The organism is Sphingobium yanoikuyae (assembly GCF_013001025.1).
Lineage (GTDB): Bacteria > Pseudomonadota > Alphaproteobacteria > Sphingomonadales > Sphingomonadaceae > Sphingobium > Sphingobium yanoikuyae_A.
The window spans coordinates 671,285-898,890 of record NZ_CP053021.1 but is presented as its reverse complement, the minus strand read 5'-3'; the positions used below and the strand labels follow the sequence as shown (position 1 = coordinate 898,890).

At 65.3% G+C, this 227,606-nt stretch carries 221 protein-coding genes, 3 tRNA genes, 5 pseudogenes and 2 riboswitches (2 of these 231 running past the window's edge); of the genes and pseudogenes, 116 read left to right on the top strand and 113 right to left on the bottom strand.

Annotation, left to right across the window (positions count from 1 at the left end):
- Together HH800_RS04700 and HH800_RS04695 are read right to left on the bottom strand one after the other, a co-directional pair.
- Positions 1-1,006: the 5' portion of a cysteine desulfurase family protein gene (locus HH800_RS04700; protein ID WP_169860331.1), read on the bottom strand. 113 nt of this gene lie to the left of the window's left edge; 1,006 of the gene's 1,119 nt are visible here — the first part of the coding sequence; it begins with the start codon at positions 1,004-1,006; its stop codon lies off the left edge, out of view.
- On the bottom strand, positions 973-2,007 hold the full coding sequence (locus HH800_RS04695; protein WP_169860330.1) for a cysteine desulfurase family protein: 1,035 nt from the start codon (positions 2,005-2,007) through the stop codon (positions 973-975). Before HH800_RS04695 ends, HH800_RS04700 begins: the two co-directional genes overlap by 34 nt.
- A gap of 152 nt (positions 2,008-2,159) precedes the next feature.
- Here HH800_RS04695 and HH800_RS04690 point away from each other — a divergent pair, with 152 nt between their 5' ends.
- A complete protein-coding gene (locus tag HH800_RS04690) occupies positions 2,160-2,816 on the top strand; it encodes an alpha/beta hydrolase (RefSeq protein WP_004207708.1) in 657 nt (218 codons plus the stop codon).
- 452 nt (positions 2,817-3,268) lie between these two features.
- On the opposite strand, the gene HH800_RS04685 is transcribed toward HH800_RS04690, so the two are convergent.
- From HH800_RS04685 to HH800_RS04665, 5 genes are all read right to left on the bottom strand, one after another.
- On the bottom strand, positions 3,269-3,667 hold the full coding sequence (locus HH800_RS04685) for a hypothetical protein (protein WP_169860329.1): 399 nt from the start codon (positions 3,665-3,667) through the stop codon (positions 3,269-3,271).
- Positions 3,668-4,080: 413 nt separating this feature from the next.
- Positions 4,081-4,629: a hypothetical protein gene (locus HH800_RS04680; protein WP_004207710.1), complete on the bottom strand. Its 549-nt coding sequence runs from the start codon at positions 4,627-4,629 to the stop codon at positions 4,081-4,083.
- Positions 4,630-4,785: 156 nt separating this feature from the next.
- On the bottom strand, positions 4,786-5,160 hold the full coding sequence (locus tag HH800_RS04675; RefSeq protein ID WP_069338685.1) for a hypothetical protein: 375 nt from the start codon (positions 5,158-5,160) through the stop codon (positions 4,786-4,788).
- Between the two features lie 64 nt (positions 5,161-5,224).
- Positions 5,225-5,476 carry a hypothetical protein gene (locus tag HH800_RS04670; RefSeq protein WP_037507992.1) on the bottom strand — a complete coding sequence of 84 codons (252 nt, stop codon included), beginning with the start codon at positions 5,474-5,476 and terminating at the stop codon, positions 5,225-5,227.
- 105 nt (positions 5,477-5,581) lie between these two features.
- Complete coding sequence (locus HH800_RS04665) at positions 5,582-5,731, bottom strand: hypothetical protein (protein ID WP_169860328.1); 150 nt, start codon at positions 5,729-5,731, stop codon at positions 5,582-5,584.
- Positions 5,732-5,878: 147 nt separating this feature from the next.
- Here HH800_RS04665 and HH800_RS04660 point away from each other — a divergent pair, with 147 nt between their 5' ends.
- Positions 5,879-6,988, top strand: a complete 1,110-nt coding sequence (locus HH800_RS04660) for a sensor histidine kinase (protein ID WP_097384037.1) — start codon at positions 5,879-5,881, stop codon at positions 6,986-6,988.
- A 5-nt stretch (positions 6,989-6,993) separates the two neighbouring features.
- Entirely contained in the window at positions 6,994-7,743 is a 750-nt protein-coding gene (locus HH800_RS04655) for a LytR/AlgR family response regulator transcription factor (protein WP_169860327.1), read from the top strand.
- 53 nt (positions 7,744-7,796) lie between these two features.
- Here the strand turns inward: HH800_RS04655 and HH800_RS04650 are convergent, their stop codons facing one another.
- The 5 genes from HH800_RS04650 to HH800_RS04635 form a co-directional block, all read right to left on the bottom strand.
- Positions 7,797-9,095: an OprO/OprP family phosphate-selective porin gene (locus tag HH800_RS04650; RefSeq protein WP_235682024.1), complete on the bottom strand. Its 1,299-nt coding sequence runs from the start codon at positions 9,093-9,095 to the stop codon at positions 7,797-7,799.
- A gap of 164 nt (positions 9,096-9,259) precedes the next feature.
- Positions 9,260-9,604 carry a UrcA family protein gene (locus tag HH800_RS04645; protein ID WP_169863240.1) on the bottom strand — a complete coding sequence of 115 codons (345 nt, stop codon included), beginning with the start codon at positions 9,602-9,604 and terminating at the stop codon, positions 9,260-9,262.
- Positions 9,605-10,182: 578 nt separating this feature from the next.
- Positions 10,183-10,425, bottom strand: coding sequence for a hypothetical protein (locus tag HH800_RS28985; protein WP_235682023.1), 243 nt, complete (start codon positions 10,423-10,425; stop codon positions 10,183-10,185).
- Positions 10,425-10,997, bottom strand: a complete 573-nt coding sequence (locus tag HH800_RS04640) for a phosphotransferase family protein (RefSeq protein ID WP_235682022.1) — start codon at positions 10,995-10,997, stop codon at positions 10,425-10,427. The genes HH800_RS28985 and HH800_RS04640 overlap by 1 nt, the downstream gene beginning before the upstream one ends.
- Before the next feature lie 125 nt (positions 10,998-11,122).
- Positions 11,123-13,807 (bottom strand): autotransporter domain-containing protein, encoded by a 2,685-nt coding sequence (locus tag HH800_RS04635; RefSeq protein ID WP_169860325.1) that lies wholly within the window; start codon positions 13,805-13,807, stop codon positions 11,123-11,125.
- A 219-nt stretch (positions 13,808-14,026) separates the two neighbouring features.
- On the opposite strand from HH800_RS04635, the gene uvrA reads away from it, so the two are divergent.
- From uvrA to HH800_RS04600, 7 genes and pseudogenes are all read left to right on the top strand, one after another.
- Positions 14,027-16,942, top strand: coding sequence for an excinuclease ABC subunit UvrA (gene uvrA / locus HH800_RS04630; protein WP_169860324.1), 2,916 nt, complete (start codon positions 14,027-14,029; stop codon positions 16,940-16,942).
- Positions 16,943-16,998: 56 nt separating this feature from the next.
- Entirely contained in the window at positions 16,999-17,964 is a 966-nt protein-coding gene (locus tag HH800_RS04625) for a hypothetical protein (RefSeq protein ID WP_169860323.1), read from the top strand.
- A gap of 1 nt (position 17,965) precedes the next feature.
- A complete protein-coding gene (locus HH800_RS04620; RefSeq protein WP_169860322.1) occupies positions 17,966-18,535 on the top strand; it encodes a hypothetical protein in 570 nt (189 codons plus the stop codon).
- A gap of 51 nt (positions 18,536-18,586) precedes the next feature.
- Complete coding sequence (locus tag HH800_RS04615; RefSeq protein WP_048939062.1) at positions 18,587-18,769, top strand: hypothetical protein; 183 nt, start codon at positions 18,587-18,589, stop codon at positions 18,767-18,769.
- Positions 18,769-19,026: pseudogene (locus tag HH800_RS04610) on the top strand (type II toxin-antitoxin system RelE/ParE family toxin); the annotation flags it as partial. The gene HH800_RS04615 and the pseudogene HH800_RS04610, both read left to right, overlap by 1 nt.
- Positions 19,027-19,181: 155 nt before the next feature.
- Entirely contained in the window at positions 19,182-20,375 is a 1,194-nt protein-coding gene (locus HH800_RS04605) for a hypothetical protein (RefSeq protein WP_169860321.1), read from the top strand.
- Between the two features lie 112 nt (positions 20,376-20,487).
- Entirely contained in the window at positions 20,488-20,703 is a 216-nt protein-coding gene (locus HH800_RS04600; protein ID WP_004207726.1) for a cold-shock protein, read from the top strand.
- Between the two features lie 61 nt (positions 20,704-20,764).
- Here the strand turns inward: HH800_RS04600 and HH800_RS04595 are convergent, their stop codons facing one another.
- On the bottom strand, positions 20,765-21,367 hold the full coding sequence (locus HH800_RS04595; protein ID WP_037491660.1) for a hypothetical protein: 603 nt from the start codon (positions 21,365-21,367) through the stop codon (positions 20,765-20,767).
- 136 nt (positions 21,368-21,503) lie between these two features.
- Here HH800_RS04595 and HH800_RS04590 point away from each other — a divergent pair, with 136 nt between their 5' ends.
- Together HH800_RS04590 and HH800_RS04585 are read left to right on the top strand one after the other, a co-directional pair.
- A complete protein-coding gene (locus HH800_RS04590; RefSeq protein ID WP_010336653.1) occupies positions 21,504-21,710 on the top strand; it encodes a hypothetical protein in 207 nt (68 codons plus the stop codon).
- Between the two features lie 179 nt (positions 21,711-21,889).
- Positions 21,890-22,267 carry a glycine zipper 2TM domain-containing protein gene (locus HH800_RS04585; protein ID WP_235682021.1) on the top strand — a complete coding sequence of 126 codons (378 nt, stop codon included), beginning with the start codon at positions 21,890-21,892 and terminating at the stop codon, positions 22,265-22,267.
- Between the two features lie 115 nt (positions 22,268-22,382).
- Here the strand turns inward: HH800_RS04585 and HH800_RS04580 are convergent, their stop codons facing one another.
- From HH800_RS04580 to HH800_RS04565, 4 genes are all read right to left on the bottom strand, one after another.
- Positions 22,383-23,315 (bottom strand): electron transfer flavoprotein subunit alpha/FixB family protein, encoded by a 933-nt coding sequence (locus HH800_RS04580; protein WP_037512249.1) that lies wholly within the window; start codon positions 23,313-23,315, stop codon positions 22,383-22,385.
- Positions 23,312-24,061, bottom strand: a complete 750-nt coding sequence (locus tag HH800_RS04575; RefSeq protein WP_004207731.1) for an electron transfer flavoprotein subunit beta/FixA family protein — start codon at positions 24,059-24,061, stop codon at positions 23,312-23,314. Before HH800_RS04575 ends, HH800_RS04580 begins: the two co-directional genes overlap by 4 nt.
- A gap of 112 nt (positions 24,062-24,173) precedes the next feature.
- Positions 24,174-25,373, bottom strand: coding sequence for an ADP-forming succinate--CoA ligase subunit beta (sucC, locus tag HH800_RS04570; protein ID WP_099233848.1), 1,200 nt, complete (start codon positions 25,371-25,373; stop codon positions 24,174-24,176).
- A gap of 147 nt (positions 25,374-25,520) precedes the next feature.
- Positions 25,521-25,757, bottom strand: a complete 237-nt coding sequence (locus HH800_RS04565) for a hypothetical protein (RefSeq protein ID WP_235682112.1) — start codon at positions 25,755-25,757, stop codon at positions 25,521-25,523.
- Between HH800_RS04565 and HH800_RS28980 the strand changes: the two genes are divergently transcribed.
- Both HH800_RS28980 and HH800_RS04560 read left to right on the top strand, forming a co-directional pair.
- Positions 25,705-25,875 carry a hypothetical protein gene (locus tag HH800_RS28980; protein WP_235682139.1) on the top strand — a complete coding sequence of 57 codons (171 nt, stop codon included), beginning with the start codon at positions 25,705-25,707 and terminating at the stop codon, positions 25,873-25,875. The two genes, HH800_RS04565 and HH800_RS28980, sit on opposite strands and share 53 nt — an antisense overlap.
- 38 nt (positions 25,876-25,913) lie before the next feature.
- Entirely contained in the window at positions 25,914-26,312 is a 399-nt protein-coding gene (locus tag HH800_RS04560) for a low affinity iron permease family protein (RefSeq protein ID WP_169860320.1), read from the top strand.
- Between the two features lie 24 nt (positions 26,313-26,336).
- Here HH800_RS04560 and HH800_RS04555 read toward each other — a convergent pair whose 3' ends face one another.
- Both HH800_RS04555 and nhaA read right to left on the bottom strand, forming a co-directional pair.
- Positions 26,337-26,519, bottom strand: a complete 183-nt coding sequence (locus HH800_RS04555) for a hypothetical protein (RefSeq protein WP_010336659.1) — start codon at positions 26,517-26,519, stop codon at positions 26,337-26,339.
- A gap of 113 nt (positions 26,520-26,632) precedes the next feature.
- The gene (nhaA, locus tag HH800_RS04550) at positions 26,633-27,847 is read right to left on the bottom strand and encodes a Na+/H+ antiporter NhaA (RefSeq protein ID WP_169860319.1); all 1,215 of its coding nucleotides are present in this window, start codon (positions 27,845-27,847) and stop codon (positions 26,633-26,635) included.
- Positions 27,848-28,042: 195 nt separating this feature from the next.
- Here nhaA and HH800_RS04545 point away from each other — a divergent pair, with 195 nt between their 5' ends.
- The 9 genes from HH800_RS04545 (at position 28,043) to HH800_RS04505 (ending at position 38,209) form a co-directional block, all read left to right on the top strand.
- Positions 28,043-29,428: a glycosyl transferase family protein gene (locus HH800_RS04545; RefSeq protein ID WP_169863238.1), complete on the top strand. Its 1,386-nt coding sequence runs from the start codon at positions 28,043-28,045 to the stop codon at positions 29,426-29,428.
- Positions 29,425-30,465, top strand: a complete 1,041-nt coding sequence (locus HH800_RS04540; RefSeq protein WP_235682020.1) for a hypothetical protein — start codon at positions 29,425-29,427, stop codon at positions 30,463-30,465. The genes HH800_RS04545 and HH800_RS04540 overlap by 4 nt, the downstream gene beginning before the upstream one ends.
- 57 nt (positions 30,466-30,522) lie before the next feature.
- Positions 30,523-31,437, top strand: coding sequence for a sulfite exporter TauE/SafE family protein (locus HH800_RS04535; protein WP_169860318.1), 915 nt, complete (start codon positions 30,523-30,525; stop codon positions 31,435-31,437).
- Entirely contained in the window at positions 31,434-32,192 is a 759-nt protein-coding gene (locus HH800_RS04530; RefSeq protein WP_169860317.1) for a TIGR02186 family protein, read from the top strand. The genes HH800_RS04535 and HH800_RS04530 overlap by 4 nt, the downstream gene beginning before the upstream one ends.
- 225 nt (positions 32,193-32,417) lie before the next feature.
- A complete protein-coding gene (locus tag HH800_RS04525) occupies positions 32,418-33,155 on the top strand; it encodes an AcvB/VirJ family lysyl-phosphatidylglycerol hydrolase (RefSeq protein ID WP_169860316.1) in 738 nt (245 codons plus the stop codon).
- Positions 33,156-33,158: 3 nt separating this feature from the next.
- Positions 33,159-33,569 (top strand): DUF2147 domain-containing protein, encoded by a 411-nt coding sequence (locus HH800_RS04520; protein WP_037512273.1) that lies wholly within the window; start codon positions 33,159-33,161, stop codon positions 33,567-33,569.
- Between the two features lie 6 nt (positions 33,570-33,575).
- The gene (gene mprF, locus HH800_RS04515) at positions 33,576-36,119 is read left to right on the top strand and encodes a bifunctional lysylphosphatidylglycerol flippase/synthetase MprF (protein ID WP_169860315.1); all 2,544 of its coding nucleotides are present in this window, start codon (positions 33,576-33,578) and stop codon (positions 36,117-36,119) included.
- 39 nt (positions 36,120-36,158) lie between these two features.
- Complete coding sequence (locus HH800_RS04510; protein WP_169860314.1) at positions 36,159-36,551, top strand: VOC family protein; 393 nt, start codon at positions 36,159-36,161, stop codon at positions 36,549-36,551.
- A gap of 53 nt (positions 36,552-36,604) precedes the next feature.
- Entirely contained in the window at positions 36,605-38,209 is a 1,605-nt protein-coding gene (locus HH800_RS04505; RefSeq protein WP_169860313.1) for a family 43 glycosylhydrolase, read from the top strand.
- Between the two features lie 375 nt (positions 38,210-38,584).
- Here HH800_RS04505 and HH800_RS04500 read toward each other — a convergent pair whose 3' ends face one another.
- From HH800_RS04500 to HH800_RS04485, 4 genes are all read right to left on the bottom strand, one after another.
- Entirely contained in the window at positions 38,585-40,078 is a 1,494-nt protein-coding gene (locus HH800_RS04500; RefSeq protein WP_169860312.1) for a PepSY-associated TM helix domain-containing protein, read from the bottom strand.
- Entirely contained in the window at positions 40,075-40,641 is a 567-nt protein-coding gene (locus HH800_RS04495) for a hypothetical protein (protein ID WP_136186849.1), read from the bottom strand. Before HH800_RS04495 ends, HH800_RS04500 begins: the two co-directional genes overlap by 4 nt.
- Entirely contained in the window at positions 40,635-42,932 is a 2,298-nt protein-coding gene (locus HH800_RS04490) for a TonB-dependent receptor (RefSeq protein ID WP_169860311.1), read from the bottom strand. Before HH800_RS04490 ends, HH800_RS04495 begins: the two co-directional genes overlap by 7 nt.
- A gap of 189 nt (positions 42,933-43,121) precedes the next feature.
- Positions 43,122-45,995, bottom strand: coding sequence for a TonB-dependent receptor (locus HH800_RS04485; protein ID WP_169860310.1), 2,874 nt, complete (start codon positions 45,993-45,995; stop codon positions 43,122-43,124).
- A 367-nt stretch (positions 45,996-46,362) separates the two neighbouring features.
- On the opposite strand from HH800_RS04485, the gene HH800_RS04480 reads away from it, so the two are divergent.
- Positions 46,363-47,766, top strand: a complete 1,404-nt coding sequence (locus HH800_RS04480; RefSeq protein WP_169860309.1) for a pectate lyase family protein — start codon at positions 46,363-46,365, stop codon at positions 47,764-47,766.
- A complete protein-coding gene (locus tag HH800_RS04475; protein ID WP_169860308.1) occupies positions 47,763-48,149 on the top strand; it encodes a cupin domain-containing protein in 387 nt (128 codons plus the stop codon). The genes HH800_RS04480 and HH800_RS04475 overlap by 4 nt, the downstream gene beginning before the upstream one ends.
- Positions 48,150-48,158: 9 nt before the next feature.
- Here the strand turns inward: HH800_RS04475 and HH800_RS04470 are convergent, their stop codons facing one another.
- The 5 genes from HH800_RS04470 to HH800_RS04450 all read right to left on the bottom strand — a co-directional run bounded on the left by HH800_RS04470 (position 48,159) and on the right by HH800_RS04450 (position 52,893).
- On the bottom strand, positions 48,159-48,335 hold the full coding sequence (locus tag HH800_RS04470) for a hypothetical protein (RefSeq protein ID WP_163000274.1): 177 nt from the start codon (positions 48,333-48,335) through the stop codon (positions 48,159-48,161).
- Positions 48,336-48,409: 74 nt separating this feature from the next.
- Positions 48,410-49,978, bottom strand: a complete 1,569-nt coding sequence (locus tag HH800_RS04465) for a carboxylesterase/lipase family protein (RefSeq protein WP_169860307.1) — start codon at positions 49,976-49,978, stop codon at positions 48,410-48,412.
- 88 nt (positions 49,979-50,066) lie between these two features.
- Positions 50,067-50,822, bottom strand: coding sequence for a 2-dehydro-3-deoxy-D-gluconate 5-dehydrogenase KduD (gene kduD, locus HH800_RS04460; RefSeq protein ID WP_169860306.1), 756 nt, complete (start codon positions 50,820-50,822; stop codon positions 50,067-50,069).
- A 108-nt stretch (positions 50,823-50,930) separates the two neighbouring features.
- Positions 50,931-51,770, bottom strand: coding sequence for a 5-dehydro-4-deoxy-D-glucuronate isomerase (gene kduI, locus HH800_RS04455; protein WP_169860305.1), 840 nt, complete (start codon positions 51,768-51,770; stop codon positions 50,931-50,933).
- Positions 51,771-51,843: 73 nt separating this feature from the next.
- Complete coding sequence (locus HH800_RS04450; protein ID WP_004207757.1) at positions 51,844-52,893, bottom strand: LacI family DNA-binding transcriptional regulator; 1,050 nt, start codon at positions 52,891-52,893, stop codon at positions 51,844-51,846.
- A 120-nt stretch (positions 52,894-53,013) separates the two neighbouring features.
- Between HH800_RS04450 and HH800_RS04445 the strand changes: the two genes are divergently transcribed.
- Positions 53,014-53,811, top strand: coding sequence for a 2-keto-4-pentenoate hydratase (locus HH800_RS04445; RefSeq protein WP_169860304.1), 798 nt, complete (start codon positions 53,014-53,016; stop codon positions 53,809-53,811).
- 31 nt (positions 53,812-53,842) lie between these two features.
- Positions 53,843-55,120 (top strand): MFS transporter, encoded by a 1,278-nt coding sequence (locus HH800_RS04440; RefSeq protein WP_010338012.1) that lies wholly within the window; start codon positions 53,843-53,845, stop codon positions 55,118-55,120.
- Between the two features lie 66 nt (positions 55,121-55,186).
- Here HH800_RS04440 and HH800_RS04435 read toward each other — a convergent pair whose 3' ends face one another.
- Positions 55,187-56,053 carry an SDR family NAD(P)-dependent oxidoreductase gene (locus HH800_RS04435; protein WP_169860303.1) on the bottom strand — a complete coding sequence of 289 codons (867 nt, stop codon included), beginning with the start codon at positions 56,051-56,053 and terminating at the stop codon, positions 55,187-55,189.
- Positions 56,054-56,335: 282 nt separating this feature from the next.
- Here HH800_RS04435 and HH800_RS04430 point away from each other — a divergent pair, with 282 nt between their 5' ends.
- Positions 56,336-57,112, top strand: a complete 777-nt coding sequence (locus HH800_RS04430) for a sulfite exporter TauE/SafE family protein (RefSeq protein WP_169860302.1) — start codon at positions 56,336-56,338, stop codon at positions 57,110-57,112.
- 10 nt (positions 57,113-57,122) lie between these two features.
- On the opposite strand, the gene HH800_RS04425 is transcribed toward HH800_RS04430, so the two are convergent.
- Together HH800_RS04425 and HH800_RS04420 are read right to left on the bottom strand one after the other, a co-directional pair.
- The gene (locus HH800_RS04425; RefSeq protein ID WP_169863236.1) at positions 57,123-57,911 is read right to left on the bottom strand and encodes a LytTR family DNA-binding domain-containing protein; all 789 of its coding nucleotides are present in this window, start codon (positions 57,909-57,911) and stop codon (positions 57,123-57,125) included.
- A 340-nt stretch (positions 57,912-58,251) separates the two neighbouring features.
- A complete protein-coding gene (locus HH800_RS04420; protein WP_235682017.1) occupies positions 58,252-59,829 on the bottom strand; it encodes a hypothetical protein in 1,578 nt (525 codons plus the stop codon).
- Positions 59,830-60,111: 282 nt separating this feature from the next.
- Here HH800_RS04420 and HH800_RS04415 point away from each other — a divergent pair, with 282 nt between their 5' ends.
- Positions 60,112-60,249, top strand: a complete 138-nt coding sequence (locus tag HH800_RS04415) for a hypothetical protein (protein WP_004207766.1) — start codon at positions 60,112-60,114, stop codon at positions 60,247-60,249.
- Positions 60,250-60,294: 45 nt separating this feature from the next.
- On the opposite strand, the gene HH800_RS04410 is transcribed toward HH800_RS04415, so the two are convergent.
- The 4 genes from HH800_RS04410 to HH800_RS04395 all read right to left on the bottom strand — a co-directional run bounded on the left by HH800_RS04410 (position 60,295) and on the right by HH800_RS04395 (position 63,937).
- On the bottom strand, positions 60,295-60,990 hold the full coding sequence (locus tag HH800_RS04410; RefSeq protein ID WP_169860301.1) for a carboxymuconolactone decarboxylase family protein: 696 nt from the start codon (positions 60,988-60,990) through the stop codon (positions 60,295-60,297).
- An 83-nt stretch (positions 60,991-61,073) separates the two neighbouring features.
- Positions 61,074-61,175, bottom strand: a complete 102-nt coding sequence (cydX, locus tag HH800_RS04405) for a cytochrome bd-I oxidase subunit CydX (RefSeq protein WP_004207768.1) — start codon at positions 61,173-61,175, stop codon at positions 61,074-61,076.
- An 11-nt stretch (positions 61,176-61,186) separates the two neighbouring features.
- Positions 61,187-62,332 carry a cytochrome d ubiquinol oxidase subunit II gene (gene cydB / locus HH800_RS04400; RefSeq protein WP_169860300.1) on the bottom strand — a complete coding sequence of 382 codons (1,146 nt, stop codon included), beginning with the start codon at positions 62,330-62,332 and terminating at the stop codon, positions 61,187-61,189.
- Between the two features lie 24 nt (positions 62,333-62,356).
- On the bottom strand, positions 62,357-63,937 hold the full coding sequence (locus HH800_RS04395; protein ID WP_169860299.1) for a cytochrome ubiquinol oxidase subunit I: 1,581 nt from the start codon (positions 63,935-63,937) through the stop codon (positions 62,357-62,359).
- Positions 63,938-64,080: 143 nt separating this feature from the next.
- Here HH800_RS04395 and HH800_RS04390 point away from each other — a divergent pair, with 143 nt between their 5' ends.
- From HH800_RS04390 to HH800_RS04380, 3 genes are read left to right on the top strand one after another with little or no spacing between them, the layout of a single operon-like run.
- Positions 64,081-65,595 (top strand): ATP-binding cassette domain-containing protein, encoded by a 1,515-nt coding sequence (locus HH800_RS04390; protein WP_169860298.1) that lies wholly within the window; start codon positions 64,081-64,083, stop codon positions 65,593-65,595.
- Positions 65,592-67,217 (top strand): ATP-binding cassette domain-containing protein, encoded by a 1,626-nt coding sequence (locus HH800_RS04385; protein WP_169860297.1) that lies wholly within the window; start codon positions 65,592-65,594, stop codon positions 67,215-67,217. Before HH800_RS04390 ends, HH800_RS04385 begins: the two co-directional genes overlap by 4 nt.
- A gap of 54 nt (positions 67,218-67,271) precedes the next feature.
- The gene (locus tag HH800_RS04380) at positions 67,272-68,093 is read left to right on the top strand and encodes a universal stress protein (protein WP_037522613.1); all 822 of its coding nucleotides are present in this window, start codon (positions 67,272-67,274) and stop codon (positions 68,091-68,093) included.
- Here HH800_RS04380 and HH800_RS04375 read toward each other — a convergent pair.
- The 3 genes from HH800_RS04375 to HH800_RS04365 all read right to left on the bottom strand — a co-directional run bounded on the left by HH800_RS04375 (position 68,090) and on the right by HH800_RS04365 (position 71,508).
- Positions 68,090-69,826 carry an acyl-CoA dehydrogenase gene (locus tag HH800_RS04375; protein WP_169860296.1) on the bottom strand — a complete coding sequence of 579 codons (1,737 nt, stop codon included), beginning with the start codon at positions 69,824-69,826 and terminating at the stop codon, positions 68,090-68,092. The genes HH800_RS04380 and HH800_RS04375 overlap by 4 nt on opposite strands.
- A 103-nt stretch (positions 69,827-69,929) precedes the next feature.
- Complete coding sequence (locus tag HH800_RS04370; RefSeq protein ID WP_004207775.1) at positions 69,930-70,523, bottom strand: TetR/AcrR family transcriptional regulator; 594 nt, start codon at positions 70,521-70,523, stop codon at positions 69,930-69,932.
- Between the two features lie 58 nt (positions 70,524-70,581).
- On the bottom strand, positions 70,582-71,508 hold the full coding sequence (locus HH800_RS04365) for a sugar kinase (RefSeq protein WP_169860295.1): 927 nt from the start codon (positions 71,506-71,508) through the stop codon (positions 70,582-70,584).
- Positions 71,509-71,655: 147 nt separating this feature from the next.
- Between HH800_RS04365 and HH800_RS04360 the strand changes: the two genes are divergently transcribed.
- Together HH800_RS04360 and HH800_RS04355 are read left to right on the top strand one after the other, a co-directional pair.
- Positions 71,656-73,617, top strand: coding sequence for a hybrid sensor histidine kinase/response regulator (locus HH800_RS04360; protein WP_169860294.1), 1,962 nt, complete (start codon positions 71,656-71,658; stop codon positions 73,615-73,617).
- Positions 73,618-73,737: 120 nt separating this feature from the next.
- Complete coding sequence (locus HH800_RS04355) at positions 73,738-74,622, top strand: alpha/beta fold hydrolase (protein WP_169860293.1); 885 nt, start codon at positions 73,738-73,740, stop codon at positions 74,620-74,622.
- A gap of 163 nt (positions 74,623-74,785) precedes the next feature.
- Here the strand turns inward: HH800_RS04355 and HH800_RS04350 are convergent, their stop codons facing one another.
- A complete protein-coding gene (locus tag HH800_RS04350) occupies positions 74,786-75,715 on the bottom strand; it encodes an NAD(P)H-dependent flavin oxidoreductase (protein WP_169860292.1) in 930 nt (309 codons plus the stop codon).
- Between the two features lie 138 nt (positions 75,716-75,853).
- Here HH800_RS04350 and HH800_RS04345 point away from each other — a divergent pair, with 138 nt between their 5' ends.
- A complete protein-coding gene (locus tag HH800_RS04345) occupies positions 75,854-76,909 on the top strand; it encodes a hypothetical protein (RefSeq protein WP_169860291.1) in 1,056 nt (351 codons plus the stop codon).
- 146 nt (positions 76,910-77,055) lie between these two features.
- Here HH800_RS04345 and HH800_RS04340 read toward each other — a convergent pair whose 3' ends face one another.
- A complete protein-coding gene (locus HH800_RS04340) occupies positions 77,056-78,279 on the bottom strand; it encodes a polyhydroxyalkanoate depolymerase (protein WP_037512352.1) in 1,224 nt (407 codons plus the stop codon).
- A gap of 183 nt (positions 78,280-78,462) precedes the next feature.
- On the opposite strand from HH800_RS04340, the gene HH800_RS04335 reads away from it, so the two are divergent.
- A complete protein-coding gene (locus HH800_RS04335; RefSeq protein WP_004207782.1) occupies positions 78,463-79,119 on the top strand; it encodes a glutathione S-transferase in 657 nt (218 codons plus the stop codon).
- A 43-nt stretch (positions 79,120-79,162) separates the two neighbouring features.
- A complete protein-coding gene (locus HH800_RS04330) occupies positions 79,163-80,830 on the top strand; it encodes a M28 family metallopeptidase (RefSeq protein ID WP_125999030.1) in 1,668 nt (555 codons plus the stop codon).
- Between the two features lie 114 nt (positions 80,831-80,944).
- On the opposite strand, the gene HH800_RS04325 is transcribed toward HH800_RS04330, so the two are convergent.
- Positions 80,945-82,303, bottom strand: a complete 1,359-nt coding sequence (locus HH800_RS04325) for a glycoside hydrolase family 27 protein (protein ID WP_169860290.1) — start codon at positions 82,301-82,303, stop codon at positions 80,945-80,947.
- 374 nt (positions 82,304-82,677) lie between these two features.
- Positions 82,678-83,819: pseudogene (locus HH800_RS04320) on the bottom strand (IS3 family transposase).
- A gap of 866 nt (positions 83,820-84,685) precedes the next feature.
- Between HH800_RS04320 and thpR the strand changes: the two are divergent.
- Positions 84,686-85,243: an RNA 2',3'-cyclic phosphodiesterase gene (thpR, locus tag HH800_RS04315; RefSeq protein ID WP_169860289.1), complete on the top strand. Its 558-nt coding sequence runs from the start codon at positions 84,686-84,688 to the stop codon at positions 85,241-85,243.
- 24 nt (positions 85,244-85,267) lie between these two features.
- On the opposite strand, the gene HH800_RS04310 is transcribed toward thpR, so the two are convergent.
- From HH800_RS04310 to HH800_RS04295, 4 genes are all read right to left on the bottom strand, one after another.
- Positions 85,268-85,804, bottom strand: a complete 537-nt coding sequence (locus tag HH800_RS04310; protein ID WP_048939630.1) for a superoxide dismutase family protein — start codon at positions 85,802-85,804, stop codon at positions 85,268-85,270.
- A gap of 475 nt (positions 85,805-86,279) precedes the next feature.
- Positions 86,280-87,356: an OmpA family protein gene (locus tag HH800_RS04305; RefSeq protein WP_010338218.1), complete on the bottom strand. Its 1,077-nt coding sequence runs from the start codon at positions 87,354-87,356 to the stop codon at positions 86,280-86,282.
- Positions 87,357-87,538: 182 nt separating this feature from the next.
- Positions 87,539-88,042: a DUF2793 domain-containing protein gene (locus tag HH800_RS04300; protein ID WP_169860288.1), complete on the bottom strand. Its 504-nt coding sequence runs from the start codon at positions 88,040-88,042 to the stop codon at positions 87,539-87,541.
- Between the two features lie 10 nt (positions 88,043-88,052).
- Complete coding sequence (locus HH800_RS04295; RefSeq protein WP_235682016.1) at positions 88,053-89,177, bottom strand: hypothetical protein; 1,125 nt, start codon at positions 89,175-89,177, stop codon at positions 88,053-88,055.
- On the opposite strand from HH800_RS04295, the gene HH800_RS04290 reads away from it, so the two are divergent.
- Positions 89,156-89,371: a hypothetical protein gene (locus tag HH800_RS04290; protein ID WP_169860287.1), complete on the top strand. Its 216-nt coding sequence runs from the start codon at positions 89,156-89,158 to the stop codon at positions 89,369-89,371. The genes HH800_RS04295 and HH800_RS04290 overlap by 22 nt on opposite strands.
- Positions 89,372-89,649: 278 nt before the next feature.
- Here HH800_RS04290 and HH800_RS04285 read toward each other — a convergent pair whose 3' ends face one another.
- The 5 genes from HH800_RS04285 to HH800_RS04265 form a co-directional block, all read right to left on the bottom strand.
- Complete coding sequence (locus HH800_RS04285; RefSeq protein ID WP_169863234.1) at positions 89,650-90,768, bottom strand: phage major capsid protein; 1,119 nt, start codon at positions 90,766-90,768, stop codon at positions 89,650-89,652.
- 78 nt (positions 90,769-90,846) lie between these two features.
- The gene (locus tag HH800_RS04280) at positions 90,847-91,320 is read right to left on the bottom strand and encodes an ImmA/IrrE family metallo-endopeptidase (RefSeq protein ID WP_169860286.1); all 474 of its coding nucleotides are present in this window, start codon (positions 91,318-91,320) and stop codon (positions 90,847-90,849) included.
- On the bottom strand, positions 91,313-91,774 hold the full coding sequence (locus tag HH800_RS04275; RefSeq protein ID WP_169860285.1) for a hypothetical protein: 462 nt from the start codon (positions 91,772-91,774) through the stop codon (positions 91,313-91,315). The genes HH800_RS04280 and HH800_RS04275 overlap by 8 nt, the downstream gene beginning before the upstream one ends.
- Positions 91,775-91,819: 45 nt before the next feature.
- The gene (locus tag HH800_RS04270; RefSeq protein WP_169860284.1) at positions 91,820-92,257 is read right to left on the bottom strand and encodes an HK97 family phage prohead protease; all 438 of its coding nucleotides are present in this window, start codon (positions 92,255-92,257) and stop codon (positions 91,820-91,822) included.
- Positions 92,254-92,562 carry a DUF6127 family protein gene (locus tag HH800_RS04265; protein ID WP_169860283.1) on the bottom strand — a complete coding sequence of 103 codons (309 nt, stop codon included), beginning with the start codon at positions 92,560-92,562 and terminating at the stop codon, positions 92,254-92,256. The genes HH800_RS04270 and HH800_RS04265 overlap by 4 nt, the downstream gene beginning before the upstream one ends.
- A 45-nt stretch (positions 92,563-92,607) precedes the next feature.
- On the opposite strand from HH800_RS04265, the gene HH800_RS04260 reads away from it, so the two are divergent.
- Together HH800_RS04260 and HH800_RS04255 are read left to right on the top strand one after the other, a co-directional pair.
- Complete coding sequence (locus tag HH800_RS04260; RefSeq protein WP_007715198.1) at positions 92,608-92,775, top strand: hypothetical protein; 168 nt, start codon at positions 92,608-92,610, stop codon at positions 92,773-92,775.
- A gap of 1 nt (position 92,776) precedes the next feature.
- Entirely contained in the window at positions 92,777-92,920 is a 144-nt protein-coding gene (locus HH800_RS04255) for a hypothetical protein (protein ID WP_169859717.1), read from the top strand.
- Here HH800_RS04255 and HH800_RS04250 read toward each other — a convergent pair.
- From HH800_RS04250 to HH800_RS04240, 3 genes and pseudogenes are all read right to left on the bottom strand, one after another.
- A pseudogene (locus tag HH800_RS04250) lies at positions 92,917-93,468 on the bottom strand (phage portal protein); the annotation flags it as partial. The gene HH800_RS04255 and the pseudogene HH800_RS04250 sit on opposite strands and share 4 nt — an antisense overlap.
- A 109-nt stretch (positions 93,469-93,577) precedes the next feature.
- Positions 93,578-93,973 carry a GIY-YIG nuclease family protein gene (locus HH800_RS04245; protein ID WP_169860282.1) on the bottom strand — a complete coding sequence of 132 codons (396 nt, stop codon included), beginning with the start codon at positions 93,971-93,973 and terminating at the stop codon, positions 93,578-93,580.
- 66 nt (positions 93,974-94,039) lie between these two features.
- Entirely contained in the window at positions 94,040-94,729 is a 690-nt protein-coding gene (locus HH800_RS04240; protein ID WP_169860281.1) for a thermonuclease family protein, read from the bottom strand.
- Positions 94,730-94,845: 116 nt separating this feature from the next.
- Here HH800_RS04240 and HH800_RS04235 point away from each other — a divergent pair, with 116 nt between their 5' ends.
- A complete protein-coding gene (locus tag HH800_RS04235; protein WP_021227452.1) occupies positions 94,846-95,382 on the top strand; it encodes a hypothetical protein in 537 nt (178 codons plus the stop codon).
- 18 nt (positions 95,383-95,400) lie between these two features.
- Here the strand turns inward: HH800_RS04235 and HH800_RS04230 are convergent, their stop codons facing one another.
- From HH800_RS04230 to HH800_RS04205, 6 genes and pseudogenes are all read right to left on the bottom strand, one after another.
- A complete protein-coding gene (locus HH800_RS04230) occupies positions 95,401-95,592 on the bottom strand; it encodes a DUF6771 family protein (RefSeq protein ID WP_021227451.1) in 192 nt (63 codons plus the stop codon).
- A 52-nt stretch (positions 95,593-95,644) separates the two neighbouring features.
- Positions 95,645-96,448: an RES family NAD+ phosphorylase gene (locus HH800_RS04225; protein ID WP_169860280.1), complete on the bottom strand. Its 804-nt coding sequence runs from the start codon at positions 96,446-96,448 to the stop codon at positions 95,645-95,647.
- Positions 96,449-96,582: 134 nt separating this feature from the next.
- A complete protein-coding gene (gene istB / locus HH800_RS04220; protein WP_069338825.1) occupies positions 96,583-97,389 on the bottom strand; it encodes an IS21-like element helper ATPase IstB in 807 nt (268 codons plus the stop codon).
- Positions 97,379-98,902: an IS21 family transposase gene (gene istA / locus HH800_RS04215; RefSeq protein WP_086485527.1), complete on the bottom strand. Its 1,524-nt coding sequence runs from the start codon at positions 98,900-98,902 to the stop codon at positions 97,379-97,381. Before istA ends, istB begins: the two co-directional genes overlap by 11 nt.
- Positions 98,903-98,991: 89 nt before the next feature.
- Complete coding sequence (locus HH800_RS04210; protein ID WP_169860279.1) at positions 98,992-99,249, bottom strand: recombinase family protein; 258 nt, start codon at positions 99,247-99,249, stop codon at positions 98,992-98,994.
- Between the two features lie 57 nt (positions 99,250-99,306).
- Positions 99,307-99,903 (bottom strand): annotated as a pseudogene (locus HH800_RS04205) (phage portal protein); the annotation flags it as partial.
- Positions 99,904-100,056: 153 nt separating this feature from the next.
- On the opposite strand from HH800_RS04205, the gene HH800_RS04200 reads away from it, so the two are divergent.
- Both HH800_RS04200 and HH800_RS04195 read left to right on the top strand, forming a co-directional pair.
- Positions 100,057-100,671 (top strand): energy transducer TonB, encoded by a 615-nt coding sequence (locus HH800_RS04200; RefSeq protein WP_169860278.1) that lies wholly within the window; start codon positions 100,057-100,059, stop codon positions 100,669-100,671.
- A gap of 218 nt (positions 100,672-100,889) precedes the next feature.
- A complete protein-coding gene (locus tag HH800_RS04195; RefSeq protein WP_169860277.1) occupies positions 100,890-101,612 on the top strand; it encodes a tetratricopeptide repeat protein in 723 nt (240 codons plus the stop codon).
- A gap of 78 nt (positions 101,613-101,690) precedes the next feature.
- Here the strand turns inward: HH800_RS04195 and HH800_RS04190 are convergent, their stop codons facing one another.
- The 3 genes from HH800_RS04190 to HH800_RS04180 all read right to left on the bottom strand — a co-directional run bounded on the left by HH800_RS04190 (position 101,691) and on the right by HH800_RS04180 (position 103,500).
- Entirely contained in the window at positions 101,691-102,251 is a 561-nt protein-coding gene (locus HH800_RS04190) for a hypothetical protein (protein WP_169860276.1), read from the bottom strand.
- A gap of 120 nt (positions 102,252-102,371) precedes the next feature.
- Positions 102,372-102,710 carry a hypothetical protein gene (locus tag HH800_RS04185; protein WP_169860275.1) on the bottom strand — a complete coding sequence of 113 codons (339 nt, stop codon included), beginning with the start codon at positions 102,708-102,710 and terminating at the stop codon, positions 102,372-102,374.
- A gap of 157 nt (positions 102,711-102,867) precedes the next feature.
- The gene (locus HH800_RS04180; RefSeq protein ID WP_004207819.1) at positions 102,868-103,500 is read right to left on the bottom strand and encodes an NAD(P)H-dependent oxidoreductase; all 633 of its coding nucleotides are present in this window, start codon (positions 103,498-103,500) and stop codon (positions 102,868-102,870) included.
- Between the two features lie 459 nt (positions 103,501-103,959).
- Here HH800_RS04180 and HH800_RS04175 point away from each other — a divergent pair, with 459 nt between their 5' ends.
- Positions 103,960-104,352: a hypothetical protein gene (locus tag HH800_RS04175; RefSeq protein WP_169860274.1), complete on the top strand. Its 393-nt coding sequence runs from the start codon at positions 103,960-103,962 to the stop codon at positions 104,350-104,352.
- A gap of 249 nt (positions 104,353-104,601) precedes the next feature.
- Here HH800_RS04175 and HH800_RS04170 read toward each other — a convergent pair whose 3' ends face one another.
- The 9 genes from HH800_RS04170 to HH800_RS04130 all read right to left on the bottom strand — a co-directional run bounded on the left by HH800_RS04170 (position 104,602) and on the right by HH800_RS04130 (position 113,081).
- Positions 104,602-105,921 carry a DNA-packaging protein gene (locus HH800_RS04170; protein WP_169863233.1) on the bottom strand — a complete coding sequence of 440 codons (1,320 nt, stop codon included), beginning with the start codon at positions 105,919-105,921 and terminating at the stop codon, positions 104,602-104,604.
- Between the two features lie 212 nt (positions 105,922-106,133).
- Positions 106,134-107,450, bottom strand: coding sequence for a M28 family peptidase (locus HH800_RS04165; protein WP_169860273.1), 1,317 nt, complete (start codon positions 107,448-107,450; stop codon positions 106,134-106,136).
- Between the two features lie 78 nt (positions 107,451-107,528).
- Positions 107,529-108,485, bottom strand: coding sequence for a phosphatase PAP2 family protein (locus HH800_RS04160; RefSeq protein WP_107917565.1), 957 nt, complete (start codon positions 108,483-108,485; stop codon positions 107,529-107,531).
- Between the two features lie 351 nt (positions 108,486-108,836).
- Positions 108,837-109,046 (bottom strand): hypothetical protein, encoded by a 210-nt coding sequence (locus HH800_RS04155; RefSeq protein ID WP_169860272.1) that lies wholly within the window; start codon positions 109,044-109,046, stop codon positions 108,837-108,839.
- Positions 109,043-109,612 (bottom strand): hypothetical protein, encoded by a 570-nt coding sequence (locus HH800_RS04150; protein ID WP_037523324.1) that lies wholly within the window; start codon positions 109,610-109,612, stop codon positions 109,043-109,045. The genes HH800_RS04155 and HH800_RS04150 overlap by 4 nt, the downstream gene beginning before the upstream one ends.
- A 27-nt stretch (positions 109,613-109,639) precedes the next feature.
- Positions 109,640-109,978 carry a hypothetical protein gene (locus tag HH800_RS04145; protein ID WP_169860271.1) on the bottom strand — a complete coding sequence of 113 codons (339 nt, stop codon included), beginning with the start codon at positions 109,976-109,978 and terminating at the stop codon, positions 109,640-109,642.
- A 470-nt stretch (positions 109,979-110,448) separates the two neighbouring features.
- Entirely contained in the window at positions 110,449-110,994 is a 546-nt protein-coding gene (locus HH800_RS04140) for a hypothetical protein (protein ID WP_169860270.1), read from the bottom strand.
- A gap of 316 nt (positions 110,995-111,310) precedes the next feature.
- Positions 111,311-111,856, bottom strand: a complete 546-nt coding sequence (locus HH800_RS04135; RefSeq protein ID WP_169860269.1) for a hypothetical protein — start codon at positions 111,854-111,856, stop codon at positions 111,311-111,313.
- A gap of 583 nt (positions 111,857-112,439) precedes the next feature.
- The gene (locus HH800_RS04130; RefSeq protein WP_169860268.1) at positions 112,440-113,081 is read right to left on the bottom strand and encodes a glutathione S-transferase family protein; all 642 of its coding nucleotides are present in this window, start codon (positions 113,079-113,081) and stop codon (positions 112,440-112,442) included.
- Between the two features lie 181 nt (positions 113,082-113,262).
- Between HH800_RS04130 and HH800_RS04125 the strand changes: the two genes are divergently transcribed.
- Positions 113,263-115,062 carry an FAD-dependent oxidoreductase gene (locus HH800_RS04125; protein WP_235682015.1) on the top strand — a complete coding sequence of 600 codons (1,800 nt, stop codon included), beginning with the start codon at positions 113,263-113,265 and terminating at the stop codon, positions 115,060-115,062.
- A 116-nt stretch (positions 115,063-115,178) separates the two neighbouring features.
- On the opposite strand, the gene HH800_RS04120 is transcribed toward HH800_RS04125, so the two are convergent.
- Positions 115,179-115,403, bottom strand: coding sequence for a hypothetical protein (locus HH800_RS04120; protein ID WP_004207829.1), 225 nt, complete (start codon positions 115,401-115,403; stop codon positions 115,179-115,181).
- A gap of 794 nt (positions 115,404-116,197) precedes the next feature.
- Here HH800_RS04120 and HH800_RS04115 point away from each other — a divergent pair.
- From HH800_RS04115 to HH800_RS04105, 3 genes are all read left to right on the top strand, one after another.
- Positions 116,198-117,130, top strand: coding sequence for a hypothetical protein (locus tag HH800_RS04115; RefSeq protein ID WP_169860266.1), 933 nt, complete (start codon positions 116,198-116,200; stop codon positions 117,128-117,130).
- Positions 117,131-117,288: 158 nt separating this feature from the next.
- Positions 117,289-117,813, top strand: coding sequence for a tetratricopeptide repeat protein (locus HH800_RS04110; RefSeq protein WP_004207831.1), 525 nt, complete (start codon positions 117,289-117,291; stop codon positions 117,811-117,813).
- A gap of 280 nt (positions 117,814-118,093) precedes the next feature.
- Positions 118,094-119,311, top strand: a complete 1,218-nt coding sequence (locus HH800_RS04105; protein ID WP_169860265.1) for a calcium-binding protein — start codon at positions 118,094-118,096, stop codon at positions 119,309-119,311.
- Positions 119,312-119,365: 54 nt separating this feature from the next.
- On the opposite strand, the gene HH800_RS04100 is transcribed toward HH800_RS04105, so the two are convergent.
- Together HH800_RS04100 and HH800_RS04095 are read right to left on the bottom strand one after the other, a co-directional pair.
- The gene (locus HH800_RS04100) at positions 119,366-119,677 is read right to left on the bottom strand and encodes a hypothetical protein (RefSeq protein WP_169860264.1); all 312 of its coding nucleotides are present in this window, start codon (positions 119,675-119,677) and stop codon (positions 119,366-119,368) included.
- A gap of 43 nt (positions 119,678-119,720) precedes the next feature.
- The gene (locus HH800_RS04095) at positions 119,721-121,319 is read right to left on the bottom strand and encodes a M28 family metallopeptidase (RefSeq protein WP_169860263.1); all 1,599 of its coding nucleotides are present in this window, start codon (positions 121,317-121,319) and stop codon (positions 119,721-119,723) included.
- A gap of 108 nt (positions 121,320-121,427) precedes the next feature.
- Here HH800_RS04095 and HH800_RS04090 point away from each other — a divergent pair, with 108 nt between their 5' ends.
- From HH800_RS04090 to HH800_RS04075, 4 genes are all read left to right on the top strand, one after another.
- A complete protein-coding gene (locus HH800_RS04090; protein ID WP_169860262.1) occupies positions 121,428-122,210 on the top strand; it encodes a head GIN domain-containing protein in 783 nt (260 codons plus the stop codon).
- A complete protein-coding gene (locus HH800_RS04085; RefSeq protein WP_169860261.1) occupies positions 122,162-122,893 on the top strand; it encodes a GIN domain-containing protein in 732 nt (243 codons plus the stop codon). Before HH800_RS04090 ends, HH800_RS04085 begins: the two co-directional genes overlap by 49 nt.
- Positions 122,894-122,999: 106 nt before the next feature.
- Positions 123,000-124,271: an ammonium transporter gene (locus tag HH800_RS04080; protein WP_169860260.1), complete on the top strand. Its 1,272-nt coding sequence runs from the start codon at positions 123,000-123,002 to the stop codon at positions 124,269-124,271.
- 7 nt (positions 124,272-124,278) lie between these two features.
- Positions 124,279-125,142, top strand: a complete 864-nt coding sequence (locus HH800_RS04075) for a glycosyltransferase (RefSeq protein ID WP_169860259.1) — start codon at positions 124,279-124,281, stop codon at positions 125,140-125,142.
- A gap of 48 nt (positions 125,143-125,190) precedes the next feature.
- Here HH800_RS04075 and HH800_RS04070 read toward each other — a convergent pair whose 3' ends face one another.
- Entirely contained in the window at positions 125,191-126,522 is a 1,332-nt protein-coding gene (locus HH800_RS04070) for an MFS transporter (RefSeq protein ID WP_010338183.1), read from the bottom strand.
- A gap of 187 nt (positions 126,523-126,709) precedes the next feature.
- On the opposite strand from HH800_RS04070, the gene cyoA reads away from it, so the two are divergent.
- The 8 genes from cyoA (at position 126,710) to HH800_RS04030 (ending at position 133,587) form a co-directional block, all read left to right on the top strand.
- A complete protein-coding gene (cyoA, locus tag HH800_RS04065; RefSeq protein ID WP_026108879.1) occupies positions 126,710-127,825 on the top strand; it encodes a ubiquinol oxidase subunit II in 1,116 nt (371 codons plus the stop codon).
- 5 nt (positions 127,826-127,830) lie between these two features.
- Positions 127,831-129,831 (top strand): cytochrome o ubiquinol oxidase subunit I, encoded by a 2,001-nt coding sequence (gene cyoB, locus HH800_RS04060; RefSeq protein ID WP_169860258.1) that lies wholly within the window; start codon positions 127,831-127,833, stop codon positions 129,829-129,831.
- Positions 129,832-129,836: 5 nt separating this feature from the next.
- Positions 129,837-130,460, top strand: coding sequence for a cytochrome o ubiquinol oxidase subunit III (gene cyoC, locus HH800_RS04055; protein ID WP_004207842.1), 624 nt, complete (start codon positions 129,837-129,839; stop codon positions 130,458-130,460).
- Positions 130,457-130,873 (top strand): cytochrome o ubiquinol oxidase subunit IV, encoded by a 417-nt coding sequence (cyoD, locus tag HH800_RS04050; protein WP_017499771.1) that lies wholly within the window; start codon positions 130,457-130,459, stop codon positions 130,871-130,873. The genes cyoC and cyoD overlap by 4 nt, the downstream gene beginning before the upstream one ends.
- Entirely contained in the window at positions 130,870-131,595 is a 726-nt protein-coding gene (locus HH800_RS04045) for an SURF1 family protein (RefSeq protein WP_169860257.1), read from the top strand. Before cyoD ends, HH800_RS04045 begins: the two co-directional genes overlap by 4 nt.
- Positions 131,592-132,926 (top strand): ATP-binding protein, encoded by a 1,335-nt coding sequence (locus HH800_RS04040; protein ID WP_169860256.1) that lies wholly within the window; start codon positions 131,592-131,594, stop codon positions 132,924-132,926. The genes HH800_RS04045 and HH800_RS04040 overlap by 4 nt, the downstream gene beginning before the upstream one ends.
- Complete coding sequence (locus HH800_RS04035; RefSeq protein ID WP_037519121.1) at positions 132,916-133,449, top strand: response regulator transcription factor; 534 nt, start codon at positions 132,916-132,918, stop codon at positions 133,447-133,449. Before HH800_RS04040 ends, HH800_RS04035 begins: the two co-directional genes overlap by 11 nt.
- Before the next feature lie 64 nt (positions 133,450-133,513).
- A tRNA-Gly gene (locus HH800_RS04030) sits at positions 133,514-133,587 on the top strand.
- 74 nt (positions 133,588-133,661) lie between these two features.
- Here the strand turns inward: HH800_RS04030 and HH800_RS04025 are convergent.
- From HH800_RS04025 to HH800_RS04005, 5 genes are all read right to left on the bottom strand, one after another.
- Complete coding sequence (locus tag HH800_RS04025; RefSeq protein WP_169863232.1) at positions 133,662-134,132, bottom strand: DUF1348 family protein; 471 nt, start codon at positions 134,130-134,132, stop codon at positions 133,662-133,664.
- Complete coding sequence (locus tag HH800_RS04020; protein WP_169860255.1) at positions 134,132-134,761, bottom strand: pyridoxamine 5'-phosphate oxidase family protein; 630 nt, start codon at positions 134,759-134,761, stop codon at positions 134,132-134,134. The genes HH800_RS04025 and HH800_RS04020 overlap by 1 nt, the downstream gene beginning before the upstream one ends.
- 61 nt (positions 134,762-134,822) lie before the next feature.
- Complete coding sequence (locus HH800_RS04015; protein WP_169863231.1) at positions 134,823-135,794, bottom strand: alpha/beta hydrolase; 972 nt, start codon at positions 135,792-135,794, stop codon at positions 134,823-134,825.
- Between the two features lie 127 nt (positions 135,795-135,921).
- A complete protein-coding gene (locus tag HH800_RS04010; protein WP_235682014.1) occupies positions 135,922-136,806 on the bottom strand; it encodes a LysR family transcriptional regulator in 885 nt (294 codons plus the stop codon).
- Between the two features lie 184 nt (positions 136,807-136,990).
- Complete coding sequence (locus HH800_RS04005; RefSeq protein ID WP_169860253.1) at positions 136,991-137,176, bottom strand: hypothetical protein; 186 nt, start codon at positions 137,174-137,176, stop codon at positions 136,991-136,993.
- Here HH800_RS04005 and rutB point away from each other — a divergent pair.
- From rutB to HH800_RS03935, 14 genes and pseudogenes are all read left to right on the top strand, one after another.
- Entirely contained in the window at positions 137,175-137,957 is a 783-nt protein-coding gene (rutB, locus tag HH800_RS04000) for a pyrimidine utilization protein B (protein WP_235682013.1), read from the top strand. The two genes, HH800_RS04005 and rutB, sit on opposite strands and share 2 nt — an antisense overlap.
- Positions 137,957-138,339: pseudogene (rutC, locus tag HH800_RS03995) on the top strand (pyrimidine utilization protein C). The gene rutB and the pseudogene rutC overlap by 1 nt, the downstream one beginning before the upstream one ends.
- On the top strand, positions 138,332-139,114 hold the full coding sequence (gene rutD / locus HH800_RS03990) for a pyrimidine utilization protein D (protein ID WP_169860252.1): 783 nt from the start codon (positions 138,332-138,334) through the stop codon (positions 139,112-139,114). The pseudogene rutC and the gene rutD overlap by 8 nt, the downstream one beginning before the upstream one ends.
- A 4-nt stretch (positions 139,115-139,118) precedes the next feature.
- Positions 139,119-140,213, top strand: coding sequence for a pyrimidine utilization protein A (gene rutA, locus HH800_RS03985; RefSeq protein ID WP_169860251.1), 1,095 nt, complete (start codon positions 139,119-139,121; stop codon positions 140,211-140,213).
- Positions 140,214-140,404: 191 nt separating this feature from the next.
- Entirely contained in the window at positions 140,405-140,995 is a 591-nt protein-coding gene (locus HH800_RS03980; RefSeq protein WP_169863229.1) for a M17 family peptidase N-terminal domain-containing protein, read from the top strand.
- A 50-nt stretch (positions 140,996-141,045) separates the two neighbouring features.
- Entirely contained in the window at positions 141,046-141,708 is a 663-nt protein-coding gene (locus tag HH800_RS03975) for a response regulator (RefSeq protein WP_017499786.1), read from the top strand.
- A gap of 230 nt (positions 141,709-141,938) precedes the next feature.
- Positions 141,939-142,598: a hydrolase gene (locus HH800_RS03970; protein WP_010338169.1), complete on the top strand. Its 660-nt coding sequence runs from the start codon at positions 141,939-141,941 to the stop codon at positions 142,596-142,598.
- 94 nt (positions 142,599-142,692) lie between these two features.
- Positions 142,693-143,529 carry an alpha/beta fold hydrolase gene (locus tag HH800_RS03965; protein ID WP_169860250.1) on the top strand — a complete coding sequence of 279 codons (837 nt, stop codon included), beginning with the start codon at positions 142,693-142,695 and terminating at the stop codon, positions 143,527-143,529.
- 22 nt (positions 143,530-143,551) lie between these two features.
- Positions 143,552-143,812 carry a XapX domain-containing protein gene (locus HH800_RS03960; RefSeq protein WP_097383020.1) on the top strand — a complete coding sequence of 87 codons (261 nt, stop codon included), beginning with the start codon at positions 143,552-143,554 and terminating at the stop codon, positions 143,810-143,812.
- An 80-nt stretch (positions 143,813-143,892) separates the two neighbouring features.
- Complete coding sequence (locus HH800_RS03955; protein WP_169860249.1) at positions 143,893-145,737, top strand: amidohydrolase; 1,845 nt, start codon at positions 143,893-143,895, stop codon at positions 145,735-145,737.
- 135 nt (positions 145,738-145,872) lie between these two features.
- A complete protein-coding gene (locus HH800_RS03950; protein ID WP_169860248.1) occupies positions 145,873-146,763 on the top strand; it encodes a VOC family protein in 891 nt (296 codons plus the stop codon).
- Position 146,764: 1 nt separating this feature from the next.
- Positions 146,765-147,193 carry a DoxX family protein gene (locus HH800_RS03945; RefSeq protein ID WP_169860247.1) on the top strand — a complete coding sequence of 143 codons (429 nt, stop codon included), beginning with the start codon at positions 146,765-146,767 and terminating at the stop codon, positions 147,191-147,193.
- A complete protein-coding gene (locus HH800_RS03940) occupies positions 147,186-148,562 on the top strand; it encodes an alginate export family protein (RefSeq protein ID WP_169860246.1) in 1,377 nt (458 codons plus the stop codon). Before HH800_RS03945 ends, HH800_RS03940 begins: the two co-directional genes overlap by 8 nt.
- Positions 148,563-148,582: 20 nt before the next feature.
- Positions 148,583-149,284: a YoaK family protein gene (locus HH800_RS03935; RefSeq protein WP_169860245.1), complete on the top strand. Its 702-nt coding sequence runs from the start codon at positions 148,583-148,585 to the stop codon at positions 149,282-149,284.
- Positions 149,285-149,287: 3 nt separating this feature from the next.
- Here the strand turns inward: HH800_RS03935 and HH800_RS03930 are convergent, their stop codons facing one another.
- Positions 149,288-149,863, bottom strand: coding sequence for a TMEM175 family protein (locus HH800_RS03930; RefSeq protein ID WP_017499794.1), 576 nt, complete (start codon positions 149,861-149,863; stop codon positions 149,288-149,290).
- Positions 149,860-150,441 (bottom strand): helix-turn-helix domain-containing protein, encoded by a 582-nt coding sequence (locus HH800_RS03925; RefSeq protein ID WP_169860244.1) that lies wholly within the window; start codon positions 150,439-150,441, stop codon positions 149,860-149,862. The genes HH800_RS03930 and HH800_RS03925 overlap by 4 nt, the downstream gene beginning before the upstream one ends.
- A 75-nt stretch (positions 150,442-150,516) precedes the next feature.
- On the opposite strand from HH800_RS03925, the gene HH800_RS03920 reads away from it, so the two are divergent.
- Positions 150,517-153,516, top strand: coding sequence for a ligand-binding sensor domain-containing protein (locus HH800_RS03920; protein ID WP_169860243.1), 3,000 nt, complete (start codon positions 150,517-150,519; stop codon positions 153,514-153,516).
- A 3-nt stretch (positions 153,517-153,519) separates the two neighbouring features.
- On the opposite strand, the gene HH800_RS03915 is transcribed toward HH800_RS03920, so the two are convergent.
- Entirely contained in the window at positions 153,520-154,683 is a 1,164-nt protein-coding gene (locus tag HH800_RS03915) for an MFS transporter (RefSeq protein ID WP_169860242.1), read from the bottom strand.
- Between the two features lie 13 nt (positions 154,684-154,696).
- Positions 154,697-155,731, bottom strand: a complete 1,035-nt coding sequence (locus HH800_RS03910) for an aldo/keto reductase (protein WP_169863228.1) — start codon at positions 155,729-155,731, stop codon at positions 154,697-154,699.
- An 88-nt stretch (positions 155,732-155,819) separates the two neighbouring features.
- Here HH800_RS03910 and HH800_RS03905 point away from each other — a divergent pair, with 88 nt between their 5' ends.
- From HH800_RS03905 to HH800_RS03895, 3 genes are all read left to right on the top strand, one after another.
- Complete coding sequence (locus HH800_RS03905) at positions 155,820-156,743, top strand: LysR family transcriptional regulator (RefSeq protein WP_169860241.1); 924 nt, start codon at positions 155,820-155,822, stop codon at positions 156,741-156,743.
- Positions 156,744-156,911: 168 nt separating this feature from the next.
- On the top strand, positions 156,912-159,449 hold the full coding sequence (locus tag HH800_RS03900) for a TonB-dependent receptor (protein WP_169860240.1): 2,538 nt from the start codon (positions 156,912-156,914) through the stop codon (positions 159,447-159,449).
- Positions 159,450-159,460: 11 nt separating this feature from the next.
- A complete protein-coding gene (locus HH800_RS03895) occupies positions 159,461-161,113 on the top strand; it encodes an alkaline phosphatase D family protein (RefSeq protein ID WP_169860239.1) in 1,653 nt (550 codons plus the stop codon).
- Positions 161,114-161,164: 51 nt separating this feature from the next.
- On the opposite strand, the gene HH800_RS03890 is transcribed toward HH800_RS03895, so the two are convergent.
- The 4 genes from HH800_RS03890 to HH800_RS03875 all read right to left on the bottom strand — a co-directional run bounded on the left by HH800_RS03890 (position 161,165) and on the right by HH800_RS03875 (position 165,743).
- Positions 161,165-162,673 carry a CRTAC1 family protein gene (locus HH800_RS03890; protein WP_169860238.1) on the bottom strand — a complete coding sequence of 503 codons (1,509 nt, stop codon included), beginning with the start codon at positions 162,671-162,673 and terminating at the stop codon, positions 161,165-161,167.
- Between the two features lie 19 nt (positions 162,674-162,692).
- Positions 162,693-163,994: an MFS transporter gene (locus HH800_RS03885; RefSeq protein WP_169860237.1), complete on the bottom strand. Its 1,302-nt coding sequence runs from the start codon at positions 163,992-163,994 to the stop codon at positions 162,693-162,695.
- A gap of 188 nt (positions 163,995-164,182) precedes the next feature.
- A complete protein-coding gene (locus HH800_RS03880) occupies positions 164,183-165,184 on the bottom strand; it encodes a FecR family protein (RefSeq protein ID WP_169860236.1) in 1,002 nt (333 codons plus the stop codon).
- The gene (locus HH800_RS03875; protein ID WP_080993572.1) at positions 165,144-165,743 is read right to left on the bottom strand and encodes an RNA polymerase sigma factor; all 600 of its coding nucleotides are present in this window, start codon (positions 165,741-165,743) and stop codon (positions 165,144-165,146) included. The genes HH800_RS03880 and HH800_RS03875 overlap by 41 nt, the downstream gene beginning before the upstream one ends.
- A 317-nt stretch (positions 165,744-166,060) precedes the next feature.
- On the opposite strand from HH800_RS03875, the gene HH800_RS03870 reads away from it, so the two are divergent.
- The 4 genes from HH800_RS03870 to HH800_RS03855 all read left to right on the top strand — a co-directional run bounded on the left by HH800_RS03870 (position 166,061) and on the right by HH800_RS03855 (position 176,593).
- The gene (locus HH800_RS03870; protein ID WP_235682012.1) at positions 166,061-168,778 is read left to right on the top strand and encodes a TonB-dependent receptor; all 2,718 of its coding nucleotides are present in this window, start codon (positions 166,061-166,063) and stop codon (positions 168,776-168,778) included.
- 79 nt (positions 168,779-168,857) lie between these two features.
- The gene (locus HH800_RS03865) at positions 168,858-170,945 is read left to right on the top strand and encodes an acylase (RefSeq protein WP_235682011.1); all 2,088 of its coding nucleotides are present in this window, start codon (positions 168,858-168,860) and stop codon (positions 170,943-170,945) included.
- Between the two features lie 343 nt (positions 170,946-171,288).
- Positions 171,289-174,150 carry a TonB-dependent receptor plug domain-containing protein gene (locus tag HH800_RS03860; RefSeq protein WP_169863226.1) on the top strand — a complete coding sequence of 954 codons (2,862 nt, stop codon included), beginning with the start codon at positions 171,289-171,291 and terminating at the stop codon, positions 174,148-174,150.
- Positions 174,151-174,322: 172 nt separating this feature from the next.
- The gene (locus tag HH800_RS03855; RefSeq protein WP_169860234.1) at positions 174,323-176,593 is read left to right on the top strand and encodes an arylsulfatase; all 2,271 of its coding nucleotides are present in this window, start codon (positions 174,323-174,325) and stop codon (positions 176,591-176,593) included.
- Positions 176,594-176,653: 60 nt separating this feature from the next.
- Here the strand turns inward: HH800_RS03855 and HH800_RS03850 are convergent, their stop codons facing one another.
- The 6 genes from HH800_RS03850 to cbiE all read right to left on the bottom strand — a co-directional run bounded on the left by HH800_RS03850 (position 176,654) and on the right by cbiE (position 181,889).
- Positions 176,654-177,325, bottom strand: a complete 672-nt coding sequence (locus HH800_RS03850; RefSeq protein WP_235682009.1) for a TetR/AcrR family transcriptional regulator — start codon at positions 177,323-177,325, stop codon at positions 176,654-176,656.
- A gap of 161 nt (positions 177,326-177,486) precedes the next feature.
- A complete protein-coding gene (gene cobF / locus HH800_RS03845) occupies positions 177,487-178,239 on the bottom strand; it encodes a precorrin-6A synthase (deacetylating) (protein ID WP_169863224.1) in 753 nt (250 codons plus the stop codon).
- On the bottom strand, positions 178,239-179,543 hold the full coding sequence (locus HH800_RS03840; RefSeq protein WP_169860233.1) for a cobyrinate a,c-diamide synthase: 1,305 nt from the start codon (positions 179,541-179,543) through the stop codon (positions 178,239-178,241). Before HH800_RS03840 ends, cobF begins: the two co-directional genes overlap by 1 nt.
- Entirely contained in the window at positions 179,540-180,325 is a 786-nt protein-coding gene (cobM, locus tag HH800_RS03835) for a precorrin-4 C(11)-methyltransferase (protein ID WP_169860232.1), read from the bottom strand. The genes HH800_RS03840 and cobM overlap by 4 nt, the downstream gene beginning before the upstream one ends.
- Complete coding sequence (locus HH800_RS03830) at positions 180,322-180,684, bottom strand: cobalamin biosynthesis protein (RefSeq protein ID WP_169860231.1); 363 nt, start codon at positions 180,682-180,684, stop codon at positions 180,322-180,324. The genes cobM and HH800_RS03830 overlap by 4 nt, the downstream gene beginning before the upstream one ends.
- A complete protein-coding gene (gene cbiE / locus HH800_RS03825; RefSeq protein WP_169860230.1) occupies positions 180,681-181,889 on the bottom strand; it encodes a precorrin-6y C5,15-methyltransferase (decarboxylating) subunit CbiE in 1,209 nt (402 codons plus the stop codon). The genes HH800_RS03830 and cbiE overlap by 4 nt, the downstream gene beginning before the upstream one ends.
- On the opposite strand from cbiE, the gene HH800_RS03820 reads away from it, so the two are divergent.
- The gene (locus HH800_RS03820; protein WP_169863223.1) at positions 181,888-182,652 is read left to right on the top strand and encodes a cobalt-precorrin-6A reductase; all 765 of its coding nucleotides are present in this window, start codon (positions 181,888-181,890) and stop codon (positions 182,650-182,652) included. The genes cbiE and HH800_RS03820 overlap by 2 nt on opposite strands.
- On the opposite strand, the gene cobJ is transcribed toward HH800_RS03820, so the two are convergent.
- The 5 genes from cobJ to HH800_RS03795 form a co-directional block, all read right to left on the bottom strand.
- Positions 182,613-183,395, bottom strand: coding sequence for a precorrin-3B C(17)-methyltransferase (cobJ, locus tag HH800_RS03815; protein WP_169860229.1), 783 nt, complete (start codon positions 183,393-183,395; stop codon positions 182,613-182,615). The two genes, HH800_RS03820 and cobJ, sit on opposite strands and share 40 nt — an antisense overlap.
- Positions 183,392-184,114: a precorrin-2 C(20)-methyltransferase gene (gene cobI / locus HH800_RS03810; protein WP_169860228.1), complete on the bottom strand. Its 723-nt coding sequence runs from the start codon at positions 184,112-184,114 to the stop codon at positions 183,392-183,394. The genes cobJ and cobI overlap by 4 nt, the downstream gene beginning before the upstream one ends.
- The gene (locus HH800_RS03805; RefSeq protein WP_169860227.1) at positions 184,111-184,740 is read right to left on the bottom strand and encodes a precorrin-8X methylmutase; all 630 of its coding nucleotides are present in this window, start codon (positions 184,738-184,740) and stop codon (positions 184,111-184,113) included. The genes cobI and HH800_RS03805 overlap by 4 nt, the downstream gene beginning before the upstream one ends.
- Positions 184,740-185,792 carry a cobalamin biosynthesis protein CobG gene (locus HH800_RS03800; protein WP_169863221.1) on the bottom strand — a complete coding sequence of 351 codons (1,053 nt, stop codon included), beginning with the start codon at positions 185,790-185,792 and terminating at the stop codon, positions 184,740-184,742. The genes HH800_RS03805 and HH800_RS03800 overlap by 1 nt, the downstream gene beginning before the upstream one ends.
- A 279-nt stretch (positions 185,793-186,071) precedes the next feature.
- Positions 186,072-186,284, bottom strand: a riboswitch (cobalamin riboswitch).
- 177 nt (positions 186,285-186,461) lie between these two features.
- Positions 186,462-186,536, bottom strand: a tRNA-Gln gene (locus HH800_RS03795).
- 162 nt (positions 186,537-186,698) lie between these two features.
- Here HH800_RS03795 and HH800_RS03790 point away from each other — a divergent pair.
- Entirely contained in the window at positions 186,699-187,208 is a 510-nt protein-coding gene (locus tag HH800_RS03790; RefSeq protein WP_037512438.1) for a MarR family winged helix-turn-helix transcriptional regulator, read from the top strand.
- A gap of 169 nt (positions 187,209-187,377) precedes the next feature.
- On the top strand, positions 187,378-187,701 hold the full coding sequence (locus tag HH800_RS03785) for a hypothetical protein (RefSeq protein ID WP_169860226.1): 324 nt from the start codon (positions 187,378-187,380) through the stop codon (positions 187,699-187,701).
- Positions 187,702-188,130: 429 nt separating this feature from the next.
- Here the strand turns inward: HH800_RS03785 and HH800_RS03780 are convergent, their stop codons facing one another.
- Positions 188,131-188,583, bottom strand: coding sequence for a DMP19 family protein (locus tag HH800_RS03780; protein ID WP_169860225.1), 453 nt, complete (start codon positions 188,581-188,583; stop codon positions 188,131-188,133).
- A gap of 224 nt (positions 188,584-188,807) precedes the next feature.
- Positions 188,808-189,386, bottom strand: a complete 579-nt coding sequence (locus HH800_RS03775; protein ID WP_037512434.1) for a helix-turn-helix domain-containing protein — start codon at positions 189,384-189,386, stop codon at positions 188,808-188,810.
- A gap of 15 nt (positions 189,387-189,401) precedes the next feature.
- On the opposite strand from HH800_RS03775, the gene HH800_RS03770 reads away from it, so the two are divergent.
- Positions 189,402-190,304, top strand: coding sequence for a DMT family transporter (locus HH800_RS03770; RefSeq protein ID WP_017499825.1), 903 nt, complete (start codon positions 189,402-189,404; stop codon positions 190,302-190,304).
- A 24-nt stretch (positions 190,305-190,328) separates the two neighbouring features.
- On the opposite strand, the gene HH800_RS03765 is transcribed toward HH800_RS03770, so the two are convergent.
- On the bottom strand, positions 190,329-191,087 hold the full coding sequence (locus HH800_RS03765) for an enoyl-CoA hydratase (protein ID WP_004207884.1): 759 nt from the start codon (positions 191,085-191,087) through the stop codon (positions 190,329-190,331).
- Positions 191,088-191,185: 98 nt separating this feature from the next.
- Here HH800_RS03765 and HH800_RS03760 point away from each other — a divergent pair, with 98 nt between their 5' ends.
- The 6 genes from HH800_RS03760 (at position 191,186) to HH800_RS03735 (ending at position 197,971) form a co-directional block, all read left to right on the top strand.
- Positions 191,186-192,178 carry a bile acid:sodium symporter family protein gene (locus tag HH800_RS03760; protein WP_004207885.1) on the top strand — a complete coding sequence of 331 codons (993 nt, stop codon included), beginning with the start codon at positions 191,186-191,188 and terminating at the stop codon, positions 192,176-192,178.
- The gene (locus tag HH800_RS03755) at positions 192,175-192,690 is read left to right on the top strand and encodes a phosphoribosyltransferase (RefSeq protein ID WP_169860224.1); all 516 of its coding nucleotides are present in this window, start codon (positions 192,175-192,177) and stop codon (positions 192,688-192,690) included. The genes HH800_RS03760 and HH800_RS03755 overlap by 4 nt, the downstream gene beginning before the upstream one ends.
- Positions 192,691-192,773: 83 nt before the next feature.
- Positions 192,774-194,027, top strand: a complete 1,254-nt coding sequence (locus HH800_RS03750; RefSeq protein ID WP_169860223.1) for an aromatic ring-hydroxylating oxygenase subunit alpha — start codon at positions 192,774-192,776, stop codon at positions 194,025-194,027.
- A 27-nt stretch (positions 194,028-194,054) separates the two neighbouring features.
- The gene (locus HH800_RS03745; protein WP_169860222.1) at positions 194,055-195,665 is read left to right on the top strand and encodes a phytoene desaturase family protein; all 1,611 of its coding nucleotides are present in this window, start codon (positions 194,055-194,057) and stop codon (positions 195,663-195,665) included.
- 54 nt (positions 195,666-195,719) lie between these two features.
- Positions 195,720-196,715: an aspartate carbamoyltransferase catalytic subunit gene (locus tag HH800_RS03740; RefSeq protein WP_017499831.1), complete on the top strand. Its 996-nt coding sequence runs from the start codon at positions 195,720-195,722 to the stop codon at positions 196,713-196,715.
- 32 nt (positions 196,716-196,747) lie between these two features.
- Positions 196,748-197,971: a dihydroorotase gene (locus HH800_RS03735; RefSeq protein ID WP_136186743.1), complete on the top strand. Its 1,224-nt coding sequence runs from the start codon at positions 196,748-196,750 to the stop codon at positions 197,969-197,971.
- Here the strand turns inward: HH800_RS03735 and HH800_RS03730 are convergent.
- On the bottom strand, positions 197,968-199,116 hold the full coding sequence (locus HH800_RS03730; protein WP_169860221.1) for a sensor domain-containing diguanylate cyclase: 1,149 nt from the start codon (positions 199,114-199,116) through the stop codon (positions 197,968-197,970). The two genes, HH800_RS03735 and HH800_RS03730, sit on opposite strands and share 4 nt — an antisense overlap.
- A gap of 159 nt (positions 199,117-199,275) precedes the next feature.
- On the opposite strand from HH800_RS03730, the gene HH800_RS03725 reads away from it, so the two are divergent.
- From HH800_RS03725 to HH800_RS03695, 7 genes are all read left to right on the top strand, one after another.
- Entirely contained in the window at positions 199,276-200,181 is a 906-nt protein-coding gene (locus HH800_RS03725) for a YihY/virulence factor BrkB family protein (RefSeq protein ID WP_169860220.1), read from the top strand.
- A gap of 63 nt (positions 200,182-200,244) precedes the next feature.
- Positions 200,245-200,320, top strand: a tRNA-Trp gene (locus HH800_RS03720).
- Between the two features lie 171 nt (positions 200,321-200,491).
- A complete protein-coding gene (secE, locus tag HH800_RS03715; protein WP_169860219.1) occupies positions 200,492-200,695 on the top strand; it encodes a preprotein translocase subunit SecE in 204 nt (67 codons plus the stop codon).
- A gap of 36 nt (positions 200,696-200,731) precedes the next feature.
- Positions 200,732-201,268: a transcription termination/antitermination protein NusG gene (gene nusG / locus HH800_RS03710; protein ID WP_004207894.1), complete on the top strand. Its 537-nt coding sequence runs from the start codon at positions 200,732-200,734 to the stop codon at positions 201,266-201,268.
- Positions 201,269-201,537: 269 nt separating this feature from the next.
- A complete protein-coding gene (gene rplK, locus HH800_RS03705; RefSeq protein ID WP_004207895.1) occupies positions 201,538-201,969 on the top strand; it encodes a 50S ribosomal protein L11 in 432 nt (143 codons plus the stop codon).
- 4 nt (positions 201,970-201,973) lie between these two features.
- Complete coding sequence (gene rplA, locus HH800_RS03700) at positions 201,974-202,672, top strand: 50S ribosomal protein L1 (protein ID WP_004207896.1); 699 nt, start codon at positions 201,974-201,976, stop codon at positions 202,670-202,672.
- 316 nt (positions 202,673-202,988) lie between these two features.
- Positions 202,989-204,725: a DEAD/DEAH box helicase gene (locus HH800_RS03695; RefSeq protein ID WP_004207897.1), complete on the top strand. Its 1,737-nt coding sequence runs from the start codon at positions 202,989-202,991 to the stop codon at positions 204,723-204,725.
- Between the two features lie 72 nt (positions 204,726-204,797).
- Here HH800_RS03695 and ybaL read toward each other — a convergent pair whose 3' ends face one another.
- The 3 genes from ybaL to HH800_RS03685 form a co-directional block, all read right to left on the bottom strand.
- Positions 204,798-206,432: a YbaL family putative K(+) efflux transporter gene (gene ybaL, locus HH800_RS03690; protein ID WP_169860218.1), complete on the bottom strand. Its 1,635-nt coding sequence runs from the start codon at positions 206,430-206,432 to the stop codon at positions 204,798-204,800.
- 64 nt (positions 206,433-206,496) lie between these two features.
- Positions 206,497-206,625, bottom strand: a complete 129-nt coding sequence (locus tag HH800_RS29325) for a hypothetical protein (protein ID WP_257211493.1) — start codon at positions 206,623-206,625, stop codon at positions 206,497-206,499.
- 53 nt (positions 206,626-206,678) lie between these two features.
- On the bottom strand, positions 206,679-207,062 hold the full coding sequence (locus tag HH800_RS03685; RefSeq protein WP_169860217.1) for a hypothetical protein: 384 nt from the start codon (positions 207,060-207,062) through the stop codon (positions 206,679-206,681).
- A 190-nt stretch (positions 207,063-207,252) separates the two neighbouring features.
- Here HH800_RS03685 and rplU point away from each other — a divergent pair, with 190 nt between their 5' ends.
- The 3 genes from rplU to HH800_RS03670 all read left to right on the top strand — a co-directional run bounded on the left by rplU (position 207,253) and on the right by HH800_RS03670 (position 208,706).
- Entirely contained in the window at positions 207,253-207,549 is a 297-nt protein-coding gene (gene rplU, locus HH800_RS03680; RefSeq protein WP_004207901.1) for a 50S ribosomal protein L21, read from the top strand.
- Positions 207,550-207,576: 27 nt separating this feature from the next.
- On the top strand, positions 207,577-207,846 hold the full coding sequence (rpmA, locus tag HH800_RS03675; protein ID WP_004207902.1) for a 50S ribosomal protein L27: 270 nt from the start codon (positions 207,577-207,579) through the stop codon (positions 207,844-207,846).
- A gap of 284 nt (positions 207,847-208,130) precedes the next feature.
- Positions 208,131-208,706: a GNAT family N-acetyltransferase gene (locus HH800_RS03670; protein WP_010336322.1), complete on the top strand. Its 576-nt coding sequence runs from the start codon at positions 208,131-208,133 to the stop codon at positions 208,704-208,706.
- A 36-nt stretch (positions 208,707-208,742) separates the two neighbouring features.
- Here the strand turns inward: HH800_RS03670 and HH800_RS03665 are convergent, their stop codons facing one another.
- Positions 208,743-209,270 carry a GNAT family N-acetyltransferase gene (locus HH800_RS03665; protein ID WP_010336321.1) on the bottom strand — a complete coding sequence of 176 codons (528 nt, stop codon included), beginning with the start codon at positions 209,268-209,270 and terminating at the stop codon, positions 208,743-208,745.
- A gap of 54 nt (positions 209,271-209,324) precedes the next feature.
- Here HH800_RS03665 and HH800_RS03660 point away from each other — a divergent pair, with 54 nt between their 5' ends.
- From HH800_RS03660 to HH800_RS03640, 5 genes are all read left to right on the top strand, one after another.
- A complete protein-coding gene (locus HH800_RS03660; RefSeq protein ID WP_169863219.1) occupies positions 209,325-210,005 on the top strand; it encodes a TetR/AcrR family transcriptional regulator in 681 nt (226 codons plus the stop codon).
- 30 nt (positions 210,006-210,035) lie between these two features.
- The gene (gene obgE / locus HH800_RS03655) at positions 210,036-211,130 is read left to right on the top strand and encodes a GTPase ObgE (protein ID WP_017499840.1); all 1,095 of its coding nucleotides are present in this window, start codon (positions 210,036-210,038) and stop codon (positions 211,128-211,130) included.
- Positions 211,131-211,164: 34 nt separating this feature from the next.
- Positions 211,165-212,295, top strand: coding sequence for a glutamate 5-kinase (proB, locus tag HH800_RS03650; RefSeq protein WP_169860216.1), 1,131 nt, complete (start codon positions 211,165-211,167; stop codon positions 212,293-212,295).
- Between the two features lie 24 nt (positions 212,296-212,319).
- Positions 212,320-213,216: an NAD-dependent epimerase/dehydratase family protein gene (locus HH800_RS03645; protein ID WP_080727163.1), complete on the top strand. Its 897-nt coding sequence runs from the start codon at positions 212,320-212,322 to the stop codon at positions 213,214-213,216.
- Positions 213,217-214,101: 885 nt separating this feature from the next.
- Positions 214,102-214,320: a hypothetical protein gene (locus HH800_RS03640; protein WP_169860215.1), complete on the top strand. Its 219-nt coding sequence runs from the start codon at positions 214,102-214,104 to the stop codon at positions 214,318-214,320.
- A gap of 342 nt (positions 214,321-214,662) precedes the next feature.
- On the opposite strand, the gene HH800_RS03635 is transcribed toward HH800_RS03640, so the two are convergent.
- Positions 214,663-215,187 (bottom strand): CvpA family protein, encoded by a 525-nt coding sequence (locus HH800_RS03635; protein ID WP_169860214.1) that lies wholly within the window; start codon positions 215,185-215,187, stop codon positions 214,663-214,665.
- Positions 215,188-215,197: 10 nt separating this feature from the next.
- Positions 215,198-216,565, bottom strand: coding sequence for a DNA repair protein RadA (gene radA / locus HH800_RS03630; protein WP_161731773.1), 1,368 nt, complete (start codon positions 216,563-216,565; stop codon positions 215,198-215,200).
- Positions 216,566-216,654: 89 nt separating this feature from the next.
- Between radA and HH800_RS03625 the strand changes: the two genes are divergently transcribed.
- The 3 genes from HH800_RS03625 to HH800_RS03615 all read left to right on the top strand — a co-directional run bounded on the left by HH800_RS03625 (position 216,655) and on the right by HH800_RS03615 (position 220,610).
- Positions 216,655-217,356, top strand: a complete 702-nt coding sequence (locus tag HH800_RS03625; RefSeq protein ID WP_169860213.1) for an endonuclease/exonuclease/phosphatase family protein — start codon at positions 216,655-216,657, stop codon at positions 217,354-217,356.
- A 426-nt stretch (positions 217,357-217,782) separates the two neighbouring features.
- Positions 217,783-220,116: a patatin-like protein gene (locus HH800_RS03620; RefSeq protein ID WP_169860212.1), complete on the top strand. Its 2,334-nt coding sequence runs from the start codon at positions 217,783-217,785 to the stop codon at positions 220,114-220,116.
- Positions 220,113-220,610 carry a hypothetical protein gene (locus HH800_RS03615; protein WP_037512401.1) on the top strand — a complete coding sequence of 166 codons (498 nt, stop codon included), beginning with the start codon at positions 220,113-220,115 and terminating at the stop codon, positions 220,608-220,610. The genes HH800_RS03620 and HH800_RS03615 overlap by 4 nt, the downstream gene beginning before the upstream one ends.
- Before the next feature lie 7 nt (positions 220,611-220,617).
- Here the strand turns inward: HH800_RS03615 and HH800_RS03610 are convergent, their stop codons facing one another.
- The 3 genes from HH800_RS03610 to HH800_RS03600 all read right to left on the bottom strand — a co-directional run bounded on the left by HH800_RS03610 (position 220,618) and on the right by HH800_RS03600 (position 223,444).
- Positions 220,618-221,667, bottom strand: coding sequence for a hypothetical protein (locus HH800_RS03610; RefSeq protein WP_169860211.1), 1,050 nt, complete (start codon positions 221,665-221,667; stop codon positions 220,618-220,620).
- A 238-nt stretch (positions 221,668-221,905) separates the two neighbouring features.
- The gene (locus tag HH800_RS03605) at positions 221,906-222,952 is read right to left on the bottom strand and encodes a threonine aldolase family protein (RefSeq protein WP_169860210.1); all 1,047 of its coding nucleotides are present in this window, start codon (positions 222,950-222,952) and stop codon (positions 221,906-221,908) included.
- A gap of 57 nt (positions 222,953-223,009) precedes the next feature.
- A riboswitch (SAM-I-IV-variant riboswitch) is annotated at positions 223,010-223,118 on the bottom strand.
- A gap of 35 nt (positions 223,119-223,153) precedes the next feature.
- A complete protein-coding gene (locus HH800_RS03600) occupies positions 223,154-223,444 on the bottom strand; it encodes a 4a-hydroxytetrahydrobiopterin dehydratase (RefSeq protein ID WP_004207923.1) in 291 nt (96 codons plus the stop codon).
- A 40-nt stretch (positions 223,445-223,484) separates the two neighbouring features.
- Here HH800_RS03600 and HH800_RS03595 point away from each other — a divergent pair, with 40 nt between their 5' ends.
- The 5 genes from HH800_RS03595 to HH800_RS03575 form a co-directional block, all read left to right on the top strand.
- The gene (locus HH800_RS03595) at positions 223,485-223,892 is read left to right on the top strand and encodes a metallopeptidase family protein (RefSeq protein WP_169860209.1); all 408 of its coding nucleotides are present in this window, start codon (positions 223,485-223,487) and stop codon (positions 223,890-223,892) included.
- Positions 223,889-224,506 (top strand): heme ABC exporter ATP-binding protein CcmA, encoded by a 618-nt coding sequence (gene ccmA, locus HH800_RS03590; RefSeq protein ID WP_169860208.1) that lies wholly within the window; start codon positions 223,889-223,891, stop codon positions 224,504-224,506. Before HH800_RS03595 ends, ccmA begins: the two co-directional genes overlap by 4 nt.
- Complete coding sequence (locus tag HH800_RS03585) at positions 224,497-225,144, top strand: heme exporter protein CcmB (RefSeq protein ID WP_010336308.1); 648 nt, start codon at positions 224,497-224,499, stop codon at positions 225,142-225,144. Before ccmA ends, HH800_RS03585 begins: the two co-directional genes overlap by 10 nt.
- Positions 225,145-225,251: 107 nt before the next feature.
- Positions 225,252-226,286 (top strand): patatin-like phospholipase family protein, encoded by a 1,035-nt coding sequence (locus HH800_RS03580; RefSeq protein ID WP_037517156.1) that lies wholly within the window; start codon positions 225,252-225,254, stop codon positions 226,284-226,286.
- Positions 226,279-227,606, top strand: partial view of a GntP family permease gene (locus HH800_RS03575; RefSeq protein ID WP_169860207.1) — the 5' portion only. Its footprint extends 133 nt past the window's final position; 1,328 of the gene's 1,461 nt are visible here — the first part of the coding sequence; the start codon lies at positions 226,279-226,281; its stop codon lies off the right edge, out of view. Before HH800_RS03580 ends, HH800_RS03575 begins: the two co-directional genes overlap by 8 nt.

Below are 227,606 nucleotides of genomic sequence, written 5' to 3'. Positions count from 1 at the left end.
TGTCTGAAAGACCCAAGGCGCGCAGCACATGGCTAGGCCGCCCGGACCCGCTCGCGCAAGCGCTGCCGAGCGAAAAAGACATATTGCGGCAATCGGACAACAATCGCGCGCCGTCGATCCCGGCGCGACGAATGTTGAGATTGCCGGGATAGCGCGCGTCGACGCTGCCGTTCAGCGTCCAGTCGGCGAACAGTGCGCGCGCCTGCGCAGACAGCGCCGCCACATGCGCGCGGTCGGCCTCCGCCTGTTCCCGCATCAGGCGCGCCGCCACGCCAAAGCCGGCGCATAGGGCGGGCGACAGCGTGCCCGACCGCAGCCCGCCTTCCTGCCCGCCGCCATGGATCAGCGGGTCGATCTTCACCCCGTCGCGCAACCACAGCGCGCCGATCCCTTTTGGCCCATGGATCTTGTGTGCGCTGATCGCCACCATGTCGCACGGGTCGGGGATCGGCACCCGGCCATAGCCCTGCACCGCGTCGCACAGGAACAGCGCGCCCGCGCCATGGGCCAGTTCCGCCAGCGCACCGACCGGCTGGATCACGCCAATCTCGTTATTGACCAGCATCGCGACAACGAGAGCGATGCCCGGCACGATCGCCCGCGCCGCCGCTTCCATGTCGACCAGCCCGTCGCCATCCACCGGCAGGACCGTCACCGCCCGGCCCGTCCGCCGCATCGCCGCCACCGTATCCAGCACGGCGGCATGTTCGGTCGCGATGGTGACGATGTCGCCCGCCGGCGCGCCCTGGATCGCGATATTGAGCGCCTCGGTCGCGCCGGAGGTGAAGAGCAGCCTGCCGCCCGGCGGCAGCAACTGGCCTATGGCATCGCGCGCCAGTTCCACCTGCGCCGCGACCATGCGCCCGGCGCGGTGCGCGCTGTGCGGATTGGCGAACTGGTCGCGCAACAGCGGCACCATCGCCTCGAAGGCTTCGGGCGCCAGCGGCGTCGTCGCCTGATAGTCGAGATAGATCACCGGCCCGCCCGCTCCGCCATGGCGGTCCATGTGGCCAGGAAGCGATCGACATCGCCCGCGCTGGTCTGCGGGCCGAAACTCACCCGCACCACTTCGCCCGCCGCCGCCGCGTCCCAGCCCATCGCGCCCAGCACATGGCTGGTCTTGAGCGATCCGGATGAACAGGCGCTGCCCGCCGACACGGACATGCCGGCCAGGTCGAACTGGATCAGCTGCGCCCGCGCCGACAGGCCGGGCATGCGATAGCTGGCGATCGCCGGCAGGCGCGGCGCGTCACGCGCGACGATCTGCCCGCCCGCCGCCTCGATCCCGGCGTCCAGCCTTGCCCGCAGCGCGGCCGCCACCGGCATCCAGTCGCCCCGTGCCTCCAGCGCCGCCGCCATAGCCATGATCGCCGGCAGATTTTCGGTGCCGGCGCGATAGCCCTGCTCCTGCCCGCCGCTCGGCTCGACCAGCGCCAGATCGCGGATCAGCAGCGCGCCGATCCCCGGCGGCCCGCCGAACTTGTGCGCGCTGATCGCGATCATGTCGGCCTCGGGCAGCGCCAGCTTGCCCGCGCTCTGGGCGCAATCGGCAAACAGCAGCAGCCCCGCGCGCCGGAAATCCGCCAGTGGCTGGATCACGCCCGTCTCGTTGTTCACATGCTGGATCGCGACCAGACTGCCCGGCGCCAGTTCCGGCAACAGCACCCGGCCATCGCCATCCACCGCCAGCCGCTCGGCCTCCTTGGTCACGCGCAACACGGCGTCATGCTCGACCGGCGAGGTGATGATTCGCCCCGCCTTGGCGCGGGTCAGCGCGATGGCGATCGCCTCGCTCGCGCCGGAGGTGAAGAGGACATGGCCATCCCATCCCAGCGCCGCTGCGATCCGCCGCCGCGCATCCTCCAGCATCGCCCGCGCCGCGCGCCCGTCGCTGTGTGGGCTGGACGGGTTGGCCCAGCCGGCCATTGCGGCGACCATCGCGGCCTGCGCCTGCGGCAGCATCGGGGTGGTCGCGGCATGATCGAGATAAAGGCGGTCGGCGGCCAAGCGGAACTACTCATTGATTGCGGAAATGGCGGCGGCATCTATATAGGCGGATTGCCGCGCTGCGCCAGCGTGAAGGCCATATGGCCAAGCCCCGGCGCGCGCACGGACCCTTTCCCCGCTGCCCCGTGGCAGCCCAGACCATAACAGGTGCCATGCCCGACGTCATTTTCCCCGGACCCGAAGGTCGCCTCGAAGGCCGCTTCAGCCCCCCGCCCCGCCCGCGCGCGCCGGTCGCCATGATCCTGCACCCGCATCCGCAGGGCGGCGGCACGATGAACGACCGCATCACCCAGGCACTCTACAAGACCTTCGTGAAGCGCGGCTTTGCCGTGTTGCGCTTCAACTTCCGCGGCGTCGGCCGCAGCCAGGGCACGTTCGACAATGGCATTGGCGAACTCAGCGATGCCGCAGCGGCGCTCGACTGGGTGCAGAGCTTCCACCCCGAAGCGCAGACCACCTGGATCGCCGGCTTCTCCTTCGGCGCGTGGATCGGCATGCAGCTGCTGATGCGTCGCCCGGAAATCCGCGGCTTCATCTCGGTCGCGCCGCCGGCCAACATGTATGATTTCTCCTTCCTGGCACCCTGCCCCTCGTCGGGCATCATCGTCCAGGGCACGGCGGACGAAGTGGTGACCGCCAGCGCGGTGCAGAAGCTGGTCGACAAGCTGCGCACCCAGAAGGGCATCACCATCCATCATGACGAGATCAAGGGGGCCAACCACTTCTTCGAGCATGAGCTGGACCAGCTGATGAAGTCGGTCGACAATTATCTCGACATGCGCCTGTCGCCGGACTCGCCGATCCGCTGAGGACCGGCCCGATCGGGATCATGGAGGGGCTGCCGCCGCGCAGCCCCTTTTTCTTTGCCTGCACGAACCGCCTGGCCGCCAGGACCGGAAATCTGCCGAGCCGCATCCAGTACCGGCCCGCAACCGAATGTCGATCAGCCTGACCTTCGTGATCTCCAGCCCCCGCCTCTGGCCTTTTGCAGCGGGACGCCCACCGTCTCCCGCCATGAAGCCTTGATGGCTGCCCCCAGAAAGAGCGCCCTCCACTTACTCCACGGCTTCTCCCAAAAGCTGACCTTGGCATATCCGTCATCCCGGACTTGATCCGCGCCCCATTCAGCACTCCCTATCTGGCGTAGTGCAAAATGGATCCTGACCTCCGTCAGGATGACGCCCGTGACGATTGGCAGGTTTGCGACCAATTGAGGACGCCAAACACCATTCATCTGACACCCAATAGCAGACTTAACAGGCTAGCGTGTTGGCAACATGCTGATCCAGAGGTCGTTCTGCCAGTCCTCATATCTAAGCAACGCCCCAAATTGCCATTCGCGCTCATGCGTCCAATCTCCAGGCCTATCGAGAAGTTCGATCATCGCAACAACACGCCATTGCTCGCCCGGAAGCGTGTAGAAAATCCTATCTAGGAACCGATCTGCAAGTTGTGTGGGCCTTGTTTGAACTGTCTTTTCAAAGCGTCCAGTGGCAACATGACGATCAAACATCGCTAGGTAGCGGGCAACGCATTCTGGCTGATCTTCTTGGCCAAAAGACGCGAAATAGGAGAGCGGCTTGCTACCCCTCAGCATGAGACCCAATTCCCGATTTGTATGAACAAGATAAGGAAGGTTGCGGAGGCTTTCTGGCAGCATTGCCAATCTTACCTCTCAAATACAGCGTATCCAATGTCCTCTTTCCGCGAACTTCCATCCGTAAGCCGCCGTTCCGCTACCCACCCCAAATCCGTCATTCCCGCGCAGGCGGGAATCCATCTCCTGACCTCGCATCTGGTCCGAAGCTGGTGAGATGGATCCCCGCCTGCGCGGGGATGACGCTGTGAAACAGGTGGCCAGCTTCCCACCCAAATCCCACCCGGTGAAGGCTGTGATTTTCCTGTTCTTCGAGAGCAAGAGATGATGGAGGACGGTCGAGCGCCGCGCGGTTCATGCGCGCGGCGCCGTGAAGAAGGCGGAGGAAGGACAGGTCGCACGCCGCCGCCAGACCAGCAGCCAAGCCGCCATCCCGCCCGCGCCCTCCCCAGGGGCGCCGGCAGGATTAGATCGGATCAGTTGGCCTTGGACAGGTCCACCTTCTCGACCCATTCGGGGTAGAAGGTCGGCTCGCGGTTGGACCAGCCGACCGCCGTGGCCGCCGCCTCGCTGATCGACTGCAACAGCAGCCGGCGCTTTTCGGGATGAAGATGCGGCAGGCTCGCCGCCGCACAGAAGGCGCCCGGCAGCCAGGGCCGCGCCCCCGCCCCCAGCAGCCGCTCATAGAGGAAGCGATAGGCCGAGAAGCTCGCCAGCCGGTCCTGCCCCAGGTCGAAGGCGGACACCGTCACCAGCGGCGCCATGAACGGCTCCACCTGGTCCAGCCCGCTATCGTCGGGAACATGCGCCTTGATCTCGTCCAGCCGGCCATAGATGCGCGCCTGGGCGCGGATGCTGGCTTCCTCGACCATGTCGCGCGACCATAGCTTCATCGCGTCGCGGCGATGCAGCCCGATGTCCAGCGATCTGCGAATATATCTTTGCGTGGCCGACGGGAAACTGGCGAATTCCCGCAATTCCGCCAGGGTAATGGCCCCGTCCGCCGGTCTTGCACTCGTGCCCATTGCTCATGCCCTCCGACTTGAAGTCGATCAGCAGAACATGCGCCCCGCATGGTTAGCAAAGGCTTAACGGGCACCTGTCCCACCGATTGTCACAAGGGACCAGATTTCGTTTTGCAGTGCAACATGATATTTTTGTGAAATGCGACGGACGGAGGATTATGCCTCCGCTTCAACCGCTTCGGGTGCCAGCAGCCAGGCCAGCCCTGCCGTCGCATCATCGAAGATCCGCAGATAGGGCTGCGTCATTTCCCGCTTCACCTGCAACCGCGTGATCGCGCTGCCGGTGATGATGGCGATCCGCCGGGCCTTGGGAAAATCGCCCAGATTCGCGCGGAAGGACGCGACCGCCTCCTGCGGCTGGGCGCTGCTGGCGCTCATGTCCATGCGCAGCAGATAGCCCGGCTTGAACCCTTCTGCCAGGAAGCGGGCCTTGCATTCGCGGGCATAGGCCGCGACTTCCTGCGCCGTGAACAGCTTGGACCATTTGATGTCCAGCAGGTTCAGATCATGGCGAAATTCGATGTGGTACATGGCGCAGTCTCCTGCGCGCTCCCTGCCACGACCGGGTTAATATTTCGCCTCCGGGGCGCCCTGCTCAGGCCGGGCGCCGCTCCAGCACCGCGCCGATCATGCTGCGCCACACCGCCACGTCGCCGGCCCGCGCCATGTCGGCATCGGGTTCGCGCAGTGTGTGCAATATCGCATAGGCATCGTCGACATGGTCGGGCCAGGCCGCATCCACCGCGCCCGCCGCATGGGGATCCTTGCCGCCGCCATTCAGGCTGAGCTGGCGCCCGGCCAGCACGCGGGCAATGCGTTCGATCGCGGGGGTGGTGGAAGTCGGCATCGTCGTCTGCTCCTCTCGCGCGGGGAAGCCGGCCTGCCGCCTGATGGCGGTCGGGGCCGCGCTTGCCCGACTGGAATAACATGGATTTTCGCGGTCCGCTATCGGTCAGCGATCAGGCTTTTCCGGAAAACCCGAAGACGGCACCGGTTCGCCGTCATCGTCGGGCCGACTGGTCGCGGGCGGGTCCGACGCATCCATGCTGTCTTCCAGCGCCTCGTCCAGCTTCTTCTCGCTCTCGCGCCTGGTATCGCTCATCTGCGCGTCTCCTTTTCTCCTGCCGGATCAACCGACAGGGGCCAATACCGGTTCCCCGCGCCACCGCTTCGACCAACCGCCAAGCCGCTTCGACCAGCATCGCGCGCAGGGGGCGACAGCGTCGCCAAGCTCGCGTAGATATCATCCATGACATTTCCCACCGAAGAGGGGCCGCGCGGCGTTTCGCCGACCGCCGCCCTCTACTCCATCATCGGCTTCTGGTTCTTCTACGCGATCCTCATCAGCGTGCGGGCGCTGGTGGTGGGCTTCGACTATCAGGGCGAAATGGCCGCCCGCCGCGCCGTGGTGACGTTGATCGGCATCATCGTGACCTGGATTCTCTATCTGGCGATACGCCGGTTCGATGCCAAGCCGCTGGCGGTTCGCATCGTCGCCGCCTTCTCGCTCGCCGCGCCCTTCGCGCTCGCGATGGCGGTCGCCAACTATTATGTATTCAACATCTATGACCCGATGGGCATGTTTCCCGACATGGACCAGCAGAAATATGAGGCCCAGTCCCATGCGCTGATCTATATCGTCGATGACGCCGTCAGCCGCTATTTCTTCCTGTCCGCCTGGGCCGGCCTCTATCTCGGCCTCTCCTATGCCAGCGAGGCGCATCGCACCGAACGCCGCGCCGCCCGGCTGGAACGTGCCGCGCAGCAGGCCGAACTGCGCTCGCTGCGCTATCAGGTGAACCCGCATTTCCTGTTCAACACGCTGAACTCGCTTTCCTCCCTGGTGATGAAGGACCGGCGCGACGAGGCCGAACAGATGATCATGTCGCTCTCCAATTTCTACCGCACCAGCCTCACCGGCGATCCGCTCGATGACGTGCAACTGGAAGAGGAAGTCCATCTCCAGAAACTCTATCTGGATATCGAGGCGGTGCGCTTCCCCGACCGGCTGGCCACCCGGATCGACATTCCCGCCGACCTGCTGACCGCCTGCGTGCCGGGCCTGATCCTCCAGCCCTTGGTCGAAAATGCGATCAAATATGGCGTGTCGCGCACCTCCAGCCCGGTCGCCATAACCATCCGCGCGCGCGAGGAGCATGGCCTGCTGCACCTCACCGTCGCCGACAATGGCGACAAGCCGCCCAGCCCCGGCGATGGCGGCAGCGGCATTGGCCTCGCCAATGTGCGCGACCGCCTGTCCGCCCGCTTTGGCGATCAGGGCCGGATCGACTATGGTCCGCAGGCCGATGGCGGCTTTGCCGTCAATCTCTTCCTTCCGCTCAACCGCCGGGGGTGCTGACGCCCATGTCCATCCGCACCATGATCGTCGATGATGAGCCGCTCGCGGTCGAGCGATTGCAGATGCTGTGCGCACGCGAACCGCGCATCGCGCTGGTCGGCACCGCCAATGATGGCGAGGCGGCGTTGCGCCTGGTCGAGGCCCTCAAGCCCGACCTGCTGCTGCTCGACATCGCCATGCCGCTGCTCGACGGCATCGGCGTCGCCCGCGCGATCAGCCAGATGGGCATCCGCCCTGCGATCATCTTCGTCACCGCCTTCGAAAGCTTCGCGGTCGAGGCGTTCGATCTCGCCGCGGTCGATTATCTGCTGAAACCCGTTGCCCATGATCGCCTGACCCGCGCGGTTGACCGGGTCGAACAGGCGCTGCGCAGCCGCGATGGCGAGGATGGTGCTACGCCCGCCTCGGCCGAACCGGCGCCCGAATGGGCCGAGGAATTCTGGGTGCCGCACCGCTCCGAACTGGTCCGCATCGCCGCCGACCAGATCGACCGGATCGAGGCGGAGCGCGACTATATGCGCCTCCATGTCGGCGCCCACTCCTATCTGCTGCACCAGACCATCAGTTCGCTGGAGGAACGGCTCGATCCGCAGGCGTTCGTCCGCCTGCACCGCTCGCATATCGTCCGCCGCCCGCATATCGCGCGGCTGCGCCACGACGGCAGCGGCGTCTGGTTCGCGGCGCTGGCCGACGGCAACGAGATCCGCATCGGCCGCACCTATCTCGCCAACGCCAGAGCGATGACGGGACGCTGAGAATCCTTTTGGACATGCGTCTCCAGGCGCACCGGCACCGGCCCGCTACCCGCTCAGTAGATCCACTGGATGCGGGTCAGCACCGTGTCGCTCTCGCCGCGCTCGCCGAACCGGTCGAGCCAGGTATGGCCCCAGGTCGCGCCGAATTTCCAGCGCGTCGTCGCCCACCAGTTGAGGCCCAGCATCGTCTTCTTGAAACGGCCACCCTCGATGCCATTATCGTCCAGGTCCATTTCCGAATAGCGCGCCACCAGTTCCGGCGCGCCCCAGCGGCCCTTGGGGATGACGCGCCGGGCATAGCCGACATTGCGGTCATAGGGCCGGGTTTCGCCGGTCAATATCCAACTGCCGGTGACATACCAGCCATGGAAGACCGGATCGCGAAATTCGCGCGAATTGGTCCGGTTCAATATATATTCGCCCAGGAACGACACCGGCCCGACATTCAGCAGCGCCTCGCCGGCAAAGCCGTCGCTGCTCTGTGCTGCGAATTTCCCGGTGTCGATCGCGACGTCGCCGACATTGGTTTCCGCCCGGCCGCTGTAGCGGATCGTGCCGTCCGCCGCGGCATGGCGATAGGCCACGCCGACATGCAGGAATTCATTATGATCCGGCCGGTCCCAGATCAGCCCGGTCATGCGCGCCGAATAGTCCCAGCCACGATCGGTCGAGCTGCCGAAATCCCAGCTATCCTTGTAGGCACCCGCCGAAAAGGTCGCCGCCTTGTTCGCGCCCAGCACCTGGACGAAGCGGACGCCGAAATTGCGTGATGTGAAAAAGGGCGTCAGCACGCGCTCGCTATGCGGCAGGTTCGCCGAATCCCCGACCATTTCGTAGGAAAATGTCTCCTTGGTCTTGCCCAGCGTCATCTTGGTGCGGCTGCCCAGCGGAAAGGTCAGCGACGCATCGGTCAGCTTCCATTTCTGCTCGGGGTTGGTGTCGAACCCCTTATATTCGCCGCTGAGCTGATAGCTTACCCGATAGTCGCCGCCGACCGATCCGATCAGGCTGAGCCGCGCCGATCGCACCTGAAACTCGTTGTCCTGCCGGCCGATCTGGCTTTCATTGACCGCATCCTGGCTGAAATCGGTCCAGTCGCCGATCAGCGACAGGCCCAGCCGGATCTTGAAGAAGGGCAGTTCCTTGTTCGGGTCGGCGGCCTTGGCTGGCGCGAAATCGGGGACGACATAGCTCGGCGTCTCGTCCACCGCATGCACGTCGCCGCCGCTATGATGGCCGATCGGTTCGTAGAGCGATTCCGTGCTCTGCGCCCAGGCGTCCGGCGCATATAGCCCTCCGGCCATCAGCATTGCCATGATGACGAGCGAAGTGCCGGGAAGACGCGCGCGCATGACCATTATCCCCTTGAACCTGCCCCTTCTGATCGTCGCAAATCCGGAGGTCCGCCATCGGGGGAAATACCGAGAATGGCCGGGGCGGACGCGCCGGTTATCCCAACGCGAAAAGGGCCCGGCTCGCGCCAGGCCCTCTCCCTCCCTTGGCGGGATGCGGATGGTCAGTTGCCTACCACCGGCCGGGCATCCTTCGCATCGGCATAGCGCTCGTTGGTCTGGGCGCGGGCGATGGCGGTCGCGATCGGCGCCTCGACCTGGGCGATCGCGGCGGAACGGCATGCGCTCATGGTGTTGATGTCGGTGCTGAAGCAGACCCGGCTGGCCGCACGGGAGATGCGGGTGCGCAGTTCCTGCTGGTCGGCGTGGCGCGTGAGGTCCAGGTCACCGAAGCGGACCTCGGTGGTGCGGCCGTTGGACGTGAACTCCTCGGCCGAAGCGATGCCGGAACCGGCCAGCAGGGCGGCGGCGGCACTCACGGCAGTGATGATCTTGGCGGTGGCGAACATGGCGTGTCTCCTCAAAACTGTCATGGCATCCGGCCTGCGTCGTCAGGGGGCATCGACATGCCGGATGCGAACGGTTCGGCGGGGGTCTTGTGGGGGCGTTGCGCCATATCCCGTTCGCCCATCCCGTGTACGCGCCCGGCCCTCTCGCCGCTCGTCCGCTTCGACCGGCAACCCCCGGCATCGGCCAACGACCGATCCATCGACCAAGAGCGGATTTGCGGGGACGAACGACCGGACGAATGCCATTCGTCTGCGAAACGACAGGCTATTCCCTAAGGGAAATTACGGAGATTCAAGAAAAGAGGACATGAAAACGCCCCCGGCGCAAGGGAATGCCGGGGGCGTATCCGGATGCTGTCGGGCACTCCAGATCTTGTCTCAACTGTTACCGTCAACACGGCACCATCGGCCGTGAACCGTCGCTTAACGCGCTGCTCTCTGGCCTGTTTCGATGTCAGAATAACGACAAGTCGGCGGTCGCAGCGGCCCGTTCGATGATCGGCCCATGGCCTCCGCCCGATGGCATGGCCACTGGACCAACCGTCCACCACGGCCCACCAACGACATCCGCCCTGCGATCAGGCGTCCAGCGCGGGCAAACCCGCCCGTTCCAGTGCGCGAACCAGATAGGCGCCAAAGGCCGCATCGCGGGCGGGCAGACGATGGCGCATCCAGGCCAGGCCAACCAGCGCCCGCCAGGCGGCCAGCGCCTCGCCATCCATCGTCGCGGCCCGGCGGTAACAGCGGACATAATGGGCCGTGGCCAGATCGCGGACCGGCCCCTCCAGCCAGCCACTGGCTTGTCCCGGACCAAAGCGCATCAGCATCTCGCTGCGCACCACATCGGCGCCGGCATCGCCCGCGCCGCCTTCGACCAGTCGATCGCCACCAGCCCCTCGCCACTGACGATCAGATTGGCCGGATGCAGGTCGCCATGCGACAGCATGTCGCCCTCGCCCAGCTGGTCCAGCCGGTCGATCGCCGCCGCACGCAACCGCGCACCGATCGGCGCCATTTCGATATCCTCGGTCAATATCGCCTTGCGGCTGCGCAGCATCGGCACCGGCTGTCGATGGATATGCGCCTGCAACTGCGCCATCGCCCGCATCGCCCAGCCCACCCAATGCGGATGGCGCCAGATATAATGGAGCAGGTTGGGGCCCTCTATCTCGCTATAGATGATGCCTTGCCGCCCGCCGGCCTCGCACCGGCCGAACAGCCGCGCCGCCGGCAGGCCGGTCGCCTGGATCATCTCTGCCGTCACATATTCGCGGCGAATGATCGACGGGTCGACACCCTCGTGGCACAGCTTGAGCACCCGCCCCCCGTCCAGCCGATAGACCGCGGCGGAGGCGCCCTCGGCAATGAAGGTGGAAGGATCGGGCAACGTCATGCCCCTCGCCTGTGCCGCAGGCGGGCAGGATTGGCCAGCGATTTCGCGTCGACACCCCCAATGCCTCCGGCGCGACCGCCATGTCCGCTCCCATCGCCCGCAGCCCGAGGCCCCGTCCCGCCGCACTAGAAGCGGAAGGACAGATTCCCCCGCCACTGCCAGCTCGACAGGCCGCCCGATCCGATCCCATAATATTCGCCCGATCCGATCAGCGCGACATTGCCGCGCAACTGGATACGCGTGCCGAACCGGACCGATCCGGTCGCCGGCGTGGTCGCGATCAGGCGCAGGTCCGGCCCCAGGACACGACCGCCATTGGGGCGCAGATAGGCAAAATCGACGCCACCCTCGACATAGGGGGTGATGACCATGTCATCCGATCGGAACGGCCGGCTGATCTCCAGCGACGTCGCCACCGCACCATAATCATAGCGCGCATCGCCCTGCAGCACGCGCAGGTCGATATTGCCCACCTGCCCCTGCAGCACATAATTATCGTGCCAGATGCTGGCATAGCTCCACGACAGGCGGGGCCGCAGCAGGAAGCTGCCGATCGGGCGCTGCGCGCTCATCCCGATCGTGCCCGACAGGGTGAAGCTGTCATGCTTGCCCGACAGCATCAGCACATGCTGTTCATATTCGCCGAAGTTGAAGCCGATGCTGGCATCCAACACCACGTCCGAATTTGCCATCCGATGCACCATGTATGGCTTCACCGTGATGGAATCAGCCTGCTGGCGCATGCCGCCATTGAAGGATTTATAATCCGAATTGCCGAACTGGATGGCCAGGCCGGCAACGGTGCGCTTGTCGATCCAGCGATCCAGGCCAATATTATACTGGTTCGCGCTGCCCCTGGTCCGGGCGCCGGAACGGTCATCCTTCAGCGTCGAATAGCTCCATTCTCCCCAGGCGGTCCAGCGCCGGCGGGCATTGGCTGCAATCCGGCAGGCCTTCTCGACCAGTTGCGGATCACCCCGCAACCGGCCTTCGCGCCCGGCCCGGCAGACTTCATCGGCGGTCATCAGCATCGGGCGCCGCTCATCACGGCCCGGCGCGACACCGGTCGGCGCGATCGGCGGCAGCGTCTCGGGGCGCGGCCGCTGCAACGGCCGCACGGTCGGCCCGCCCACATCCGGATCGGGCCGCAGTCCTGGCGTCACCGTGTCGGGATCAGGACGCAGCCCCGGCGTCACCGTGTCCGGATCAGGACGCAGTCCCGGCGTCACCGTATCCGGATCGGGCCGCAAGCCCGGTGTCACCGTATCCGGATCGGGCCGCAAGCCCGGCGTCACCGTATCCGGATCAGGTCGCAGCCCCGGCGTCACCGTATCCGGATCAGGTCGCAGCCCCGGCGTCACCGTGTCCGGATCAGGACGCAAGCCCGGCGTCACCGTATCGGGATCAGGTCGCAAGCCCGGTGTCACCGTGTCCGGATCAGGCCGCAGTCCCGGCGTCACCGTGTCAGGATCAGGACGCAAACCCGGCGTCACCGTATCCGGATCAGGCCGCAAGCCCGGCGTCACCGTGTCCGGATCAGGCCGCAGGCCCGGCGTCACCGTGTCAGGATCAGGCCGTAAACCCGGCGTCACCGTATCCGGATCAGGACGCAGGCCCGGCGTCACCGTATCCGGATCAGGCCGCAGGCCCGGCGTCACCGTATCCGGATCGGGCCGCAAACCCGGCGTCACCGTATCCGGATCAGGCCGCAGGCCCGGCGTCACCGTGTCCGGATCAGGTCGCAAGCCCGGCGTCACCGTGTCCGGATCAGGCCGCAAACCCGGCGTCACCGTATCCGGATCGGGCCGCAAGCCCGGCGTGACCGTGTCCGGGTCAGGCCGCAGGCCCGGCGTCACCGTATCAGGATCAGGCCGCAGTCCCGGTGTCACCGTGTCAGGATCAGGACGCAAGCCCGGCGTCACCGTGTCCGGATCAGGCCGCAAGCCCGGCGTCACCGTATCCGGATCGGGTCGCAGGCCCGGCGTCACCGTATCCGGGTCAGGCCGCAGCCCCGGCGTCACCGTATCCGGGTCAGGCCGCAAGCCCGGCGTCACCGTATCGGGATCGGGCCGCAGACCCGGTGTCACCGTATCGGGATCGGGCCGCAGTCCCGGCGTCACCGTATCAGGATCAGGCCGCAGCCCCGGCGTCACCGTATCCGGGTCAGGCCGCAAGCCCGGCGTCACCGTATCCGGATCGGGCCGCAGACCCGGCGTCACCGTGTCGGGGCTCGGCCGCAGTTCCGGCGTCACGGTCTCGGGCAAGGGCCGCAATCCGGGCGTGATCAAATCCGGATTGGGGCGCAACCCCGGCGTTACCGTATCCGGCAGGGGGCGCAGCCCCGGCGTCACCGTGTCCGGGTTCGGCCGCAATTCCGGCGTGATCAGATCGGGCAGTTCCGGGTCGGGCCGGTTCCAGTGATCGGGGAAATTGATGCCGCCCGGATGCTGGTCGGCCGAATCGACGAAATTGTCATATTCCGCATATTCGGTGCGGATATGGGCGAACAGATTATGGGTGCCGCCATTTTCCCGCACGATGGGCGATACCGTCAGGTGCAGGCCGGTATCGGGCTGGGTCCAACTGTCCACCCGTTCCCCGGTCTCGGGAAAGACGACGAAAAACTCGCCCGGATCGACGCCGGACAGCCACACCGAATGGTCCTTGCCCTCGGTCCAGCCCAGGAAGATGATCCGCCCCGCGGGCGTCTCGCTCTGGGCCATGGCCCCCGTCGTCGCCAATGTCATGCCCGCGACGCTGCCCGCCACGCTCAGGACGCCCGCATGCCAATGGAGCCGCCAATAGGTCATGCCCCGTTTCTACGTGCGATCCCATAGCCGCGGCCATCCATGGAAACCCCGAGACAGGCCGAGACGCGCCCGCAGCCGAACCAGAAACGCCCTCCGGCCGGCGCAGCGCGCCATCGTCCACGCCCGGCCATCTTCCCCTGGCCGCTCCCCCTTCCTATCTTGCCTCCCGACCGGGCAACGCCCCTTGCCCCCACGGAACAAATCTGGAACAACGCCCCCATGAGTCTGACCCACATCTCCGTACGCGGCGCGCGCGAGCACAACCTCAAGGGCGTGGATGTCGATCTGCCCCGCGACAGCCTGATCGTCATCACCGGCCTCTCGGGCTCGGGCAAGTCCAGCCTCGCCTTCGACACCATCTATGCCGAGGGGCAGCGCCGCTATGTGGAGTCGCTCTCCGCCTATGCGCGCCAGTTCCTCGAGATGATGCAGAAGCCCGATGTCGAGCATATCGAGGGCCTCTCCCCCGCCATCTCGATCGAGCAGAAGACCACCAGCCGCAACCCGCGCTCCACGGTCGCGACCGTCACCGAGATATACGACTATATGCGCCTGCTCTGGGCGCGCGTCGGCATCCCCTATTCGCCCGCGACCGGCGAGCCAATCAGCGCCCAGACCGTCAGCCAGATGGTAGACCGGGTGATGCTCCTGCCCGAAGGCACCCGTTTCTACCTGCTCGCCCCGGTCGTGCGCGGCCGCAAGGGCGAATATCGCAAGGAACTGGCCGAGTGGCAGAAGGCGGGCTACACCCGCGTCCGCATCGACGGCGAACTCTACCTGATCGAGGATGCCCCCGCCCTCGACAAGAAATACAAGCATGACATCGAGGTCGTGGTCGATCGCCTGGCGGTCAATGCCGACATGGCCACCCGCCTCGCCGACAGTTTCGAGCAGGCGTTGAAGCTCGCCGACGGTCTCGCCTTTGTCGACCTGGCCGAGGGCGTGGTCCCCGGCCGCGAGGACGAAGCCCAGTCCGCGGGCAAGATGAAGAATGCCGGCATCCCCGCCAACCGCATCGTCTTTTCCGAGAAATTCGCCTGCCCGGTCAGCGGCTTCACCATTCCGGAGATCGAGCCGCGCCTCTTCTCCTTCAACGCGCCGATGGGCGCCTGCCCGGCCTGCGATGGCCTGGGCGAGCGGCAGGAGTTCGACCCCGAACTGGTCGTCCCCAACGAAGCCCTCTCCCTGAAGAAGGGCGCCGTCGTCCCCTGGGCCAAGTCCAACCCGCCCAGCCCCTACTACATGCAGGTGCTCGGCTCCCTCGCCAAGGAATTCGGCTTCTCCCTCGACACCCCCTGGGCCGATCTGCCGGGCGAAGTGAAGCTCATCATCCTCCACGGCACCGGCGGCAAGCCCGTCACCCTGCGCTTCGTCGACGGCAAGAAAAGCTATGAGGTCAAGAAGCCGTTCGAGGGCGTGATCGGCAACCTCAACCGCCGCCTGCTCCAGACCGAAAGCGCCTGGATGCGCGAGGAACTGAGCAAATATCAGACCGCCATGCCCTGCGAGACCTGCCACGGCGCCCGCCTCAAGCCCGAGGCGCTGGCGGTCAAGATCGCCGGCGAGGACATCTCCGTCTCCACCCGCCGCTCGGTGGTGGACGCGCTCGCCTTCTTCACCGCGATGCCCGATGCGCTCAATGAGCAGCAGAACCAGATCGCCCGCGCCATCCTCAAGGAAATTGTCGAGCGCCTCGGCTTCCTCAACAATGTCGGCCTCGACTATCTGAACCTCGACCGCACATCCGGCACCCTGTCGGGCGGCGAAAGCCAGCGCATCCGCCTCGCCAGCCAGATCGGCTCGGGCCTCTCGGGCGTCCTCTACGTCCTCGACGAACCCTCGATCGGCCTGCACCAGCGCGACAATGACCGGCTGCTCGTCACCCTGAAACGCCTGCGCGACCTCGGCAACAGCGTCGTCGTCGTCGAGCATGATGAGGATGCGATCCGCGCCGCCGACTATATTGTCGACATGGGGCCGGGCGCCGGCGTCCATGGCGGCACCATCGTCGCCCAGGGCACCCTGCCCGAACTGTTGGCGCACAAGGAAAGCCTGACCGCAGACTATCTCAACGGCACCCGCCGCATCGAGGTGCCCGCCAAGCGCCGCAAGGGCTCTGGCAAGAAGCTCACCGTCCACAATGCCCGCGCCAACAACCTCACCGGCGTCACCGCGTCGATACCCTTAAGCACCTTCACCTGCATCACCGGCGTGTCGGGATCGGGCAAGTCCAGCTTCACCATCGACACCCTCTACGCCGCCAGCGCCCGCACCCTCAACGGCGCTCGCATCGTCGCCGGCCCGCATGACAAGATCACGGGCCTGGAAAATTGCGACAAGGTGATCGACATCGACCAGTCGCCGATCGGCCGCACCCCGCGCTCCAACCCGGCCACCTATACCGGCGCCTTCACCAATATCCGCGACTGGTTCGCCGGCCTCCCCGAAGCGCAGGCGCGCGGCTACAAGCCGGGCCGTTTCAGCTTCAACGTCAAGGGCGGCCGCTGCGAAGCCTGCCAGGGCGACGGCGTGCTCAAGATCGAGATGCACTTCCTCCCCGACGTCTATGTCACCTGCGACGTCTGCCACGGCGCCCGCTACAACCGCGAGACGCTGGAGGTGAAGTTCAAGGGGATGAGCATCGCCGACGTGCTCGACATGACGGTCGAGGATGCGGTCGAATTCTTCAAGGCCGTGCCGCCGATCCGCGACAAGATGGCGATGCTCGCCGAAGTGGGCCTTGGCTATATCAAGGTCGGCCAGCAAGCCACCACCCTGTCGGGCGGCGAAGCCCAGCGCGTCAAGCTCGCCAAGGAATTGTCGCGCCGCGCCACCGGCAACACCCTCTATATCCTCGACGAACCCACCACCGGCCTGCATTTCGAGGATGTCCGCAAGCTGCTGGAAGTCCTCCACGCCCTGGTCGAACAGGGCAACAGCGTCGTGGTGATCGAACATAATCTCGATGTCATCAAGACGGCGGATTATATTATCGACATGGGACCGGAAGGCGGGGTCAAGGGCGGCGAGGTCGTCGCGCAAGGCACGCCGGAGCAGGTGGTGAAGGAGCCGAGGAGCTTTACCGGACGCTATCTGGCGCCGTTGCTGGGGCTGGAGGCTGTGGCGGCGGAATAGCTTTGAAATCCACTGTAGCCATGCAAATAGGAGTCGAACACAGATAGGGGCAGTCAATGAAGAGCGACGAGCGTGTTATCTACTTTTACGATCTTGCAGTGACTGCTCGAACTGAACATGCGAATCTGCCGCCAGTGAGATCGCTTCTTGAAGTAATCGCCGCCGAGCGTGCCGCCGGTCGCTTTCGGACGGCGGGAGACCGTGCGGGAAATTTGTGGCACTTCTTGGGTCCGATTGAATTTGACGAAGACAATCAGACTGCAACTATCTTAATAAGATCCTCCGACAAGCGTTCACCGGAATACGGCTATTCCAACGTAAATGACGGCACTCTGCGCCTGCTTGAAAAAGACAATCATGAAGGTGGTGATGCGGCTGCTCACCTCGTAGTGTCACTTCTTCCAGCCGACCCGGATACCTATATCGCTGTGCTAGAAGGCGTATCAGGACTTTCTCATCGAAATGTCATATCCCTTTTCAACAATCTTCTAACTGCATTCTATGCCAATAATCCGTCACACTTCACCTACCCAGACCCTGCCGGCGCGAAGACGAGGAACGGCGATATTAAGCGCCATGAAGTCAAGCCAAAATTTAAGTTAATTGGTCATATATCGGATCAGCTACATCAAGATATAGAGAACGGAACAATCGGAGATATCGAGCTTCGAAACGGTCGCGTCAATTCCACCATAGGGAATGATCCGTTTATTCGAAGCAAATCGTTTAGGCTTACATTATCGGTGCAGGCCGACATTCCGAAAGCCAATGTGCTGGAACGCCTTGTCACAGCTATCCAAAGCAAACACGCAACTTACGATCGCGCCAAAATTCACTTCGTAGATCAGACGGGGCATCCTAAGACAGTAGAGATTGATGTGACAACGGGCGCAGTAGAACAGTCATACGTTCAAGCTCGTAGGATATCCGCTGTCTTTCCGCCACTCAGAATGACTACAGACGTCATACTCTCTCGTGTATCCGACCCAATGAAAGAAATGTTGATCGAGTATAGAGGCTGATATGCTTCGTTATCAACTCACCCGGCCATTGGCTTTCGCCTGGATACGCGGCGGCGGTCTAAACCGGTTGCGTTATGGCTTTCCGCTTATCGCCACGCTGATAGGCTTCTTGCTATGGGGAAGCCTATGGAAGCTCGGGATAGTGCTTCCTCCAAGGAAGATCGCCGAAACAGTTTCGTCTGGATTGGTCACCCTACCTGGGTTTTATATCGCCGCACTAGCCGCTGTTTCTTCATTCCAATCAAACTATCTCGATCAGACGATTGAGGGAGAGGGCGCGCAAATTCAAGTACTCTCCAAAGGGATTATGCATAGCATAGATTTGACTTATAGGATGTATATAAGTTATCTTTTTTCTTATCTTTCCATTGCCTCTCTCATTCTCTTTATTTTTTTATCCTTGTCTGATGATATAACAGATTCAATGCATTTTATTTTTTCGACAAATGTCAAGATGGCACTAAATATTATTGGATCACTAATACTATCTTTTTGGATTTGGAATTTAATAACTACAACACTTCATGGCTTGTATTTTTTGGTAGAGCGAATGCATCGGCCATACGCTTAATGTTCCGCAGCAGCCATTTGCATCATCGAGTACACCTGATACATTCTCCCCATGACCAAGCTCACCCCCATCGAGTCCGAATTTGCGACGACCGAGGAGGCCGCCGCCTATGACGCTTGGTTCAAGGCGGAGGTCGAGGCGAGCCTGGCCGATCCCCGGCCGGGCGTGCCGCATGATCAGGTGATGGCCGAATTGCGCGCGATCATCGACGCCAAGAAGGCCCGGCAAGGCTGATGCCACACGTCATCTGGCGCGAGAGAGCGCGGGAGGACGTACGCACTATCATCGACTATATTGCTGATCGCAATCCGACGGCCGCGCTGCGCCTGACCGACCTGTTCGCCCATGTCGCAGAACAATTGGTCTATCATCCCCATATGCACCGCACCGGGTGTGTTCCCGACACGCGCGAAGCGATCGTCACGCCCAACTATATCCTCATCTATCGGGTCGGTGTCGAAGCGATCGAAATCCTGAACGTCAAGCACACTCGCCAGCAATATCCCTTAGCACCGGAACGCAGAAAGGCGCGCTTTGCAGGCCCGTATGGGCGCGCTGGTGGCCAATTCCTATTCCGCTGTCCTACACCCCGCCCTTCTGCCTACCCTTCCGGCAACGCGTCCTCTTTCCCTGAAAGGGCCTTGCCATGTCCTGCGCATTTCCGCCGATCACGCCGCCCCTGCCGGACACCATCCCCACGCCCGATCCGCAGCGGCGGGTCGATGGCTGGAGCCCGGCGCGCCAGCGGCGTTTCCTGGAGATACTCGCCGCCACCGGCGTCATCATGCTCGCCTGCGAAGGGGTGCGCATCACCGCGCGCTCGGCCTATACATTGCGCATCCGCCATGACGGCGCCGCCTTTCGCCTGGGCTGGGACGCCGCGATCCTGATCGCCCGCGCCCGCCTGGCCGACGATCTCCTGTCGCGCGCGATCATGGGCAGCGAGGAGACCATCCGCAAGGATCCCGACAATTACGAGGTCCGCCGCCACCGCCATGACAATCGCCTCGCCATGTCGATGCTCGCGCGGCTCGATCGCATGGCCGACAGCCCGCCCGAAGGGTCCGACGCCGCGCTCGCCCGCGTCGTGGCGCAGGATTTCACCGCCTATCTCGATCTGATCTGCCCGGCTGAAGAGGCCGACAAGGAGTCCGAACTGATCGGCCTGCCGCGCACGGGAATGGAACATATGGCCCGCCAGATGGCCGACGCCCGCCTGCTCAACGGCGACCAGCCCGAGACACCCGAACCCGTCGCGCCGGAAGCGGCACCCGCCCTCGCCCCCGCCGCCTCGGTCGCGCTGTTCATCGCCGCCCGGCTGCCGCTCCAGCCCGGTGCCAAGCGCCCGCCTGTGCAGCCCGGAATCTCGCCCTTTTCCGACCGGAATGGCCGGTGTGAACTTCGCCCCCATATCCACCGCGCCGACCTGCCGCCGGAGGAGGCCGCGACCCGTTTGCGCGGCGTCTGGTGGGATGAGGATCGCGAGCAATTGCGCACCGATTACCCCGCCCCGCCCGACTTCACCGGCGACCAGAGCGAGGATTATTACGATATCGACGAGTATGACCGTACCCTGACACAAGCCGAGGAGGCCGCCTATGCCGCGGAGCTGGAGGCGCAGGCCCGCCCCTATGAGGAAGCCGCCACCCGCGCCCGCGACGCCCGTTTCGGCTTCGCGCCGGGCAGTGACGAGGAAATCGCCGTCCTGGAAGCCGCCGGCTACGAGCTTCTGAGCGAGGATGAGGAAGACGAGGAGGAAGAGGAGGACGCGGCAGACCCCGCCGAAACGGCCAGTGATTTGCCAGGACGCCCGCAATGCCGTACAACGGCGCTGCTATAGTCGCAAATCGACGGTCTTCGGCGCTTTGCGGCACCTATCTCCCTCTTTCCCTGCCCCTCTAGCGACCCGGCGTGCCCGCCATGGGTCCGCCGCATTGAAAGAAGGAAATATCATGAGCAGCATCACCGGAACCGTGAAGTTCTTCAACGCCGACAAGGGCTATGGCTTCATCGAGCCCGACACCGGCGGCCAGGACGCGTTCGTCCACATCAGCGCGGTCGAGCGCGCCGGCCTCGCCACCCTGCGCGAGAAGGACCGCGTCACCTATGATCTGGAGCAGGACAAGCGCGGCAAGATGGCCGCGGTGAACATCGCCCACGCCGAATAATCGGCCAGTCGAGCCGGGCGCCACCTCACCGTGGCGCCTGGTCCCGATTTATCCGGCCCGCTCAGATATAATCCTCGGCAATGCTGGCGCCCAGCAGGATCAGGTTCGCCGCGATCAGCATCGCCATGTTCGCGCGCCGGCTCCGCACCCGCAGCAGCGCGACCAGCAGGGTCAGCAGCCCCACCAGCCCGCCCAGCAGGATCGGCGCGGCATAGGGGGCAAGCGGTCCGGCGGGGGCATCGGCTACCGGCCTCACCTCCTCCAGCACGCCCTGGCCGATCGTGACCGCGACATTGGCCAGCAGCAGCCCGCCGATCACCATCCGCTTCTGCCGGTCATACCAGTCGTCGAAATCGGGCCATTGTTCCGGCTCGTCGGGAAAGATCAGCGACGCGGCGAGATGATAGACGCCGACGATCGCCAGCACCACGACCAGCGTCAGATAGCTCGCATCCATCTGGTCCCGCATGATATAGGCGCTGCCCCAGAAGCTGGTGAGGTCCAGCAGCACGAACAGCCCCAGCAGCGGGGTCAGCCAGCCGATCCGCACCGGCTTGGCGGTCCGCTTGAGCTTCAGCGCGCGGGCAAAGCCGCCCAGCACCTCGGCGATCGCCAGCCCCAGCAGCAGCCCGAACACCGCGAACACCAGATCGAATGCCGACATTGCCACCCCCTTGTCACGGCGGCCCCCGCCACCGTCCGTCGCAAGACTAGCAAGGCCCGTCGCGGACGCAATCATGCTCGGAACCCTTGCCGCCGACGCCGGTTCTTTTCCCCGACTGGCAACCAAGGAGTTCCCCATGATCCGCACCCTGATTTTCGGCGCCATCGCCGGCTATGTCGGCAAGAAGCTCTATGACGACGGCAAGCTGACCGAGTTCAAGGACGACCTCGTCGCCCGTTACAACGACGCCAAGGCCAAGCTGGAGGACCAGCGCATCCAGGACAGCCCGGCCCCGGTCGTCACCCCGGCCACGGCCAGCGGCGCCTCGCCCCTGGCCCATTAAGCCCCATTCTCTCGGCGGCGCGCCACCTCGACGCGCCGTTGATGCCGTCCGCTCGCTGCCGCACTCCCCTCTCGATGGCAGCGGCGGGCGGTTTCGCGTTTCTGATCAGTATCTTGGCGCAACCTTCGCGCCGCTTGCGGGTTCTCCTCCCGACAGGGAAAAGAAGAGGAGACTATCCCGTGCGTACCCCCATAATGGCGCTTGCCGCCCTTGCCATGCTCCCGCTCGGCGCCTGCGCCTCGGACAATTATGGCGGCGGCTATGGCTATGACCGCCCCGGCGGCTACAACCGCCCGTCCGGCGGCCGCGACCGGGATCGCCGCCCGCCGCGCCGCCATCTCGGCGACAATGACCAGATCTACCGCGACCGCGACGGCCGCTATTATTGCAAGCGCGATGACGGCACCACCGGCACCATCGTCGGCGCCCTTGCCGGCGGCGTACTCGGCAATGTCATCGCTCCCGGCGGCTCCAAGACGCTCGGCACCATCCTGGGCGGCGCCGGCGGCGCCCTTGCCGGCCGGGCCATCGACAAGAACGACATCAACTGCGAATAAGCATTTCCAAGTCAGATGGTCACATCTGACGACCAGGGAAATGCGGCAAACAAGCAATCAAAAAAAGGGCGTGGGGATCGCTCCCCACGCCCTTTCCTACTCAAGCCAATTCGGCTTACAGCTTGCCGGTCAGTTCCGGCACCACCTTGAACAGGTCACCGACCAGGCCGATGTCGGCCACCTGGAAGATCGGCGCATCCTCGTCCTTGTTGATGGCGACGATGGTCTTGCTGTCCTTCATGCCGGCAAGGTGCTGGATCGCGCCGGAAATGCCGACCGCGATATAGACTTCCGGGGCGACGATCTTGCCGGTCTGGCCGACCTGATAGTCGTTGGGGACATAGCCCGCATCGACCGCCGCGCGCGAGGCACCGACGGCCGCGCCCAGCTTGTCGGCCAGCGGCATGATATATTCCTCGAAGGTCGGACCGTCCTTCAGCGCGCGGCCACCCGACACGATGATCTTGGCGCTGGTCAGCTCGGGGCGTTCCAGCTTGGCGATCTCGGCGCCGACGAAAGAGGAAATGCCCTTGTCGCCGGTCGAGGCCACGGCTTCCACCGCACCATTGCCGCCTTCTTTGGCCGCCTTTTCAAAGGCCGTTCCGCGAACGGTGATGACCTTCTTGGCGTCCTTCGACTTGACCGTGGCAATCGCGTTGCCGGCATAGATCGGGCGGGTGAAGGTATCTTCGCTTTCGACCGACAGAATGTCGCTGATCTGCATCACGTCCAGCAAGGCGGCGACGCGCGGCGCGATATTCTTGCCGTTGCTGGTGGCCGGCGCGACGAACGCGTCATGATGGCCCATCAGTTCGACGATCAGCGGCGCGACATTCTCTGCCAGCGCATGGCCAAAGGCCGCGTCGTCGGCGACATGGACCTTGCCCACGCCGGCGATCTTGGCGGCTTCGGCGGCAACGCCGTCGACGCCCTGGCCAGCGACCAACAGATGGACTTCGCCCAGCTTGGCTGCAGCGGTCACGGCGGAAAGGGTCGCGTCCTTGACGGCGCCGCCCTCATGTTCAACCCAAACGAGCGTCTTCGTCATGCTGCAACTCCCAGAGCCTTGAGCTTGGCCACCAGTTCATCGACATCGGCAACCTTGATGCCGGCCGAGCGCTTGGGCGGTTCGGAGACCTTGAGCGTCTCCAGACGGGCGGCGATGTCGACGCCGTAATCAGCCGGGGTCTTGTTCGCCAGCGGCTTGGACTTGGCCTTCATGATGTTCGGCAGCGACGCATAGCGCGGCTCGTTGAGGCGCAGGTCGGTGGTGATGATCGCCGGGGTGTTGAGCTTCACCGTCTCCAGGCCGCCATCGACTTCGCGGGTGACGTTGACCTTGTCGCCCTCGACCTCAACCTTGCTGGCAAAGGTGCCCTGCGGCAGGTTCAGCAGCGCGGCGAGCATCTGGCCGGTCTGGTTGCTGTCATCGTCGATCGCCTGCTTGCCCAGGATGATCAGGCCAGCGCCTTCCTCTTCCTGAACCTTGGCGAGCAGCTTGGCAACGCCCAGCGGTTCGACTTCGTCATCGGTCTGGATCAGGATGGCGCGGTCCGCGCCCATCGCCAACGCCGTGCGCAGCGTTTCCTGCGCCTTGGCGACGCCGATCGATACCGCCACGACCTCGGTCGCCGCGCCCTTTTCCTTCAGGCGAATGGCTTCCTCGACGGCGATTTCGTCGAACGGGTTCATGCTCATCTTGACGTTGGCCAGGTCCACGCCCGTGCCATCCGCCTTCACCCGCGGCTTCACATTGTAATCAATAACCCGCTTCACGGGCACAAGGATCTTCATTTCAACATCCTCCATTTTCACGCCATCGCCCGCCAACGCGAACACGGACGTGGGCGACCCGTTTCCAGGTCACCCACGCCCTATGGCGTATCTTCTCAGGTGATTAGGGGGCTCAGGCCGCCTTCCTCACTTCTGCCACGATCTTCTTGGCCGCATCGCCCAAGTCGTCCGCGGGGACGATCGGCAGACCCGAATTGGCCAGAATGTCCTTGCCCTGCTGGACGTTGGTGCCTTCCAGGCGAACAACCAGCGGAACCGACAGGTTCACTTCCTTGGCAGCCTCGACGATGCCATTGGCAATGATGTCGCACTTCATGATGCCGCCGAAGATGTTGACCAGAATGCCCTTAACGGCCGGGTCCTTCAGGATGATCTTGAACGCCGCGGTCACCTTTTCGGTGGTGGCGCCGCCACCCACGTCCAGGAAGTTGGCGGGGAATTCGCCGTTCAGCTTGATGATGTCCATGGTCGCCATGGCCAGGCCAGCGCCGTTCACCATGCAGCCGATGTTACCGTCCAGCTTGATGTAGGCGAGGTCGTACTTCGACGCTTCGACTTCGGCAGCATCTTCCTCGGTCAGGTCGCGCAGTTCGGCGATATCCTTGTGACGGAACATGGCGTTGCCGTCGAAACCGACCTTGGCGTCGAGGACGAGGAGGTTGCCCTGCTCGGTCAGCGCCAGCGGGTTGACTTCGATCTGCTCGGCGTCGGTGTCGAGGAACGCGGCGTAGAGCGACGAAGCGACCTTCGAAGCCTGCTTGGCGAGGTCGCCGGTCAGGCCCAGGGCAGCAGCAACGGCGCGGCCGTGGTGCGGCTGGAAGCCGGTGGCCGGATCGACCGAGAAGCTGTGGATCTTTTCGGGGGTCGAGTGGGCGACCTCTTCAATGTCCATGCCGCCTTCGGTCGACACGACGAACGCGATGCGGCTGGTGGCGCGGTCGACCAGCAGCGCCAGGTAGAATTCCTTGGCGATGTCGGCGCCGTCGGTGATGTACAGACGGTTGACCTGCTTGCCGGCTTCGCCGGTCTGGATGGTGACCAGCGTGTTGCCGAGCATGTCGGTGGCGTGGGCCTTCACCTCGTCCAGGTTGAAGGCCAGGCGGACGCCGCCCTTGGCTTCGGGGGCCAGTTCCTTGAACTTGCCCTTGCCGCGGCCACCAGCGTGGATCTGCGACTTCACGACATAGAGCGGTCCGGGCAGCTTCTTGGCAGCCTCGACGGCTTCCTCGACGGTGAAGGCAGCGTGACCGGCGGCGATCGGCGCGCCATACTTGGCGAGCAGTTCCTTCGCCTGATATTCGTGAATGTTCATGGGCTAGCCCGTCCTTTGTTCACAGGAAAACTGTTGAGGCGGGTTAAGCACAGGCGAAGTTGCAGGGCCAGAGCCATTTCGCAAAACGACTTTGCAAAATTGCAAAACCCCTGCGGAGCTCGACCCTGCTTTATTGTGAATTCGGCGTCAGAAGGAGCAGTGGATAGCGGCCTTGCTGGTCACCAGAAATATCTCCGGATCCTCCAGCGCACGGACCTTATAGAGGAGTTCGTCCATGCTCATCTTGCCCATGTGCGACTTGTGGAGCGATGCGATCGACTGAAGCCGTCGCAACTGCACTAGACTGAGCCGATCGACCATGCGTTCGGCCATGCAGCCGGCCATTCGCGGTGAAAGACCGGCGTCGATCAACCCGGCACGCACGCGTGATTCGGGAGAAACACTGGCGCAGGAGGCCAGCAGAAGGGAGCCGGCGAGCGCGCCGATCGTTGCACGAAAAGATATGATTGCCATGGGCATGGCCATGACAGCAGATGGCTGAACAGAGCCTAAATGCGCAGGACAGCCAAAGGAGTTTGCATGGATCGGATATTTTCCGCCCTGTCGGCACGGATCGCCAGTTGGACCGGCCAGCCGCTCGCCTTCATCCTGGCGGTCGGCGTGGTATTGATCTGGGGCGTGACCGGCCCTTTCTTTCATTATTCCGACACTTGGCAACTGGTGATCAATACCGGCACGACCATCGTCACCTTCCTGATGGTCTTCCTGATCCAGAATGCCCAGAACCGCGACGGCGCCGCGATCCAGGCCAAGCTCGACGAACTGATCCGTTCGATCGAGACCGCGCGCAACGACTTCATCGGCATCGAACATCTGACCGAAGCCGAACTAGAGAAGATCAAGAAGATACTGGAGCGCGAATGCGGTGCCGATGGCCCGCATCAGGACGTGATCGATCGCCTGATTTCCCGTCGATAGCGCGATGACGCAACGGCCGGAGGATCAATGCGCCGGAATGATCAGCCTCTCCTGCTGCTCATTGCGTCTGCGATAGGCTTCGACCTGATCGATATAACCGCGCGCCAGCCCTTCATAGGCAGCGCGCCCCTCGGGCGATGCTGTTGCCTGCGCGTTGATCAGCGACATCTGCTGGCGATGCAGCAGATAGTTGACGTCCGTCTCCATCGGTTCGCCCTCCTCCCGTATTTTTCGAAAGTGCGGTCGGCGCGCTGACGCGAAGCGAGTCGCGTCAGCGGCAGAGCGATAGTAGCATGAAGGTTAATGCTACGCGATTCCCCTCACCCTGCGCCCCGCTCGACCGAACGCGGCGCTGGTGCAAAACGCAGCACCGCATAACCGCACAGCGCGGACAGCAAGGATCCGCCAAGGATGCCGATCTTGGCCTCCTCGACCAGCAATGGCTGCCCCGGAAAGGCGAGCGCGCCAATGAACAGGCTCATGGTGAAACCGATCCCGCACAGCAGCGCCATGCCGTAAATCTGCACCCAGCTCGCCCCCGAAGGCCGCGCCGCGATACCCAGCTTCTGCGCCAGCCAGATACTGCCGAACACGCCCAGTTGCTTGCCGAGCAGCAGCCCCAGCGCCACGCCGATCGGCAAGGGGCTGAGCAGAGCGCCGATCGCTTCGCCATTGAGCGTGATGCCGGCATTGGCGAAGCCGAAGAGCGGCACGATCAGATAGGCGCTCCAGGGATGGATCAGATGTTCCAGGCGATGGAGCGGACTGTCCACCGCATCCGGCGCACCCGGCGTGCGATTGACCGGAATGGTGATGGCGGCGAGCACGCCCGCGATCGTGGCATGCACGCCCGACAGCAGCATCAGATACCAGAGCAGCAGGAAGCCGATGAGATAAGGTGCCAAGGCCCGCACACCGACACGATTCATCCCGAACATGACCAGCAGGACGACAAAGGCGCCGGCCAAAGCCATGACATCCAGCCCCTGGCTATAGGCCAGCGCAATGATCGCGACCGCACCCATGTCGTCGACGATCGCGACAGCCGTCAGGAACAGCTTGATCGATGCGGGAGCCCGCGATCCCAGCAGCGCCAGAACCCCAATCGCGAAGGCAATATCCGTGGCCGCCGGGATCGCCCAGCCGCGCGCCAGGGCCGGTTCCCCAACCGTAACGGCCAGATAGACCAGCGCTGGCGCGATCATGCCCGCCCCCGCCGCGATGAAAGGCAGGCGCCGCCTCTCCCAGGTGGACAGACCGCCATCGACGAACTCACGTTTGATCTCCAGCCCGACCAGCAGGAAGAAGATCGCCATCAGTCCGTCATTGACCCACAAATGGATCGTCATGGGACCGAGCGCAGGAGCAAGCACCGGCCCCGTCACCATATGGAAGATGTCATGATAGACATGGCCGGCAGCACCAGGAAGATTCGCCATGATCATTGCGATCGCGGCCGAAATCATCAGCAAGACGCCACTGCCTGCTTCTCCCTTCAGGAAATTCCTGAGGGCGGACACGGGCCGTTCGGTCACGCCTCTTCTCCATAAGTGCTTGCCGGTATTGCCATTCTTCCCCCTTAGGGAAATTTCCGCTCAGGTCCAACCCAGATCAGCCGGCCAATGTTGACAGACTTTCTCCAAAATACTTGGAAGACCGCTGTTCTCATGACATAAATTCGCCCTGCCGCATGGCGATCGGGACAGGGGGAATCCGGGATCGTGGGGGACATGCTCTTTGGCGCGCTACAGGCGCTGCATTATGAGATATTGTTGTTCGCGGTCATCGGCTTCGCCTTGGGCGGGCTGGATGATCTGGCGATCGACCTTCTGTTCCTGATCCGCCGAGCCTGGCGGGCGGTCCGGCACCCTCGCCGCCTCCGCATGACGATGGCGACATTGCCACCTTCATCGACGCCCGGCCGTATCGCCATCTTCATTCCTGCCTGGCAGGAAGCGGACGTCATCGGCGCGATGCTGCGCCATGCCGTACATTGCTGGGGCGATGCCGATTATCGCATATTCGTCGGCGCCTATCCCAATGATCCCGCAACGATCGACGCGATTGCGTCCATCGCCATCGATCAACCGCATATCATATTGTGCCTGAATGACCGCCCCGGCCCAACCACAAAGGCCGATTGCCTGAACATCAACTGGCGCAGCATGCTGGCGGAGGAAGGCCGAAGCGGCATCCGGTTCAAGGCCATCGTCATGCACGATGCCGAAGACGTCGTGCATCCCGATGAAATCCGGCTGTTCGATCATATGATCGACCGGTTCGCGCTCGTGCAATTGCCGGTACTCCCCCTACCCGGTCGCGGCACCTGGTTTTCCCGTGCCATCGCCAATCATTATTGCGATGAGTTTGCGGAAGCTCATGGGAAGTCCCTGACAGTGAGGGAATTTCTTGGTGCATCCATTCCCTCTGCTGGCGTCGCCTGCGCCTTTGAAAGAAATATATTGGCCGCTCTCGCCCCTCATGCTGGCGCGGGGCCATTCGATCCGGGGTCATTGACCGAAGACTATGAGGCGGGGTTGCGGATCGCCGACATGGGCGGCCGGGGCATCTTCCTGCGCATCCGTGACGCACAGGGCCGTCTTGTCGCGACACGCGAATATTTTCCCGACAGCGCCCCGGCCGCCATCCGCCAGAAGGCACGCTGGATCATCGGCATTTCGCTTGCCGGATGGGATCGGATGGGCTGGCAGGGTGGCCCGGCCGAATGGTGGATGCGGATCAGGGACCGGCGCGCCACCCTTGCGGCCCTGATCATCGTCGCCGCCTACGCCACGCTGCTGCTCTGGAGCATGTTGGAACTGGCGCGCCCATTCCTGGCGCCGCAAATGCGCCCGTCGACGCCGCTGATCGACAGCTTGCTGACGCTCAATCTCTGGCTCATGGCATGGCGCATCATGATGCGCGCGATCTTTGCCGGCCATGCCTATGGCTGGCGGCATGGACTGGCGGCCGTGCCGCGCATGTTCGTCGGCAATGCGATCGCTATCCTGGCCGCCCGGCGCGCCGTGATCCTCTATGTCCAGTCGCTGCTGGGCAAGCCGCTGGTGTGGGACAAGACGCAACATCACTTCCCCGACATGGAGGAGCAGGCATGATCGGATCATCGGCCGATGGACGGCCGGTGCGCTTCTTTTTCATGCTGTGCATCGGCTGGACTGGCATGCGCCTGTTCGGCACGATCGCGTCGACAGCGCCGCTACCAGCGACAGTACCAACCCCGGCAAAAGGCAGTCGGATCGGCTCCCCCACCCATCAGGAGCGCATGATCCCGATCATCCACAAAGCAGAAACAGCAATTTATTCTGGCAATAAGTGGCAACCCATCCGTGCGAGTTCGCCCTTCAAGCCAGTCCGGCCCTCTTATGCCATCGCGCCACTATCGAACGCATGGTCGTTGAACTCTGGCGCCTCCAGACAAAGACCTCCCCTAGGCCGGCCCAAAGCCATGGAACCGCTTGCCATTTCGGTATCGACCATATCGCCCGTCGGCTATGATCGCTGGCAAGGCAGCGTCTGGCTGCTCTGGCGCTCCGGCGGTGGTTCATCGGCAGACCTGGCCACGGTGGGGCGCCTCGGCGGGTCGCAGGCCGGAGCACGGATCGACTTCGACCTGACGCCCCGATCCTCGGGACGCCTCGCCGCTTATGGTCGGGCGACGACGGCCCTCCAGTCGCCCGAGGCGCCCGAAACCGCGATCGGCCTGTCCTATCAGCCAGTACGCCATATTGCCGTCAGCCTTGCCGCCGAACGACGGATCGCGCTCGATACCCAGGCGCGCGACTCCTTCGCGCTGTTGCTCGTCGGCGGTTTTGGCCCCAGACCCGTTGCCGGGCCGATCGAGGCCAGCCTTTACGCACAGACCGGCATGGTAGGACTGCACAAGCGCGACCTTTTCATCGACGGAAAATTCTCGCTTCTCGCGCCGATCAAGGGCAGCCCTCTGCGCGTTGGCCTCAGCCTGTCTGGTGGTGCGCAACCCGATGTCGAACGACTGGATATCGGCCCCGAAATCCAGTTTCGTCTGCCCCTTCCAGCGATCGCCGCACGCATCGGGATCGAATGGCGTGAACGTGTCGCCGGTCAAGCCAAACCGGCTTCCGGCCTGGCGGTCACACTCGCCGCCGATTTTTAGCCTACCGGCCATCTCCCGGCTTTCGCTCGGAGTCTTTTGTCTCTAACCCGATGGGGCATGGATCTATACCTGCCCATCGCCAATCTGTCGGTGAACGCCCTGATCATCATCGGACTGGGTGGCGTCGTCGGCCTGTTGTCGGGCATGTTCGGCGTGGGTGGCGGCTTCCTCACGACGCCGCTGCTCATCTTCTATGGCATCCCGCCCACGGTCGCAGCGGCCTCCGCTGCCAGCCAGGTGACCGGCGCCAGTGTTTCCGGCGTCGTGACCCACATGTCGCGCGGCACCGTCGATTTCCGCATGGGCGGCGTACTGATCGCCGGCGGCGTGGTCGGCGCGGGCCTTGGCGTCCTCATCTTTCGCTTGCTCCAGTCGCTGGGGCAGATCGATACGGTGATCGGCATTCTCTATGTGCTGATGCTGGGCGGCATCGGATCGCTGATGGCGAAGGAGTCGATCCAGGCACTGATCGCGCTCAAGACCGGCAAGCGCATGCAGGCGCGCAAGCGCCGCCACCATCCGCTGGTCGCAGCACTGCCGATGCGCTGGCGCTTCTATCGCTCGGGCCTCTATATCTCGCCGCTGGCGCCGCTGCTGCTGGGCATGGCAACCGGCATCCTGACCATGTTGCTGGGCGTGGGTGGCGGCTTCATCCTGGTGCCGGCGATGCTCTATCTGCTCGGCATGAACACCCAGTCGGTGGTCGGCACGTCGCTGTTTCAGATCCTGTTCGTCACCATGGCGACGACGATGATGCACGCGATGACGACCAAGGCGGTCGATCTGGTGCTGGCCATGCTGCTGCTGATCGGCAGCGTCACCGGCGCGCAGGTCGGCACCCGGCTGTCGATGACGATCCGCCCGGAATATCTGCGCATCCTGCTCGCCGCGATCGTGCTGCTGGTCGCCGCGCGCATGGCGCTGGGGCTGGGCTGGCGGCCCGACGAAATCTTCACGATCGACGTGAAATGAGGATATCCCGCCTCATCCTGCCGGCTCTGGCGCTGCTGCTGAGTGCCGCGGACGAACCGCAACTGGTGCCCGATGTGTCCCAGCGCGAGGTCGAGATCCAGTACAGCTTCACCGGCGCGGACCTGCTGCTGTTCGGCGCCATCGTCTATCCCGACGGTCGGAGTCCGGACAAGCCGGCGGACATCGTCGTCGTGCTGAAAGGCCCCGAACAGTCGATCACCATGCGCGAGAAGCAGAAGGTCGCCGGCATCTGGGTCAATGCCGACCGCGCCCGCTTTCGCTCTGCGCCCAGCTTCTACGCCATGGCCTCCTCCCGGCCGATCGCCCAGATCGTCGATGAACGCACGGCGGCGATCTACGAACTGGGCGTCGACAAGCTGCAACTCTCCCCCTCCTCGCTCAACGATAGCGCCGAGCTGGACCGGTTTCAGGCTGGCCTTGTCGATCTGCGCCAGCGCAACGGCCTGTTCGTCGAACGCCCCGGCACAGTGGAGATCAGCGACGACGTGCTCTATCGCGCCCGCCTGCCGCTCTCGGCCCGTGTGATCGTGGGCGACTATACCGCCGAAACCTTCCTGGTGCAGGACGGCCGCGTCGTAGCAGCGGCGGTGCGCGACATCCATGTTCGCAAATCGGGCTTCGAACAGTTCATGGCCGTCGCGGCCGAACGCTGGTCTTTCCTCTATGGCCTGACCGCCATCGCCCTGGCCGTCGGCATGGGCTGGGCCGCCGGCGCAGTCGCCCGTCGCATCTAATCGACCGCCTCTCCAAAAGTTCATCTTCCAGCCACGCTACCGCAGGCCGTCATAGACCATATCGGTCGTGCCACCTCCCCTCCCCCCTTGGGTGGCACGAAACAGGCCAGCTTGGACCAGCTGGCCGAACGGTCGGAACGCGTGGGTCTTGTTCCGACCGCTCACAGCCCGGCACGTCGGTCTCCTCCCGACGTGCCGGGCGCTCGGGTCGATCGCGGAGACGGCATGATGGCGCGCAGCGGCAAGAGCATCCGGTATATCCTGCCCGTCCTGATCCTCGCTCTGCTGGCAGCGACCTTCCAATGGCTCGGCTATCTGGGCGGCGATCCCTTTTCCCTCTCCCGCCCACAGGGCTATCGGCCGGGCCATGGCACGCCGATCGCCATCATCCTGTCGGGCGACATGGGCATGAAGGTCGGCATGGGGCCGGGCATCATGGCACGCCTGACGCGAGACGGCCTGCCGACCGTCGGCGTCAATTCGCTGACCTATTTTCGCAAGACCCGCAGCTCTGCCGAAGCCACTACCCTGATCAGCCAGGCCCTGGCTCAGGCCCACAGCATCGATCCCGCCGCGCCGGTCATCCTGATAGGCCAGTCCTTCGGCGCCGACATGGCGCATGTCGGCCTTGCAACGCTGCCCGCTGCCCAACACCATGCCATCGCCATGGTCGCGCTGGTGGTGCCAGGCGCCACGGTCGAATATCGCGCTTCGCCCGGTGAGATATTCACCTTTGCCATGGCGGAGGCGGACGCCCTGCCGACCGCGCGCAAGCTCGACTGGGCGCCTTTGCTCTGCGTCCATGGACAGGAGGAAGCGGCCAGCCTGTGCCCATTGCTGCACCAGCCCAATGGGCAGACCGTCGCGCTGCCGGGCGGGCATCCATTGCACCATGATGTCGATGCGCTCTACCATGTCCTGCACGCGGCCTTCGCCCGGCAGGGATTGATCCGGAAGACCTGACCCATGCCTCATGCCTTGCGCCTGTTCCTTGCCGGCATCAGCCTGATCGCCGCCGCTCCGGCGATGGCGGCCGATCCGGTGCTGGGTTCCTGGATCAATCCGCGCGGCAGCGTCACGGTCACGACCGGCGCCTGTCAGGACAGATTGTGCGGCTGGGTCAGTCACGCCAATGCCGAGGCGCTGGCCGATGCCAGCGATGCCGGCATCCCGCATCTGGTCGGCACCACCCTGTTGCAGGATTATCGCCCCAAGGGACCGGGCCATTGGGCCGGGCGGGTCTATGTGCCCGACATGGGCCGCACCTTCTATTCCACCATCGACCAGCAGGGGCCGGACCAGCTGAAGATTTCCGGCTGCATCCTGGGTGGGCTTTTCTGCCGCAGCCAGCTCTGGCACCGGGTCAAGACGGGGTAGCGACAGATGGGGGCCATGACATATTTGCGCCGTTACCAGACGCCCTTGTCGGTCGGGCTTGTGGTGCTGCTCGCCGCGCTCGGCTTCGTCGCGCTCTACCATCTGCTGCACGATGTGCATGTGCGCGACATCCGCGCGGCCTTTCATGCACTTGGCCCGACAGCCCTGATCCCCGCCCTGCTGCTGACCGCGATCAGCTATGTCACGCTCACCTTCTACGACGTGCTGGCGCTGCGCTCGATCGGCCGCCCCTTGCCCTATGGCACGGCGGCGCTCGCCTCCTTCATCAGCTATACGCTCAGCCATAATCTGGGCCTGTCGCTGCTGACCGGCGGATCGGCGCGCTACCGCATCTACAGCGCGGCGGGGCTGGGTGTTGCCGATGTAGCGCGGGTGGTCGCGATCGCTGGCGCCACCTTCTGGGGCGGCGTCCTGACGCTGGCGGCGGCCATGCTGGTCTGGCGGCCGGAGACGCTGTCGATAGGCGATGTCCGCCTGTCCGCGCCAGCATTGCGTGTGGCCGGAAGCCTGACCCTCACGGCCATCATCGGCCTGATCCTCTTTGCCGGCCGGCAGGGACGGATGCTGCATTTTGGCCGCATGTCCCTGCCGCTGCCGCCCGCCTCGCGCATATTCTGCCAGATCGGCATCGGTGTGATCGATCTCGCTGCGGCCAGCGCTGCGCTGTTCGTCCTGGTGCCCGGCGTTGGCCTCCATGTCTGGCCTGCCTTCTTCCTGGGCTATGCGCTCGCCATCGTCGCCGTGCTGCTGACCCATGTGCCCGGCGGCGTCGGCGTGTTCGAACTGGTGATGCTCGCCGCCCTGCCCGGCGTGGACCGGCCGCAACTGGTCGCCGCGCTGCTCGCCTATCGACTGGTCTATTATATCCTGCCGCTGCTGATCGCAGTCGGCATCATCGTTGCGCAGGAAGGCTGGCGCTGGCGACAGCCGTTGCGCCGCACCCTGCGCGGCCTGCAAGCCGTCACGACCGGCCTCGCACCGATCATGACGGCGGCGCTCGTCTTCCTGGGCGGTGCCATCCTGCTGGTATCGGGTTCGCTCCCGGCCATCCCGCACCGGGTCGCCACCCTTAACAGCGTCGTGCCGTTGCCCTTCCTCGAAGCCTCCCACATGGCCGGCAGCCTGGTCGGCGCGGCGCTGCTGATCCTGTCGGCCGGCCTCTACCGGCGGCTGGACGGGGCCTTCTGGCTGACCCGCATCCTGCTGCTGGCCGGCGCGATCTTCTCGCTGCTCAAGGGGCTGGATTATGAGGAAGCGGCGGCGATGCTGCTGATCGCCGCGCTGCTGCAATGGGCGCGCCCGGCCTTCTATCGTCGGACCCAGCTCATCGCCGACGCCTTCACCCCCGGCTGGCTGGCGACAGTCGCAGTGGTTCTGGGCCTCTGCGTCTGGATCGGCTTCTTCGCCTACAAGCATGTCGAATATCAGAACGACCTCTGGTGGCATTTTGCCGCCCGCGCCGATGCCTCGCGTTTCCTGCGCGCCAGCCTGGCCGTTGCCGTCCTGCTGATCGGCGTGGCGCTCTGGCGCCTGCTGCGCCCGGCCGCAACCATTCCCGCCTTGGCCAGCAATGCCGCCGTCCCGCCGGAGGCCGCGCTGGCGCTGGCCGAACGCACCGACGCCAATCTCGCCTATATCGGCGACAAGCGCTTCCTGGTGTCGGATGGCGGCACCTGTTGCCTGATGTACCAGATCAGGGGGCATAGCTGGATCGTCATGGGCGATCCCGTCGGCGCCCGCAGCGAATGGGCGGACCTGCTCTGGCGGCTGCGCGAACAAGCCGATGCCGCGCAGGGCCGCCTGCTGCTCTATCAGATCAGCCAGGACATGCTGCCGCTCGCAATCGAACTGGGGCTGCAGATCGTCAAATATGGCGAGGAGGCGCATGTCGATCTGGCCGGTTTCACGCTGGACGGCCCGGATGCCAAGCCGCTGCGCTATGCCGAGCGGCGCGCGGCGCGGGAGGGCGCCAGTTTCGAGATCATCCCTGCGGCGATGCTGGACAAGGAAATGGACCGGCTGGCCGAGATTTCCGCTCATTGGCTGCAGGCCAAGGGGCATAAGGAAAAATGCTTCAGCGTCGGCCGCTTCGATCGCGCCTATATGGCGCGGTTCGACTGCGCCGTGGTGCGACAGGAGGACAGGATCGTCGCCTTCGCCAATATCTGGGCCGCGGCCGACCGGTCCGAACTGTCGGTCGACCTGATGCGCCATGACGAGGACGCCCCCTATGGCACGATGGACTTTCTGTTCATCCACCTGATGCTGTGGGGCAAGGCACAGGGTTATCGCTGGTTCAACCTCGGCCTCGCCCCGCTTTCCGGGCTGGAGGCGCGCCGGCTGGCACCGCTCTGGTCGAAGCTGGGGGCGCTGCTCTACCAGCATGGCAATGCGCTCTACGGCTTTGAAGGACTGCGCGCCTACAAGGACAAGTTCGGGCCGGAATGGGAACCCCGCTTCGTCGCGGGGCCGCAAGGCCTGTCCTTCGGCCGGGCGCTGCTCGATCTTCAGGCACTGATCGCCGGATAGCCATTGCGCGACGGGCGCATCCCGCGATAGCGCTGGGCGATGCACGCCATCCATCATATCGCCATCATCGGGTCCGACTATGCCCGGTCCCGCCATTTCTATGTCGACATTCTCGGCTTTGCCGTGCTGAACGAGGTCTATCGCGCCGAACGCGACAGCTGGAAATGCGATCTGGCCGTCGGCGACGCGCAGATCGAGCTTTTCTCCTTCCCCAATCCGCCGCCGCGCCCCTCGCGCCCGGAAGCCTGTGGCCTGCGCCACCTTGCCTTTGCCGTCAGCGACCTGGATGCGGAGGTCGCCCGGCTCGAAAGCCATGGCGTGGTGTGCGAACCGGTGCGGGTGGACGAATATACCGACCGGCGCTTCACCTTCTTCGCCGACCCAGACGGACTGCCGCTGGAGCTTTACGAGGATCAGGTCCGCGCCATTTGACAGCATCAGGTCATGGCCCTTAGGTAACCGGTATCAATAATCGGGAGAGGGTCATGGCAGTCAGCCGACGGGACGCATTGCTGGCGACGGCTTCGGCGGCGCTGGCAGGTGGTTTGAGCGAGGCGCGGGCGGCACCCCCTGCTCCACCGGACACGCCTGCCCCCGCGCCCGACTGGCGGCGCGGCTTCGACAATCAGCGCATCGCCGATCTGGGCGACGGCCGCTTCCTCAATCCGCTGATCGCGGGCGATCATCCCGATCCCACCATCCTCAAGGATGGCGCGGATTATTACATGACCTTCTCGACCTTCGATTCCTATCCCGGACTCATCATCTGGCATTCGCGCGACCTGGTGAACTGGCGGCCGATCGGCCCGGCGCTGCACAAGAATATCGGATCGGTCTGGGCGCCTGAACTGTGCAGGCACAAGGGCCGCTATTATCTCTACATCCCGGTCAAGGCGTCTCCCAACACCAGCTATGTGATCTGGGCCGATCGGATCGAGGGGCCGTGGAGCGATCCGATCGACCTGCATCTGCCCAACCATATCGATCCCGGCCATGCGGTGGGCGAGGATGGATCGCGCTGGCTGTTCCTGTCGGGCGGCGACCGGGTGCGCCTGACCGACGATGGTCTGGCGACCGTCGGCCAGCCCGAACATGTCTATGACCCCTGGCACTATCCCGACGACTGGGATGTCGAGGGTTTCTCGCCCGAAGGCCCCAAGATTTTGCGCCATAAGGGCTATTTCTATCTGGTGACCGCCGTGGGCGGCACGGCCGGACCGCCGACCGGGCATATGGTGATCGCCGCCCGGTCGCGGTCGATCCATGGCCCCTGGGAAAATTGCCCGGCCAACCCGATCGTGCGCACCGTCGACCGCGCCGAAAAATGGTGGTCGCGCGGCCATGCCACCTTGGTCGAGGGACCGGATGGCAGTTGGTGGTCGGTCTATCATGGCTATGAAAATGGCTATTGGACATTGGGGCGGCAGACGTTGCTCGACCCGGTCGAATGGACGGCGGATGGCTGGTTCCGCATGACCGGCGGCGATCTGTCGCAACCGATCGCCAAGCCCAGGGGCGGCCAGGCCGGGCCGCATGGCCAGCCACTGTCGGATGATTTCAGTGCGCTGCACCTCGGTTCGCGCTGGAACTTCTTCAAGCCGGCGCCGCAGGAGGCGCAGCGCGCGCGGGTCGAGGGCGGATCGCTGGTCCTGAAGGCCAGCGGCACCGCCCCCTCCAGTTCGTCGCCCTTGCTGCTGGTGGCGGGCGATCAGGCCTATCAGTTCGAATGCACGATCGAGATCGCGCCGGGTGGCGTCGCCGGCCTTCTCCTCTTCTATGACGAACAGTTGTATTGCGGGCTGGGCTTCGACCAGGAGCGGTTCGTCACCCATCAATATGGGATCGAGCGCGGCCGCCCCGCCAATCCCCATGGCCGCCGGATGCGGATGCGCGTCACCAACGACCGGCACATCATCCGCTTTCACATCAGCGGCGACGACGGCAGGAGCTGGAAACGGTTCGACCGGGGCATGGAAGTGTCGGGCTATCACCATAATGTGCGCGGCGGCTTCCTGATGCTGCGCCCCGGCCTCTATTCCGCCGGTGCCGGCGAAGCGCGCTTCACCGACTTCCGTTTTCGCGCGCTCTAAGGCCGATTGGGCCGACACGGGACGCGACAGTCGAAGTTCACAGTGTCGTGCGGGCTATTTCGGGCCAATGCGCCTGTGATGCACCCACGACGCGCCGGTCATGCGCCTGTGACGCGACAGTGGCGGGGGAAACGGGTCACACCCGCGCGCTTTCGACGCGGCGCCGACGCGACAATGAAGCGACAGCCACGCAACAGGCGGGTGGTCTGGCGAGGAGATGGGGCGGCTCTTGCATCCCCAAGGGTAGATCAGAGAAGGGGCGAGTAGGAAAGCCGGGGCAGTTGCGCGAAAGCCCACCCCGCTGCGACTTGCGCGCTGTGCGCGCAAGTCTCGCTGCCCCTCCCGTTTACGGGAGGGGAATGGCAAGTTTCTGCCTTAGGCCTTGGCTGGCGCGCGGCTGCGCAGCAGGGCGAGCAGCAGACCGAGGCCACCGACAAGCAACAACAGGTCGACCAGCAGCCCCTGCCCGCCCGCCAGCAGCGGGGCGCCGTGCAGAAGCGCGACGATCAACAGGCCGGCGACCAGCGCCCATTGCAGGCCGCGCGACAGGCGCGGGCCGGGCAGCGCCTTCGCCATGCCGGCGGCCCGCACCGACAGGATGGTGAGGCCGATCCAGGCCAGCGGCAGCGGCGTTTGAGGCAAGGCGAAGGCCAGCGCGGCGGTCAGCACCAGGATCACCGGCTGACCCCAGCAGATCGCAGCCCAGATCCGTTCCCATTGCGGCGCGGGCCGGCCGCGATCGCGGCGGCGGGCCAGCCAGATGGTCACGCCGCTGGAGGTAACGATGCAGAGCGCAATGCCGAGCAGGCCATAGGCGATCCGCACGGGCAGCCCGCCGAACCAGCCGAAATGCAGCTGGCCGATGCCGCTCAGCATTCGGGTGCCGGCGACCAGATCCTGCGGCTGCTCCTGATGGAGCAGTTGCCCGCGCGCATCATATTGCACCTCGTCCTGCTGGGTCAGCAGCTTGGGCCGACCGCTATGGATCGAGATGCGCATATCGGCGCGGCCGGGCCGTTCGACCATGATATTGTCCGCAACGGCCGCCGGCGCGCGGGCGCGGGCATCGGCGATCAGCCTCGCAATATCGGGAATTGGCATGGCGCGCGCGTCAACCTTGGGCGGCGGATCGAGGAAGAGTTCATAGACCTTCCCCATGTCGCCGCGATAGAGCAGCATGGCCAGCATCGCGACGATGATGGTGCTGAGGCCGAGCAGCGCGCCGGTCAGCGCCAGGGTGAAATGAAAGGGCAAGGCCCAGATGCCGAGGCGATTGTGCAGATCCGCCTCCTGCAGCCGGCGCGAACCGCCCAACCGCAGATGGAAGGCATCGCGCAGTACGCGCGGATGTGCCAATATGCCCGACACCAGGGAGGAAAGCAGCGCCACGCCGGTTAGGCCGACGATGAACTGCCCCCAGCTGCGCGGCAGATGCAGGTTGATATGGAGGTGGATCAGGAATTCGGTCCAGACCGCTTCCAGATCGGACAGCGCGCCATCGGCCGCCACGCCCCATTTATGTTCATAGGTCGCGCTGAAGGCGGTCAGGCTGGCGCCATCCTGTTTCGCAGTGGGCAGCGACAGATAGAGGGTGGTGTCGGCCGGCGCGCGCCTGGCCGCTTCGGCGATGGCGCGGGCAGCCGAGGCATCCGACAGGCTGGTCACCACCGGCGTCGCCGGCACTTCCCATCGCTCCAGATCGGGCGCGAACACCGCGACCGTGCCGGTCAGGCACACGATGTAGATGATCGCGGCAAAGGCGAGGCCCAGCACCGAATGGCTGCTGAGCACCGATCGCACCGTTTCGGGCGACAAGGGCCAGCGCCATTTCTTCGCCCGGCTGTTGGTCTGGACGCTCTGGTCGTTCATGCGGCCCCTCCCAAGGCGGCAAGGCCGAAGCCGATGATGCTGGTGCCGACCAGCACGGCGGTCGCGCGGAGCAGGCGGCGGTCCGCCAGGGTCCAGGTCATGGCCAGCCCCCACAGGATCGGCAGCAACAGGCCGCCAAGCACGATCCGGGTGCGCGGATCACCGGGCAGATAGACCGTAACGCAAAAGGCGACACCCATCGCCGCCGTCATGCCGAGCGGCCCGGCGAGCAAGGCGCGGAGCACCCCGCGCCAGAAGCGGCCCGGTTCCTCCAGCGGCTCGGGCGCGACATCGCCATCGCGCACCCGTGCCGCCTTGCGCCGGACCCGGCCGAACCAGATGATGGCGAGCGCGCCGATCCCCTCCATCGCCAGTCCCAAGGCCAGCCCCTTGACCGGCCCGATCAGCAGGAAGGCAGCGACCAGCAGGCCGATCAATACGCCCCATCCCGCCAGCAGCAGGCCAAGCACGGAGCGGTCCCGCCGCACCCAGGAGCGGCGCAACAGGGCAGCGCCCAGGGCGCCGCCGGCGATGAGCAGCAGGCTGGCGAGCGTGATCACCAATGGACGCTCGCGCCGACGCCGACGGTCTGGGGTTCGCCCAGGATCGCCTGATGAATCGCGGCATATTGGTACTGCATATAATCCTCGTTGAGGATGTTGCGGGCGAAGACGAACAGCGACCAATGATCGGTTTCATAACCGATCTTGCCATTCACGACCGTGCGGCCGCCGACCTTGTACTGGCCCTGATCCTGACCGACGCCGGTGAAGACCGACGAACGGTAATTGGCGTTGAGATTGGCGACGAAGCCCGGCCCGAACTGCGCATTGATGCCGCCCGACAGGGTCCAGCGCGGCGCATAGGGGAATTGGGTGTCGGTGAGGTCAACCGTGCTGGTCGCCCCTGCGGGCAGGACGAAATCGGTGAATTTGGTGCGGACATGGCCGACCGAGCCATAGAGATCGATGCCCCGCGCGATCGTGGCATTCGCTTCCACCTCGAACCCGTAAAGATGCGATCCGGCCGCGTTCACCGTGTTGTAATCATAGGCATTCTGTCCGAAATAGGCGGTGACCTGCTGGTCCTTCCACGTCATGTAGAAGGCATTGGCATTGAGCGTCAGGCGCCCGTCGAGCCATTTGGAGCGCAGCGAGCCTTCATAATTCCAGCTATATTCCGGATCATAGGCGACCAGCAGGGCGCGGGCCGGGTTCTGGCTGGAGCCGCCCGAGCGATAGGCGCGCTGGACGGTGAAGGCGGTGGTGAGGTCCGGCGTCCAGTCCATGCTGATCCCGGCCTTGGGCAGGAAGGCGTTGAAGCTGCGGCTGTTGGACGCCAGCGGCGAGGAGGCATCGTCGACCAGCCCCAGAACGCCCTGGTTGATCAGCGAAATGATCGGGGCATAGGCCGCGCCGAGGAAATTGGCATTGGGCAGCGTGCCGTTGAAGGTCGCCACGGTTTGCGCAGCATAGCGGTTGCGCTCATGATCGTAGCGGAAGCCGCCGATCAGGGTCAGCCGGTCGGTCAGCTTGAAACGAGCGTCGCCGAACAGCGCCATCGTCTCCACCTTTTCAGGCTGGTCGGCGGAATAGGCGACCGGGATGACCGGCAGTTGTGCCGCATAGGCATTGCTGAGGAAGGTCGCCTGCGCTGCGGTCGCGCCATTGGCGCGCAGCAGGGCGGCGATGGTGGCGGTCGGCGTATCGATGTTCACCCGGCTATTCTGGTCGATGCTGCCGGTGCGGCGATAATACCAGGCGCCCAGCAGGCCGCTCAGCCGTTCGCCATCATAGTTGAGGCGCATTTCCTGGGTCAGGGTACGGTAATTATAGCGATTGTCGATCGCCTGGATATCCTGCGGCGTGCCGTCGGTATCGATCACCGAATGGACGCGCGAGCGGTTCCAGGAGGTGACGCTCGACAGTTTCAGCCCCTGGGCCAGCGGATAGCTGACGTTGAAGACGGCAAGGTCGCTGTCGATCTTGCCCCGGCTGGGCTGATCGCCGGTGGCGATACGGTGATTGAAATAATTGGGCACGTCGGTGCGGGCATATTCGTAGAGATAGCCGCCGTCTCGCCGCACGCGATTATAGCTGGCGACTGCCTCCAATCCCGGAATGGCCTGGGGCGTCCACTTGATCTTGCCGCGCAGATTGAGCGATTCCAGCGCATCGCTATATTCGTCGCGGGTGACATTGTAGATGAGGCCGCGATCGTTGCGGCGCTCGGCCGACAGGCGGATGCCCAGTTCATCCTTGATGATCGGTCCGCCGATCGCGGCGGAGAAGGTGCGATCATCATATTCGCTCCACAGCACGCGCGCGTCGCCGCCCCAACGGGTCAGCGAGGGATCCTTGCTGGTGATGACGATGCCGCCGGCCAGCGCGTTGAGGCCCTGGATGGTCGATTGCGGGCCACGCAGCACTTCCACCTGCTGCACATCCCACAGGTCGGTCGGGCCGCCATAAAGCGCCCATTTGGGCACCGGCGCGCCATCGACATAGACGCTGGCGGCGTCTGCTTGCCCGCCCGCGCCGACGCCGCTGTTGCTGATGCCGCGGATGGTGAAGCCGGACGAGCCATAGGTTTCGGACAGGTTGGCGGTGCGGTTATAGACGTCCTGGATGGTGATCAGCGCCTCGCGCTCGATCGTCTCGGGCGTGACGACGGCGATGCTGGTCGGCGTCTGCTGCAGGGTGCGGGCGCTCTTTTCGCCGGTGACGATGATGTCGGCGCGAGCCTGGTCCATATCGGCATCCGGCGCCTGCCCCGCCAGCGCCGGGCTGGCCAGGGCAGAACCGGCCAGTGCGACGATCGCCGCCCCGGAAAAAAAGAAAGACGACCGCACCATATAATCCCCCAAATATTCTTGGCGGCGCCATATTTGAGAACGCTAACGCGAGTCAATGTCATTGCGTGAATGGACTATTGCTGTTGCCTGCCCGGCACCGCCCCTGCCCCACCGCCGACCCAAGAAAAAGGGCCAGCCACCTCGTGCAGAAGGCGGCTGGCCCGTGACGGCGCGACCCGAGGGGACAGGCTACATCTTCACGCGCGCGCCGAACTGGAAGGTGCGGCCGAAATGATTGTACTCATAGTTGCGATTGGCATCGAGGTCGGTGTAGCGGCCGCGATATTCATCGGTCAGGTTGATGCCGTCGAGGGTGAATTCCAGCCAGTCGGTTGCCTTGTAACGGACCGAGGCGTCGACATTGACGGTTGAATTATAGCCTTCGAAAACGTTGCCGGTCCCGCTGTTCTGGTCGCTGTAAGGCCCGCGATAGCTGGCCGAGACGCGCGCGCTGAAGCGGTTGTCGTCATAATAGAGGGTGCCGTTATAGGCCCGCTTCGACACGCCGAACAACGTATTCTCCCGCGCGACATTGACCAGGCCGCCACCCGGCACGACCGCCGGCCCCGACACATTATAGGTGGCGTTGGAGTCGATGAAAGTCGCGTTGGCCAGGATGCCGAAATGCTTGAAGATGCCCGGCAGGAAGGTGAAGGGCAGTTGCAGCGCGATTTCCGCCCCCTTGAGCGAGGCGCCGGTGCCGTTGACCGTGGTCGCGATGGTCCAGATCGGTTCGGCCTGCAGCGCGGGATTGAGCGCGGCGGGCGAGGAACTGACCAGCACCGAAGCCGGCAGGCCGGTTTCCGCGAAGGTCGCGTTGGAAATGGTCGCGGCGACCGGGAAGCTCTGCACATCCTTCTTGAACAGGGCGACCGAGAAGAGCGACTGGGGCGCGAAATACCATTCGACAGCCAGGTCATAGGCGGTCGCGCGATAGGGGTTTAGATAGGGGTTACCGTAGCTGACGCGATACTGGAAGCCGTCGGCCGAACCGCCCGGCGTCAGGCTGCCCAGCGTCGGGCGGGTCATCACATCGGCCACCGCCGCGCGAATGACCAGCTTGTCGGTCGGGAACAGGGCCAGGTTGGCGGCCGGCAGCCAATCCTCATAGCTGCGCTTGATCGTCACCGGGATGCCGCCATTGAGGCCGGTCGAGCGCTGGTCGGTCTTGGCATAGCGCATGCCCGCGTTCAGCGCATATTCGAGGCCGAACAGGTCGCCCTTGGCATCGAACTGGAAATAGCCGCCGGTCACTTCCTCGCGCACCGACCGGTTGTTGCCGACGTCCAGCGCCAGCGCGCGGTCATAGAGTTTGGTATAGGCGGTCGCCGCGTCCAGATTGGGGATCAACCACTGGGTGGTGGTGCCCGACGGCTGGCCCGCCTTGCCCAGGGTGAAGAGTTCGCTCAATTCCGGCGTCGCCTGGAAGCCATAGACGGCGCTCGGGCCAAACAGGCTGGTCGGCGAACAGGTGATGGTGCCCAGCACCAGATCCTTGCCGCCATTGCCGCAGACCGCGGTATCGCGCTGATAGCCGACGGTCTTGAAGTCGAACCGGCGCCACATCGAACCGACCTTCACGGTCAGCCCCTCGGCCGCGTCCCATTCGGTGCGCAACTGCGCCGTCTTGAAGCGGTTGGTGGTGTTGGACGGACGGTCGCGGATTTCGGCGAGCTGGAAATTGGCCGGATCGGTCACGCTGGTGCCGAAGGTCAGCTTGGGATGCTTCATGTCGCTATAGTCATAGCTATAACCCTGGGCATCGCGATCGTCGAAGACCACCGTGGTTTCGACCGGAATGTCGGCGTTGGACTTGGACAGGCCGCCCAGCAGGGTGAAGCGGAACTTGTCCGTCACATCCTGGTCCCAGGTGCCACCGACCTGATAAAATTCGGTGCTCGACTTGCGCAAATAATGTTCGGTGCGGACCCAGGCATCGTTGAGCGTGGCCGAGATCATGTTGCCATTATCGTCATAGACCGGATTGACGACGTTGATCGACCGCTCGTTGGAGCGCAGCAGCACCTCGCCCCACTTCTCCTCGCGGGTTTCCTTGAAGCGCGAATAGAGGCCATCGATCGAGATCTTGGTCGCGTCGGTCGGGGCGAACTGGATCGATCCGGTCAGGCCCAGCCGCTCGCGATCATGACGCACCTCGCCATAGCGCGGGATGCGCGGGTGGAAGGACAGGGCCGCCGCATCGCAGGCCGCGCTCTTGACATAGGTGCCGCCCGAATTGGGCTGGGTGAAGCAGGGAGTGCCATCGACATTGTCGAAGCGGGCCTGGGCCCAGCGCACGCTGTTATTGCCCAGTTCCTTGGTATCGAGCGTCGAATAGGCCGCCGACAGGGCGACGCCGAAGCGGCCGTCGGCCGATTTCCAGGACGCGATGCCGGCCAGGCGCGGTCCCCAATTCTTCGCCAAGTCATTATAGGAGGCGGTCGCCGACCCGACGAGGGTCAGCCCTTCCTTGCCACCGAGCGGATTGCCGGTGTTGAGATCGACCACGGCGCCGAGCGAGCCTTCGTCCAGCGAGGCTTCGGCGGTCTTGTGAACGACCAGCGAACTGAACAGCTCGGACGCGAAGACGTTGAAATCGAAGGAGCGATCGCGGTTCGAGCTGGCACCATCGGTCGAGGTGGCGACCGTTTCCAGCCCGTTGACGCGCACGCGGGTGAACTGCGCGCCCAGGCCGCGCACGGTGATCGCGCGCCCTTCGCCGCCGTCACGCTGGATCGAGATGCCGGGGATGCGCTGCAGGGATTCGGCGAGATTCTGGTCGGGGAACTTGGCGATATCCTCCGCCACGATCGCATCGACCGAACTGACCGACTGGCGCTTGAGGTTGATCGCCGCGCCCAGCGACTGGCGGAAACCGGTGACGATGATGTCGGATTCCTGGGCTGCGGCACCCGCCTGCCCCTGATCCGGCGCAACCGCGGCATCGCCCTGCCCAGACTGAGCCTGTGCCTGAGCGGCGGAAACGCAGGCGATGGCGCATGCCAGGGTCGAGGCTGCGGACAGCCATTTCCGGGCGGACGAAGCCTGTACGAACGCAATCATAGAAACATCCCTCCATATTTCCGCCACGCCTCTTTGGGGGTGCGGCCCGATGTTGTCCCCTTGAAGACACCGGTGTCAGAAACTTGTGACCCGACTGCGGATCAATGTCAATGATCATTGCGGCAATTATGTCTGAAGCTCCTAGGCCAGCGCTCGCGGCGATTTTCCGCGCCCTCCTGTCGGAAAAGCGTCCATATCGAGCCATTTTGCACCGCAATATGGGCCACATGGCGCAGAATGACGGAGCGCAGCCCGCGTCTTCGCCTCGCTTTCACAATGACCGCAAACAGATTCGACACCGGTGTCAAATTGCTTGCATCATCGCCGCCACGGTGCAAGTCTGGCCAGGAGAGGAGCTTTCGGAAGCATGAAAATAACCGCCAGACTGATCGCCCTGCCGCTTGCCGGCCTTGCCCTGATCCCCTTGCCAGCAACTCTATCCGCCGCCTCGGCCAAGACCAGCGCATCCAGCGCAACGACTGCGTTTCCGGGCGCCGTCGGCTGGGCATCGGCAACGCCCGGCGGCCGAGGGGGCCGCGTCATCCGCGTGACCACGCTGGCGGCCGATGGCCCCGGCAGCCTGAAGGCGGCACTGGAGGCAAAGGGCCCGCGCATCGTCGTGTTCGAGGTGGGCGGCGTCATCGACATGGCGCGCCAGACCATCACCATCCGCGAACCCTATCTGACCATTGCCGGCCAGACCGCCCCTTCCCCCGGCATCACCCTGGTCCGGTCGGGCATCGACATCGCCACCCATGACGTGATCATGCGCCATATCCGCGTGCGCACCGGGGTGGACGACCAGCCGCTGCTGAGCGGATGGGAGGCGGATGCCATGTCGGTGGTCGGCGGCCATGACATCATCGTCGACCATTGCAGCTTCACCTGGGCGATCGACGAGAATATGTCGGCATCCGGCCCGCGCTTCAACGGCAAGACGCCCGACGAATGGCGCGCCAACACGGCGCACAACATCACCTTTTCCTATAATCTGGCGGCCGAGGGCCTGGCCAATGCCAGCCATCCCAAAGGCGAGCACAGCAAGGGCACGTTGATCCACGACAACGCGACCAACATCCTGATTTATCGCAACGTCTACGCCCATAATGTCGAGCGCAACCCCCTGCTGAAGGGCGGCGTCCATGCGGCCGTGGTCAACAACATCATCTATGATCCGGGCGAGCGCGGCGTGCATTACAACCTGATGGCGCTGGAATGGGGCGAACATCCCTATCAGAATGGCAAGCTGGCGGCGGTCGGCAATGTCATGCGCGGCGGCGTATCGACGGCAACCGGCCTGCCCTTCCTGACCTTGGGCGGCGACGGCGACCTGGAATATTATGGCAAGGACAATCTGGCCGTCGACAAGTTCGGCAAGCCATTGCCGATGTTCGGTCGCTATGGCGAGACCAAGGCGAAGCTGGTCGAGACGCAGACGCCGCCGACCTGGTGGCAGGGGCTGGACGTTCTGCCGGTGCGCGATGTCGAGACCCATGTGCTATGGCGCGCGGGCGCCCGCCCGTGGGACCGGGATGCCGATGATCTGCGGGTGCTGTTCTTCGTGGCGGAAGGGCGCGGCGAGATCATCGACAATGAGAAGCAGGTGGGCGGCTATCCCAAATTCGCGCCGACCCGCGCGCCCTTTGTCGAGGGCGACTGGAACCTCGACACGATGGAGCCGAAATCGGGGCGCTATCCCGGCCAGAAGGACGAGACGACCGAGCATCTGTCGGACCGCGACAAGATGATGCGACAGGAGGCAAAGCCATGAGCCTGGTGCTGTTGCTGGCGGCGGCCGCCGCGCCGCCGATGGTGGTGGTCGACGAGCGAGAGGTGATGCGCGACGAGCCGCCGCCCCATGGCGAGATCGGCATGTCGACCGCATATCGCATCAGCGACGCCGTGCCGCAGCCGCGCAGCATGGAATTCCGCAAGCGCGTGCTGCATGTCGGCGCGGCGATCGGCGTCCATCCAATCGCCCATGACGAGGTCTATTATGTCCTGTCGGGCGAAGGGGTGGTGACATCCGACGGCGTGGAAAAGCCGCTGACACCGGGCATGGCTGCCTATCTCTACAAAGCCGCCAAGGTGGGCATCCGGCAGGTCGGCAAGGAACCGCTGGCGCTGATCATCAGCTATCCGGTGGTTCACTGACCCGAAATGTTACCAGGCGCGCGGCACATTGCCGATGCGCTTGGCGACATCGGCCTCGATCGCGTTGAGTTCGGCCTGGCTGAGCACACCCGACAGCATCAGCCGGCGCATCAGCTCATCGACCAGGGCGGCGAGAAAATGCAGCTCGCCGCGTTCCGAGACATAATCGATATCCTGCGTATCCATGCGGTTCCTCCAACTGCATGGGCGGACTCAACGCACCCGCCCCCTTTTGGTTGCGGCCCGGCAACGAACAGCGCTCAACTGCCGGGCTGGATATAGGGGACGCGGGCGAAGAGTTCCCGCTCCCAGCCGCGCGGATCGCTTTCCACATGGCTGTCGACATCGACGATCATTGTCTGCCGTCCGTCCAGCCGATATTGCGGCCAGGGCGCCATCTCGACGCCATTGGGATCACCGCGCCGGGCGAAGGCCAGGAAGCGCTGCATCAGCGCGCGCGAGGCGGCCTGGGCACCTGCGCCCGTGCCGGTGAAGCTGCCCGGCGCATCGAGCGTGCCGAAGGCGAGCGCGATGTCCATGGTGTGCGGCGCGCCGCGTTCGGGCTGGGTCGGCGAGGCGAAATCCACCTGATAGACCCAGGTCGACGCATCGACGCGGGCGCGCGCCTCCGCCTCCAGCACCTGCCCCGGCCAGCTGCGCCCGGCCGTGGTCGCGGCGTAGAAGATACGCTCCGCCGACCAGTCGGGATAGCGCGCGCGATATTGGGCGACGATCCATTCGGGTGACAGGTCCATGCGCAGTTCCGGGGCGATCCGGGCGGCGAGGTTGGACCAGTCCAGCCCCTGGAGCTTGGGGCCATGAGGATCGATGAAGGCACGGGTCTCGTCATGGGTGTTGCCCAGCATCATCGGGATCGCCTGTGACTGGGGCGGCGCATCGGGCCAGAAGGGATGGCGCGCAAGATGCGTCATGTCGAGCACCGGGCCCATGTAAAGGCCGCCACCCAAGATCGGGTCTTGCGCTGCCAGCCCCTCCACCAGTTGCGCCGTTGAAAGTGACAGCAAAGATGACAGGTCATCGGCCTTTACGCCCAGCCCGGCGAGATAGGCCTGCGCCCGCTTCGTCGCGTTGAGCGGGCCCGACGCCGTTACCTGCTGCCCGCTCATGGTGATGGCGCGATGGAACAGGCCGGCAGCCGCCGGCATCGCCATCATCGTCGCGATCTTGGCGCCGCCGCCCGACTGGCCGAAGACCAAGATATTGCCGGGATCGCCGCCAAAGGCCGCGATATTGTCGCGCACCCATTGCAGTGCGAGGATGAGGTCGAGCTGGCCCGCATTGCCGCTGTCGACGAAGCGCGGATCGAGCCGGGCGAGATAGAGATAGCCGAAAATGTTGAGCCGGTGGTTGACCGTCACCACCACGACATCGCCCTGCGCAGCCAGCCGGTCGCCATAGGTCAGCGGATCGACCACGGAGCCGTTGGAATAGGCGCCACCATGGATGTAGAGCATCACCGGCCGTTTGGCGCGCGGGTCGGGACCGGGGGTCCAGATATTGAGGAACAGGCAATCCTCGCTCTCCGCTTCCTGCTTGCCCTGTTGCGGGCAGGAGGGGGCGAAGGCGCTGGCATCGGCCGTGCCGGTCCAGCCATCGGGCGCAAGCGGTGCCTGAAAGCGGCGAGGCGCGGTATCCTGGCCGTAGCGCAGGCCGCGAAAGACATGGAGGCCGCCCTCGCGGGTGCCGGCGACCCGGCCCTTGCGCGTGGTCACGATGCTGGCGGTGGCGGCATGGGCCGGGCGAACGAGGCTGGCGCCCAGCAGGGCCGCAGCCCCGGTCAACGCGCTCCGCCGGTCGATATCGGGCATCCGTCCTCCTGTGATAGGTCGGGAGGCTGAGCCCTCCTCTTGGATTTTCCTCCGTTCGCGTTGGAATCGCGAACGGAGGTCAGTCAGTTCAGCGGGCCAGCCAGCCGCCATCGACGGCGAGGACATGGCCGTGGATATAGTTGGCCGCCGGCGAGGCGAGGAACACGGCCGCGCCGCCAATGTCGCCGGGGTCGCCCCAGCGGCCGGCCGGGATACGTTCCTGGATCTGGCGGTTGCGGGTCTCGTCAGCCTGCAGCGCGGCGGTGTTGTTGGTCGCGATATAGCCCGGCGCGATCGCGTTGACGTTGACGCCCTTGGCCGCCCACTCGTTCGCCAGCAGCTTGGTGAGGCCGGCGACGCCGCTCTTGGACGCGGTATAGCTCGGCACGCGGATGCCGCCCTGGAACGACAGCAAGGAGGCGATGTTGACGATCTTGCCGCCGCCCTGTGCCAGCATGTGCCGCCCGGCCGCCTGGGCCAGGAAGAAGGTGGACTTCAAATTGGTATCGATCACCGCGTCCCAGTCTTCCTCGGTGAAGTCGACGCTGTCGGCGCGGCGGATGATGCCGGCATTGTTGATGAGGATGTCGAGGCCGCCCAGTTTCGCGATCGTCTCGTCGACGACGCGCTGCACCGGTTCGATGCTGGAAAGATCGGCCGAGACGATCTCGGCCTTGCGGCCGAGCGCCCGGACCTTCTCGACGGTTTCCTCCGCCGGGGTGCGGCCCACCGCCGCAATGTCGGCGCCGGCCGCCGCGAGCGACAGCGCGATCGCCTGGCCGATGCCGGTATTGGCGCCGGTGACGATGGCGACCTTGCCGCCAAGATCGAAGATAGTGCTCATATAAGCTCCAAATCCCCCTCCCGCTTGCGGGAGGGGTTAGGGGAGGGTTTGGGAGATTGGCGTCGCAGACATGCCCTCCCCCGTCCCCTCCCTGAAGGGAGGGGGGGCTCAGGCCAGCTGGCAGATGTCCAGCACGTTCATGTCGGTATAGTCCTGGTTCTCGCCGGCCATCGCCCAGATGAAGGCATAGGCTTTGGTGCCCGATCCCATATGGATCGACCAGGGCGGCGAGATCACCGCTTCCTCATTGGCCATGACGATGTGACGCATCGCGTCGCCCTCGCCCATATAGTGGAAGACGCGGTCGGCATCGCCATCCAGCTCGAAATAGAAATAAATCTCGCTGCGGCGCTCATGGATGTGCGGCGGCATGGTGTTCCACACCGAACCGGGCTTCAGGACCGTGAGGCCCATGACCAGCTGCGCGCTATCGCAGATGCCGGGGATGACGAGCTGGAAGATGGTGCGCTCGTTCGACTCTTCCAGCGAACCACGTTCCAGCGCATTGGCGTCGGCAATGCCGAGCTTGCGGGTGGTGAACGCCTTGTGCGCCGGGCAGGAGGCGAGATAATAGCGCGCGCCGGCGCCGGCGAACTCCACATCCTTCGCGCCCATCGTCACATAGAGGCAATCCTTGTTGCCGAGCGTGAAGACTTCGCCGTCGACGGTCACGGTGCCTTCGACGCCCGAGACATTGACGATCGCCAGCTCGCGCCGCTCCAGGAACGGATGGCCCGCCGCCGAGGCCGGCTCGGTCTGCGCCGGCAGCTTCACCGGTGCGTCAGCCACCGCCACGCCGCCGATCACGAAGCGTTCGGCATGGGTGTAGTTCAGCACGCATTCGCCGTTACGGAACAGCCCGCCGATCAGATAGCGATCCCGCAGCTCCTCGTTCGACACGCACTCCATCATGTCGGGGTGGGTCGCATAATAGGTCTTGTCGAACATGATATCCTCACCGGTTATTCGAAATTGCCCCTTGGGAAGCAAATTCGGAAACCGGTGTCAACCTTAGCGTGGATCAGCCCGATGCAGGCGCCACCGAACTGCGCCGGATCAGGGTCGAACTGAAGAGGGATGGCTCGCTGACCTCCGCCTCCTCGCCGATGGCAGTGCCGATCAGCTTGAGCGCGGCGGCGCGGCCCATGGCCGCGATCGGCCAGCGCACCGTGGTCAGCGGCGGCCAGACGCGGGTGGTGAGCGGCGTATCGTCGAAGCCGATGATCGACAATTGCTCCGGCACTTCGATCCCGCGCAGCCGCGCCGCATAGAGAACGCCGGCCGCCATCTCGTCATTGCTGGCAAAGATCGCGGTCGGCGGCGAAGTCAGATCGAACAGGTTTTCCGAAGCGGAAACCCCTGATTCAAAAGTATATTGCCCGTCCGCAACCAGGCTGCGCGGCAGGCTGATGCCGGCTTCCGCCAGCGCCATTTCAAAGCCCTCGCGCCGCTCCTTGGCCGAGCGGAAGCCATGCGGCCCGGCAATCAGGCCGATCCGCCGATGCCCCTGCGCGATCAGATAGCGCACCGCATCGGCCACCGCGTCCCGGTCATTGGAGGCGACCATATGTTCCGGGTCATCGAGCAGGGCCGAACCCATGCGCACATAGCGACAGCCGGCATCATCGAACAGTTTGGAAAGACTGTCATTTTCGGAGAGTGGCGGCAGCACCACAACGCCGAACAGGCGCTGGCGCGTCACGAAATTATGAATATCCTCCATCACCATCGCCGCGCCCCTATCCACCGGGCGCACAACCAGTTCGAACTCGGTGCCGTGCAGCGCTTCCAATATCCCCTTCTGCATGCTCAGCACCATCTGAGCATTGGGATTGTCGTAGATCAGGCCGATCAGGAAATTGCGCCCCAGCGCCAGCGCGCGGGCCTGCGGATTGGGGACATAGCCGGTCTGGCGGATGATTTCCTCCACCTTGCCGCGGGTTTCCTGGTTCAGCAGCGGCGATCGGTTGATGACGCGGCTGACCGTCTTCTTCGACACGCCGGCCATGCGGGCAATGTCGTTGATCGTCAGCTTGGCGGTGGCGCCCTCGTCCCTGGGTGTCTTTGTCATGGCCCTTTTATAGCGCGCTTATGGCCCGCAACCAGCGCAATATGCGTCGCTCGGCAAATCTATTGACACCGGTTACTCTTGCAGGCATCCCGAGAGGCAGAACCAGCCGAGAGGATCATCGTGACCGCCGCTTCCCCTGCCGCCATTGCGCGCGCCTTCGTCACCGCCCGACAGCAGGCGACGGGCTTTTCCGACTATCCCGGCCCGATCCCGCCCAGCCTGGCCGACGGCTATGCAATCCAGGCGGAGGCATTGGCGCTGGTCGATGCGCCGGTCGGCGGCTGGAAGGTCGGCCGCGTGCCCGCCCCGCTGGTCGAGCGTTTCGGCGCCGATCGCCTGGCCGGGCCGATCTTCACCCCGACCATCCATGCCCTGACCCCCGATGCCACCGGCCTGGTCTTTGCCCAGGGCTTTGGCGCGGCCGAGGCGGAATTCCTGCTGCGCATCGGCCAGGCGCCCCATCCGGCCCAGACCAGTTTCACGCTGGAGGAAGCCGCCGCGCTGGTCGACGCCGTGCATATCGGGCTAGAGATCGCCAGTTCGCCCTTCACCGGCATCAACGAGCATGGCCCGGCCGTCACCGTTTCGGATTTCGGCAATAATAACGGCCTGTTGATCGGCGCGGCCGTGCCGGACTGGCAGAGCCTGGCCTTTGCCGAGATCGACATCAGCCTGAGCATCGATGGCGTCGTCGCCGGTACCGGTCGCGCGGTCAGCTTCCCCGATGGACCGATCGGCTCCGTGCGTTTCCTGCTCGAAAATCTCGCCGCGCGCGGCATAAGGCTGCAACCGGGCGCATGGATATCGACAGGCGCCGTCACCGGCGTGCATGAAGTGCGCGTCGGGCAGACGGTGGTTGCGGACTTCGGACCGCTCGGCACCGCACATTGCGTCATCCGCCCCCAAGCGGCCGCCTGACAAGGTCGCAGGGCAAGAGGAGAGGAAGAGAATGAACGAGGCCGTCGCCGGAGCAACCCAGAGGGTCGGGCGCTATCGCTGGGTGGTCGTCGGGCTGTTGTTCGCCGCCACCGCGATCAACTATGTCGACCGGCAGATGATCGGTGTGCTGAAGCCCACTTTGGCGGCCGAGATGCACTGGTCGGAAACCGACTATGCCAATATCGTCTTCTGGTTCCAGGCGGCCTATGCAATCGGCTATCTGGGCTTTGGCCGGCTGGTCGACGCGATCGGCGCGCGGCTGGGCTATACCGTCGCGATCATCATCTGGACGATCGCGCATGTCGCCCATGGCGGCGTGCATAGCGTGACCCAGTTCGCCTTCGCCCGCTTTGGCCTGGGCGTCGGCGAATCCGGCAATTTCCCCGCGGGCATCAAGGCGGTGGCCGAATGGTTCCCGCAGAAGGAACGGGCCTTCGCGATCGGCCTGTTCAACGCCGGCGCCAATGTCGGCGCGATCATCACGCCACTGCTGGTGCCATGGCTGACCATCCAATATGGCTGGCGCTTCGCCTTCATCGCGACCGGCATATTCGGCGTCGTCTGGCTCGCCGCCTGGCTGATCTTCTATCGCCGGCCGCAGGAGCATCCGCGCGTCGGCGCCGCCGAACTTGCCTATATCCAGCAGGATCCGGCCGACCCGGTCACGCCGATCGGCTGGCGCCGGCTGATTGCCGTGCGCGAATGCTGGGCCTTTGCCATCGGCAAATTCTGCATCGACCCGATCTGGTGGTTCTTCCTCTTCTGGCTGCCGGGCTATCTGGGCGAGCGCTACGGCCTCGACCTCATCAGCTTCGGCCCGCCGCTGGTCGCCATCTATCTGTTGTCGGACCTTGGCAGCGTGGCCGGAGGCTGGCTGTCGGGACGGCTGATGAAGGCCGGGCACAGCGTCAACGCCGCGCGCAAGCTGACCATGCTGGTCTGTGCCGCTGCAGTGACTCCGGTCTTCTTTGCCCAGTCGATCGACAATCTGTGGGTCGCGGTGCTGGTGATCGGCATCGCCACCGCCGCGCACCAGGCCTTTTCCGCCAATCTCTACACCCTGCCGTCGGACATGTTCCCACGCGCGGCGGTCGGATCGGTGGTCGGCATCGGCGGCACGGCCGGCGCGATCGGCGGCATGCTGATGGCGAAATATGCCGGCTATATCCTCGACAGCATCGGCAGCTATGCGCCGCTCTTCGCGGTGGCGGGCAGCGCCTATTTCATCGCCCTACTGGCGATCCACCTGCTTTCGCCGCGCCTGGCGCAGGTGAAGGTGCCGGAATAAGTTCCCTGGGGGAGGGACTGCCCCGGACCGGCGATGGGGATTGCCGGTCCGGGGCGCCTTGCTTTCTCAGCAGCCATGCGCCGCAATCAGCTTTTCGCTTTCCCGCCAGAAGCGATCGACGATCGCTGCATCCTCGACCAGCTTGTTGGGCGTGCGCGGCGCACGGCGATACCAATAGCCGCCATTGCTGGCCGCCCCTTCCGGTGCGGTCGCCAGCCAGACCAGCGTGTCCGCTCCGTCCGCCTCGCTCGCCTTGTCGAGTCCGCGCGAGCGCTCCTGCGTGTCGGCCGGCGCATGGGAAAAGAAGTTCGAGTCGACCGCACCGGGATGGACCGCATGGGCGACGATCCCGTCCCCCGCCAGCCGATCCGCCAGCGCGCGGGCGAACAGCACATTGGCGAGCTTGCCGGTGCAATAGGCCATGCCGGGGCTGAACCGTTCCAGATTCTGCATGTCGTCCAGGTTGATCGACGGGATCATCTCGCTGGCGTCGGAGGCGGTGTTGAGGATGCGCACGGCGCCCGCCGGCTGATCCTGCGTCGCCTTGCGCAACAGCGGCAGCAGGCGCTGGGTCAGCAGAAACGGCCCCAGATGATTGCCGGCGAAATTCGCCTCCAGCCCCTCGTCCGTCATCACCAGCTTGTCGGTCATGCCGCCGGCATTGTTGAACAGCAGGTCGACCCGGTCGGTCAGCGCGGCGATATCCTGCGCCAGTTGCGCTGCTCCGCCCAGCAGCGACAGGTCGGCGCGCAGCATGGTGACGGGCGCTCCGGCCGCATCCGCCGCTATCTCCGCCTCTGCAACCGCAAGCCGTTTGAGATCGCGGCCGGTGCCGATCACCCGCCAGCCCTGCCGCGCCATGGCCTTGGCGATCGCCTTGCCGATGCCCGAACTCGCGCCCGTCACAACCGCTACCCGTGCCCGTTCCACCATGTCCTGCTCCTGTCGCTTATCCCGGCACGCTAGGCGGTCGGACGCGGGCCAGACAGCCGCGGGAGCGATATGTGGCGCGCGCCGTCCATAGCAAAGCTATCACCCCCCTCAAGCAAGGGGCGGGTTTCACCCCGCCATGGCGTCCGCTATGTCCCACCGCGAAACATAAGGGGGACGCAGGGATATGGATCGAGTGCAGGGACTTGCATGGGCAGCGCAAACGCCCTTAGGTGATGCCATGATGGGTCGCACCGCCTGTCGTCATGCACCGCAGGAGCGGCCGTGACGATCAATCCGCTCTATTCCCTGACGGGCTTCATCGTCGGCACGCTGGTCGGGCTGACCGGCGTTGGCGGCGGATCGCTGATGACGCCGATCCTGGTGCTGCTGTTCAATTTCCACCCGGCTGCGGCCGTCGGCACCGACCTTCTCTATGCCTGCGTCACCAAGAGCGTGGGCAGCCTGGTCCATGGCTGGAAGCGATCGGTCGACTGGGCGATCGTCGGCTGGCTTGCGCTGGGGTCGATGCCGGCCGCGATCGGCGCGCTGATGGCGCTCAAGGCAATGGGGCCGCCGTCGGCCGCCGTGGTCGATCCGATCAAGGTGACGCTGGGGGTGATGCTGTTCCTCACCGGCCTGGTGCTGCTGTTCCGCGATCGGATCACGGCCTGGTCGCGCACCCATGGCCAGGATCGCAGCCCTGCCACCACCCGCAACCTCACCATATTGCTGGGCGTGGTCGTGGGCGTGGCGGTGACCATCACCTCGGTCGGGGCCGGCGCGATCGGCGCGACGGCGCTGCTGATCCTCTATCCGCGCACGCCGCTCGCCCGGATCGTCGGCAGCGACGTCGCCCATGCCGTGCCGCTGACGCTGGTGGCGGGCATCGGCCATTGGTGGCTGGGCACGGTCGACATGTCGCTGCTGGCATCGCTGCTGATCGGGGCGATCCCCGGCATCATCGTCGGCAGCCTGCTCGCCTCGCATGTGCGCGAAGCGGTGCTGCGCACGATCCTGGCGACGATCCTGATCATCGTCGCGCTGAACCTGATCCTCTGATCCTGCTGCGTCAGTCCGGCAGGAAACCGGACTGGCGCAGTCGATCGACGGAATCGCGCGCGACCGGCGCGGACAGGCCGTTGGTCAGGGGAATTTCCCGGCTTCTGGTCAGGCCCGCGCCATCCGCGATCGCCGCCCTGGCGACCCACCAACTGCGATGGGTCTGCGCGCCGGGAACATCGTCCATTTCGGCAATGGCGTCGCGCAGCCGCATCAGGATAAGCTCGCTGCCATGCGGCCCATGGACGCGGACATAATGATCCTCGCTCTCCAGCGCGACTATGGGACCGGCGAAGGTGGGGCTCAGCCGGCGATGGAGGCGAACATCCGCCTCTTTCACCGGCGCGTCCATCGGCACGGCCCCTTCCCGCGCCGACGCGAAGACCGTGGTCGGCCCCATATGCTCATCATAATAGCGCAGCAGATGCGCGTCCGCCCGCTCCGCCCACCAGGCGATGGTCATCACCAGCAGGCAACAGAGCAAGGTGAAGGGCAAAAGGCCGGCATAGCCGCCCAGCAGTCGCACCTCGTCCCGCCCGACCAGCCGCCAGATCAGCGCCATGGGAAAGCTGGAGGCGACCATGCCCCAGAAGACCAGAGACCCGCGCGGCAACCGCGTCGCCCGCGCAATCGCCCGCCAGGCGATCAGCGTCGGCCGCGCGAGGATATAGGCGCCCATCAGCATGATCCACCATCGCCCGGCGCGCAGCAGGAAATCGCCCGACAAATAGGTGCCAAAGGGGCCAAGAAAGCCGACCACCGCCGCGACCGGCAGCATCGCCCAGAGTTCGAGCAGCACACGGCGGAGACGTTTCACGCAATCCCCCTCTCCATTCGCGAAACGCGAACCGCGAAGGGCCCGGTTTTCCGCACTTTTTCTTCTGTTCCTCCTGCGTGACGAAAAGCCGCTTGCCCGTCAATCGTGGGCTGCCATCGCTCCCTCTCATACCGGCGGGCCGATGAATGGATCATCCGCTCCGACCGGCCAAGGAGACAGACCATGACCGATTTTCTGAGCACCAAGGGCGCGATCGCCATCATGTGCTGCGCCATCATCGCCCATATGGGCGCCTTTGCCCTGGCCCTCGCCTGATGCGCCGAACAGCCCCTTCCCGGCCCGCCCGGCGCCGTATCAGGCGTCAGGGACAGGCCGGGTTGCGGGCATCGGGATAGGCAAGATAGCTGATGCTCGCCGCTGGTAGCGACTGCATGCCTTGCGCGGCGACGCCCTTGAGATTGGGCAAGACCCCGTCCTGCCCCACCGCCAGCGACCGGCCGTTGAGCTTCACGCTGCCCGCGTCCAGATTGTCGGCGGTCAGCGTATAACGGGTCACCTTGCCGGCGAGCGACAGGCTGGCGGGATTGGCGGTATCGAGATTGATCGCGACCAGCGCGACGCCGCCCGGTGTGCCGCGCAGACACTGGCTGTAGAGATGCAGCTTGCCTTCATTCCGGCCCGCATCCAGCACGACATTGCCCATCAGCCGCGCCCATAGGACCGCCGCCCAATAGCTCGGCCGCGGCATCATCGTCGCCTCGTCGATCAGCGCATAGTCGCTGGCCGCCAGCGTATTGTGGAAGACCACGGTCACGCCCTGCTTCGCCTGCCGCCCCAACTGATCGACATAGCGGAAACTGTCGCGCCAGGTCGCTGCCCAGGCGTCGCCACCGCAGGCCGCCTGCGCCGTTTCCGTGATCCAGATATCGGTGCCGGGCGCGAAACGCTGTTGTCGTTCCTTGTAATAGGTCGCCGTGCTGTCGGCGCGCGCCAGCCAGTCCTCGTCCAGCGCCTGGTCCGGGCTGATCCCCGCGCTCTTGTCCATCGCGGCGCAGCGCTGCGAGACGGTGCCGTAGAAATGATAGGAAAAGATATCGACCTTGGGCCGCGGCTCGGCGCTCATCAGTGCGTCGGTCGGCACCACGCCGATATTGCGGGGCATGATGACGAAGCCGGCCTCGCCGGTGCTGCCCGGCCCGACGAGCTTCATCTGCGGCGCATCGGCATCGCGGAACGCACGAAAAACGGCCATGTCGCGTGCGAAGGCGGCCGCGTCATAGCCCTTGGGCAGGCCGACCATAGACCCCGCATTGGGTTCGTTGATGAGTTCGGCGGCATAGATATGGCCGCCCAACTTCTTGGTATAGGCGTTGAGCCGGCGCGCCTGATCGGGATCCCACAGGCCCGACGCGTCGCGCGCGCCGTCGCTTACAGGGAAGGACACGACCAACTTGCCGCCGACGGTCTTCACGAAATCGACGACGCCGGCCCATTGGGCACGGGTCAGGACGCTCTGATAGCCCTTGGGCGGCGTGGCGGGCGGCGGCGTGTCGCTGTCATGGAAATAGACGGCATTGGCCCAGCCGCCACTCACGCGCACATAGGTCGGCCCGAGCGCGCGGGCGAGATTGCGCAGCCGCGTGTCACCGGTCAGGTCGATCGGCTCGCGCTTGCGGAACATGACGGCGGCGATGTCGACGCCGCCGCTGCCGCCGGCCGCCGGCTGGGGCGGCGCCTCGCCCGGCTTGGGATAGGGCGCCCAGAAGCGGCCGCCGACCACCTCCACCATCTCGACATTATAGGCCTGATACTGGTCATCGACCTTCGCGACCTGAGCAAAGCGGCCGGGGTCGACGGGAGGCGTGGCAGCGCCCAGCATCACACCCGTCATTGCCAGCAGGGACAGGCTTCCCAGCATCAACATGCGGCCCTTCGTCACGGCATCCTCCCTCGATTTTGCGGGAGGCTAACCCGGCGACTGTAACCTCACAAGTTGGCATGACCAATTTGGACAAACCAATCACGGCGGCGATGCACCCAAACCATGCCAATTTTGCGATTTTCCTTAGGAACAAAAGGGGCACTTGTGAATTTGCATTTCAAGGCCGCAATAATATCCAATCCGACAAAATATCCCGAAAATAGACGATCCCCGTACTATTCCCGAGGTTCGTTCAGCGTGATTTTGGATAGAATGAAAAGGAACAGGGAGTATCCAGCCATGAAGCCAATTCGTAGCGCTAGCAGCCCCCAAGCCCGCGTCGCCTTCACGCCGACCAGCAAGAAGGCCGGCCAGTGGGTCCAGACCCCGCACGGCTTCGTCAGGGTGGACAGTCCCGCCCCGAAACATGCCGAGTGAACGGATCGGCTGAACCGGCCAACTGAACCGATCTGACGGCCGGGCCTATCGGGCCGACAGCCCCTTGTTGCCGCCGTGCAGGCGCAGCTTGAGGCTGTTCTGATAATAGGCCACGGCCTGATATTGGCCGATCAGCACCGTCAGCTCGATCAGTTGCGCCTCGTCCAGACGCGCAGCCAGCACGGCCCAGGTGGCGTCGGCGATCATGGCGTCGCCATGCAGTTCCTCGACGGCGCGCAGGATCGCCCGGTCATGCTCGTTCCAGCCCGGATCGGCCGAACCGGTCACGATGCGCTCCACCTCGTCCCGACCGATGCCGGCATGGCGCGCGATCATCACATGCTCGCCCCATTCATAGGGCGCCTGACAGAGCCAGGCCACGCGCAGGATCGCCATTTCCCGATCGCGCGCAGAAAGCTTGCCCTGCGTCAGCAGCGTGACGCCAACATCGGTCTGGCGGGCGAACAGCGCGGGATGGCGCATCATGGTGCGAATGATTTCAGGCAGGCGCGCCAGCACGGCGGACATGTCGCCCTGCCCCTGTGCCTGGGCTTCAGTCACGTCCGTCAGCAGGTCCGCCTCGCGCGCGTCGATGCTTTGGTTGATGGCAATCATCTGCCGGATCAGCGGGTCGAGATCGGCGCTATATTCGTCGATGCTCAGCGCTTCGATGCGGGGGACATCGCCCAATATCTGGGCATGGCGGCGCGCGATGCGGGCAGTTTCGGCCTCTTCTTCCATGCCCTTCCCCTGCATTCTTCTGGCCGCGATGGGGTGGCGTGACGCCCCGGCCGTGTCAAACCGCCGGGGCGCTATCTGTCAGCTCAATATTCGCCGGGTTCCGAATGAAACTCGTGCCAGACGCCGTTGAGGATGCCGAAACCGACAGCCAGGCCGACGCCCAATATCCAGGCAAAATACCACATAGGTCGGATCCTTAGTAAAAGTCGGGGTTGAGGCGGATTTCCCGCTCGGTCACCCGGCCGAACATCACCTTGTAGGCCCAGGCCGTGTAGGCCAGCACGATCGGCAGGAAGATGACGGTGCAGATCAGCATGGTGAACAAGGTGCCGTGGCTGGACGAGGCATTCCATGCGGTCAGGCTGGAACCCGGATCGATCGAGCTGGGCAGGATGAAGGGGAACATCGACAGGCCGACGGTGCTGATGATACCGACATTGGCGATCGACGAGCCGGTGAAGACCAGCGTGTCGCGCCGGCCACGAATGCCCAGCAATGCCAGCACTGGTCCAACAAAGCCCAGGATCGGCGCCAGCAGCATCCAGGGATGCGCCGCATAATTGTCGAGCCAGGCGCCCGCCGCCGCGACCGCGCCACCCAGATGCGGGTTGGACGGGCCATTGGGATCGATCACGCCATCGACGCGATAGCCCATGCCGCTCCAGGCGACGAACAGCCCGCCGATGGCGAACAGCAGGATCGACAGGATCGCCGCGCCCTGACCATAGAGGCGCACGCGCTGCAGCACCGGCCCCTGCGTCTTGAGGCTGAGCCAGCCGGCGCCATGCAGCACCAGCATCGCGACCGACAGCAGGCCGGTCAGCAGGGTGAAGGGCGTGAACAGGCCCAGCAGCGATCCTTCATAGAACATGCGCAGATCGCCATCGAGGCGGAAGGGCGCGCCGACCAGCACATTGCCGACCGCGACGCCGAAGACGAGCGCGGGCACCAGGCCGCCCACGAACAGCGCCCAGTCCCAGCCGGCCCGCCAGCGGGCGTCCGGCTTCTTCGAGCGATATTTGAAGCCGACGGGCCGCAGGATCAGCGCCGACAGCACCAGGAACATGGCGAGATAGAAGCCGGAAAAGCTGACGGCATAGACGAAGGGCCAGGCGGCGAAGATGGCGCCGCCGCCCAGGATGAACCAGACCTGGTTCCCTTCCCAGGTGGCGCCGACGCTGTTGATTATCATGCGCCGTTCCTCGTCGGTCCGGCCGGCAAAAGGCAGCAGCGCCGCCGATCCCAGGTCGAAGCCGTCGGTGAGGGCGAAGCCGATCAGCAGCACGCCCAGCAGCAGCCACCAGATGACGCGCAGCGTTTCATAATCGAGCGGAATGGTCATTGTCCTAACTCCGGTTGGCGGGCGTCATTCGGCGGGCACGGCGCGAAAATCGGGCGCCGGCTCGGCGGGGCTGTCAGGCCGCCAGGGGACATAGCGTTCCGGCCCCTTGGCAATGGTGGCGAGCATCAGCTTCACCTCGATCACCGCCAGGATACCGTAGAGCAGGGTGAAGCCGATAATGGTGGTCCACAATTGCGGCACCGTCAGGCTGGAGGCGGCGAGGAAGGTCGGCAGCACGCCGTCCACCGCCCAGGGCTGGCGCCCGATTTCCGCCACGGCCCAACCGACCTCGATCGCGATCCAGGGCATCGGCATCATGAACAGGGCCAGTTTAAGGAACCAGCGCGCATCGAACCGCCGCATCGACGAGAAGGCAAAGGCGGTCGCGAAGAAGGCGATGAAGGCAAAGCCCAGCCCCGCCATGATGCGGAACATCCAGAAGATCGCCGGCACATTGGGCACGGTGCTCCAGGCCGCCTTCTCGATCGTCGCGGCATCGGCCTGGCGCGGATCGGCGATGAAGCGCTTCAGCAGCAGGGCATAGCCCAGATCCGCCTTGTTGCGCTCGAACGCCTCGCGCGCGACCAGGTCGTTGCGATCGACCTTCAGTGTCTCGACCGCATCATAGGCGATGATGCCGGCGGCAATCCGCACCTTGGCCGTGTCGACCAGCTGGTTGATGCCGGTGACTTCGCCGGTCAGGCTGCGGGTGGAGATGAGGCCCAGCACATAAGGCACCTTGATCTCATGCGTGGTCTCGCGCCCGCTGTTGGACGGCAGGCCGAACAGAGTCAGGCCGGCCGGTGCAGGCTCGGTCTGCCACATGCCCTCGATCGCGGCGAGCTTCATCTTCTGGTTCTCGGTCAGCGCATAGCCGCTTTCATCACCCAGCACGACGACCGACAGCGACGCGGCAAGGCCAAAGGCGGCCGCGACGGTGAAGGAGCGCTTGGCGATGGCGACATGCTTGCCCTTCAGCAAATAATAGGCCGAGCCCCCCAGCACGAAGACGCTGGCGCAGACATAGCCGGCGCTGACGGTGTGGACGAACTTCGCCTGGGCGACCGGATTGAAGATCACCGCCATGAAATCGGTCACCTCCATCCGCATCGTCTGCGGGTTGAAGGTCGCGCCGGTGGGATGCTGCATCCAGCCATTGGCGACCAATATCCACAGCGCCGACAGGTTCGACCCCAGCGCCACCATGAAGGTGGTGAGCAGATGGCCGCGCTTCGACAGGCGATCCCAGCCGAAGAACATGAGGCCGACGAAGGTCGCCTCCAGGAAGAAGGCCATCAGGCCCTCGATCGCCAGCGGCGCGCCGAAAATGTCGCCGACATAGTGCGAATAATAGGCCCAGTTGGTGCCGAATTCGAACTCCATGGTGAGGCCGGTGGCCACGCCAAGGACGAAGTTGATCCCGAACAGCTTGCCCCAGAAGCGGGTGATATCCCGCCAGATCGGGCGGTCCGTCATGACATAGACGCTTTCCATGATGACGAGCATGAAGGAAAGGCCCAGCGTCAGGGGCACGAACAGGAAATGGTATAAAGCTGTGAGAGCGAATTGCAGCCTGGATAATTCAACGACGGCCATGCTTATCATCGCGACCCCCTTTCTTCCCTGAACCAAGTTGGCTGGCGAAATATGGACGTGACGGCGCTACATCATTGAGACAGATCAAATTATATTCTGCCGCCAAACCTAAATAAACGGGACGCAAGGTCTAGCTAGGGAAAACCGCAGGCATGGGTTGGGTCATCGACATCATCGGCGCCGCTCTTTTCGCGGCGGGACTGGCGCAGGGTGTCAGTGCGCTGGCCGATGGCGTCGCGATCGGCTGGCTGTCGCCGCTGTTGCTCTTGGCCGGCGGGCTGGTACGTGCGGCCGGGCTGATGCTGGCCCATGTCCAGGCGATCCGGTCGGCCCAGCGCATCGTCGCCGCGCGGCGATCGACACTGCTGCCCCGGCTGCTCGGCGCACGGCTGGCCCGGCCGCTGCTGGCGGGCGAGAATGCGACGTTGGCGATCGACCATCTCGCCGCGATCGAGGCGCATGGCGCCCGCTTCCTGCCCATCCGCAAGGCGGCGGTGCTGGGGCCGCTGCTGGTGGCGGCGATCGTCGCGACCGCAAGCTGGGTTTGCGCCGCGATCATGCTGGCGACCTTGATCCCCTTCGCCTTCGGCATGGTGCTGGCGGGCACGGCGGCGCGGGCGGCGGCCGAGCGGCAACTGGCGGCCTTGGCCGAATTGTCGGGCCTGTTCGTCGACCGGCTGCGCGCGCTGCCGCTGATCCGTCACCATGGCGCGCAGGTGCGGATCAGCCGACAGGTGGCGGGCGCCGCGCAGGAGGTGGCGACCCGCACCGGCGCGGTGCTGCGCGTCGCCTTCCTGTCGGGGGCCGTGCTGGAATTTTTCGCGGCGCTCTCGGTGGCGCTGGTCGCGGTCTATTGCGGCTTTGCCCTGCTTGGCCTGCTGCCCTTCCCCGCCCCCGAAACACTGGACCTGCGCGCCGCGCTGTTCGCGTTGGCGCTGGCGCCGGAATTCTACCTGCCGATGCGCCGCTTGGCCGCGGCCTATCATGACAAGCAGATGGGCGAAGCGGCGGACAAGGCGATTGCTGCCGCCCTGCCGGAAGCGGAGGCCGCGCCGCATCCCGCCAGCCCCCCGTTCGATGGCCTCCATCTCAAGGATTTGCGGATCGGCATCGGTTCGGGGATCGGCCCGGTCAGCCTGACGCTCAAGCCGCATGACCTGATCGCCCTCACTGGTCCCACCGGCAGCGGCAAGACCAGCATGCTCGCCGCGATCGCCGGACAGATTGACCCGGCCTCGGGCGAACTGTCTCTGGTCGATCCCGCGCGCATCGCCTGGGCGGCCCAGCGGCCGCTGCTGCTGCCCGGCAGCCTGGCCGACAATATCGCCCTCGCCCGCCCTGATGCCGACCGAGCCGAGATCGCGCAGGTTGCCGCGCGTGTCGGCTTGACGCCGATGCTGGTCGCGCGGCCCGAAGGGCTGGACCTTGCCATCGATCATCAGGGGGCGGGCCTGTCGGGCGGCGAACGGCGGCGCATCGGCCTCGCCCGCGCCATCCTGTCCGAACGGCCCGTTCTGCTCTGCGACGAACCCACCGCCGATCTGGATGCGGAGAGCGCCGCCGACATCATCGCCCTGCTGGTCGCCTTGTCGGTCGAGCGCGCGATCCTGGTCGCCACCCACGATCATCGCCTGACCGCCGCCGCGCGGATGGAGGTGATGCTGTGAACCCGATCCGGATCGCGCTCGACAAGGCGACAGGCTCCGCGATGCTGCTGCGCCGCGCGACGCTGTGCGCCGTCATCGCCGCGCTGGCCGGCATCGCGTTGCTGGCGCTGGCCGGCTGGTTCCTGACCGCCGCCGCCATGGCCGGCGCGGCCGGCACGGTCGCCGTGCAGGCGTTCAACTATCTGGTGCCCAGCGCCGCGATCCGGCTGCTCGCCATATTGCGCACCGTCTCGCGCTATGGCGAACGGCTCTGGTCGCATCGCGCCGCGCTCGAAGCCATGGGCGGCCTGCGCGCCAGCCTGTTCGCCCGCCTTGCCGCGCAGGACAGCCGCACCGCCCTGCCCTTGTCCAGCGGCGACGCCGCCGCGCGGCTGACCGGCGACATCGACGCGCTGGAGGATCTGGTGGTGCGCCGTCCCAGCCGGATCGCCGGATTGATGGCGGCGCTGGCGGGCGTGATGCTGGCGGCGAGCGGCGGCTGGCTGTCGGCCCTACTGCTCGCGCTGATGCTCGCCGCCTTGCCGCTCTTGCTGCGCAGCCTCGCCCGCCGCCTGACCGAAGGCCCCGCGCAGCAGGCCGCCGATGCGCTCGGCGCGCTCCGCGCGCGCTATGTCGAACTCGCGAGCGCCCGCGCAGAAATCGCGGCCTATGGGCTGGGTGACCGGGTGATGGCCGAACTGGCACCGCTCACGCGCCGGCTCGACCGGGCACGCGCCCGCCTGTTCATCGGCGAAGGCGTGCAGGCAGCGCTGCTTGCGGCCTACAGCGCGCTCGCGGTCATGCTGGTGCTGCTCGGCGCCGATGCCCCCGCGCCACTGGTCGCGCTCGCCTTGCTGGCCAGCGCCGGCGCGGTGGAGGCGATGGCCGGACTGTCGCGCACCGCCTTCCGCCAGGCCAGCGTCGATGCCGGCCTCGCCCGGCTGGCCGCGCTTGATGCACTGCCGCTGGACGATGCGCCTGCGCCATCCGCCGCGACAGCCCAAGTCATCCGATTGGGCGACGTCGAATTGCGCCCCGGTGCGCGCGTCGCCGTTACTGGCCGCTCCGGTTCGGGCAAGAGCCTGTTTGCGGAGGGATTGGCCGGCCTGCGTCCGGTCACGGCCGATGTCGCGCTTGGCGGCCATCCGCTGGTAGCCTGCTCCGGGACGGAACTGCGTGACCAGTTCGCCCTCTCGCCCCAGGACGCGCCGATGCTGGCCGGCAGCATCGCCGACAATCTGCGCCTCGCCCGACCCGGCATCGATGCGGCCGATATGGTCGATGCGCTGCATGTCGCCTGTCTCGACCAGCGCATCGCCAGCCTGCCCGGCGGGATCGACTATCGGCTGGGTGAAGCCGGCGGCACCTTGTCAGGCGGCGAACGAAAGCGGCTGTCGCTGGCACGCGCGCTGCTGACCGGCCGTCCCTGGCTGTTGCTGGACGAGCCGACCGAGGGGCTGGACGCCGCGACCGAGGCGCTTCTAATCAGCCGGCTGCGCATCTGGCTCGACCGGACCGGCACTGGCCTTATCCTGATTTCGCACCGCCCCGCGCCACTCACGCTGACCGACCGACAGGTGCCGGTGTCTGCAATCGCCCCCCTGCCGGGCCAGGGTCTACCCGGAGTGGCAAGCGCGGCGTGAGGATGATAGGCTTTGTCTTGCAAGCGCTTAGCCACCGCCCGACACAAGAGGGAGATGTTCGTGCCGCCAACCATCCTCATCGCCACCGATCTGACCGCCCGCAGCGACCGGGCCTTTGACCGGGCCGTCGAACTGGCGACCGATCTGGGCGGCACGCTGCTCGTCGCCCATGCGCTGGACAAGGGCGATGCCGCCCATGTCGCCCGCGCCTCCGATCGCGCCAAACGGGTCATCGCCAAGCTGACCGAGGGCGTCGCCGCGCCGGTCGAACCGGTGCTGATCCAGGGCCGCGCGCCCGAAACCATCGCGGAACTGGGCAAGGAGCGGGGCAGCGCGGTGATCGTCGTCGGCCCGGCTCGCCACAATCATGTCGGCGACTTCATCCTGGGCACGGCGGTCGACTATCTGGTCCGGCGTTCGCCCGTGCCGGTGCTGGTGGTCAAGGAACGGCCGCGCCATCCGTATCGGCGCATCCTGATCGCAACCGACTTTTCCGACTGTTCGCTCCATGCCGTGCAGATGACCGCGATGCTGTTTCCAAAGGCGCGGCTCGATCTGGTCCATGTCTATGATGGCGGCTTTCCGTCCCGCCTCGATCCCGACCAGACCTTGGCCTTCGCCCGGTCGGAAGCGGAACGGGAAAGCGCCGAATTTGCCGCGCGTCCGGAACTGGCCGGCCAAGCCCGCCCCTTCCAGGTCGAACTGATCGAGGGTCGCGCCGGCGAGGTGCTGCCGACCCTGATCGCACAGCGCGATATCGACCTGCTGGTGCTGGGCGCCCATGGTCGCAGCGGCTTCGTCCATGCGCTGATCGGCAGCCGCGCCTCCGAATTGCTCGAAGGCGCGCCCTGCGACGTGTTGATGGTGCGCAATTAGAAGGCGTCGATCTCCAGCGCCATGATCGATGCTTCACCGGCGGCGATCGTGGCGGCCAGGCCCTGCGCCTGCGGCAGGACGCGCAGCGCGAAATAGTCGGCCAGCTTCAGCTTCGCCTGATGCAGCGGGCTGTCGCCCTGCGCGGCCGCCTGCGCCATGCGGGTCCACATCCAGCCCATCGACACCAGCGCGAACAGGCGCAGATAATCGACCGCCGCCGCGCCGGCTGCATCCGTGTCCGCGCCCTGCAGGGCCGCCGTCGCCGTGCGCAGCGCGTCGAGCGCCGTGCAGGTGCTGCGTGCGATCACGCTCCCACCGGCCGCTTCCACATCGGCCGCGATCAGGGCAAAATAGCCTTCGACCACCGCGCCGCCCGCCATCGGCAGCTTGCGCCCGACCAGGTCCGCCGCCTGCACGCCATTGGTGCCTTCATAGATCTGGGCGATGCGCGCATCGCGCACATATTGTTCCATGCCCCATTCGCGGATGTAGCCATGGCCGCCAAAGACCTGTTGCGCCTGCACCGCGCTTTCGAACCCGAAATCGGTGAAGGACGCCTTCACCACCGGCGTCAGCAGCGCGACCAGCGCATCGGCCTTGGCGCGCTCGCCGGCGTCGGCGTGGTGCTGCGACCGGTCATGCTGCAGCGCGGTCCAGCCCGCCAGCGCGCGCCCGGCCTCCACGAAACTGCGGATATTGAGCAGCATCCGGCGGACATCGGCATGTTCGATGATGGCCACCGGCGCGCGCGCATTGTCGGCGCTGCGGCCCTGTAACCGTTCCTTGGCATAGCCCGCCGCCTGCTGATAGGCAGCGCCGGCAATGCCAAGCCCCTGGATGCCGACCATCAGCCTCTCGGCATTCATCATCGTGAACATGGCGGCCAGGCCGCGATGCGCCTCACCCACCAGCCAGCCGGTCGCGCCGTCATAATTCATGACGCAGGTCGGCTGGGCATGGATGCCCATCTTCTTTTCCAGCGCGCCGACCGACATGCTGTTGCGCTGATCGAAGGCACCGTCCGCGCCGGGCAGGAATTTGGGCACCAGGAACAGGCTTATCCCCTTCACCCCGGCCGGTGCGTCGGGCAGGCGCGCCAGCACCAGATGGACGATATTGCCGCCAAAATCATGGTCGCCCGACGAGATGAAGATCTTCGTGCCGGTCACCGCATAGCGGCCATCGTCCTGCGGCTCGGCCTTGGTCTTCAGCAGGGCAAGGTCGGTGCCCGCACTGCTTTCGGTCAGCGCCATCGCGCCGGTCCATTCGCCGCTCACCATGCGCGACAAATAGGTCGCCTTCAGTTCCTCGCTGGCATGGGCGGCGATCGCCTCGCACGCGCCACGGGTCAGGCCGGGAAAAAGGCCGAAAGACAGGTTCGCGGCCGACAGCATCTCGTCCAGCCACAGTTGCAGGATGAAGGGCAGCCCCTGCCCGCCATGGTCGGGATCGGCCGACAGCGCCGCCCAGCCGGCATCGGCAAAGTCGCGATAGGCCTGGGCAAAGCCGGGCGGCGTCCGCACCGCGCCATCGATCAACTGGCTGCCATGCTCGTCGCCTTCGCGGTTGAGCGGCGCCAGGCGCTCGGCGCACATGCGCCCGGCCTCGTCCAGCACGGTCACGGCCAGGTCGGCGTCGACATCCTTGTTCAGCTCCGCCATCGCCTGGTCGAAGCCCAGCACCTCGCTCAGCAGGAAGCGATAATCGTCGATCGGCGGAACATAGCTGTACATCGAACCTCTCCAAATTTGCTGCGGATCAGCTATACCAAACATCTGTTACAGTCAAACGCACACGGCATCCTTGCCGCTGGGACGCGCGCCGCTGATGCCCTGACTATAACCGATCGTGGCGAAAAATGGCGACGATCTGCGCGGCGATCTGCGCCCGCGTCAGCCGGCCATCGCGATACCAGTCGGCCGCCGAATTGAGCTGGCTGAGCAGCAACGTGCGATAGAGCGAACGGTCGATGTCGGCCGGCAGCGGCAGCGCCGCCACCAGATCCCGGAACAATTGCTCGAACCGGTCGCGGCGCGCGACAAGCTGGTCGCGCACCGGGTCCGGCACCGCGCGAAAATCATTCATCATCGGCATGGTCAGCGAATCCGCCGCCAACTGGATATCCAGCAGGCTGGCGCACGCCGCCTCCAGCCGCGCCCAGGGATCGGCCTGTGTCGCCACCGCCGCCGCGATCCGTGCCTCGGCCGCATCCAGCGCGCCATTATGCAGTTCGACGAACAGCGCGTCCTTCGACTTGATATGGTGGTAGAGCGATCCGCCCAGCACCCCGGCCTGCTCGCCAATGTCGCGCATCGACGTGCCGCGATAGCCCTTGCGCGCAAACAGTTGCGCGGCAATTTCCAATATCTGGCGGCGGCGGCCCGATCCTTCGTCGCGCCCGCCCGCCGATGCGGCATCCCCGATCGTCATGTCAGCGCGCTAGCACAGGGCCGGACGGCAGGCCACGTCCCGTGCGATCGCTCCCGGCTCAGGCCGGCACCTTCTGGCCATAGGGCGCGTCGGCGTCGCGCGCCGGAATCGCGCCGCGCCGACCGATATTCCACCCGGCCAGACGATGTCCGGCCAATGCCGCCTCTGCCGGCTCCGCGCCGGCCAGCCGCGCATGCAGATAGCCGCCGTTAAAGGCATCGCCGGCACCGCTCGAATCCACGACATCAACCCGCGCCGGCGGCGGCACCAGCACGCCACCGACCAGACAGCCTTCGGCGCCCAGCTTGACCACGATCTCGCGGCCCTCACCCGCGCCCCAGCGCGCTGCGGCGTCGGCGGCATCATCCGCCTCGCCCATTTCGACTTCATCCGCCAGGGTCGGCAACCCGATGTCGCACAAAGCGACCGCCCGGTCGCGCCAGGCCCGCGCAGTCGCAGCGTCGCTCCACAGGCGCGGTCGATAATTGCCGTCGAATGCGATCCGGCCGCCCCGTGCCTTCACCCGTTCGCACAGCTCCAGCAGCGCCTCGCGGCCGGCATCGGGCAGGATCGCCAGGGTGATGAGCGAAAAATAGAGCAGGTCCGACTGGGCGGCGGCATCAATCATCGCGCCGCTTTCGGGCAGGTCGAACATCGCCCGCGCCGCCGCCTCGCCCCGCCAATAATGGAAGCTGCGCTCGCCGGTCTCGTCCGTCTCGATCGCATAGAGGCCGGTGGTCCTGCCGGGCGTGCCGATCAGCAGGCCGGTATCGACGCCCTCGGCTTCCCAAGCCTTGCGCAGATCCTCGCTCATCGGATCGGCGCCGATCGCGCTGGCAAAGCGCACCTTGTCACCGGCCCGCGCCAGGTGGATCGCGGTGTTGATGACATCGCCACCATAGCGCAGGTTCCAGCCATCGCCGCTGCCCCGGCTCAGTTCCAGCATTGCCTCGCCGATGACGGTGATAGTCGCGTCGCTTGCCATGTGATCCTCTCTGATTGAAGCAGCGTCGTGCGGGGCCTGCCCCATGAAGTCAAGCCGTTGCGATCCCGTCCCATATGGCGGAACAGATTGCATCGTGCCGCGTTTGCCATAGGCAAAGATACAGGATCGAAAATGTCAGGGGCGGAAATGGGGACGACAGAGACAGGCCAGCCGGTCAACCGGTTCGAATTGCTGGTCCAGAGCGTCACCGACTATGCGATCTTCATGCTCGATCCGGCCGGCTTCGTCGTCAGCTGGAATAGCGGGGCGCAGCGCATCAAGGGGTATAGCGCCGACGAGATTATCGGCCAGCATTTCTCCGCTTTCTATACGGAGGAGGACCGCGCCGCCCATGTGCCCGCTGCCGTCCTGCGCACCGCCGAGGTCGAAGGGCGGTTCGAGGCGGAAGGCTGGCGCCTGCGCAAGGATGGCACCCGCTTCTGGGCCAATGTGGTGATCGATCCGATCCGCGATCCCGCCGGCCATCTGCTCGGCTTTGCCAAGGTGACCCGCGACCTGACCGAACGCCGCGCCGCGCAGGAGGAACTGCGCCGCAGCGAGGAACGCTTCCGCCTGCTGGTGCAGAGCGTCACCGACTATGCCATCTACATGATCGATCCGGTCGGCACGATCACCAGCTGGAACAGCGGTGCCGAACGGTTCAAGGGCTATAGCGCCGAAGAGATTATGGGCCAGAATTTCGCTCGCTTCTATTCGGAGGAAGACCGCATGGCCGGCCTCCCATCCCGTGCGCTCGACACCGCCCAGCGCGAAGGCCGGTTCGAGGCGGAGGGCTGGCGCATCCGCAAGGATGGCACCCGTTTCTGGGCCAGCGTCGTGATCGATCCGATCCGCGATCCGGCCGGCGAACTGCTGGGCTTTGCCAAGATCACCCGCGACCTCACCGAGCGGCGCCAGGCGGCCCAGGCGCTGGAACAGGCGCGCGAGGCGATCTTCCAGAGCCAGAAGATGGACGCCATCGGCAAGCTGACCGGCGGTGTCGCCCATGATTTCAACAATCTTCTGGCCGTGATCGTCGGCAGCCTCGATCTCGCGCGGCAGCGTCTTGCGGCCGGCGCCGATATCAGCCGCTATCTCGACAATGCCATGACCGCCGCCGATCGCGGCGCCACCCTGACCCAGCGGATGCTCGCCTTTGCCCGCAAGCAGGAACTCAAGCTGGAACAGGTCGACTGCATCGGCCTGATCCATGGCATGGCCGATCTGCTCAAGACCACCATCGGCAGCAGCGTCGCGATCGAGACACGCTTCCCGCTGTCGCTGCGCCCGGCCCATGCCGACCCGGCCCAACTGGAACTGGCGCTGATCAATCTGGCGGTCAATGCGCGCGACGCCATGCCCGACGGGGGTCGCCTGTTGATCGAGGGCAGCGAGATCACCCTGGCGCTGGGCGACCAGCCCGATCTCGCAGCGGGCAGCTTCATCCGCCTTACGGTCACTGACGAAGGCGAAGGCATGGACGAGGCGACGCTGGCCCGCGCCCGCGAACCCTTCTTCACCACCAAGGGGGTCGGCAAGGGCACTGGCCTTGGCCTGTCGATGATCCACGGCTTCACCCAGCAATGCGGTGGCGCGATGACCATCGCCAGCCAGCCCGGCAAGGAGACCAGTGTGTCCATCTGGCTACCCGTCGCCCTGACCGACGCCAGCAACGAGCGGACGGCCGTCCCGTGCGAACCGGACGAGCTGGAAACCGAACCGCTGGTCATCCTGGCGGTCGACGACGACGAACTGGTGCTCACCAATACCGCCGGTATGCTCGAAACGATGGGCCATACCGTGTTCCAGGCCGGATCGGGACGGGAAGCGCTGCACATGCTGGAGCAGGGGCGCATCGACCTGGTCGTGACCGATCATGCCATGCCCGGCATGACCGGCGCGCAACTGGCCGACGCGATCGAGCAGGCCTATCCCGACCTGCCCGTACTCATCATCACCGGCTATGCCGAACTGCCCGCCGATGCCAGCCGTCGCCTGCGCCTCGACAAGCCTTTCCGTCAGGCGGAACTGGCGATGATGGTGCATCGCATCCGCCACGACAGCGCTCTCCGCCGACTGGTTCCCATCGGCACGGACAGCCATCCCTGAAGTCATCCCCGACAATATGTGACAGAATTTCACATATTTTCTTGGCCTTATGTCTTGCCATCGTCATGCGCATGGCCGATGGCGATTGCATCCTGACCGCCAGCAACTCCACAGGATCGCATGAACAAAGCCACACAGCCGACGCCGACATCGCATTTCTTCACATCCCTGCGGACGCGGCTTCACTATCTCGACTGGGGCAATCCGTCGGCGCCGCCGCTGATCCTGGTCCATGGCGGTTTCGACCATGCACGCAGCTGGGACTGGACTGCGCGCGCGCTCGCCCGCGACTATCATGTCATCTGCCCCGACCTGCGCGGCCATGGCGACAGCGGCTGGTCGTCGGACGGATCCTACATGATGGCCAATTATGTCTATGACCTGGCCCAGCTGGTCGAGTTGCTCGATCGCCGGCCGGTCACCATCGTCGGCCATTCGCTGGGCGGATCGATCAGCCTGCGCTATACCGGCCTCTACCCCGACAGCGTCGCGCGCGTGGTCGCGATCGAGGGACTGGGCCTGTCGCCCGACCGCATCGCCGAACAGGCCAAACGCAGTACCGAAGAGACATGGAAGGGCTGGATCGACACCCGCCGCACCAATGCCCGCCGCTCGCCGCGCCACTATGCCACGATCGAGGCGGCGGTCGCCCGCATGCGCGAACGCAACGACCATCTGTCGGTCGAACAGGCGCTGCACCTCACCCTTCACGGCGTGAACCGCAACGAGGATGGCAGCTATAGCTGGAAGTTCGATCCCTATCTGCACGGCGCCGCCCCCCAGGCCGGCACAGACGAAAATCTGCCCGACTTCTGGCGCCGCATCACCTGCCCGACGCTGCTGTGCCTTGGCCTCGACAGTTGGGCGTCAAATCCAGTCAAGGATGGCCGTATCGCCCATTTCCAGCAGGCCCGGCTGGTGGAATTTCCCCATGCCGGCCACTGGCTGCATCACGACCAGTTCGAGATGTTCATCAAGGAACTGCGCGTCTTCCTGGCGGAATGAGGCGCGTCCTCAGGGCCTGTTTGGAAAATGCGCAAGAGCGCATTTTCGATGCGGCACCAGCCCGCACCCCCGCCCGACCGCCCATCAGGATACCATGTCTGGGCGGTCGGGTGGGGGTGCGGGCTGGTGCGGATGCGCCGGAAGCGCATGCCCAGACAAGCCCTCAGGCAATGAAGCCTGAAACCGCCGCCTGATATTCCACCTTCAGCTGGGCGATGAAGGCGCCCGCCGGCTGCACCGCCTTGATCGCGCCGATGCCCTGCCCCGCGCCCCACACGTCGCGCCACGCCTTCTTGTCGCCGGCCAGGCTGGCGAAATCCATGTCGGCCGCCTTGGGCAACTTGTCCGGGTCCAGCCCCGACGCGACGATGCTGGGGCGCAGATAATTGCCCAGCACCCCGGTGAAGACGTCGGAATAGACGATGTCGGCCGATGCGCTGTCGACGATCATGTCCTTGTAGGCGTCGAGCGCATTCGCCTCGGTCGTGGCGATGAAGGGCGACCCCATATAGCCAAGGTCCGCGCCCATCATCCGCGCCGCCGCGATCGACCGGCCGGTCGCGATCGCGCCCGACAGCGCCAGCGGCCCGTCGAACCATTCGCGGATTTCCTGGACCAGGGCAAAGGGCGACAGCGTGCCGGCATGACCGCCCGCCCCCGCCGCCACCGCGATCAGGCCATCGGCGCCCTTTTCGATCGCCTTCCTGGCAAAGACATTGTTGATGACGTCGTGCAGCACGATGCCGCCATAGCTGTGGATCGCCTCATTCACCTTCTCCTGCGCGCCCAGCGAGGTGATGACGATCGGCACCTTATATTTGACGCACAGCGCCAGATCCTCTTCCAGCCGCGCATTGGTGCGATGGACGATCAGATTGACGGCAAAGGGCGCGTCCTGATCGGTCAGTTCCGCCCCCAGTTGCTGCAACCAGGCCTCGAACGTGCCGGAGGGGCGCGCATTGAGCGATGGAAAGGCACCGACGATGCCGGCCCGACACTGGGCGATCACCAGTTCCGGCTGCGAGATGATGAACATCGGCGACCCGATCAGCGGCAGGGACAAACGGCCTTGAAGCGAAGCCGGCAGGGTCATGATCGGGGTCTCTCCTTTATCTGTTCGAACCGCGCTATCATCGCTCCGCGCCCGGAAAAAGGCCAAAATCAACCGTATTGCTCAAGCAATACAGCAATGCTATGATCTCGATCCAGGCCCGACAAGGAGTGCCCCAGAATGTATAGCGAGAGCGATCTGCAAGATGCCGTAGCGGCCGGCGCGCTGACGCCCGCCAGCGCCCAGGCGCTGCGCGACCATGTCGCCGGGCTGCGCGCCAGTTCGGTGGACGAGGAACATTTTCGCCTGCTGACCGGCTTCAACGATATTTTCGTCGCCATCGCCTCGGTGATCCTGCTGGTCGCGGTCGCGGGACTCGGAAACGAGGTTCACCTCGGCATCACCACCCCGCACCAGCCCTCCTTCGTGTCCGGCCTGTTCGTCGCCGGCACCGCCTGGGGCCTCGCTGAATATTTCACGCGACGCCTGCGCATGGCGCTGCCTTCGATCCTGCTGCTGCTCGCCTTTGTCGGCGGCATCGCCTTCACCGCAGCGCTGCTGATCGGACCGATGATCCCCGACGCGCAGAATGACGGCGCGGGCCTGGTCGCCTCGCTCGCCGGCCTCAGCGCCGCCATCGCCGCCTGGTTCCACTGGCGCCGCTTCATGGTGCCGATCACCGTCGCCGCCGGTGCTGCCGGCGCGGCCGCGATCGTTGGCGGCCTTGCCATGTGGCTGATCCCGTTCAGCCACACCCTGCCCTTCATCCTGCTTCTGATCGCCGGCCTCGCCATCTTCACCCTCGCCATGCGCTGGGACATGAGCGATCCGGGCCGCACCAGCCGCCGCTCCGACGTCGCCTTCTGGCTGCACCTGACCGCCGCACCGATGATCGCCCATTCGCTGTTCCAGTTGCTGGGCATCACCCATGGGCTGGTCGATGCGGGACAGGCCTTCCTGGTGATCCTGCTCTATCTCGCCTTCGGCCTGGTGGCGCTGGCGATCGACCGCCGCGCCCTGCTGGTCTCCAGCCTCGCCTATGTCCTCTATGCACTCTACAGCCTGTTCCAGAAGGTCGGCGCGGTCGAACTGTCCGCCGCGCTCACCGCGCTGGTGATCGGCGGCACGCTGCTGCTGCTCTCGGCCTTCTGGCACCGCGCCCGTGCCGCGATCGTCACCGGCCTGCCGCCGGCGCTCGCCAGCCGCCTGCCCTATCTCAATCGCGCAGCCGCCTAATTCCTCCCCGGCACGGGGAGGGGGACCACCGCCAACGGCGGTGGTGGAGGGGGCGTGCCAGTTGGCGCGCCCTTTCCCAATTCGGCTTGATAGTCATGAGGGCTACGCCCTCCGGGCGCGGTCCCCCTCCCCGCAAGCAGGGAGGATCAGTTCATCGCCAGGATCATGTTGCGCACCTGGGGATAGACCTGCTTTTCCCATTTGCTGCCGGAAAACACGCCATAATGGCCAACGCCCGGCTGCAGATGATGGCGCTTCAGATGCGGCCGCAGGCCGGTGCACAGGCCATGGGCGGCCGACGTCTGGCCAACCGCGCAGACATCGTCCTTTTCACCCTCGACCGTCAGCAGCGCGGTCTTGCGGATCGCGCCGGGGTTCACCGCCCGGCCATGGACCGTCAATTCGCCCTTGGCCAGCAACATGCGCTGGAACACCATGTCGACCGTTTCCAGGTAGAATTCCTTGGTCATGTCGAGGACCGCGAAATATTCCTGGTAGAAAGTCTTGATCTTGTCCGCCTCGATCGTCTTGCCGTCGGCCAGCAACTGATAGAGTTCGCGATGCTGCGACCCGTGCCGTTCCATGTTCATCGACATGAAGGCGGACAGTTGCAGGAATCCGGGATAGACCTCGCGCCCGCGCCCGGCATAGCGGAACGGCACGGTGGAGATCAGATTCTCCTCGAACCATTCGATCGGCTTCTCGTTCGCCAGTTCGTTGACCACCGTCGGTGCCGCGCGCGGATCGATCGGCCCGCCCATCAGGGTCATCGACCTGGGCGTCGCCGCATCCTCATCCTCGGACATCAGCGCCACCGCGGCGAGCGCCGGCACGCAGGGCTGGCACACCGACACCAGATGGGCGCCGGGGCCGATATCCTGCAGGAACTGGATCACATAATCGACATATTCGTCGAAACCGAAGCGCCCCGCTTCCATCGGCACATCGCGGGCATTCTTCCAGTCGGTGATATAGACGTCATGGTCCTGCAACAGCGTCGCCACCGTGCTGCGCAGCAGGGTGGCGAAATGCCCCGACATCGGCGCCACCACCAGCACCTTGGGCTGGGCGGTCTCAACATCGTCCTTCACGAAATGCAGCAGGTCGCCGAACGGCAGGTCGAGCACGATCTCCTCGCGCACCTCGACCTCGGCATTGCCGGTCTGGACGCGGTCAATGCCATAGGCGGGGCGCTTGTGGGTCATACGCGCGCCCTGGAACACGTCCATCAGCGCGAACATGCGGCGCGGCATCGGCCAGTCGGCGACCGGACCCATATGGTCGCGCATCGCCAGCGCCATCTGCGCCCCGAAGCGAGCCGGGGCCAGCATGTCTTCCATGGCCTGGTAACCGTCGTAAAGCATTCGCATATTACCAAAACAACCTTGTTCAACCTGGGGGAGACGACTCGGTTCTTCCCTTAAACGCTATACATGCTTTTCATGTTGCACTGCATCATGAATGATGGAAAATAACATTCGGCATGTCTGCCAGGGAACCGCCCCTGCGATTTTGCGTTTGGGGGCCGGGAACCGTGTATCGGGAGAGCATGGATGGCCGTCGCGGAACTCACTCTGTCCAGCAAGAACTATTCCTCCTGGTCGCTGCGCGGCTGGCTCTTGTGCCGGCTCGCCGGGCTGAAGGTGGAGGAAAGGATCATCGCCATCGATGATCCGGAAAATCGCGCCGAACTGTTGCTCTTGTCCCCATCGGTGCTGGTGCCGCGCCTCACCCATGAAGGGGCGAGCGTCTGGGACACGCTCGCAATCGCGGAATATCTGCACGAACTCTATCCCCAGGTCGGCATGTATCCTGCCGAACGCATCATCCGCGCTCATTGCCGATCGGTCTCGGGCGAAATTCATTCGGGCTTCGCCAATCTGCGCTCTGCCCTGCCGATGAACCTCAAGGTTCGCCATGACCGCTTCCCGATCTTCTCGGGCGCCAAGCCCGATATCGAGCGGATCGAGACGATCTGGACCGAATGCCTGGACGCCTATGGCGGCCCCTGGCTGTTCGGCGAAAAGCCCACCGTGGCCGACGCCATGTTCGCACCGGTGGCGCAGCGCTTCCTCACCTATGCCGTGCCACTCTCACCCAGGTCGGCGGCCTACTGCGACACCATCAACGGCTGGCCGCTGATGCGCGAATGGATCGACGCCGCCCGTGCCGAACCTGACGATATCGAGGAACTGGATATCGAGTTCTGAAACGGCCCTTTCCCACGCCCTGTGCGGGGGTTAAGGCACGGGGATGAAACACGCCCTCCCCCTCCTGGCCCTTGGCCTTGCCACCCTGTCCTTCCCCGCCAATGCCCAGACCGATCCGGCGAAAACCGATCCGGCCAAGCTGGAACAGTCGGTCCGCACCATGGCATCCGACCTGTTTGAGGGTCGCGCGCCCGGCACCGTCGGGGAAGAGCGCACGATCGGCTATCTCGTCGCCCGCTTCGAGCAACTGGGGCTGGAACCGGGTGGTCCGGACGGCCAGTGGGTACAGACCGTGCCCCTGCTCCATACCCGCCTTGGCCAGTCGGAAAGCCTGTCGGTCGCGCAAAATGGCACCGCCACCCCCTGGACCTTTGGCAAGCAGGTTTATCTCTCGACCCTCCAGCCCAAGGACAAGGTCGCCGTTGCCAACGCGCCGATGGTCTTTGTCGGCTATGGCGTCTCCGCCCCGGAACGCGGCTGGGACGATTTCAAGGGCGTGGACCTGAAGGGCAAGATCGCCGTCTTCCTGATCAACGACCCGGACTTTGAAGCCGCGAAGGGCGAAGACCCGTTCGGCAAGTTCGGCGGCAAGACCATGACCTATTATGGCCGCTGGACCTACAAGTTCGAGGAGGCCGCCCGCCACGGCGCGATCGGCGCGCTGATCATCCATGACACGCCGGGCGCCGGCTATGGCTGGAACGTCGTCGTCAGCCCCGGCGGCGAGAATTACGACCTCGTCCGCCCCGCCGACAAGCTGACCAGCCTGCAGGTGCAGGGCTGGGTCGAGGGCGAGGCGGCCAAGGCGCTGTTCGCCGGCGCCGGTCAGGATCTGGCCGCGCTGCGCAAGCAGGCCCGCTCAGCGAAATTCAAGCCGGTCGAACTCAAGGGGGCCAGCTTCTCCGCCGCCTTCCCGGTCACCCAGGAAGTGGTGAAGAGCGCCAATGTCATCGCCCGCATTCCCGGCGCCAAGCGCCCGGACGAGACGGTCATGTATGGCGCCCATTGGGACGCCTATGGCAAGGGTGCGCCCGACGCGCAGGGCCGCATCTATCGTGCCGGCGCCAATGACGACGCGCTCGGCATGGCCGGCCTGTTCGAGATAGCCCGCATCTTCAAGGCCGGCCCCGCCCCCGATCGCTCGATCGTCTTCGCCGCCTGGACGGCGGAGGAACGCGGCCTGCTGGGGTCGGAATTTTATGCCCAGAACCCGGTCTACCCGCTCGACAAGACGGTCGCCAACCTCACCATCGACGTGCTCCAGACCGCCGGCAAGGCCAAGGACGTGATCCTGATCGGCAAGGGCCAGAATGTCCTGGAGGACGATCTCGCCAAGTTCGCGGCCAAGCAGGGTCGCGTCATCACCCAGGAAAGCCTGCCCGAACGCGGTCTCTTCTACCGCGCCGACCATTTCTCCATGGCCAAGCGCGGCGTGCCCGTGCTGCTGATGATGGGCCTTGCCGGTGCATCCGACATGGTCGACGGCGGCCGCGCCGCCGGCCAGGCATGGATCGATGCCTATACCGGCAAATGCTATCACCAGGCCTGCGACGCGGTCGACGATACATGGAAGCTGGATGGCGCCGCGCAGGATGTCGACCTGATGTATGACATCGGCCGCGACCTCGCCTTCTCGGCCCGCTGGCCCGAATGGAAAACCGGCTCCGAATTCAAGGCCATCCGCGACAAGAGCGCGGCGGTCCGGAAGTAAGCCCCTTACTCCCCTCCCTTCCAGGGAGGGGCCGGGGGTGGGCGCCTCCGCAGGAGGCTCACTTCGTTCGCCACCCACCCCTTGATCCCCTCCCTTGAAAGGGAGGGGAGATACTTATGCAGCGCTCAGCCGATACAGTCCCGCCCCATGCGGCGGCAGCGTCACCGATATCCGGTCCGCCTGCTGCCCCAGTGCCTGCCCGGCCCACAGGTCGCGCACCGCCACCGGACCGTTCAGCCCCAGATCGCGCAGCCTGATCCAGACCTCGCGCGGCTTGTCGCTAACGTTGAACAAGGCGACATAGCGATCCGCGCTCCCTTCCGCCTTCGCCGACCAGATGCGCCCGCCATCCTCGATATAATGGGGCTGATTGTCGGTGCTCGCCTGATTAACCGCGATCACCTCCTTGTTGGTCAGCAGCGCCAACGTCGCCGCATCCAGATGCCGCAGATCGCCGCCCATGATCAGCGGCGACCGCGCGATCGCCCACAGGGTCATCAGCGTCCGCTGCTCGTCCGGCGTGAAGCGGGTATCGCGCTCGCCCAGCGCCAGCCGCCCCAGCGGTAGCATGTCCGCATCCGGCCATGAACCCGGCCCGCGATAGGGCGTCCAGTTTTCCAGCCGGGTGAACTGCGCCTCCAGCATCGCCCAGTCATCCCAGAAATCGTCGGAAATGCGCCACATCTGCGCATATTTCCGCACATGATCGCCACGCATCACCGGCGTTTCGCCGGGCGAGAGGCTGAGGATGATCGGCCGCCCGGTAGCAACGATCGCCTTGTGCGCCGCCTCAATCTCCGCCGCATGGGCGTCATAGGGCCGGCTCATATCGTCCATCTTGACGAAATCGACGCCCCAGTCGGCATAGAGGCGGAAGATGCTGTCATAATAGGCCTGCGCGCCCGGCCGCGTCATGTCGACGCCATACATGTCCGGGTTCCAGCTACAGATGCTCTTCCTGTCGGCAATGTCTGCCGCGCGATATTTCGTCCCCAAGATCGGCAGATTCTGCTCCACCGCCGCGCGCGGAATGCCGCGCATCACATGGATGCCGAATTTCATGCCCAGCGCATTCACGTCCCTGGCAAGCTGGGTGAAGCCCTTGCCGCCGGCGCTGGAGGGGAAGCGATTGGGCGCCGGGATCATCCGGCCATAGCCGTCCATCGCCGGCCTGGGCTTGGCGTTGTAGGTATAGCTCGACGCCTCGGGCTCATACCACTGAATGTCCACGGTGAAGATGTCATAGCCGAAGGGCAGCAGCTTTTCCGCCATGATCCCGGCGGTCTCGCGCGCCTGCGCCTCGGTGATGGTGGTGGCAAAGCTGTTCCAGCTATTCCATCCCATCGGCGGACGCGGCGCCAGCACCGCTTTTCCCGCTTCCGCCGGAACTGCCCCCGCCCGCACTGCGCCAGCAGCCGCAAGCCCCGCCACGCCGCCCGCGAGCATATCGCGGCGGCTGGCCTTCCATGTCATCCTCATCATTTGTCGGAGTTAATAGGAAGGCGACAAAAATAGCAACAGCCGTTCGTTTCGAGCCTGTCGAGACATCCGGCCCCAAACCGCCTGCACGAGTGCACCAGCCATCAAAAGACCAAGATGAGCGGCTAGCGGACACTCCCCTATTTCGTCACCCCAGCGAAGGCTGGGGTGTGGACTCACGTTTGAAGTGCAACATGTGACTGACATTGAGAGAATGCCTCGGCGGGCGTTTTGAAGTCGAGGCATTTCCTGGGCGTATGGTTATATTGGTGGGCGGCAGCGAGAATGCTTGCCTGATCGATGGCGTCGAGGTTGGTTTTGCGCGGCAGGAAGCGGCGCAGTCGCCCGATTGAGTAGCCCCTAGTTTTCTAGACGCCTTCTGCTTTCAAAATCTGCTGCCGTTCGAACTGTGCGGGGGACAGCATCCCGTTCCTGACCTGCTTGCGCACCGGGTTGTAAAACATCTCGATGTAATCGAACACGTCCTGCCGGGCTTCATCGCGTGTTTTGTAGGTGCGGCGCCGGATGCGCTCACGCTTGAGCGAGGAGGAGAAACTCTCGGCGACGGCGTTGTTATGGCAGTTGCCGCGCCGGCTCATCGAATGCTCAAGATTGTGAGCCCGGATGAAGGCCGCCCAGTCCATGCTGGTAAACTGCGAGCCCTGATCCGAGTGGATCAGCACCCGTTGCTTCGGCTTGCGCCGCCATACCGCCATGTGCAGCGCCTGAAGCACCGCATCGGTGGTCTGCCTGCTCTGCAGCGACCAGCCCACCACGCGGCGGGAATAGAGATCAATCACGACGGCCAGATAGGCAAAGCCCTCCAGGGTCCGGATGTAGGTGATGTCTGTCACCCAGGCCCGATCGGGGGCAGCGACGTCGAACTGCCGGTCCAGAGTATTGTCGACCGCCAGGGATGGCTTGCCGCTATAGCTCCCCGGCCGACGCTTGTAGCCGATCTGCGCCTTGATACCTGCCAGCCTGGTCAACCGGGCAACACGGTTTGGGCAGCAGGTCTCGCCCTGATCCAGCAGGTCGTCGTGCAACTTGCGGTAGCCATAGACTTTGCCGCTGTCGTTCCAGACTTGCCGGATCAACTTCGTCTGCCGAACATCTTCCCGGGCCCGTTGGCTCAGCGGGTTCTTCTGCCAGGCATAGAAGCCGCTGGGTTGGATGCGCAGGCACCGACACATCGATCGAACCCCGAACTGGTCACGATGCTCGGCAACAAATGCGTATCTCACTTTGCATCCCTGGCGAAATACGCGGTGGCTTTTTTTATGATGTCGCGCTCCTCGGTCACCCGAGCCAGCTCGCGCTTCAACTGGCGGATCTCAGCATCCTTGCCGGCATCGCCAGGCACCACCTTCGCCAGTTGCCGCTTCCATGCCTACAGCGAATGCTGACTGACGCCGAGCCGCTCGGAAACCTCCGATACCGGATACCCGCGCTCGGTGATCTGGGCCACCGCATCACGCTTGAACTCATCGCTGAAATTGGGCTTCCCCATCGTCGTCTCCTGTCCTCAAAATTAGGATAGAAGGCGTCCAGAAATCTAGGGGCTACTCAATGATACCCTGCCGCCTTACGTTGCATCCTTCGACTTCAAACGGGTGACCATTCAAGGGGCGACTCCCGTTTTTGCTGATCGTCTTCTAGGGTTGGGCTTCGGGAAGATCGCTGACGGTGCCGGATTCGAATTTCGTTGCTCAGGGCCAATGGCATTTGAGGAATTTGCTGCCCTCGCAGCAAAGCTTCGCGACATGGAGTTAGCTTTCAGCGCGGGGCCAGGTTGGTCGCCTAGCGAAGTTATGAACGACCTCCGGGACCGAGGGCTATGCCGCGGTTCTTACACGCAAATCTCATGGACCGGGCCGGAGCAATGGAGCCTGCAAACTTGCTGATTGACGTCGGCTATTCATAGTAAATCAGAGTCAGCCCAAGGTCTATTTCTGGTCGTCATCCACCTTTCCGGATTAGCCGATTTACTAGCCACCGAACCGCTAGCCCTGTGATGAGCGCAACCGCAGCGGATGGCAGCATGACGTGCGACCAAAAGCCCTTACCGCATGGAATATCAGGTGCGCAGTCACCCAAGCCCTCCACCATTAAGAGGATGGTGAAGATCGGAAGGGTGATGAGCAACGACATGCCGCAGCCCCACTTGCCACCCCGCGTTCCACCACCCCGGTATCTGCCGTCATCCATCCATCGATATTACCCAGCGAACGAATGTCCGCTAGTGGCATCAAAAAATCGACCTATGAGCGGCAATAGATGGTCGTCAGCCGTCAAAGCGCGACGCCGACATTGCGCCCATTCTCCCGCGCCACCCCGCCCCTATCCGCACGCCACCTTTCTCCCTATCTACTCCTCATGCACCGCCTGTTCGTCGCCACCCGTCCGCCTGCCACGATCCGCAGCCAGCTTCTGGCCCAGATGGCCGGCATCCTAGGCGCGCGCTCGCAGGATGATGGCCAGTTGCACCTGACCCTGCGCTTCATCGGGGAAGTGGATCGCCATCAGGCAGATGATATCGCCGATGCGCTCGCTGGCGTCCGCTTCCAGCCATTCACCATCACGGTCGCCGGCACCGGCTATTTCGATCGGCGCGGCGTGGTCGACACCTTATGGGCCGGGGTGCAGCCGCGCGATCCGCTCGCCCATCTTCATGCCAAGGTGGATCGCGCCTGCACATCGACCGGCATCGCGCCCGAAGCCCGCGCCTATCTGCCGCACATCACCCTCGCCCGCTTCAGTCGGCACGGCGGCGACATCGCGCCCTTCCTGGCGCTGCACGCCGGCCTTGCATCGCCCGCCTTCACCGTGGACGAATTCAGTCTCTATGAAAGCCGGCTCGGCCATGCCGGCTCGAGCTATCACATAGTCGAAACCTATCGCGCAGACGGTCATCCCGGCGTCCGCGACGATTGACGCGGACGCCGGGGCAATCATGGCTCAGCCGACGCTCAGCACGCCACAGGCGACGCGGCCGCCGGCATTACCGGTCGGGTCGCTCTTGTAATCGTCGGCCTGGGCATGGATCACGATGGCCGCGCCATCGGCATCCAGCAGCGGCGTCGCGCCGTCGCTGATCGTGCCGCCTGGCACGACATATTCGATCTCGCCGCTGCCGTCAGGCTTGGCCTGCATGTTGGGCATGTCGCCCATATGCATGCCCTGCGGATTATCCTTGCCATGCTGATGGCTGGTCGGGTTCCAATGCCCCCCCGCGCTGGTGAAGTCCGGCCCCGTACAGACGCCGGTGGTGTGGATATGCACCGCGTGGATGCCCGGCGTCAGCCCCTGCGCCTTGACCACCACATGCAGGCCATCGCCTGCCTGGGTCACCACGGCGGTGCCGCGCGCGCTGCCATCGCCAGCGGCCAGCTTGGCCTTGGCGGTCGGCGCGGCGGGCGCGCTCTGGCTGGTCGCGGCACAGGCCGTCACGGCAGCGAGCAAAGGCAGGGCAAGGAACAGGGCGGCGGTCTTCATGGCAAACTCCCGATCACGGAAACAACTGCGCGAACGCGGCAGACGCGTCTTTGTTGCCGATCCGATCCGGTTTGTCATGCCCTTCTGCATATCGTTCGCAATAAAAGCAGGGAGATAGCATGGCATCCATGCTGACGCCCCTCCTTCACCGCCCCCAAGAGCCGTCCGGAGGCAATAGCCTGAAATCGCGATGTGTCATATGTCAGGCCGAAGCCCGGTAGCAATCCGGATCGCAGCGTTATCGGTTCGCCCCGGCAAATAGCTGGCCGGCCATGAGCGCAGACATGATCAGCCGCCCATGCGCCGATCGTCTACGCTGCCCAGCACATGACATGCCGGACAGATATCCATTCCCCCCCGGATCGCGACAGACTCCAACGCACGACAGGTCAGCGCGCGCGACGCAGGACAAGAAAAAGGGGCCGATCTTGCGACCGGCCCCTCTTCATATTCCATCCCGAAGGACGGAAATTTCTTACTGACCCGAACCCGGACCGTAGCTGATTTCCACGCGACGGTTCTGGACTTCGCGAACGCCGTCCGCGGTGTCGACGCGCGGCTTCGATTCACCGAAGGCCTGGGTGGTCATCACACCGTCAGGGATACCCTTCGAGGCGAGATAGGCCTTGGCGGCGTCAGCGCGACGCTGCGACAGACCAACGTTGTACGAGGCTGCGCCCGAACGGTCAGCGTGACCGGCCAGCATGACCTGGGCGTTGCCGCAAGCGCTGTAGGCCGAAACCGCGTTGTCCAGAATGGTGGCGGCGTCAGGCGTGATGTCCGACTTGTCCCATTCGAAGAAGACAATGTACGGCCCAGGCGAGCATTCCGGCGCCGGCGGGGGCGGCGGAGGCGGCGGCGGGGGCGGCGGGGGCGGCGGGGGCGGCGGGGGCGGCGGAGCAGGCTCAGCCGGAGCGCCGAAGTTGTAGGTCAGGCCGAGCAGCAGGCTGTGCGTACGCAGCTTGGTGCTGGCTTCCGAACCGGCGGGGCCACCGATGGTGGTGTAGGCCGGGATCAGCTTGATGTCGTCCTGGTTGAAGAAGCGATACTTCAGCGAGACGTCGACATTGTTGGTGACCGGGTAACGCACGCCGGCGATCGCCTGCCAGGCGAAACCGGTGTCGCTGTCGTTCACCAGGTCGTTGGCCAGCTTGCCACGCGACACGCCGACACCGCCGCCGACGAAGCCCTGCAGGCCGTCATCGGGACCAAAGTCGAGCAGGCCGTTCAGCATGAACGAGAGGGCCGAGGCCGCACCGCCGAAGCCGCTATCGTCGAGGTCGACCTTGGCGCGCTTGTAGGCAGCTTCGGCTTCGAGGCGGAAGCCGCCGAAGTCGTAGCCGATATTGGCGTCGAAATCATAACCCTTATGGTAGTCAGCCGCCACGGTGTTGCTGGCTACGGTACCGTTACCGGGGGTGAAGGTGATGTCCTGATCTTCAACGATCATTACGCCGGCGTCGACGCCGACATACCAGCTGTTGTCGCGCGCCAAGGCCGGGGTGGCCAGGGCACTGGTCGCAAGCGCAGCCGCGAGGGCAAGCTTCCGCATTTGAATTCCCCTTTCAAAAGTGTCACGAAGGACTGCTGAAACCATGTATCGGCAAGAAGGTTTCATGGCAAGTCCACAATTCGTGAAACCGTTGCAAAAATAACGCAGTAGGGACATCCCCCAGGCTCGCCTCCAAGCTAATACCTACCCCTCTCCATGAAAAGATCGCCGATACTCCAGAATTACATGGAGATCAGGCCATGAGCCTGCAAAGCGGCCAATATCGCGGCAATTGCGCCACGACTCTCGCTATCGACGGTCGTTCCACCGGTTGGCCCGGTGATCGCGGGCTGGCGCGCGCCGACAATTTGCTGGCCGGCGACATAAAATCCTTCGCTGCGCACCGCATCATCCCGCCATGCCGTACCGTCATGCACCATGGCATGGCCGCGATCCGTCACCGCCAACCGCAATCCGGCGCGTGGCGCGACGAAACGCCAGCCGCCTTCGGTCCAGCCAGCGACATGTTCCTGCCGCCCGGCCCAGGCACCGCTCGCCCCCGCCGCCACGATCCAGCATTGCCCGGCAACCGGCGCCGTCGGCGGCACAGCCAGGTCGGCGCTTTCCGCCACCCCGTGCAGCAGCATGTCGATCCGCGCCAGCGCCTCATTATGCATGATTTCCTTCTGCGCCTGCCCGGCATGGAGCAGCGGCAGCGCCCAGCGATCGCTCGTCTCGTTCATCATCCTCGCCTCCTCACAGCAGCATCTCGATCATCCCCGGCCGCCCCAGCGCCCGCGTGCCGACCTGCCGCACGTCCATGCTCAGCGGCCCGCTCACGCCATCCATCGCGATCATCGCCGCATCATAGGTCCAGCCCGGTTCCGTCACCTCGGCCCGCCGCACCAACCGCGCCCCGTCCAGCACCCGCAGCTCATAGCGCTCGCTTTCCTCCGCCAGCGGCACGTCGCCACCACTGCTCCATCGCCATCCCGCCCGGCTGCGCCGGGTCCAGCCGATCCGCCATCCGCCTGCTCCGTCCAGCACCGCGTTCAGATGCACCGGCGCCGGCGGCACCAGCGCCGCGCCGTCGATCATGACTTCCGCCGTCGCGGGTTCCACGTCGCCGATGCCGATCGCCAGCAGACGCATCGCCGCGCCGATATCCCCCTCCATCCCCGCCACCGCCAGCGGATCGACCAGCCGGTCCGCCTCGATCAGCAGGAAGGGCGTGCCAGCCTCCTGCCCTGCCATCGCCCATTCCGTACCGCGCAGCCCGCGCCGCAGCGCCTCCAGCCGATAACTGGCCGGCCCGGTCCGCACTGCCCGGCCGAACTGGACCAGTTCCTGCCCCACCAGGCACAGATTGCGCCCCTGCGCCAAGGCCGCGCCGTCCGCGCTCGCCAGTTCCATATCCTCGGCCAGCAATGTCACCGACAGGCTGTTCACCATGTCGAGCAGCAACGTGCTGCCCGGCGGCAAGGCGGCGTCGATCTGCCCCATCACCGCGCGCAGCGCCGTCCGCCCGATCGGCTCGGCGGTCCCGCCCGCATCCAGCGCATAGAGCGCCGCGCTGCGCCAGCCCGGCCCGCCGCTCGCCGCCGCCACCAGTTGCGGCCCGTTCGCCACCCCCTCGGTCAGGCGCGGCAGGTCCGCCAGCATCAGCCGGGTGGGACCATGCGGCGCATCCAGCTGCCGCACGATCTGGCCCGACGACACGCTGCCCGGCGCGCTCCCGCCGGCCCCCGCCAGCCGCCGCAGCGCCAGCCGCACCGCCATCGCCTCCCATTCCCGTTCCTCGATCCGCCACAGCCCCGGCGCATCGGCCAGCGCCACGATCATTCCCGGCTCCAGCACCAGTGCCCGCCAGTCGCCGCGCACCGTCATGCCCCTCGACCGCCGCGATCCAGCCGCTGTGCAGCACCAGCCCGACCCGCTTTTCGCCCGGCGCAAAGCTGACCGCCCCGCCCCCGGCCGACGACGCCATCGGTTCGCGCACCAGCCGCCCCTCGCCATCCAGCGTGCCGCTGCCCGCCTCCCACGCCGCCGGATCATCCACCCCGACGATCATGTAGGGAAAGCGCGCGCGCGCCCCCAGCGCATCGGCAAAGGCGCGGTAGCCCGCCAACGCCCCGCCCAGCAGCAATGGCCCATCGCCGACATCGAAACAGACCTCGCGCACCAGGTCCGCCATCACCCATTCGCTGATCGCCCCCTCACTGATCACCACGCCCCGCTCCCCCACAAAGCAAAAAAGCCCCTCCCCTTCAGGGGAGGGGTTGGGGTGGGGGCTGTCCCCCACCCCCGACACCGTTACGAAGCAGCAAACTTCATCAGCTTGCCGCCGGCTCGTTTACGAAGCGGCGAACTTCATCAACTTGATCGCCTCGCTGTTCGCCACCGCGCCACCGATCCGCTTCACCGCGTAGAAATGGACGAACGGCTTGTTGCTGAACGGATCGCGCAGGATGCTGGTGTCGCTGCGTTCGGCGATGACATAGCCGGCCTGGAAATTGCCGAAGGCGATCGACAGGCTGTTCGCGGCGATATCGGGCATGTCCTCCGCCTCGACCACCGGATAGCCCAGCAGCGTCGCCGGCTGCCCGGCCGCCAGCCCCGGCTGCCAGATGAAAGCGCCGTCGCTGGTCTTCATCTTGCGGATCGCCGCCAGCGTCGCCGAGTTCATCACGAAGCTCGCCCCCTGGCGATAGGGCGCGCGCAGGCTCTGGACCAGGTCGATGAGCTTATCCTGCGGGTTGGTCGCGGCAAAGCCACCCGCTGCGCCCGACGCCACATATTGCAGCGATCCGAACGCGCGCACGCTGTCCGCCTCGCTGGTGGTGGTATAGGTCAGGAAGCCCTTGGGCTTGTTGGTGCCATTGCCGTTGACGAAGGCCTCTCCCTCCGCCACCGCGAACTCGCGGGCAATCTCGCCCGCCAGCCAGCCCTCGACATCGAATTGCGCGTCGTCCAGCATCGCCTGGCTCGCCGCCGGATTGGCGTACAGCTCACCCGATGGCGGCGCGATCTCGTTGAAGCTCGGCGTACCCGTCTCGGCCCGCGCGCCGGTCTCGCTCGCCCAGCCCGACACGATGCCGCCGGCCGTCACCAGCTTGCGATAGCCCGCCGTCCCGGTCCGCACGACATTGGCGATACCGCGGATCGGCGAGATCGCCTTCAAGGTCGAACCGATCAACTGGTCGATCTCGCGCGGCACCGCATAGCCGCCCGCCGCCCCGCTGGCGCCGGAAAAGCTCTTCAGCTCCACCCCCGCTTCCAGTCCCTGCCGCAGATAGCGCTCGACAAAGGCGCCGCGCGCCGGGTCGACCTCGCCGCCCTTCACCCCATCGAGCGCCGGCCGCCCCATCTGCACCCGCATCGCCCCCAGTTGCGCCTCCAGCGCCGCGATCCGCTCGCCCTGCGCCACCGCCTCGAAAGCGCCCTCCAGCCCGTCCGTCACCACTTCCGTCATAACCATCTCCCGCTTGCCAAAACGAAAAAAGGCGGCCCCAATGGGACCGCCCTGAAATTATCCGCAATAGAAATGAAACTACTGAGGAACTCCAAGCCTAATTGCCATGGATTGTTCAGACACGTTAAAAGTCTTTGCTAACTGCGCAACGCTTGTCACACCGTTAGATATAAACTCATTTAATTTCTCACGTGGCATCAAAATATCTGCTGCCAAACGGTTTGCTTGAGCTTCCACGGAATTCGACAATCCAGACCTCAAAAGAGCATCATCCGTAATTCCATCACCTATCAAATGAGGGTGAAGGATTACGTGAGCAATCTCATGAGCAATAGTAAATCTACGGCGCACCTCCGGGTGATCCTGATTTACGAATATGTCAAAACCACCACGACTCTCTGGATTTTTGCGCACCATTCCAGACAGATCAGATGGCCAGTTCGGAACCTTATAAACTTTAATCCCAAGTTCATTGGCAATATCAACCGTTTTAACCGGAATTTTTCGTTGATGCTCTCGAACCACGTCGAGAGCGGCGTTGAGATTAAGCATCTGTCGCTCCCGTTTCTTCAACTGCGCCGGCAATACTCACTTTGGAAGGATCAAAAGACGGCTGGACCTCCGAAGCTCCTCCGATATGGGGCGACGGATTAAAATTGTCACCATTTGTTTTGGCTGCAGGTGCCGCCGCGTAATAATTTTGCGCAATACGACGAGCTTCATCCGCAGCGACGCGAGCCGCCTCATCCAATGCTTCACGCCGTATCATCCAAAATCCCATGAACGCGAAAACCGCGAGCAGCAACCCTCCAACTGTGAGCAAAAATGAGACTAAATCCAGACGACCAATCATCTGTGCTGCAGCAATGCTGTCATAAGAGCGCTGCCCAGCCAAGCAGACTGATGCGCCTTCACTTATTTTCCGTAGGTTGGAACCAAAAGCGAGAGCAATCCAAATGACAGCGTAACGGAAACCGTCAAAGCGATCAGAGCGATGAAGCGCCAAGATTTAAGGCTCATGCTCCCAATCTAAGCAGAATAATTTCGTTGGTCAAAAGCAATGATCCCATTTAGCCCCCTCCACCCCGATCACCCGCGCCAGCGGCTGCATCGGGTGCGTCACCAGGCTCACCTCCACCAACTCCAGCGCCAGCAATTCGCGCGGCCCCGCGCCACGCGCTGCCTTCACGCGGTAACCAAAGCTCAGGCCATCGACCGCGCCGGCCGCCAGCATCGCCGCTGCTTCCCGCCCCGCCGCGCTCGCCCGCGACACGCGGCCGATCACCCGCAGGCCGCGCCGGTCCTCGCGCGCCATCTCGATCCGGCCGATCGGCGCGCCGGGCCGATGCTGCCACAGCAGCGGCACCTGCGCCGCCGTCACCGCGCCGAATGCGCCCGGCCGCACCACATCGCCGCCCCGGTCCACCCGGTCGAAGATCGCGGCATAGCCGGCAAAGCGCAGCGCCCCGGTCTCCTCCCGCCCGCTCATCCCTTCACCAGCCCGATGAGGCCCATCTTCACCGCCATGCCCAGCAGCATCAGCGCCATGACGATCCGCACTGCCCAACCGATCGCCGCCCCGCGCGCCGCCTTCTTCGCGTCGCGCCAGGCGCGCAGCAGCTCGCGCAATTCCCGCATGTCGGCCTCGGCCCGCCGGTCCTCCAGCCCCAGCCGCGCCAGCGCCCGCCCGGCGCCCAGTTCGCTCGCCTCCTCGATCAACGCCCGGATCATGACGATATCCATCGGTGCGCCCTCGGCCTGCGCCACCAGCCGCGCCAGCATCTCCTCTTTCATGGTTCCGCCTTCCCTTGGGCGCCGCGCGCCCCTATCTGGGCCCGCATGAAGCGCACCCCTCGCAAATTGCTGATCGCCCTCGTTATCCTCGCGCTCGGCCTCATCGCCTGGCATTTCGGCCTGTTCCGCGCCGGCGACTGCCTGTTGCAGGGCGGCAGCTGGAACATGGACAACGGCTTCTGCCGTCTCGACAGCCTCGCCCGGCCCCTGTGAAGTGGGGGTGAAGCGGGCGCTGCTCGGCGGGCTGCTGGTCCTGATCGCCGCCGCCCTCTGCCTCTGGCAAAGCGACTGGCTCGCGCAGGATCGCTGCCTCGACAGCGGCGGCCGCTGGACCGCGCAGGGCCATTGTCAGCGCTAGCCGATCCCCAACATCGCCTTCTTCTCCTCGGCGGTCAGGAAATCCGCCCCCGCCACCCGCTCCCACAGCGCCGCGCGCTCGTCCGACAGCGCCGGCACCGCGTCCAGATCCGGCGCCAGGCTCAGCCCCGGCCACCAGCCCTGCAGTCCCTGCGCCAGTCCCGCGCCGATCTTGCCGACCAGCGGCAAGATCGTCTGCCGCCACAGCGCCTTGTTCGCCTCGCGATAATTGGCGTAGCTATTGTCGCCCGGCAGCCCCATCAGCATCGGCGGCACGCCAAAGGCCAGCGCGATCTCCCGCGCCGCCGCCGCCTTCAATCCGACAAAGTCCATCTCGGCCGGCGACAGGCTCATCGCCCGCCAGTCGAGCCCGCCCTCCAGCAGCATCGGCCGCCCGGCATTGGCCGCGCCAGAAAAGGCAACCTCCATCTCCCGCTTCACCCGCTCGAACTGGTCGGGCGCCATCACCGATCCGTCGCCCGGCGCATAGACCATCGCGCCCGAGGGCCGCGCCGCATTGTCGAGCAGCGCCTTGTTCCACACCGTCGCGCAAGTGGTGGCAGTTATACACACTTAAAATCCGCAGATTTCTGCGGATTTTCGACCAAGGCTGTTTTCTGATTGAATTTTAAGGCTGAACGATAGGGGGGATCGTCTTTTAGTAATCCGCCTCGTCATCACGGGTATAAAGCACCTTCATTCGTATTCTGGCGCGTGAAACCTGTTCCCAGTTTTGCCCTCTGACGATATCGTGAGCCACCAGAATACACTCTTTCGCCTCTTCTGGATTTGTGCGTCCTAGCCACTCTCTGGTTTTGGGCTTTTTAAGGTCGTAAACGGCGATTTCTCGCGCTTTTCGTTCAACTTTGGAAGCTATGCGCGGATCGACCCCTAATGTGAATGCAAGGCTGAGTGTGTCTTCATTGCCAGTCTGGAGGTTTCTGGCACGAGTCTCTGGATTATTCGCTTTGCCAATTTTGCAGCTTCCGCGAGATTCATTGTGCAGAACGTAAATAAAAGTCACGTTGTCACCGCCGACCTTGCCACCGCTCATAGCTTAATTTTCCAACACTGGTTCTAAAGGGTCAGCCCAGCCTTATGCACGGCGTCTGCGTCACGCCTAGCTACAAATGCGCCGTTGCTCGTTGAACTTTGGCCAAACGACGGTCGTGCCGCTTTGGACCATGGCGCAATTGATCTCCGTGTTCGCTTCATTCCAGCAAACGGCTGTTATGCGGTTGTAGCTGGTGCCAACCTGCTCGCACTGTAGCGTTTGGCCAGCCGCTAATTCAGTCAGCTTTGCCGTTGCTGCTGCGCCTGATGCAGATGGACATGGATGACCTGGGCTACAGGATTCATCCTTTTCACGCGCAGCGACAGCATGGAGGCGTATCCTATTGCCATCCACACAGCGAAGCGTGTCGCCGTCCGTGATGCTCTTCACAGCGCAGGAAAAGCGGTTGGCTGAGGCATTGTGCGTCTCTTGCGATGGCGCATTGGTGGGCCAGAAAAACACGATGCAGAACGCGGCGACTACCAGCAGTCCCGCAAAGCCATAAATCTGCCATGCGGGCATTGCGCGCTTCTGAGGCTGTTGCCAGCCATTAGAACGTGGCTGCCATTTATGCCGCCGTCCATAGGGGCGCATGTAGTTCCAGAAGAAGAGCGGGACCAACACAGCCAACGACGGCACGATGACAAACAAGCCAGACATGCTGGTGTTTTTCTCGATCCAAACGCCGCCCGCCAAAGCACCAACGATGGCAAGCTCTATCAAGAATCCCTGCTGAGAACGCCGCCCCATCGCCACTTAACTCCCCCCAATGCAATCGTGCGTAATTGCATTTTTGAACGATGGCTACCGCTTGTTAAGCCGCTGGTTCATATCAAGCAGGCTTCTGAGAATCTGGAGGACTTGGCAGACTAATGGCTAGGCAGCTTCACGAACTGACCGTCGATGAAATCAACATAATGATCGCCAACTACGATAAGGCTGGCGTCACTGAGGGGGGCAAATGGCCACGGGTTGAACTGGCGCTGGAACTGCAACGGAGGAAAGCCTCGCCGTATCCGCTGATCGAAGTTGCTCGCAAAATCCTGACTATGAGCCATGCGTCTGACGATGGGCGTGTCAGCTATGGCGACCTTTGGCTGGAATTCAATGAAGGGCCAATTCCCCCAGGACAGGCTTGGGCGCGACCTATGCTGAATAGCTTGGAAGCGCTGGGCGTGTGGTGCTTCGATCGCAACCTTCCCCTCATCAACATTCTGGTTGTGAACGGTAAGACGCGAGAAGTCGTAGAGCAGACAGTGCAAGCGATGTGGGGCGCTGCGGTTGTGCGCGGCTTCCCTGTTTCAGACGACCTACGAGAGTTTGCGTTGGAACAGGCCAATGCCGCACTTGCGCTGGACGGCCTTGTCATTGAGGCAGCGTTCGAGAAAGATGCGAGCCTGACGGCATAAAGGCATCCATCGCTAACCTCACTTGAACAGGCTCAATTGGTTTGGGTCTGGGATCGCGGGATAATCAGAAAGCCGCTCAAGGATGGAGTTGGCAAGCTCTGTGGCGGCTTTCTCCCTCATTTCCTCGTCAGGCATGGTGATACCAACACGCGCCCACGCAGGGGCATGAAGGATGGCCTCTGATAGCTGATGGGTGTCGATTCGTTCCATGCGCCCATGAGAACAAATGACGAACGAATTGGCAAGCGGATTGCACCATGCCTTATTGAGATCGAAACCAGTCATTACCGATCTGTTCGGCATCCACTTTGATCGATTTCACCCTGTAAGGGGCGCACGTCGCTATTTCGACGGCATCAGGGTCGAAGACTGCGATATTAAACCCATCATCATCGCCAAACTGGCTCTTGTAGGCGATGGCATCGTAGCCCCTGCTGCGGAATAGCTCTGCTAGAATTTGAGTGGGAACATAGTCTGCGGCATCATCTGAGAGTGTCACCGGCTTTGAAAATGCATTGTCGATACCCGTCCACACAGCAGACTTCTTGTCCTCTGCTGACGGCTCCAAATCTGTATTAAGGAATTTGAACTTGAAGGATGACTTGCCGTGGCCGAGCGACAAATCTAACGTGCGAAGCGGCTTGAGGATTTTACAGCGAGCAACTGACACCTCTGCGCCAACCCAAGGGCGAACCTCTGAAACAGCCGTGTCGAGGTTGCTACCAATATAGAGGACAGGAATGCCAGCGGGGTTGGCGCGCCCCTCTTTGGCGCGATTTATCAACGGCTTCATGCGGCTACCACCAAAACCATAGACGTCTTCGCCTATCCAGTTTCCGTCGTCGTCCTGTCGGTCTACCCATTCAACGCCGCGCTGAGCGCGATAGAAAATGCGCCCCGCCTGTAGAACGCCGTCTCGCTGGCTGATTGTAGCCACAACCGTATCTAGGAATGCTTGGACTTCATCACTCCAAACATAGCGGCTGGAATGGCGAACTCGCTTAGCAAAAATCTCGTAGCTGCGCCACGATGCGAACTCAGGGATAGAGGGGTCATCCAGCGTCACAGTAGAGCCTATGAAGATTGTTATGGGCGTAGAGCCTCATAAACGACACCCTCAACGAAGAGAAGGACGCTATCTTGTTGATTTCCACTGAGAAGTGACCCGGGTTTTCCATCGAGAAGTGACCCGTCTGCGGATTATGTTTCGGGTGTCATGGGTGGGTCAACCCGTGGTTTTCTCCTTTGGGTTCTGGCCTGCTTGGCAGAGCTGTTTTTGAAGCGGAAGCTATCGTTGCCGGTCTCCAGGATGTGGCAGTGATGGGTAAGCCGATCGAGAAGCGCCGTGGTCATTTTGGCGTCGCCGAACACGGTGGCCCATTCGCTGAAGCTCAGGTTTGTGGTGATGATGACGCTGGTGCGCTCGTAGAGTTTGCTCAGTAGATGGAAGAGCAGCGCGCCACCTGAAGCACTGAACGGCAGATATCCAAGCTCATCCAGGATAACGAGATCGGAGTGCAGGAGGCGATTGGCGATCTGACCGGCCTTGCCCTGTGCTTTTTCCTGCTCGAGCGCATTGACCAGTTCGACCGTCGAGAAGAAGCGGACGCGCTTTCGATGATGTTCGATGGCCTGGATGCCCAGCGCCGTTGCCACATGGCTCTTGCCGGTGCCAGGACCGCCGACCAGCACGATATTGTCGGCGATGTCGATGAAGTCGCAGCGATGCAACTGACGCACTAGAGCTTCATTGACCTCGCTACTGGTAAAGTCGAAGCCGGCCAGATCGCGATAGACAGGGAAGCGCGCGATCTTGAGCTGATAGGCCACAGACCGAACCTCCCGTTCTGCTGTCTCGGCTTTGAGCAACTGGGAGAGGATCGGGATGGCGGCTTCGAAGGCTGGAGATCCCTGTTCCATGAGATCGGTGACGGCCTGCGCCATGCCATGCATCTTGAGGCTGCGGAGCATGACGACGATGGCGCCGCTGGCAGGGTCATGACGCATGACGCTTCTCCTTGCGCAGATCATCATAGCGTTCGACATTGGCCATCGGCTCGCTGACCAGTTTGAGCGCCTGGGGCGCCGTCACCGGCGGCGTGGAGATCGGTTTTCCGTCGACCAGCCTATAGAGCAGATTGAGGATATGGGTCTTGGTCGGAACGCCAGCCTCCAGCGCCATGGTGACCGCCGTCAGCACCAGTTGCTCATCATGATGAAGAACCAGCGCCAGTATTTCGACCATTTCCCTGTCGCCGCCGGGATTGCGCAACAGATGTCGCTGCAGACGCTGGAACGCATCGGGTAGCTCAAGGAAGGGCGCTCCGTTGCGCAGGGCGCCGGGTTTGCGCTGCACGACCGCCAGATAATGGCGCCAGTCATAAACCGTATGACCTGGACCGTCGTGAGAGCGGTTGATGATGCGCTGATGTGCGCAGATTGGCTGCCCCTCGGCGACGACCTGGAAGCGATCAGGATAGACGCGCAGGCTGACAGTGCGATTGGCGAAAGAGGCCGGTACGCTGTAGCGATTGCGCTCAAAGTGGATGAGGCAGGTCGGCGATACCCGTTTGCGATATTCCACAAAACCATCGAAGGGCCTGCCCGCAACCATCAGACACTCAGATTCATCGGCCCAGGCATTGGCAACCGACCCGGGTTCGATCCCGTGAGAGATGTCCTCCCATAACGCCTTGCAGCGCTCCTCCAGCCACAGGTTCAGCGCATCAAGGCTCTCGGCCTGCGGCGTGGGTTGCCACAGACGGTGCCGCGCATCCTGGACATTCTTCTCGACCTGCCCCTTTTCCCATCCCGCAGCCGGGTTACAGAACTCGGCTTCGAACAGATAGTGGCTGACCATCGTCAGAAAGCGTGCGTTGACGGTGCGTTCCTTGCCACGCCCGACCTTGTCGACGGCCGTGCGCATATTGTCATAGATACCCCGGCGCGGCACGCCGCCCAGCACGCGGAAGGCGTGATTATGGGCGTCGAACAGCATCTCATGGGTTTGCAGAAGGTAGGCGCGCACGATGAATGCCCGGCTGTAACTGAGCTTGAAGTGCGCGACCTGCAGCTTGGTCCGAACCCCGGCAATGATTGCCCAGTCCTCACTCCAATCAAACTGGAAAGCTTCCCCCGGCGCGAACGACAGGGGCACGAATGTCCCACGCCCGCCAATCTGTTGCTGGCGCCGATAATCTTCGCGCCAGTCCCGAGCAAAAGCGGCAACCCGGTTGTAGGATCCTTCATAACCCAGGCTCACCAGATCGGCGTGAAACTGCTTGATCGTGCGCTTCTGCTTGCGCGATCGGCCCATCTCGCGCCGCAGCCAGGCCGCCAGATGCTCAGCAAATGGATCCAGTTTGCTTGGTCGATCAGGCACCTTGAATCGCGGATCGATCGTCTCGGACCGCAAATATTTGCGGATCGTGTTGCGTGATAGTCCGGTGCGCCGCGCTATCTCCCGGATCGGTAGATGATCGCGAAAATGCCAGCGCCGGATAACGCTCAATAACGCCATGTCCAACACTCCATATACCCTCGCTTGCCAAAGCCAGGGACGAGTTCAACATGGGTCAATTCTTAGTGGAAATTTACGCCCTACCCGGGTCACTTCTCAGTGGAAATCAACACGAATTCGTAAAGTGCTGCGCCTTCCTCGCGATTCGCGCCCTTGAATGCGCTTTTGCCGTCATCGCGAAGCTGCTCTACGACATTCCAGCCACGTTCTTTGGCAAAGGATGCGCCATAGCCAAGCTGGCGCTCTATGCTGATTCCCTCACGCTGAGCGAGCGAACTGAACCGCGCATACAAATAGGCGGGCTTGGATTTTTGCGCGTTAGGGAAATCGTGATCGTGCTTGGCCATAGTGGCGCGTTCCTAACCAGTTAGCGTTAGAAATGTGTGTATAACCGTCACCGCATTGGCGGCATTGTGGATCGCCACCGCCCCCGCCGCCGCGCCGACACAGCCCAAGCCATAATGATCGTCGAGCGGATGGAGCGCGCGGATATGGAGCAGGCTGGTCCGCCCGGCGCCATCCTCGGGCGACAGCCGGGTCACGCTCTCGCCCACGCGATAGAGATAGGCCGCCGGCCAGCCGCGCGCATTCGCCTCCACGCTCACCCGCTCGGGCCGCAGCGCGAACAGCTCGGCCGGCATCCCGTCCGCGCCCGCAATCACCTGCACATAGCCATTGCCGTGCAGCAGCACATGGCTCGCCAGCGTCTCGATCAGGCCCTGCCCGGCCGACGCCCGCGCTACCAGCGCCCCGATGCGGGCCGCCGCCTCGGCGCCAATCCCGGCCTCCACCCCGCCAACCTTCAACACGCACGCCCCGGCCCCTTCGGACACCAGCCGCATCGCCCGCTGCGCCACCGGATTGCCGATCACCCCGGCGCGCAGTTGCGCCTCATAGCTGGCCGGCCATTCCCCCAGCGCCACCGCCCCCGATCCCCAGGCCCGCGCCAGCACCGGCCGCCCGGCTTCCAGGGCCGCCGCCTTCGTTCCAAACCATTTCATCCGAACATCCCCCTATGCAAAAAATCCTCGCCCCTTCGGGGAGAGGATAGGGAAGGTTGGCGGCGCCAGCCGCCTACCGAAACTTGGAGAGGGGCACGCCCTTGCGGACCGACCCGCCTTTACAAAAGCCAGGCAGCGATCAAATCTGCGCCCATGCCCCTTGCCCCGATCCTGCTCATACTCGCCCAGGCCAGCGGGCCGGTCGCCACGCCCCTCGTCCTGCCCACGACCCAGGATTATGCGCTCGTCGCCCTGCCGCCCGCATCGACCGGTGCCGCCACCGTCCGCATCACGCGCCGCCCCAACAGCGACCAGTTGGATTGCACCCCCTCGGCCATCACCGGCGGCACCGCCATCGCCGTGGCAAGCTGCCGGCTCGCCATGATGAAGATGGGCTGGATGGCAGCGGTGAAGGACAGAAATGGTCAGGATGGGACGATCCCGGTCGTCCGCCTGTTCTGGGAGCCGGCACCATCGACTTTCCAGGGCGACATGGGTGGCGCCACGCCGATCGCCCTCGACGGCAAGGCGCCGATCGCAAGCGACCCGGACAAGGCAGCAACCGCGCTGCAAAGCGATTATACCGTCCGGCTCGACGCCACCGGCCATCCCCGATCCTGCCGCATCACCCAATCATCCGGCACGCGCCGATATGACGACACCGCCTGCCTCGTGGCGATGGGCCAGCGCTATCTGCCGGCGCTCGACGACCAGGGCCGACCAAGGGAAACCGAGGTAAAATCCTGGGTTCGGTTCACGGATCGATAAAGGGCCGACACCCCCTCCGCTTCGGAGCATCCCCCTATGCAAAAAATCCTCGCCCCTTTGGGGAGAGGATAGTGGAGGTTGGCGGCGCCCAGCCGCCTACCGAAACTTGGAGAGGGGCACGCCCTTCGGACTCGCCCGCCCAAAATATTGCCACCCTGTTTCCAGCGCCGCCCAGCCCTGCTAATCAGTCGCAATATCCAAGCCAGAGACCTGCCCTGATGACCGCCCCCTCGCCCCTCCTCACCCAGACCGCCGACCAGATGCGCGCGCAGCTCGCTGCCTCGCCGGAAGCCGCCGCCGCGCTGATCCGCGCCGGTGCCGAGGCCGGCCTGCCCGACGCCCAGGCCTATTATGGCCAGCTGCTGCTCGACGGTCAGGGCATCGCCGCCGACCCGGCCGAAGCCTTCCGCCACTTCGGCCTCGCCGCCGCCTCGGGCCATGTGATGGCGATCAACATGGTCGGCCGCTGCCATGAAAAGGGCTGGGGCACGCCGGTCGATCCGGTCGCGGCCGCCGCCTGCTATCGCCGCGCAGCCGAAGCTGGCCTCGACTGGGGCATGTATAATTGGGGCAGCGCGCTCGGCCTCGGCGCGGGCGTCGCAAAGGACGAAGCGGCCGCGCTCGGCTGGTTCCAGAAGGCCGCGGCCCTCGGCCATGCCAAGTCGATCAATTTCCTCGGCGCCTTTCATGAGGAAGGCCGCCTCCTCCCCCGCGACATGGACCGCGCGGACGAATGCTATCGCATCGCGGCGGAAGGCGGCGATTTTCGCGGCCAGTTCAACCATGGCCGGCTGCTGGCCGACGCCGGCAACATCGCCGCCGCCACCCACTGGATGCAGACCGCCGCCACCAGCGCCACCCCCGCCTTCCGCACCATGATGCGCGACCATCTCGCCGCCTCAGCCCACGCCGCCCTGCGCGCACTGGCCGCCGATCTGTAAACGCTTCGGCCTTAGAAAAATGTCGTCATTCCGAACCTGATCCGAGAGCCCTTAGGCCCTTGCATCTGGCGGGCGGGGCTATTGCGCCCGATCCATCAGCTTGCGGATGCCGAACCAGATATAGAGGGCAAACATCCCGCCACTGCCGAGCATCCAGGCCCAGCCCCGGAAGCTGCGATCGCCGCCAGCGACACAGCCCCAGAAAATCAGCCCGCTGAACCCCAGCGCAAACAGGATGAAACGCCAGTTCAGCATCGCGCGGGCATCCCGTCGCATCTGCGCCATCGGGCGTGGCGGCAGGATATCCGGCCGCCCCCTGACCAAGCGCCGCGGCGCGAAACTGGCATAATATATCCAGGCCATCAGGCCGACCACACAGGCCGTCGTCATGACATTCTGCGTCCAGTCAGGCAGCGTCAGCCATTCCGACAATGTCACCCAGACGATGATGATCGCCATGATGACGCCTGTCGACGTCCACATGCCCCGGCGACCTGCAACCCGCTGCCAGCGCGCAACCAGCGCTGCATATTCCTCCGGGCTGACGAACTTGGCGCCACCCTTGCGGGACGGATAATAGGCATAACCGCCCTCCACCGGCGTGAACTGGCGCTGAAATACCCCAATGCTGTCGAACATGATGATCCCCCTGCCGGCATCCTGTCGGTAGAAGGCGTGAATTTCCATCCTTTTGTTCGTAGGACGAAAAAGGCCCGGCACCTCAGGGGCCGGGCCTCATTTCTGGCGATGGGCGCTATCTCATCTGTTCCGCCGCAGCACCTCGTCGCAGCGGGAATTGGTGCCTGATCCCTTGCCGATCAGCCGCCCCGCCGCTGCGCCGCCGGCGCCGGCCAGCACCGTCTCGCCCACGCCGCCGCCGGCGATGATGCTCGCGCCCGCGCCCACGCCCGCGCCGATCGCGGTGCCCTTGTCGCGGCCCTTCTTGCCCTGGAGCAGGCAATAGCGCACATCGCCGCGGTCGCGCGGATCGGCCCGCGCCACCCGCGCTCGATCCTTGCTGTTCAGGCTTGCCGCCAGCACCGGGGTTGCGACCATCGTAACAGCGGCCACCGCCGCGATCATCCTGACCATCTTCATGTCCGTCACTCCTGATCGGTGCGAAACGAAGCAGGCGGGTTTCCTGTTCCGGGCCGGCTGCGCCACGCGCCTCCGGCCCCGTCCTTCTTGTTCGCTGCCCCATATAAGGGCCGTCACGGACCGCCGCCTATTGCGGTTAATCCCTATCCGGGCGCCATCAATCGATGCGCGAGATGAAGTCGGCGGCCGGGCGGCGCACCTTCTTCAAATTGACCAGCCAGTCGCCCTCGTCCGCGCGATAGCCCAGCGGCATCATCACCACCGATCGCAGCCCGCGCGCCCGCAGGTCCAGTATCTCGTCGAGCGCGGCCGGGTCAAAGCCCTCCATCGGCGTCGCGTCCACCTCTTCAAAGGCGGCAGCGGTCAGCGCGATGCCAAGGCCGACATAGGCCTGGCGCGCGGCATGCTCGAAATTGGTCTGGGCGTCGCGCTGCGGATAGGTGTTCAGCAGCATCTGGCGATAGGCTTCCCAGCCCTCGTTGCGGAAACCGCGCTCGTCATTGACCAGGTCGAACATGCCGTTGATCCGGTCGGCGGTATAATTGTCCCAGGCGGCAAAGACGACCAGATGCGACGCATCGGTCACCTGCGCCTGGTCCCAGGCGATCGCCCGGATCTTGGCGCGGATATCCTTGTTGGTGACGACGATCACCTCGAACTGCTGCAACCCGCTCGACGTCGGCGCCAGCCGCACCGCCTCTAGGATGCGCTCCACCTTGTCCTCGGCCACCACCTTGTCCGGGTTCATCTTCTTGGTGGCATAACGCCAGTTCAGACGGTCGATCAGCATGAGAAATCCTTATATTGCAACGGCGCCAGCCTAAGCCCGGCCCATGGCGCTTCGATGTAGCGCCCGCGCACACAGGAATAAAGGTCTCACATTGAAACCAAATATTGCCCCGCCCATCCATGGCCTTTCGCCGGCAAGCCCCCCCTATCCTCCCTCTTCGTCATCCCGGCCCCTTCGGCAGGCTCAGGACAGGCTTGATCCGGGATCCATTCAGCGCTCGCGCTCGGGCATAGCGCGGAATGGCCCCTGACTTTCGTGAGGATGACGCCGGTGGAGATCACGGGCTGCAACCAGAAGCGATCGTAAATTCCTCCCCGGCAAGGGGAGGATGGCCTAGAACGACCATTTTTGGTCGTTCAGTCAGATGATCCGCAACGCTGTCACCGGCCACTCATTCAGATTACAAGTTGAAAGCTGCATGATCAAATGTGGTGGTTAAGTGCCGCTCGGAAGGTTTTCATGATCGTCAGCTATCCTGCCACGGAACTTCACGTCCGGCTGATCAATATCCGGATCGGCGTCACTCCACCGAAGTTGGACCGCATCAACGACTTCGCTCCCCATGTGAGCAACGAAAGCGGTGGTCAGTGCAGCTTTGTGGCGCTCATATTCAGGCAGGTTTGGATTGACGTTGTCGGCAAGCAGAAGCCATTCAACGAACTGTCTCGCATGAACCGGGCCGCTTGGCGGAATGAGGTTCGTAACGTGAAGCGGCTCTCCCCGCTTCATGCATCCGCAGAACCCCCAAACGACGCACGCCGTGTGCATCAGCCCATCAAAACCCGTCTCGCTCATTTGAGACGTTTAGCTGCTTCCCAAATTGTCCGCCACTTGACGATTGTTGCCAAATGATTTTTCCATGCAACGTCAGCTTTCGCCGATCATCTGCCCAGAAGCAGACTGTCGGCCTTCCACCCAACTTCGTCATCCCAGCGAAGGCTGGGATCTCACTTCCTTCTGGGTTCTGAGAAGAACAGAGAGATGCCAGCCTTCGCTGGCATGACGGGATAAGGACCTGTCCGCAACCCACCCTTTCCTTCTCCGCGCCTCCGCGTCTCCGCGCGAAAATCAATCACGCAGCGCGCACCGCACCGCTCCCCCTCAAAGCCCCCTGACCCGCGCCTCGCCCTTTGTCCCCAGCATCAGTTCGCTCAGCCCCCAGACCAGCGCATCCGCCCGGTCAGGCGAACGCCCCGGCCCCACATAACCGCCCCCCGCCAGCAGCCCGCACATCTGGCCCTCCAGCTCGGGGAAAGCCCCGCGATGCGCCACCCGCCCGGCCTCATAGAGCGCCGCCACCGGCTCGGCCCGCGCCGCCTTGCCCCGGCTGGCATGGACCAGCCGCAGCGGCAGCGTCTCCTGCGCCGCGCGCAGCACGCTCGCCACCATGTCGCCGCCATTATTGGCCTCGGCCACCACCCGGTCGGCGCCATGGCTCTGCGCTGCCTGAGCGACCGCCCGCGCCCAGCCTTCGGGCGAGCAGCCCGCCACGCTCGCGTCCGCGATCACATAGCCGCGCCCGTCCCCGCCGAGGGCGACCACGACGATGCCGCACGCATCGCCGCCAGCCGTCGCCGGCGGATCGACCGCCACCACCACCCGTGCCAACGCGCCCGGCACATGCCGCACCCGGCACGCCTCCAGCGCCGCGCGGGTCCACAGCGCCCCCTCCGCCTCCTCGATCAGTTCGCCGTCCAGTTCCTGCCGCCCCAGCCGCGTGCCGCCATAAAGCCGCGTCACATCATCGACAAAGCCCGCCGCCAGATGCGCTGCATTGTCCGCCGTCCGCCCCCGCGTCAGCACCACATCGGCGCCGCCCATATCCTTGGCCCTTGCCACCAGCGCACGCACCAGCGGCACCGGGCGCGGCGTCGTCGTCGCCACCACGCGCGGATCATGCCCCAGCCGCATCGCCATCATCATATTGTCCCAGGCCGCCTGCCCGCCCGGCCATTTGCCGATCTCGTCGGCCCAGCCATGGCTGAACTGCGGCCCGCGCAGGCTTTCGGGCTCGGCCGCGCCGAACAGCCGCGCCTGCGCGCCATTGGGCCAGGTCAGCGTGCGCAGCGCCGGGGCATAGGCCGGCCTTGCCCACCAGGGCGCCACCGCCAGCAGGCCGCTCGCCCCCTCCACCATCACGCTGCGCGCTTCGCCCAGGGTCGCGCCGACCAGCGCGATCCGCGCCTCGGGATCGCGCTCGGCAATGGCGCGCACCCATTCCGCCCCGGCCCGCGTCTTGCCGAAACCGCGCCCCGCCATCATCAGCCAGATGCGCCAGTCGCCCGCCGGCGCCAGTTGCGCCGGCCGCGCCAGGAAGTCCCAGTCCTGCCCCAGCCGCTCGGCCGCATCGTCGCTCAGCCAGCGCGCCAGTTCGGGCCAGGCCGCCGCCTGCTCGACCCAGTCGCAATCGGCCATCTGCATCCCCGCCCCCTCCGCTTCTTCGTCATTCCCGCGACGGCGGGAATCCATCTCCCGACCATGCCTCACGCAGGAGCCGGCATTATGCAGCCGCCCGTCCCCCAAACAGCGCGCAACAAAAAAGGCCGCCCGCAGGCGGCCTTCTCCAAAAATCTCCGCGCCTCCGCGTCTCCGCGTCTCCGCGTCTCCGCGCCTCCGCGCGAACCACAAAAATCCTATTTACGCGGCGCCATCCCGCCAAAGGTCACCAGGCTCTCGGCCCCGTCCTTGGCCACCGCCGCGACGCCAATGAAATGATCGTCGACCACGATATCCTTCAGCACCGTCTGCGTGCCGCCGGTCACGACCCGGCTGTCGCTCCAGTCCTGCTTGTCGGCGCGCCGCCAATACACCTTGTAAGCCGTCGCTCCCGGCACCGCGTCCCAGAAGACCCGCGTGTCCATCGACAGCGCGCCATCGAGCGACACCGTCGCCGGCGCCGCCGGCGCATCGGCCAGCCGCCGCAAGGTCGCGACATTGAGCGCCGTCACCTTCGCCAGATAGGGAAAGTCCATGCCGTCGACCGTATCGCCATAGACCCGGCCATTTTCGGTGCGCAGGTCCTGATGCTGCCGGTCATAATTCTCGATCCCCACCGAAAAGCGCACCGCCGGAAAGCCCAGGTCCAGGAAGGGCGAATGGTCGCCACCGCGCCCGAACCGGTCGAACCGCCGCACCGCCAGCACCTCCAGGCCAATCTTCGGGTCCGCCTGCGCAATGCCGTCGATCGCCTTGGCCAGCGCCCGCGACGGGCCGTCATCCTCGCCGCCGATCGCCCGGCGCGTCAGGTTTGCCTTGGCGTCGTCACCCGCGCGAATGCCTTCGGAGAACACCCGCACGCGATCCGCGACCACCTGCCCATTCTGGCCCACCGTATTGCCGACAATATCATTGTTCAGCATCGCCCGCACGTGCCAGCCGCGCGCCTTGGCCGTGCTGGCAAGCAGCTTGCCGCCCCACAGCCCCTGTTCCTCGCCCGACAGCAGCGCATAGACGATCGTGCCGTTGAATTTCTGCCCGGCCAGCACCCGCGCCGCCTCGATCACCAGCGCCGTGCCCGACGCATTGTCATTGGCGCCCGGCGCATCGCTGCTGATGTTCATCACATCGGTCACGCGACTGTCGATATGGCCCGCGACGATCACCACCTCGTTGGGATCACCGCTACCCTTCTGGATCGCCAGCACATCGACCACCTCGACGCCATCGGGCGCGCGCGGCCCGGTGAAGCGATCGGCCGCCGTCTCGACGCTCAGACAGCCGCCACAGCCCTTGCCGATCCTCTCGAACTCGGCCTTGCCCCAGGCCCGCGCCGCGCCGATCCCGCGCCTGGGATCGGTCGCGCTCGACAGCGTATGGCGCGTGCCGAAACTCACCAGCCTCTCGACCGTCGCCTTCAACCGCGCCGCATCGGGCGCGGACGGCGCGGCGGGTGCCGCCAGCACTGGGGTTGCAAGGGCCGAAGCGGCGGCGAGCAGGATCAGTTTCTTCATCTGACCAGTCTCTTAGAGGCTTTTCCCATCAGGTAAAATCATCTGATCGTTCATCCTCGACAGGCCGGCCCGCCATCGTCAGGCAGATGCCAGCCCCGCTTCCCGTCGCCGGACCTGATGCCCGATCGTTTTCCAGTCCAGACGGATATCCTCGCCTCTTCCATGCACGGCAATCGCCGTCCCAATGGCGATGAGGGCCAGCATCAGACCGCCCAGCGTATCCACCAGATAATGGCCGCCGACCGGCACGGCCGATGCGAACATCACCATGTTCAGCAGCAGAAACGGCCAGCGCAGCCAGGGGAAGGGCCAGAAGGCAAATATCAGAAGGATCGCCGATGCCGCATGAAAACTCGGCATGGTGATGATCCCCGTCAGCGCATCGCTATCCAGCGTGGCCTTAGCCCCGGACCGCAGTTCCTCCATCAACGCCTCCAAATGCCAGGAAGCCCAGGCGGTCGCACCCGGCATCTGCGCCGGATCGACATTATAATGATGGAATGCAGCCACCGCCGGAAAGAAGGGGAACATCACTATCGTCAGCAACAAACACATGCCCCAGGCGGTCATGAACCGATAGGCCAGCGCTGGATGCCCCAGCCCGCAAAGCAGCAATATCGCCAACTGCGGTTGCCAGTTGATCGCGGCATAGGCGTGGATCAACAAGGTCGCGATCCGCGGACTGGCCTGAAACCACGCCATCATCGCCAGCCAGTCGAAATATAGCGCACGGTCCGCTGCGGCCAGCATCGTATCCGCATAGGGCAATGCCGTTCGCGCCAGCGCCGCACAGCCCAGCGCAGCTGTCGCTGCCATGAAGTAGAACAGCCCGGTAAGCACCAATATATGGCCCAGCCGCTGACCGCTCCCTTCCCGCGCTGCCATGGCAGCATTCCCGGATGGCGTGCGGCGAAGAATATAAAGTCCGCTGGCCAAGAATATGATGATTGCAACATAGAGCGGCGCCAGATCCACGATGTCGACATGGAAGGACTGCACCGTCGCGGCAGCCGCCAGCAGGATCGTCATCAGCATCGCAAGCAGAATGATCGGCCATGAATGCCGAAAATCGCGGAGACATGCCGCGCACACGCTGCGCACGCGAACGACAATATTGCCGATCACCAAAACCCCCACAGATCTTTACCCCGCAGAGGCGGCTATAGCCAATCCATGTATGAAACATTAAGAAACAAATATTGTCATCATTGAAAACTGCACGTCTTATATTGTCACCACATAATATAGTGAGCAACACACCGCGCGCCTTCATTCCTCCATCATCCGATGCGCCGACATCACCGCCGGATCGTTGTTGATCACATGCAGATAAACGGTGCGTTCCGCCGTCCCACATTGGCGCTTTACCAGCCCGCCGCCTTCCGTTCAGCCGGCGTCCGCCGCATCGCGGCGCCAATGCACGATCGTCACCGCCATCAGCGACAGCACCAGCATCGGCAACGCCGCCATCGCCTTCGCCACCCACGGATACGCGACCAGCCATTCCATCATCAGCGCGACCAGCGCCGATCCGCCCCAGAACAAGGCAACGCACAAGGCCAGGCTGGCCAGGACGATCCCGATCCGCATCGTCATTCTTCCACCACCCGCTGCGCAGCGATCACCGCCGGATCGCTGTCGATCGCGTGCAGATAGGCGGTGCGCTCGGCGGTCCCGCGCTTCAGCTTCGCCAGCCCGCGCACCTGGTCCTGCGTCAGCATGATCCGCACATAGCCGCGATCAACCAGGCACTGGTCCAGCGCCGCCTGCAACTGCGCGCGCACGTCGCTGCGCGTTATCGCCTGATATTTCGCGCCGAAATTCGCCGTTCGCCGCGCCACATTGGCATCGTCATGATGCATGCCGATATTCGCCGCCGCCATCAGCGGGCTGGCATCGCTATCGCCACCATAGGTCCGCAGGATCATCGTCAGGTCGACCATGCTCAGCGCATCCAGCGCCTGCGCCGTCTCCGGTCGCACCGTCACCGCTCTGTCCCGCGTCGCCTCCGCGCAGGCCCCCGCATCGCCGGCATAGTCGGCCAGCGACACGCCCGCCTTGGCCCAACTCGTTGGCGGGGCGCCGCGCGCGCCAGCGGGCAGCATCATCACCATCGGCGCCACCAGCATCAGCGCCATCCTGCTCCGGGTCACACGCCGCATCCTCGCCTCCTCAGCCCCAAAGCCCGTTCAGCGCCGCGCCCTCGCCCAGCGCCCGATCATCCAGATATGCAGCGCATGGATCGCCACCAGCCCCGCCGCGATCGCCAGCAGCACAGGAATCACCAGCCCCTCCTGCCCGGCGCGCGGCGGCACCCACAAAGCCATGGCGCCCACGGCCAGGATCAGGATCGTCCCCAGTATCGGCGTGAAGGCCAGCGCCACGGTCCGCGGCGCATGCCAGCTCACCGCCCCGGTCAGCGTCCATTGCATCGGCAGCCGGTCGATCGCCCGGAACCGCCGATCGGCGCGCACCGACAGCGCGATCATCGCCCCCACCGCCGCCAACAGGATCAGCCCAACCAGCATCGCCCGATCTCCAAAGCCCGATCTCCAAAACCGCGCCCCGATCCTACCAGAAGAACCGCGCGCCAGCAAAAGCCCACGGTGCGAAGGGCGAGCCTCGACGATCTCCCACCCTTGCTTCGCTACGCCCGCAATGACGATGTCGGGCTTTGACGGCTAACGACCAGAAGCTGACGTTTCTCATTCCTCCCCAAGCTTGTCTTGGGGAGGTGGCAGCGCGAAGCGCTGACGGAGGGGCAATGGCGCGACCTCATCTACTTGCCCCTCCACCGCCTTCGGCGGTCCCCCTCCCCAAGCAAGCTTGGGGAGGATTGTCGGTCAGCCCCCTACCCACCCCTGACCGTCGCTCGCGGGATCAAATGGCGCCAGGCGTTCCGATAGGACGCTCGGGACAGGCTTGCGCCGGGGCGCTTCATTCTCCTCACGAAAGCCCGCAGAGGGCCTCACCGCCAGAACGCCAATCGCCTCCTTCGTCAGGCCTGGCCAGTCACGGCCAGGTCGAGGCGATCGATCAGCTTGAAACCGATATATTCGTCCCGTCGATAGCTGCGGTGCATCACATTGCCGCGATCATGTCGATGGCCGACATTCCAATAGCGCAGCATGTGGCGCTTCACCCGGCTCCAACAGCTTGCCTCTTCCATCAGGGTCACATGCGTGACCGGCATGTCATAGCCACCATGTCGATAATATGCGTCCCAATAGCTCATCACGCGGCGCTTCGTGGTCCGCCAATAGGCTGGATTTTCAGCAATAAAAGCGGCCAGCGCCAACGTCATTTCCGGCGTGAGACCGGCCGCTATGTCTTCCAGTATCTCCACGATATACTCGCCGATCAGCGCGACGATGAACGGGGTAGCCCAGGGCTGAAAATCGCCGATCAGATCGCGCGCAGCGGCCTGGCGCAGGAAGCCATCGCTGCTGCGCGTCTGCAACGCGCGCGCGTAACCCCAGGCCGGATCGTCCTTGCTCAATCGCAGCCGGTCAGTCGCGAAATAGAGGCGTGCCGGAATCAGCACGCCCTGTCCTTCAGCCTGGACCGCAAATCGCTCCGTCCATTGTCGACTTGTCAGCGCCCGAACCACTGCCTCCCCGGCCGACAGCGCCATGGAGCGATGCGCCGGCGCAAATGCGTCCGCCAACATCAACCTATTGATTTTCGTCAGCATCGCCTGATCGCCCATGGGGGAACATTAGAGCATTTTCCAGTCAGGTGGAATCACCTGATGACTCCGAAAACGCGTCGAAACAGGAGCATAGGGCAGTCGAGCCGACGCAACCGGATCGACTGCTCTAGCGCCCCGCCCCGCCTCTGCAACCCACGCAGCCTCCCCCTCACGTCCCCGCCGCCGCGCGGCGCCGGCGTATCTCTGCCAGCACCCGCTCGACACTGGCGATCGCTGCGGGACTGCCCGGTCCGGTCGCATCGCCCCGCGCCGCCCGGCGCGCCGCGACCTGGGCGGCATGCAGCTTCAGCAATTGCAGCCCCAGCGACGGATTGGGCGCGCGCTTGACCTTGCGGGTCTTCACCGCGCCCTCGCCATCCTCGATGATTTCCTCGCTCTCGCAGCCATGCAGCGCCAGCCGGATCAGCATTGCCTCGATCTCGCCATAGCCCTGCTCGATCGCCGCATCCCAGTCGCGCGCGAACTCCGCGTCGCGCTGCTTCAGCCCATAGGCCGCCTGCCGGCTCTTTCCCACGGTCCGCGCCGCCTCGCTGACATTGCAGGTCTCGGCCAGCTCCGCCAGGAACAGGGCACGATCGCCCTGCGCCCAGCCATCCCTGCGCACCTGTCGCAATTGCGTCCGCACCCCCTCGCCCGCCGCCTGCCGCTGCGCCACGCGCTCCGGCCGTCCAGCCGTCCCCTTTCGCGCCGCCATCACCCTCTCCCCCGATTGTCCCGAACCATCGCCCCGCCGCGCGACCTCGCGCCGCACGCCGCCATCGGCAGCAGCCCCGCGCCACCGCGCCGTGCAATAGCTCCCCCGCACACCGCCCCGCCAGCTTCAGCCCCGCACGCTCGCCCAACGCAAAAGGGGCCGGCCCAATCGGACCAGCCCCTTTCGCCTCACCTGAAGGCAATATCTGTCAGCATCGCATCGCGGCGCCGGCATCCCAAAAGCCCCGCACCGTCACGCACCAGCCCTCAAGGACCGACTGCAAATCCCGACCTGGAAGGCACAGCCCCAAGGCACAGCCCCAAGGCACAGCCCCAAGGCACAGCCCCAAGGCACAGCCCCAAGGCACAGCCCCAAGGCACAGCCCCAAGGCACAGCCCCAAGGCACAGCCCCAAGGCACAGCCCCAAGGCACAGCCCCAAAAGCCGCCCTCGAAAACCCGGCCGTCCACAACCCAGCCGACCCATAGCGCCACCACCGACCGAGGCCAGCGAGTCGCAATTATCGACTTTCCTCTTATCTGCCCGATCAGCGTGACGATGTCAAGCAGAATGTTCCATATGGGTTATACAGCCTTGCCCAGCATCCGCGCCTCCTGCGCCATCGCCCCGGCAAAGCTCGGCCGCGCCCGCAATCCGTCGAGCCAGGCCTTCACCCTGGGCCAGCGGCCGTCCTTCAGCCCGTTGCTGCAATAGCAGACATTGATCAGCGGACAGGCGACGGCAATGTCGGCCAAAGTGAAGCGATCCTCCACCAGCCAGCCGCTATCGGGCAGAACCGCCTCCAGATAATCATAGATGCCCGGCATCTTCTCCGCCTCCGCCCGGTCGGCACGGGCCGGGTCATGCGGCATGTCGAGCAGCTTGCCGACCACCCGGTTGAAGAAGATGTCGACACCCACCGGCTGGGCGATGGTGTCGGCAAATTCCTCATACCATATCGTCCGCGCCCGCGCCTTCGCCTCGGTCGGGATCAGGTTCGGCTCGGGATACAGCGCGTCCATATAGGTTATGATCGCGGTCGAATCGCTGATCGCGAAATCGCCGTCGACCAGGGCCGGGATCTTACCGAAGGGGGACGCCCGCTCGAACTCTGCGCCGCCCTTGCCGAATCCGGCCGGCCGCACCTCGACCGCGATCCCCTTTTCCGCTGCAAAGACAATGACCTTGCGCACAAAGGGCGACGGTCGCGCGCCATAGATGATCATGCACCCACTCCTATTTTTCTGGTGGTGGAGCACCGATCCTGCCAGACCAGTCGCATATTGCAACTGTTCACTTCTGTCCTGCCCGGCCCTGACCGCGCAATCCATTAGGTGTTCGACCGGAATTTCCACGCCCCCGCAAATCGGAAAGCCTTTGCAGGGGCAATCCGGGATGGGGGCGGTCATGGACAGACGCGCGTTTCTGGCGACGATGGCGGGCGCGGCGGGTGCAGCCGGCCTGGTCAGCTGCCATCAGGCCAGCGGCAAGCCGGCCGCCCTCATCCATCCGCGCCGCACCGCGCTTGCCGGGGAAGCCTGGGCCGATGCCGATGTCGTCGTCTATGGCGCCACCCCCGCCGGCGTCATCGCTGCGGTCAGCGCCGCCAATCTGGGCGCGTCGGCGGTGCTGATCGGCGGCTGGCGCGAAATCCAGCCCGGCGGCATGCTGGCCGGCGGGCTCAGCTGGACCGACATACGCGATATCGATGCGGTCGGCGGCTATGCCCGCACCACCATGGCCGCGCTGGCGGCGTCCGGCGGCATGCCGGGCAATCGCTACGCCTTCGACCCGGCCGTTGCCGCCCCCTATTTCCGCGACCTGCTCGACGCCGCCGGGGTGCCGGTCCTCTGGTCGGACGGGGTCGAGACCGTCGACCGGACCGATCGCGCCATCCGCGAGATCATCACCCGCTCGGGCGTTCGCGCCCATGGCCGCATCTTCATCGACGCCTCCTATGAAGGCGACCTGATGGCCCGCGCCGGCATCAGCACCAGGGTCGGGCGCGAAGCCGCCGACCGGGCCAATCCCTATAATGGCTATCGCGGGTCACGCTATGAGCTGCTGACCCGGACCGATCCGCCGCAGAAGGACAATATCCTGCCGATCGACCCTTTCTTCGACCAGCCGTCGGGCCGTCTGATCGCCGGGGTCGATCCCGCGCCGAACCGGCCGGTCGGCGCTGCCGACGATGGCGTGCAGGCCTATTGCTTCCGCCTGACCATGACCGATCGGCCCGAACTGCGGCTCGACCTGCCTGCCACCGCGCCCGATGGCTATCGCGAGGCCGACTATGAACTGCTGTTTCGCGATTTCGACCGGCGCCGGCGCGCCGGCCAGGTCTATGGCCGGGACTGGCATTTCGCCCGCGATCTGGTGAAGGCGGACGAGGTCGCGCCGGGCATCTACGACATCAACAATCGCGGCACCATGTCGCTCGACGCGGTCGGCCTCAACCGCGCCTATCCGGCGGCCGACTATGATGCGCGCGAACGCATATGGAAGGCGCATGAAAATTATATTCGCGGCTGGTTCCATGCCATGGCCCATGGCCGCGATCCTCGCATTCCCGCCGGGCTGCAACGCGATGTGCGCAACTGGGGCCTGGTGCGCGGCCGCCACACCGATTGCCATCCCGCCGACACGCCCGGCTGGTCGCCCCAGCTCTATGTGCGCGAGGCGCGCCGGCTGGACAATGGCCTTGCCTGGTCGGGCCGGGACGTGTCGGATATTGATGGCGTGCCCCCGCGCCTCCCCTCGATCGTCGCCATGGCCTCCTACTGGCAGGACAGCCACGCCGCCAGCCGCATCGCGGTCCGGGACGAACGGGGGCAATGGGGCATCGTCAATGAAGGCCATTTCATGCTGCCCGCCGGCGGCAAATATCAACGCTCGCCGCTGCCCTTCGAACTGATGGTGCCGCATCGCGACCAGTGCACCAACCTCATGGTGCCCTTCTGCGTCGCGGCGACCCACCAGGCCTTTTCCACCATCCGCATGGAGCCGACCTCGATGGCGCTGGGCGAAGCGGCCGGCACCGCCGCCGCCCTGGCCGTGATCAACCGCGACCGGGTCGATATCCAGGATGTCGACACCTATCGGCTGCAACAGATGATCGTCGCCAATGGCGGCGTAATCCAGGGCGTGACCAACTGGGAATTGCTGCAGAGGAAGCTGAAGCATCGCCTCGACCGTCTGCGCGGCTGACACCCCTCCGGAACAGGCGCCCATCCGGCACAGGCCGCCCGTCAGCGCAACGATGATCCGAACGCGCGACGCACGATGCGGACCACAATCACAGCACCAAAATCACAGCACCAAAATCACAGGGCCATATCCATGCCCAGCATCCGCGCCAGCATGAAGGTGAGGGACAGGAGGCCCACCAGCGCCAGCAGCAGGGCCAGGCTGATCTTGCCGACCGCGCTCAGCACCGCCCCCTTCTGCGCCTTCCTGTCCTGCTCATAATGCCATCGGACGGCAAAGAACATGCCCGCCCCCAGCACGACGACCTTGAACAGGATGAAAACAACAGGAAACCAGTCCATGATCTTGAACACATCCCGGCCAACAAGAAACCATGTTCATCACGATTGCCGCGACGGCAATCGAACGCCCCCTCCTATGTCGGGAACAGGGGGATGACCATGGGACATTATGCCCGCCCCGGACAGGCTCCGGCCATGCACTGTCATCGGTTTGGTCGATCGCCGCTCAGAAAAGCTGCCCTCGCCGTTCCGTCATCCCGCACTTGATCCGGGATGACGCCCATGGAGATTGGCAGGTTTCGACCATTGTTCGCCGTTGTAGCCGCGATCAACCTTTCTCGATTGCGGACATTTTGGGGCGATGGCACCATGACCTAATGCAGCGTTACCCGTCTCACCAATCAGTCCCGTCTGCAATCCATGAACGAGTGTTCTTCGTGCTGTGGGTTGTCATGTCCGCTTTAGCGATCCTCGCAGACGGAATTGAGATAAATGACCATCCTGACCGCGCAGATGAGATATTTTCGCACATGGGCATCGCTTTGTTATGGTGCGTTCCATTTGGCGTAGTGGGATTTATTCTGCGTTGGCGGCGCTTAAAGAAGCATGCAGAGCGGCAAGCATTCCTCTCTTCCGTAGCGAATTTGAAATAGCGTCAGCTAACCGCCTGAATCAGCGCAAACCTGACCGTCTCAAACCCACCCAAAGCTACCACCCCACCCCAGTTCGCAGCCCCCTCGCCACGCCCTCTCCGCGATACAGCCGCAATGCCGGCCCCTCTGGCCGCGCCCCGGCTTTTCGCCTATGCTTCGCCATGGCGCGCGCACGCGTGACGCCCCATGGCGGGAGGGTTCATGGCAGGGCATTGGGCATTCCCCTCATTCTCGCTGCGCTGCGGCCTGTCGCTCGCCCTGCTGGCGGCCATCCCGGCCCGGTCGCAGGACCATCCGCCCGCACCGGCCGCCGCCTCCCCCGCCGACAATGAGATCGTCGTCATCGCCCGCAAGATGCGCCAGGTGAAGATCGATTATGCCGCCTTGGGCACCGACCTGCGCCAATGCGTCATCACCCGTTCCAGCGGCGACGCCCGGATCGACCGGATCATGTGCGCGATGCTCAGCGCCTGCGTGCGCGAAGGCGTCAGCGACCCGGCCGGTGGCAAGGCCTGCATAAACGCCAAGATCGCCAGTTTCGAGGATGAGGTCGTGCCAGTGCCTGCGCCCCTGCCCCCGCCCCCGCCCGCCACCGTCGCCGCCATGGCCGGCCCGCCTCCAGCCGCCCCGTCCCCGGCCCCGCCCGACCAGCCGCCCGCCCCGCCAAAGGGGCCGCCGATCATCGTCACCGGCCGCCCCAACCCGATCCTCGCGGGCCAATGGGCGTTCAGCCAGCACCAGACCGTGATCCGCGATTTCAGCACCCGCACCCTGCCGATCCGCACCTGGAACCTGTGCATCCCCGACGGCACGATCGACGCGACGATCGAAACCATGCTGGACGACAGTTTCGCCGGCCCCGGCACGTCCAGCTATTGCCGGCAATGGAAACTGGACGGCGACGGCGCCGCCATACACGGCAATCAGCGCTGCTGGCTCGGGCCGGGGGTGCGGATGCAGGGCAAGCTGGAAGGCGCAATCGGCCCGCGCAGTGTCGAGATAAAACGCAACATCCGCCTGTTCGAGGTCAATAGCGCGCCCGCCCGCGATCTGAGCAGCCCCATGGGCGGCGACGCAGAATTTCTCATGTCGATCACCGGCACCCGCGTCGGCAATTGCAGGCCCCGGCGCTGAGCACGGCTCGGTGTCGAGCCGATAGCCATGTGGCTGGAGAAGGCATCGGATATCGAACAATTGGCCCGGATCGCCGGCAACAGTTCCGAATTGAAACCAAAATTGACAGACCCCTGCTGTCACCATAACCTCTTTTCGTCTAGCGAAGGAGTGTCCCGATGCGTTTCGCGTTTCTTCTACCGGTAATCGCTTCCGTACTCGCCGCCCCGGCGACAGCCCAGTCGCCCGATCAGGCCCGCTCTTACGAAGGGCTCCGTCCCAGCTGGGACAATCTCTACAACGTCGATTCGGGCGTCTATGGGGATTTTCGATCGCCGCAATATGGCCAGGTCCGCCATTTGATGCAGCAAGGCCATTATGCCCAGGCCGACAAGGCGCTGGACAGGATCATGAGCGGATCGAACGATCTTGAGGCGCGCTTCCTGAAAGGGGTGACGGCGCTGGCGCTCAACAATCCCGAAGGCGCACGGCGCTATTTCGAACGGGCATTGCCCCATGGACGCAGCGGCCATCCCGGCGCCATGTCGGGCCTGGCGCTGGCCGAAATCCGCCTCGGCAATCCTGATGCAGCGCGCGACCTGCTCCAAAAGCTGGAATATCAGAAGGGGAAATGCGCCGCCAACTGCGATCGGGCGCAGGCCATCGATCAGGCCATTGGTGTCGTGACCAAGGCGCTCGGCTGACCAGCAGGCCCGGCAACCATTCCCTGCCGGGCCAGTCGCGACTAGGGCGCCTCCATGGATGGCGACATGGAATTTCTCATGTCGATCACCGGCGCCCGCGTCGGCAATTGCAGGCCCCGGCGCTAGCCGCGCCAGACCGCGCCAGCACCATAAGACAAGCCCTGCGCAATTGGCCGCCATGCTTTCCAAGCCGGGCGGATCGATATAATATCGCGCGCACAAATCCGCCGTCCCGTCATCGGTCCCGCGCCAATATGGGACTGGAGAAGGATCGACCGTCATGGCCAATCGCTACGGAACCAAGAATAACAATATTCTGAGCGGCACCACCGGTCGCGACCGGATCGTCGGGCGCGGCGGCAATGACATTCTCTATGGCCGCGGCGGCCGGGACGTACTGCTCGGCGGATCGGGTGGAGACCGCATCCATCTCGGCATTGCCAGCCGCTATTCGGACGTGTTCGGCAGCCGGATCGACGGTGGCGAGGGCACCGACCTCGCTTATCTCTACCTCAGCGAAATGACGCAGAAGCTGAAGATCCTGCCCAATTTCGAACGCATTACCGCCGATGCGGGCGACGGCACAGCCTCGCGCACCCTGGTCACGATCCACGGCATCGAAGTGCTGATCGCCTATCTGGGCACGGGCGACGATTATGTCCTGCTCGGCCCTCGCGAGGCGATCATCCGGGCCGGCGATGGCAGGGACAGGCTGATCGGCGGCGACATGCACGACGATTTCAGGGGCGATGGCGGCGATGACGTGCTGTTCGGCCGGGGCGGCGGCGACAGTCTGGATGGCGGCGCGGGCACGGATCTCATCCTTGGCGGCGCCGGCGCGGACGACATTGTCGGCGCCGACGGTGCCGATCGCCTATATGGCGGCGATGATCGCGATACGCTCTCGGGTGGCAACGGCGATGATCGCATCCATGGCGATGCCGGCGATGACATACTCTATGGCGGGTCGGACGCGGACATAATGTTCGGCGACGACGGCGCCGATATCCTGTGGGGCGAATGGGGCGACGACCGGCTCTATGGCGGCAGCGGCAATGACCAACTCGATGGCGGTGAAGGCCGCGACATAGTGGACGGAGGCGCCGGGGACGATGCCGTCGCCGGCGGCGCGGGCAATGACAGGATCTATGGCGGCCTCGGCGCCGATCGCCTGCTCGGCGGCGCCGGCAAGGATCGCTTTGTCTGGCGCGACCTGGCCGAAGGCGGCGATACCGTCCGCGATTTCGAACAGGGCGTGGATCGGCTGGTCGTGGCCGGCCGCGCCGTGGGTGGCCTGACCAGCGTGGACGACAGCAATTTTTCCAGCAATGCCAACGGCGTGGCAATCGATGCCAATGATCGATTCCTCTATGCGCAGGACAGCAGGATGCTGTTCTTCGATCCCGATGGCAGCGGCGCGGCCCCCGCCACGCTGATTGCCCAAATTCAGTTCAGCGTCGGCATCCAGCTTTACGCCAGCGACATCGTCATTGGATGAAGCCGGCGTCGCGAAGGCGCACCCGCCAGCAAAGCCATATCCATAACCAATCGATTATCGTATTTCGTCCATCTGTTCCCTGGCCGCCCTGACTTCGGCGCAAAATTCCCCCGCCTCGCGGCAGCGCCGCGCCATCTTCTCGACGGCCTCCTTCCATTGCTGCAGGACATAGGGGTCTCCCGCGATCGAGGGAGAGAATATCCGTCGGCCCGATGGCGGCGATGCCGGCCCCGCTGACGACATGGCAGAAGGCGCCGCCTCCTGCCGATGCGCCGCGCGCTGCGACACCCCTATGCCCAGCAGGAAAAAGCCCGCCGCCCCCACCACCAGCCCGCATCCGGTCAGCACGCGCCTGGCCTGGTTCATGATCGTCTCCGTCGCTCGCCCTGCGCCCTATTTTACGAACCGCCTATTTCACGAACCGCTTGAAGAAGCTGTCGCTGTTCCAGCTCGGCCGCGTGTCCGCATTGGCGACCCGCAGCGTCACCGCGGTCACATAATCGTTCAGCTTCGCCGTCTCGGCCGGCATCACCGGCTGGTTCGCGTCGTCGAAGGGCGAATGATAGATGTTCGCGCGCCACGCCTTCTCCACCGTCGCTTCCGGCGTCCCGGCCTTGAAACCATATTTGAAGAACAGCGCCGGTATCCCCTCGCGGATGAAGGCATATTGGTCGGACCGGATGAAGACGTTGCGGTCGGGGAAGGGATCGGGCGTGATCGGCAGGCCCATCGCCTCGCTCACCGCCGCCGCATCCTGGCCCAGGCTGCTCTGGTCATAGCCGACCGGGGTCACGCTGGTCAGCTTGAAGATCGGCAGCGCCATGTCGAAATTGAGGTCGGCGACGATGCTCTTGCTCGGCACGGTCGGCCGCCGCGCGAAATAGCGCGATCCCAACAGGCCCTTTTCCTCGCCGGTGACGATGGTGAACAGGATGGATCGTTTCGGCTTCACCTTGCTCGCCTTCAACGCCTTGGCGATCTCGATCAGGCTGGCGACGCCCGACGCATTGTCCAGCGCGCCATTATAGATGGCGTCGCCCTTGATCGGCGTGCCGACGCCATAGCCGTCCAGATGCGCCGACAGCACGACATAATCCTTGGCCAGCTTGGGGTCGCTGCCCGGCATCACCGCCACCAGATTGGGCGAGGACAAGGCCACCCGCCTGGCCGCGACCGCCGCCTTGAGCCGCAGCGCCAGCGGGAAGCTAGCGACCGGCTTCGACACGTCGGCGGCCGCCGCGATCGCCGCGAAGTCCTGGCCGCTGCCGGCGAACAGGTCGGCCGACCGGGCCGGGTCGAACTGGGCATTGAGGAAGGGCGTCTGCGTGTCACGCATCGCCACATCCTCATAATAGACCGCCGGCGCGCTCGCCAGCGCCTTGCGCCGGTCCCAGGGAATCTCGACCTGCCCCGGCGTCACCAGGCTGATCATGCCGACCGCCCCCTGCGCCGCCAGCCAATGGCCCCGTTCCGATCGGGCATGGGATTTGAGCGCGCCGCTGATCTCCGCCGGCCCGCCCGAAACGACCACCACGATCTTGCCTTTCAGGTCCAGCCCGGCAAAATCGTCATGGCCCACTTCGGGCAGATGCAGGCCATAGCCCGCAAACACCATCGGCGCGTCGATCGCGCCGGGCACCGGGCCGCCGCTGCCGGAAAAGATGATGTCGCCCGGCACCGACAACGCCGTCTCGCCACGCGCGCCGACCAGGCTGGCCCTGCTCTCGCCCGACAGCACCGTCTGCTCGACAAAGGCGATCGGCTGCTTATAGCCCTCGACCCCGGCGGGTTTCAGCCCCAATGCCTGAAACTGGCCGATCACATAGTCGGCCGCCTTGTCATAGCCCGGCGTGCCGGTGCCGCGCCCCTGCATGTCGTCCGCCGCCAATATCTGGACATGGCGCCACCATGTCGCGCCGCGCGCCGCCAGATCATCCTCAGCCGGCGCGGCGCTGGCCGCCGCTCCCATCATCGCGACCAGCGGCAGGGCGGAAAACAGCTTGCGCATCGGTCGAATACCCTTCTTTTATCCTGCAGATATCATGCCTTATCCTGCCCGACGAACAAGGGGGCTTGGAACCGCCACGGCAAGAGTGTATTGTAAAGATAATACAGCATGGAGATAATGATGCCGCGCCTGCCCCTGCCCCGTCACCTGACCCTCGCCACCCTGCTCGCCATCGGCCTTGCCACCAGCGCCTGCTCGCGCGGCAACGACCATCAGTCCGGCGGCGGCAACGGCGACTCCCCGGCCGCCGCCAGCACCCCGCAGAACTGGGCCGAGCTCAAGGATTTCAGCCGCATCGACGTGACCGGACCTGACAATGTCGTCGTCACCATCGGCCCCAAATTCTCGGTCACCGCCGATGGCGATCCCAAGTCGGTCGCCCTGCTCGACATCCGAGTGAAGGCCGACACGCTCCAGATCGGCCGCAAGTCCGAAGGCATGTGGAACAAGGTCGACGGCGGCAAGGGCGCGACCATCCATGTCACCCTGCCCGCGATCCGCGCGATCGACGTCACCGGCTCGGGCGACTTCACGCTCGACAAGGCGGAAGGGACCGAACTCGCCCTCTCGCTCACCGGCTCGGGCGATCTCGACATCGGCCAGGTGAAGCTTGGCAGCCTCAAGGCGGAAATCACCGGATCGGGCAGCATCACCCTCGCCGGCACCGCCGATCAGGGCGAATTGTCGATCACCGGCACCGGCGACATCGATGCCGCCGGGCTGAAGCTCGGCCGTGCCGCCGCCGAAGTCATGGGCACCGGCGACATGGACTTTGCCTCCGACGGTCCGGTCGCTATCAAGATCATGGGCACCGGCGACGTCAAGGTGAAGGGCAAGGCGCAATGCACGACGAACACGATGGGACCGGGCGAAGCGCATTGCGGCCCCTGATGCTGGCAGCGGCGGCGGCACTGGCCGGGGCTTCCCCCGCCGGCGCCGCCACCCGCGGCTATACCATCACCAGCTTCGACCAGATCCGCGTCGACGCCCCGGTCACGGTCATCATCACCACCGGCACCGGCGTCTCGGCGCGGGCGGAGGGGGACCAGCGCGCGCTCGACCGGCTGCGCGTCGATGTCTCGGGCCGCCTCGCCATCATCTCGATGGAACGGCCAGAACCGGGCGAAAAGGGTCTCGGCCCCGCGACCATCCGCCTCTCCACCGGCGAAGTGAACCGCGTCGTCCTGACCGGCGGCGGCGCCGTCGCGGTCAGCGCGATGAAGGGCCTCACTGGCGAGATCGTCCAGGGCGGCAATGGCGATGTCAGCGTCGCCTCGCTCCAGCTCGACAATCTCCAGGTCACGCTCGCCGGCGGTGGCCGCACCACGCTCGCCGGCACCGCCGGCGTCGCCAATCTGCGTATCAGCGGCCCCGGCGCGATCGTCGCCGACCATCTGGTCGCGCGCCAGGCCGCGATCCTCAACGACGGCTCGGGCAATGTCGCCCTGACCGCCAACGGCCCGGTCAGCATCCGCTCGACCGGATCGGGCGATGTCAGCGTTGCCGGCAAGCCGATCTGCACCGTCGAAAATGAAGGCACCGGCCGCATCCAGTGCGGCGCCGAGGGCTTCTGACCGGCGCGGCGGCGGGATCACCGCGCCGGAACATTGCCATGCTTATGGAAGTCTTTACCCTGCCCGCGCTAGTCAGGGCGACCTGACCCCAACCGGACCTTCCTCCATGCGCCCAGCCCTTGCCCTGCCCGTCCTTGCCGCCCTGTTGTTGGCCCAGCCGGCTGCGGCCCAGGTGGCGGCGCCCGACAGCGGCGACACCGGCTGGATGATCGCCTGCGCCCTGTTGCTGCTGCTTGCCGCACTGCCGGGCCTGATGCTGCGTCATGCGGGGCTCGCCAATGTCCGCCACGGGCTTGCCGCGATGGCCCAGACGCTGGTCGCTGGCGCGACGATCCTGCTCGGCTGGGGTCTTGCCGGCTACAGCCTTGCCTATGCGCCGGGCAGCGAATGGCTGGGCGGCGGCAGCAATCTGCTGCTCGCCAATCTCGCCCCGCTCCGCGACGGCCTTACCGTGCCCGAATCCGCCTTCGTCCTGTTCCAGATGGGCTTTGCCGTGCTGGCCGGCGCCATCGCCGTCGGCGCGATCGCCGGCCGCGCCCGTCTTGGCTGGGTCGCCGCCTTCGCGCCGCTCTGGCTGCTGCTGGTCTTCGCCCCGATCACCCACTGGATGTGGGGCGGCGGTTGGCTGGCACAGCTTGGCGCGATGGACTTTGCCGGCGGCTTGGTCGTCCATGTCCTGGCCGGCTTCTCCGCCCTTGCCCTGGCCCTCGTCGCCGGGCGCCCCCGCGATGCCCAGGGTGGCGGCCATGCCCATATCCTCGCCATCGCCGGCGGTGCGCTCTTCTGGGTCGGCTATGCCGGTGCGGTCGGCGGCTGGGCGCTGGGCGCCACCGACGATGCCGCCACCGCCATCCTCAACCTCTTCTTCGCCGCCTGCGCCGCCAGCCTCGGCTGGGCGCTGGTCGACCGGCTGCTCGGCGCCCATGCCAGCGCCACCGGCCTGCTGTCCGGCGCCATTGCCGGCCTCGCCGCCATTTCCGCCTCGGCCGCCCTGGTCGGCACCGGCGGGGCGATGCTGATCGGCCTCGCCGCCGCGATCATCGCCCGCATCGGCGCCGGTTTCGCCAGCGCCTGGATCAACGATCCCGCCCATATCTTCGCCGTCCATGGCCTGGGCGGCGCGACCGGCGCGCTGTTGCTGCCTCTGTTCGTCCTGCCGCTGCTCGGCGGGGTCGGGTTCGACGCCGGCATCACCGCCACCGCCAGCCTGCTCGCCCAGGCGATCGGCCTCGTCGTGATTGCGCTGTGGGCGCTGGTCGGCACCGCCATCGCCGCGCTGATCGTCTCGATCCTGGTGCCGCTGCGCGCCACGCCCCAGGCCGAAGCCGATGGCCCGGACGCCGTCGAACATGGCCAGCAGGGCTGGGACTTCCGCTGATCCCGCCATGGCCGTCGCCGTCGCCATCTTCGCCCATCAGGAGGAACGCCGGATCGCCGGCTGCCTCGGCTCGCTGCCGCTCGACCGCCCGGACACGATCTTCCATGTGCTGGTGAACGGCACCACCGACCGCACCGTGGCGCGTGCCCGCGCCGCCGCCGCCGGCCGCGCCCATGTGATCGTCCATGACATCGCCGCCGGCGGCAAGTCGCGCACCTGGAACCATTTCGTCCACCACCTGCTCACCGGCACCGAGGATGCCGTCATCTTCCTCGACGGCGATGCCCAGATCGCGCCCGGATCGATCGACGCGCTGGTGGCCGACCTTGCCGCCCACCCGCAGGCCAACGCCGCCGCCGGCATGCCGGTCAATGGTCGCGAAGTGGAAACCTATCGCCGCAACCTGCGGATCGAGCGCGGCATCTTCGGCGATCTCTATGCCCTGTCCGGCCGCTTCGTCGCCGCCATCCGGACGAGCGGCCTGCGCCTGCCCGACGATCTGGTCGGCGACGACGGGCTGGTCGCCTCCTGGGCGCATACCGATCTGGCAAGCGATGCCGACTGGCAATTGGAGCGGGTGCTGGCCTGCGAAGGCGCGGGCTTCGCCTGCGAACCGGTCGGCCTCACCCGGCCGCTCACCTGGCGGATGCACTACAAGCGGCTGATCAACTATTCGGTCCGCTATTATCAGAACCGCATCGTCTCCGACATCATGAGCCGGGTCGGTCCCGCCGGCCTGCCGCGCGAACTGGTCAGCCTCTATCCCGACTGGCTGCCGCGCTGGCGCCCCCGCCCCGGCCCGATCGGCTGGTTCGACCACAAGGGCCTCGCCCGGATGAAGGCACGGGTCGCAGCGACAAAAAAAGCGTGACCGGCCGGGCCGATCACGCTTCCCATTTTGCAAGGCCGTCGGCCAGGATCAGCGATCCCGCGCCGCCAGCTCCTTGTTGACGTAGAGCGCCACCATCGTCGCAACCGCGCCCGACAGCAGGTAGATGCCCGATGCGGCCAGACCGAACTTCACCGACAGCAGCAGCGCCAGCAGCGGCGCGAAGCCGGCACCGACCAGCCAGGCCAGATCCGACGTCAGCGCCGAACTGGTATAGCGTGCCTCGGTCGCGAAGTTGGAGGCGACCACGCCCGACGACTGGCCGAACGCCAGGCCCAGCAGCATGAAGCCCAGGATCATGAAGGCGACCTCGCCCAGATCCCCGCCATTGAGCAGCAGCGGCGCCACCACCGCGAAGATCGCGATGCCCAGAGCCGACCAGCCGAGCAGCGAGCGACGACCAATCTGGTCGGCGATGAAGCCCGACACCACGATCGCCAGCAGGCCGACCGACGCGCCGATCATCTCGATCACCAGGAAGCGATCGATCGGCTGATCGGTGAACAGCACCACCCAGCTGAGCGGAAACACCGTAACCATGTGGAACAGGGCAAAGCTCGCCAGCGGCGCGAACGCACCGATGATGATGTTGCGCCCTTCCGCCTTGACCGTCGGCAGCACCTGCGACGGCACCAGATCCTTCTGCTCGAACAGACGCTCGAACTCATGCGTCACCACGATGCGCAGCCGGGCGAACAGCGCCACGACGTTGATCGCGAAGGCGACGAAGAAGGGATAGCGCCAACCCCAGTCGAGGAAGTCCGCTTCCGACAGCGTCAGCAGGAAGAAGGCGAACAGACCGCTCGCCACCAGCAGCGCCAGCGGCGCGCCGAGCTGCGGCACCATCGCATACCAGCCACGCTGGTGCGGCGGCGCGTTGAGCGACAGCAGCGACGCCAGGCCATCCCATGTCCCGCCCAGCGCAATGCCCTGCGCCGCGCGCAGGATCACCAGAACGACAGCGGCATAGTGGCCAATCGTCGCATAACCGGGCATAAAGGCGATCGCCGCGGTCGACCCGCCCAGCAGGAACAGGGCCGCCGTCAATTTGGTCCCGCGGCCATAGCGCCGGTCGATCGCCATGAAGATCAGCGACCCGATCGGACGCGTGATGAAGGCGACGGCGAAGATCGCGAAGGAATAGAGCGTGCCCGTCAGGGCATCGACGTAGGGAAAGACCAGGTTCGGAAAAACGATAACCGAAGCAATGGCGTAAACGAAGAAGTCGAAAAATTCGGAGGTGCGGCCAATGATCACACCAATGGAGATGTCTCCCGGTGCAATGCTGTGGTCGCGTGCATTGATTTTGCGCGCATCATCCTCAAGCGAACTGGAGGTGAAGGCAATGGCCTGTGAAGTCATAGGCATCCGCTCCCTGGCTGGGCCGACGGTGCCTGTTTTGGGTCTCCCGACGGCCAGAGAATGGCAACATAACAGAAAACCCGCAGAGTCTAAGCAGTATCCCACATGGGAAACATCTTTTGCGTCCGCACATAATTGGACAAATTGCCCACTATCGCATGGCGTGCGGAATCGGTAACCGCGCGCCATGTCACACCCTCTCTCACCCAACTGGAGCCGGCTTCTGCGCTGGTCCTCCGCGATCCTTGCGGCGCCGCTGGCGGGCTGCAACTGGGTCGTGATGAACCCGTCGGGCGACATTGCGGTGCAGCAGCGCGATCTGATCCTGATCTCGACCGCGCTGATGCTCCTCATTGTCATCCCCGTCATGGCACTGGTCGTCTATTTCGCCTGGCGTTACCGCGCCGCGAACAAGGCGGTCGAAAAGGAATATGACCCCGACTGGGATCATTCCACCAAGCTGGAGCTGCTGATCTGGTCGGCCCCGCTCCTCATCATCATCTGCCTGGGCGCGCTGACCTGGGTGAGCACCCACAAGCTGGACCCCTATCGTCCGCTCGACCGCATCGACGCGCAGACCGCGATCGATCCCAAGGTCAAGCCGCTGGTCGTCCAGGTCGTGGCGCTCGACTGGAAATGGCTCTTCATCTATCCTGAACAGGGTATCGCCACCGTCAATGAAATGGCGCTGCCGACCAATGTTCCGGTCCGTTTCGACATCACTGCCTCGACCGTGATGAACAGCTTCTACATCCCTGAACTCGCCGGCCAGATCTACGCGATGCCCGGCATGAAGACGCAGCTCCACGCCGTCGCCAACAAGCCGGTCACCGGCACCGGCTTCTCCGCCAACTATTCGGGCGCGGGCTTCACCCACATGCGCTTCGGCTACAAGGCGCTGGACCAGGCCGGCTTCGACGCCTGGGTCGCCAAGGTGAAGGCCAGCAATGCGTCGCTCGACCGCAATGTCTATCTGAACCTGGCCAAGCCCAGCGAAAAGGCGCCCGTCGCCTATTTCTCGGCCGCCGATGCCAAGCTGTTCGACGCGGTCGTCAATCTCTGCCCCAAGCCCGGCCAGCGTTGCATGGGCGAGCTGATGCACATCAACCAGATGGGCGGCGCGGGCAAGGAGTCGGCCAAGGAGACCGAAGGCCTCCAGTACGACTTCCCCAACAGCCATGTGATCGACCAGACCGATCGCAACGAGGGCAAGGAAACCGCCCCCGATGCGCCCGGTGCCGAAAAGGCCCCGGCCGATCACTCCTCTCACAGCGGCGCTGACGCGCACGCGCAGCATCGGTAAGAGACATGACCGGTACACTCACAACAGCACAGATGATCTTCGGTCGTCTGACATGGGACGCGTTCCCATGGCATGAACCCATCGTCGTCGCGACATTCTGCGCGGTGGTGCTGGGCGGCGCGGCCGTCGTTGCGGCGCTGACCTATTTCAAGCTCTGGGGCTATCTCTGGAAGGAATGGTTCACCAGCGTGGACCATAAGAAGATCGGCATCATGTATATGGTGCTCGGTCTCATCATGTTCCTGCGTGGCTTTGCCGACGCGATCATGATGCGCCTCCAGCAGGCGCTCGCGTTCAACGGGTCGGAAGGCTATCTCAACGCCCATCACTATGATCAGGTGTTCACCGCCCACGGCGTGATCATGATCTTCTTCGTGGCGATGCCGTTCATCACCGGTTTGATGAACTATATCGTCCCGCTGCAGATCGGCGCCCGCGACGTCAGCTTCCCCTTCCTGAACAATTTCTCGTTCTGGATGACCACGGGCGGCGCGGTGCTGGTGATGGCCTCGCTGTTCCTGGGCGAATTCGCCCAGACCGGCTGGCTCGCCTATCCGCCGCTCTCGGGGATCGACTATAGCCCGGCCACGGGTGTCGACTATTATATCTGGGCCCTGCAGGTGGCAGGCGTCGGCACGACATTGTCGGGCATCAACCTGATCGCGACCATCGTGAAGATGCGCGCGCCGGGCATGTCCCTCATGAAGATGCCGGTGTTCACCTGGACCTCGCTCTGCGCGAACATCCTGATCGTCGCCTCCTTCCCGATCCTGACCGCCACGCTGGTCCTGCTGTCGCTCGACCGCTATGCCGGCACCAACTTCTTCACGAACGACTTCGGCGGCAACCCGATGATGTACGTGAACCTGATCTGGATCTGGGGTCACCCGGAAGTCTACATCCTCATCCTGCCGCTGTTCGGCGTCTTCTCGGAAGTCACCTCGACCTTCTCGGGCAAGCGCCTGTTCGGCTACACCTCGATGGTCTACGCGACCTGCTGCATCATGGTGCTCTCCTACCTCGTGTGGCTGCACCACTTCTTCACCATGGGCTCGGGCGCCAGCGTCAACAGCTTCTTCGGCATCACGACGATGATCATCTCGATCCCGACGGGTGCGAAGCTCTTCAACTGGCTCTTCACCATGTATCGCGGCAAGATCCGTTTCGAGCTGCCGATGATGTGGACCGTCGCCTTCATGCTGACCTTCACGGTCGGCGGCATGACCGGCGTTCTGCTCGCCGTTCCGCCGGCCGACTTCGTGCTGCACAACTCGCTGTTCCTGATCGCGCACTTCCATAACGTGATCATCGGCGGCGTGCTGTTCGGCCTGTTCGCGGCGATCAACTACTGGTGGCCCAAGGCCTTCGGCTTCAAGCTGAACGTGTTCTGGGGCAAGGTCAGCTTCTGGTGCTGGCAGGTCGGCTTCTGGCTCGCCTTCACCCCGCTGTACATCATGGGCCTGATGGGCGTGACCCGCCGCATGCGCGTGTTCGACGATCCGTCGCTGCAGATCTACTTCGTCATTGCCGCGATCGGCGCCGCCATCGTCGCGGCCGGCATCGGTGCAATGCTCCTCCAGTTCGCCATCTCCATCTGGAAGCGCGACGAACTGAAGGTCGAAGGCGATCCGTGGGATGGCCGTACCCTGGAATGGGCGACCAGCTCGCCCCCGCCGGAGTATAACTTCGCCTTCACGCCGGTCGTCTATGACGCCGACAGCTGGGCGGACATGAAGAAGAATGGCTACCAGCGTCCGCTGACCGGCTATCAGGCGATCCACATGCCCAGCAGCACCGGCGCCGGCGTCATCCTTGCCGCCCTGTCGACGCTCTGCGGCTTCGCGCTGATCTGGTACATCTGGTGGCTCGCGGGCCTCAGCTTCATCGGCATCGTCGCGGTCGCCATCGGCCACACCTTCAACTACAAGCGCGACTTCTACATCCCCGTCGAGGATGTGACGCGCACCGAGGAAGAGCGCACGCGAATCCTCGCCGCTGGAGTCTGACTGACATGAGCAGCGCAACTGCAACCACGGAACCTCGGGCATATCATTTGCCCGAGGAGCCGCACCTCCACGAAGGCCACAGCACCATGCTGGGCTTCTGGATGTACCTGATGAGCGACTGCCTCATCTTCGCCATCCTGTTCGCCACCTATGCCGTGCTCGGCGGCAGCTTCGCCGGCGGCCCCGGCCCCAAGGATCTGTTCGACCTGCCGCTCATCGCGCTCAACACCGCGATGCTGCTCTTCTCGTCGATCACCTACGGCTTCGCCATGCTGGCGATGGAAAAGAACCGGATCAGCGCCACCCAGGGCTGGCTGTTCGTCACCCTCCTGTTCGGCGGGGCGTTCCTGTTCATCGAACTCTACGAATTCTCGCACCTCATCCATGAAGGTGCGGGTCCGTGGCGTTCGGCCTTCCTGTCGGCCTTCTTCACCCTGGTCGGCACCCACGGCCTGCACGTCACCTTCGGTTCGATCTGGCTGATCACGCTGATGGTGCAGGTGGCCAAGAAGGGTCTGATCCCGGCCAACAAGCGTCGCCTGATGTGCCTGTCGATGTTCTGGCACTTCCTCGACGTCATCTGGATCGGCGTCTTCACCTTTGTCTATCTGATGGGAGTCCTGCGGTGAGCGACGCTGTCCATAGCCACGACGCCCACGGACATGGGCACGATCATCACGATGACCATCATGAAGAAGGATCGCATGGCAGCTTCGGCAGCTACATGATCGGCTTCGGCCTGTCGGTGATCCTGACGGCCATTCCCTTCTGGCTGGTGATGTCGGGCGTGCTGGGCAATCCCCAGCTGACCGGCATCGTCATCATGGCCTTCGCCGCAGTGCAGGTGATCGTCCACATGATCTACTTCCTGCACATGAACACCCGCGTCGAAGGCGGCTGGTCGTTCATGGCGATGATGCTGACCATCGTCCTGGTCGTCATCGTGCTGTCGGGTTCGATGTGGGTCATGTTCCACCTCAACGCGAACATGATGCCGCACGCCGACATGTCGGCGATGCACAATATGAGCGAGATGCCGTGACATCCGCGAAGATCGGGGGGCGCCGCCGGCGCTCCCCGCGCTTTACGATCGGCCTGACGCTGATCGCCCTCATCCTGTTTTCCGGTCTTTGCGCGCTCGGCAGTTGGCAAGCCTATCGCCTCGCCTGGAAGCGCGACCTGATCGCACGGGTCGACGCCCGCATCCATGCCGCGCCCGTCCCCGCCCCCCGCAGCATTACCAGCGACGACGAATATCGCCGCGTCACCGCATCGGGCCATTTCCTGCATGACAAGGCGGTGCTGACCCAGGCCGTCACCGTGCGCGGCCCCGGTTTCTGGGTGATGACGCCGCTGGTGACCGACGCCGGCTTCACCCTGATGGTCAATCGCGGCTTCGTGCCGCAGGACAATCGCACCCGCTACAGCCGGCCCCAAGGCAAGGTCCAGATTGTCGGCCTGCTGCGCCTGACCGAACCCAAGGGTGGTTTCCTGCGCAGCAATGATCCCGCCGCCGGCCGCTGGTATTCGCGCGATGTCGCCGCGATCGCCGCCGCGCAGCATGTCGCCCCGCCGGTCGCGGACTATTTCGTCGATGCCGGCGCCAATTGCGCGCCCGACACCGCGCCGGTCAGCGGGCTGACCGTCGTCCGCTTCCCCAACAACCATCTCCAATATGCCATCACCTGGTTCATACTGGCGGCGATGGTCGCAGGCGCCTACATCTTCCTCATGCGTCGGGATCCAGAAGACAGCGCGGAATGAGCGAGACCCAAGCCGTCAGGCGCCGCTGGCTGCCCAGCCAGTGGCCTGCCGATGCCGCCGGTCGCAAGAATATGGCGCTGCTGATCCAGCTGCGCTGGATCGCGATCGCCGGGCAGCTGGTGACGATCCTGATCGTCCAGTTCCTGATGGGCGTGCGCCTGCCCCTCGCCCCGATGCTGCTGGTCGCGGCCGTCGCCGTTGTGGTCAACGCCGCCAGCTTTGCGGCGCTCCGCCCCCGGACCGACATCACCCGCGCCGAACTGTCGGTCTCGCTGCTATTCGACGTGCTGCTGCTGACCGCCCAGCTCTATCTGTCGGGCGGCGCGACCAATCCCTTCGTCTCGCTCTATCTGCTCCAGGTTGCGCTTGGCGTGCTGCTGCTCGACCGGGCGAGCGCCTGGGGCATCACCGCCGTGTCTGCGCTGTGCGCCGGCCTGCTGGCACTCGACTATCGCCCGCTCGACCTGAGCGACCGGCTGGCGGGGCGGCTGTTCGACCTGCACATCATCGGCACCTGGATCTGTTTCACCATGATCGCGGTGCTGCTGGTGCTGTTCATCACCCGGATCAACCGCAACCTTCAGGCCCGCGAAGCCTATCTGGCCAGCATGCGCCAGCATGCGGCGGAAGAGGAACATATCGTCCGCATGGGCCTGCTCGCTTCGGGCGCGGCGCATGAGCTGGGCACCCCCCTCGCCCAGCTCGCCGTGGTGCTGGGCGACTGGCGCCGCATGCCCGAAATCACCGAGCATCCCGCCCTGGTCGAGGAAGTGGGCGAGATGCAGAGCGCGGTCCTGCGCTGCAAGGCGATCGTCACCGGCATTCTCCTCTCCTCGGGCGAGGCGCGGGGCGAGGCGCCGGCCGTCACCAATGTCCGCGACTTCATCGAAGGGATTGCGGCGGAATGGCGCCGCGCCAATCCGGGCATGCCGCTGCGCTGCGACTTCGGCCCGCATGACTATCCGCGCATCATCGCCGATCCGGTGATCCGCCAGGCGGTCGGCAATCTGCTCGATAATGCGCGCGAGGCCGGCGCAACCTATATCGACCTGCTCGTCGGACGCGACAGCGCCTCGCTCAACATCGCCGTGCGCGACAATGGCAGCGGCTTTTCGCAGGCGATGCTGGAGGATTTCGGCAAGCCCTACCGATCCAGCAAGGGCAAGGAAGGCCATGGCCTCGGCCTCTTCCTTGTGGTCAATGTCGTGCGCAAGCTGGGCGGCAGCGTATCGGCCAGCAATGGCGCCGATGGCGGCGCGCTGATCCTGCTGCGCCTGCCGCTCGATACCGTCGCCCTGGAAGAGGAAAGTGACAGCGAAGATGACAGCTGAACGGCTGCTGGTGATCGTCGAGGATGACGAGGCCTTTGCAAAGACCCTCAAACGTTCGTTCGAGCGGCGCGGCTATGACGTGCTGACCGCCGCCAGCCATGGCGCGCTGGAGGAGGTGCTCAAGGGCAAGCGCCCCGGCTATGCCGTGGTCGACCTGAAGCTCGGCCCGGAATCGGGCCTGGTCTGCGTCCAGACGCTGCACGCCCACGATCCCGACATGCTGATCGTGGTGCTGACCGGCTTTGCCAGCATTGCCACTGCGGTCGAGGCGATCAAGCTCGGCGCGACCAACTATCTGGCCAAGCCGTCCAACACCGACGATATCGAGGCCGCCTTCGCCCGCTCCGGCGGCGACCCCGCCGCACCGCTGGCGCCGCGCCCGACATCGATCAAGACGCTGGAATGGGAACATATCCACGAAGTGCTGAAGGATTGCGACTTCAACATCTCCGAAACCGCCCGGCGTCTGGGGATGCATCGCCGCACCCTCGCCCGCAAGCTGGCGAAACGCCAGGTCGGCTAATTTCGCGCGCGTCCATCAAGCCCCGTTGACCGCGCTCCATGGCCATGCCATGGCCACTCCAGACGCGGGTGTAGCTCAATGGTAGAGCAGCAGCTTCCCAAGCTGACGACGGGGGTTCGATTCCCCTCACCCGCTCCAGATTTTCCTAAGCATCTGAAATGGCGCGTAAAAATGGCGCACCCCAAGGAAGATGCGATTGCTGCAGGCCAATCCTACATCCCTAGCTCGCTCAATCCGGGATGATCGTCGGGTCGGCGCCCCTGCGTCCAGTGGAATTTCCGGTCGGCTGCGCTGATCGGTGCATCATTGATGCAGGCAAGCCGTCGCTGCATCAGGCCGCTCTCGTCAAATTCCCAATTCTCGTTGCCATAGGAGCGGAACCAGTTGCCGCTGTCATCATGCCATTCATAGGCGAAGCGCACCGCGATGCGGTTGTCGGCAAATGCCCATAATTCCTTGATCAGCCGATAATCCAGTTCGCGCTGCCATTTGCGCGTCAGGAAGGCGATGATTGCGGAGCGGCCATTGACGAACTCGGCCCGGTTCCGCCACTGGCTGAGCGGCGTATACGCCATGGCGACCCTCGCGGGATCGCGACTGTTCCAGCCATCCTCGGCCAGGCGCACCTTCTGTGTCGCGCTCTCCAGGGTGAAGGGTGGCAGCGGCGGTCTCACATTGTCCATCATGCGTCTCCCATCTTGGCAAGGCGATCCTGCAGCGCCCTATTTTCGGCTTCCAGTTGCGCCATCCGTTCATGCAGCGGCCGGACCGCCTGTTCGATCTCGCGCTCAGTGAAGCGCGGCGTGATATGCTGCGGGCAATTCCAGTCGAACGCCTCCAGCCGCAGCCGGAAGATGCGTTCCGCCCGCGCCTTGTAATCCTTGTCCATGACAAGATCGGTGAGCGCCGGATCGGCATCGAGCGCCAGCTTCTCGACATGGACATAGATTTTCAGCCGGGCGCGGCGGGGATAGTCCATCAGGATCAGGCAGGCCCGGTCGTTCGCGGTCAAGTTACCGGTGCTGATATATTGGCGGTTGCCGCGATAGTCGGCAAAGGCCAGCGTCCGGTCGTCGACCAGCTTGAGGAAGCCGGCCGGGCCGCCGCGATGCTGGACATAGGGCCAGCCATCCTCCGACACGGTTGCCATGTAGAAACTGTCGCGGGCCGCCAGGAAATGGGCTTCATTGTCGGTGAAACGATCAAAGGCGCGATTGCCACTGAACGCCGCCCAATGGGCGTCCGCGCCCATCTCCGCCTGCGCCGCGCGGACGCTCGGCGTGGTGGCGATATCCAGAAAACCGTAGGACATGGTCTATCTCCCATCATCCGTCCGTTGCGGGGCCATGCATCACCATGGCCCCGCCGGGGGTTCAGCGCACCGCGACCTTGCGATCGAGGAAGTCGCGGATCAGCGGCGCCATTTCATCCAGCTTGTCTTCCAGGGCGAAATGGCCGGTATCGAGAATATGCATCTCCGCGTCGGGCAGGTCACGCTTGTAGGGATGCGCGCCGGGTTCGGGGAAGATCTTGTCATTCTTGCCCCAGACGATCAGCGTCGGCGGCTTGCGTTCGCGGAAGAAGGCCTGGAATGCCGGGTAGAGCGGCACATTGGTGCGATAATCGTAGAACAGGTCGAGCTGAATATCCTTGTTGCCCGGCCGGTCGAGCAAGGCCTGGCCCTGCACCCAATTGTCGGGGCTGATCCGCGACAGGTCGCGCACGCCATCGGTATATTGGAATTTGGTGGCGTCGAGGCCGACGAGCCAGGCCTGCGCCTCGCGATCCTTGGCCGACCCGCTCTGCCAATAGGTCTTGATCGGATCCCAGAAGGCGCCCAGCCCTTCCTCATAGGCATTCCCGTTCTGCACGATCAGCCCGCTGACCCGCTCGGGATGCTTGAGGGCGAGGCGGTAGCCGACCGGGGCGCCATAATCCAGGACATACATGGCGTAGCGCCGGGCGCCGATCTTGCCCATCAGCGTGTCGACCATGTCGGCATAATGGGCAAAGCTGTAGGTGAACTGGCGATGGTCGGGCGCGTCGCTCTGGCCAAAGCCCGGATAGTCGGGCGCGATCACATGATAGCGGTCGGCCAGTAGCGGGATCAGGTTGCGGAACATGTGCGACGATGTCGGGAAGCCGTGGAGCAGCAATACCACCGGGCCGTCGGCGGGGCCGGCTTCGCGATAGAACATCTTGACGCCATCGATCGTGGCGCTGCGATAATGGACCGTGGTGGCCGCGGGCTGCGTGGCAACGGCGCTGGCGGGCGCGGCGATCGCGTCGGCCGAGGCAGTGATGCCGGCGGTCGCCAGCAGCATCGAAATGACCAGTTTCTTCATCATGTCCTCCACCCTGTTGGGGTCGCTGAGCAAGGGCTTCAGCTTCTGGAGACAGAGATAATCCTTGTCCTCATTCCTGATAATTCGGGAAAACTGGAAGTCATTATTCCTTATGATGGAATAATTGTCATGCCTGCTGGAACAGAGGATTGGCCCGCAGCCGATCGACCGCCAGATCGACGAAGCTGCGCACCTTGGCCGCCGCCCGCCGCCCTTCAGCGTGGATGACATGGATCGGCAGCGGCTTTTCCATATGCTCGTCCAATATCGTGACCAGCCGCCCGGCCGCCAGTGCCGGCTCGACCTGATAGGACAGCACGCGGGTCAGCCCCCAGCCCTGCTCGGCAGCGGCGATCGCCGCTTCATTGGTGTTGCAGAAAAGTTGGGGGTGGACGGTGACGCTGCTCCGGCCCTCCGGCCCGAAATGCCATTCGGGGGAGGCCCATGCCCCGGTCGGGCCGATGATGCGATGATGGACAAGGTCGGCCGGGGTCCGGGGCATGACATGCTGCTCGAAATAGGCCGGCGCGCCACAGATGACCCGCCGCACCGTTCCCACCCGAATGGCGCTGAGCTCCGAATCCGGCAGATGGCCGATCCGGATGGCGACATCGATGCCCTCCTCGACGATGTTGACCAGCCGGTCGACGAACAGGCTGCGCCCGGTCACCGCCGGAAAGCGATCCAGATAGTCGAGCAGGATCGGCAGCACGTACATCTGGCCGAAGATCACCGATCCGGTGACGATCAGCGTGCCGGTGGGATTGCCATGGGCGCCCGCTGCCGCTGCGTCCGCATCCGCCATGTCGGCCAATATGCGGCGGCAATCGTCCAGATAGCCACGCCCCGCCTCGGTCAGCTTCACCGATCGTGTCGTCCGGGTCAGCAACCGCACGCCGATCTCATCCTCCAGCGCGGAAATTGCCCGCGTGACCGCCGGCGGGCTCAGATGCAATTGCCGCGCGGCTTCGGCAAAACCGCCGGTTTCCGCCACGCGGACGAATATCTTCATGGCCTGCCAGCGGTCCACTATACCCTCCGAACGTCACCTGATCGCAGATGTGCGCGCAACGCCACGGGCCGGTCAATCTTCCTGCGGGAAGCGGTCGGCCAGCGGCGCCGCCAGCACGGGATAGGACAGGCCGTCCCTGTGCGGCAACCAGGGCAATATCCGCGCCAGCCCCAATGGGCCGCGATCACCCCGCGAGGGTAGGGCTGAGCAGGATGCCGACCAGCAATCCGGACATCACCGTGCTGACCGATGCACTGCGCTTTTCCGGCGGGGACAGATGCGCAGCCAATGGAACCAGTTGCTGCGCGACGCTGACCGCAAGACCAAGCGAAATCGATGCGACAAGCAGGAACAAGCCCGATGGCGCCATGACGGCCGCGCTTGACCATTGGGTGCATCTGCTCAATCCTGCACCGGTGAGCGAAGCCATCGTCGATCCCGCCCCGTCCCGTACCGGCCCTTGCGTGGTGCTGCCGGCGCGCCCTGAAGCAATCCGGCTCGATGCCGCGACGACAGCGCTGATCGTCGTCGACATGCAGAATGCCTATGCCAGCAAGGGCGGCTATGTCGACGAGGCCGGCTTCGACGTCGGCCCGGCCGCCGGCGTCATCCCCCGGATCGCCGATGCCCTCGACGCGGCGCGCACCGTCGGCATGCCGGTGATCTTCCTGCAAAATGGCTGGGACGCCGCCTACACGGAGGCCGGCACGCCGCTGTCTCCCAACTGGCACAAGTCCAATGCGCTCAAGACCATGCGGGCACGGCCGGACCTGGCGGGCAAATTCCTGGCGCGCGGCGGATGGGACTATGAACTGGTGGAGGCGCTGGCGCCGCACGAGAACGATCTGCGCGTCCACAAGCCGCGCTATTCCGCCTTCTTCAACTCGCAACTGGATAGCGTGCTGCGCGCACGCGGCATCCGTACCCTGGTCTTCACCGGCATCGCCACCAATGTCTGCGTGGAATCGACCCTGCGCGACGGTTTCCATCTCGAATATTTCGGCGTGCTGCTGGAAGATGCGGTGCATCATCTGGGGCCGGATTTCATCCGCGAGGCGAGCCTTTACAATGTCGAGAAATTCTTCGGCTGGGTGAGCAATGTCGCCGATTTCCGCACCGCCGTCGGCCAGCTTCCGCCCAAGGAGATCTGATGCCCTTCGAACCGATCAATCCGCCCCAGTTCCCGACCCCGATCGCCCCCTATTCGGCGGGTGTCAGGGCCGGGATACGATCTATGTCTCGGGTGTGCTGGCGCTGGGCGAAGGCGGCACGGTGCTGCATGTCGGCGACGCCGCCGCGCAGACCCGCCATGTGCTGGACGTCATCAGGATCACGGTCGAGGCAGCCGGCGGCACCATGGCCGACATCGCCATGAACCATATCTTCCTCAAGGATCTGGGCGATTACGCGGCCTTCAACGCCGTCTATGCCGAATATTTTCCCGGCGACAAGCCGGCGCGCTACTGCATCAGGTGCGATCTGGTGAAGCCCGATTGCCTGGTCGAGATCGCCTCGGTCGCGCATCTTGGCTGAGGCCGCCGGCCTCTATCATGAAACCCACGGGCGCGCGGACGCCCCGCCGCTGATCCTGTCGAGCGGGCTTGGCGGATCGGCCAGCTATTGGGCGCCGAACATCCCGGCGCTGGCCGAGCATTTCCACGTCATTGCCTATGACCATCGCGGCACCGGCCGCAGCGACCGGACATTGCCGGAAACCACCTCGGTCGAGGATATGGCGGGCGACGTCATCGCCCTGATGGATGCTCTGGGCATCGGCAGCGCGCATTTCATCGGCCATGCGCTGGGCGGCGCGATCGGCATGGAACTGGCGATCGCGACCTCTCGGCTCGACAGCCTGATCGTCATCAACGGCTGGCGGACACTGTCACCCCATACCCGCCGCTGCTTCGAAACGCGGCTGGCCCTGTTGCGCCATGCCGGTGTCGAGGCGTTCCTGCGGGCGCAACCGCTGTTCCTGTTCCCGCCGGACTGGATCGCGGCCCATGACGATGCGCTGAAGGCTGAACTGGCGCATCATCTCGCCACCTTCCCCGGCGCGGCCACGATGGAAAAGCGGATCGCCGCCGTGCAGGCCTATAGCCCGCACCTGCTCGACCTGACGGCCGTCGCCAAGGTGCTGGCCATCGCCACCCGCGACGATTTTCTTGTCCCTCATGCCAGCGCCCTCGATGTCGCGGCGCCGATCGCATGGGCCAGGACTGCCAGCTTCGATTGGGGCGGCCACGCCTGCAACGTGACCGACCCGGATGCTTTCCATCGCCTCGTCCTCCCCTTCCTCAGGAGTTGAAGCCATGCAGGTCGGCGTTTTCGTTCCCATCAACAATAATGGCTGGCTGATCAGCGAGAACGCCCCGCAATATCTGCCGAGCTTCGACCTCAACAAGGAAATCGCCCAGCGCGCCGAGAAACATGGCCTCGATTTCCTGCTGTCGATGATCAAGCTGCGCGGTTTCGGCGGCAAGACGCAATTCTGGGAATATGGGCTGGAAAGCTTCACGCTGATGGCCGGCCTTGCTGCGGTGACGGAGAAGATCAGGATCTTCGCCACCTGTCCCACGCTGATCATCCCGCCCGCCTTTGCCGCGCGCATGTGCAACACCATCGACAGCATCAGCCATGGTCGCTTCGGCCTCAACCTCATCACCGGCTGGCAGCCGCCCGAATATACGCAAATGGGGCTTTGGCCGGGCGACGAGCATTTCCGCAACCGCTACGACATGCTCGACGAATATGCCGGTATATTGCGCGAACTATGGGAAACCGGCCGTTCGGACTTCAAGGGCCGCTATTACCAGATGGACGATTGCCTGGTCCGCCCCCAGCCGCAGGCGGACATGAAGATCATCTGTGCCGGATCATCGGAGGCGGGCCTCGCCTTCTCGGCCAAATGGGCGGATTATGCCTTTTGCCTCGGCAAGGGCGTCAACACACCCACCGCCTTCGCCTTCAACAATGACCGGCTTGCAAAATTCGCGGCGCAGACCGGCCGCGCCGTGTCGGTGTTCGTGCTGATCATGGTGATCGCGGCCGAGACGGACGAGGAAGCCATGGCCAAGTGGCAAAGCTATAATGACGGCGTCGATATAGAGGCGATCGCCTGGCTGGCCGATCAGGGCGCGAAGGACACCGTCAACACCGACACCAATGTCCGCCAACTGGCCGCGCCCGAAGGGGCCGTGAACATCAATATGGGCACGCTGGTCGGCAGCTATGCCAGCGTAGCGCGGATGCTGGACGAAATGGCGCAGGTACCCAATACCGGCGGCGTGCTGCTGACCTTCGACGACTTCGTGGAAGGGGTGGAGGCCTTCGGCACCCGCATCCAGCCGCTGATGAAGAGCCGCGCCGAAAGCGACCGACATTCCCAATCTTCCCACAGAAGTTAACGAGCAAAGCCGTTGGCAGCCGGGATGCCGGGATGCACGCCTCCCCCTTTCCCACCACGGCAATTCCGCATAATTGTCCAAATCCCGCGCGCCCTGGCCACGACGCGGGCGCCATGTCCCTCTAGCGTGACCCAAGGAGACGCCGACCCGCATGGCTGCGTCATGGCGGGAGGATCAACAGGGTGGCGAGCATGGATGCGCCGATCGTCGGCACATATCGCACCGTCCGCTTCCGCGCCGGGCCGGTCGATGCGATCGCGAGCGATGTCGATCTGCTGATCGGCGGCATGCCGGTCCTGTCCGCCACGAGCCGGATCGATCCTGGCGCCTGCGCGCTCGACGCCGCCCTGTCAGGCACCTTGTCGCAATTGCGCGCGGGCGGCCTGTTCGACGGCAGGTTCGGCGAGACGATGATCCTGTCCAGCCCGCCGCCGCCGGTGCGCTGCCGGTCGCTGATGATCGTGGGCATGGGGGAAATCGACGATCTGGATGCCGAACGGCTGGGCCGGCTGGCCGCCGTGGCGATGCGCGCGGCGCTCCGGCTCAACAGCTGTTCGATCGCCTGCCTGCTGCGGCTGCTCGATCCGGCGGCAACGAAGGTCGCGCAACGCGCCGCCGCCCGTGCGATGATGGCCGGCGTGCTGGCGGCGCTGGACGCCTATCTCTCTCCCGGTCCCGCTCCCGGCCGGTTCGCCGGCCTGAACTGGACCTTCGACCAGCCCGACAGCGCCGCCGACGTGCTGGGCACGATCATCGCACAATGGCCGGCCGCGCCGCGATGAGGCACGACTATCGCATGGACTTGGGAAGCGGAACACGCCACTCTGGCGCGATGCAGCCCGGTCCGATCCACAGCCACGACATGCAGCCTGCGATCGCCCCCATATCGATCCTGGTGGTGGACGATCATGCGCTGCTGCGTGAGGGCGTGCGGGCGATGCTGGCGACCCAGGCCGACATGCGGATCGTCGGCGAGGCGGACAATGGCCGGCGCGCGGTAGAGGAATATGCGCGGTTGCGCCCCGACATCGTGCTGATGGACCTGCAGATGGCGGAAATGCCGGGGCTCGACGCGATCGCCGCGATCCGGGCCATCCATCCCGACGCCCGGATCATCGTGCTGACCACCTATTCGGGCGATGGCCGCGCGATCAAGGCGCTGCGCGCAGGGGCGATGGGCTATCTGCTCAAGGCCAGCCTGCGCAAGCAGTTGCTCGACGCAATCCGGTCCGTGCATCTGGGCGGCAAGCATCTCGATGCCACCGTCGCCACCGCGATCGCCCTGCATGTGCTGGAAGACCCGCTGACCGAACGCGAGATCGCGGTGCTTTCGCTGGCCGCCTGGGGCAACAGCAACAAGCAGGTCGCGGCGCGACTCGATATCAGCGAAGAGACGGTGAAGGGCCATATGAAGTCGATCTTCTCGAAGCTCGACGCGACCGATCGCACCCATGCGGTGACGCTGGCGATCAAGCGCGGACTGATCGACCTCTGACGACACGGCGCGCGGGCGCCCCCTTTGTATCGGAATGATCGCTAACATGTCAGCCTGATCCAAGATCGGGCGGCGACGGACAGCTATGATCGCGCGCGTCAGGCCAGTGACTGACCATTTCTATTTTTTAGAACAAGTCGGTGCATTTTATCTGGATATTTCGGATCAGGCACGCCGGCTAACACTGTCTTCACAGCAGCGACGACTGCTCGAAACCAAGGAGCCGACCCATGACGATCACCGCCACGCCGACGCCGGGCAAGTCCCTCATCTCGCCGACCGACCACACTTTGGTCCTGATCGACTTCCAGTCGCAAATGGCCTTCGCCACCAAGTCGATCGCGCCGGAACTGCTGCGTAATAATGCCGCCCTCATCAGCCGCGCCGCCAAGTCGTTCGGCGTGTCGACCATCCTGACCACCGTGGCCGAAAAGAGCTTTTCGGGGCCGATGTTCAGCGAGATCACCGACGCCTTCCCCGGCCAGCCCCTGCTCGACCGCACCAGCATGAACACCTGGGAAGATGCCGCCGTGATCGAGGAAGTGAACCGCATCGGCAAGGAGCGGATCATCTTCGCCGGCCTTTGGACCAGCGTCTGCATCGTCGGCCCGGTCGCCTCCGCGATCGACCAGGGCTTCGACGTCTATTTCATCGCCGACGCCTGCGGCGACATCAGCGAGGAAGCGCATGAGCGCGCCGTGCAGCGCATGATCCAGCTCGGCGCCAAGCCGATGACCTCGCTCCAATATATGCTGGAACTGCAGCGCGACTGGGCGCGCACCGAAACCTATGAGTCCACCACCGGCATCGCCAAGGAATTTGGCGGCGCATACGGCCTGGGCATCAAATATGCGAAGGCCATGTTCGGCGCCTCCGAAGGCGGCCACTGACCTGCGCCAGGGGCCGGCGGTGCCTCCCCCTATCCCCATGCACCGCCGGCCCCTTCCCCTCTCCCCTTTCCCCACCCGAGCAAAGGAAATCCCCATGAGCTTCGTGACCACGGATGACGGCGTCGACATCTTCTTCAAGGACTGGGGTCCAAAGGACGCCCAGCCCATCATGTTCCACCATGGCTGGCCGCTGTCGTCGGACGACTGGGACGCGCAGATGCTGTTCTTCCTGTCGAAGGGCTATCGCGTCGTCGCCCATGACCGTCGCGGCCATGGCCGCTCGGCCCAGGTGAGCGAAGGGCATGACATGGCCCATTATGCCGCCGACGCAGCCGCCGTCGCCCGCCATCTCGACCTCAGGAACGCCATCCATATCGGTCATTCGACCGGCGGCGGCGAAGTGGCCGCCTATGTCGCCCGCCATGGCCTGCCCGAAGGCCGCGTGGCCAAGGCCGTGCTGGTCAGTTCGGTGCCGCCGATCATGCTGAAGACCGACCGTTATCCCGGCGGCCTGCCCATGGACGTGTTCGACGGGCTGCGCGCCGGCCTCGCCGCCAACCGTGCGCAATTCTTCCACGATGTCGCCGCCGGCCCCTTCTACGGCTTCAACCGCGACGACGCGGACGTGAAGCCGGCCGTCATCGACAATTGGTGGCGCCAGGGCATGATGGGCAGCGCCAAGGCCCATTATGAAGGCATCAAGGCCTTCTCCGAAACCGACCAGACCGACGATCTGACCGCGATCGCCGTGCCGACCCTGGTGCTGCATGGCGATGACGACCAGGTCGTCCCCTACAAGAATGCCGGCGTGCTGCAGGCGCAGATCCTGCCGAACGCGACCCTCAAGATTTACGAGGGCTATTCGCACGGCATGCTGACGGTGAATGCCGACGTGCTGAACGCCGACATCCTCGCCTTCATCCAGGCCTGATCGCAGACGCAGGAGACCGGCGATGAAAGTCTATCTTCTCTCCCTCGGCGCCGGTCTCCTGGTCGGCATCGTCTATTCGCTGCTGGGGGTGCGCTCGCCCGCGCCCCCGGTAGTGGCCCTGATAGGCCTGCTGGGCATATTGGTCGGCGAACAGATCGTGCCGATCGCCAGGCGCTGGGCCGATGCCCATGAACTGACCCGCTTCGTGCGCAACGAATGCCGCGACCATGTACTGGGCACGCTCCCGAACAATCGGGCCGACAATCAAAAGGGCGACGCGTGATTACCCGCCGCGACGCCATGGCCGGGGTGGCCGCCTCCGCCCTTCTCGCCCCCTTTCCTGCTCAAGCCAAGGACCGCCCCATGACCGACACGATCATCGTCAATGCCAAGGTGACGACCCTGGACCGGAGCAATCCGGTGGCGGAAGCGGTCGCCATCCGCGACGGCAAGTTCCTGGCCGTGGGCAGCGAGGCGGAGGTGCGCGCCGCCGCGCCGGACGCAACGGTGATCGATGCCAAGGGCCATCGCCTGATCCCCGGCCTGATCGATAGCCATATGCACATCATTCGCGGCGGCCTGAATTTCAACATGGAACTGCGCTGGGACGGCGTGCCGACGCTGGCCGAGGCGATGGATATGCTTAAAAGCCAGGTCGCCCGTACCCCCGCTCCGCAATGGGTGCGCGTGGTCGGCGGCTTCACCGAACATCAGTTCGCGGAAAAGCGCCTGCCGACCATCGCCGAACTGAACGCCGTCGCGCCCGACACGCCGGTCTTCATCCTGCACCTCTATGATCGCGCGCTGCTCAACGCCGCCGCGCTGCGCGTCGTGGGCTATACCAAGGACACGCCCAACCCGCCGGGCGGCGAGATCGTCCGCGACGCGGCCGGCACCCCGACCGGCCTGCTGCTGGCCCAGCCCAATGCGACCATCCTCTATTCGACCCTGGCCAAGGGGCCCAAGCTGCCGCAGGACTATCAGCTCAATTCGACCCGCCACTTCATGCGCGACGTCAACGCGCTGGGCGTGACCGGCGTGATCGACGCGGGCGGCGGCTTCCAGAATTATCCAGACGATTACGAGATCATCGAGAAGCTGCATCAGGACGATCAACTGACCGTCCGCATCAGCTATAATCTCTTCACCCAGAAGCCCAAGGAAGAGCTGGCCGATTTCTCCGGTTGGGTGAAGCAGGTGAAGCCGGGCCAGGGCGATGACCGCTATCGCCACAATGGCGCGGGCGAGATGCTGGTCTATTCCGCCGCCGACTTCGAGGATTTCCGCCAGCCCCGGCCGGACATGGCGCCCAGCATGGAGGGCGATCTGGAGCCGGTCATCCGCCTGCTGGCCGAGCATAAATGGCCCTGGCGCCTGCATGCCACCTATGACGAGACGATCGGCCGTGCCCTCGACGTTTATGAGAAGGTAAACCGGGATATCCCGCTTCAGGGCATCAACTGGTTCTTCGACCATGCCGAAACCATCAGTGACCGCAATATCGACCGGATCGCCGCGCTGGGCGGCGGCATCGCCGTGCAGCATCGCATGGCCTATCAGGGTGAATATTTCGTCGAACGCTATGGCGCCAAGGCGGCCGAGCGCACCCCGCCCATTTCCCGCATGATCGCGGCGGGAATCCCGGTCGGCGCCGGCACCGACGCCACCCGCGTCGCCAGCTACAATCCGTGGGTATCCTTGAGCTGGCTCGTCACCGGCCGCACCGTTGGCGGCTTTGCTCTCTATCGCGGCGACAATCGCGTCAGCCGGGAAAAGGCGCTGGCGATGTGGACGCATGAAAATACCTGGTTCTCCAACGAGATCGGCAAGAAGGGGCAGATCAAGGCCGGGCAACTGGCCGACCTCGCCTTGCTGTCGGCCGACTATTTTGCGGTACCGGAGGATCAGATCGTCCACATCCGATCGGTCCTGACCCTGCTCGGCGGCAAGGTGGTCCATGGCGAGGGCGATTATGCCCCGCTCGCGCCTGATTTGCCAAAGCCCATGCCCGACTGGTCGCCGGTCGCCACCTTCGGCGGCTATCACAAGACCCGCGAGGCGCGCGCGCAGCTGGCGTCGGCCTGTGGCTGCCATTCGGCCTGTGGCGTCCATGGCCATGACCATGCCGCGGCGCTGGGCGCCGATGTGCCGGCCGCCGATGTCCAGACCTTCTGGGGATCGCTCGGCTGCGGCTGCTGGGCCGTCTGACGATAACCGCAAATCATTGTCATTCCCGCGCAAGCGGGAATCCATCTCGCAACCAAGCCCGACGGCGCAACGCCCGGAGATGGATCCCCGCCTTCGCGGGGATGACGAGAAAGACTTCCTGCCTGGAGATAGTCCATGAAGCGCTTCGCCTTCCTATTCGCCGCCGCCGTCCTGATGCCTATGCCGGTCGCCATCGCAAAGCCCGCCGCCAGCGCCGATTATGCGGTCGGCCCGCAATATGACACCACCCATGTCTATGTGCCCGAAGGCCAGTTCGACGCCTTCGTCACCAGCTTCGTCGCAACCTTCGGCGGCACCACGTCCAAACAGGGCGAATTTCAGGTGACGCCGACGCCCAGCCTGACCAAGTCGCAGCTGGCGCTGACCCCGGCCGGCACCGTCTCCGCCTTCGGCTTCAAGACGCCGATCCCCTATCCGTTCGGCGATGAGCGGACCGGCTATCTGGTGAGCGACATGGACGCGGCCGTCGCCTCCGCGCTCAAGCATGGCGCGGTGCGCCGCATCACCACCTTCCCCGATCCCATCGGCCGCGACGTGGTGGTGCAATGGGCCGGCGGCGTGAACATGCAGCTTTACTGGCACACCGCCAAGCCCAGCTATCCCGCCCTCACCACCATACCGGAAAACCGCATCTACCTGACCACCGACGTCGCTGACCGGTTCATCAAGGACTGGACCGGCTTTGCCCATGGCAGGATCGTCTCCGACGACCGCGCCGCCAAGGGCGAGGAAATCGGCCAGCCCGGCAAGACCGTCCGCCGCGTCGCCATCGAGAGCGGCTATGGCAAGATGACCCTCTTCGTCTCGGACGGCCAACTCCCCTGGCCCTATGGCCGCGACATGACCGGCTATGAGGTCGCCGACATGGATGCCACGCTGGCCAAGGCGAAGACCGCCGGCGTCGAAACATTGGTCGCGCCGCAGAGCATCGCCGGTCGCCAGAGCGCGATCCTGCGCTTCCCCGGCGGCTATATCGCCGAAGTTCATGCGCCCGAGGCGAAGTAGGATGCGCGCCGACCGCGATCCCCGCTTCGTAGACGCGATCCTCGACTGGAAGCCGACCTGGTTCATCGCCCGGCTGCTGCTGGTCGGCGCTTATCTGCTGGGCGGCATCGTCAAGCTGGCGGACTGGCCGGCGGCGGTTGCCGAGCAGGCGCATTTCGGCATGACACCGCCGGCGCTCTGGGCGGCGCTCACCATCGCGATCGAACTGATCGGGCCGATCCTGATCCTGACCGGCCGCATGGCCTGGCTGGGCGCGGGGATGCTGGGCGTCTTCACCCTGCTGGCCGCCTTCACCGCCAACGCCTTCTGGACGATGCCGATGGGGCAGGAGCGGTTCATGGCCACCAATGCCTTTTTCGAGCATCTGGGTCTGATCGGCGGCTTCATCCTGGCGGCGCTGGTCGCCGAACAGGCGCAGCGCCGTGTGTAAAAAATCAGTCTGCCTTACCCTCTCGCTCTGCGCTTGCCCGCCGCTGGCCGCGCAGACGCGGGAGGCCTGGCAGGCGCCGACCCTGTCGATCACCCGCTATGACGAGGATTGGTCGGATCTGGCGGACGCGCAAAAGCGCCGCCATCACTGGACGGGGCAGTTCAAATATATCCCGCTGGGCGACGATGTCTGGCTGTCCACCGGCATCGAGCTGCGGCTGCGCAACGAAAATTATGCCGACAATCTCTGGGGCGGCGCCGATGCGCCCGACGACAGCTATTTATGGGCGCGGGCCATGCCCTATGCCGACCTGCATGTCGGCGCGCCGGACCGGCTGCATGCCCGTGCCTTTGTCCAGCCGATCGTCAGCCATGCGGTCGGTGTTGCGCCCTCGGCCAGCCCGATCGACCAGAGCCGGCTCGACCTGCTCCAGGGCTTTGCCGAAGTCGGCGCCGGCCCCGTCACCCTGCGCGCCGGGCGCCAGATGGTTTCGCTCGGCACCGAAAGGCTGGTCGGCACCCGCTATGGTCCCAACACCCCGCTGGCCTTCGACGGCGTGCGCGGCAGCCTGTCCCTTGGCGAGGGCCGCGCGCTCGACCTGTTCCTGCTCAACCCGGTCCAGCCCGGCCCCGCCAGTTTCGACGATCGCACGTCCGACACCCGCAGGCTGTGGGGCGCCTATGCGACGCTGCCGGATCTCGACCTCTATTATCTGGGCTATCGCAACCGCGCCGCGCGCTTCGGCGGGCTGACCGGGCGGGAGGAGCGCCACAGTCTCGGCCTTCGTTCGCATGGCGCGCGGGGCGACTGGCACTGGAATGTCGAGGGCGTCTATCAGTTCGGCCATTATGACCGGCAGCGCATCGCCGCCTGGACGATCGGCACCGAAGTCGGCCGCACCCTGCCCCACCTGCCGCTGTCGCCCGACGCCACCTTGCGCTTCAACATCGTGAGCGGCGATCGTGACAGCGAAGATGACAGGCTGGGCACGTTCAACGCGCTCTTCCCCAAGGGCAAATATTTCGGCGAACTCTCGCCCGTTGGGCCGACCAACATCGTCAGCCTCAATCCCCGGATCAGCGCGCCGCTGGGCGACGGCTTTTCCGCCAGCATCGCCGGCATGGCCTATTGGCGTTACGCCTGCAATGACGGCGTCTACGACATTCCCGGCAATCTGATCCGCGCCGCCGGCGACAGCCGCGCCCGCTTCATCGGCAAGGAAGCCGAAGCGACCCTCGCCTGGCAGGCCACGCCGGAACTGGAACTGTCCACTTCCCTGTCTCTTTTCGCGCCGGGCGCCTTCATCCGCCAGACCGGCCCGGCCAAAACCATCGCCATGACCGGCCTTGAAGCCAATTTCCGTTTCTAGATCCTGTGAGGAGCATCATCATGCCGCCAGCGTCCCAAAGCGCATCCCCCCTGCCCGGCCTGCTGTTGCTGCTGTCGGCGACGACCGGCCTGGTCGACGCAGTCAGCGTGCTGGGCCTGGGCAAGGTGTTCACCGCCAACATGACCGGCAATGTCGTGTTCCTGGGCTTCGCTGCGGCACAGACGCCGGGCTTCAGGGTGGCGCCCTATCTGGTCGCGCTGCTGACCTTCTTCATCGGCGCGCTGATCGCCGGCCGGGTCGGCCAGGGGCTGGGCAAACGCCCGCTGCGCCACTGGCTGACGGTCGCCGCGCTGATCGAAGCGGCATTGCTGTGGATCGCGGCGGTGGTCGCGCTGAACTTCCATGTGCCCACGCTCCAGCCCGCCGCCGGCCTGTTCGCGATCATCAGCCTGACCGCGATCGCGATGGGCTTTCGCAACGCCACCATCCGGCAGTTGAAGGTGCCCGACCTTACCACCACCGTGCTGACCCTGACCGTCACCGGCATTGCGGCGGATTCCAGCCTGGCGGGCGGCGCCAATCCCAATCTTGGCCGGCGGATCGCGGCGATCGTCGCCATCTTCGCGGGCGCGGCGGCCGGCGCGCTGATGGTGGTGCATATGGGGCTGGCGCTGCCGCTGCTGGTATCGGGCGCGATCGTGCTGGTCGGCACCCTGCTCTGCGTCCGCCACCCGGCCGCCGCCCTGCCCCACGGGGGCTGAAGATCAGGGCAGCGCCACCCGCGCGAACCGCCGGTCGGGCACGAACCAGAGCGCGACGACCAGCACATAGAGCGCGACCGCCAGCCAGCGGCTGACGAAGCTCAGGGGAATGGCCGCGCCATAAATGGCCAGCGTTCCCCACCCCTTCCAGTCCATGCCGAGCGCGCGGGCGAGCCTGGAGCCTGCGCCATTGCAGGCGATGATCGCCCGTTCGGTCAGGAAATAGCCGATCGCCGCCGCACCCAGCACCATGCCATAGGCCGCCGTCGCTCCGGTCGACCAGGCGCTCTCGTCCAGCCAGCGGATGACGAACGGGACCAGGCTGAGCCAGAAGAGCAGGAAGAGATTGGCCCACAGCACCCGCCCGTCGATGCGCGGGTTGAGCTGGAACAGATGATGGTGATTGTTCCAGTAGAGGCCGACATTCACGAAGCTGAGCAGATAGGCGATCAGCAGCGGCAGGCATTGCGCAAGATCGGCGAGCGATCCGCCGCGCGGCACCTTCAGTTCCAGCACCATGATGGTGATGATGATCGCGATCACCCCGTCGGTGAACGCCTCCAGCCTCTTGCTGTTCATGCCTGTGCCGCCAATGGCGATCCCTGCCAGGTCCGGCGCCAGGACAGCGGCGTGGTGCCCACCAGCCGCTTGAACAGCCGGGTCAGGTGCGCCTGGTCGGTCAGGCCGCATGCGCTGGCGATGTCCGACAGGCTGTGGCCGGTTTCCAGCATCAGCCGCTGTGCCCGGCGGATGCGCTGGCGGATGACATAGGCATGCGGCGTTTCGCCCATGCTGACCTTGAACGCGCGGCAGAAATGACCGGGGCTCAGGCACGCCACCAGCGCCAGTTCCTCCGTCACCAGCGTGCGGCCCAGCCGCGTCTCGACATAGGCCGTGACCCTGCGCAATTGCCAGCCGGCCAGCCCGCCGGTCGGCGGTGGGCAATGGCTGTCAGGACGTCGGGCCAGCATGGCGACTCCGTCTTCCGCATCCGTGCCCTGCCGCAGCAGGTCGCGCAGTTGATCGAGGCACAGGTCCGCCCGGTTGGGGTCGCGATGCAGCAGCATCTGCGCCCGCGTCAGCAGGTCCAGAAGCGGCGCGGCGTCGAACCGGTGCGGCAGGTTGGGGCGGGGGTTGAGACTGGCGATATCCGGCATGGCGGGAATGATGCGGCTGCGTCACGATTTCCCAAAGCCCGGATGGAGGGGGCGAGCGTCCCTCTAACGGGGGGCTTGTATCGCATCGGCCCGCAGCGCTACGGCTGTCGGTTCCTCCCGCCCCAAGGCCCCCATGTCGCGACCGAGCAGAAGATCATGAAATGCCGGGCGATCATCACGGCGATCGCGGCCATGCTGCTGGCCCAGCCGGGGCAGGCGCTGGACCCGAGCCAGTCGATCAGCCAGTTGCGCCACAGCCGCTGGACGCTGAAGGACGGGGCGCCGGGCAATGTCCGTGCGCTGGCGCAGGGCAAGGACGGCTATCTGTGGCTGGGATCTTCGACCGGCCTCTACCGCTTTGACGGCATCCGGTTCGAGCGCATGCTGGCCGATCGCGACGACCCGCGCCGATCCTTGCAGGTCACCGCCCTGCTGGCGGCGCGCAATGGCGACATCTGGGTCGGCCATGATTTCGGCGGCATCGCCCTCTATCGCGACGGCCATCTGCGCGACTCCAATCCCTGGCCGGCGCAGGGCGGCGTCGCCGGCATCGTGGAAGCGCGCGACGGATCAATCTGGGTCGCGGCCGAAGCGCGCGGCAAGATGCTGCTGTCGCGTTACCAGCATGGTCGCTGGCGCCGCTATGGCGCGCAGCAGGGCGTGACTGACGGCATGATGGGGCCGATGCTGGCCGCGTCGGACGGCAGCCTTTACTTAGCCCTGCCGCCGCACCTGCTGCGGCTGGCGCCCGGCGCCGCCCGCTTCGCCCCGCTGGCGATGCAGGTCGCCCCCTTCGCCGCGCTGGACGAGGACAAGGCGGGCCGGATCTGGCTGGCGGACGACAGCGGCATCCGGCCGATTTCCGGCGGGCAGGCCGCGGCCCGGCTCGATCCCGTCAACACCCCCTATGTCACCCGCCATATCCATGTCGATCGCCAGGGCACGGCCTGGATTACCGGTCAGAATGGCGGCCTGGCGCGGCTTCCTGCGGGCGGCGACAAGGTCGAGGTCGCGGCCGGGCACATGCCGCTGTCGCTCGCCGCGCTGGAGGACCGGGAAGGCAATATCTGGGTCGGCACCGAGACCGGGGTGGAACGCTATGCCGCCGCCAGCCTGATCGGCGCGGGCGAGGAGGCGCTGGTGACCGGCTTCGTCGCGCCGCCGCGATCGGCCCATATCTTCTATGCCGGTATCGGCGGCGTGTACCGCGTCGGGCCGGGCCAGCGGCAGCCCCGGCTGATCTTCCCGCGCGCCGACATTGGCGTGCTGTGCGGCGACGACCGGCAATTGCTGGCGATCAGCCTGGAAGGCGCCTTCCTGCTCGACCTGAACGACCGCGGCGATGTCCGCCGCACGACGTCGGTCGAAGGGCCGCTGTCGGTCAGTTGCGCACGCGACGATCGCGGACAGTTCTGGACCGGGATGGACCGGCTCTACCGGCTGGACGGCGGGCGGCTGGTGCCGGCGAGCGGCGCGGCGGGGCAGCCGGGCGGCACCATCACCCTGTTGCGCGCCGATGGGCATGGCGGCCTGATCGCCGGGCGCAGCCGGCGCGGGCTGCTGCGCATTCGCGATGGCGAGGAGACGGCGCTGCTGCCCGCCGGGACCAGCCCGATCGGATCGATCCTGACGTTGCGCGCGGATGGCGAAAGCTGGCTAATCGGCGGGATGAAGGGGCTGGCGCGCCTGAAGGGCGGCCGGTTGCAGTCATTGGGCGAACGCACCCATCCCTATCTGGCCGGGATTACCGGCATCGCCCGCACCGCCGATGGCTGGACCTGGATCAACGGCGCAACCGGTATCGTGCGGATGCGCAGCGATGCGCTGGACAAGGGCCTTGCCCAGCCCGATCGCCCCATCCCCTATCAGCGGGTCGGCCGGGAAGCCGATTATCGGGCGCGATCCAACCTGTTCGAGGCGAACGACATCGCCCTCGATCGCGACGGCCAGCTCTGGTTCGCCACCGATCAGGGCCTGGCCTGGACCGACCCTGCCCGGCTGGCTCGCAATGGCGTGCCGCCGCCCGTGGCGATCCGGTCGCTGCGGGTCGATGGCAAGGCCTATCCGCTGGCCGCGGGCCACATCGCCCTGCCCGCCCATAGCGGCCGGGTGCAGATCGACTATAGCGCCCTCAGCCTGACCGATGCGGCGCAGAACCGTTTCCGCTATCGGCTGGAGGGCAGCGGCACCGGCTGGTTCGATGCCGGGACGGAGCGGCAGGCGCTCTATACCAATCTGGCGCCGGGCCAATATCGCTTCCATGTGATCGCGGCGAACAATGACGGGGTATGGAACAGGCAGGGCGCAGCACTCGCGTTCGAGATCGCCCCAGCCTTCTACCAGACGCGCTGGTTCCGCATCCTGTGCGTCAGCCTGATCCTGCTGGCCGGCTGGCTGCTCTACCGCCGGCGCCTGCATGTCGTGACCGAACGGGCACGCAGCCGGGTCGAGGCGCAGTTGACCGAGCGCGAACGGATCGCACGGGAACTGCACGACACGCTGTTGCAGGGGTTCCAGGGGCTGATGCTGCGCTTCCAGGCGGTGGTCGAGTTGCTGCCGCGCGGCGAACGCGCCCGCACCGAGCTGGAAGGTGCGCTCGACCGGGCCGAGGATGTGCTGGTCGACAGTCGCGAGCGGGTCCATTCGCTGCGACAGGAATTGCAGCCGGTGGCGATGGCGGTCCGTCTGCGCGCGCTGTTGGACGAGATGGTCGGCGACCGGCTGGACTGGCGCGTCGAGGAGGCCGGCACCGTGCGGCTGGTCTGCGCCCCGCTCGCCGACGAGATGATGCGGATCGCACGCGAGGCGATCAGCAACAGCCTGCGCTATGCGGCGGCGCGGACCATCATCGTCGAGCTGCATCATGGCACCGACCGGCTGTCGCTGGCGATCATCGATGATGGCATCGGCCTGTCCGCAGCGGTGCTGGCGGCCGGATCGCGCGAAGGCCATTATGGCATGGTCGGCATGCGCGAACGGGCGCAACGGATGGATGGCGCGGTGGAGATCATCTCCACCACCAGGACCGGCACGACCATCCGCGTGACCGTGCCGGCCCGTGTCGCCTATCTGTGAGCGTCAGGCGGTGGCGGCACGCGGCGCGCCGCTGCGGCGGCTGAGCAGCAGCGCAATCAGCCCGAGGCTGGACGCAGCGGCCCCGGCGATCGCGACGAACGGCAGGCAGAGGCCGGCGGCAATCACAGCGCCGCCCAGCGCCGCGCCGATCGCATTGCCCAGGTTGAAGGCGCCGATGTTCATCGAGGATGCCAGATTGGGCGCATCGGCCGCCGCGCTCATCACCCGCACCTGCAGCGGCGGCACCAGCGCGAAGCTGGCAATGCCCCACAGGAAGATCAGCACCGCCGTCGACCCGGCAAAGGGCATGGCAAAGGCGAAGGCGATGAGGATCGCCGTCAGCGCAGCGAGAGTCACGATCAGCGTCCTGTCCACCGACCGGTCGGCAAAGCGTCCGCCCAGCCAATTGCCGATGGTGAGACCCACGCCATAGAGCACCAGCATCGCCGTCACGAAGCCGATCGAGCCATGAGTCTGATCGCGCAGGATCGGCGTGATATAGGTGAAGACGGTGAACATCGCGCTGGCGCCGACCACGGTGAGGCCGAGCGCGGCGAGCACCGGCCCGCGCATCAGCACGCGGAGTTCGGAGCGCGCGTCGCCCTCGGTCGGGGCCGGCATGTCGGGCAGGGTCAGGCGCAATGCCGCGATGGTGAGGACGCCCAGCGCCGCGATGCCCCAGAAGGCCGCACGCCAGCCCATGACTTCACCCGCCCAGGTCGCCAGCGGCACGCCGACGACATTGGCGATGGTCAGCCCCATGAACATGGCGGCGACCGCGCCGGCCTGCCGCTGGGGCGGGACCAGGCTGGCGGCGACGATCGATCCGACGCCGAAGAAGGCGCCATGGTTGAGCGAGGTGATGATGCGCGCGAACAGCAGCATCGCATAGCTGGTGGAGAGCGCCGCGATCAGATTGCCGACCGTGAAGATGGCGGCCAGGCCGATCAGCAGGGTGCGGCGCGGCAAGCGGCCGGTGGTCAGCGTCATCAGCGGCGCGCCCAGCATGACGCCGATCGCATAGGCGCTGATGAGCAGGCCGGCGGCGGGGATGGAGACGCCAAGGTCGGTGGCGATGACAGGCAACAGGCCCATCGGCGCAAATTCGGTGACGCCGATGCCGAAGGCACCGGCCGCCAGCGCGAGCAGCGGTGGATTGATCTTCATGATGCTCCTCCCGTCAGACAAGCGGCGGGTTCAGCCGGGCGAAACCGGCCTGTTGGTGATAGGGGGCGTGGGGATAGGCCGGCATCTGGTAGCTGGCCCGGTCGAGCCGGGCGACCTGATCGGCGGTCAGCGACCAGCCGACCGCACCCAGATTCTGGCGCAACTGTTCCTCGTTGCGGGCGCCGATGATGACCGACGACACGGTCGGTCGCTGCAACAGCCAGTTGAGCGCGACCTGCGGCACCGTCTTGCCGGTTTCCGCCGCAATCTCGTCCAGCGCGTCGACCACGCGATAGAGATGCTCCTCCTCCACCGGCGGCGCGAAGGCGGCGGTCTGGTGCAGGCAGCTCCCCTCCGGGATCGGCCTGCTGCGCCTGATCTTGCCGGTCAGGCGGCCCCAGCCGAGCGGGCTCCACACCAGTGCGCCGACGCCCTGGTCGGCGGCAAGCGGCATCAGGTCGGCCTCATAGGCGCGGCCGATCAGCGAATAATAGACCTGGTGGGCAACGAAGCGCGGCCAGCCATGGCGATCCGCCACGTCGAGCGCCTTCATCAACTGCCAGCCGGGATAGTTGGACACGCCCACATGGCGCAGCTTGCCGGCGCGGACCAGCCCGTCGAGCGTCGCCAGCAATTCCTCGACCGGGGTCGTCGCGTCGAAGGCGTGAAGTTGCAGCAGGTCGATATGATCGGTGCCAAGGCGCCGGAGCGCGGCTTCCACGGCGCCGATCAGCCGGTCGCGCGATACGCCCCAGTCATTAGGGCCATCGCCGGTCGGCAGGCCGAGCTTGGTCGAGATCAGAAGCTGGTCGCGCCGTCCCCTGATCGCCGCGCCCAGCACCTCTTCGGACGCGCCGTTTGAATAGACGTCGGCAGTGTCGAACAGGGTGATGCCGGCGTCGAGGCAGATGTCGAGCAGCCGGCGCGCCTCCTGCGCGTCGCTGTTGCCCCAGGCGCCGAACAGGGGCCCTGAGCCGCCGAAGGTGCCGGTGCCGAAACTCAGCGCCGGCACGCGCAGGCCTGACGCCCCCAATTGCCGATATTCCATCGTCATCCCTTTCCATTCCGTGATGGACGCATAAATGGAAGGCAGGACTCCCCGCGTTTAGAGGGGCGCAAGGCGAAGGATCTTTGCAATGGATGAAAAGATACCCTTTCATGCCGATCGGGCGCGGGCGCTGGAAACCTTTGCGACCGTGGTGGCCGAGGGCAGTTTTTCGGCCGCGGGGCGATTGCTGGGCCTCACCCCCTCCGCCGTCAGCCGCGCGGTCGACCGGATCGAGGATCGGCTCGGCGTCCGGCTATTGCTGCGCTCCACCCGCGCGCTGACGCTGACGGCGGAGGGCCAGGCCTATCTGGCCAGCGCGCGCCGCATCCTGGCCGACCTGGACGAGGCGGAACAGACGATCGCCGATCGCGGCGCGCCGCGCGGACGCTTGCGGGTCAGCGCCGCCCACTCCCATGGCCGGCTGTGCATCGTGCCGCTGCTCGGCGAATTTGCCCAGCTCTATCCGCACATATTGGTCGACATCAGCCTGAGCGACCGGCTGGTCGACATTGCCGGCGGGCAAGCCGATGTCGCGATCCGCTTCGGGCCGCTGGCCGACAGCCCGCTGACCGCCCGCAAGCTGGGCGAGAATGGCCGCGTCATCGTCGCCTCCCCCGCCTATCTCGCCCGGCATGGCACGCCGGTCGTACCGGAGGATCTGCACGATCATAACTGCCTGAACTTCAATTTCCGGCGGGCCGAACCGGTCTGGCCCTTCCGCAAGGACGGGCGCGACTATGCGCTGAGCGTGCGCGGCACGATCGAGGCGAATAATGGCGAAACGCTGGGGCAGCTGGCGGCCGATGGCGTCGGCATCACGCGGGTCGGCCGGTTCAGCGTCCAGCCGGAACTGGCATCGGGCGACCTGGTGCCGTTACTGGAAGACTATAATCCCGGCGATATCGAGACGATCCATGCCGTGTTCCTGGGCGGCACCAATGTGCCGGCACGGCTGCGCGTGTTCGTGGACTTCATGGCGGAACGGCTGACCCGACCTGCATCGGCGGCCTGAGCCAGGAGACGCCTATATATCCCCGCGGCGGACCAGTTGCCGGCTGATCCGGGTCGGTGCCAGATGGCGGCAGAGCGCATCCAGTGCCGCCGTCATATAAGCTGCGCATCACTGTCATGCGCGCTTCATACTCCCCTCCTACCCGAGCGCCGAAAGGGGAGAAATATCATGCACTTCCGTTCTCTTGCTCTCGCTGCCATCAGCCTGCCCGTTTTCGCTACGGCAACCGCCCATGCCGAAACGCCCGATGCCGCGTCGGCCGATTCGATCATCGTCACCGCACAGCTGCGCGAACAGGACCCGATCGACGTGCCGATGGCGCTGAGCGTCGTCGGCAATGAACAGATGGACCGTATGGGCCTTTATGAGTTCGACGCGCTGTCGCGCTTCGTGCCGGGTTTCGACGTCCAGAACCAGTCGCCCAACAATCCCGGCTTCGTGATGCGCGGCATCACGTCGGATAGCGGCACCGCCAGCAACGAACCGCGCGTGTCTGTCTATCAGGACGGCGTCTCCATCTCCAAGTCGCGCGGCTCCTATGTCGAGTTGTTCGACATAGAGCGGGTCGAGATCGCCAAGGGGCCGCAATCGACCCTCTATGGTCGCGGCGCGCTGATCGGCGCGGTCAACATCATCCAGAACAAGGCGCAGCTCGACAATGTCGAAGCAGCGGGCCGGGTCTCCTATGGCAATTATAATAGCTGGCTGACCGAGGGCATGGTCAATGCGCCGATCGGCGAAGGCATGGCGATCCGCCTGGCCGGCCGCATCCGCAAGCGCGACGGCTATACCGAAAACCTGCTGGGCGGCGCCGACTTCAACTCGGCCGACACCAAGGCGGTGCGCGGCAGCTTCCATGGCGAGAAGGGCGATTTGAGCGTCGACCTGATCGGCAATTATCAGAAGGACACACCAAGCGGCACCGGCTTCAAGTCGATCGCCTATAACCCGACCGATCCGGCCACCGGCGTGGTGATCGGCGATCGCGGCCGCAACAGCGGCGCCGCGCTGGCAGCGGCCGATGGCTTCGAGGGTGGCAAGGGCCTAGGCCTTGATCGCCAGGTCTGGGGCGTCACCGGCATCGCCAGGCTGAAGCTCAACGACCAGTTCAACCTCACGTCCACCACCGCCTTCCGCCGCTTCGACGCGCTGGAAATCTTCGACGCGGACGGCATTTCCCTGCCGATGCTGACCGCGGCGGAAGATGCGCGCGGTCGCCAGTTCAGCCAGGAATTCCGCCTGACCTATGACAGCGGCCCGATCACGGCATTCCTGGGCGGCAGCTATTTCTGGGAAAATGGCACGCAGCGCGTTCCCACCCAGTTTGACGAGCGCGCCACCCTCGCCCGGCTGGCCGGCGCGCTGAACGGCGGCGGTGCTATCCCCGGCCGCGCCGCCACCGATCCGGTGCCGACCGCCCTGCTCGCCAGCCCCGCCTTCACCGGCGCGCTGCTGCAGGGTGTCGCCAGCGCCTATGGCGTCGCGCTGTCGAGCGCGCAGGCCCAGGCGATCGCCGCCAACCTCAAGTCCAACCATCTCGAAAGCACCACCAATGGTGCGCGCACCCGTGCCTTCGACCTGTTCGGCGACGTGACCCTGCGCCTGTCCGACCAGTTCGAGCTTGGCGGCGGTCTGCGCTACACCCATGACGACAAGCGCAGCACCTATATGTCGTCGGTCGACAATGGCCGGTCTATCCTGGGCGGGCTGATCGGCGCGCTGAGCCAGCCGGCGGCGGTGCGCACCGCGCTGCTGCAGGCGCTGGCCGTGCCCGGCGCGGCAAACATCCCGACCTCGGCCGCCTATCCGGTGCCGATGTTCGGCCTCGGCGCCCAGCCGACCGCCGGCAATGGCGGGGTCGACAGCGACACGCTGCGCAATGGCGGCTTTTCCTGGCGCCTGACCGCCCGCTACAAGCCGGGCACCGATACCAGCCTCTATGCCACCTATGCCCGTGGCCGTCGCCCGCAAGTGCTGGCCGCCAGCGCGCCGTCCGCGCCGATGGGCGCCACCCGCTTTTCCGTGCTGGACTCCGAAACGGTCGACAGTTTCGAACTGGGCGCAAAGACCGCGCTGATGAACCGCACCCTGTTCCTCGACGGCGCGGCCTTCTTCTACCAATATGATAATTTCCAGACCACGGTGCAGCAGGGCACGCAGTTCGTCCTGACCAACGCCGGCAAGGCGGAAAGCTATGGTTTCGAGGGCCAGCTGCGCTGGGTGCCGAGCGACGTGCTGACCCTGTTCGCGACCTACGCCTATAATCACAGCCGCTTCAAGACGGGCGTGCGCGACGGCAACCGCTTCCGCCTGTCGCCCGATCATAGCGCGTCCTTCGGTGCGCAGGCGTCCCTGCCCGCCGGCCCCGGCCGCATCGTCTTCACGCCCAGCGTCACTTGGCAGTCGAAGGTCTATTTCGACGATGACAATGACCGCCCCGACCTGCAGCAGCCGCCCGCCGCTCTGGTCGCCGACACTATCCAGGACGAATTTCAGGGGAGCTATGCGCTGGTCAATGCGCGCCTGGGTTATGAGGCGCCCGGTGGCGCCTGGCGGATCGAGGGCTTCATCGAGAACGCCTTCGACAAGAAATATATCATGGATGCGGGCAATACCGGCGACAGCCTGGGCATGCCGACCTTCATCGGCGGCGCGCCGCGCTTCTATGGCGTGTCGGCCAGCTTCCGCTTTGGCGGTGCGCAATGAGCGAGGACAGCATGACGCTTGACCGTCGCGCGGCGCTGGGCCTGATCGGCTCGGGCGCTGCCCTCCCCGGCATCGGCATGGCGGCGACACAAGCCGCCGCCAGCTTCGTCCATGGCGTGGCCAGCGGCGACCCGACCGAACGCGGCGCGATCCTGTGGACCCGCGTCACCCCGGCCAACCCAGCGCAGCAGGCGGCGATCGCGCTGCGCTGGCATGTCGCCGAAAGCGCCGGCGGCAAGCCGGTCGAAAGCGGCGCGGCGCAGGCACGCCCCGCCCGCGACTTCACCGTCAAGGTCGAGCCGCGCAGGCTCAAGGCCGGCCATGACTATCATTACTGGTTCGAACTGGCGGACGGCACGCCATCGCCGGTCGGCCGCTTTCGCACCCTGACCAGGGGTGCCGCGGCCGATGCCGTGCTGGCGGTGGTCTCCTGCCAGCTCTACCCCGGCGGCTTCTTCACCGCCTATGACTCGATCGCCGCGCTCGACCGGATCGATGCGGTCGTGCATCTGGGCGACTATATCTATGAATATGGCGCCGACGGCTATGGCGCGGAGATCGGCCAGAAGATCGGGCGCGGACTGGAACCCGCGCATGAGATCGTGACGCTGGCCGACTATCGCACCCGCCATGCCCATTATAAGGGCGACAGGAGCCTGCAGGCGGCCCATGCCCGTGCCGCCTTCATCTGCGTCTGGGACGATCATGAAACCGCCAATGATAGCTGGATCGGCGGCGCGGAAAATCACCAGCCCGCGACCGAGGGCGACTGGGGGAAGCGCAAGGCCGCCGCGATGCAAGCCTATTTCGAATGGATGCCGATCCGCGATCCGCAGGGCAATGATCCCTGGGAAGCGATCAACCGCCGTTTCGACTTTGGCGATCTCGCCACCCTGCTGATGGTCGAGACGCGCCTGCTCGCCCGCAGCGAACAGGCCGGCTTCAAGGGCGAAACGCCCAGTCGATCGGAAGTCGCGGCGGTGCTGGCCGAACGCAACCGGCCGGACCGCGAGATGCTGGGCGAGCCGCAGCGCGCCTGGCTGGAGAAGGAACTGGCCGCGTCGGTCAAGGCCGGCACGCCCTGGCAGATATTGGGCAATCAGGTGGTGATGGCGCGGGTCAACGGCCCGGACCTCGCCAAGCTGTTCGGCGCGGAAAAGGCCGCGGCCATGATCGCGACGCTGGAACCGTCGGTGCGGGCGCAGGTGGAACTGGCGCAAGCGGGCTATCGCGCCGGCCTGCCCTTCAACCTCGATGCCTGGGACGGTTATCCCGCCGCGCGCGAGCGGCTCTACCAGAGCATCCGCCGCGCCGGCGCCCATCCGCTGGTGCTGGCCGGCGACAGCCATGCCTTCTGGGCCAATCAACTGGCCGACGCACAGGGCAATGCCATCGGCGTGGAATTTGGCACGTCATCGATCAGCAGCCCGTCGATCGGCGACATGCTGCCGAAAATGCCGATCGGCGACCTGCTGCGACAGGCAAGCCCGGAGGTCGCCTTCTGCGACCAGCGCGCCAAGGGCTATATCCTGCTGACGCTGACGCGGGAAAAGGCCACCGGAGACTATATCGCCATGTCGACCATCTATGCCCCCAAGGCGGAAGCGCGCACGCTCAAGCGCGTCTCGCTGCCGGCCGGCGCCCCCCGGTTCGACGCGACCTGAAAACGTCGGGGGCTGCGGATGCCCTGCCCGCAGCCCCCGATCTCGCGAGACTTACCGCTCCCTGATGACGAGCGATTTACCCGCATATTTCGCCGGATCGACGTTCGGCAAGGTCTGGATCTTGCGCCCCTTGCGGCTCATCCAGGTGACTTCGACCTTGACCGCGTCCATGGTTTTCAGGCCGAAATGCAGAGGCGCCGCATTTTCCGAATTATAGCCGTCGCCCGTCGACAGCTGTCGCGTGGCCAATATCTTGCCGGCCTTGTCATAGAGGCGCACTTCCGCCCCCATGCGGGTGAAACGCCCCTTCGCGTCGAGCAGCGTAACCGACAGGCTGCGCCTGGCCGCTGCCCGGTTCAGATCATTGTGGAACAGGAAATGGCCGCCCTGGCTGGTATAGCCACGCATTACCGACAGATCGAGCGCACCGTCCCGGTCATAATCGACCCATTGCACGCCATGGTCGCCGACATTGAGCTGCGACGTTTCGACCAGAACCTGGCGGAAGCCCTTGCCCGCTTCATTATGGAAGAGACTGTCCCTGGGCTGCTGCTGGTCGCGCGGGCCATGATAGGAGGTGACATAGAGGTCGAGATAGCCGTCATTGTCATAATCACCCCACACCGCGCCGACGGCATGATTGTCGATGCCGACCCCCATCTCCTTGGCGACGTTGGTGAAGGTGCCGTCACCATTATTATGGTAGAGCGCATTCACGCCATAATTGGGCACGAACAGATCAAGATAGCCGTCATTGTCATAGTCGCCAACGGCGCAGCCGACACCGCCTTCCTCCTTGGAACGGCTCGGATTGTCCAGGCCCAGTTCGGGCGCGACATCAGTGAAGCTGCCGTCGCCATTGTTGCGCCACAGCGCATCGGCCGCGCCTGACTGATTGGCCAGGAAGACGTCCAGAAAGCCGTCGCGATTATAGTCGAACCAGCAGGCGCCCACGGTCGGCCGGCTGTCCGACACGCCAGTGCCAGCCAAGACCTGCACGAACTTGCCCTTGTCGTTGCGATAGAGGCTGTTGGGGCCGATGCGATTGGCAGCATAGACGTCGAGGTCGCCGTCATTGTCATAGTCGACCCAACTGGTCTGGCGCGCGGAGCGGTTGGGGATGGTGAGCCCCAGTTCGGGCGCGACATTGGTGAACTTCCTGCCGCCTTCGTTGCGGAACACAAGGCTCTGTTCGCCCGGCATGGTCGCCCCGCCCAGCAGGTCGATCCAGCCGTCGCCGTCATAATCGCCCCAGGCGACGCCGCGCATTTCCGGGCCGGATGTGGGAAGTCCCAGTTCCGGCCCGACGTTCACGAACGTGCCATTATCATTGCGATAGAGGCGGATATCGCCCCCCTTGAGCGAGACAACGAGATCGAGGTCGCCATCATTGTCGAAGTCGGCCCAACTGTTGGACAAGGATCCGGCGATGGCGAAATCGCCCGGCTGTATGGAGGTGAAGGGTGGCTCGGCAGGCGGTGCCGCATCCTGCGCCGTTGCCGGCTGGCACAGCAGCATCAGCGGCAGGATATGGCAAAGCGTCCGGTTCAGCGATGGCATGGATATTCCCCTCTTTCTGTCAGATTTGGCTGGTTTTGTGCGTGTCGGGCATGCGCAGATAGACGATCAGCGACACCGCGATCATGGCGGTGACGTACCAGTAGAAGCCGCCTTCCATCCCGGCATGCTTCATCCAGAGCGCGGCATATTCGGCGGTGCCGCCGAAGAGGGTGTTGGCCAGTGCATAGGGAAGCGCGACGCCCAGCGCCCGGATATTGGCCGGGAACAGCTCTGCCTTCACGATCGCGTTGATCGAGGTGTAGCCGGTGACGATCACCAGGCCGCCCAGCACTAGCAGGAATGCGCCGAAGGAGGAGGTGACGCGTTCCAGCGCCGTGAAGATCGCAGTGGTGAACAGGACGCCGCTGATGCCGAAGCCGATCAGCAGCGGTTTGCGGCCGATGCGATCGGACAGCCAGCCGGCCATGGGCTGCAACAGCATGTAGATGAACAGCGCCGACGCCATGATCGCGGTCGCGGTCTGGCGGCCGAAGCCGGCGCTGTTGACCAGGAATTTCTGCATATAGGTGCTGTAGGCATAGAAGGCGAGCGTGCCGCCGGCGGTGAGCGCCATGACCAGCAGCACTTCGCGCGGATGGCGGCGGATGAGGTTGAGGCCGCTGGAGCGGGGCTGTTCGCTGACCGCCGCGCTTTCCTCGAAGGCTTCGGTTTCCTTGAGGCCCCGGCGCAGGCGATAGACGCCGACCGCCATCACCCCGCCGATCACGAACGGCACGCGCCAGCCCCAGCTTTCCAGCTGATGTTCGGTGAGGAACAGCTGCAGCAGCAGCAGGACGCAGAGCGCCAGCAACTGGCCGGCGATCAGCGTCACATATTGGAAGCTGGAGAAGAAGCCTCGCTGGTCGCTCTGCGCCATTTCCGACAGATAGGTGGCGCTGGCACCATATTCGCCGCCGATCGAAAGGCCCTGCATCAGGCGCGCGAGCAGCAGCAGGGCCGGCGCGGCGACGCCGATGCTGGCATAGCCGGGGATGGCGGCGATCATCAGCGATCCGCCGGCCATCATCATGACGGACAGCGTGAGACCCGCCTTGCGCCCCCTGCGGTCGGCATAGATGCCCATCGCCCAGGCGCCGATCGGCCGCATCAGGAAGCCGACGGCGAAGATCGCCGCCGCATTCAGCAGTTGGGCGGTGCTGTCGTCCGAAGGGAAGAAGACCGGCGCGAAATAGAGGGTGAAGGCGGAATAGACATACCAGTCATACCATTCGATCAGATTGCCGATCGATCCGCCAAGGATGGATTTCAGGCGATCCTGGCGGGAAAGACTGGCTGGGGAGAGAGACGCAACATGTTCCATCCCCGTTGATACGGACGGCCCGGTGCGTTCTGCTAACTGCCTGATTGGAAAATGCGCGGAAGAGCGCATGTTCGATGCGGCACCGGCCCGCACCCCCACCCGACCGCCCAGACATGGTATCCTGATGGGTGGTCGGGTGGGGGGGCGGGCCGGTGCGGATGCGCCAGAGGCGCATGCCCAGACAGGCTCTAACTGCCTTCGGCGGACACCAAAATTATCGAATTGTCGCTGCCCGGAACGGCGCGGATGCCGAAGCCGCTTTCGAGCGCGTCGACGAAATCCTGCGACCGGTCGAGGCGGAAGGCGCCGCCGACCCGCAGGCTGGCGATCCCCGGATCGCCGATCACCAGCGGGGTGGGGCGATAGCGGTTGAACTCCTCGACCGCCTGGGCGAGTGTGTCGCCCTCGAACTCGACCATGCCCGCCTGCCAGGCGGTGCGCTGCCGGATCTTGGCCGGTTCCAGATGGGTGACAGCGATGCTGCCGCTGCGCACGGCGGCGCTGCGCCCGCTTTCGATCCGACGGACGGCGGAGTCGCCGTTGCGCACCGCCACGATCCCCTCGATCACGGTCAGTTCGGTGACATCGGCGCGCAGGCGGACGTTGAACATCGTGCCCACGGCGCGCACCAGCGTCCCGTCGGCATTGACGATGAAGGGCCGTTTCTTGTCATGCGCGACATCGAACTGCGCCTCGCCCTTCAGCAGGGTGATCTGCCTGATGTCGTCGCGCAGGGCGACCTCGACCGAGCTGTTGGTGTTGAGATGGATGCGGGAGCCGTCGGCAAGCTGCACCGTGCGGGTCTCGCCCAGGGCCGTGCGATAATGATCGACCGTGCCGAGCAGGCGCAGCGCGACGGTGGAGGCGACGCCGATCGCGGCGGCGGCGGTCGCCAGGCTGATGAGCAGGCCACGCCGGCCGACCAGTCGCGGCCGGATTTCGGCAACGGGTTCTTCCGGGGCGGGATCGTCGGGCAGCGCGATTGCGGGCGCTGCAGGTTCGTCCTGCTGGCTGGCGGGCAGCTCATTGAGCCGCTCGGTCAGTTCCCAGCCGGCCTCGGCCTTGGCAAAGGCGAAACCATGGGCAGGGTCCAGCGCCACCCAGGCATAGGCGTCATTCCAGTCTTCCGGGGCGTCGCTCGCCCGCGCCTTAAGATACAGACGAGCCGCTTCGGCCTCGATCGCCTGCATGTCCTCCGCGCTTCTGTAGCGACCAACCAAATCCAGAACCCTCAAACTGTCCGATGGCTTGCATTATCTTCACAGCCGCGCGCGTCAAATGCTTGTCCACTGTAAAGACGGATAGCTGCATCTCCTCTGCTATCTCCTTGACCGATTTCTCATGGACCCGGCGCAGGATGAAGGCCCGCCGGCATTGCGCCGGCAGCGTGTCGAGAATGGCCTGGAGATGGCGCAGCTCATCGCGCGCGTGCAGCGCTTCCTCGGTCGAATTGTCGGTCTGAAGCACGTCGAGTTCGGCCACCAGTTCGAGCGACACGATCTTCTCGCGCCGGGCTTCGTCGATCAGCAGGTTGCGCGCGATCTGGAACAGGAAGGCCTTGCCGCTCTGTGCGCGGTGAATGTCGCCATTCGCATAGGCGCGGGTCATGCATTCGGCGACGATGTCGTCCACATCCTGGCGGTGGGACACCACCCGGCGCAGGCGGGAGCGCAAGGCGCCCTCATGGGGCAGGATGGCCTGTTTGAACCAATCCAGCCTTGCCCTGATCGAGTCCACATCCACAGCCACGCTCGTCCCCCTGTGCTTGTCATTCTCCCCTCCGGCGCGCCCGATCCGGCGCTGCGTCGAGGCAGTGCCAGACCGATAGCGAAGGCCCCCTCGTCACAAAAATGAGATATTTTTAAGCGTCGTTAGCAGAAACGCGATCGGCCTCCGTATCCACCACTGAAGGGCAAATAATTTCGCAGCCCAATCATTTCACGGGGGATATGATGTCGCGTAATTTTCGGAACGTTTCTCTGTGCGCGGTCGCAACAGTTGTTGCCCTCAGCACCCAGTCGGCGGCAGCCGCGGAGCCGGCGAAATTCAAGATTCCGGCCCAGTCAATGCAGACGGCGCTGACGCTCTTCGCCAAGCAGTCTGGCATCCAGCTTCTCTTTCCCTATGACCAGGTCGCCGGCCTGCATGCCCAGTCGGTCAACGGCAAGATGGCGCCCGATGTCGCGTTGCAGCGGCTGATCGCCGGATCGGGGCTGAAGATCACGCTGTCGAACAACAATGTCATTGCCTTGTCGCTGAGCGCCCAGGCCCACAAGAGCCGCGCCGTCGAAGTCGCGAGCCTGGGCGTCACCGCCCTTCCCTTCGCGATGCAGGCCAGCACCGTACCGCAGGCCAGCACCGCCGCGGCCGAGGAAGCCCCCGGCCCGGCAATCGTCGTGACCGGGTCGCGCGGCCAGGCCCGCACCGTCACCGACAGCCCGACGCCGATCGACGTTATTTCCGGCGCGGATCTGACCCGCACCGGCAAGGCGGGCGTGTTCCAGGCGCTCAACACGCTGGTGCCATCCTTCAACCTGCCGGTGCGAGCGGGCGGCGCCACCTCCACCGTCATCGCGACCGGCGGCCTGCGCGGTCTCAATCCCGACCAGGCACTGATCCTGGTCAACGGCAAGCGTCGCCACAAGACCTCGCTCATCAACGCGGTGTCGACGCTCTACAACGGCTCGGTCCCGGCCGATCTGGACATGATCCCGACCGCCGCGGTCGATCATATCGAAGTGCTGCGTGACGGTGCCGCCGCTCAATATGGGTCGGACGCCATCGCCGGCGTCATCAACATCATCCTGAAGGATGACAGCAGCGGCGGCTCCGCCAATTTCACCGCCGGCCAGAATTTCGACCGGTCCGATGGCGAACTCTATCAGGCCGACCTCAATTTCGGGATGAAGCTGGGCGAGAACGGTTTCGCCAACCTCTCGCTCAACCTCAAGAAGCAGGAAATGTCGAACCGTGCGCTGCCGCTCGCCGACTGTTCGGTCACGGCCACCACCACCTGCCTCTATCCGCTGGTGAACGGGCAGCTCGATCCGCGCGACGCAGCCGCAGTCGGCACCGAACGCATCGTCACCACCAGCTATGGCGTCATGCCCTCCCGCAGCATCAATACTGCGCTCAATGCCGGATATGATCTGGGCGGCGTCGAACTCTACGCCTTCGGCACCTACAGCCAGCGGCGGTCGGACCTGTGGTACAGCTATCGCTACCCCAAGGACATCAACAATGTCATGGGCATCTACCCCAACGGCTATCGCCCCCATATCATGATCGACGAGGAGGATTTCGAACTCACCGTCGGCGCGAAGGGCGAAGTCGCGGGCTGGGACTGGGACTTTTCCACCGGCTATGGCCGCAATCGCGCCCGCCAGTCGTCGGAAGGCACGCTCAACCCCTCGCTGGGCACGCTCAGCCCCACCGAATTCTATATCGGCACCCTCAAATCCTCGGAGTTCGTCACCTCGCTCGACGTGACCCGCGGCTATGATGTGGGTGGCGGCAACCTGCAGGTGTCGGCAGGCGCGCAGCAGCGCCATGAACGCTACCAGACCTTCGCCGGGGATGAGGCCAGCTATGCCGTAGGCCCGGCGATCGTGTCGGGCATGACGCCGGGCGCGCAAAGCTCGGCCGGCTTCCAGCCGGGCGACGCGGCCTATATGTCCCGCGACAATGTTTCGCTGTATGCCGACGTGGCGTGGGATCCCAACAAGGATATCACGATCGGCGCCGCTGCACGCTTCGAACATTATGACGATGGCAGCGGCAACACGCTGATCTGGAAGGTCAATGGGCGCTATGCCGCGACCGACTGGATCGCCTTTCGCGCGGCCGCCAATACCGGCTTCCGGGCGCCCGCCGTCGCCCAGCAAATCTATACCCAGACGACCAACCAGTTCCGCACCGTCAATGGCGTTCCCAACCAGTTGCTGCAAATCAAGACGCTGGCAGTCGACGATCCCGCTGCAATCGCGCTTGGTGCAGAATCGCTGCAGCCCGAAACATCGTTCAACATCTCCGCTGGCGTGGTGCTGACGCCGCTGCCCAATTTCAACCTGACGATCGATGCCTATCAGATCGACGTGGACGATCGCATCACCATCACCAGCACCCTGACCGGCACAGCGATCTCCAACATCTTGATCGCCAGCGGCGTGCCTGAAGCGGAAGCGCGGACGCTGACGGCGCAATATTATACCAACGCGATCGACACCCGCACCCGCGGCATCGACGTCGTCGCATCCTACAAGCATGGCCTGTTCGACACGGTGAACATGCAGTGGAATCTGGGCTTCAACTACAACAAGACCAAGATCACCCACATCATCGACAATCCGCCCGAACTGGCCGCGCTGGGCAGCGATTATGTCCTGTTCGATCGCGCGCGCCGCAGCAACATGACCAACAATCTGCCGCGCACCAAGCTGTCGATCAGCAACCTCGCCACCATGGGCGACTTCACCCTGTCGTCGCGCCTGACGCGCTTTGGTAGCTTCAAATCCTACCAGAACGGCGTCACCACCGATGGCGTCACCACCTACCCGAATGATCGCAGTTATGGCGCCAAGTGGGTCACCGACCTGGAGGCCAGCTGGCAGGTCACGCCACTGGTCAACATCGCGATCGGCGCGAACAATATCTTCAACGTCTATCCCGACAAGAACCGGGCCAGCGACGTCAGCGCCACGCTGGGCCAGGGGCTCTATGCCGGCACCTCGCCGATCGGGTTCACCGGCGGCTTCTATTATGGCCGCGTCGGCCTGAGTTTCTGATCCATCACCGACCAAGGCGCCGCTCCGCACGGGGCGGCGCATTTTCTGCACTGACGGGAGAATGATGGCGATGCGCCATATGACGATCTGGCTGGCGGCCCTGGCTGCTTCCTCCGCGATGACCGCCTCGGTAGCGGCCCCCTCCACCCGTTGGGGCGGCGGCGAAATATTGTGGGACAGTTTCGGCGTGCCCCATATCTACGCAAAGACCGAGGAAGGCGGCTTCTACGGCTTTGGCTATGCCCAGGCCCAGAGCCACGGCAACCTGCTGTTGCGCATGTATGGCGAAAGCCGCGCTCGCGCTGCCGAATATTGGGGCGAGAAATATGAGAGCCAGGACAAATGGCTGGTCGCCAATGACGTGCCGGCCCGCTCCGCCCAGTGGTTCAGACAGCAGACGCCGCAAATGCAGAAGAATCTCGAAGCCTTTGCAGCCGGGGTGAATGCCTATGCCGCCGCCCATCCCGACAGAATCGCGCCGGAAGTGAAGGTCGTGCTACCGCTCCGGGGCGTCGACATCATCGCCCATGCCCAGCGGCTGATGAATTTCGGCTATATCGCATCCGACCGGAAGGTGCTGACCGATCCGTCGATCAACGAGGCCGGCGGGTCGAACGCCTGGGCGGTCGCGCCTTCGCGCTCGGCCAGCGGCAAGGCGATGCTGCTCGCCAACCCGCATCTGCCCTGGGCGCCGAGCCAGCTTACTTATTATGAGGCACAGATCACCGCGCCGGGCCTGGCCATCTACGGCGCGACACAGGTCGGCCTGCCGGTGTTGCGCTTCGGCTTCAACAATGATCTTGGCTTCACCAACACCGTCAATACGATGCAGGGCTTCACCAGCTACAAGCTGGTGCTGGAAGGCGATGGCTATCGCTTCGACGGCAAGACGCTGCCGTTCGATACGGTGACGAAGAGCTACAAGGTCAAGCAGGCGGACGGCACGCTGAAGAGCGTCAGCTTCGAACAGAAGAGCACGGTCCATGGGCCGGTCTTCACCCTGCCTGACGGCAAGACGACGGTCGCGCTCAAGGTCGCCGGCCTCGACCGGCCCGGCGTGCTGGAGCAATATCTGGAGATGGGCAAGGCGCGTGACTGGGGCGCGTTCGAAAAGGCGCTGCGCAAGATGCAGGTGGTGATGTTCAACATCATCTATGCCGACCGCGCCGGCCATATCCTCTATCTCGACAACGGCCTGCTGCCCAAGCATGCGAGCGGCGACCTCAAATATTGGTCGGCGCCGGTGCCGGGCGATACCTCGGCGACGCTGTGGAAGGATGTCCACAGCTATGACGACATGCCCAAGCTGCTCGATCCGGCAACCGGCTTCGTCCAGAACGCCAATGATCCGCCATGGCTGGCGACCTGGCCCCGTGCGCTCGATCCCAAGAGCTTCCCTGCCTATGTCGCGCCGGTCGGGCCGATGAGCCAGCGGGCACAGATGTCGGTCAAGCTGATGAGTCAGACGCCCAAGATCAGCTTCGACGATTTCGTGTCGCGCAAGCTGACCACCACCTCGCTGATGGCGGAACGGATGTTGCCCGACCTGCTGGCGGCAGCCGCCGGATCGAACGATGCCGAGGTGCAGGTGGCCACGGCGTTGCTCAAGGGCTGGGACCATCGGTTCGAACCCGACAGCCGCGCCGCGCTGCTGTTCGAAACCTGGGCCGGCCTCTTCGCACCCAAGAATTTCACCGACCAGTCCAACTATGCCGTCAAATGGACTCTGGACGACCCGCTGGAAACGCCACGCGGCCTGAAAGACCCGACGGCGGCCGTCGCCATGCTGAAGGAAGCGGTGGCGAAGACGAAGCAGCTATACGGCGCGATCGACCGTCCGTTCGGCGATGTCTCGCGCTTTCATATCGGCGATGTCAGCGTGCCGGCCAATGGCGGCTTCGGCAATACCGGCGTGTTTCGCACCATCACCTGGGGGCCGATGAAGAATGGCGAGCGCACGCCCGTCCATGGCGAGACATGGGTTTCCATGGTCGAATTCGGCACGCCGATGAAGGCCGTCGGCCTGATGAGCTATGGCAATAGCAGCCAGCCCGGTTCCCGGCACAATAGCGACCAGTTGCAATTGCTGGCCGACAAGAAGTTCCGCACCCTGTGGATCAGTCGTGCTGACGTGGAAGGGCATCTGGAAGAGAAGACCGCGTTCTGACAAGGAGCGCGCGCCGGGGTGCAGGTGCTGCATCCCGGCGCGCGCGAATGGATGCGGCTGTGCTGCATCACGCAGGCACAAAGCCGCTCCCCTTTTACCCCTCTTCGCCCATCAAAGCCTCGCCGTCGCAACCCGGCGTTGCGGTTCAGTGATGCGCACGCCCCCTGCCCAGACCGCTCGCCATCCGAAAATATGACCCTCCACGCATATTTGCGTTGACTTCAATCAACTGCGTTAATATTAAAATTGCACTATAGGATAAAAATAAACCGAGAGGATGGGGAGAAGTGCAATGCGAGGACGAGCGTCTTCATTATTCCTGACGGGTACCGCCCTGTTCACGATGGCGAGCGCGGCCGCCGCCCAGGAGGCCACGCCGCCGACGGACGCCCAGAGCGGACAGGCATCAGCCCAGGATATCGTCGTCACCGGAACCCGCATCGTGCGCGACGGCTATACCGCGCCGACGCCGGTGACCGTCGCATCGACCGAAGAGCTGGTGAAGGCGACCCCGTCCAACATTCCCGACGCGCTCAACAAGCTGCCGCAGTTCCAGAACTCGTCCAGCCCGTCGCGCAGTTCGATGAACTTCGCCAATACCGCGGCGCACGGCAATGTGCTGAACCTGCGTGGCGTCGGGCCGTTGCGCACGCTGATCCTGTTCGATGGCCAGCGGGTGGCGCCCACCACCTATCTCGGCACGGTCGATGTCAATGTCATCCCCAACCTGCTGATCCAGCGGGTGGACGTGGTGACCGGCGGCGCTTCGGCGGCCTATGGCTCCGACGCGGTCTCGGGCGTGGTGAACTTCGTACTCGACAAGAAATTTACCGGCCTGACCGGCGTTGCCCAGGGGGCTACCTCGCAGCGCGGCGACAATCAGGGCTATCGCTTCGGCATCGCCGGCGGCTTCGACTTCGGTGGCGATCGCGGCCATTTGTTGCTGAGTGCCGAGACATTCCGAAATGACGGCATGCTGCGCAGCGACCGCAAACTGGGACGCGGCGCCTATAGCTATGTCGGCAGCACGGTCGGCTGCACCAATCCCAATGCTGCGGCCGATCCCACCGCCTGCTCGCCGGGCGGCTCGCTCAATCCCTATATGATCGCATCCGGCGTAACGCTGAGCGCGGCATCGGAATATGGCAAGATCACGTCAGGGCCGTTCACCAATTACCGGTTCGACGCCAATGGCGCGCTGGTGCCGTTCAGCAACGGCACGGCAACCGGATCGCCGGGCTATTTTGTCGGGGGAGACGGGTATGCGATCTCGCCTGACACGCAGGCGGTCGCCCCGCTGCACACCTATCAGGCCTTTGGCCGGGCGAGCTGGGACTTTACGCCGGACGTGACCGGCTATGTCCAGGGCAGCTTCTCGCGCAGCGGCCTGTCCTACACCTCGCTCGCCAACAGCCTGGTGCCGCCAACCGCCGCCACGCTCTACAGCGGCAATCCCTATCTGCCGGCCGAACTCCAGGCCGCCTTCAGCCCCACCATCCAGTCGATCACGCTCGCCCGCTATGGCGCCAATTCACCCCGGCCCCACACGACGGAACGCACCGATTACTGGATGGTCAATGCCGGGTTCGAAGGGACGCTGGCGGACAAATGGAAATGGAATGTCGCCTTCAACCATGGCGACTCCAATTTCTCGGTCGCACAGGAAGGCGTCTGGGATTGGCAGCATTTCTATGCCGCGACCGATGCCGTGCGCAATGGCAGCGGCCAGACCGTCTGCCGGGCCAGCCTGAGCGCCGATCCGACGATCGCTGCCCGCTACGCCAATTGCCAGCCTTTCAATCTGCTGGCCACCGGCGACGCCTATGCCAGTCAGCCTGGCTATGACTATGTCGTGGGTACGTCGCGTTACCGCGCCCGCATCTGGCAGAACGCCATGTCGGCCAGCATCCAGGGCGCCCTGTTCGACCTGCCCGCCGGTCCGGTCGACGTCGCGCTGGGTGCGGAATATCGCCGCCAGAGCCTGCGCCTGACCAGCAATGCCAACCCCGCCGATCTAGACACGACAGCGGAACGCAGCGCCTATTTCGCCGGCCTGCGCGGCGTGCCTTCGTCGGTTTATCATTATTGGCTGACCAATGTCGGCGAGGCGTCGGGCGACCTGAGCGTCAAGGAAGTGTTCGGCGAACTGGCGGTGCCATTGCTCAAGGACCAGCCCTTTGCGCAGGAACTGAGCCTGAATGCGGCCGGCCGTTACACCGATTACAGCACGTCGGGATCGGTCAAGACCTGGAAGCTGGGCGCCACCTGGAAACCGATCAGCGACCTGCTGCTGCGCGGGTCGGTCTCGCGCGATATCCGCGCGCCCAATCTGTTCGAGCTGTTTGCCGGCGATCAGAGCGCGATCAGCCTGCTGGTCGATCCGGTCAGCGGCATCACCGCCAATGTGCCGCAGGTGACGGGCGGCAACCCCGATCTGAAACCGGAAAAGGCCGATACGCTGACCTTCGGCGCAGTCATCACGCCGTCCTTCCTGCCAGGGCTCAGCCTGTCGGTCGATTATTACCGGATCAAGATCAAGGATGCGATCGGCACGTTGAGCCTGACCCAGATCGTCAACAATTGCAGCCAGAGCGGCGGCACCGCGCCCGAATGTGCGCTCGTCACCCGCGACACGCCGACATCCTTCCCCAGCCAGATCCGGGTGGCGCCCGCCAATATCGCCTTCCTGGAAACCAGCGGCATAGATTTCGACGCGTCCTACCGGACCGAACTGGCGGGCGGCAATCTGGGCCTGCGCCTCTATGCCAGCTATCTCGACACCTATCAGACCCAACAGTCATCGACCGCGCCGGTACTGGAATATGCCGGGATCAGCACGATCAGCAGCACACCGGAAGGCCGCCCGCGCTGGCGTGGCACGCTCAGCGTCAATTATGAGATTGGCCGGGTCGGCGTCTTCCTCAACCAGCAGTTGATCGGCAAGGTGAAGCTGGGCATCCCCGGCGGCCTGGAAAACGGCCTTGGCCAGACGATCGGCGCGGTCGGCTATACCGACATGACGCTCAGCTACCGCTTGCCGGTGGCCAACGGCCATGTCGAATTCTTCGGCACTGTCAACAATCTGTTCGACAAGGATCCGCCGTTGATCCCCGGCACCATTCCGGGCGTCAACATCGCCACCAATTTCGCGCTTTACGACACGGTAGGCCGCGCCTTCACGGGCGGCATCCGCTTCAAGTTCTGAAAGCCGGACGGCGGCCTGGTGCCGCCGTATCTCTCTCCCTGGGCGCCGGCTGCCAATGCAACCGGCGTCTCTTTTTTTGTCCAAGGAGGTCGCCTTGCCCCATGCTTCGCCCCGTCCCGTCCGTCGCCCGTCCAGCGGGGTCTTGAGCGCGACATCCTCCCTCGCGCTACTCATGGCGCTCTCAGCGCCTGCCGTCGCCCAGACCTCCGATGCTTCGGCCGCGAAAATCTACGGCCGCACGCCGGCGGAATCCTCGCCGCCCAGCTGGCCTCAGCCAGTCCGCGCCGCCAAGGGAGCTCCCAATATTCTGATCGTCATGACCGACGATGTCGGCTTTGGCGCCAGCAGCACCTTTGGCGGCCCGATCCCGACGCCGACCTTCGATGCGCTCGGGCAGGCCGGGCTGCGCTATAACCAGTTCAACACCACCGCCATCTGTTCGCCGACCCGCGCCTCGCTGCTGACCGGGCGCGATCCGCAGGCGGTCGGCATGGGCTATGTCGCCAACTGGGCGACCGGCTATGATGGCTATAACAGCGTCATCCCCAAAAGCGCCGGCACCATGGCCCAGATCCTGAAGGAAAATGGCTATAATACAGCGATGATCGGCAAGGGGCATGTCACCCCGGAATGGGAAATGAGCCGCGCCGGACCATTCGATCGCTGGCCCACGGGCCTGGGTTTCGAATATTTCTACGGCTTCCTGGGCGCCGACAGCAGCATGGCCGAACCCAATCTGGTCGAAAATACCGCCCATGTGCAGGCGCCAGCCGATCCCGCCTATCATCTGGAACATGACCTGGCCGATCATGCGATCCGCTGGATCGACGAGCAGCATGCGGCCGCCCCGGACAAGCCCTTTCTCCTCTATTATGCGACCGGCACCGCCCATGCCCCCAACCAGCCACCCGCGGATTGGCTGGCGCGCTTTCGTGGCAAATTCGATGCCGGCTGGGACGCGATGCGGGCGGAAACGGTCGCCCGGCAGAAGCGGCTGGGCGTGATCCCGCAGGGCACGGATGATGCGCCCCGGCCCGACACATTGCCGCGCTGGGACAGCCTGACCGCCGATCAGAAGCGTCTCTACGCCCGCTATATGGCGGCCTATGCCGCGTCGCTCGCCTATGCCGACGCGCAGATCGGCCGCGTCATCCAGCGGCTGCGCGACAATGGCGAGATCGACAACACGCTGATCATCTATATCCAGGGCGACAATGGCGCGAGCGCGGAAGGCAGTTTCGACGGCAAGCTGTTCGAGCAGTCGGCGCTGAGCGGGGTGAAGGAAAATCCCGATTATGCCCTTGCCCATATCGACGATATCGGCACGCGACATGCCTATAATCTGATCCCCGGCGGATGGGGCTGGGCGCTCAACGCTCCCTTCCCCTGGGCCAAGCGCTATGGCTCTCATTTCGGCGGCACGCGCAACGGCATGGTCATGTCCTGGCCGCGCCATATCCAGGATCCGGGCGGGCTGCGCAGCCAGTTCCACCATGTCAGCGACATCATGCCGACCGTGCTGGAGGCCGCCGGGGTGAAGGCGCCCGAGATACTGGACGGCGTACCGCAAAAACCCATCACCGGGATCAGCATGGGTTACAGCTTCGCTGCAAAGGACGCGCCCTCGCACCGCACGACCCAGGTGTTCGCGATGGCGCAGAATCTGAGCGTCTACAAGGATGGCTGGGTGGCCGCGACGGCGCCGATGGTGACGCCGTGGGAACGCACGCCGCCGCCGCCCGTGCCGATCGACCAGCGCGTCTGGCAGCTATATGATACCCGTTCGGACTTCAGCGAAGCGCATGACCTGGCCGCAGCCAATCCGCAGAAACTTGCCGCGCTCAAGGATCTGTTCTGGGCCGAAGCGGCGACCGCCGGCATCCTGCCGATCCATGGCAGCGAAGGCGGGCAGAAGGGGCGCCCCGACCATAATGCCGGGCGCGCCCACTTCACCTATCATGGCCCGGTCGGTCCCATTCCGGAAAGCACAGCGCCGGGCCTGGTCGGCCATTCCTTCACCATCAGCGCGCAAGTGACGGTTCCTGCCGATGGCGGCCAGGGCGTCATCGCCGTGCATGGCGGCCGCTTCGGCGGCTACAGCCTGTTCCTGGACAAGGGGCGGCCCAGCTTCACCTATAACCTGACCAAGGCCCATATGAGCCGGATTGCCGGCACCGCGCCCCTGACTGCGGGGCGGCACGATATCGGCCTGCGCTTCGTCATGGACCGGGAAGCCCCGACCAGCGGCGCCACCGCCACGCTGCTGGTGGATGGAAAAGAGGTCGCGCGCGGCCGGATCGACCGCACCTTCGCCCTCGTCGTGTCGCATACCGAGGATTTCGAGGTCGGCCAGGACAGTATCAGCCCGGTCGATCCTGCCTATGATGTGGTCAGCAGCCGCTTCACCGGGACGATCGAGCAGGTGGATATCAGCCTGCCCTAGGGTCCCTTTGCTTTCCGCATTTTGCGAGCCGTCAGCTGTGCCAGCTGACTTCAAAATGCTCTAGCAATAGCGCGCCAGCCAGGCCTCCACCGACACCGGCAGGTCCGGTTCCCCCGGCGGGGCCAGCAGGCTGGCGCGCGCGCTCATCATCACGTCGCGGACATGCGCCTCCAGCGGCACGGTGCGATCCTCGGACGGCATATGGTCCCAGCGGACCAGCAGGCTCTGCAGCATCATGTTGCACAGCAGGATGCGGTTGCGCGCGACGTCGGGATGCACCCCCTCCATCAGCGCGCGCAGATGGCCGATCACCCGGAACAGGTTCTGCGCCCTGTCTTCGACCGCCGCGAACAGGCTGGAGGTCAGCGACCAATATTGGGTCGCGAAATGCAGCAGGAAATGGGCATAGGGATGGGCGCCTGCTTCATCCTTCAGGTCGAGCTGCGGCAACAGCAACATACCCAGCAAGGCCATCGGATCGCCCAGATGCCCACTCGCTTGCGCCTGTTCCAGCATCCGGCCGCGCACCGGATCCATCTGCTCCACACGGGCGCCGAAGACGGCGGCGAGCAGCCCATCCTTCGATCCGAAATAATAGGTGACGGCATTGGTGTCGCCACAGCGGGCGGCCGTGGCAATCTCGCGCATCGACACGGCATCGATGCCGCGCGCCGCGAACAATGTTTCGGCAGCGCGGATGAGCCGCACCATCGGCGGCTCTGCATGACGCACCCGTTTCCTGACGGCGCTCAACTCTGGCAAGGCAATCCTCTCCCGGCAATTGCAGGTCAAATTATTGCCGGATGGCGCTGGAAACCAGCCCCTTTCGACAAGCGGGGAGCGCGGAATTTAGCAGCACCGGCCCGCTTTCGCGCATCGCGCCGCCACCAGGATCATGCCCCCCTGCGCATCAGATAGATGTCCATGATCCAGCCATGCCGGGCCCGTTCCTGCGCGCGGAGCCCCGCGATCCTGTCCCGCACGACCGCCAGTGGCCCTTCGACCAGGAGCTGATGCTCCATGCCGAGATAGGCGCCCCACCAGATATGGATGCCGGCGGGATCGAGCGCGTCGAAGGCACAGCCCTGATCCAGCATCACAGCGACGCTGTCGCCGTCGGCCGGCCAGCCATCGTCGCGCAGCCGGCGCCCGGTCGTGATGACGACCGGCGCGCCGAGCCGGTTGAGCGGGATGGCGTGGGCGGCGGTCAGCGCCTGCAGGCTGGTGATGCCCGGCACGACGCTTACCCGGATCGCCAGCCCCCTCTCCGCCAGCCGGTCGGCGATCCGCAGGCTGCTGTCATAAAGGGAGGGATCGCCCCAGACCAGCAGGGCAAGGCGGCCGCCATCGGGCAAGTGGCGTGCAATCTGTCCGGCCCAGGCCTGCGTGATGGCATCGTGCCAGTCCTGGACGCCGTCAATATAGTCGCCGCGCGCATCGCGCACGGGCAGGTCGAATTCCACCACCCGCACCGCCCGCGTCAGCACGGCCGCGCAGATGGTGCGGCGCAGGTCGACAAGGTCGGACTTGGCGCTGCCCTTGCGCGGCAGCAGGATGAGGTCGGCGCCGTTCATTGCCCGCACCGCCTGGGCCGTCAGATGATCGGGGTTGCCGGTGCCGATGCCGATCAGGTGCAGGTCGATCATCATGCGCTCGCGATCATGTGGAAGAAGGAACCGCTGGCCCAGCCGCGCCGCGAGCCGGTTTCCGCGACCGCCGCGCCATCGGCATCGGTCACCCGCATCAGCGGCGCGTCATCCTGGCCCGTGATAGTCGAATAATGGAACTCATGGCCGCGCAGCATGGTGCCGGCGCGCAGCCCCGCAACAGACGCCAGCAGTTCCGCCTGTCGATAGCCCAGATGCAGCCGGCGGTCCGCATGGCTGGTGACAAGGCCGAGCAGCCCGGCCATGCGATGGGCGGTGCCGTCCCGGTCGATCAGCGCATCCCCCAGCACCATATAGCCGCCGCATTCGCCATGGACCGGCCGATCCTCGGCATGGCGGCGCACGCCCGTCAGAAAGTGCTGCGCGGCGGCGATGGTCCCGGCGTGCAGTTCGGGATAGCCGCCGGGCAACCAGATCAGATCGGCATCCTCCGCTGGCGCCTCATCGGCCAGCGGGGAGAAGGGCATGATCTGCGCCCCGGCCTGTCGCCAGCCTTCGAGGAGATGCGGGTAGAGGAAGGAGAAAGCCACGTCCTGCGCCACCGCGATCCGTTGCGCCGGGGGATCGGGCAGACGCCCGCGGGCCGTGACGCCGTCCGAGCGGGCCGCGTCCCGAACTGCGGCGAGATCGACCCGCTCCCGCATGAGTGCGCCATGGCGCTCCAGCGCCTGATCGAGCCCCTGCTGCTCGCCGGCCTGCACCAGCCCCAGATGCCGCTCGGGCAGGCTGAGGTCCGCGTGCCGGGGCAAGGCGCCGAACACCGCAATGCCCGCCGCCGCCAGCCCCGCGCGCGCCAGCCGTTCATGGCGCGGGCTCGCGACGCGATTGAGGATGACGCCCGCAATCGTCACATCGGGATCGAAACGGGCAAAGCCCAGCGCCGTCGCCGCACAGGATTGCGCCTGTCCGGATATGTCGAGCACCAGCAGCACCGGCCAGCCCATGCGGCGCGCCACGTCGGCGGCGGTGCCATGGCCGGCCGCGCCCCGACCCGCCACCCCGTCGAACAGGCCCATCGCCCCTTCGGCCACGATCATGTCGGCATCGCCGGCCTCGGCCGCCACCCGGTCCAGCAGCGCGCCGTCCATCGCCCAACTGTCGAGGTTGAAGGACGGCTGGCCACAGGCAACGCGATGGAAAGCCGGGTCGATATAGTCCGGCCCGCATTTGAACGGCTGCACCGTCACGCCCGCGTCGCGCAGCGCGCGGAGCAGGCCGAGCGTGACGGTCGTCTTGCCGGTGCCCGATGCGGGCGCCGAAACGAGCAGGCCCGGCACCGTCACTCGGACGACCCGGCGTAGCGCGATCCGGCATGCTGCGGCCGGAAACGCCGGTCATAGCCCTGCGCGTAGAGGCTGCTTTCGGCAAAATCCGCCGCGTCCAGCGCCGGGCCGACCAGGATGATGGCGGTGCGCTCCATGCTGCCCGCGACCGCCGCCTCGATCGACGAGAGGGTCGCCCGCACGATCCGCTGGTCGGGCCAGCTTGCCCGCCACACGACCGCGACCGGGCAGGATTCCCCATAGGCAGGGGTGAGATCCGCCACCACCTGCGCCAGATTGTGGATCGACAGATGGATGGCCAGGGTCGCGCCCGTCACCGCGAAATTGGTCAGGCTCTCGGCCGGCGGCATGGTGCTGGCGCGCCCCGGCGTGCGCGTCAGGACGAGCGACTGGGCCAGTTCAGGCAGCGTCAGCTCCACCTCCAGCGCCGCGGCCGCCGCTGCGAAGGCCGGCACGCCGGGGGTCACGGTGAAGGGGATGCCAAGCGCCCGGAGGCGGCGGATCTGCTCGCCCATGGCCGACCAGACCGACAGGTCGCCGGAATGAAGCCGCGCCACATCCTGCCCGGCGGCGTGGGCGGTGGCGATCTCCGCCATGATGGCGTCCAGGTCCATGGGCGCGGTGTTGACGATGCGCGCGCCGGGCGGACAATGGCCCAGCACCTCCGCCGGCACCAGCGATCCGGCGTAGAGGCATATCGGGCTGGCCGCGATCAGATCGCGACCGCGCAGGGTCAGCAGGTCGGGCGCGCCAGGGCCAGCGCCGATGAAATGGACGGTCATGATGATGCTCCTTGGGCGATGGCGCAGGTCGCCATGCGATCGGGGGAAAGGCTGCGGGCGGCGCGCAGGCGGGCGCCTTCCCCCGCGCCGGCCAGGGCGCAGGCCTCGGCGACGCTGCCGGTGCCGCGCGCGGCCAGCGAGGCCGGCGAGCGGGTGATGGTGGGCAGGGATGCGAGGCGATCGGCGGCGATGGGGATGAGTGGCAGCGCCAGTTGCGCGGCGAGTTCCGCCAGTCCCCCGGCCTTGTCCGCCGGGGTGGCGAGATGGGTGACATCCCGTCCGCCGCCGGCCGCCGCCAGCGCCGCCCGCAGGGACGCGGTGGTCGCGCCGGCACGGAAGCCGAAGCCCGCGACGATCATAGCGTGACGCTCCACTGCACCACCGGATAGCGCGACCGCCAGCCATGGCGATTGCCGAGCGGCGCGGCGTCGGCCAGTTCGATCCGCAGCAGGCTGCCGCCCCGCCGCCCGTGCCAGAGCGCCAGCAGCGCCTCCGACTCCAATGTCACGGCATTGGCGACCAGCCGCGTGCCGGGTGGCAGCAGCGCCTCCAGCCGTTCCAGCAGCACCTGCGACAGACCGCCACCGATGAAGACCGCCTGCGGCATCGGACCATCAGGCAGCACGTCCGGCGCGCGACCGATCATCAGTTCCAGCCGATCCACGCCCAGCGCACGGGCATTGGCGCGGGCGCGATCCGCACGGGCCGGATCGGCCTCCACCGCGCAGGCGCGATTGGCGGGATGGGCCAGCAGCCATTCAATCGCGATCGATCCCGACCCCGCGCCAATGTCCCACAGATAGTCCCCCGGCCGGGGCGCCAGCGCCGACAGGGTCAGGGCGCGCACCGGCGCCTTGGTGATCTGTCCGTCATGGTCGAACAGCGCGTCGGGACGACCGCTGGCGACGGTCAGGACGGGACCGTCACCGGCGACCTCCAGCCCGACCGCCACGGGATGGGCGATGTCGGCCGGTATCGTCGCCTCGGCCTCGATCGACCGGATCCGTTCGCGCGGGCCGCCGAGGCGTTCCAGGACATGGAGGCGCGACGCGCCAAATCCCCTGGCCGACAACCAGGCGCCAAGCCCCGCCACCGCCGCCCCGTCGCGCAGCAGCACCAGCGCCCGCGCACCCGGCGCGAGGTGCGGACGCAACCGATCCAGCGGCGCGGCATGCAGGCCAAGGCACGCGACATCCTGTATCGCCCAGCCCAGCCGCGCCGCCGCCAGCCCGAAGGTGGAGGGCGCGGGATGCGCGCACCATTCATGGGCCGCCAGATGGCGCGCGATGCTGCTGCCCGCGCCGAACCAGAAGGGGTCGCCCGACGCCAGCACCACCACCGCCCGCCCACGATGCGCCAGCAACCGCGCGATCCCGTCCGCGAAGGGCACTGGCCATTCGACCATCGGCGCGCTAATCCCGCCCAGCAGCGCGAGGTGCCGGGCCGGCCCCATGACCAGGTCCGCCGCCGCCAGTGCCGCGCGGCTTGCCGCAGATAGGCCGTCCATCCCGTCCTCGCCGATGCCGACGATCGTCAACCAGGGGGGAGAATTCATGTCATCCATGCCCAATATCCTGCTGCTGGGCGGCACGACGGAGGCAAGCGCGCTGGCGGCCTTGCTGGCAGCGCGCGGCATGCGCGCGACCTTCAGCTATGCCGGACGCACGGCCAGCCCGCGGGCACAGCCCCTGCCCATGCGGGTCGGCGGCTTTGGCGGGGTGGCGGGGCTGGTCGCGCATTTGCGCGCGGAAGGCATCACCCATCTGGTCGACGCCACCCACCCCTTTGCCGCGACGATGAGCGCCCATGCAGTGGCGGCTGCGCATGGGGCGGGGATCGCCCATGCCGCGCTGACCCGCGCGCCCTGGACGCCCGTCCCCGGCGATCGCTGGACCGCGGTGCCGGACATGGCAGCGGCGGTGGCCGCACTCGACGGCCCGCCTCAGCGGATCATGCTGGCCCTGGGGCGCATGCATGTGGAGGACTTCGCCGCCCAGCCCCAGCATCATTATCTGCTGCGCTTCGTGGATGCGCCGGATGCGCCGCCGCCCCTGCCCGATCATGCCCTTATCGTGGATCGCGGCCCGTTCACGGTGGCGGACGACACAAGCCTGCTGCGGGATCATCGCATCGACCTGATCGTCGCCAAGAATGCCGGTGGCACGGGCGCAGCCGCCAAGCTGGACGCCGCGCGTGCGCTGGGCCTGCGCGTGCTGATGATCGACCGCCCCCCGCTGCCCGACCGGCGGGAATTCCACCGGCCCGAGGATGTGCTCGACTGGATCGCTCATCCCGCCGCCTCGTCGGGGATGCCGCGCGGCGTGTAGAGGATCGGCCCGCGCGGCCGCTCGATGATGCGGGTCCGGCTCGACCCGACGATCACCATGGTGCGCATGTCCGCCATGTCCGCGCGCGCCTGCCCCAGCGGCACGATATGCAATGTCTCCTGCGCGGTGGTGACGGCGCGGGCAAAGAGGATCGGGCGCGCGTCGCCACAAAGTTCCCGCAACAGCGCCAGCGTGCGCACGAACCCTTCCGGCCGCGACGCCGACCGGGGATTGTAGAAGGCCATGGCGAAATCCGCCTCCGCCGCCAGCCGCAGCCGCTTTTCGATCAGGGACCAGGGCTTGAGATTGTCCGACAGGTTGATCGCACAGAAATCATGGCCAAGCGGCGCGCCCGCACGCGCCGCAGCAGCCAGCATCGCGGTGATGCCGGGCAGCACGCGAATGTCGATGTCGCGCCAGGGAGCGGGGCCGGCCTCCAGCGCCTCGAACAGGGCGGACGCCATGGCAAAGACGCCCGGATCGCCCGAGGAGACGACGACGACCCGCCGCCCCTGCGCCGCCAGGTCGAGCGCATGGGCCGCCCGGTCCAGCTCCTCCCGATTGTCCGAAGGATGCAACATCAGCCCCGCGCGCGGCGCGACCCGCGCGACATAGGGGATATAGCCCACCACGTCGGTCGCGGCAGCCAGCGCGGCGTCGACCTCCGGCGTCACCAGCGCCTCGTCCCCCGGCCCGAGCCCCGCGATCGCGATCCAGCCCCCCTCTGCCGCCGCGAAACTCATGGCCGGCGCCCCTGTCCGTGGATCAGCAGGATCGAGAAATAGGGCGTGACCCTGTCGACATCGGCCAGCCGGGTCACGCGCTGTTCCGGCATGGCGGCATGTTCGACCAGCCATGCTTCATCGCTGCGCCCGGCCGCCGCCACCGCACGGCGCAGCTTGGCGAGGTGCCGGCCGATCTTCATCACCACCAGCGCGTCGGTATCGCGGATGCGGCGGACCAGTTCCTCTTCCGGCAGGGTTGCCATCGCCACGGTCAGCACATCGTCCCCCCAGGTGATCGGCAGGCCGGTCGCATTCCACGCCCCCGACATGCCCATGATGCCGGGGACCACTTCGACCGGGACCAGCCCCGACAGCCGACTGTGCAAATGCATGAAGGAGCCGTAGAAAAAGGGATCGCCCTCGCACAAGACGACCACATCCTCCCCCGCCTCCGCGATCGCCAGCAGCCGGCCGGTGCAGTCGGCATAGAAGGCGGCAAGGCAGTCGTTATAGCGCGGATCGGTGACCGGAATTTCGGTCGTCACCGGATATTCCATCGCCAGTTCGATTGCATCGTCCCGCAACATGCCCTGCGCGATGCGGCGCGCCTGCCCCGGTCGGCCGGCCTTGCGGAAATAGGCGACATGCCGTCCCCCCCGCACCAGCCGGTCGGCGCGCACGCTCAGCAAGTCCTGCGCGCCGGGGCCAAGGCCCACGCCATAGACGGTGCCGCTCATTCCGCGCGGCTCGCCAGCGCGTTGATCGCCGCAACCGTGATTGCGCTGCCACCCAGCCGGCCGTCGACGACGCAGCAGGGCACGGGCTGCGCCGCCCACAGTGCCGCCTTGGATTCCGCCGCGCCGACGAAGCCGACCGGGCAGCCGATGATCGCCGCGGGGCGCGGACAGGCCGGATCCTCCAGCATGTCGAGCAGGTGGAACAGCGCCGTGGGCGCATTGCCGATGGCAACCAGTGCCCCGGCAAGATGCGGCCGCCACAGTTCCAGCGCGGCGGCGGACCGGGTATTGCCCATCGCCCGCGCCATGTCCGGCACGGCGATCTCGTGCAAGGTGCAGAGCACGGCATTGTCGGCGGGCAGTCGCGCGCGCGTGACCCCTTCCGACACCATGCGCGCATCGCACAGCACCGGCGCCCCTGCGGCCAGGGCCTGCCGCGCCGCCGCTGCAAAGCCCGGCGAAAAGCGGATATGGCCCGCAAGGTCCACCATGCCCGCAGCATGGATCATGCGCACGGCGACCGGCTCCTCCTCGGCAGCAAAGCGCCCGAGGTCGGCTTCGGCGCGGATGGTGGCGAAGGACTGGCGATAGATTGCCGCGCCGTCCCTCTCATAATCATGGGGCATCAACAGGCTCCGAAATGGGCAAGAAGGTCGGTGGCGGTGAGGTCAGGACGGTCGGGCGCCGATCCTGCGCGGGCATGGAAGGCAAGGTCGTAGCGCCCGTCCCGCCCCGTCAGCACGATGTCGGCCGGCATCGAACAGGCGCAGCCCTTGGCGCAGCCGGAGACATGAAGGCGGCCCGCCACATGGGGCGCCAGCCGGCGGGCGAGGTCGCGGGTCTCCACGCTCGCCTGCGGACAGGCAGGTGCGCCGGGGCAGGCCTCCACATGCATGAGCGTATCGGCAGCGTCGGCGGACAGGCCGGGCACCTGCCCTTCGGCCAGCAGCATGCGCCATGGGGTCAGCCGCATGGCCGGCGCGTCGAGAAGATGCCGCGCGTCGATCCGACCGAACGAGAGACCATAGGCCATGCCGCCATCCCATGCGCCGGGGACCAGTCGCGGGCGCGGCGACGCGGCCTCTGCCCTGCCCGTTGCCCAATCCGGCAGGGGCGCATCATGCCGGGCCATGCGCCCCGCGCGCGCGCCGTCGCTCTCCACGAACCATCGGGCGAGCGCGAGCAGCGCATCCACTTCGCCGCCGCTGTCCACCGGCACGCCTTGTGCCCGCCCCTCCGCACGCAAGATCAGGCCGCCGTCCCGCGCCCGCTCGATGCGAAAATCCCCCGCTTCGCCGGACAGGAGCGGCGCGGCGCCGGCATCAATCACGAAGCCCATCTTGCCCGGCAAGTCCGGCAATTCGTCCAGGCGATCAAGCAACTGGCTGGCGATGCGATGGCTGTCGTCGCCCGCCCGCCAGTCTGGCGCGACCATCATCATGCGCGCGCCCTCGCGCCGGGCATCGCGGTCCACCAGGCCAAGGTCGAGCAGGCGGTCGAGCAAGGGGCGCCAGCTTTCGTCGCGCACGCCGCGGATCTGGAGATTGGCGCGCCGGGTCATGTCGATCAGGCCGTTGCCATGGGCGATCGCCGCTTCGCCCAGCGCCGCCAGATCGTCGGCCGAAAGACGACCGAGGCGCGGCTTCACGCGCACGATCAGCCCGTCGCCCGCCGCCATCGGGCGCCAGGCATCGGGACACCAGCCCCGAACGGCCGGCCCGTGGGCTACCGCATGGTTCGCGGTCGCCCTATCACTGCCCGCGCCGGTCTGGCTCACAGGCACATCCTCCGCGCGCCGGGACGCAACCAGGCAGGGCTTGCCGGCATCGCCGGTCGGCGCGAGGCGGCAGGCAGGCGCGACAGGCGCCCGACACCACGCGGCCGTGCAGCCCCAGCCACACGCTTCGCCGCCCAGACGGAAGAGAGACCGTGCCATGACCAACCCCTGGGTCAGGACAAGAGCGACCGAAACGCCGGCAGGTCTCCTGGCTCGCGGGTCGTTGCGGGATGCAAGCCTTCCCGGACGCTCTGTCCAGTGGCTGCCCTCACGGGCTCGTGCATCGCGCTATCCGCTTACAGTTGCAGGGACAGCCACGGAATAAGGGGCAAGGCCCCCGCACCGCATTCCCGATTAAGTTCCTTGCGGAACACCGGCGTCAGTTATGCAATGCACCAACATGAACCGGCGCATCGATGATGCCCTAGTCGAAACATCGGTCTTCGCCAAGACATGGAATGAGTATCGGCAGTCCCGCTGCCGGCTCGACGCCCAAGGCATACCGACGGAAGATGCCGAAACGGAAACCGGAAGCAAGGAAAGCGACGCGGCGTCGGATACCGAAAATTATGGCTGGGGCGGCAGGATTCGAACCTGCGCATGGCGGCATCAAAAGCCGCTGCCTTACCGCTTGGCGACGCCCCAGCAATGCGCCGATCCAAGTCAGCGCGGGACCGCCATATAGCGGCTGATGCACGAAAGAAAAGCCCTCCTGACGATGGACTTCGCCTTTCCCTTTCCTTCCCGCCCAACCCATCTTAGGGATCAACGCCACGCCCCCTCCCCTCCAGCCGGAAACCCGCGCCGATGTCCGTCCAAGCCCCCTCGCCCAGCCAGATCGCACCGGCTTCGCCGCTGTTCCTGCGCGAGGACGAAATCCGGCGCGGCATCGAGATGCTCTATTTCGGCTATTCCGCGCTCACCCGCTCGATCGACGAGGGGCTGGCGGCGCAGGGGCTGGGCCGCGCCCACCACCGCGCCCTCTATTTCATCTCGCGCCAGCCCGACCTGACGGTGAAGGATCTGCTGCGCCTGCTGGCGATCACCAAGCAATCGCTCGGCCGGGTGCTCAATGACCTGATCGAGCGCGGCTATATCGAGACCCGGCCCGGCAGCAGCGACCGGCGGCAGAAACTGCTGCGCCTCAGCCCCGCCGGCCGCGCGCTGGAAGCCGAGCTTTTCCGCGCCCTGCGCGAGAAGATGGCGGCCGCCTATGCCCAGGCCGGACAGGGGTCCGTCACCGGTTTCTGGCGGGTGATGGAGGGTCTGATCCCCGATGCCGACCGGTCGATGGTGTTCGGCCTCAGCGGCGGCTGATCGCGAAAGCACGCAACCTTATGGCCGCTGCCGCGCTTTTAGGAGCGTCGTGCGGAAAAGTGGGAACCGATTTTCCGCTTAGAACGATGCGACAACAAGGAATTTGGCAGCGCCGCGTCAGATATGATGCGGCGCTGCCTAAGCCTTGCCAACGCAATGAGGAGACATCATGCGCGCACCCCTTCTGGCCATCACGGCCCTGTCCGCCCTGGGCCTGAGCCTGTCCGCCTGTTCGGAAAAGGCATCGGACAATCTGGAAAATGCCGGCTCCGCGATCGGCAATGACGTCAGCAACGCCGTCGACGATGCCGGCGCGAAGATCGACAACGGCCTCGACCGCGCGGGCGCCGCAATCGACAATGGCGCGGACCGGATCGGCGCCGCGACCGACCGGGCGGCCGACGATGCCAAGCGCGAGGGCAAGGAAGCCAAGCAGGATGTCGGTGCCTCGCTGGAGCGGGCCGGCAAGGATCTGCGCAACGACAGCCATTGAGACGTGCCGGGCCTCCCCATGGGGAGGCCCGGCCTCAGGCCGCGAGGCTATATCCGGGCGGCCTGGACGCGACTGGGCGTTGCCATTTCCATCTTCGTCATCCCGGCCCCTTCGACAGGCTCAGGCCCGGCTTGATCCGGGATCGCTTCAGCGCTCCCTATCTGGCGTAGTGCAGAATGAATCCTGACTTTCGTCAGGATGACGCCTGTGGGGAGTGTCGGATTTCGATCAAAAATTGCCGTTCATCCGCCGATTTCCAATCTCCAAATGCAGACGTGCAGCTTTCCGCTTCCGAACGACCAGGATCAGCCGATCTCCGATTATCGGCTTATCGGCAGGCAGGCAGGCAGGCAGGCAGGCAGGCAGGCAGGCAGATAGTTGCTCATCCCCTGGAGAGTTGACCAGCAGTCAGAAATCCATGCTATTGGTCTACGCAGGGCCTTGCTGCCTCAACTTTTGCGCAAATCGGTTTGCGGCACATTGAAAGCCATCGGCTTCTGTCTCGATAAGATCGTAGAACTGTGAGTCAAACCGATCGAATTTTTCGACTGGTATGGCGTCCAGTTGTGTGTGTCTGGCCCGCCAGTCTCTAGGATAGGGCGTGCCTAACATCTGGCTCGCCTCTGCAAGGATTTTTGCAGTCGAAGTCATCCCCATGACGGCGAAACCTGCGGCGGCCTCGGGCGCCAAAACACCGCCATAGTTCTGGAAAAACTGCGCAAAGCCCCCGTTACATATCTCCGACTGCGCCAAATGGGCCGCATGCAAATGAACGAGAGCGGTCGGAATATCGGCAACGCTTACCAGATAGGCCTCCCCATCCTCATCAACGTTGATCGCTTCCCAGAAGGGCTCGATCATATGCCAGTAATCTTGTTGCATCTCGCATATCCCTCGCCGTCGCTCGCTCTTCTACCGACCGGCAAACGGCCAGAAGCGGACCTGTTCCCCCTCCCGCAAGCGGGAGGGGGTTAGGGGGTGGGCTGGACGGCGCGCAAGCCCACCCCGCTGCGACTAATGCGCTTCGCGCCTAAGTCTCGCTTCCCCCCCCGTTTACGGGAGGGGAATGGCAGCCCCCACCGATCCCGGCCATTCGTCCGCGCCGCCTAAAACACCACGTTGCGCACGAAGCGCAGCAGGTCGGTTCCGCGATTGACGAAGACATAGGGGCGGTCGCTGCTGAAGATGAGGAAGTCGCCCGCCGCGATCGTGCGCGTGCCGACATCCATCTCGACCGTCAGAACGCCTTCCACCACATAGAGCATCTCGTGCCAGTTGGCGGCGTCCGCCTCGGCCGGGTAGCGGTCGCCCGGCGCCAGCGACCAGGTCCATAGCTCCGCCTCGCGCGCGGCGGGCACGGTGCCGAGCAGGGTGGCGCGGCTATGCGCATCCTCGCCCTGCCAGGCGAGGGTATCGATCCGGCTATTGTCGGGCATGTCGGGCGCGCGCACGACATGGGAGAAACTGACGTCCAGCGCCTGCGCCAGCCGGTCGAGCGTCGACAGGCTGACATTGGCCTCCCCGCTCTCGATCCCGACCAGCATGCGTCGGCTGACTCCGGCCGCGCTGGCCAGCGCATCCTGGCTCAGCCCCTTGGCGGCGCGCAAGCGGCGGATATTGCCCGCGACATGGGAAAGAACGTCCGGGCGCGGGACTTCGACTTGACTGTGCAATATATTGCTCATAACGCGATGTGCATTATGTTGCACAATGCCGCCCTCGACAAGAGCCCTGCGCCCCGGCTGATGATCGGCCGTCCCGAACTCGCGCTGATCGGGATCACCGTGCTGTGGGGCGCGACCTTCCTGATCGTGCATCATGCCATGCAGCAGAGCGGGCCGCTCTTCTTCGTGGGGATGCGCTTCGGCACGGCGGCGCTGCTCGCGCTGCCGCTCGCCTGGCCGGTGATGCGCGGCCTGACGGCGCGCGAACTGCTGGCCGGGTCGATGATCGGCCTTGGCATCTTCTGTGGCTACACGCTCCAGACCTGGGCGCTGCAGACCATATCCAGCAGCACATCGGCCTTCATCACCGCCGCCTATGTGCCGCTGGTGCCGATCCTCCAATGGGCGATATTGCGGCGGCGACCGCGCTGGACCAGCTGGGTCGGCGTCGCGCTGGCCTTTGCCGGCCTGATCCTGATCGCCGCCCCGCGCGAAGGGCTGTCGCTGGGCAAGGGCGAGGCGCTGACGCTCATCAGCACCTTGGCAATCGCGCTGGAAATCATCTTCATCAGCCTGTGGGCCGGCAAGGTCGACATTGCCCGCGTCACGCTGGTGCAACTGGCGGTCACGTCGCTGCTCGCCTTCGGCCTGATGGCGCCGATGGGTGAGGCGATCCCGCCCTTTTCCTGGACGGTGATCCTGTCGGCCTGTGGCCTGGGCGCGATGACGGCGCTGATCCAGTTCGTGATGAACTGGGCGCAGCGCACCGTATCGCCGACCCGCGCGACCCTGATCTATGCCGGCGAGCCGGTCTGGGCCGGGATATTGGGCCGGATCGCGGGCGACCGCCAGCCCGCCACGGCGCTGGCCGGCGCGCTGCTGATCATCGCCGCCGTGATCGTGAGCGAACTGAAGTTCGAGCGCCGGGGCAAGGACTGATCCCTTCCCCCGGCCGCGCTTCGATCAGGCCCGCTTGAAGACCGGCGCGCGCTTTTCGAAAAAGGCCATGAACGCCTCCTGCGCCTCGGGCGAGGCCAGTGCTTCGCGGAACAGCCGGGCTTCCTCCGCGATCCGGGCCTGCAAGGCGGCGGGATCGCCCTTCATCAGCCGGCGCGTCGCCATCAGCGCCTGGGGCGGCTTGGCCATCAACGCCGCCGCCTTGGCGCGGGCATGGTCGAGCAGCGCCTCCCCTGTCACGATCGCCGTCACGAAACCGGCGCGATCCGCCCCTTCCGCATCCATCGGTTCGCCCAGCATCAGCATCGCGGCCGCCCTGGCATGGCCCATGATGGCGGGCGCGAGCAGGCTGGAGCCGGCCTCCGGCACGATGCCCAGATTGACGAAGGGCATGACGAAACGCGCGTCGGGCGCAGCATAGACCAGGTCGCAATGGAACAGCATGGTGGTGCCGACGCCCACGGCCAGCCCCTGCACTGCCGCGACGATCGGCTTGTCGAAGGCAGCGATGGCGCTGATGAAGTCGAAGGCGGCAGCGCCGCCCTCCGGACCGGCCATGAAGTCCTTGAGGTCATTGCCGGCGCAAAAGGCGTCGCCCCGCCCCGCGAACAGCACCACGCCAATCTCCGGCCGGCTCGACGCATCGGCAAGCGCCGCCGTCATCGTCCGGTACATCGGCCCGGTCAGTGCATTCTTCTTGTCGGGCCGGTCGATATGGATTTCGAGCACGCCGTTCGTCTCGATGATGGCGATATGGTCGCTCACGCAAATTCTCTCCCGATACTCTGTGTCAAGGCTGTTGGCCCAGAGGATGGGGCGGCGTCTATCCTTTTCCAAGCCCCTTCCCTATGCCCGGAACCATGATGACTCGCCTGCGCCTGATCCTCGATCCCTTCCTCGTCCTGCTGCTCTGCACCGTTGCCCTAGCGTCGGTCCTGCCCGCCCGCGGCCAGGGCGCCCATCTCGCCTCGATCGTTGCGGATGCCGGCATCGTGCTGCTTTTTTTCCTGCATGGGGCAAAATTGTCGCGCGAGGCGATCTGGGGCGGCGCCAAGGCGTGGCAACTCCATCTCGCGACTCTGGGCACGACCTTCCTCTTCTTCCCGCTGGTCGGCATCCTGCTGCAACAGATCGGCGCGATCCCGGAGAATATGCGCGCGGGCCTGCTGTTCCTGGCGCTGCTGCCATCGACGGTGCAAAGCTCGATCGCCTTTACCGCGATTGCGCGCGGCAATGTCGCCGCGGCGGTGGTCAGCGCCTCCTTCTCCAACCTGCTCGGCATCGTGCTGACGCCGCTGCTGGTGGCATTGCTGATGCAGCGCGGCGGCAGCAACCTCATCTCCCTTTCCTCGGTCGAGGGGATCATGCTGCAATTGCTGCTGCCCTTCGTGCTGGGCCATCTTGCCCGCCCCTGGATCGGCGGCTTCGTGTCGCGGCACAAGACGCTGGTCGGCCGGGTCGATCGTACATCGATCCTGCTGGTGGTCTATTCCGCCTTCAGCGCGGCGGTGGTCGAAGGGCTGTGGCACCGGGTCTCGCGCGCGGAGCTGGCGCTGCTCGCGCTGCTCTGCATCGCCATGCTGGTGATCGTGCTGCTCTTCACCTGGGGGCTTGGCCGGCTGCTCGGCTTTTCCCGCGAGGATGCGATCGTGCTGCAATTCTGTGGCTCGAAGAAGAGCCTCGCTTCGGGCGTGCCGATCGCCGGTGTCCTATTCCCCGCAGCGGCCGTCGGGCCGATCATCCTGCCGGTCATGCTGTTCCACCAGATTCAGCTGATGGCTTGTGCCCTGCTGGCACGGCGCTATGGGGCGCAGGCGGCCGATAGGGCCGATTCGCAGATGGCAACCATATCATGACCCAACCGATCCTGACCGACATTCCGATGGAGAGCTTCCTCTCCCACATCGACGCCGTGGCCGGCGCGATCGCCAAATCGGACTGGCGGCCCGACTATATTGTCGGCGTCGGGCGCGGCGGGCTGGTGCCGGCCACCTATCTGTCCCACGCCATCAGCCAGCCGATGCTGTCGGTCGACCTGTCGGCCCAGGTCGTGGGCTTTTGCGACGAACTGCTCGACAAGCTGGTGGCGATGGCCCTTGACGGATCGCGCCTGCTGTTCGTCGACGACATCAATGACAGCGGCCGCACGATCAACCAGTTGCGCGCGGCGCTGGCCGGCGCGCCGGCCGATCATCTGCGCTTTGCCGTGCTGATCGACAATGTCAGCTCGGCCGCGAAGGTCGAATATCGCGCGACCACGATCGACCGTGTCGTCACCAAGGACTGGTTCGTCTTTCCCTGGGAAGCGGTCGCCAGCCGCGCGTCGATCCTGTCGGACTGGGGCGAAGTGCCCGAACGGACCAGCTGAAAATAGCTGTCACAAAAATATAATGGAAATTCCCCGGCCGCTCGTTATACAAGCGTACAACTGCAATGGGGCATGCGGGGTAGATGGGCGAGACGGGATGCGGACCGGATCCGGACGCGGGCTATAGCCTGCCGGCATGGACCTATAGCGATCCCGAATTTTTCGCCGTCGAAACCCGTCGCATCTTCCGCCCGAGCTGGCAGATCGTCGCCCATGACAGCGACCTGCCGGCGCCGGGCGATTTCCATGTGCTGGACTATCTTGGCGAGAGCATCATCGTCATCCGCGGGGATGACGGCGAAGCCCGCGCCTTTACCAACGTGTGCCGCCACCGCGGCGCGCGCCTAGTGGACGGGCCCTCGGGTCGCACCAGAAAGCTGGTCTGTCCCTACCATGCCTGGACCTATGGTCTGGACGGTTGCCTGACGGGCCTGCCGATGGCGGGCAGCTATGGCAATCTCGACCGGTCCAGGCATGGACTTTCCCCCGTCGATATCGAGAATTTCCACGGCTTCCTGTTCGTCCGGCTGGAGGATGATGGCGGACCGTCGGTGGCGCAGATGATGGCGCCCTATATCGACGAGATCGCGCCCTATCGCTTTTCCGAACTGCGCGCGCTTGGCCGCGTCACGCTGCGCCCGCGGGCGGTGAACTGGAAGAATATCGGCGACAATTATTCCGACGGCCTGCATATCGCCGTCGCCCATCCCGGCCTCAAACGGCTGATGGGCGATGGCTATGGCGTCGAAGCCAGCCCCTATGCCGACAAGATGTGGGGGCCGATCCTCGATCGCCCGTCCGCCAACCTGTCCGAGCGCGCCTATCAGCATTTCCTGCCGGCCGTCCCGCATCTTCCGCCCGATCGGCAGCGGCTATGGACCTATTTCAAGCTCTGGCCCAATTTCGCCTTCGACATCTATCCCGACCAGGTGGATTTCATGCAGTGGCTGCCGGTGTCGCCGACGCAGACGCTGATCCGCGAGATCAGCTACGCCCTGCCCGATAGCCGCCGCGAGATGAAGGCGGCCCGCTATCTCAACTGGCGCATCAACCGCCAGGTCAATGCCGAGGATACGGAACTTGTCGCCCGCGTGCAGGCCGGCATGGCGTCGGACAGTTTCACCGTCGGCCCCTTGAGCGACCAGGAAGTCGCGCTGCGCCATTTCTGCGCACGGATGCGCACCATCATTCCGCAGGCGCGTCAGCATCGCGCGCCGAAAATGGGATGGTCTTTCGACTATCATGATTCTCGTCGTTCCCGCGCAGGCGGGAATCCATCCCCCGACCTCGCCTATGGGGAGATGGCTGGAGATGGATCCCCGCCTTCGCGGGGATGACGGCGCTTTTTCGGGGAGGGATATGTTGTGACCAAAGCCTATGACGCCGTCATCATCGGTGCGGGCCATAACGGCCTTGTCTGCGCCTTCTACCTGGCCCGTGCCGGCTACAAGGTGCGCATGGTGGAGCGCCGCGATGTGGTCGGCGGCGCGGCGGTGACCGAGGATTTTCACCCCGGCTTCCGCAACTCGACCGCCAGCTACACGGTCAGCCTGCTCAATCCCAAGGTCATCCGCGACATGAAGCTGGCCGATCATGGCTATCGCGTGATCGAGCGGCCGATCAGCAATTTCCTGCCCCAGCCCGATGGCGGCTATCTGAAGCTGGGCGGCGGGCTGGAGCGAACCCAGGCCGAGTTTGCCCGGTTCAGCGCGCACGACGCCGCCATTCTGCCGGCCTATTATGACGCGCTGGAAGTGGTGGCCGACGTACTGCGCGACCTGGTGCTCAAAAGCCCGCCCAATGTCGGCGATGGCCTGACCATGGTGGTCGAGGCGCTGAAACAGGGCCGCCGCGTCGCCGGGCTCGATATCGAGCAACAGCGTGACGTGCTCGACCTGTTCACCAAATCGGCCCGAACCTTCCTCGACAGCTGGTTCGAGAGCGAGGCGGTCAAGGCCGCCTTCGGCTTCGACGCAGTGGTCGGCAATTTCGCCTCCCCCGACACGCCGGGCAGCGCTTATGTGCTGCTGCACCATGTGTTCGGCGAAGTGAACGGCAAGAAGGGCGCCTGGGGTCACAGCGTCGGCGGCATGGGCACCATCACCCAGGCCATGGCGAAGGTCGTGCAGGCGATGGGGGTCGAAATCAGCCTGGAAGCGCCGGTCGATCATATATTGGTGGATGGCGACCGCGCCGTCGGCGTGAAGCTGGCCAGCGGCGAGGAAGTGATGGGCCCCAGCATCATCGCCAATGTCGGCCCTAAGCTGCTCTATGAGCGAATGATGCAACCGGCCGATCTGCCCACGGACTTTCTGAAGCGGATCAGGGCGTTCAAGGCGGGATCGGGCACCTTCCGCATGAATGTCGCGCTGTCCGCCCTGCCCGACTTTACCTGCCTGCCCGGCATTGGCGAGCATCACCAGTCCGGCATCATCATCGCGCCGACGCTCGACTATATGGACCGTGCCTATCTGGATGCGAAGCGCGACGGCTGGTCGAAGGCCCCCATCGTCGAGATGCTGATCCCCTCGACCATCGACGACAGCCTGGCGCCCGAGGGATGCCATGTCGCCAGCCTCTTCTGCCAGCAATTCGCGCCCGAACTGCCCGACGGGCGAAGCTGGGACGATGAGCGCGAGGCGGCGGCCGACCATATCATCGCCACGGTCGAGGCGCAGGCGCCGGGCTTCGCAAAGAGCGTGATCGCCCGCCAGATCCATTCGCCGCTCGACCTGGAACGCAAGTTCGGCCTGATCGGCGGCGACATCATGCATGGCAATCTGACGCTGGACCAGATGTGGGCGGCGCGGCCAGTACTGGGTCATGGCGCCTATCGCGGGCCGGTGAAGGGCCTCTACATGTGCGGCGCGGGCACCCATCCGGGGGGCGGCGTCACCGGCGCGCCGGGCCATAATGCCGCGCGTGAGGTGCTGAAGGATCGCGCCCTGTGGGGGAAATGGCGCGGCCGGGCCTGATCGGGTCTTTCCCCGCCTTGCCCCAACCGAAAGCCTGGCCTAAAGACCCGGCTCATGCCCGACATCTTCATTCCTGATGCAACGCCCGAGCTGACCGGCCGGGCGCTGTTCCCGCACCGGCACCTGCTGTCGATCGCCGACCTCAAGCCCTGGGAAATCCGTTTCCTGCTGGACGAGGCCGAACATTGGGCCCGCACCAACAAGGGCCAGGCGCGCAAGCATGACGACCGGCTGGCGGGCATGACCCAGATCAACGCCTTTTTCGAGAACAGCACCCGCACTTTGCTGTCGTTCGAGATCGCCGGCAAGCGGCTGGGCGCCGACGTCGTCAACATGGCCGCGGCTACGTCCAGCGTGAAGAAGGGCGAGACCCTGATCGACACCGCCATGACGCTCAACGCCATGGCGGCCGACGTGATCGTCATCCGCCATGCCAGTTCCGGCGCGGTCGCGCTGATCGCGGACAAGGTCGACTGCCCGGTGCTGAACGCGGGCGATGGCTGGCACCAGCATCCCACGCAGGCGCTGCTCGATGCGCTGACCATCCGCCGCCGCAAGGGCGGGTTCGAGGGGCTGGTCGTAGCCATCTGCGGCGACGTGCTGCACAGCCGCGTCGCCCGATCCAACATGCTCTGCCTCGCCGCGCTGGGCGCGCAGGTACGCGCGGTCGCCCCGCCCACCCTGCTGCCGCCCGAGGTCGAGATGCTGGGTGCCACCCCCTATAGCCGGATGGAAGACGGGCTGGATGGCGCCGATGTCGTCATGATGCTGCGCCTGCAGAATGAGCGGATGGACGGCGCCTTCATCCCGTCGGCGCGCGAATATCATGCGCTCTACGGCCTGACGCCCGAACGGCTGGCGATCGCCAAGCCCGACGCGCTCGTCATGCATCCTGGTCCGATGAACCGTGGCGTCGAGATCACCAGCACGGTGGCGGACGATCCCGATCGGTCGGCGATCACCGAACAGGTGGCGATGGGCGTGGCGGTGCGCATGGCGTGCCTGGATGTTTTGACGCGCCAGGCGCGCGGCGTGGAGGGATGGGCGTGAGCATCCCGACCAACAAGGAAAAAGAGATGGGCGTGAGCCGGATCGCAATCGTCAACGGCAAGCTGGCCGACCCGGCGGGCGACGCCCTTGTCCCCGGCACCGTCCTGATCGAGGGTGATCGCATCCTGGCCACCGGCGCGGTCGACATTCCCGCCGACGCGCAGCAGGTCGATGCCGGCGGGCTGGTGGTCGCGCCGGGCCTCATAGACCTGGGCGTCTTCGCCACCGACAAGCCGGCCTTCCACTTCGGCGGCATCACCCGCGCCGCCCTGATGCCCGACCAGCGCGCGCCGCTGGACGAGGTCGGCCTGATCCGCGAAGCGACCCGCGCGGGCAAGCCCGACTTCTGGGTCCACCCGATCGCCGCCGCGACCCGCGGCCTCAAGGGCACGGAAATGGCCGAAATGGGCCTGATGCAGATCGCCGGGGCCAAGGCGGTCGGCACCGGTCGCCAGTGGATCGCCGATTCGGGGGTGATGCTGCGCATCCTCTCCTACGCCTCGGGCCTTGGCCTCACCGTCATCGCCCATGCCGAGGATGGCGGCCTGTCCGCCAAGGCGGTGGCGACCAGCGGCGAGACCGCGACGCGCCTGGGCCTGGCCCATGCCCCGGCCTGCGCCGAGGCGATGGCGATCGCGCGCGACATCATGCTGGCGCGCGAGACCGGCGCCGCCATCCATTTCCGCCTGGTCACGACCAAGGCCGGTTTCGACCTGATCCGCGCCGCCAAGGCGGAGGGGTTGAAGGTCAGTTGCGGTATCAGCCCGGCCTATCTGTTCCTCAACGATCAGGCGATGACCGACTTCCGCACATTCGCACGCCTGTCGCCACCGCTGCGATCCGATGCCGACCGCCATGCCAGCATCGCCGCCGTCGCCGACGGCACGGTCGATGTCATCACATCGGGCCATGATCCACGCGGGCCGGAAGACAAGCGCCTGCCCTTCGCCGACGCGTCGCCCGGAATGGCCGGTGCCGAGACGCTGCTGGCGCTCTCGCTCAACCTGGTGCGCGAAGGCCATGTCAGCCTCAACCGGCTGATGACCCTGCTCAGCGCCAATCCGGCGAAGATCCTTGGCGTCAACGCCGGCAGCTTCGCGCCCGGCAGCGCCGCCGACCTGATCCTGGTCGATCCCGACGCACCATGGATCGTCGATTCGGCGAAGATGGCGGCCTCGGCCGGCAACACGCCGTTCGACAAGGTGCCGGTGCAGGGCCGTGCCCGCCGCATCATGAAAGGCGGGCAGTTCTTCTAAGCAATCTGGCGTTGCGGCCCCACAAATCGTCGCCCTTTGCGCTGCCGCTTGTCCGCATAGAGCCGTGTGTCGGCGACATGCAGGACGGCGGCGGCGTCGGCCCCATCCTGCGGGAAGCTAGCGATGCCGAAACTGCTGCCGACCGACAGGCTGCGCCCCTGCCAACCCACCGGCGCAGCGATCGCCTGCCGGATGCCGGGCATGCGCCGATGCAGGGCGTCGACATCGGTTTCCGCGTCATGGAGCAGCGCAAATTCGTCGCCACCCAGCCGCGCGATGCTCACCGCGTCCGGCATCAAGGCCTGCAACCGACCACCCAATGATGTCAGCAGGACATCCCCTGCCTGATGGCCGTGCAAGTCGTTGCACTGCTTGAAGCCATCGAGATCGGCGAGCAGCACGCTGAAGGCCGCGCCCCGCTCCACCCGCTCTTCGATCGCGCGCATGAAGCTCAGCCGGTTGTCGAGCCCGGTCAGCGCATCGGTGCCGGCCAGCCGCGCCAGGTCTCGCTGCGACACCAGCATCGCCACCGTCTCACGAAACTTCCCCAGCACCAGATTGGCCTGCATCACCGTGACGATCGCCATCATCACCGCCATCGCCCGCACGCCCAGATTGTCATAGAGCGCCATCTTCACCAGAATCGGCAACACCGCCACGCCCATCGCCCCGATCGCCGCGCGCGGCACGCTGAGCAAGGTCGTCGCCGCAACCAGCGCACCAATGCCGATGAACACCGGCGCCACCATGCAATAATAGATTTCGGTTTCAGTGAAGGCGTTGACCGCCCACAGCCCGGCCACCAGTCCAGCCCCGGTCGCGACATGTGCGACCCGCTTCAGGCTGCGCGCCTGCACCCTGGCGTCGGTCGCGATCGGCACGCCGCGCCAGCGCAGCAGGGATAGCGCGCAGGCCAGGAAGATCAGCGCAGGCGGCGTCACCTGTTGCCACAAGGGCAGATCGCCCATCACCGCAAGCGCCATCGCGACGGCGTTGGCCATGATCAGCAGGCACAAAAGCGGCAGCGCCTGATGGAAACGGCGATATTGGGTATCCAGCACCGCATCGTGCGCGCTGTCCGGCACCGGTGCCGTGAACGGGCCGTCCCAGCCCTTCAGCCGCTGTTGCCAGCGCTTTTCCGCCACTTGTCCGCTCCCTGCCGCCTCGCTGCGAGCGGCCGTTGGTAGCGAAAGGGGGTTAATCCTCCAACAACGGGAAACCCTAACCGGGGAAAACCATGAGAGAGGCGAATCAGGGAACCCTATCGCCGTTCAGGCGCTACCCCTGTTCAGCAGGGGATATGCATGACCGAAACGATCGCCCAGCAGGTGCATGCCAATGCGCCTTGGAAAATCCCGCCGCGTGCCTGGTGGGAGATATTGAAGCGCGTCTATGCCGCCATGTCAGCCAATCATCTGGGCCTGCTGTCCGCCGGTGTCGCTTATTATGCCTTCCTGTCGATCGCCCCACTGCTGGCCGCCGTCGTCCTCACCTACGGCCTGGTTGGCGATCCGCAGATCGTCGCCCGCCATATGCAGGCGATCATCACCGTCGTGCCCGCCGATGCCGCCCAACTGATCAACGACCAGTTGCTGGGGATGGTCAGCGCGCGCAAGCCGGCGATCGGGTTCGGCCTGTTCCTGGCGCTGGGCCTGGCAGTATATGGCGCGACCCGCGCCGCGTCCGCGATCATGGAGGCACTCAACATCGTCTATGCGCAGAAGGAGGGGCGCAACATCTTCGCCTTCTATCGCGTGTCGATGGGAATCACCTTTTCCGCCGTGCTGGTGGTGGTCGCCGGCGTCGTGACCGCGACGATCATCGGCCTGCTCCAGAAATTACTGACCAACTGGGGACCGGGCGTGCTGTTCGCGATCAAGGCGGCGACCTGGATCTGCGCCGGCCTGCTCGCCAGCAGCATCTTCGGCCTAATCTACCGCTTCGGCCCGCATCGTCGCCGGGTGCAATGGCAATGGCTGACCGTGGGATCGATCGCCGCGACGCTGTTCTGGCTGGTGGCGACGCTGGGCGTCTCCTTCTACGTCTCGACCTTTGGCGATTACAACAAGACCTATGGCTCGCTGGCCGCCGTGGTGATCCTCCAGCTCTGGCTGTTCGTCTCCGCCTATATCGTGCTGCTGGGGGCCCAGATCAACGCGGAAGCCGAGCGTCAGACCAGCGCGCATATTCTTGTTGAAGAAGTTGCATAAAGTCGCTTGCCCTCCCCGATAGGCCACGCTAAAGCGCCCTCCTTCGCTGGCTCGGGCCAGTGCAGGAGTGTAGCTCAGTTGGTAGAGCGTCGGTCTCCAAAACCGAATGCCGTGGGTTCGAGTCCCTCCACTCCTGCCAAGCGAACTAGCCGCGAACCTTGAACAATCACGGGTTCGCGGCTAAGTGCGCTTAGCGAAGTACGGGTCGCGAAGCGCGACCGCACCCCCAAACGCTGAACATGGCGGGATCGGGAGGGCGGACTGTTGCTTCGCGCTTTGGTGTTGATTTTGAAGGTGAGCAGACAGCGCGATGGCGAAGACTTCTCCGAGTGAGTTCGTCAATCAGGTCAAGACCGAATGGTCGAAAATTGCGTGGCCGACCCGTCGCGAAACATTGATGACCGCCGTCCTGGTCGTCATCATGACCTCATTGCTTGGCATCTTCTTCTTCGGTATCGACACCTTCTTCGGTGCGATCGTCCAGTGGCTGCTGAGCCTCGCATCGGGTCGTTGAACGCTAGGCGTTCAAAAGGGAGTTTAAGACGGTAACATGGCGCGCTGGTACATCATCCACGCCTATTCGGGCTTCGAGAACAAGGTCAAGGAATCGATCCTGACCGAGGCCGAGCGCATGGGCCTGTCGCAACTGGTCGAGCAGGTCGAGGTTCCGACCGAGACCGTGACCGAAGTGAAGCGCGGCAAGAAGGTCCAGGTCGAACGCAAGTTCATGCCGGGCTATGTCCTTGCCAAGCTGGCGATGAACGACGACGTCTATCACCTCGTCAAGAATACGCCCAAGGTCACCGGTTTCCTGGGTTCGTCGGGCAAGCCCCAGGCGATCAGCGAGAGCGAAGCCGCCCGCTATTTCGGCGCCCAGAAGGAAGCCGCCGCCGCCCCGAAGCACAAGGTCAATGTCGATTACGAAATCGGCGACAGCGTCAAGGTGCTGGACGGCCCCTTCGCCAGCTTCAACGGCGTGGTCGAGGAACTGGATTTCGAAAAGAACCGGGTCAAGGTGTCGGTGTCGATCTTCGGTCGCGCCACCCCGGTGGAACTGGACTTCGAACAGGTCGAACTGTCGAAGTAACCAGCCGCCGCAAGGCTGTTCAAAAAGGGTCGCCCGCTTTTCAGCCGGCGGCCCTTTTTGTTGGGGAAGCCCTGCGCTTTCGGCCGAATCGGCCGAATGACAGACTCCCCCTTCCCTTTGGACAAGAAGGTCGCTATAGGGCCGCGCTTCCATGCCTCCCCACGGGGCGGCTGGACATGTGCGGGAGGTTCCCTTGCGGGAGCCGTTAGACCGCTAAACTTGAACCGGTGAATCTGTCCGCAGATTCGCCAGCTATAGAGTGAGTGAAAATGGCCAAGAAGATTACGGGCTATATCAAGCTCCAGGTGCCCGCCGGAGCCGCCAACCCCTCGCCGCCGATCGGCCCTGCCCTGGGTCAGCGCGGCGTGAACATCATGGAATTCTGCAAGGCGTTCAACGCCTCGACGGAAAAGATGGACAAGGGCACCCCGCTGCCGACCATCATCACCGTCTATGCGGACCGTTCGTTCACCTTCGTGACGAAGCAGCCGCCGGCCACCTACCTGATCAAGAAGGCCGTCAACCTGAAGTCGGGCTCGAAGGAGCCGGGCAAGGTCGTCGCTGGCAAGATCACCCGCGCCCAGCTCGCCGAAATCGCCCAGGCGAAGATGGCTGACCTGAACGCGAACGACATCGACGCTGCAACGAAGATCATCGAAGGTTCCGCTCGCGCGATGGGCCTCGAAGTGGTGGAGGGCTAAGACCATGGCAAAGCTGACCAAGAAGGCAAAGGCCCTGGCGACCGCGATCGACCGCGAAAAGCTGCACGGCGTTGACGAAGCGCTGGGCCTGATCAAGACCCACGCCACTGCCAAGTTCGACGAAAGCGTCGAAATCGCGATCAACCTGGGCGTTGACCCGCGTCACGCCGACCAGATGGTCCGTGGCGTCGTCACCCTGCCCGCCGGCACCGGCAAGGACGTTCGCGTCGCCGTGTTTGCCCGCAACGACAAGGCTCAGCAGGCGCTCGACGCCGGTGCCGACATCGTGGGCGCCGAAGACCTGCTCGAATCGATCCAGGCCGGCAACATCGACTTCCAGCGCGTCATCGCCACCCCCGACATGATGGGTCTGGTGGGTCGCCTGGGTAAGGTTCTGGGCCCCAAGGGCCTGATGCCGAACCCGAAGCTGGGCACCGTCACGCCGAACGTCGCCGAAGCCGTGAAGGCCGCCAAGGGTGGTCAGATCGAATTCCGCGTCGAAAAGGCCGGCATCATCCACGCTGGCCTCGGCAAGTCGAGCTTCTCGGCTGAAGACCTGCGCAAGAATTTCGACGCGTTCGTCGACGCGATCGTCAAGGCGAAGCCCTCGGGCTCGAAGGGCAAGTATGTCCGCAAGATCGCCCTGTCGTCGTCGATGGGTCCGGGCGTGAAGGTCGACGTGGCCGAAGTCGCCTCGATCTGATCCCGCTGGGATAAGAATTAAAGGGGCCGCCTTCCCTCCTTGCGGGGGAAGGCGGCCTTCTTATTTTATAGGACCAGCCGCTCACTCAAGAAGCGGCCCGAGGGCCACAAGGCCGGGCAAAGGGGCATTCGCCGCCTGCGCCATAGGGGGACACCCCTCCACCGCCGGCGATGTCGACGGTCCCCCTCCCCCGACAAGGGGAGGATTTTGGAACCAGGGACGCGACCTACCCCTGGGCTCTCCACGGCGGGAGCATGGCAGGTCTTCATGTATCCGTCGGGAATGGCGGGTCGCTTTACCGATGGAAAACGAAAAAATGTCTTTTGAACATCTCCCCTCCATGCTCGCCCAGGCGCTGACCACCAAGGGTTATGAGAGCCTGACCCCGGTCCAGTCCGAAGTGACGCAGGACGAAGCGCAGGGCCGCGACCTGCTAGTGTCGGCACAGACCGGCTCGGGCAAGACCGTCGCCTTCGGCCTGGCCATGGCCGCCGAACTGCTGACCGGCGGCGACAAGCTGCCCGTCGCCGGCCTGCCGCTGGCGCTGGTGATCGCGCCGACACGCGAACTGGCGCTGCAGGTCAGCCGCGAGCTGGAATGGCTCTATGGCGCCGCCCGCGCCCGCATCGCCACCTGCGTCGGCGGCATGGACGCCGCCAAGGAACGCCGCGCGCTCAGCCATGGCGCCCATATCGTCGTCGGCACCCCCGGCCGCCTGCGCGACCATCTGGAACGCGGCGCACTGGACCTGTCGGGAATGCGCACCGTCGTCCTCGACGAAGCGGACGAAATGCTCGACATGGGCTTCCGCGAGGATCTGGAAGGCATTCTTGACAGCGCGCCGGAAGATCGCCGCACCCTGCTCTTCTCCGCCACCATGCCCAAGCCGATCGTCGCGATGGCCAAGCGCTATCAGTCGGACGCGCTGCGCATCTCGACCGTGGGCGAAGAACGCGGCCATGGCGACATCAGCTATCAGGCCGTCACCGTCGCCCCGTCGGACATCGAGAATGCGGTGGTCAACCTGCTGCGCTATCATGAAGCCGAGACCGCGATCCTGTTCTGCGCCACCCGCGACAATGTCCGCCACCTGCATAGCAGCCTGACCGAGCGCGGCTTCGCCGCCGTGGCGCTGTCGGGCGAGCATAGCCAGAATGAGCGCAACCACGCGCTCCAGGCGCTGCGCGACAAGCGCGCCCGTGTCTGCGTCGCCACCGACGTTGCCGCACGCGGCATCGACCTGCCCAGCCTGACGCTGGTGGTCCATGTCGAACTGCCGCGCGACGCCGAGACGATGCAGCACCGTTCGGGCCGCACCGGTCGCGCCGGCAAGAAGGGCACTGCCGTCCTGATCGTCCCCTATCCGCGTCGCCGCCGCGTCGAATCGATGCTGCGCGGCGCCAAGATTCCGGTCGAATGGGGCACCCCGCCCAGCAAGGAAGCGATCCTGGAACAGGACAATGCCCGCCTGCGCTCGACCCTGATGGAAAAGGCCGAGCTGGACGAGGCCGACTGGGCGCTGGGCGCCGAGCTGCTGGCGGAAAAGTCGGCCAAGGAAATCGCCGCGATGCTGGTGAAGAGCGCCCGCGCCTCGCTGCCCGCGCCCGAGGAACTGCTGGACCGCAGCGAAGCCCCGCCGCGCCAGGAAGGGCCGCGTCCGGGCTTCGAGGACACCCAGTGGTTCCGCATGGACATCGGCCGTCGCCAGAATGCCGATCCGCGCTGGATCCTGCCGCTGATCTGCCGCCGCGGCCATGTGTCGCGCGGCGACATCGGCGCGATCCGCATCACCACCAACGAAACCATGTTCGAAATCCCGCGCGCGATCGCCAGCCGCTTCATGTCGGCCGTCAAGCGCTCGGGCGAGGCCAATGACGAGGGCGCCGACGTGGCGTTCGAGATGATCGACGGCGCCCCGCGCGAGCAGGCCCGCGACAATCGCCGCCAGGGCAACCGCTCGAACGACCGTGGCCCGCGTCCGGCCGGTTACGCCCCCCGCCCCTTCAAGGGCGGACCCAAGCGCCCCGGCGGTCCGCGCAAGCCGCGCGGCTAAGGCCGGCGACAGGACGTCCTGAAAAGGGCGGTGAACGATCGACCATCGTTCACCGCCCTTTTTCTTTGTCCCTCAGCCGACGCCGCAAAGCTGCAGCATGCGCCCGGCCAGTTCGCGCTCGCCCATCACGACATGGCGCACGCACAGCGCTTCGAGATGCGCGACCTCGGCATCGCTATGGGCGCGGGCGATCACCTGCAAATTGGGGTTGAGATGGCGGGCATGCTCGTTGATCGCGCCGCCCTCAAACCCTTCGGGCACGGCGATCAGCAGATAGCGCGCCTCGCATATGCCTGCAGCCAGCAGATGCCGGTCCTCCAGCGCATTGCCGCGCACCACCGACAGGCCAGCCTCTTCCGCTTCCTCGACCCGTTCGGGATCGCCCTCGATCACCACGAACTGGACATGGCGCTCGGCCAGGCGCTTGGCGATCAGCTTGCCGACGCGGCCATAGCCGACCAGGATGACATGGCCGAGGCGCGGCTGATCGGTCGCGGTGTCGGCCTGCGTCTCATCCTCCTCCTTCTTGTGATCGCGCACGATCAGCGAGAAGAGGATCGGGTTGATGAAGATCGACACGATCGCACCGGCAAGGATCAGATCGCGCGCCTCAGCCGGCAACACGCCCAGCCCCGCCCCCAGCGACGCCAAAATGAAGGAAAATTCGCCGATCTGCGCCAGGCTGGCGGCGATCGTCAGCGCCGTGACATTGGGATGGCCAAAGGCACGGACGATGCCCCAGGCGGCGATCGACTTGCCCACCACGATGATGAGGACAGTGGCCAGCAGCGGCAGCGGCTGCTCGATCACCACAGACGGATTGAACAACATGCCGACCGACACGAAGAACAGCACCGCAAAGGCGTCGCGCAGCGGCAGCGTCTCCTCGGTCGCGCGGCGGCTGAGCGGGGTTTCGCCCAGGATCATGCCGGCAAAGAAGGCGCCCAGCGCAAAGGACACGTCGAACACGATGGCGGCACCGAAAGCGACACCCAGCGCAATCGCCAGCACGGCGAGGCGGAACAGTTCGCGCGATCCGCTATGCACGACCCAGTGCAGCGCCCAGGGGATGAGGCGGCGGCCCACCACCAGCATCAGCACGACGAAACCGACGACCTTGAGCAGCGTGCCGATCAGCGGCGCAATCAGCGCGCTCGCCCCGCCGCCCGCATCGGCATTGTTCATCACCCCCGCCAGCGCCGGCAGGAGGACGAGGGCAAGGACCATCACCAGATCCTCGACGATCAGCCAGCCGACCGCAATGCGCCCGCGCCGGGTTTCGACCAGGTCCGCCCCCTGCAGCGCACGCAGCAGCACGACCGTGCTGGCGACCGACAAAGCCAGGCCAAAGACCAGCCCGCCCATCAGCGGCCAGCCCATCAGATAGCCAAGGCCCATGCCGAGCAGGGTCGCGACCGCGATCTGCACGATCGCGCCTGGCACGGCGATCGCCTTGACCGACAGAAGATCCTTGAGCGAGAAATGCAGGCCGACGCCGAACATCAGCAATATGACGCCGATTTCGGCCAGTTCATTCGCCAGGCCGCTATCGGCGACGAAGCCGGGGGTGAAGGGGCCGACCATGATGCCGGCGACCAGATAGCCGACCAGCGGCGATAATTTCAGGCGATGGGCAATGGCGCCCATGATGAAGGCCACGACGAGGCCGGCAACGATCGTCCCGATAAGGGGCGTGTGGTGGGGCATGAAATTCCTTCCCTGTCCGCCGGCAGCAGAGCTTCATCCTGCCGCCGGCGCGGAACATTGTCTATTATTCGACGATGCCGAGCATCGCGATCGAGAGCAGGGCGCCGGCGGCGCCGAGCCCTGCCATGACGACGGGCATGAACCAGCCGGGCGGATTGCGCCGGCCACCGCGCATCTTTCTTTTGCGGGGCATGATCTCAATTCCTTCTGTCTGACGGACGCCCGCCATGGCGGGCGGGAAAAATGTCAGAGGAAGGCGGGCGGGGCGCGGGCGCGCCGACTCCGCGCGCGAAGATGGCTGTAGTGGCGTGCGAGCAGCGGCAGGGGCGCGTCGGGCGCCAGACGGCGCCAGGAGAGCATGAGGGCGAGCGCCGTCGCCAGCAGCCAGGGCAAGGCCACCCCATCCCCATCAGGGCGGGGGGCACGGGCCAGATGCGGCGCGGGCAGCGAGCGCGCCTTGAGCACCACGCCGGTCGTGGCGGAACTGAAGGCGGAGCCATTGAGCTTGCTGGAAGGCGGACCGTCCGGCGCGATCGCACACAGAAGCGCGACCAGGATCGCAGCCCACAGCGATGCGATGAAGGGCAGCCTGCCCTTGCCGGTCGCATCCTGGGGATGTAATCTGCTCATCGGCGCTTATATTCCCTTCCATCACCGATGTAGGAAGACTAAGAGCCAAAAACCAGCCCACAAGCTGGGCCCATGGCGGTTGACAGAATCGAGTCATTCCACTACCGGGCCACATTCCCGCGCGGGTCGAACAGGCTTTTTGTCCTCGACGATCTGCGTAAAGCAGATTTGAACGAGAAGAGACCAAGCCATGTTCGCTATCGTGCGCACGGGCGGCAAGCAGTATCGCGTCGCCGCCGGAGATAAGATCGTCGTTGAAAAGCTCGCTGGCGAAGCCGGCGACAAGGTTACGCTGGACGACGTCCTGCTGGCCGGCGAAGGCGGCGACCTGAAGGACGCAGCCAAGCTGACCGTCGCAGCCGAAATCATTGCGCAGGCGAAGGGCGAAAAGGTCATCGTCTTCAAGAAGCGTCGTCGTCACAACTATCGCCGCAAGAACGGCCACCGCCAGAATCACACGATCCTCAAGATCGTGTCGATCGCCTGAGCGCAGCTTAGATAAGGAGTTTAGGTCATGGCACATAAGAAAGCTGGCGGTTCGTCGCGTAACGGTCGCGATTCTGAGTCGAAGCGCCTTGGCGTGAAGAAGTTCGGCGGTCAGGAAGTGATCGGCGGCAACATCATCATTCGCCAGCGCGGCACCCGCGTATATCCCGGCCGTAATGTCGGCATGGGCAAGGATCACACCCTCTTCGCCCTGGGCGAAGGTCGCGTCGTGTTCCACGACGGCAAGCTCGGCCGCAAATATGTATCGGTCGACGCGGTAGCCGCGGCAGCCGAATAACGGACGATCGATGACGGGTCGTCCTTCGCAAAAGGGACGTCCCGCCTGATCGGTTGCGCACATAAGTGCGTCGATCGGGATCGAGGGAAAAAAGGGCGCCCCTTCACAGGGAGCGCCCTTTTTCCGTTCTGACGAACATCACCGGGCACTCCTCCCGATTTCCCTCAAACCTCTGGAACTACTGGCCTTCTCGCGCGTCGTGCGGGCGGGGCTCAGCCAGAGAAGACCGTCGTCAAGCCGTCATGATTGGCAGCTATTGGCGCGCACGAAGAGGAGAGACGTGAATGTTCGCCCGTACCCCCCGCCTGCTGCTGCGGCCAGGCTGGATGGAAGATGCCCCCGCCCTGGCCCAGGCCATCGGCAATGACGCGGTCCTGCGCAATCTGAGCCGCGCCCCCGCCCCCTATGGCCTGGCCGATGCCGAAGCCTTCCTGGCACTGCCGCAGGATTCGCGCATGCCGCGCCTGCTGGCCTTCACCCGCACCCAGGGCGCGCCGCGCCTGGTGGGCGGCTGCGGCATCCATGAGGCCGAGGATGGCACGCCGGAACTGGGCTACTGGATCGCCCGCCCCTATTGGGGCCTGGGCTTCGCCACGGAGGCGGCCCGCGCCGTCATGAGCATCGCCCGCGCGCATAATCTGCCGGCAGTCCGCGCCGTCCATTTCGCCGACAATCGCGCGTCGGGCCATGTCCTGCGCAAGATCGGCTTCCGCGCCAACGGCACGGTCGAGCGGCGCTACAGCCCCGCTCGCGGGGCCGAGGCCGACTGCCTGGTCTTCGACGAGGGCGAGGCCGCCCGCATGAGCGTGGACTTTGCGATGGACCTATATGGCGACGCGCTGCCGGCGCTTGCCGCTTGACTGAAGTGCGCGGGCGCCGATCAGGGCGCCCGCCCCTCACCCCTGACGGAGCCGATCGAAGACACGGGTCGGAGCGCCATGGAAATCGACTTCGGCAAGCGCAGCAAAGCCCAGTTTCTCCGCCACCTTGATCGACCCGCCATTGTCGGGCGCGATGATGCAGCGGATCGACGGCGCCGCCAGATGCGCATCGGTCCAGGCAAAGATCGCCGCCATTGCCTCGGTCGCGATACCGCGCCCCCAGGCGGCCGGCCCCAGCACCCAGCCCGCCTCCGGCACGCCGTCCAGTTCGGCCAGCCCCCGCGCCGCGCTCAGCAGCCCGGCCTCGCCCAGCAATTCGCCATTGGCGCGATCCTCGATCGCCCACATGCCATAGCCGAGCAGCGCCCACATGCCGGCATAGCGCAGGATGCGGAACCACACCGCCTGCGCATCGAGCGCCGCGCCGCCGATGAAGCGCACCACGTCCGGATCGGCCCATAGCGCCTGGCACGCGGGATAATCCTCCACCCGGTGCGGGCGCAGGATCAGGCGGTCGGTGGTGAGGATGGGTGCATCGGTCATCGCCAATCTATGGGCGGCCGCGCAGGGGCCGGTCAAGCGACCCCGCACATGGCTATGGCCTTCCCCCCGCCCCTGTGTCATGGGCAAGGCACGTTGCCCGAACCGATCCCCCTCAAGCGCTCGCGCCTCAGCCCCGACGAAAGTCGCCTGATTGCGCTGGAAGCCGCCCGCGACCTGCTGCTGGAAGCGGGGCCGCAGGCCGTCACGCTGAAGGCGGTGGGCAATCGCATCGGCCGCACCCATGCCAATCTACTCCATCATTTCGGATCGGCCGCCGGCCTGCAGAAGGCGCTCGCGGGCTATCTGGCCGACGCGATCACCGCCACGATCGGCGACGCGGTGAACGCCGCCCGGCGCGGTGAGGTCGAACCCCGGCGGATCGTCGACATGACCTTCGACGCGTTCGACGCAGGCGGCGCCGGCGCGCTGGCCAGCTGGATGCTGGCGTCGGGCAATGAGGATGCGCTCGACCCGGTGGTGGATGCGATCCACCGGCTGGTCGACAAGCTGGCCGCCACGGCGCTGCGCCCGCAACTGGCCGAGGTGATCCGCGACAATACGCTGATGCTGGTCCTGCTGGCGCTGGGCGATTCGCAGATGGGCGGCCCGATGGCCGCTGCGCTGGGCCTCAATCGCGAGAAAGCGCGCGAACTGGCGGCCCGCAGCCTGTTGTCCGCCCTGACCGAAGAAGCCCGGTTGACGGCGACGGCGAAAGTGTCGCAAGCTAAGGTTTAATTTTGCCCAAGAAGACGCTATGGGCGCGCCATGCATTTTCTCGATCAAGCAAAAATCTATATCAAGTCCGGCTGGGGCGGTCCCGGCGCGGTCAGCTTTCGGCGTGAAAAATATGTCGAATATGGCGGCCCGGACGGCGGCAACGGCGGCAAGGGCGGCGACATCATCTTCGAGGCCGTGGCCGGCCTCAACACGCTGATCGACTTCCGCTACACCCAGCATTTCAAGGCGCAGCGCGGCATGCCCGGCATGGGCAAGAACCGCTATGGCGCCGGCGGCAACGACCTGGTCGTCAAGGTGCCGGTCGGAACCCAGATCCTGTCCGATCCCCAGCCGATCGAGGGGACCGAGGACGAAGACGGCTATCCCGAATATGAGGAACAGGAAATCCTGGCCGACTTCACCGAGGTGGGGCAACGTGTGAGCTTCCTGCGCGGCGGCGACGGCGGCCGCGGCAACCTGTCCTACAAGACCAGCACTAATCGTGCGCCGCGCCAGCATGGCACCGGCTGGCCGGGTCAGGAAATGTGGGTCTGGCTGCGGCTCAAGCTGCTGGCCGATGTCGGCCTGGTCGGCATGCCCAACGCCGGCAAGTCGACCCTGATCAACCAGGTGACGAACACCAAGGCGAAGGTCGGCGCCTATGCCTTCACCACCACCAAGCCGCAGCTTGGCGTGGTGCTGCACCGTGATCGCGAATTCGTGCTGGCCGATATTCCCGGCCTGATCGCGGGCGCGGCCGAGGGCGCGGGCATCGGCGACCGGTTCCTGGGCCATATCGAACGCTGCCGCGTGCTGCTGCACCTGATCGACGCGACCGGTGACGATCCGGTCGAAGCCTTCCGCATCGTCACCGACGAACTGGCTGCCTATGGCGGCGGGCTGGACGAAAAGCCGCAGATCGTGGTGCTCAACAAGGGCGACCTTCTGGGCCAGGAACTGATGGAAGACATTGCCGAGCAGCTGCGCGAGCAGGCCGGCGTGGAAGATGTCTTCATCATCTCCGGCGCGACCGGCGAAGGCGTCACCCCGTTGCTCGACGCCGTGCTGGAAATGCTCGACGAGGATCGTGAAGAGGACGACGCCGACGACAGCGACGGCGAAGCCACCTGGTCGCCGATCTGAACGGATCACCCCGCCCTCCTATTCAGTAGCGATCATGACCGACACTCTGTCCGGCTTTCCCCCTGCCCTGGTCCGCCGCCTGGTCATCAAGATCGGGTCGGCGCTGCTGGTCGATCCGGCCGGGGAAGTGCGCGTCGACTGGCTGCGCACGCTGGTGGCCGATGTCGCCGCGCGCAAGGCGGCCGGGCAACAGGTCATCATCGTGTCGTCGGGCGCGATCGCGCTGGGCGCGCGCCGGCTGAAGCTGCCCAAGGGCGGGCGCGGCAGCCTGGAGGATGCGCAGGCGGCGGCCGCCACCGGCCAGATCGCCCTGTCGCAATGCTGGGCCAGCCTGCTGCATGAAAAGGGCATCACCGCCGCGCAGATGCTGGTGACGCTCGACGATCTGGAGCATCGCCGCCGCTATCTCAACGCCTCGGCCACGCTGGAGCGGCTGATGGCGCTCGCCGTCGTGCCGGTGGTGAACGAGAATGACAGCGTCGCCACGGCGGAGATCCGCTTCGGCGATAATGATCGCCTTGCGGCGCGCATCGGACAGGCGGCACGGGCCGACGCGGTTGTGCTGCTGTCGGACGTGGACGGGCTTTACACCGCCAACCCGCACGCCGATGCGAATGCCATGCTGATCGAGAGGATAGAGCGCATCGACGCGCGCATTGCCGCCATGGCCGACACCGGTTCGGCTTCGGGCATGGGATCGGGCGGCATGGTGTCGAAAATCCAGGCGGCCCAGATCGCCACCGGCGCCGGCGCCCATCTCGCCATCATTTCGGGCAAGGTCGACGCCCCGCTCAGCCATTGGGCCAATGGCGGCCGCGGCTCCATCTTCCTGGCCGCCGAAAGCCAGGGCGCGCGCAAGGGCTGGCTCTCGGGCCGCCTCACCGTGCTCGGCCGGATCATCGTCGATGCCGGCGCCGAAGCGGCGTTAGGCAAGGGCAACAGCCTGCTCCCTGCCGGCGTCGCGCGGGTCGAGGGTGTGTTCGCGCGCGGCGACGTGGTCGACATTCTCAATCAGGACGGCCGGGTGATCGCCCGTGGCCTCACCGAATATGACAGCGAGGCCGCCGCGAAGATCGCCGGCCGCCGCAGCGAGGACATTCCCGCCCTGCTCGGCGAAATGTCCCGCACCGTGCTGGTCCATCGCGATCATATGGCGATGGTCTGACCTATTATGTCCCTTAGAATTGCCATGACCGGCGCGACGGGTTTCGTCGGCGCCGAAACGCTCGATCAGGCGCTTGCCGCCGGTCTCCAGGTCAACGCCCTCACCCGCCGGGCGCAGCCACCCCGCGCCCATCTCAAATGGGTACCCGGCTCGCTCGACGATGCCGCCGCGCTCGACACGCTGGTGCGCGACGCCGATGCCGTGATCCATATCGCGGGCGTGGTGAACGCACCCGACCGCGAGGGGTTCGAGGCGGGCAATGCGCGCGGCACGATGGCGGTGGTCGACGCCATGCGCAAACGCGGCGTGCGCCGCCTCGTCCATGTCTCCTCGCTCGCCGCGCGCGAACCGGGCATGTCGGACTATGGCTGGTCGAAGGAACTGGCCGAACGCCATGTGAAGGCCAGTGGCCTCGACTGGACGATCGTGCGCCCGCCCGCCATCTATGGCCCCAATGACCAGGAGATGCTGGAGCTGTTCCGCATGGCCAAGCGCGGCATCATGCTGCTGCCGCCCGGCGGCCGGCTGTCGGTGATCCATGTCGCCGATCTGTCCCGCCTGTTGCTGACGCTCGCCTGCGAAAAGGAACAGAGCCAGACCCGCACCTATGAGGCGGACGATGCGACGCCCGGCGGCTGGGACCATCAGGAATTCGGCCAGGCGATCGGCCGGGCCGTGGGTCGCAATGTCCGCACCTTCGCGACGCCGCAATGGCTGCTGGCGACCGCCGCCCGGCTCGACCGGCTGGTGCGCGGCCGCAACGCCAAGCTGACCCCCGACCGGGTCGATTATTTCTGCCATCCCGACTGGGTCGTCGCCAAGCGCAAGCAGCCGCCCAAGCGGCTGTGGACGCCGCAGATCCCGACCGAGGAAGGGCTCAAGGCCACGGTCGAAGCCTATCGCGCCAAGGGCTGGCTGTAGCCCGCCCAAGGACACGAGTCCGCGCGGGTCACGACCGAAGTTCATAGTGTAAACGGCCTTTTCGGGGCATTTGCACCTGCTTCGCCCTCATGATGCACCGCCCACGCGCCGGTAACGCGCCATGGCAGGTTCGGCAGACGCGCCCGGCGCGCGCCGACAAGGCCCCACCCGCGCACCTGCGCAGCGACAGCGACGCCCCCGTCGCGCGCCAGTTGCATGGATAGCGGAGGCAGGATGAGCGGCAGCGTCATGCCCCAGCTTAGAACAGGGGCAGAGCTGTAGGACAGCGGCATGCGGGATTGACGGAGCGAGTTTCGACCATCTCCCGTCGTTGCGAGCGGAGCGAAACAATGACGATGTCAGGCCTTGACGACTGACGACCAGGAGCGGCTGTAAAATCCTCCCCTGCAAGGGGAGGGGGACCACGAAGTGGTGGAGGGGTGTCGCCCTATCGAGAGGGGAAGCCCCCCTTCCGTCTGGCCTTCGGCCAGCTACCTCCCCTTCCTGGGGAGGATGGTCTCAAAGCTACCAGTAGCAGACATGTAGCGGCCTGCGCGCTAGGTTGTCCAAGGATGCCTCCTGTGGCCATATTGCTGCTTTGGACCGTCCAAGTGGCATCAGCTAGATCGGTGGATACGCCCGAGCCCAAGCGAAGCGCTTCGCCAACTGCAGCTTAGGGCTCCAAATACATCGACCATAACGCAAAAAGGCTCTCTCGCTATATAATGGCACGTTAAGCTTCAGCCCCATCCTTCCACGAGCAATCAATGCTGGCAGCGCTATAGATGAGCCATCGCACGGGCGTAAAACACTGCCCTAGATTTCATTTCGACAGCGTGACATATTTTTTAACGCGGTGATAACGTCTCTCTGGGGGGAGGGGGCATGAGTAAAACTGGCACAGAAGGAAATGATGAATGGGGGCAGCCCACTGAAACACGTTCCATCAAGTTGGACGGATCAGTATCCGCTTTTGATATCGACAGCTTCGCGACTTCCAACAAGGTCAAAATAGGAAAAGTTTCCGCCAGATGGATTGAGGCGGATAAATGCTGTCATGAGCATAAAATTAATTCTGAGTGGAAAATTGCTGTCGAGAGATAGATTCAAGATCAGTTAAAAATTAATGCAAATTATAATTTAATTTCTCATGGATGGGGGATGGTTATCGGCGAATGTGAATTGTGGGAAAATCACCCAAAAGGATTTAGATGCCGCGGAACTTTGTGCGGATCTGTGTGGGCTTGCTTCCAACGCGATGAACCTTCCTGACAATGATACGCAGCTTTTTTGATCCTGTATTATTATAAATTAGCCGACTCCTGGGCTCTTCAGTGCTACGCATCGTGGTCGTACCCGAAATGCGCTCCATTATGCGACCAGGCGCAATCACAAGCCTTGGACCGCGGGTGAAAATTCGGTCAGTCCGCTTCCCACCCACCCCGGTCACGCCGCAGGATCGGACTCCGCCGGCTTCTGCGCGCGCTGTTCATCGACAAATTCGCTGATCGCCTTGCCGCTAGCGTTGAGCAGCGGATAGGTGCGGGCGTCGGACAGCCAGTCGGGGCGGCGTGCGCCGCTGCCGTAGAATGTGTCGTAGACCAGGGAAAAGGCGAGGAAGACCAGGGTCGCGCCAATCAGGCCCTTGATCGCGCCGAAGCCGCCGCCCAGCACCCGGTCGATCGGGCCGAGCACCGACTGGCGGGTACGCTGGCCGATCGCGCGGGCGAGCAGCTTGCCAGCGCCAAAGGTGACGGCGAAGATCAGGAATAAGGCCAGCACTGCCGCCCCGCTCTCGCTGCCGACGAAGCTGGTCAGCAATTCGGTGACGGAAGCATGGAACAGGCTGATCGCGAAAATGCCCGCGACCCAGGCGATCAGTGACAGGGTTTCGGTCACGAACCCGCGCAGCAGACCGAATATGGCGCAACCGCCGATGAGGAGGAGGACGAGGATATCGACGGCGTTCATGCCGCGCTGGCTATCCGCGCCCGAGCATCTGGTCAACCAGCTGTGCAAGGGTGCGGAAGCCGCTGACCGAAATCCCCTTCACCCCGTCCGCGCCCGACGCCGGCACGAAGGCCCGGTTGAAGCCCAGTTTCGCCGATTCACGGAGCCGCAGCGGGGTGTGCGAGACCGGCCTGATCTCGCTCGACAGCGCAATCTCGCCGAACAGCACGACATCGGCGGGCACCGGCCGTTCCGACAAGGCCGACATCAGGGCAGCCGCGACGGCGAGGTCGGCGGCCGGATCGGACAGGCGATAGCCGCCCGCGACATTGAGATAGACTTCGCAGGTCGAGAAGCTGAGGCCGCAGCGCGCCTCCAGCACGGCGAGGATCATCGCCAGCCGGCCGCTGTCCCAGCCGACCACCGCGCGCCGGGGAGTCGCCCCGCTCGACAGCCGCACCACCAGCGCCTGGATCTCGACCAGCACCGGCCGCGTCCCTTCAAGCGCGGGGAAGACGGTGGCGCCCGTCACCGTCTCGTCGCGATTGGTGAGGAACAATGCGGACGGATTGGCAACCTCCTCCAGCCCTTCGGCAACCATCGAGAAGACGCCGATCTCGTCGGTGCCGCCGAAGCGGTTCTTGATCGCGCGCAGGATGCGATATTGGTGGCTGCGCTCGCCCTCGAACGCCAGCACCGTGTCGACCATATGCTCCAGCACGCGCGGGCCGGCGATGCTGCCATCCTTGGTGACATGGCCGACCAGGATCAGCGCGGTGCCACGCTGCTTGGCGAACTTGATCAGTTCCTGGCTCGACGCGCGCACCTGGCTGACGGTGCCGGGCGCCCCCTCGATCAGGTCGCTGTGCATGGTCTGGATCGAATCGATGATCAGCAAGGCTGGCGGCACGCCGTCGCTCAGCGTCGTCAGGATATCGCGCACCGATGTCGCGCTCGCCAGCTGCACCGGCGCATTGCCCAGGCCCAGCCGCTGGGCGCGCAGCCGCACCTGGTCCGACGCCTCCTCGCCGCTGATATAGGCAACGGTCAGCCCGCGCGAGGCGACCCGCGCCGCCGCCTGCAGCAGCAGGGTCGACTTGCCAATGCCCGGATCGCCGCCGATCAGCGTGGCCGATCCCGGCACGATGCCGCCGCCCAGCGCCCGGTCAAACTCGGCGATGCCAGTGCTGGTGCGCGAAGGCAGTTCCACCTTGCTGTCGAGGCCGATGAGCGTGATCGCCCGGCCGCCGCCCTGCAGGTCATGCTTGGCGGAAAAGACCGTCTCGGCCGCTTCCTCGACGATGCTGTTCCATTCGCCGCAGTCATCGCACTGCCCCTGCCACCGGCCGGAGACGGTGCCGCATTGCTGACAGACGAATTTGCGCTTTGCCTTGGCCATGGTCCACGCATAACAGAACATAAAAGGAACACAAACGCGATCTTGCATCGAGGCTGGAAACCCCCGCGCCGCTGGCGCATTGAAGCAGCATGTCCGCCACGATCCGCGTCGCTAGCTATAATATCCGCAAGGCCATCGGTACCGACCGCCGCCGTTCACCCGAGCGGGTGATCGACGTGCTGAACGAGGTGGATGCCGACATCATCGCGCTGCAGGAGGCCGACCGGCGCTTCGGCATACGCTATGCCGCGATCCCGCCGCTGCTGCTCGAGCGCCAGAGCGGCTACAAGCCGGTGCCGCTCAATGTCCAGACCGACAGCATGGGCTGGCACGGCAACGCCATCATCGTCCGCAAGGAGGCGGAGGTCGCCGCCTATGACGTGCTGCACCTCCCTTGCCTGGAACCGCGCGGCGCGACCATGGCGGAGGTCGGGATCAAGGGCGCGAATCTACGGGTGTTCGGCATGCATCTCGACCTGTCGGGCCTGTGGCGGCGCAAGCAGGCGGCGGCGGTGATCCATGCCGCGGCACAGGGCCATGCCCTGCCGACGGTATTGATGGGCGATCTCAACGAATGGAGCGCCGAACGCGGTTGCCTGGCCGACTTTGCCCGCCATTACAGCTTCGCCCCCTGCGGCCGCAGCTTCCACGCCCGCCGCCCAGTCGCTCGGCTCGACCGGATCATGCATTGCGGCCGCATCCGCCTGGTCGACAGCGGCGTCCACGAAAGCGCCGCCGCGCGCAAGGCGTCGGACCATCTGCCGATCTGGGCGGAGTTCAAGCTGGGGTGAATGCGGGCGCGTGTTGGGGGGGGACGGCAGAGGGTCTGAAGACGACCAGAATCTGACGTTCCTAGTTCCTCCCCAAGCTTGCTTGGGGAGGTGGCAGCGCGAAGCGCTGACGGAGGGGCAATGGCGCGACCTCATCTACTTGCCCCTCCACCGCCTTCGGCGGTCCCCCTCCCCAAGCAAGCTTGGGGAGGATTTCGGACGTTCCGCTATCCACCCCATTTTGTCATTCCCGCGTAGGCGGGAATCCATCCCCTGACCTTGCATCTGATCCGACGCTGTGGAGATGGATCCCCGCCTGCGCGGGGATGACGGTAAAAAAACAGGCCGTTGCTTAGCCACCCATCCATCTCCCCTTCCCGCTTTCGGACAGGGGGTGGGACATTCCGCCTCTCGACAAGGCGGCCTGGCTTTGCGATCCCTATCCCCATGAGGGAGAAGGAATTACGCCTCGCGCTCGTCTGTTATGGCGGGATCAGCCTGGCCGTCTACATGCACGGCATCACCAAGGAAATCTGGCACCTGACGCGGGCAAGCCGGGCCTTTCATGACGGGGTGGCACCGCGGGGGGCGAGCGAGGCGGTCTATCATCAGCTGCTTGCCGATATCGAGGCGGCGAGCGGCACGCGGCTGCGCGTCCTGCCCGACATCATCGCCGGCGCCAGCGCGGGCGGGATCAACGGCATCTTCCTGGCCCAGGCGATCGAGACCGGCCAGTCGCTGGAACCGCTGACCGCGCTGTGGCTGGACAATGCCGATGTCGACGAACTGCTCGATCCCGATGCCCGGCCCGCCCGCGCGCTGACCAAATTCTGGGCGACGCCGCTGGTATGGATGGCCGCGCGCCGCCCCGGCGACGCGGTCGAGCGCACGGTGGCGCCCGACACGCGCGAAGAGGTGCGGATGAAATTGTCGCGCTTCATCCGCTCGCGCTGGTTCGAGCCGCCCTTTGGCGGGGAAATATTCTCGACCATGCTGCTCGACGCGTTCGACGCCATGGCCGTCACGCCGGCCGGGCCGTCGCTGCTGCCCGACGGCCATCCGCTCGACCTGTTCGTCACCGTCACTGATTTCGACGGCCATGTGCAGAGCCTGAGCCTCAACAGCCCGCCCCAGGTGATCGAGACCGAGCATCGGCTGTCGATCGGCTTTCGCGGCCGGGGCGGCAGTGCAAGCGGCTTTGCCGATCCGGCCGAACTGGTCTTTGCCGCGCGCGCCACCGCCAGCTTCCCCGGCGCCTTTCCACCCTTCACCGTGCGCGAACTGGACCGGGTATTGAAGCGCCGCCACCGCGCCTGGCCCGGCCGCGACGCCTTCCTGGCGCGCGTGCTGCCGCGCCGGGCGGCACGGGGCGAGGCGGAGGACGCGGTGCTGATCGACGGATCGGTGCTGGCCAACGCCCCCTTTGCCCAGGCGATCGGCGCGCTCAAGAACCGGCCATCGCGGCGCGAGGTCGACCGCCGTTTCGTCTATATCGATCCCAAGCCCGGCCACCGGTCGATCCACCTCAACCGCGAGGGCGAGGAGGAGGTCGCGCCGACCGGCGAGAACGCCCCCCTGCCCGGCTTTTTCCGCACCATCTTCGGCGCGCTGTCGGACATTCCGCGCGAACAGCCGATCCGCGACAATCTGGAGGCGATCGACCGCCATTCCGCCCGCATCCGCCGCATGGGCCGGATCATCCAGGCGCTGCGCCCCGGCATCGAGGCGGAGGTGGAGGGGGCGATCGGCCGCATGCTGTTCCTCGACCGGCCGACGCCGGCGCGCCTGTCGGCCTGGCGCGGCAAGGCGCAGCAGCGCGCCGCCGCATCGGCCGGATTCGCCTTCCCCGCTTATGCCCATCTCAAGCTGTCGGGCATCGTCGAGGATCTGGCCGCGCGGCTGTTCCAGTTGAGCGGCGAGGATGCGCCGATGATGCGCGAAGCCTATCGCCAGGCGATCTGGAAGCAGGTGCGCGCGATCGGCGCCGACCAGTTGACCGAGGATGCCGGCTCCGCCGCCGCGCCCGTCCTGTTCTTCCGCACCCATGACCTGGCCTTCCGCATCCGCCGCCTGCGCTTCCTGGCGCGGCGGCTGGCCGAGACGCTGGAACTGGAGGCCGATGCCGACAGCGAGGCGGTGCAGGCGATGCACGACGCCATCTATCGCGCGCTCGCCCTCTACACCGAATGCGAGGGCAATGATTTCTACAATGACCATGTCCGCGCCGCCGCGGCGCAGGTGCCGACCGACGCCGGTGCCGCGCTGGAGGCGATGGCGCAGGCGCGTGGCCTGCGTGCCCGCGACGAGGCGGCCGACATGCTGCTGGCCGAGGCGCTCGCCAACCTGCCCAAGGCCGGGCGCCGCACCATGTTGCTGGCCTATCTCGGCTTCCCCTTCTCCGACATCGCGACCTTACCGTTGCTTCAAGGTGACGCTGTCGATGAATATGATCCGATAAAGGTCGACCGGATTTCGCCCGAAGATTGCACCGCCATCCGCGCCGGCGGCGCCAACGCCACGCTAAAAGGCATAGAATTCAACAATTTTGGCGCCTTCTTCAGTCGGGTTTATCGGGAGAATGACTATCTGTGGGGCCGGCTCCATGGGGTGGAACGCCTGCTGGATATCGTAATTTCCGCAATTCCTGCCCCAACCCGTCTTCCCGAAGGGGCGTTGCGCAACTATAGGCGGGCGGCGTTTCTGGCGATCCTCGACGAGGAAGAGTCGCGCTTGCCGCATGTTGCGGATCTGATCGCCGGACTGCGGGAGGAAATCGGGTGAAGGGGCGTTTGAAGCTGTTTCCGATGATGCTGGCGCTGGTGCTCGTCACCGGCTGCAAGGGCTCGTCCGATGACAGCGCACAGGCCGCCCCGGTCAGCACGCCGCAGCAGGTGGCCGTTGCCGTCGTCCAGCCCGATCCGCCGCCGCCCGCGCCCCCCGCCGTCCTGCCGTCGCGCCCGGCGCCGATCGTCACCGTCGGCCCGCCCGGCCCGACCAATTCGCTCGACCTGCCGCCGTCGAGCAATGCGGCCCAGCCCGCCCCCTTCCCGCGCGAAGTCACCGCCTTCATGGTCGACCGCGACAGCTGTGACCATTTCCGCGGCGAGGAACCCTATGATGCGGAACGGCGCGCCTATATCGAGGAAAGCGTCGCCGAACTCTGCTCCGGCACCGACGCGAAGCTGGCCTTGCTGCGCAAGCGCTACGAAAAAATGCCGGACGTCATCAGCGCGCTGAGCAGCTATGACGCCCGGATCGAGGGCGAGGAACCCTGAGGCCGCTTCAGGGTGACGGCGGCGTTTCGAGCGACTGAAGCGCGTTCAGCCGGAACGCATAGATGCTGCCACGACCGCCAATCTGGCCATTTCCTCCAGCTTGGCCGGCACGTCCCGCTTTGCCATCATCGCCATCGCGCCCGCCGCTACACATGCCCGGCCGCGAACCATGCGACCCGTGCGATCCGCCTGCACCAGCGGCTCCCGCTCCGCCGCCTTTTCCAGCCGCTCCACCACTTGTCAAAATGTCGCCCGCAGTAAAGATATCCGTCACCACGGGCAGGCCGATGACATAGACACGACCGCCATTGCCGCCATTTCCTCCTGCGCCGCCATTCCCGCCCGAACCACCGCGCCCACCATTGCCTCCATTGCCGGGGCCACTCTTGCAGATCTTCCAACTCGCTCGTCCGTCTCTACCATCCGCGCCGGCTCCGCCTTTGCCGCCCGAACCGCCGGCTCCCCCCGCGCCGCCCGGCACGCCTCGAAAATCAACGGCAATGCGCGCCTGGTTGATCTGCTCTGGTGTATTGATCGCCTCCAGCCGCCCAGCGACAATATAGATGTCGGGCACCGCGGTCGTGCCACCGGGGCGGCCATCGGTGCCACTGCCGCCCTGACCACCCGGACCACCATTTGCACCCGTGCGCTTGCCCTTGCGCCCGCCAGCGCCGGTTGCGCCAGCTTGGCCCTTCGACCCTGCCAGCAGCGCCATGTTGCGTTGAATGCTCAGCAAAGATTGCGGGTCTTCGATCCGCATCCGTCTGGCAAACAGCAATACCCAGGGGTGTGCGCCGGTAAATTCGATCGTCGAATTTTTCTTGAAAACCATTTCGTTGGCAGCGATCGTCTGGCCCTTCACCTTTTCGACGCCCCGTATCTGCACCGTCTCCGTGGCCCAATAGGCCCGGCCGATCGCGGCGCGCACGTCCGGCGGCAACGCGGCCAGATCGGCGGTCTCGATCGCCGCCCGCGCCTCGGCCATCGGAGCAGCCTCCTGCGCCTGCCCCGGCAGCGGCGCCATGACGCCCAGCAGCAACCATCCGATCCTCTTCATGACAGCCTTCGTCCACGCGCCGGCGCCTGTGCCGGCGGCGTGATGAAGGCCCGGATCAGCGCCTCTTTTCAATTGGCTGGACCAGACAAGATCATCCGCTTTGGAGCATCCTCAACGGATCATCCCGCTATCCGACCCCGCTGCATGATGACATTTCGATATCGTAACAAGGACATGGACGAACGCGCACCCGCGCCCGCGCGCCCATGCCCTTGCGCCTATTCGGATCAGCTTGTTGTCAGGCGGCGACCGCCAGGCAGGCTTCCCTGATGTCGCGGGCCAGTTCGTCGACCCGCTCCACCTGCGCATCCCAGGCGAACATGAATCGCGCGCCGCCGCCGATGAAGGTGTAGAAACGCCAGCCGCGCGCACGCAATGCGTCCAGCACCTCCGCGGGGGCCGACAGGAACAGCGCGTTGGCCTCCACCGGGAAGATCGGGCTGACATCGGGCAAGTCGGCGATCGCCGCCGCCAGCCGGCGCGCGCAATCATTGCCATGGCGGGCGTTGCGCAGCCAGGCACCGCTTTCCAGCAGGCCGATCCACGGCGCCGACAGGAAACGCATCTTCGACGCCAGCTGTCCCGCCTGCTTGCAGCGATAGTCGAAATCCTGCGCCAGCGCGCGGTCGAAGAAGATCACCGCCTCGCCCACGGCCATGCCATTCTTGGTGCCGCCAAAGCAGAGCACGTCGACGCCCGCCTTCCAGCTGATCTCCGCCGGATCGCAGCCCAGGCTGGCGCAGGCATGGGCGAAGCGCGCGCCGTCCATGTGCAGTTTCAGCCCCAGTTCGCGGCACACGGCGGAAATCGCGCGCACTTCCTCGACCGTGTAGACAAGGCCGGTCTCGGTCGGCTGGGTGATGGTGACGACGCGCGGCTTGGGGAAATGGATGTCGGACCGGCTGGTCGCCAGTTGCCGGATCGCATCCGGCGTCAGCTTGCCGTCGACCGAGGGCGCGGCAAGCAGCTTCGACCCGTTGGAGAAGAATTCCGGCGCGCCGCATTCGTCGGTCTCGACATGGGCGGCGGTCGAACAGATCACGCTATGATAGGATTGGCACAGCGCCGCGAGCGCCAGCGAATTGGCGGCGGTGCCGTTGAAGACGAAGAACACCTCCGCATCGCCGCCGAACAGGGTGCGGAAATTGTCGGCCGCGCGCTGCGTCCATTCATCCTCGCCATAGGCCGTTGCCGATCCGCTGTTCGCCGCGAGCATCGCATCGAGTGCCTCGGGGCAGGCCCCGGCATAATTGTCGCTGGCAAATTGCTGTGTGGAAATGGGCACGTCATGCTTCCGTCTGCTGGTGTGTGACCAAGCATCGGATCAACGTCGTCGTGGCTGCATGTCCCGTTGGATTGCCGGTCCGGCCACATCCCCCTCTTTCGAAAGGCACCACCTTGCTCGGGGAGCAGGTTGGTGTCGGACGTTGGCCCGACTCTTGATGTTGCCGGGGCGATTATCGGCCGGGCGATGCCGCGTCAAGCGTCAGCGCAGCAGTGCCTCTATCCCCTTCGCCAGATCGATGTCCCGTTGCGACAGGCCGCCGGCATCATGGGTGGTGAGCGTGATTTCGACGCGGTTATAGACGTTGGACCATTCGGGATGATGGTCCGCCTTTTCCGCCAGCAGCGCGACGCGCGTCATGAAGCCGAAGGCGGCGACGAAGTCGGGAAAGGTGAAGCTGCGCGCGATCCCGTCCGGTTCGGCGACCGCCGTCCATTCGGGCAAATCCGCCAGCGCGATCGCCCGTTCCGTTTCGTTCAGTCTGGCAAGCATTTCTCTATCCTGCGTTATTTCTTTCGCCTATGTGACAGCCATGCCTGACACTGGTCAATCGTTCCGCTTCGCCCCTACCCCACAGGAAATCGAGACACTCGCGCTGGAGGCCCTGAGCCGCCTGCCCGAGCCCTTCCGTTCCTATCTCTCCAATGTCGTGATGCTGGTCGAGGATTTCGCCGACCCCGATGTCCTGAAGGAGATGGAGATTGACGATCCGTTCGGCCTGACCGGCCTCTATAGCGGCCGTCCCTTCGGGCAGGAGGCGCAGACCGGCGACCTGCCGCCGACCGTGCATCTTTTCCGCCGCCCGCTGCTCGACGAATGGGTCGAAACCGGCGTGCCGCTCGAAGCGCTCATCACCCATGTCGTGGTGCATGAAATCGGCCATCATTTCGGCCTGTCGGACATCGACATGCATGTGCTGGAGGATATGGTCGCCCCATGAGCGGCGCGGCGCTGCGCCTGTCGGGCCTGGCCTGTCTGCGCGGCGGACGCCTGCTCTTTGCCGGCGTCGACCTGGTGCTGGCGGCCGGCGGCAGCGCCTTGCTGCACGGGCCGAACGGCATCGGCAAGTCGAGCCTGCTGCGCCAGTGCGCCGGATTGCTGCCCATCTATGCCGGTACCATCGATCGACAGGGCGGCGTCGCGCTAGCCGACGAGCGGCTGGCGCTCGACATGGAATTGCCGCTCCACCGCGCGCTCGGCTTCTGGGCACGGCTCGACCGGGTGGATGCGGCCGCGCTCGACCGCGCACTCCTCGCCATGGCACTCGCCCCCTTGCGCGACGTGCCCGTGCGCATGCTTTCCACCGGCCAGCGCAAGCGCGCCATGCTCGCCCGCGTGATTGCCAGCGGCGCGGATATCTGGCTGCTCGACGAACCGGCCAATGGCCTGGACGATGCGTCGGTCGCGCTGCTCGGCGCCGCGGTGGCGGACCATCTGGCGGCCGGCGGCATCGTCGTCGCCGCCTCGCACCAGCCTTTGCCGCTGACCGATCCGGTTCGGATCGAGATGGCCGCCCATGTGCCGGACCCGGCGCAGGAGGCGTCATGCGACTGATCGCCCTGCTCGTCGCCCGCGACCTGGGACAGGCCTGGCGCTCGGCCGGGCTGTGGCTGCCGGTCGCCTTCCTGTTGCTGGTCGCCAGCCTCTATCCCTTCGCGGTCGGTCCCGACGCCGCCCTGCTCGCCCGCACCGGTGGCGGCATGCTGTGGATCGCGGCGCTGCTCGCCAGCCTGCTGCCGGTCGACCGGCTGGTCGCGCCGGATCGCGATGCCGGCATCCTGGACCAGATCGCGCTGCGCGGCATCAGCGAGGAGATGGTGGTGATCGCCCGGCTGATTGCCCATTGGCTGGGTTTCGGCCCGCCGCTGATGATCGCCGCCCTGCCCGCAGCCGCGCTGCTGAAGCTGGACGGCGCGACGATCCTGACGCTGGAGGCCGGGCTGCTGATCGGCACCCCCGCGCTTGCCGCGCTCGGCCTGCTGGTGGCGACGCTGACCGCCGGACTGCGCTCGTCGGGCGCGCTGGCGGGCCTGCTCGCCCTGCCGCTGGCGGTGCCGCTGCTGATCTTTGGCGCGGGCACACTGGGCGATGGCAGCGGCGCCGCGTTCAAATTCCTGGGCGCCGCCTCCCTGCTGCTGGTCGCGATCACACCGATCGCGGGCGGCGCGGCGATCCGCGCGGGCCGGGAATGAGGTTTGTGCAACGCGCAAGGCGTTGACATTGGCGGGCCGCAATGGTCCCATGCTGCATCGCAACAAACTCCGATAGCGGGGCATGCCCGCCAAGCGCGAGGTGCCCGATGCCCGATCCGACTGCCGAGCCGCAAAGCCGCCTGATCGACCTGGCCCTGCAGGGCGGCGGCGCCCATGGCGCCTTCACCTGGGGCGTACTCGACCGCCTGCTGGAGGAACCCTGGCTGCGGATCGACGGCATATCCGGCACGTCGGCCGGGGCGATGAACGCGGCCGTGCTGGCGAGCGGCTATGCCCATGGCGGCGCGCCGGGTGCCCGCCGCGCCCTCACCCGCTTCTGGAGCAAGGTATCGGACGGGGCAATGTTCAGCCCGTTCCGCCGCAGTCCGCTCGACATAGCGCTCGGCCGCTGGACGCTCGATTATTCGCCGCTCTATGTCGGCATGGACCTGATGGCGCGGCTCTGCTCGCCCTATGATCTCAATCCGGGCGGGTTCAACCCGCTGACCGACATCCTCAACGAATGCGTCGATTTCGACCATCTTGCCGCCAGCCCGATCCGCCTGTTCATCACCGCGACCAGCGTGCGCACCGGCCAGGCCCGCGTGTTCCGCAATGCGGAGATCACCCCCGACGTGCTGCTCGCCTCCGCCTGCCTGCCGACCATGTTCCACGCGGTCGAGATCGATGGCGAGGCCTATTGGGATGGCGGCTATTCGGGCAATCCGACGCTGACACCGCTGGTGCGCGACTGCGATTCGGACGACACCATCCTGATCCAGGTAAACCCGGTCGAGCGCGCCACCGACCTCTATGCCGCACGCGACATTGCCAGCCGATTGAACGAGATTTCCTTCAACGCCGTGCTGTTGCAGGAAATCCGGATGATGGCGCTGCTGCGCCAGGTCGCCGACCCCGGCCATGGCGAAGGCGAGAAATGGGCGAAGATGCGCATCCACCGCATCGCCAGCGCCGACATGCTGCAATTCGGCCATTCGTCCAAGCTGAACGCCGAATGGGCTTTCCTGTGGAAGCTCAAGAAGATCGGGCGCAAGGCGGCGGACGATTTCCTGAAGGATCATGGCCAGGCGATCGGCCGGGAATCGACGCTCGATATCGACGCGCTGCTCGCCCATGTCTGAGGCATTGAGCTTCCTAGGCATATTGGTCGCGCTCGGCGCGCTGATCGCCATGGCCTATCGCGGCTGGAGCGTACTGTTCCTCGCCCCGGCGCTGGCGATGATCGCCGCCAGCTTTTCGGGCTATCCGATGCTGGCGAGCTGGACCCAGATCTTCATGGTCGCCGCCGCGGGCTTCCTCGCCCAATTTTTCCCGCTCTTCCTGCTCGGCGCGATCTTCGCCAAGCTGATGAACGACAGCGGATCGGTGCGCACCATTGCCGACGCCATGATCGGCTGGCTGGGGTCCGGCCGCGCGATCATGGCGGTGGTGCTGGCCGGCGCGATCCTGACCTATGGCGGGGTCAGCCTGTTCGTCGCCTTCTTCGTGCTGGTGCCGATGGCACAGGCGCTGTTCCGCGCCGGCAACATCCCCCGGCGGCTGGTGCCGGCTACCATCATCCTGGGCACATCGACCTTCACCATGACCGCCCTGCCCGGCACGCCAGCGATCCAGAATGTCATTCCCATGCCCTTCTTCGGCACCTCCATCTATGCGGCGCCAGGCCTGGGCCTGATCGCCGCGGTCATCATGCTCGCCGTGGGCCTGGGCTGGCTGCTGCGGGCACAGGCGGCCGCCGCCGCCCGGCAGGAGGGCTATGATCCCAGCCTGTCCCCCGTGGCGCCGGTCGACAGCGCGCGGATGCGCGAGCATACGACGACGGCCTCCACCTTCGACCCCGCAGAGATGGACAAGGGTGCGCCCACCGACGACCGCCCTTCGCTCGGCATCGCCTTCCTGCCGATCGGCGTGATGATCGGCTGCAACCTCATCCTCTCGCTCTGGCTGTTCCCGACCTGGGACGCGCCCTTCCTGGCGGAGCCTTTATGGGGCAGCACCAGCCTGGGCGCGGTTGCGGGCATATGGTCGGTGACGGCGGCGCTGATGATCGCGACGCTCGCCATCATCCTGTGCAACCGGGCGCGCCTCGTCAGCCTGCGCAACAGCATCGATTCGGGCGCCAACGCCGCCGTGCTGCCGATCATCAGCGTGGCGAGCCTGGTCGGCTTCGGCGCGGTGATCGCGGCGCTGCCCGCCTTCCACATGATCCGCGACTGGGTGCTGGGCATGGGGGGCGGGCCACTGGTATCGCTGGCGGTGGCGACCAACCTGCTCGCCGCGCTCACCGGGTCGGCCTCGGGCGGGCTCACCATCGCGCTGGAGGCGCTGGGGCCGACCTATATGGACATCGCCGCCCAGACCGGCACCGATCCCGCCATCATGCACCGGGTGGCGGTGATCGGGTCGGGCACGCTCGACATATTGCCGCATAATGGCGCGAT

Coding starts and splice junctions, on each gene's coding strand:
- HH800_RS04690 (WP_004207708.1), top strand. CDS start 2,160: ATGCCCGACGTCATTTTCCCCGGACCCGAAGGTCGCCTCGAAGGCCGC.
- HH800_RS04685 (WP_169860329.1), bottom strand. CDS start 3,667: ATGCTGCCAGAAAGCCTCCGCAACCTTCCTTATCTTGTTCATACAAAT.
- HH800_RS04680 (WP_004207710.1), bottom strand. CDS start 4,629: ATGGGCACGAGTGCAAGACCGGCGGACGGGGCCATTACCCTGGCGGAA.
- HH800_RS04675 (WP_069338685.1), bottom strand. CDS start 5,160: ATGTACCACATCGAATTTCGCCATGATCTGAACCTGCTGGACATCAAA.
- HH800_RS04670 (WP_037507992.1), bottom strand. CDS start 5,476: ATGCCGACTTCCACCACCCCCGCGATCGAACGCATTGCCCGCGTGCTG.
- HH800_RS04665 (WP_169860328.1), bottom strand. CDS start 5,731: ATGAGCGATACCAGGCGCGAGAGCGAGAAGAAGCTGGACGAGGCGCTG.
- HH800_RS04660 (WP_097384037.1), top strand. CDS start 5,879: ATGACATTTCCCACCGAAGAGGGGCCGCGCGGCGTTTCGCCGACCGCC.
- HH800_RS04655 (WP_169860327.1), top strand. CDS start 6,994: ATGTCCATCCGCACCATGATCGTCGATGATGAGCCGCTCGCGGTCGAG.
- HH800_RS04650 (WP_235682024.1), bottom strand. CDS start 9,095: ATGCGCGCGCGTCTTCCCGGCACTTCGCTCGTCATCATGGCAATGCTG.
- HH800_RS04645 (WP_169863240.1), bottom strand. CDS start 9,604: ATGTTCGCCACCGCCAAGATCATCACTGCCGTGAGTGCCGCCGCCGCC.
- HH800_RS28985 (WP_235682023.1), bottom strand. CDS start 10,425: ATGCGCTTTGGTCCGGGACAAGCCAGTGGCTGGCTGGAGGGGCCGGTC.
- HH800_RS04640 (WP_235682022.1), bottom strand. CDS start 10,997: ATGACGTTGCCCGATCCTTCCACCTTCATTGCCGAGGGCGCCTCCGCC.
- HH800_RS04635 (WP_169860325.1), bottom strand. CDS start 13,807: ATGACCTATTGGCGGCTCCATTGGCATGCGGGCGTCCTGAGCGTGGCG.
- uvrA (WP_169860324.1), top strand. CDS start 14,027: ATGAGTCTGACCCACATCTCCGTACGCGGCGCGCGCGAGCACAACCTC.
- HH800_RS04625 (WP_169860323.1), top strand. CDS start 16,999: ATGAAGAGCGACGAGCGTGTTATCTACTTTTACGATCTTGCAGTGACT.
- HH800_RS04620 (WP_169860322.1), top strand. CDS start 17,966: ATGCTTCGTTATCAACTCACCCGGCCATTGGCTTTCGCCTGGATACGC.
- HH800_RS04615 (WP_048939062.1), top strand. CDS start 18,587: ATGACCAAGCTCACCCCCATCGAGTCCGAATTTGCGACGACCGAGGAG.
- HH800_RS04605 (WP_169860321.1), top strand. CDS start 19,182: ATGTCCTGCGCATTTCCGCCGATCACGCCGCCCCTGCCGGACACCATC.
- HH800_RS04600 (WP_004207726.1), top strand. CDS start 20,488: ATGAGCAGCATCACCGGAACCGTGAAGTTCTTCAACGCCGACAAGGGC.
- HH800_RS04595 (WP_037491660.1), bottom strand. CDS start 21,367: ATGTCGGCATTCGATCTGGTGTTCGCGGTGTTCGGGCTGCTGCTGGGG.
- HH800_RS04590 (WP_010336653.1), top strand. CDS start 21,504: ATGATCCGCACCCTGATTTTCGGCGCCATCGCCGGCTATGTCGGCAAG.
- HH800_RS04580 (WP_037512249.1), bottom strand. CDS start 23,315: ATGACGAAGACGCTCGTTTGGGTTGAACATGAGGGCGGCGCCGTCAAG.
- HH800_RS04575 (WP_004207731.1), bottom strand. CDS start 24,061: ATGAAGATCCTTGTGCCCGTGAAGCGGGTTATTGATTACAATGTGAAG.
- sucC (WP_099233848.1), bottom strand. CDS start 25,373: ATGAACATTCACGAATATCAGGCGAAGGAACTGCTCGCCAAGTATGGC.
- HH800_RS28980 (WP_235682139.1), top strand. CDS start 25,705: ATGCAGCCGGCCATTCGCGGTGAAAGACCGGCGTCGATCAACCCGGCA.
- HH800_RS04560 (WP_169860320.1), top strand. CDS start 25,914: ATGGATCGGATATTTTCCGCCCTGTCGGCACGGATCGCCAGTTGGACC.
- HH800_RS04555 (WP_010336659.1), bottom strand. CDS start 26,519: ATGGAGACGGACGTCAACTATCTGCTGCATCGCCAGCAGATGTCGCTG.
- HH800_RS04545 (WP_169863238.1), top strand. CDS start 28,043: ATGCTCTTTGGCGCGCTACAGGCGCTGCATTATGAGATATTGTTGTTC.
- HH800_RS04540 (WP_235682020.1), top strand. CDS start 29,425: ATGATCGGATCATCGGCCGATGGACGGCCGGTGCGCTTCTTTTTCATG.
- HH800_RS04535 (WP_169860318.1), top strand. CDS start 30,523: ATGGATCTATACCTGCCCATCGCCAATCTGTCGGTGAACGCCCTGATC.
- HH800_RS04530 (WP_169860317.1), top strand. CDS start 31,434: ATGAGGATATCCCGCCTCATCCTGCCGGCTCTGGCGCTGCTGCTGAGT.
- HH800_RS04525 (WP_169860316.1), top strand. CDS start 32,418: ATGATGGCGCGCAGCGGCAAGAGCATCCGGTATATCCTGCCCGTCCTG.
- HH800_RS04520 (WP_037512273.1), top strand. CDS start 33,159: ATGCCTCATGCCTTGCGCCTGTTCCTTGCCGGCATCAGCCTGATCGCC.
- mprF (WP_169860315.1), top strand. CDS start 33,576: ATGGGGGCCATGACATATTTGCGCCGTTACCAGACGCCCTTGTCGGTC.
- HH800_RS04510 (WP_169860314.1), top strand. CDS start 36,159: ATGCACGCCATCCATCATATCGCCATCATCGGGTCCGACTATGCCCGG.
- HH800_RS04505 (WP_169860313.1), top strand. CDS start 36,605: ATGGCAGTCAGCCGACGGGACGCATTGCTGGCGACGGCTTCGGCGGCG.
- HH800_RS04500 (WP_169860312.1), bottom strand. CDS start 40,078: ATGAACGACCAGAGCGTCCAGACCAACAGCCGGGCGAAGAAATGGCGC.
- HH800_RS04490 (WP_169860311.1), bottom strand. CDS start 42,932: ATGGTGCGGTCGTCTTTCTTTTTTTCCGGGGCGGCGATCGTCGCACTG.
- HH800_RS04485 (WP_169860310.1), bottom strand. CDS start 45,995: ATGATTGCGTTCGTACAGGCTTCGTCCGCCCGGAAATGGCTGTCCGCA.
- HH800_RS04480 (WP_169860309.1), top strand. CDS start 46,363: ATGAAAATAACCGCCAGACTGATCGCCCTGCCGCTTGCCGGCCTTGCC.
- HH800_RS04475 (WP_169860308.1), top strand. CDS start 47,763: ATGAGCCTGGTGCTGTTGCTGGCGGCGGCCGCCGCGCCGCCGATGGTG.
- HH800_RS04470 (WP_163000274.1), bottom strand. CDS start 48,335: ATGGATACGCAGGATATCGATTATGTCTCGGAACGCGGCGAGCTGCAT.
- HH800_RS04465 (WP_169860307.1), bottom strand. CDS start 49,978: ATGCCCGATATCGACCGGCGGAGCGCGTTGACCGGGGCTGCGGCCCTG.
- kduD (WP_169860306.1), bottom strand. CDS start 50,822: ATGAGCACTATCTTCGATCTTGGCGGCAAGGTCGCCATCGTCACCGGC.
- kduI (WP_169860305.1), bottom strand. CDS start 51,770: ATGTTCGACAAGACCTATTATGCGACCCACCCCGACATGATGGAGTGC.
- HH800_RS04450 (WP_004207757.1), bottom strand. CDS start 52,893: ATGACAAAGACACCCAGGGACGAGGGCGCCACCGCCAAGCTGACGATC.
- HH800_RS04440 (WP_010338012.1), top strand. CDS start 53,843: ATGAACGAGGCCGTCGCCGGAGCAACCCAGAGGGTCGGGCGCTATCGC.
- HH800_RS04435 (WP_169860303.1), bottom strand. CDS start 56,053: ATGGTGGAACGGGCACGGGTAGCGGTTGTGACGGGCGCGAGTTCGGGC.
- HH800_RS04415 (WP_004207766.1), top strand. CDS start 60,112: ATGAAGCCAATTCGTAGCGCTAGCAGCCCCCAAGCCCGCGTCGCCTTC.
- HH800_RS04410 (WP_169860301.1), bottom strand. CDS start 60,990: ATGGAAGAAGAGGCCGAAACTGCCCGCATCGCGCGCCGCCATGCCCAG.
- cydX (WP_004207768.1), bottom strand. CDS start 61,175: ATGTGGTATTTTGCCTGGATATTGGGCGTCGGCCTGGCTGTCGGTTTC.
- cydB (WP_169860300.1), bottom strand. CDS start 62,332: ATGACCATTCCGCTCGATTATGAAACGCTGCGCGTCATCTGGTGGCTG.
- HH800_RS04395 (WP_169860299.1), bottom strand. CDS start 63,937: ATGATAAGCATGGCCGTCGTTGAATTATCCAGGCTGCAATTCGCTCTC.
- HH800_RS04390 (WP_169860298.1), top strand. CDS start 64,081: ATGGGTTGGGTCATCGACATCATCGGCGCCGCTCTTTTCGCGGCGGGA.
- HH800_RS04380 (WP_037522613.1), top strand. CDS start 67,272: ATGTTCGTGCCGCCAACCATCCTCATCGCCACCGATCTGACCGCCCGC.
- HH800_RS04375 (WP_169860296.1), bottom strand. CDS start 69,826: ATGTACAGCTATGTTCCGCCGATCGACGATTATCGCTTCCTGCTGAGC.
- HH800_RS04370 (WP_004207775.1), bottom strand. CDS start 70,523: ATGACGATCGGGGATGCCGCATCGGCGGGCGGGCGCGACGAAGGATCG.
- HH800_RS04365 (WP_169860295.1), bottom strand. CDS start 71,508: ATGGCAAGCGACGCGACTATCACCGTCATCGGCGAGGCAATGCTGGAA.
- HH800_RS04360 (WP_169860294.1), top strand. CDS start 71,656: ATGGGGACGACAGAGACAGGCCAGCCGGTCAACCGGTTCGAATTGCTG.
- HH800_RS04355 (WP_169860293.1), top strand. CDS start 73,738: ATGAACAAAGCCACACAGCCGACGCCGACATCGCATTTCTTCACATCC.
- HH800_RS04350 (WP_169860292.1), bottom strand. CDS start 75,715: ATGACCCTGCCGGCTTCGCTTCAAGGCCGTTTGTCCCTGCCGCTGATC.
- HH800_RS04345 (WP_169860291.1), top strand. CDS start 75,854: ATGTATAGCGAGAGCGATCTGCAAGATGCCGTAGCGGCCGGCGCGCTG.
- HH800_RS04340 (WP_037512352.1), bottom strand. CDS start 78,279: ATGCGAATGCTTTACGACGGTTACCAGGCCATGGAAGACATGCTGGCC.
- HH800_RS04335 (WP_004207782.1), top strand. CDS start 78,463: ATGGCCGTCGCGGAACTCACTCTGTCCAGCAAGAACTATTCCTCCTGG.
- HH800_RS04330 (WP_125999030.1), top strand. CDS start 79,163: ATGAAACACGCCCTCCCCCTCCTGGCCCTTGGCCTTGCCACCCTGTCC.
- HH800_RS04325 (WP_169860290.1), bottom strand. CDS start 82,303: ATGACATGGAAGGCCAGCCGCCGCGATATGCTCGCGGGCGGCGTGGCG.
- thpR (WP_169860289.1), top strand. CDS start 84,686: ATGCACCGCCTGTTCGTCGCCACCCGTCCGCCTGCCACGATCCGCAGC.
- HH800_RS04310 (WP_048939630.1), bottom strand. CDS start 85,804: ATGAAGACCGCCGCCCTGTTCCTTGCCCTGCCTTTGCTCGCTGCCGTG.
- HH800_RS04305 (WP_010338218.1), bottom strand. CDS start 87,356: ATGCGGAAGCTTGCCCTCGCGGCTGCGCTTGCGACCAGTGCCCTGGCC.
- HH800_RS04300 (WP_169860288.1), bottom strand. CDS start 88,042: ATGATGAACGAGACGAGCGATCGCTGGGCGCTGCCGCTGCTCCATGCC.
- HH800_RS04285 (WP_169863234.1), bottom strand. CDS start 90,768: ATGACGGAAGTGGTGACGGACGGGCTGGAGGGCGCTTTCGAGGCGGTG.
- HH800_RS04280 (WP_169860286.1), bottom strand. CDS start 91,320: ATGCTTAATCTCAACGCCGCTCTCGACGTGGTTCGAGAGCATCAACGA.
- HH800_RS04270 (WP_169860284.1), bottom strand. CDS start 92,257: ATGAGCGGGCGGGAGGAGACCGGGGCGCTGCGCTTTGCCGGCTATGCC.
- HH800_RS04265 (WP_169860283.1), bottom strand. CDS start 92,562: ATGAAAGAGGAGATGCTGGCGCGGCTGGTGGCGCAGGCCGAGGGCGCA.
- HH800_RS04260 (WP_007715198.1), top strand. CDS start 92,608: ATGAAGCGCACCCCTCGCAAATTGCTGATCGCCCTCGTTATCCTCGCG.
- HH800_RS04245 (WP_169860282.1), bottom strand. CDS start 93,973: ATGAGCGGTGGCAAGGTCGGCGGTGACAACGTGACTTTTATTTACGTT.
- HH800_RS04235 (WP_021227452.1), top strand. CDS start 94,846: ATGGCTAGGCAGCTTCACGAACTGACCGTCGATGAAATCAACATAATG.
- HH800_RS04230 (WP_021227451.1), bottom strand. CDS start 95,592: ATGGAACGAATCGACACCCATCAGCTATCAGAGGCCATCCTTCATGCC.
- istB (WP_069338825.1), bottom strand. CDS start 97,389: ATGCGTCATGACCCTGCCAGCGGCGCCATCGTCGTCATGCTCCGCAGC.
- istA (WP_086485527.1), bottom strand. CDS start 98,902: ATGGCGTTATTGAGCGTTATCCGGCGCTGGCATTTTCGCGATCATCTA.
- HH800_RS04210 (WP_169860279.1), bottom strand. CDS start 99,249: ATGGCCAAGCACGATCACGATTTCCCTAACGCGCAAAAATCCAAGCCC.
- HH800_RS04200 (WP_169860278.1), top strand. CDS start 100,057: ATGCCCCTTGCCCCGATCCTGCTCATACTCGCCCAGGCCAGCGGGCCG.
- HH800_RS04195 (WP_169860277.1), top strand. CDS start 100,890: ATGACCGCCCCCTCGCCCCTCCTCACCCAGACCGCCGACCAGATGCGC.
- HH800_RS04190 (WP_169860276.1), bottom strand. CDS start 102,251: ATGTTCGACAGCATTGGGGTATTTCAGCGCCAGTTCACGCCGGTGGAG.
- HH800_RS04185 (WP_169860275.1), bottom strand. CDS start 102,710: ATGAAGATGGTCAGGATGATCGCGGCGGTGGCCGCTGTTACGATGGTC.
- HH800_RS04180 (WP_004207819.1), bottom strand. CDS start 103,500: ATGCTGATCGACCGTCTGAACTGGCGTTATGCCACCAAGAAGATGAAC.
- HH800_RS04175 (WP_169860274.1), top strand. CDS start 103,960: ATGATCGTCAGCTATCCTGCCACGGAACTTCACGTCCGGCTGATCAAT.
- HH800_RS04170 (WP_169863233.1), bottom strand. CDS start 105,921: ATGCAGATGGCCGATTGCGACTGGGTCGAGCAGGCGGCGGCCTGGCCC.
- HH800_RS04165 (WP_169860273.1), bottom strand. CDS start 107,450: ATGAAGAAACTGATCCTGCTCGCCGCCGCTTCGGCCCTTGCAACCCCA.
- HH800_RS04160 (WP_107917565.1), bottom strand. CDS start 108,485: ATGCTGATGACGATCCTGCTGGCGGCTGCCGCGACGGTGCAGTCCTTC.
- HH800_RS04155 (WP_169860272.1), bottom strand. CDS start 109,046: ATGACGATGCGGATCGGGATCGTCCTGGCCAGCCTGGCCTTGTGCGTT.
- HH800_RS04150 (WP_037523324.1), bottom strand. CDS start 109,612: ATGCGGCGTGTGACCCGGAGCAGGATGGCGCTGATGCTGGTGGCGCCG.
- HH800_RS04145 (WP_169860271.1), bottom strand. CDS start 109,978: ATGCTGGTTGGGCTGATCCTGTTGGCGGCGGTGGGGGCGATGATCGCG.
- HH800_RS04135 (WP_169860269.1), bottom strand. CDS start 111,856: ATGGCGGCGCGAAAGGGGACGGCTGGACGGCCGGAGCGCGTGGCGCAG.
- HH800_RS04130 (WP_169860268.1), bottom strand. CDS start 113,081: ATGATCATCTATGGCGCGCGACCGTCGCCCTTTGTGCGCAAGGTCATT.
- HH800_RS04125 (WP_235682015.1), top strand. CDS start 113,263: ATGGACAGACGCGCGTTTCTGGCGACGATGGCGGGCGCGGCGGGTGCA.
- HH800_RS04120 (WP_004207829.1), bottom strand. CDS start 115,403: ATGGACTGGTTTCCTGTTGTTTTCATCCTGTTCAAGGTCGTCGTGCTG.
- HH800_RS04115 (WP_169860266.1), top strand. CDS start 116,198: ATGGCAGGGCATTGGGCATTCCCCTCATTCTCGCTGCGCTGCGGCCTG.
- HH800_RS04110 (WP_004207831.1), top strand. CDS start 117,289: ATGCGTTTCGCGTTTCTTCTACCGGTAATCGCTTCCGTACTCGCCGCC.
- HH800_RS04105 (WP_169860265.1), top strand. CDS start 118,094: ATGGCCAATCGCTACGGAACCAAGAATAACAATATTCTGAGCGGCACC.
- HH800_RS04100 (WP_169860264.1), bottom strand. CDS start 119,677: ATGAACCAGGCCAGGCGCGTGCTGACCGGATGCGGGCTGGTGGTGGGG.
- HH800_RS04095 (WP_169860263.1), bottom strand. CDS start 121,319: ATGCGCAAGCTGTTTTCCGCCCTGCCGCTGGTCGCGATGATGGGAGCG.
- HH800_RS04090 (WP_169860262.1), top strand. CDS start 121,428: ATGGAGATAATGATGCCGCGCCTGCCCCTGCCCCGTCACCTGACCCTC.
- HH800_RS04085 (WP_169860261.1), top strand. CDS start 122,162: ATGCACGACGAACACGATGGGACCGGGCGAAGCGCATTGCGGCCCCTG.
- HH800_RS04080 (WP_169860260.1), top strand. CDS start 123,000: ATGCGCCCAGCCCTTGCCCTGCCCGTCCTTGCCGCCCTGTTGTTGGCC.
- HH800_RS04075 (WP_169860259.1), top strand. CDS start 124,279: ATGGCCGTCGCCGTCGCCATCTTCGCCCATCAGGAGGAACGCCGGATC.
- HH800_RS04070 (WP_010338183.1), bottom strand. CDS start 126,522: ATGACTTCACAGGCCATTGCCTTCACCTCCAGTTCGCTTGAGGATGAT.
- cyoA (WP_026108879.1), top strand. CDS start 126,710: ATGTCACACCCTCTCTCACCCAACTGGAGCCGGCTTCTGCGCTGGTCC.
- cyoB (WP_169860258.1), top strand. CDS start 127,831: ATGACCGGTACACTCACAACAGCACAGATGATCTTCGGTCGTCTGACA.
- cyoC (WP_004207842.1), top strand. CDS start 129,837: ATGAGCAGCGCAACTGCAACCACGGAACCTCGGGCATATCATTTGCCC.
- HH800_RS04040 (WP_169860256.1), top strand. CDS start 131,592: ATGAGCGAGACCCAAGCCGTCAGGCGCCGCTGGCTGCCCAGCCAGTGG.
- HH800_RS04035 (WP_037519121.1), top strand. CDS start 132,916: ATGACAGCTGAACGGCTGCTGGTGATCGTCGAGGATGACGAGGCCTTT.
- HH800_RS04025 (WP_169863232.1), bottom strand. CDS start 134,132: ATGGACAATGTGAGACCGCCGCTGCCACCCTTCACCCTGGAGAGCGCG.
- HH800_RS04020 (WP_169860255.1), bottom strand. CDS start 134,761: ATGTCCTACGGTTTTCTGGATATCGCCACCACGCCGAGCGTCCGCGCG.
- HH800_RS04015 (WP_169863231.1), bottom strand. CDS start 135,794: ATGAAGAAACTGGTCATTTCGATGCTGCTGGCGACCGCCGGCATCACT.
- HH800_RS04010 (WP_235682014.1), bottom strand. CDS start 136,806: ATGAAGATATTCGTCCGCGTGGCGGAAACCGGCGGTTTTGCCGAAGCC.
- rutB (WP_235682013.1), top strand. CDS start 137,175: ATGACGGCCGCGCTTGACCATTGGGTGCATCTGCTCAATCCTGCACCG.
- HH800_RS04005 (WP_169860253.1), bottom strand. CDS start 137,176: ATGGCGCCATCGGGCTTGTTCCTGCTTGTCGCATCGATTTCGCTTGGT.
- rutA (WP_169860251.1), top strand. CDS start 139,119: ATGCAGGTCGGCGTTTTCGTTCCCATCAACAATAATGGCTGGCTGATC.
- HH800_RS03980 (WP_169863229.1), top strand. CDS start 140,405: ATGGATGCGCCGATCGTCGGCACATATCGCACCGTCCGCTTCCGCGCC.
- HH800_RS03975 (WP_017499786.1), top strand. CDS start 141,046: ATGCAGCCCGGTCCGATCCACAGCCACGACATGCAGCCTGCGATCGCC.
- HH800_RS03970 (WP_010338169.1), top strand. CDS start 141,939: ATGACGATCACCGCCACGCCGACGCCGGGCAAGTCCCTCATCTCGCCG.
- HH800_RS03965 (WP_169860250.1), top strand. CDS start 142,693: ATGAGCTTCGTGACCACGGATGACGGCGTCGACATCTTCTTCAAGGAC.
- HH800_RS03960 (WP_097383020.1), top strand. CDS start 143,552: ATGAAAGTCTATCTTCTCTCCCTCGGCGCCGGTCTCCTGGTCGGCATC.
- HH800_RS03955 (WP_169860249.1), top strand. CDS start 143,893: ATGACCGACACGATCATCGTCAATGCCAAGGTGACGACCCTGGACCGG.
- HH800_RS03950 (WP_169860248.1), top strand. CDS start 145,873: ATGAAGCGCTTCGCCTTCCTATTCGCCGCCGCCGTCCTGATGCCTATG.
- HH800_RS03945 (WP_169860247.1), top strand. CDS start 146,765: ATGCGCGCCGACCGCGATCCCCGCTTCGTAGACGCGATCCTCGACTGG.
- HH800_RS03935 (WP_169860245.1), top strand. CDS start 148,583: ATGCCGCCAGCGTCCCAAAGCGCATCCCCCCTGCCCGGCCTGCTGTTG.
- HH800_RS03930 (WP_017499794.1), bottom strand. CDS start 149,863: ATGAACAGCAAGAGGCTGGAGGCGTTCACCGACGGGGTGATCGCGATC.
- HH800_RS03925 (WP_169860244.1), bottom strand. CDS start 150,441: ATGCCGGATATCGCCAGTCTCAACCCCCGCCCCAACCTGCCGCACCGG.
- HH800_RS03915 (WP_169860242.1), bottom strand. CDS start 154,683: ATGAAGATCAATCCACCGCTGCTCGCGCTGGCGGCCGGTGCCTTCGGC.
- HH800_RS03910 (WP_169863228.1), bottom strand. CDS start 155,731: ATGGAATATCGGCAATTGGGGGCGTCAGGCCTGCGCGTGCCGGCGCTG.
- HH800_RS03905 (WP_169860241.1), top strand. CDS start 155,820: ATGGATGAAAAGATACCCTTTCATGCCGATCGGGCGCGGGCGCTGGAA.
- HH800_RS03900 (WP_169860240.1), top strand. CDS start 156,912: ATGCACTTCCGTTCTCTTGCTCTCGCTGCCATCAGCCTGCCCGTTTTC.
- HH800_RS03895 (WP_169860239.1), top strand. CDS start 159,461: ATGACGCTTGACCGTCGCGCGGCGCTGGGCCTGATCGGCTCGGGCGCT.
- HH800_RS03890 (WP_169860238.1), bottom strand. CDS start 162,673: ATGCCATCGCTGAACCGGACGCTTTGCCATATCCTGCCGCTGATGCTG.
- HH800_RS03885 (WP_169860237.1), bottom strand. CDS start 163,994: ATGGAACATGTTGCGTCTCTCTCCCCAGCCAGTCTTTCCCGCCAGGAT.
- HH800_RS03880 (WP_169860236.1), bottom strand. CDS start 165,184: ATGCAGGCGATCGAGGCCGAAGCGGCTCGTCTGTATCTTAAGGCGCGG.
- HH800_RS03870 (WP_235682012.1), top strand. CDS start 166,061: ATGCAGACGGCGCTGACGCTCTTCGCCAAGCAGTCTGGCATCCAGCTT.
- HH800_RS03865 (WP_235682011.1), top strand. CDS start 168,858: ATGACGATCTGGCTGGCGGCCCTGGCTGCTTCCTCCGCGATGACCGCC.
- HH800_RS03860 (WP_169863226.1), top strand. CDS start 171,289: ATGGCGAGCGCGGCCGCCGCCCAGGAGGCCACGCCGCCGACGGACGCC.
- HH800_RS03855 (WP_169860234.1), top strand. CDS start 174,323: ATGGCGCTCTCAGCGCCTGCCGTCGCCCAGACCTCCGATGCTTCGGCC.
- cobF (WP_169863224.1), bottom strand. CDS start 178,239: ATGATCGACCTGCACCTGATCGGCATCGGCACCGGCAACCCCGATCAT.
- cobM (WP_169860232.1), bottom strand. CDS start 180,325: ATGACCGTCCATTTCATCGGCGCTGGCCCTGGCGCGCCCGACCTGCTG.
- HH800_RS03830 (WP_169860231.1), bottom strand. CDS start 180,684: ATGATCGTCGCGGGCTTCGGCTTCCGTGCCGGCGCGACCACCGCGTCC.
- HH800_RS03820 (WP_169863223.1), top strand. CDS start 181,888: ATGCCCAATATCCTGCTGCTGGGCGGCACGACGGAGGCAAGCGCGCTG.
- cbiE (WP_169860230.1), bottom strand. CDS start 181,889: ATGGATGACATGAATTCTCCCCCCTGGTTGACGATCGTCGGCATCGGC.
- cobJ (WP_169860229.1), bottom strand. CDS start 183,395: ATGAGTTTCGCGGCGGCAGAGGGGGGCTGGATCGCGATCGCGGGGCTC.
- cobI (WP_169860228.1), bottom strand. CDS start 184,114: ATGAGCGGCACCGTCTATGGCGTGGGCCTTGGCCCCGGCGCGCAGGAC.
- HH800_RS03805 (WP_169860227.1), bottom strand. CDS start 184,740: ATGCCCCATGATTATGAGAGGGACGGCGCGGCAATCTATCGCCAGTCC.
- HH800_RS03800 (WP_169863221.1), bottom strand. CDS start 185,792: ATGGCGGCGGGCGACGGGCTGATCGTGCGCGTGAAGCCGCGCCTCGGT.
- HH800_RS03790 (WP_037512438.1), top strand. CDS start 186,699: ATGTCCGTCCAAGCCCCCTCGCCCAGCCAGATCGCACCGGCTTCGCCG.
- HH800_RS03785 (WP_169860226.1), top strand. CDS start 187,378: ATGCGCGCACCCCTTCTGGCCATCACGGCCCTGTCCGCCCTGGGCCTG.
- HH800_RS03780 (WP_169860225.1), bottom strand. CDS start 188,583: ATGCAACAAGATTACTGGCATATGATCGAGCCCTTCTGGGAAGCGATC.
- HH800_RS03775 (WP_037512434.1), bottom strand. CDS start 189,386: ATGAGCAATATATTGCACAGTCAAGTCGAAGTCCCGCGCCCGGACGTT.
- HH800_RS03770 (WP_017499825.1), top strand. CDS start 189,402: ATGTTGCACAATGCCGCCCTCGACAAGAGCCCTGCGCCCCGGCTGATG.
- HH800_RS03760 (WP_004207885.1), top strand. CDS start 191,186: ATGACTCGCCTGCGCCTGATCCTCGATCCCTTCCTCGTCCTGCTGCTC.
- HH800_RS03755 (WP_169860224.1), top strand. CDS start 192,175: ATGACCCAACCGATCCTGACCGACATTCCGATGGAGAGCTTCCTCTCC.
- HH800_RS03750 (WP_169860223.1), top strand. CDS start 192,774: ATGGGCGAGACGGGATGCGGACCGGATCCGGACGCGGGCTATAGCCTG.
- HH800_RS03740 (WP_017499831.1), top strand. CDS start 195,720: ATGCCCGACATCTTCATTCCTGATGCAACGCCCGAGCTGACCGGCCGG.
- HH800_RS03725 (WP_169860220.1), top strand. CDS start 199,276: ATGACCGAAACGATCGCCCAGCAGGTGCATGCCAATGCGCCTTGGAAA.
- secE (WP_169860219.1), top strand. CDS start 200,492: ATGGCGAAGACTTCTCCGAGTGAGTTCGTCAATCAGGTCAAGACCGAA.
- nusG (WP_004207894.1), top strand. CDS start 200,732: ATGGCGCGCTGGTACATCATCCACGCCTATTCGGGCTTCGAGAACAAG.
- rplK (WP_004207895.1), top strand. CDS start 201,538: ATGGCCAAGAAGATTACGGGCTATATCAAGCTCCAGGTGCCCGCCGGA.
- rplA (WP_004207896.1), top strand. CDS start 201,974: ATGGCAAAGCTGACCAAGAAGGCAAAGGCCCTGGCGACCGCGATCGAC.
- HH800_RS03695 (WP_004207897.1), top strand. CDS start 202,989: ATGTCTTTTGAACATCTCCCCTCCATGCTCGCCCAGGCGCTGACCACC.
- ybaL (WP_169860218.1), bottom strand. CDS start 206,432: ATGCCCCACCACACGCCCCTTATCGGGACGATCGTTGCCGGCCTCGTC.
- HH800_RS29325 (WP_257211493.1), bottom strand. CDS start 206,625: ATGCCCCGCAAAAGAAAGATGCGCGGTGGCCGGCGCAATCCGCCCGGC.
- HH800_RS03685 (WP_169860217.1), bottom strand. CDS start 207,062: ATGAGCAGATTACATCCCCAGGATGCGACCGGCAAGGGCAGGCTGCCC.
- rplU (WP_004207901.1), top strand. CDS start 207,253: ATGTTCGCTATCGTGCGCACGGGCGGCAAGCAGTATCGCGTCGCCGCC.
- rpmA (WP_004207902.1), top strand. CDS start 207,577: ATGGCACATAAGAAAGCTGGCGGTTCGTCGCGTAACGGTCGCGATTCT.
- HH800_RS03670 (WP_010336322.1), top strand. CDS start 208,131: ATGTTCGCCCGTACCCCCCGCCTGCTGCTGCGGCCAGGCTGGATGGAA.
- HH800_RS03665 (WP_010336321.1), bottom strand. CDS start 209,270: ATGACCGATGCACCCATCCTCACCACCGACCGCCTGATCCTGCGCCCG.
- HH800_RS03660 (WP_169863219.1), top strand. CDS start 209,325: ATGGCCTTCCCCCCGCCCCTGTGTCATGGGCAAGGCACGTTGCCCGAA.
- obgE (WP_017499840.1), top strand. CDS start 210,036: ATGCATTTTCTCGATCAAGCAAAAATCTATATCAAGTCCGGCTGGGGC.
- proB (WP_169860216.1), top strand. CDS start 211,165: ATGACCGACACTCTGTCCGGCTTTCCCCCTGCCCTGGTCCGCCGCCTG.
- HH800_RS03645 (WP_080727163.1), top strand. CDS start 212,320: ATGACCGGCGCGACGGGTTTCGTCGGCGCCGAAACGCTCGATCAGGCG.
- HH800_RS03640 (WP_169860215.1), top strand. CDS start 214,102: ATGAGTAAAACTGGCACAGAAGGAAATGATGAATGGGGGCAGCCCACT.
- HH800_RS03635 (WP_169860214.1), bottom strand. CDS start 215,187: ATGAACGCCGTCGATATCCTCGTCCTCCTCCTCATCGGCGGTTGCGCC.
- radA (WP_161731773.1), bottom strand. CDS start 216,565: ATGGCCAAGGCAAAGCGCAAATTCGTCTGTCAGCAATGCGGCACCGTC.
- HH800_RS03625 (WP_169860213.1), top strand. CDS start 216,655: ATGTCCGCCACGATCCGCGTCGCTAGCTATAATATCCGCAAGGCCATC.
- HH800_RS03620 (WP_169860212.1), top strand. CDS start 217,783: ATGAGGGAGAAGGAATTACGCCTCGCGCTCGTCTGTTATGGCGGGATC.
- HH800_RS03610 (WP_169860211.1), bottom strand. CDS start 221,667: ATGAAGAGGATCGGATGGTTGCTGCTGGGCGTCATGGCGCCGCTGCCG.
- HH800_RS03600 (WP_004207923.1), bottom strand. CDS start 223,444: ATGCTTGCCAGACTGAACGAAACGGAACGGGCGATCGCGCTGGCGGAT.
- HH800_RS03595 (WP_169860209.1), top strand. CDS start 223,485: ATGCCTGACACTGGTCAATCGTTCCGCTTCGCCCCTACCCCACAGGAA.
- ccmA (WP_169860208.1), top strand. CDS start 223,889: ATGAGCGGCGCGGCGCTGCGCCTGTCGGGCCTGGCCTGTCTGCGCGGC.
- HH800_RS03585 (WP_010336308.1), top strand. CDS start 224,497: ATGCGACTGATCGCCCTGCTCGTCGCCCGCGACCTGGGACAGGCCTGG.
- HH800_RS03580 (WP_037517156.1), top strand. CDS start 225,252: ATGCCCGATCCGACTGCCGAGCCGCAAAGCCGCCTGATCGACCTGGCC.